Annotated in this window: 172 protein-coding genes and 6 tRNA genes (1 of these 178 cut by a window edge); 109 read left to right on the top strand and 69 right to left on the bottom strand. The window is 45.4% G+C overall.

What is annotated here, in order from left to right:
* The 6 genes from A3EU_RS0103110 to A3EU_RS0103085 all read left to right on the top strand — a co-directional run.
* Nucleotides 1-416: the 3' portion of a DUF6702 family protein gene (locus tag A3EU_RS0103110; protein ID WP_020534659.1), read on the top strand. Its footprint begins 88 nt before the window's first position; the window shows 416 of its 504 coding nt (coding positions 89-504); its start codon lies off the left edge, out of view; the stop codon is at nucleotides 414-416.
* Nucleotides 417-446: 30 nt separating this feature from the next.
* Nucleotides 447-701 carry a membrane protein insertion efficiency factor YidD gene (gene yidD / locus A3EU_RS0103105; RefSeq protein WP_020534658.1) on the top strand — a complete coding sequence of 85 codons (255 nt, stop codon included), beginning with the start codon at nucleotides 447-449 and terminating at the stop codon, nucleotides 699-701.
* Between the two features lie 206 nt (nucleotides 702-907).
* Nucleotides 908-2,077 carry a cytochrome-c peroxidase gene (locus A3EU_RS29225; RefSeq protein WP_020534657.1) on the top strand — a complete coding sequence of 390 codons (1,170 nt, stop codon included), beginning with the start codon at nucleotides 908-910 and terminating at the stop codon, nucleotides 2,075-2,077.
* A gap of 114 nt (nucleotides 2,078-2,191) precedes the next feature.
* Complete coding sequence (locus A3EU_RS29220; protein WP_083937235.1) at nucleotides 2,192-2,734, top strand: GNAT family N-acetyltransferase; 543 nt, start codon at nucleotides 2,192-2,194, stop codon at nucleotides 2,732-2,734.
* Between the two features lie 39 nt (nucleotides 2,735-2,773).
* Nucleotides 2,774-4,972, top strand: coding sequence for a penicillin acylase family protein (locus tag A3EU_RS0103090; protein WP_020534655.1), 2,199 nt, complete (start codon nucleotides 2,774-2,776; stop codon nucleotides 4,970-4,972).
* 45 nt (nucleotides 4,973-5,017) lie between these two features.
* Nucleotides 5,018-5,401: a zf-TFIIB domain-containing protein gene (locus A3EU_RS0103085; RefSeq protein ID WP_020534654.1), complete on the top strand. Its 384-nt coding sequence runs from the start codon at nucleotides 5,018-5,020 to the stop codon at nucleotides 5,399-5,401.
* 250 nt (nucleotides 5,402-5,651) lie between these two features.
* On the opposite strand, the gene A3EU_RS0103080 is transcribed toward A3EU_RS0103085, so the two are convergent.
* On the bottom strand, nucleotides 5,652-6,443 hold the full coding sequence (locus A3EU_RS0103080; protein ID WP_020534653.1) for an SDR family oxidoreductase: 792 nt from the start codon (nucleotides 6,441-6,443) through the stop codon (nucleotides 5,652-5,654).
* 269 nt (nucleotides 6,444-6,712) lie between these two features.
* On the opposite strand from A3EU_RS0103080, the gene A3EU_RS0103075 reads away from it, so the two are divergent.
* The 4 genes from A3EU_RS0103075 to A3EU_RS0103060 all read left to right on the top strand — a co-directional run bounded on the left by A3EU_RS0103075 (nucleotide 6,713) and on the right by A3EU_RS0103060 (nucleotide 9,822).
* A complete protein-coding gene (locus A3EU_RS0103075; RefSeq protein ID WP_026211196.1) occupies nucleotides 6,713-7,213 on the top strand; it encodes a SixA phosphatase family protein in 501 nt (166 codons plus the stop codon).
* Nucleotides 7,214-7,363: 150 nt separating this feature from the next.
* Nucleotides 7,364-7,702 carry a DUF4296 domain-containing protein gene (locus A3EU_RS0103070; RefSeq protein ID WP_020534651.1) on the top strand — a complete coding sequence of 113 codons (339 nt, stop codon included), beginning with the start codon at nucleotides 7,364-7,366 and terminating at the stop codon, nucleotides 7,700-7,702.
* A 106-nt stretch (nucleotides 7,703-7,808) separates the two neighbouring features.
* Entirely contained in the window at nucleotides 7,809-8,492 is a 684-nt protein-coding gene (locus tag A3EU_RS0103065; RefSeq protein WP_020534650.1) for a response regulator transcription factor, read from the top strand.
* A 280-nt stretch (nucleotides 8,493-8,772) separates the two neighbouring features.
* A complete protein-coding gene (locus A3EU_RS0103060; RefSeq protein ID WP_020534649.1) occupies nucleotides 8,773-9,822 on the top strand; it encodes a sensor histidine kinase in 1,050 nt (349 codons plus the stop codon).
* An 11-nt stretch (nucleotides 9,823-9,833) separates the two neighbouring features.
* Here A3EU_RS0103060 and A3EU_RS0103055 read toward each other — a convergent pair whose 3' ends face one another.
* The 3 genes from A3EU_RS0103055 to queE all read right to left on the bottom strand — a co-directional run bounded on the left by A3EU_RS0103055 (nucleotide 9,834) and on the right by queE (nucleotide 12,264).
* Nucleotides 9,834-10,781, bottom strand: coding sequence for a magnesium transporter CorA family protein (locus tag A3EU_RS0103055; RefSeq protein ID WP_020534648.1), 948 nt, complete (start codon nucleotides 10,779-10,781; stop codon nucleotides 9,834-9,836).
* 48 nt (nucleotides 10,782-10,829) lie between these two features.
* On the bottom strand, nucleotides 10,830-11,507 hold the full coding sequence (locus tag A3EU_RS32445; protein WP_020534647.1) for a hypothetical protein: 678 nt from the start codon (nucleotides 11,505-11,507) through the stop codon (nucleotides 10,830-10,832).
* A gap of 127 nt (nucleotides 11,508-11,634) precedes the next feature.
* Entirely contained in the window at nucleotides 11,635-12,264 is a 630-nt protein-coding gene (gene queE / locus A3EU_RS0103045; RefSeq protein ID WP_020534646.1) for a 7-carboxy-7-deazaguanine synthase, read from the bottom strand.
* Nucleotides 12,265-12,333: 69 nt separating this feature from the next.
* Here queE and A3EU_RS0103040 point away from each other — a divergent pair, with 69 nt between their 5' ends.
* From A3EU_RS0103040 to A3EU_RS0103030, 3 genes are all read left to right on the top strand, one after another.
* Nucleotides 12,334-13,434 (top strand): alanine racemase, encoded by a 1,101-nt coding sequence (locus A3EU_RS0103040; protein ID WP_020534645.1) that lies wholly within the window; start codon nucleotides 12,334-12,336, stop codon nucleotides 13,432-13,434.
* A gap of 134 nt (nucleotides 13,435-13,568) precedes the next feature.
* Nucleotides 13,569-15,599, top strand: a complete 2,031-nt coding sequence (locus A3EU_RS0103035) for a BatA domain-containing protein (RefSeq protein ID WP_020534644.1) — start codon at nucleotides 13,569-13,571, stop codon at nucleotides 15,597-15,599.
* 107 nt (nucleotides 15,600-15,706) lie between these two features.
* Nucleotides 15,707-18,049 carry a DUF6311 domain-containing protein gene (locus A3EU_RS0103030; protein WP_020534643.1) on the top strand — a complete coding sequence of 781 codons (2,343 nt, stop codon included), beginning with the start codon at nucleotides 15,707-15,709 and terminating at the stop codon, nucleotides 18,047-18,049.
* Nucleotides 18,050-18,304: 255 nt separating this feature from the next.
* Here the strand turns inward: A3EU_RS0103030 and mltG are convergent, their stop codons facing one another.
* From mltG to A3EU_RS0103015, 3 genes are all read right to left on the bottom strand, one after another.
* Nucleotides 18,305-19,348 carry an endolytic transglycosylase MltG gene (gene mltG / locus A3EU_RS0103025; RefSeq protein WP_020534642.1) on the bottom strand — a complete coding sequence of 348 codons (1,044 nt, stop codon included), beginning with the start codon at nucleotides 19,346-19,348 and terminating at the stop codon, nucleotides 18,305-18,307.
* Between the two features lie 331 nt (nucleotides 19,349-19,679).
* Entirely contained in the window at nucleotides 19,680-21,053 is a 1,374-nt protein-coding gene (locus A3EU_RS0103020) for an HlyD family secretion protein (RefSeq protein WP_020534641.1), read from the bottom strand.
* Between the two features lie 32 nt (nucleotides 21,054-21,085).
* A complete protein-coding gene (locus A3EU_RS0103015; protein ID WP_020534640.1) occupies nucleotides 21,086-22,519 on the bottom strand; it encodes a TolC family protein in 1,434 nt (477 codons plus the stop codon).
* A 330-nt stretch (nucleotides 22,520-22,849) separates the two neighbouring features.
* Here A3EU_RS0103015 and A3EU_RS0103005 point away from each other — a divergent pair, with 330 nt between their 5' ends.
* Nucleotides 22,850-25,267, top strand: coding sequence for a DUF3536 domain-containing protein (locus A3EU_RS0103005; RefSeq protein ID WP_020534639.1), 2,418 nt, complete (start codon nucleotides 22,850-22,852; stop codon nucleotides 25,265-25,267).
* A gap of 157 nt (nucleotides 25,268-25,424) precedes the next feature.
* Here A3EU_RS0103005 and A3EU_RS0103000 read toward each other — a convergent pair whose 3' ends face one another.
* The 3 genes from A3EU_RS0103000 to A3EU_RS0102990 form a co-directional block, all read right to left on the bottom strand.
* The gene (locus A3EU_RS0103000; protein WP_020534638.1) at nucleotides 25,425-26,537 is read right to left on the bottom strand and encodes a tRNA-queuosine alpha-mannosyltransferase domain-containing protein; all 1,113 of its coding nucleotides are present in this window, start codon (nucleotides 26,535-26,537) and stop codon (nucleotides 25,425-25,427) included.
* Nucleotides 26,538-26,699: 162 nt separating this feature from the next.
* Nucleotides 26,700-27,422 (bottom strand): beta/gamma crystallin-related protein, encoded by a 723-nt coding sequence (locus A3EU_RS29210; protein WP_020534637.1) that lies wholly within the window; start codon nucleotides 27,420-27,422, stop codon nucleotides 26,700-26,702.
* Between the two features lie 1,263 nt (nucleotides 27,423-28,685).
* Nucleotides 28,686-29,672 carry a hypothetical protein gene (locus tag A3EU_RS0102990; protein ID WP_020534636.1) on the bottom strand — a complete coding sequence of 329 codons (987 nt, stop codon included), beginning with the start codon at nucleotides 29,670-29,672 and terminating at the stop codon, nucleotides 28,686-28,688.
* 435 nt (nucleotides 29,673-30,107) lie between these two features.
* Here A3EU_RS0102990 and A3EU_RS0102985 point away from each other — a divergent pair, with 435 nt between their 5' ends.
* The 10 genes from A3EU_RS0102985 to A3EU_RS0102935 all read left to right on the top strand — a co-directional run bounded on the left by A3EU_RS0102985 (nucleotide 30,108) and on the right by A3EU_RS0102935 (nucleotide 44,810).
* Nucleotides 30,108-30,671, top strand: a complete 564-nt coding sequence (locus A3EU_RS0102985) for an RNA polymerase sigma factor (RefSeq protein ID WP_020534635.1) — start codon at nucleotides 30,108-30,110, stop codon at nucleotides 30,669-30,671.
* A 70-nt stretch (nucleotides 30,672-30,741) separates the two neighbouring features.
* Complete coding sequence (locus A3EU_RS29205; protein WP_020534634.1) at nucleotides 30,742-31,752, top strand: FecR family protein; 1,011 nt, start codon at nucleotides 30,742-30,744, stop codon at nucleotides 31,750-31,752.
* Between the two features lie 108 nt (nucleotides 31,753-31,860).
* Complete coding sequence (locus A3EU_RS0102975; protein ID WP_083937233.1) at nucleotides 31,861-34,509, top strand: carboxypeptidase-like regulatory domain-containing protein; 2,649 nt, start codon at nucleotides 31,861-31,863, stop codon at nucleotides 34,507-34,509.
* Between the two features lie 477 nt (nucleotides 34,510-34,986).
* Entirely contained in the window at nucleotides 34,987-35,151 is a 165-nt protein-coding gene (locus A3EU_RS34130; protein WP_020534631.1) for a hypothetical protein, read from the top strand.
* 70 nt (nucleotides 35,152-35,221) lie between these two features.
* A complete protein-coding gene (locus A3EU_RS34495; RefSeq protein ID WP_020534630.1) occupies nucleotides 35,222-35,386 on the top strand; it encodes a hypothetical protein in 165 nt (54 codons plus the stop codon).
* Between the two features lie 109 nt (nucleotides 35,387-35,495).
* On the top strand, nucleotides 35,496-37,487 hold the full coding sequence (locus A3EU_RS0102955) for an asparagine synthase-related protein (RefSeq protein ID WP_020534629.1): 1,992 nt from the start codon (nucleotides 35,496-35,498) through the stop codon (nucleotides 37,485-37,487).
* Between the two features lie 317 nt (nucleotides 37,488-37,804).
* Nucleotides 37,805-39,475 (top strand): hypothetical protein, encoded by a 1,671-nt coding sequence (locus A3EU_RS0102950; protein ID WP_020534628.1) that lies wholly within the window; start codon nucleotides 37,805-37,807, stop codon nucleotides 39,473-39,475.
* Nucleotides 39,476-39,772: 297 nt separating this feature from the next.
* On the top strand, nucleotides 39,773-42,655 hold the full coding sequence (locus tag A3EU_RS0102945) for a CHAT domain-containing tetratricopeptide repeat protein (RefSeq protein ID WP_156825629.1): 2,883 nt from the start codon (nucleotides 39,773-39,775) through the stop codon (nucleotides 42,653-42,655).
* Between the two features lie 162 nt (nucleotides 42,656-42,817).
* A complete protein-coding gene (gene hemB, locus A3EU_RS0102940) occupies nucleotides 42,818-43,819 on the top strand; it encodes a porphobilinogen synthase (RefSeq protein ID WP_020534626.1) in 1,002 nt (333 codons plus the stop codon).
* 184 nt (nucleotides 43,820-44,003) lie between these two features.
* Nucleotides 44,004-44,810: a hypothetical protein gene (locus tag A3EU_RS0102935; protein ID WP_020534625.1), complete on the top strand. Its 807-nt coding sequence runs from the start codon at nucleotides 44,004-44,006 to the stop codon at nucleotides 44,808-44,810.
* Nucleotides 44,811-44,814: 4 nt separating this feature from the next.
* Here the strand turns inward: A3EU_RS0102935 and A3EU_RS29200 are convergent, their stop codons facing one another.
* Nucleotides 44,815-45,555 (bottom strand): NUDIX hydrolase, encoded by a 741-nt coding sequence (locus tag A3EU_RS29200; RefSeq protein WP_020534624.1) that lies wholly within the window; start codon nucleotides 45,553-45,555, stop codon nucleotides 44,815-44,817.
* Nucleotides 45,556-45,735: 180 nt separating this feature from the next.
* On the opposite strand from A3EU_RS29200, the gene A3EU_RS32440 reads away from it, so the two are divergent.
* Nucleotides 45,736-47,850 (top strand): ComEC/Rec2 family competence protein, encoded by a 2,115-nt coding sequence (locus A3EU_RS32440; RefSeq protein WP_020534623.1) that lies wholly within the window; start codon nucleotides 45,736-45,738, stop codon nucleotides 47,848-47,850.
* Nucleotides 47,851-48,126: 276 nt separating this feature from the next.
* The gene (locus tag A3EU_RS29190; RefSeq protein WP_020534622.1) at nucleotides 48,127-49,254 is read left to right on the top strand and encodes a helix-hairpin-helix domain-containing protein; all 1,128 of its coding nucleotides are present in this window, start codon (nucleotides 48,127-48,129) and stop codon (nucleotides 49,252-49,254) included.
* Nucleotides 49,255-49,484: 230 nt separating this feature from the next.
* On the opposite strand, the gene A3EU_RS29185 is transcribed toward A3EU_RS29190, so the two are convergent.
* Nucleotides 49,485-50,489, bottom strand: coding sequence for a DUF3179 domain-containing protein (locus tag A3EU_RS29185; protein WP_020534621.1), 1,005 nt, complete (start codon nucleotides 50,487-50,489; stop codon nucleotides 49,485-49,487).
* Nucleotides 50,490-50,794: 305 nt separating this feature from the next.
* A complete protein-coding gene (locus A3EU_RS0102905) occupies nucleotides 50,795-51,385 on the bottom strand; it encodes a LemA family protein (RefSeq protein WP_020534619.1) in 591 nt (196 codons plus the stop codon).
* A 160-nt stretch (nucleotides 51,386-51,545) separates the two neighbouring features.
* Here A3EU_RS0102905 and A3EU_RS0102900 point away from each other — a divergent pair, with 160 nt between their 5' ends.
* The 8 genes from A3EU_RS0102900 to sucD all read left to right on the top strand — a co-directional run bounded on the left by A3EU_RS0102900 (nucleotide 51,546) and on the right by sucD (nucleotide 59,777).
* Nucleotides 51,546-52,055 carry a DUF1905 domain-containing protein gene (locus A3EU_RS0102900; RefSeq protein ID WP_020534618.1) on the top strand — a complete coding sequence of 170 codons (510 nt, stop codon included), beginning with the start codon at nucleotides 51,546-51,548 and terminating at the stop codon, nucleotides 52,053-52,055.
* A gap of 195 nt (nucleotides 52,056-52,250) precedes the next feature.
* Nucleotides 52,251-53,342 (top strand): XdhC family protein, encoded by a 1,092-nt coding sequence (locus A3EU_RS0102895; protein ID WP_020534617.1) that lies wholly within the window; start codon nucleotides 52,251-52,253, stop codon nucleotides 53,340-53,342.
* Between the two features lie 45 nt (nucleotides 53,343-53,387).
* Nucleotides 53,388-53,990 (top strand): TIGR04282 family arsenosugar biosynthesis glycosyltransferase, encoded by a 603-nt coding sequence (locus A3EU_RS0102890; protein ID WP_020534616.1) that lies wholly within the window; start codon nucleotides 53,388-53,390, stop codon nucleotides 53,988-53,990.
* A 22-nt stretch (nucleotides 53,991-54,012) separates the two neighbouring features.
* Nucleotides 54,013-55,308, top strand: coding sequence for an amino acid permease (locus A3EU_RS0102885; protein ID WP_020534615.1), 1,296 nt, complete (start codon nucleotides 54,013-54,015; stop codon nucleotides 55,306-55,308).
* A 613-nt stretch (nucleotides 55,309-55,921) separates the two neighbouring features.
* Nucleotides 55,922-57,028, top strand: a complete 1,107-nt coding sequence (carA, locus tag A3EU_RS0102880; protein ID WP_026211194.1) for a glutamine-hydrolyzing carbamoyl-phosphate synthase small subunit — start codon at nucleotides 55,922-55,924, stop codon at nucleotides 57,026-57,028.
* A 92-nt stretch (nucleotides 57,029-57,120) separates the two neighbouring features.
* The gene (gene eno / locus A3EU_RS0102875; RefSeq protein ID WP_020534613.1) at nucleotides 57,121-58,404 is read left to right on the top strand and encodes a phosphopyruvate hydratase; all 1,284 of its coding nucleotides are present in this window, start codon (nucleotides 57,121-57,123) and stop codon (nucleotides 58,402-58,404) included.
* A 141-nt stretch (nucleotides 58,405-58,545) separates the two neighbouring features.
* Nucleotides 58,546-58,854 carry a hypothetical protein gene (locus A3EU_RS0102870; RefSeq protein WP_020534612.1) on the top strand — a complete coding sequence of 103 codons (309 nt, stop codon included), beginning with the start codon at nucleotides 58,546-58,548 and terminating at the stop codon, nucleotides 58,852-58,854.
* A 50-nt stretch (nucleotides 58,855-58,904) separates the two neighbouring features.
* Nucleotides 58,905-59,777, top strand: coding sequence for a succinate--CoA ligase subunit alpha (sucD, locus tag A3EU_RS0102865; protein WP_020534611.1), 873 nt, complete (start codon nucleotides 58,905-58,907; stop codon nucleotides 59,775-59,777).
* Between the two features lie 96 nt (nucleotides 59,778-59,873).
* Here sucD and A3EU_RS0102860 read toward each other — a convergent pair whose 3' ends face one another.
* Both A3EU_RS0102860 and A3EU_RS0102850 read right to left on the bottom strand, forming a co-directional pair.
* Entirely contained in the window at nucleotides 59,874-60,422 is a 549-nt protein-coding gene (locus A3EU_RS0102860) for a hypothetical protein (RefSeq protein ID WP_156825628.1), read from the bottom strand.
* A 488-nt stretch (nucleotides 60,423-60,910) separates the two neighbouring features.
* Nucleotides 60,911-62,101 (bottom strand): hypothetical protein, encoded by a 1,191-nt coding sequence (locus A3EU_RS0102850; RefSeq protein WP_020534608.1) that lies wholly within the window; start codon nucleotides 62,099-62,101, stop codon nucleotides 60,911-60,913.
* Nucleotides 62,102-62,674: 573 nt separating this feature from the next.
* On the opposite strand from A3EU_RS0102850, the gene A3EU_RS0102845 reads away from it, so the two are divergent.
* Nucleotides 62,675-64,051, top strand: a complete 1,377-nt coding sequence (locus A3EU_RS0102845; RefSeq protein ID WP_020534607.1) for an MATE family efflux transporter — start codon at nucleotides 62,675-62,677, stop codon at nucleotides 64,049-64,051.
* A 104-nt stretch (nucleotides 64,052-64,155) separates the two neighbouring features.
* Here the strand turns inward: A3EU_RS0102845 and A3EU_RS0102840 are convergent, their stop codons facing one another.
* On the bottom strand, nucleotides 64,156-65,034 hold the full coding sequence (locus A3EU_RS0102840) for an alpha/beta hydrolase (RefSeq protein WP_020534606.1): 879 nt from the start codon (nucleotides 65,032-65,034) through the stop codon (nucleotides 64,156-64,158).
* Between the two features lie 162 nt (nucleotides 65,035-65,196).
* Here A3EU_RS0102840 and A3EU_RS0102835 point away from each other — a divergent pair, with 162 nt between their 5' ends.
* Entirely contained in the window at nucleotides 65,197-66,489 is a 1,293-nt protein-coding gene (locus A3EU_RS0102835) for an aspartate aminotransferase family protein (RefSeq protein ID WP_020534605.1), read from the top strand.
* 82 nt (nucleotides 66,490-66,571) lie between these two features.
* Here A3EU_RS0102835 and A3EU_RS0102830 read toward each other — a convergent pair whose 3' ends face one another.
* The 5 genes from A3EU_RS0102830 to A3EU_RS0102810 form a co-directional block, all read right to left on the bottom strand.
* Complete coding sequence (locus A3EU_RS0102830) at nucleotides 66,572-67,933, bottom strand: peptidylprolyl isomerase (protein WP_020534604.1); 1,362 nt, start codon at nucleotides 67,931-67,933, stop codon at nucleotides 66,572-66,574.
* Between the two features lie 73 nt (nucleotides 67,934-68,006).
* Complete coding sequence (locus A3EU_RS0102825; protein ID WP_020534603.1) at nucleotides 68,007-68,873, bottom strand: hypothetical protein; 867 nt, start codon at nucleotides 68,871-68,873, stop codon at nucleotides 68,007-68,009.
* A 51-nt stretch (nucleotides 68,874-68,924) separates the two neighbouring features.
* Nucleotides 68,925-70,895 (bottom strand): peptidylprolyl isomerase, encoded by a 1,971-nt coding sequence (locus A3EU_RS0102820; RefSeq protein WP_020534602.1) that lies wholly within the window; start codon nucleotides 70,893-70,895, stop codon nucleotides 68,925-68,927.
* A 213-nt stretch (nucleotides 70,896-71,108) separates the two neighbouring features.
* Nucleotides 71,109-71,657, bottom strand: a complete 549-nt coding sequence (locus tag A3EU_RS0102815) for a hypothetical protein (protein WP_020534601.1) — start codon at nucleotides 71,655-71,657, stop codon at nucleotides 71,109-71,111.
* 259 nt (nucleotides 71,658-71,916) lie between these two features.
* Nucleotides 71,917-72,360: a nucleoside deaminase gene (locus tag A3EU_RS0102810; RefSeq protein ID WP_020534600.1), complete on the bottom strand. Its 444-nt coding sequence runs from the start codon at nucleotides 72,358-72,360 to the stop codon at nucleotides 71,917-71,919.
* Nucleotides 72,361-72,625: 265 nt separating this feature from the next.
* Between A3EU_RS0102810 and A3EU_RS0102805 the strand changes: the two genes are divergently transcribed.
* Nucleotides 72,626-75,385: a CotH kinase family protein gene (locus A3EU_RS0102805; protein WP_020534599.1), complete on the top strand. Its 2,760-nt coding sequence runs from the start codon at nucleotides 72,626-72,628 to the stop codon at nucleotides 75,383-75,385.
* A 164-nt stretch (nucleotides 75,386-75,549) separates the two neighbouring features.
* A complete protein-coding gene (locus tag A3EU_RS0102800) occupies nucleotides 75,550-76,077 on the top strand; it encodes a DinB family protein (RefSeq protein WP_020534598.1) in 528 nt (175 codons plus the stop codon).
* A gap of 6 nt (nucleotides 76,078-76,083) precedes the next feature.
* Here the strand turns inward: A3EU_RS0102800 and A3EU_RS0102795 are convergent, their stop codons facing one another.
* Complete coding sequence (locus tag A3EU_RS0102795; protein WP_425412642.1) at nucleotides 76,084-78,786, bottom strand: hybrid sensor histidine kinase/response regulator transcription factor; 2,703 nt, start codon at nucleotides 78,784-78,786, stop codon at nucleotides 76,084-76,086.
* A gap of 356 nt (nucleotides 78,787-79,142) precedes the next feature.
* Here A3EU_RS0102795 and A3EU_RS35190 point away from each other — a divergent pair, with 356 nt between their 5' ends.
* Both A3EU_RS35190 and A3EU_RS0102785 read left to right on the top strand, forming a co-directional pair.
* The gene (locus A3EU_RS35190) at nucleotides 79,143-81,971 is read left to right on the top strand and encodes a tail fiber domain-containing protein (RefSeq protein WP_020534596.1); all 2,829 of its coding nucleotides are present in this window, start codon (nucleotides 79,143-79,145) and stop codon (nucleotides 81,969-81,971) included.
* 439 nt (nucleotides 81,972-82,410) lie between these two features.
* Nucleotides 82,411-82,902: a T9SS type A sorting domain-containing protein gene (locus A3EU_RS0102785; protein WP_020534595.1), complete on the top strand. Its 492-nt coding sequence runs from the start codon at nucleotides 82,411-82,413 to the stop codon at nucleotides 82,900-82,902.
* Nucleotides 82,903-82,982: 80 nt separating this feature from the next.
* On the opposite strand, the gene A3EU_RS0102780 is transcribed toward A3EU_RS0102785, so the two are convergent.
* Together A3EU_RS0102780 and A3EU_RS0102775 are read right to left on the bottom strand one after the other, a co-directional pair.
* Nucleotides 82,983-84,935 (bottom strand): caspase family protein, encoded by a 1,953-nt coding sequence (locus tag A3EU_RS0102780; RefSeq protein ID WP_020534594.1) that lies wholly within the window; start codon nucleotides 84,933-84,935, stop codon nucleotides 82,983-82,985.
* 150 nt (nucleotides 84,936-85,085) lie between these two features.
* Nucleotides 85,086-86,720: a caspase family protein gene (locus tag A3EU_RS0102775; RefSeq protein WP_020534593.1), complete on the bottom strand. Its 1,635-nt coding sequence runs from the start codon at nucleotides 86,718-86,720 to the stop codon at nucleotides 85,086-85,088.
* A gap of 245 nt (nucleotides 86,721-86,965) precedes the next feature.
* Between A3EU_RS0102775 and A3EU_RS0102770 the strand changes: the two genes are divergently transcribed.
* The 3 genes from A3EU_RS0102770 (at nucleotide 86,966) to A3EU_RS0102760 (ending at nucleotide 90,311) form a co-directional block, all read left to right on the top strand.
* The gene (locus A3EU_RS0102770) at nucleotides 86,966-87,475 is read left to right on the top strand and encodes a DUF4920 domain-containing protein (RefSeq protein WP_020534592.1); all 510 of its coding nucleotides are present in this window, start codon (nucleotides 86,966-86,968) and stop codon (nucleotides 87,473-87,475) included.
* Nucleotides 87,476-87,616: 141 nt separating this feature from the next.
* Entirely contained in the window at nucleotides 87,617-88,204 is a 588-nt protein-coding gene (locus A3EU_RS0102765; RefSeq protein WP_020534591.1) for an HD domain-containing protein, read from the top strand.
* 223 nt (nucleotides 88,205-88,427) lie between these two features.
* Nucleotides 88,428-90,311 (top strand): S8 family serine peptidase, encoded by a 1,884-nt coding sequence (locus tag A3EU_RS0102760; RefSeq protein WP_020534590.1) that lies wholly within the window; start codon nucleotides 88,428-88,430, stop codon nucleotides 90,309-90,311.
* Nucleotides 90,312-90,336: 25 nt separating this feature from the next.
* Here the strand turns inward: A3EU_RS0102760 and A3EU_RS29175 are convergent, their stop codons facing one another.
* Both A3EU_RS29175 and A3EU_RS0102750 read right to left on the bottom strand, forming a co-directional pair.
* The gene (locus A3EU_RS29175; RefSeq protein ID WP_020534589.1) at nucleotides 90,337-91,017 is read right to left on the bottom strand and encodes a rhomboid family intramembrane serine protease; all 681 of its coding nucleotides are present in this window, start codon (nucleotides 91,015-91,017) and stop codon (nucleotides 90,337-90,339) included.
* A gap of 134 nt (nucleotides 91,018-91,151) precedes the next feature.
* The gene (locus A3EU_RS0102750) at nucleotides 91,152-91,781 is read right to left on the bottom strand and encodes a ribonuclease H1 domain-containing protein (RefSeq protein WP_026211193.1); all 630 of its coding nucleotides are present in this window, start codon (nucleotides 91,779-91,781) and stop codon (nucleotides 91,152-91,154) included.
* A gap of 93 nt (nucleotides 91,782-91,874) precedes the next feature.
* Between A3EU_RS0102750 and A3EU_RS0102745 the strand changes: the two genes are divergently transcribed.
* The 6 genes from A3EU_RS0102745 (at nucleotide 91,875) to A3EU_RS0102720 (ending at nucleotide 95,455) form a co-directional block, all read left to right on the top strand.
* On the top strand, nucleotides 91,875-92,648 hold the full coding sequence (locus A3EU_RS0102745; RefSeq protein ID WP_020534587.1) for a TatD family hydrolase: 774 nt from the start codon (nucleotides 91,875-91,877) through the stop codon (nucleotides 92,646-92,648).
* A gap of 153 nt (nucleotides 92,649-92,801) precedes the next feature.
* Nucleotides 92,802-92,889, top strand: a tRNA-Ser gene (locus tag A3EU_RS0102740).
* Nucleotides 92,890-92,941: 52 nt separating this feature from the next.
* Nucleotides 92,942-93,805: a MotA/TolQ/ExbB proton channel family protein gene (locus tag A3EU_RS0102735; RefSeq protein ID WP_020534586.1), complete on the top strand. Its 864-nt coding sequence runs from the start codon at nucleotides 92,942-92,944 to the stop codon at nucleotides 93,803-93,805.
* A 22-nt stretch (nucleotides 93,806-93,827) separates the two neighbouring features.
* Nucleotides 93,828-94,340, top strand: coding sequence for a hypothetical protein (locus A3EU_RS0102730; protein WP_020534585.1), 513 nt, complete (start codon nucleotides 93,828-93,830; stop codon nucleotides 94,338-94,340).
* A gap of 8 nt (nucleotides 94,341-94,348) precedes the next feature.
* Nucleotides 94,349-94,903 (top strand): ExbD/TolR family protein, encoded by a 555-nt coding sequence (locus A3EU_RS0102725; RefSeq protein ID WP_020534584.1) that lies wholly within the window; start codon nucleotides 94,349-94,351, stop codon nucleotides 94,901-94,903.
* An 84-nt stretch (nucleotides 94,904-94,987) separates the two neighbouring features.
* Nucleotides 94,988-95,455, top strand: a complete 468-nt coding sequence (locus tag A3EU_RS0102720; protein ID WP_020534583.1) for an ExbD/TolR family protein — start codon at nucleotides 94,988-94,990, stop codon at nucleotides 95,453-95,455.
* 65 nt (nucleotides 95,456-95,520) lie between these two features.
* On the opposite strand, the gene A3EU_RS32430 is transcribed toward A3EU_RS0102720, so the two are convergent.
* Nucleotides 95,521-95,970: an energy transducer TonB gene (locus A3EU_RS32430; RefSeq protein ID WP_020534582.1), complete on the bottom strand. Its 450-nt coding sequence runs from the start codon at nucleotides 95,968-95,970 to the stop codon at nucleotides 95,521-95,523.
* Between the two features lie 78 nt (nucleotides 95,971-96,048).
* Between A3EU_RS32430 and A3EU_RS0102710 the strand changes: the two genes are divergently transcribed.
* From A3EU_RS0102710 to A3EU_RS0102625, 18 genes are all read left to right on the top strand, one after another.
* Nucleotides 96,049-96,939, top strand: coding sequence for a tyrosine-type recombinase/integrase (locus tag A3EU_RS0102710; RefSeq protein ID WP_020534581.1), 891 nt, complete (start codon nucleotides 96,049-96,051; stop codon nucleotides 96,937-96,939).
* A 68-nt stretch (nucleotides 96,940-97,007) separates the two neighbouring features.
* Nucleotides 97,008-97,310 carry a ribosome hibernation-promoting factor, HPF/YfiA family gene (gene hpf, locus A3EU_RS0102705; protein WP_020534580.1) on the top strand — a complete coding sequence of 101 codons (303 nt, stop codon included), beginning with the start codon at nucleotides 97,008-97,010 and terminating at the stop codon, nucleotides 97,308-97,310.
* Between the two features lie 375 nt (nucleotides 97,311-97,685).
* Nucleotides 97,686-97,759: transfer RNA gene (locus tag A3EU_RS0102700), tRNA-Thr, on the top strand.
* A gap of 22 nt (nucleotides 97,760-97,781) precedes the next feature.
* Nucleotides 97,782-97,866, top strand: a tRNA-Tyr gene (locus tag A3EU_RS0102695).
* 5 nt (nucleotides 97,867-97,871) lie between these two features.
* A tRNA-Gly gene (locus A3EU_RS0102690) sits at nucleotides 97,872-97,944 on the top strand.
* Between the two features lie 36 nt (nucleotides 97,945-97,980).
* Nucleotides 97,981-98,052 (top strand) — tRNA-Thr (locus tag A3EU_RS0102685).
* Nucleotides 98,053-98,148: 96 nt separating this feature from the next.
* Nucleotides 98,149-99,351, top strand: a complete 1,203-nt coding sequence (gene tuf, locus A3EU_RS0102680; RefSeq protein ID WP_020534579.1) for an elongation factor Tu — start codon at nucleotides 98,149-98,151, stop codon at nucleotides 99,349-99,351.
* Between the two features lie 145 nt (nucleotides 99,352-99,496).
* Nucleotides 99,497-99,569: transfer RNA gene (locus A3EU_RS0102675), tRNA-Trp, on the top strand.
* 106 nt (nucleotides 99,570-99,675) lie between these two features.
* Nucleotides 99,676-99,864, top strand: a complete 189-nt coding sequence (secE, locus tag A3EU_RS0102670) for a preprotein translocase subunit SecE (RefSeq protein WP_020534578.1) — start codon at nucleotides 99,676-99,678, stop codon at nucleotides 99,862-99,864.
* 34 nt (nucleotides 99,865-99,898) lie between these two features.
* Nucleotides 99,899-100,447, top strand: coding sequence for a transcription termination/antitermination protein NusG (gene nusG / locus A3EU_RS0102665; RefSeq protein ID WP_020534577.1), 549 nt, complete (start codon nucleotides 99,899-99,901; stop codon nucleotides 100,445-100,447).
* 114 nt (nucleotides 100,448-100,561) lie between these two features.
* Nucleotides 100,562-101,002 carry a 50S ribosomal protein L11 gene (gene rplK / locus A3EU_RS0102660; RefSeq protein WP_020534576.1) on the top strand — a complete coding sequence of 147 codons (441 nt, stop codon included), beginning with the start codon at nucleotides 100,562-100,564 and terminating at the stop codon, nucleotides 101,000-101,002.
* A 71-nt stretch (nucleotides 101,003-101,073) separates the two neighbouring features.
* Entirely contained in the window at nucleotides 101,074-101,766 is a 693-nt protein-coding gene (gene rplA / locus A3EU_RS0102655) for a 50S ribosomal protein L1 (protein WP_020534575.1), read from the top strand.
* A gap of 19 nt (nucleotides 101,767-101,785) precedes the next feature.
* On the top strand, nucleotides 101,786-102,313 hold the full coding sequence (gene rplJ / locus A3EU_RS0102650; RefSeq protein WP_020534574.1) for a 50S ribosomal protein L10: 528 nt from the start codon (nucleotides 101,786-101,788) through the stop codon (nucleotides 102,311-102,313).
* Between the two features lie 83 nt (nucleotides 102,314-102,396).
* Nucleotides 102,397-102,774 (top strand): 50S ribosomal protein L7/L12, encoded by a 378-nt coding sequence (rplL, locus tag A3EU_RS0102645; RefSeq protein ID WP_020534573.1) that lies wholly within the window; start codon nucleotides 102,397-102,399, stop codon nucleotides 102,772-102,774.
* Nucleotides 102,775-103,090: 316 nt separating this feature from the next.
* Complete coding sequence (gene rpoB / locus A3EU_RS0102640) at nucleotides 103,091-106,912, top strand: DNA-directed RNA polymerase subunit beta (RefSeq protein ID WP_020534572.1); 3,822 nt, start codon at nucleotides 103,091-103,093, stop codon at nucleotides 106,910-106,912.
* A 99-nt stretch (nucleotides 106,913-107,011) separates the two neighbouring features.
* Nucleotides 107,012-111,319 carry a DNA-directed RNA polymerase subunit beta' gene (gene rpoC / locus A3EU_RS0102635; protein ID WP_020534571.1) on the top strand — a complete coding sequence of 1,436 codons (4,308 nt, stop codon included), beginning with the start codon at nucleotides 107,012-107,014 and terminating at the stop codon, nucleotides 111,317-111,319.
* A gap of 118 nt (nucleotides 111,320-111,437) precedes the next feature.
* Nucleotides 111,438-112,514: a hypothetical protein gene (locus A3EU_RS32425; protein ID WP_020534570.1), complete on the top strand. Its 1,077-nt coding sequence runs from the start codon at nucleotides 111,438-111,440 to the stop codon at nucleotides 112,512-112,514.
* A gap of 212 nt (nucleotides 112,515-112,726) precedes the next feature.
* On the top strand, nucleotides 112,727-115,135 hold the full coding sequence (locus A3EU_RS0102625; RefSeq protein ID WP_026211191.1) for a TonB-dependent receptor: 2,409 nt from the start codon (nucleotides 112,727-112,729) through the stop codon (nucleotides 115,133-115,135).
* Between the two features lie 250 nt (nucleotides 115,136-115,385).
* Here the strand turns inward: A3EU_RS0102625 and A3EU_RS0102620 are convergent, their stop codons facing one another.
* Complete coding sequence (locus A3EU_RS0102620; RefSeq protein WP_020534568.1) at nucleotides 115,386-117,575, bottom strand: T9SS type A sorting domain-containing protein; 2,190 nt, start codon at nucleotides 117,573-117,575, stop codon at nucleotides 115,386-115,388.
* 185 nt (nucleotides 117,576-117,760) lie between these two features.
* Here A3EU_RS0102620 and A3EU_RS0102615 point away from each other — a divergent pair, with 185 nt between their 5' ends.
* The 7 genes from A3EU_RS0102615 (at nucleotide 117,761) to A3EU_RS0102585 (ending at nucleotide 131,310) form a co-directional block, all read left to right on the top strand.
* A complete protein-coding gene (locus A3EU_RS0102615) occupies nucleotides 117,761-119,449 on the top strand; it encodes a hypothetical protein (protein WP_020534567.1) in 1,689 nt (562 codons plus the stop codon).
* 160 nt (nucleotides 119,450-119,609) lie between these two features.
* Nucleotides 119,610-121,580, top strand: a complete 1,971-nt coding sequence (locus A3EU_RS0102610) for a hypothetical protein (RefSeq protein ID WP_020534566.1) — start codon at nucleotides 119,610-119,612, stop codon at nucleotides 121,578-121,580.
* Nucleotides 121,581-121,730: 150 nt separating this feature from the next.
* The gene (locus tag A3EU_RS0102605; protein ID WP_020534565.1) at nucleotides 121,731-124,004 is read left to right on the top strand and encodes a T9SS type B sorting domain-containing protein; all 2,274 of its coding nucleotides are present in this window, start codon (nucleotides 121,731-121,733) and stop codon (nucleotides 124,002-124,004) included.
* Between the two features lie 24 nt (nucleotides 124,005-124,028).
* Nucleotides 124,029-124,535 carry a T9SS type A sorting domain-containing protein gene (locus A3EU_RS0102600; RefSeq protein ID WP_020534564.1) on the top strand — a complete coding sequence of 169 codons (507 nt, stop codon included), beginning with the start codon at nucleotides 124,029-124,031 and terminating at the stop codon, nucleotides 124,533-124,535.
* Nucleotides 124,536-124,555: 20 nt separating this feature from the next.
* Complete coding sequence (locus A3EU_RS32420) at nucleotides 124,556-127,879, top strand: tail fiber domain-containing protein (RefSeq protein WP_020534563.1); 3,324 nt, start codon at nucleotides 124,556-124,558, stop codon at nucleotides 127,877-127,879.
* A gap of 635 nt (nucleotides 127,880-128,514) precedes the next feature.
* The gene (locus A3EU_RS34725; RefSeq protein WP_020534562.1) at nucleotides 128,515-130,014 is read left to right on the top strand and encodes a hypothetical protein; all 1,500 of its coding nucleotides are present in this window, start codon (nucleotides 128,515-128,517) and stop codon (nucleotides 130,012-130,014) included.
* A gap of 63 nt (nucleotides 130,015-130,077) precedes the next feature.
* Nucleotides 130,078-131,310: an S-adenosylmethionine:tRNA ribosyltransferase-isomerase gene (locus A3EU_RS0102585; protein ID WP_020534561.1), complete on the top strand. Its 1,233-nt coding sequence runs from the start codon at nucleotides 130,078-130,080 to the stop codon at nucleotides 131,308-131,310.
* Between the two features lie 44 nt (nucleotides 131,311-131,354).
* Here the strand turns inward: A3EU_RS0102585 and A3EU_RS33450 are convergent, their stop codons facing one another.
* From A3EU_RS33450 to A3EU_RS0102525, 10 genes are all read right to left on the bottom strand, one after another.
* Complete coding sequence (locus A3EU_RS33450; protein ID WP_020534560.1) at nucleotides 131,355-133,568, bottom strand: serine hydrolase; 2,214 nt, start codon at nucleotides 133,566-133,568, stop codon at nucleotides 131,355-131,357.
* A 390-nt stretch (nucleotides 133,569-133,958) separates the two neighbouring features.
* Nucleotides 133,959-135,197, bottom strand: a complete 1,239-nt coding sequence (locus tag A3EU_RS0102575; RefSeq protein WP_156825627.1) for a hypothetical protein — start codon at nucleotides 135,195-135,197, stop codon at nucleotides 133,959-133,961.
* A gap of 259 nt (nucleotides 135,198-135,456) precedes the next feature.
* On the bottom strand, nucleotides 135,457-136,182 hold the full coding sequence (locus tag A3EU_RS0102565) for an aspartyl/asparaginyl beta-hydroxylase domain-containing protein (protein ID WP_020534557.1): 726 nt from the start codon (nucleotides 136,180-136,182) through the stop codon (nucleotides 135,457-135,459).
* 12 nt (nucleotides 136,183-136,194) lie between these two features.
* A complete protein-coding gene (locus A3EU_RS0102560; RefSeq protein WP_020534556.1) occupies nucleotides 136,195-136,830 on the bottom strand; it encodes a protein phosphatase 2C domain-containing protein in 636 nt (211 codons plus the stop codon).
* 53 nt (nucleotides 136,831-136,883) lie between these two features.
* The gene (locus tag A3EU_RS0102555) at nucleotides 136,884-137,417 is read right to left on the bottom strand and encodes a T9SS type B sorting domain-containing protein (protein WP_156825626.1); all 534 of its coding nucleotides are present in this window, start codon (nucleotides 137,415-137,417) and stop codon (nucleotides 136,884-136,886) included.
* A gap of 578 nt (nucleotides 137,418-137,995) precedes the next feature.
* Entirely contained in the window at nucleotides 137,996-138,763 is a 768-nt protein-coding gene (locus A3EU_RS0102550) for a mechanosensitive ion channel domain-containing protein (protein ID WP_020534554.1), read from the bottom strand.
* 198 nt (nucleotides 138,764-138,961) lie between these two features.
* Entirely contained in the window at nucleotides 138,962-143,884 is a 4,923-nt protein-coding gene (locus A3EU_RS33445) for an amino acid permease (RefSeq protein ID WP_020534553.1), read from the bottom strand.
* Nucleotides 143,885-144,022: 138 nt separating this feature from the next.
* Nucleotides 144,023-144,343: a hypothetical protein gene (locus tag A3EU_RS0102540; protein WP_020534552.1), complete on the bottom strand. Its 321-nt coding sequence runs from the start codon at nucleotides 144,341-144,343 to the stop codon at nucleotides 144,023-144,025.
* Between the two features lie 538 nt (nucleotides 144,344-144,881).
* Entirely contained in the window at nucleotides 144,882-147,638 is a 2,757-nt protein-coding gene (gene fdhF, locus A3EU_RS0102530) for a formate dehydrogenase subunit alpha (protein WP_020534550.1), read from the bottom strand.
* A 179-nt stretch (nucleotides 147,639-147,817) separates the two neighbouring features.
* Complete coding sequence (locus A3EU_RS0102525; RefSeq protein WP_026211189.1) at nucleotides 147,818-149,470, bottom strand: NADH-ubiquinone oxidoreductase-F iron-sulfur binding region domain-containing protein; 1,653 nt, start codon at nucleotides 149,468-149,470, stop codon at nucleotides 147,818-147,820.
* Nucleotides 149,471-149,591: 121 nt separating this feature from the next.
* Between A3EU_RS0102525 and A3EU_RS0102520 the strand changes: the two genes are divergently transcribed.
* Entirely contained in the window at nucleotides 149,592-151,055 is a 1,464-nt protein-coding gene (locus A3EU_RS0102520; protein WP_020534548.1) for an NAD-dependent succinate-semialdehyde dehydrogenase, read from the top strand.
* A 204-nt stretch (nucleotides 151,056-151,259) separates the two neighbouring features.
* Here A3EU_RS0102520 and A3EU_RS0102515 read toward each other — a convergent pair whose 3' ends face one another.
* The 3 genes from A3EU_RS0102515 to A3EU_RS0102505 form a co-directional block, all read right to left on the bottom strand.
* A complete protein-coding gene (locus A3EU_RS0102515) occupies nucleotides 151,260-151,484 on the bottom strand; it encodes a hypothetical protein (protein ID WP_020534547.1) in 225 nt (74 codons plus the stop codon).
* Between the two features lie 35 nt (nucleotides 151,485-151,519).
* Complete coding sequence (locus A3EU_RS0102510; RefSeq protein WP_020534546.1) at nucleotides 151,520-151,957, bottom strand: cold-shock protein; 438 nt, start codon at nucleotides 151,955-151,957, stop codon at nucleotides 151,520-151,522.
* A gap of 133 nt (nucleotides 151,958-152,090) precedes the next feature.
* On the bottom strand, nucleotides 152,091-153,209 hold the full coding sequence (locus A3EU_RS0102505; RefSeq protein WP_020534545.1) for a DEAD/DEAH box helicase: 1,119 nt from the start codon (nucleotides 153,207-153,209) through the stop codon (nucleotides 152,091-152,093).
* Nucleotides 153,210-153,405: 196 nt separating this feature from the next.
* On the opposite strand from A3EU_RS0102505, the gene A3EU_RS0102500 reads away from it, so the two are divergent.
* On the top strand, nucleotides 153,406-154,215 hold the full coding sequence (locus A3EU_RS0102500) for a DUF1853 family protein (protein WP_020534544.1): 810 nt from the start codon (nucleotides 153,406-153,408) through the stop codon (nucleotides 154,213-154,215).
* Nucleotides 154,216-154,223: 8 nt separating this feature from the next.
* Here A3EU_RS0102500 and A3EU_RS0102495 read toward each other — a convergent pair whose 3' ends face one another.
* Genes A3EU_RS0102495 through A3EU_RS0102475 form a run of 5 tightly spaced genes read right to left on the bottom strand, consistent with a single transcriptional unit; the run spans nucleotide 154,224 to nucleotide 156,974 of the window.
* On the bottom strand, nucleotides 154,224-154,931 hold the full coding sequence (locus A3EU_RS0102495; RefSeq protein ID WP_020534543.1) for an aromatic aminobenezylarsenical efflux permease ArsG family transporter: 708 nt from the start codon (nucleotides 154,929-154,931) through the stop codon (nucleotides 154,224-154,226).
* On the bottom strand, nucleotides 154,932-155,363 hold the full coding sequence (locus tag A3EU_RS0102490) for a nitrophenyl compound nitroreductase subunit ArsF family protein (RefSeq protein ID WP_020534542.1): 432 nt from the start codon (nucleotides 155,361-155,363) through the stop codon (nucleotides 154,932-154,934).
* 20 nt (nucleotides 155,364-155,383) lie between these two features.
* Nucleotides 155,384-156,361, bottom strand: a complete 978-nt coding sequence (locus tag A3EU_RS0102485; RefSeq protein WP_020534541.1) for a permease — start codon at nucleotides 156,359-156,361, stop codon at nucleotides 155,384-155,386.
* 13 nt (nucleotides 156,362-156,374) lie between these two features.
* Entirely contained in the window at nucleotides 156,375-156,611 is a 237-nt protein-coding gene (locus A3EU_RS0102480) for a thioredoxin family protein (protein WP_020534540.1), read from the bottom strand.
* A 57-nt stretch (nucleotides 156,612-156,668) separates the two neighbouring features.
* Nucleotides 156,669-156,974: an ArsR/SmtB family transcription factor gene (locus A3EU_RS0102475; RefSeq protein ID WP_020534539.1), complete on the bottom strand. Its 306-nt coding sequence runs from the start codon at nucleotides 156,972-156,974 to the stop codon at nucleotides 156,669-156,671.
* 244 nt (nucleotides 156,975-157,218) lie between these two features.
* On the opposite strand from A3EU_RS0102475, the gene A3EU_RS32415 reads away from it, so the two are divergent.
* Nucleotides 157,219-161,748, top strand: coding sequence for a reprolysin-like metallopeptidase (locus tag A3EU_RS32415; RefSeq protein WP_052331277.1), 4,530 nt, complete (start codon nucleotides 157,219-157,221; stop codon nucleotides 161,746-161,748).
* Nucleotides 161,749-161,875: 127 nt separating this feature from the next.
* On the opposite strand, the gene A3EU_RS0102465 is transcribed toward A3EU_RS32415, so the two are convergent.
* From A3EU_RS0102465 to A3EU_RS0102420, 9 genes are all read right to left on the bottom strand, one after another.
* The gene (locus A3EU_RS0102465) at nucleotides 161,876-164,332 is read right to left on the bottom strand and encodes a tetratricopeptide repeat protein (protein WP_020534537.1); all 2,457 of its coding nucleotides are present in this window, start codon (nucleotides 164,330-164,332) and stop codon (nucleotides 161,876-161,878) included.
* 159 nt (nucleotides 164,333-164,491) lie between these two features.
* Entirely contained in the window at nucleotides 164,492-164,935 is a 444-nt protein-coding gene (locus tag A3EU_RS0102460) for a hypothetical protein (protein WP_020534536.1), read from the bottom strand.
* Nucleotides 164,936-164,986: 51 nt separating this feature from the next.
* The gene (locus tag A3EU_RS0102455) at nucleotides 164,987-168,541 is read right to left on the bottom strand and encodes a tetratricopeptide repeat protein (RefSeq protein WP_020534535.1); all 3,555 of its coding nucleotides are present in this window, start codon (nucleotides 168,539-168,541) and stop codon (nucleotides 164,987-164,989) included.
* 109 nt (nucleotides 168,542-168,650) lie between these two features.
* A complete protein-coding gene (locus A3EU_RS0102450) occupies nucleotides 168,651-169,172 on the bottom strand; it encodes a GNAT family N-acetyltransferase (protein ID WP_020534534.1) in 522 nt (173 codons plus the stop codon).
* A 9-nt stretch (nucleotides 169,173-169,181) separates the two neighbouring features.
* A complete protein-coding gene (locus A3EU_RS29140) occupies nucleotides 169,182-170,276 on the bottom strand; it encodes a type I phosphomannose isomerase catalytic subunit (protein WP_020534533.1) in 1,095 nt (364 codons plus the stop codon).
* A 140-nt stretch (nucleotides 170,277-170,416) separates the two neighbouring features.
* Entirely contained in the window at nucleotides 170,417-171,490 is a 1,074-nt protein-coding gene (locus A3EU_RS0102440) for a serine hydrolase domain-containing protein (protein WP_020534532.1), read from the bottom strand.
* A gap of 341 nt (nucleotides 171,491-171,831) precedes the next feature.
* Nucleotides 171,832-172,335, bottom strand: coding sequence for a hypothetical protein (locus A3EU_RS0102435; protein ID WP_020534531.1), 504 nt, complete (start codon nucleotides 172,333-172,335; stop codon nucleotides 171,832-171,834).
* A 198-nt stretch (nucleotides 172,336-172,533) separates the two neighbouring features.
* A complete protein-coding gene (locus A3EU_RS0102425) occupies nucleotides 172,534-173,253 on the bottom strand; it encodes a tetratricopeptide repeat protein (protein ID WP_020534529.1) in 720 nt (239 codons plus the stop codon).
* Between the two features lie 3 nt (nucleotides 173,254-173,256).
* A complete protein-coding gene (locus A3EU_RS0102420) occupies nucleotides 173,257-173,787 on the bottom strand; it encodes an RNA polymerase sigma factor (RefSeq protein WP_020534528.1) in 531 nt (176 codons plus the stop codon).
* A 108-nt stretch (nucleotides 173,788-173,895) separates the two neighbouring features.
* Between A3EU_RS0102420 and A3EU_RS0102415 the strand changes: the two genes are divergently transcribed.
* The gene (locus A3EU_RS0102415; protein ID WP_020534527.1) at nucleotides 173,896-176,619 is read left to right on the top strand and encodes a CHAT domain-containing tetratricopeptide repeat protein; all 2,724 of its coding nucleotides are present in this window, start codon (nucleotides 173,896-173,898) and stop codon (nucleotides 176,617-176,619) included.
* 142 nt (nucleotides 176,620-176,761) lie between these two features.
* Here the strand turns inward: A3EU_RS0102415 and A3EU_RS32410 are convergent, their stop codons facing one another.
* Complete coding sequence (locus A3EU_RS32410; protein ID WP_020534526.1) at nucleotides 176,762-181,507, bottom strand: T9SS type A sorting domain-containing protein; 4,746 nt, start codon at nucleotides 181,505-181,507, stop codon at nucleotides 176,762-176,764.
* 220 nt (nucleotides 181,508-181,727) lie between these two features.
* Here A3EU_RS32410 and A3EU_RS0102400 point away from each other — a divergent pair, with 220 nt between their 5' ends.
* Nucleotides 181,728-182,276: a hypothetical protein gene (locus A3EU_RS0102400; protein WP_020534524.1), complete on the top strand. Its 549-nt coding sequence runs from the start codon at nucleotides 181,728-181,730 to the stop codon at nucleotides 182,274-182,276.
* A gap of 496 nt (nucleotides 182,277-182,772) precedes the next feature.
* Here the strand turns inward: A3EU_RS0102400 and A3EU_RS0102395 are convergent, their stop codons facing one another.
* From A3EU_RS0102395 to A3EU_RS0102380, 4 genes are all read right to left on the bottom strand, one after another.
* The gene (locus tag A3EU_RS0102395) at nucleotides 182,773-183,312 is read right to left on the bottom strand and encodes a hypothetical protein (protein ID WP_020534523.1); all 540 of its coding nucleotides are present in this window, start codon (nucleotides 183,310-183,312) and stop codon (nucleotides 182,773-182,775) included.
* Nucleotides 183,305-183,775, bottom strand: coding sequence for a hypothetical protein (locus tag A3EU_RS0102390; protein ID WP_020534522.1), 471 nt, complete (start codon nucleotides 183,773-183,775; stop codon nucleotides 183,305-183,307). The genes A3EU_RS0102395 and A3EU_RS0102390 overlap by 8 nt, the downstream gene beginning before the upstream one ends.
* A gap of 174 nt (nucleotides 183,776-183,949) precedes the next feature.
* Nucleotides 183,950-184,456, bottom strand: coding sequence for a 1,2-phenylacetyl-CoA epoxidase subunit PaaD (gene paaD / locus A3EU_RS0102385; RefSeq protein ID WP_020534521.1), 507 nt, complete (start codon nucleotides 184,454-184,456; stop codon nucleotides 183,950-183,952).
* Between the two features lie 356 nt (nucleotides 184,457-184,812).
* Nucleotides 184,813-185,841, bottom strand: coding sequence for a T9SS type A sorting domain-containing protein (locus A3EU_RS0102380; RefSeq protein WP_020534520.1), 1,029 nt, complete (start codon nucleotides 185,839-185,841; stop codon nucleotides 184,813-184,815).
* 780 nt (nucleotides 185,842-186,621) lie between these two features.
* Between A3EU_RS0102380 and A3EU_RS0102370 the strand changes: the two genes are divergently transcribed.
* The 5 genes from A3EU_RS0102370 to A3EU_RS0102350 all read left to right on the top strand — a co-directional run bounded on the left by A3EU_RS0102370 (nucleotide 186,622) and on the right by A3EU_RS0102350 (nucleotide 193,709).
* Nucleotides 186,622-188,520, top strand: a complete 1,899-nt coding sequence (locus A3EU_RS0102370) for an outer membrane protein assembly factor BamB family protein (protein ID WP_020534518.1) — start codon at nucleotides 186,622-186,624, stop codon at nucleotides 188,518-188,520.
* Between the two features lie 379 nt (nucleotides 188,521-188,899).
* On the top strand, nucleotides 188,900-190,216 hold the full coding sequence (locus A3EU_RS0102365; RefSeq protein ID WP_020534517.1) for an ABC transporter substrate-binding protein: 1,317 nt from the start codon (nucleotides 188,900-188,902) through the stop codon (nucleotides 190,214-190,216).
* 433 nt (nucleotides 190,217-190,649) lie between these two features.
* Nucleotides 190,650-191,411 (top strand): SDR family NAD(P)-dependent oxidoreductase, encoded by a 762-nt coding sequence (locus A3EU_RS0102360; RefSeq protein WP_020534516.1) that lies wholly within the window; start codon nucleotides 190,650-190,652, stop codon nucleotides 191,409-191,411.
* Nucleotides 191,412-191,697: 286 nt separating this feature from the next.
* Nucleotides 191,698-192,909: an acyl-CoA dehydrogenase family protein gene (locus A3EU_RS0102355; protein ID WP_020534515.1), complete on the top strand. Its 1,212-nt coding sequence runs from the start codon at nucleotides 191,698-191,700 to the stop codon at nucleotides 192,907-192,909.
* Between the two features lie 287 nt (nucleotides 192,910-193,196).
* Nucleotides 193,197-193,709 carry a DUF1761 domain-containing protein gene (locus A3EU_RS0102350; protein WP_026211186.1) on the top strand — a complete coding sequence of 171 codons (513 nt, stop codon included), beginning with the start codon at nucleotides 193,197-193,199 and terminating at the stop codon, nucleotides 193,707-193,709.
* A 76-nt stretch (nucleotides 193,710-193,785) separates the two neighbouring features.
* On the opposite strand, the gene A3EU_RS0102345 is transcribed toward A3EU_RS0102350, so the two are convergent.
* Entirely contained in the window at nucleotides 193,786-194,886 is a 1,101-nt protein-coding gene (locus A3EU_RS0102345) for a 3-keto-alpha-glucoside-1,2-lyase-like domain-containing protein (RefSeq protein WP_020534513.1), read from the bottom strand.
* 460 nt (nucleotides 194,887-195,346) lie between these two features.
* Here A3EU_RS0102345 and A3EU_RS29130 point away from each other — a divergent pair, with 460 nt between their 5' ends.
* Nucleotides 195,347-196,621, top strand: coding sequence for a hypothetical protein (locus A3EU_RS29130; RefSeq protein ID WP_156825623.1), 1,275 nt, complete (start codon nucleotides 195,347-195,349; stop codon nucleotides 196,619-196,621).
* Nucleotides 196,622-196,928: 307 nt separating this feature from the next.
* On the opposite strand, the gene A3EU_RS0102335 is transcribed toward A3EU_RS29130, so the two are convergent.
* Both A3EU_RS0102335 and A3EU_RS0102330 read right to left on the bottom strand, forming a co-directional pair.
* Nucleotides 196,929-197,390 carry a nuclear transport factor 2 family protein gene (locus A3EU_RS0102335; RefSeq protein ID WP_020534511.1) on the bottom strand — a complete coding sequence of 154 codons (462 nt, stop codon included), beginning with the start codon at nucleotides 197,388-197,390 and terminating at the stop codon, nucleotides 196,929-196,931.
* Between the two features lie 47 nt (nucleotides 197,391-197,437).
* Nucleotides 197,438-197,980: an RNA polymerase sigma-70 factor gene (locus tag A3EU_RS0102330; RefSeq protein WP_020534510.1), complete on the bottom strand. Its 543-nt coding sequence runs from the start codon at nucleotides 197,978-197,980 to the stop codon at nucleotides 197,438-197,440.
* Nucleotides 197,981-198,138: 158 nt separating this feature from the next.
* Between A3EU_RS0102330 and A3EU_RS0102325 the strand changes: the two genes are divergently transcribed.
* The 18 genes from A3EU_RS0102325 to A3EU_RS0102235 all read left to right on the top strand — a co-directional run bounded on the left by A3EU_RS0102325 (nucleotide 198,139) and on the right by A3EU_RS0102235 (nucleotide 215,801).
* Nucleotides 198,139-198,780: a CPBP family glutamic-type intramembrane protease gene (locus A3EU_RS0102325; RefSeq protein WP_020534509.1), complete on the top strand. Its 642-nt coding sequence runs from the start codon at nucleotides 198,139-198,141 to the stop codon at nucleotides 198,778-198,780.
* Between the two features lie 34 nt (nucleotides 198,781-198,814).
* Complete coding sequence (locus tag A3EU_RS0102320) at nucleotides 198,815-199,192, top strand: hypothetical protein (RefSeq protein WP_020534508.1); 378 nt, start codon at nucleotides 198,815-198,817, stop codon at nucleotides 199,190-199,192.
* A gap of 112 nt (nucleotides 199,193-199,304) precedes the next feature.
* Nucleotides 199,305-199,484, top strand: coding sequence for a S1 domain-containing protein (locus tag A3EU_RS29125; protein WP_044085397.1), 180 nt, complete (start codon nucleotides 199,305-199,307; stop codon nucleotides 199,482-199,484).
* A 4-nt stretch (nucleotides 199,485-199,488) separates the two neighbouring features.
* Nucleotides 199,489-201,099, top strand: a complete 1,611-nt coding sequence (locus A3EU_RS0102310) for a right-handed parallel beta-helix repeat-containing protein (RefSeq protein ID WP_020534506.1) — start codon at nucleotides 199,489-199,491, stop codon at nucleotides 201,097-201,099.
* Between the two features lie 55 nt (nucleotides 201,100-201,154).
* The gene (locus A3EU_RS0102305; protein WP_020534505.1) at nucleotides 201,155-201,934 is read left to right on the top strand and encodes a HipA family kinase; all 780 of its coding nucleotides are present in this window, start codon (nucleotides 201,155-201,157) and stop codon (nucleotides 201,932-201,934) included.
* Nucleotides 201,924-202,307, top strand: a complete 384-nt coding sequence (locus A3EU_RS0102300; RefSeq protein ID WP_020534504.1) for a DUF3037 domain-containing protein — start codon at nucleotides 201,924-201,926, stop codon at nucleotides 202,305-202,307. The genes A3EU_RS0102305 and A3EU_RS0102300 overlap by 11 nt, the downstream gene beginning before the upstream one ends.
* A 172-nt stretch (nucleotides 202,308-202,479) precedes the next feature.
* Nucleotides 202,480-203,001 (top strand): DUF3592 domain-containing protein, encoded by a 522-nt coding sequence (locus A3EU_RS0102295; protein ID WP_425412638.1) that lies wholly within the window; start codon nucleotides 202,480-202,482, stop codon nucleotides 202,999-203,001.
* A 247-nt stretch (nucleotides 203,002-203,248) separates the two neighbouring features.
* Entirely contained in the window at nucleotides 203,249-206,701 is a 3,453-nt protein-coding gene (locus A3EU_RS0102290; RefSeq protein WP_020534502.1) for a hypothetical protein, read from the top strand.
* A 108-nt stretch (nucleotides 206,702-206,809) separates the two neighbouring features.
* Nucleotides 206,810-207,655, top strand: a complete 846-nt coding sequence (locus tag A3EU_RS0102285; RefSeq protein WP_020534501.1) for a MaoC/PaaZ C-terminal domain-containing protein — start codon at nucleotides 206,810-206,812, stop codon at nucleotides 207,653-207,655.
* A 75-nt stretch (nucleotides 207,656-207,730) separates the two neighbouring features.
* Complete coding sequence (locus A3EU_RS0102280) at nucleotides 207,731-208,354, top strand: hypothetical protein (RefSeq protein WP_020534500.1); 624 nt, start codon at nucleotides 207,731-207,733, stop codon at nucleotides 208,352-208,354.
* Nucleotides 208,355-208,472: 118 nt separating this feature from the next.
* Nucleotides 208,473-208,760 carry a hypothetical protein gene (locus A3EU_RS29120; RefSeq protein ID WP_020534499.1) on the top strand — a complete coding sequence of 96 codons (288 nt, stop codon included), beginning with the start codon at nucleotides 208,473-208,475 and terminating at the stop codon, nucleotides 208,758-208,760.
* Nucleotides 208,753-208,950, top strand: coding sequence for a hypothetical protein (locus A3EU_RS0102265; protein ID WP_020534498.1), 198 nt, complete (start codon nucleotides 208,753-208,755; stop codon nucleotides 208,948-208,950). Before A3EU_RS29120 ends, A3EU_RS0102265 begins: the two co-directional genes overlap by 8 nt.
* 67 nt (nucleotides 208,951-209,017) lie before the next feature.
* Nucleotides 209,018-210,457 carry a circularly permuted type 2 ATP-grasp protein gene (locus A3EU_RS0102260; RefSeq protein ID WP_020534497.1) on the top strand — a complete coding sequence of 480 codons (1,440 nt, stop codon included), beginning with the start codon at nucleotides 209,018-209,020 and terminating at the stop codon, nucleotides 210,455-210,457.
* Between the two features lie 4 nt (nucleotides 210,458-210,461).
* Nucleotides 210,462-211,430: an alpha-E domain-containing protein gene (locus tag A3EU_RS0102255; RefSeq protein ID WP_020534496.1), complete on the top strand. Its 969-nt coding sequence runs from the start codon at nucleotides 210,462-210,464 to the stop codon at nucleotides 211,428-211,430.
* Complete coding sequence (locus A3EU_RS0102250; RefSeq protein WP_020534495.1) at nucleotides 211,431-212,147, top strand: proteasome-type protease; 717 nt, start codon at nucleotides 211,431-211,433, stop codon at nucleotides 212,145-212,147. It begins immediately after the preceding gene.
* Nucleotides 212,148-212,206: 59 nt separating this feature from the next.
* A complete protein-coding gene (locus A3EU_RS0102245) occupies nucleotides 212,207-213,061 on the top strand; it encodes a transglutaminase family protein (RefSeq protein WP_020534494.1) in 855 nt (284 codons plus the stop codon).
* Nucleotides 213,062-213,161: 100 nt separating this feature from the next.
* A complete protein-coding gene (locus A3EU_RS0102240; RefSeq protein ID WP_020534493.1) occupies nucleotides 213,162-213,944 on the top strand; it encodes a GNAT family N-acetyltransferase in 783 nt (260 codons plus the stop codon).
* A 45-nt stretch (nucleotides 213,945-213,989) separates the two neighbouring features.
* On the top strand, nucleotides 213,990-215,801 hold the full coding sequence (locus A3EU_RS0102235) for a T9SS type A sorting domain-containing protein (RefSeq protein WP_020534492.1): 1,812 nt from the start codon (nucleotides 213,990-213,992) through the stop codon (nucleotides 215,799-215,801).
* Between the two features lie 560 nt (nucleotides 215,802-216,361).
* On the opposite strand, the gene A3EU_RS0102230 is transcribed toward A3EU_RS0102235, so the two are convergent.
* A complete protein-coding gene (locus A3EU_RS0102230; protein ID WP_020534491.1) occupies nucleotides 216,362-217,558 on the bottom strand; it encodes a BaiN/RdsA family NAD(P)/FAD-dependent oxidoreductase in 1,197 nt (398 codons plus the stop codon).
* Between the two features lie 232 nt (nucleotides 217,559-217,790).
* Between A3EU_RS0102230 and A3EU_RS0102225 the strand changes: the two genes are divergently transcribed.
* Both A3EU_RS0102225 and A3EU_RS0102220 read left to right on the top strand, forming a co-directional pair.
* Entirely contained in the window at nucleotides 217,791-218,828 is a 1,038-nt protein-coding gene (locus tag A3EU_RS0102225; RefSeq protein WP_044085396.1) for a transglutaminase domain-containing protein, read from the top strand.
* Nucleotides 218,829-218,887: 59 nt separating this feature from the next.
* Complete coding sequence (locus A3EU_RS0102220; protein WP_020534489.1) at nucleotides 218,888-220,054, top strand: DUF3095 family protein; 1,167 nt, start codon at nucleotides 218,888-218,890, stop codon at nucleotides 220,052-220,054.
* Between the two features lie 10 nt (nucleotides 220,055-220,064).
* Here A3EU_RS0102220 and A3EU_RS0102215 read toward each other — a convergent pair whose 3' ends face one another.
* The gene (locus A3EU_RS0102215; protein ID WP_020534488.1) at nucleotides 220,065-221,126 is read right to left on the bottom strand and encodes a flavin monoamine oxidase family protein; all 1,062 of its coding nucleotides are present in this window, start codon (nucleotides 221,124-221,126) and stop codon (nucleotides 220,065-220,067) included.
* 296 nt (nucleotides 221,127-221,422) lie between these two features.
* Here A3EU_RS0102215 and A3EU_RS0102210 point away from each other — a divergent pair, with 296 nt between their 5' ends.
* A complete protein-coding gene (locus A3EU_RS0102210; RefSeq protein WP_020534487.1) occupies nucleotides 221,423-221,776 on the top strand; it encodes a nuclear transport factor 2 family protein in 354 nt (117 codons plus the stop codon).
* Between the two features lie 243 nt (nucleotides 221,777-222,019).
* Here the strand turns inward: A3EU_RS0102210 and A3EU_RS32405 are convergent, their stop codons facing one another.
* From A3EU_RS32405 to A3EU_RS0102185, 4 genes are all read right to left on the bottom strand, one after another.
* Nucleotides 222,020-223,828 (bottom strand): OmpA family protein, encoded by a 1,809-nt coding sequence (locus A3EU_RS32405; RefSeq protein ID WP_052331276.1) that lies wholly within the window; start codon nucleotides 223,826-223,828, stop codon nucleotides 222,020-222,022.
* Nucleotides 223,829-224,294: 466 nt separating this feature from the next.
* A complete protein-coding gene (locus A3EU_RS0102195) occupies nucleotides 224,295-224,510 on the bottom strand; it encodes a hypothetical protein (protein WP_020534484.1) in 216 nt (71 codons plus the stop codon).
* Nucleotides 224,511-224,528: 18 nt separating this feature from the next.
* Nucleotides 224,529-224,837 (bottom strand): hypothetical protein, encoded by a 309-nt coding sequence (locus A3EU_RS0102190; RefSeq protein ID WP_020534483.1) that lies wholly within the window; start codon nucleotides 224,835-224,837, stop codon nucleotides 224,529-224,531.
* 40 nt (nucleotides 224,838-224,877) lie between these two features.
* Entirely contained in the window at nucleotides 224,878-225,471 is a 594-nt protein-coding gene (locus A3EU_RS0102185; RefSeq protein ID WP_020534482.1) for a hypothetical protein, read from the bottom strand.
* A 263-nt stretch (nucleotides 225,472-225,734) separates the two neighbouring features.
* On the opposite strand from A3EU_RS0102185, the gene A3EU_RS0102180 reads away from it, so the two are divergent.
* The 3 genes from A3EU_RS0102180 to A3EU_RS0102170 all read left to right on the top strand — a co-directional run bounded on the left by A3EU_RS0102180 (nucleotide 225,735) and on the right by A3EU_RS0102170 (nucleotide 230,110).
* Nucleotides 225,735-226,373 (top strand): response regulator, encoded by a 639-nt coding sequence (locus tag A3EU_RS0102180; protein WP_026211184.1) that lies wholly within the window; start codon nucleotides 225,735-225,737, stop codon nucleotides 226,371-226,373.
* Nucleotides 226,374-226,467: 94 nt separating this feature from the next.
* On the top strand, nucleotides 226,468-227,109 hold the full coding sequence (locus A3EU_RS0102175; protein WP_020534480.1) for a hypothetical protein: 642 nt from the start codon (nucleotides 226,468-226,470) through the stop codon (nucleotides 227,107-227,109).
* A gap of 19 nt (nucleotides 227,110-227,128) precedes the next feature.
* Nucleotides 227,129-230,110: a ligand-binding sensor domain-containing protein gene (locus A3EU_RS0102170; protein ID WP_020534479.1), complete on the top strand. Its 2,982-nt coding sequence runs from the start codon at nucleotides 227,129-227,131 to the stop codon at nucleotides 230,108-230,110.
* Nucleotides 230,111-230,686 lie beyond the last annotated feature (576 nt).

Below are 230,686 nucleotides of genomic sequence, written 5' to 3'. Positions count from 1 at the left end.
AATACGCTGCTGATGCACAGGAATGGCAAATAAGCCTTCATGTTTTTATTGATGACCTGGAAAAAGCGCTAGCGGATAAAGGAGTCGATGACTTATTTATGGGGACAGCCAAGGAAGAACCCAAGACCGAGGAATACCTGGAGACTTATTTGCGGCGCTATTTTAAGTTGTTTAATGGAGAACAACAGCTCCAATGGGAATGGTTGGGCAAAGAGACCAGCGATGACCTAACGGCTTTCTGGATTTATCTCTATATTCCTGATGCAAGCCCGGATCAGCCACTAAGGGTACAAAACAAGATTTTGCTTGATATGTACAGCGATCAGCAAAATATGGTTCAGGTGAGAGGAGCAAAAGGAATCCTCAAAAACTATCTTTTTTATCAGGATTACTGGGAAGAAGAAATTAAGCCCTAGTGCTGGACATCCATTGATAATTCAAAATTTATGCGCTGGTTATTCATTTTACCAATACGGTTTTACCAATATGCAATATCTCCATTGTTGGGGCCGCGTTGTCGCTTTAAGCCTACTTGTTCGCATTATGCAGTAGAGGCAATTGAAGAATGGGGCGTACTGAAAGGTGGTTGGTTGGCACTTAAACGCATAGGTAAATGCCACCCCTGGGGCCCCTGGGGTTATGATCCCGTACCTAAGAAATCAGACAAAAAGGAGGAGGAAGTGTTAAAAAACGAGAAATAGGCCTGACAATCTTGTGACAAAACGTTAAACAAGGGTGAAAAGGAACGGAGAAGTTCTTACTTTTAAGAGTTCAAGGTATTTTCACAATCATTTTTGAAAATCATTTTTTGCTTTCTCTGCGGACAAACCCAACCTTTCTTGACTTGGTGTGCGTCTAAGCGAATAGTGATTGCGCTTAATCCTCAATCCTCAAATCCTCAGGTATTATGAAAAACTTTATTTACTTATCACTTTTTGCTGTCTTGGCCATCGGTCTGAGCAGCTGTGTTTCTGATGACGTTGAAGTACGGGAAGAATTCTACTACCCCGAAGAACTGGCAATGTTGCAGCAAACACTTGATCTGCCGGAAAAGCCGCTAGATTATAATGTTGTTTTACCTCAGCATCTTTCTCGTAGCGGTTTGTTTGCACGTAATATCAATAAAGATATGGCTACCCTTGGGCGAGTTCTCTTTTACGATAAAGCACTTTCTTCTACCGGAGAAGTATCCTGTGCTAGTTGTCATAAACAAGAATTAGCCTTTTCTGATAACAAAATATCCAGCGATGGAGTTGATGGCGAAACCGAACGGAATAGCCTCGCACTAGGGTCAGTTGCTAGTTTCGCAGCTTACTATGGCGTCGATCTTTTCGGCACTTTCGGTGTACCTTTCATGTGGGACAATCGTTTTGGAACGGCTCGTGAGCAAGCGAAAGCTGCTTTTACCAGTGAGGTAGAAATGGGGCTGACTATAGACGAACTAGTGAATAATATTGAAAACCAAGAATTTTATGAGCCTCTTTTCCGTCGTGCTTTCGGTAGCACCCAAGTAACAGAGGAGCGCATCTTGTCTGCGGTAGCAGAGTTTGTAGATGGTCTAGGTACTTTTGATTCTAAGTTTGACCGCGCTGCGGAAAAGTCAACAGATGGCTTCAACATGGAGGTCAATTTCTCTGATTTTACTGCTGCTGAAAACCGCGGTAAGGAAATTTACCTTGAAAGTTGCGCTGGCTGTCACAGTTCAGTATTTGGCCGCCCAGTGATGAATGCAGCTAACAACGGCTTGACTATGCAGTACGAAGATGAAGGAATTGGCGGTTTCACTAACATTACTTCTGATCAGTACACCTTTAAAATTCCAACCTTACGGAATGTAGCTCAATCAGCTCCTTACATGCACGATGGCCGTTTTGCAACACTGGAAGAAGTCGTGGACTTCTACAGCGATAACGTTGCAGATCACCCCAAGCTGCATGAGCTTCTTCGTGATGAGAGTGGCCAGCCAAAGCGCCTTAACCTCAGCAGTGAAGACAAAGCAGCCTTAGTAGCCTTCATGGAAACATTGACGGATATTGATTACCTACAAGAAGTACGTTACAGTGACCCCTTCAAGTAGAGAAGTTGCTCCAACACCTATAATGGTGTAAGACAAACATAGTCCCGTATTTGGCCTTTAAGCCGGATACGGGACTATTGTTTTAATGACTAGTGACTAACAAACCACCAAACCATCAACCAACAACCAACAAAAACCATACTCACCCCCCGCCTACAATTACGCGCCCTTACATTGGCCGATGCTCCCGCTATCTTTACCCTTCATACGAATATAGAAGTGCAACGCTACCTTTCGCGCGAACTTATGAAGTCACCATTGGACAGTCGTTTGTTTATTGAAAAAATAGAAAAGGGTATAGACCAAGGCCGTTGGTTTTATTGGGGTGTTGTACTAAAAGATACCCCTGGAGATGTTATCGGAACGGTTTGTTTATGGCAGTTCTCTGAAGACGGGAAAACAGCAGAACTTGGATATGATTTACTACCGGGCTTCCAGCGCAAAGGAATCATGACCGAAACCGTAGCCGCTATATTGAGCTTTATCAAAGAAAATACAGCCCTTACGACGGTGCAGGCAATGGTTCGGGCAGATAACCTCGCGTCTTTAAGTTTATTGAAAAAAATGAATTTTTCTTACGCCCGAAACCTCAGCGAAGAAGAGAAATTTGCCAAAGAGCAAGGACAAGAAATAAGGATTTACCACAAAGCGGTGTAGAAATTGTATTTTGGCGGGCTAAAGCCAACTACTAGACCTATGCGCTATTGTTTTCTACTACTATTTTTTGGTGGACAATTATTCAGCCAACAATTCTCGGCCACGGAAATTGCACGTTGGGAAGCCCGTGCTGCTAAAACCGAAATCATCCGCGATGAATGGGGAATCCCTCACATCTATGCCCCTACAGATGCTGATGCCGTATTCGGAATGCTCTATGCGCAGTGTGAAGACGATTTCCCCAGAGTAGAACGTAATTACCTGGAAGCTACCGGGCAAATGGCTTTGGCATTCGGCGAAGAATATCTCTATCATGATCTCCGTGCTCGGATGTGGATGGACTCTACCAGCGCAAAGACCCACTATAACAATGCACCGGAGTGGCTGCAAGCACTCTGTGATGCTTTCGCCGATGGGATAAATTTCTACTTGCATACCCATCCTAAGGAGCAACCTTTATGGATCAATAAATTTGAACCATGGATGCCCTTCACCTTCACAGAAGGAAGTATCGGGCCAGATATTACTAGAGTTTCGCTCAATGATATTGCCGCTTTTTATGGCGACGAGCGCATAGGGCTTCAGGAGCCTAGCTACCCGGATTCTCCGGCAGATTTGGCGCCAACCACAGGCTCTAACGGGTTTGCTGTCGGTAAAAACTTGGTCAGTGAAGGGAAGTCATTATTGCTCATCAATCCGCACGTTACCTTCCACTATCGCTCGGAGCAGCACGTCAATAGCGACGAAGGGCTCGCTTCTTACGGCGCAGTGACTTGGGGGCAGTTTTTTGTATACCAAGGGTTCAATGAGAAGTGCGGATGGATGCATACCTCTACCTGGGCCGATGCTATCGATCAATACCTGGAGGAAGTCAAACAGGGAGACGATGGTAAGTATTATTACCAATACGGCACCGAAGAGCGAGCGGTGGAACAAAAAGAAGTGAGTATTCCTTACCGTGATGGAAAGGAAATTAAATCACGCTCTTTTACTATTTACCGTACACATCATGGCCCCATTGTAGGAAAGAAAGAGGGTAGGTGGATTGCCTACAGAATGATGGATCGCCCGCTTGATGCACTGACCCAGGATTTTCTTCGCACAAAAACAAAAGGCTACGGCAGTTTTAAAAAGACGATGAAAATTCGGACCAACTCTTCCAACAATACGGTCTTTGCAGATTACAAAGGAAATATTGCCTATTGGCATGGTAATTATTTGCCAAAACGAAACCCCGAATACGATTACAGCGGCTATGTCGATGGCAGCGACCCTCAACAAGATTGGCAAGGTCTACACACACCGGGGCAGATGATTCGTTTGCGAAATCCTAAAACCAACTGGTTACAAAACTGCAACTCTACGCCCTTTACTGCTGCCGCCACGGAGAGCCCTGATCCGGGGAAATACCCTGCTTATGCGGCTCCTGACAAAGATAATTTTCGCAGTATTCATGCCAATAATTTGCTAGCAAGTATATCCAACTACACTTTAGATAGCCTCATCAAAGTCGCCAATGATCCTCATCTGGTAGCCTTTGATCGCTTGATACCTTTGCTGGAAGAAGCCTTTGAAAATAAAGGTGACGATCAGGACCGCCAACTGGTTTCTGCTTACATGGCCTTAAAAACCTGGGACCGCAATTACGGCGTTTCCTCTGTATCTACTACTTTGGCCATCCTTTGGGCAGAAAAAGTATTAGGCCTGGCTTATCAGCAAACGCCCGAAGCGGTTCGTAAGGAAATGCTCTTTGATGCCTGGATCAAAGATTATGTGACGGATGAACAAATGGTGACCGCCTTGAAGGAAGTTGTAGCACAATTAGAACGTGATTTTGGGAACTGGCAAACGCCCTGGGGATTGATCAATCGGTACCAAAGGTTGAGTAATGCTATTGATCCGACTTTTGATGATTTACGGCCAAGCCTACCGGTAGGTTTTACCTCCTCTCGCTGGGGCGCAATAGCTGCGATAGAATCACAAACCTATGAAGGCAGTAAACGACGCTATGGGCTCCATGGCAATAGCTTTGTAGCGGTAATTTCATTTGGTAAGCGGCTCCGTGCGAAGGCCATTGTTACGGGGGGGCAATCAGGGCACATGCGTTCTCCTCATTTTGATGACCAGTCCAAAGCTTTTTGCAATCAGGAGTTTAGGGAGGTTTATTTCTACCGACCAGAGGTGGAAGCACAGGCCGCAGAAACCTACCACCCAGGAGAGAAGAGACAAGCTTTTTAAGAAAAAATTATACCCGGAGTAATTCCATCAAAATAACGGAAGAATATGAATTGTCCGCGTTGTAAAGTGAGTATGCAACTGGAGACCATTAAGGAGAAAAATTACCAGTTGGAGATCGATCGTTGCCCGCAATGCGACGGTATTTGGTTGGATTTCGAAGAAATGAAAAAACTCGAAGCCATTGTAGAGCCGGTAGCGTGGGAAGTGCGACAAATTCCTCCTCAGGTAGATCAGCTGATTGGCTTGTATTGCCCCCGGTGCCCTGATTCCCCTTTGCTGATTAAGGCCGATCACCCCCGCGATCGACATGTAATTATCGATTATTGCAAAAAATGCCAAGGCACCTGGCTTGATCCCGGTGAACTAACGGCCATCCAACAGGAGCACTTTCTAATTTCCCTCTACCACTTTATTCGCGATTTAGCATAGCAAAGATTGATCTCTCATGAAGTAACATGAGGTTTAGTTTGCGCTGCTACTTCGTAGTGCCTTTTTTATGTTCCTAAAAGACGAAAAATCCTAGGCAAGTCTAACATTGTCAGGTGTTTAATGTAGGATATAGGAGGTTTGAATTCCTAAAACGGATGTTATACCAAGTACCATTTACTTTTTACCTAGTACGGTGAGGTTTTGAGGGAGTAGTTTGCTGATAATAAGCCATTTACACTCAAACCTCACATTAAGTAACATTCACCCGTCGGATGATCCAACGTAAGAGGCGTGGGAAAAAACGCTGGATATAAATAGTGAGGAGTTCTTTGCCTCCAATGAGAGCTTCTTCTTTTTCGGCAGCAATAGCCTTGAGTGCTTTGTGAGCAAATTCATTTGGCGAAAGCCCATTAGCCGTAGATTCGGCCTTGACTTTATTGGGGCTGCCATCTCCGGTGAGGGCATTAATGGTAACATTGGTATTGACGTAGCCTGGGCAAATTATGCAAATTCCTACACCCTCCTCCTTGACCTCGGCCCGTAGACATTCAAAGAAACCATGGAGTGCGTGTTTAGACGCGGCGTAGGCAGAGCGCAGTGGCGTACCTATTTTGCCCATTACACTACTGATGACCACTATTTGTCCGAAGCGCTGGTGCAGCATCGTGGGTAAAATAGCTTTGGTTACAGCCACCGTTCCCATAAAATTAACATTCATGACCTGTTGATCAACACTAAAGGCAGTATCACGCACCAATGAACGCTGGGAAATACCGGCATTGTTGACCAAGATGTTTAAATAACCAAAGCGATCAATAATCTTTGCGGCTACTTCAGGCACAAGGTCAAACTTGGCAACATCCAATGGGGCTATCATTACCTTATCTGGGTGGGCACAAGCATTGCGAACCTTCTCTAAGGCTTCCTGATTACGAGCCGAAATGGCCACAAATGCACCTTCTTGTGAAAATGCGTAAGCAAGGGCTTCTCCTATCCCGGAGGATGCTCCCGTTATCCAGACGACTTTTTCCTTAAATTTCATAATCAATAAGCTTTAGTTCAGATCGCGTACAAAAGGTTACAGTAAGTTTGCTCCCTTTGCCTTCCTTTTCATAGGGCCAAAAGTAAGGAAGTTGTTTTAGAACATAGCATTATCCACCCAAACGAATGGGAAGCTATGCTTGTTTAATAAAAAGTGGGGAACATACTATTTTCCGGAAAGACAGATGCCGGATATTGAAGATGGTATCTTAAAATTAAGGTATGTTTGGCAATACTTCCATTATTTTTACAAAAAAAAGGACTAAGCTGATGAAAAAGATAACACTCGTTCGGCACGCAAAATCGAGTTGGTCTGATTTGAGCCTTCGTGACCACGATCGCCCTTTGAATGGACGAGGCCGCCGTGATGCTCCTTTTATGGCTAAAATGATGGCTAGCAAAGGTTGGGCACCGGATGCACTGATGAGTAGTACGGCTAAACGGGCCTTTACCACTGCCAGGCATTTTGCTCAGGCGCTGGGGCAAGAACCAGGGGCCATCGTCAAGGAAGAGCGTATCTATGAATCAGACAGTGCAACCATTATCCACTTGATCAGCAATTTAAAGGAAGAATGGGGGCATGTCGTCTTTTTTGGGCATAACCCCACCTTTACCAATGTGGCTAATCTTTTTTATAAAGATGATTATCTCAGCAACCTACCTACCTGTGGCGTCGTTGAAATAGAAGACGCCCAAGCCGAAACCTGGTCTGATTTTGCTCCTCCGACGGCTATTATTACCAATATACATTTTCCAAAACAGTATTTCTAAGGAACAGCACGAAAATAAAACACGATTTTGACTTTCATGATAGTTAATCAAGCGGTTCATTTTAAGCGGATTAACTATTTGAAAGTCTTATGAAACCTTGAGGCAGCAGCGAAGCTAAATCGTGTTTTATTTTCTGCGCAATACTAAAAGATGAGTATTCGATTAATTATATCGGTTTTTACCCTAGTGGTATTAGTTGCTTCTTGTGGAAAAGAGGAAGAATTGCCTCCACCGATTCCACAGGATCAACTCATTGAAATTATTGCTGAAGCACTCATTTTGGAACCTGCCGGACGAGAGATGCCTTATATCGTGCAAGACAGTATTTATAAGCAGTATTATACCTTGATTCTTGTGGAGAAAGGCTATACCATGGAAGAGTTCGTAAGTAGTATGCAATGGTTGCAGAAAGAACCCAAGCGACTAGAAGAGACGTATACTAAGGTGTTGGAGCAGATCCAAATAATTGAAACAGAGGCCAATAATTGATTTGACTTAGGTTTAGCTAAATACTTGTTTAATAATAATTTAACATAGCATGAGGCCCATTGGCAGGGCAAAGCTTTACTTTTGCCATTGAACTAGTAAAGACCTAATGGAAACGGCAAAGATTTTAGTGGTTGATGATGAACCGGATATCCTCGAATTCTTACAGTATAATCTGGAGAAAGAAGGGTTCTCGGTCGTGACAGCTTCAGATGGTGAAGCAGGTATCCAAATGGCAGAACAGGAAAATCCTGATTTGATCATCCTCGACATTATGATGCCCAAAATGGATGGGGTAGAAGTGTGCAGAGTCTTGCGGTCACGCCCGCAGTTTGCACAAACTGTAATCGCCTTCCTTACTGCCAGAGAGGAAGACTTCTCGCAAATTGCTGCGCTCGAAACCGGTGGTGATNACTATATAACCAAACCTATTCGACCCCGCGTTTTTTTGAGTCGTATCCGTGCCTTACTGCGTAGATCTGAACGTATTGAAAAAGAGGATGCGGAAAATATTATCAATATAGGTGACCTGGCCATTGATCGCGATCGAATCTTGGTACAACGAGGAGAAGAAACAATTGAGCTGGCCAAAAAAGAATTTGAACTACTCAATTTACTAGTCTCCAAGCCTGGTAAGGTTTTTTCAAGAGAAGAGATTTTCAATAAGGTATGGGGAACTGATGTAATTGTTGGTAACCGTACCATTGATGTCCATATCCGCAAATTGCGTGAAAAAATCGGCGACCATTACATCAAGACCATAAAAGGAATTGGCTACAAATTCGAATTTTAAAAGAAATCGAACTTTATTTTCTGCGCAATAAGGGAACAGCACGAAATTAAAGTACGATTTGTTTTTCACAATAGTTGAATAAACGCTTCATTTCAAGTGTTTTAACTATTTGAAAAACTTGAAAGAAATCGAACTTTATTTTCTGCGCAATAAAGGAACAGCACGAAATTAAAGTACGATTTGTTTTTCACAATAGTTGAATAAACGCTTCATTTCAAGTGTTTTAACTATTTGAAAAACTTAAAGAAATCGAACTTTATTTTCTGCGCAATAACAGGACATGCTTAAAAACTCAACGCCTCAACAAATAGCACTTTTTGTGGCCTTCCTGATTACAGCAGGGGGGAGCACTTGTTTTGTACTTACACTACTAGCGGTAGGAGCCTTTGATATACAACTCATTTGGCTGATTTTTCCATTGGCCTTATTCGGTATTTCCTACGCAGTAACCATCTACTTTCTTAAGAATTATATCTACAGGAAAATTAAGTTGATCTATAAAACGATCCACAGACAAAAGGTGTCGTCATCAGACAAAAGTCATTCGGTAGATGTTCAGACCAATATACTTGAGGATGTAGAAAAGGAAGTTAGCGACTGGGCGATGTTGCAAGAAGCAGAGATCGCAAAGTACAAATCATGGGCAGAATACCGGCGTAAGTTTATTGGAGATATCTCCCACGAGTTGAAAACACCCATTTTTAATATCCAAGGCTACCTCCATACTTTACTGGATGGTGGAATGGAGGACGAGACGATCAACCTCAAGTTTCTCCAGAAAGCCGCTAAAAATGTAGAACGCCTCTATACCATTGTCGAGGACCTGAGTGCAATTTCCCGCCTTGAAACAGGGGAGTTGATTTTGGAAATGCAGGTCTTTGATATCCGTGAGCTAGCGATGGAGGTAATAGATGAGCTTGAGTTCAAAGCCAGAGAAAATGAGTTGTTTTTGGAACTCAAAAGTGGTGCTGACCAAAGTTTTAAAGTACGTGCAGATCGGGAAAGTATCCGACAGGTGCTGGTAAACTTAGTAGATAACAGTATCAAATACGGCAAGGATAAGGGAAGTACAAAGTTGGGCTTCTATGACATGGATAAATATATCCTCGTAGAAGTTGCAGACAACGGTATTGGTATCCCCAAAGAGCATCTGCCACACGTTTTCGATCGTTTCTACCGAGTCGACAAAAGCCGCTCGCGCTTGCGTGGAGGTTCTGGTTTGGGGCTAGCCATCGTCAAGCATATCATGGAAGCTCATAAGCAAACGATCAATGTGAGAAGTACAGCAGAGCTAGGTTCTACCTTCGGGTTTACCTTGGAAAAAGCATAAGCTGAAAAGGACTAAAACAACCGCTTTCGCTGGAAATACCACGCTACCAGTAAGCTCAGGACTACTGATGAACCGATAATGAAAACGCTGGTATAGCTACTGTCCTGCGCTGGCAGCGGTACGTTCATACCATAGAAACTGGCAATCAGCGTCGGAACCATCAATATAATGGTGATAAGCGTAAGGCGACGAATTGTAAGGTTCAGGTTGTTAGAGATAATGCTGCCGTAAGCATCCATCGTGCCGTTGAGGATATTGGTGTAAACATTGGCCATTTCCAAAGCCTGACTATTGTCAATGATGATATCCTCGAAAAGATCGTTTTTGTCTTCGTTATTTCTGATTTGGAGAAAATCCGTACGCTTCATTTTCATCTTCAACAGTTCGTTAGCACTGAGGGAATTCATGAAGTAAACCAGTGATTTTTCGATACTCAATAACTCTACCAACTGCTTGTTTTGGCTGGAATCATAAAGCTCTTTCTCGATCATGTTTCGCCGCAGGTTCAACTTCTTCAGGCAAGTCAAGAATCGGAATACATTTTGCTCCATGATCTGTAAAACGAAGGCCGATTCATCACTAGGATTGAAATGCTTGATCTTGTTGTCAAGAAATAACTGCAAAACCGGATTTTCAAAAGAAGTAATAGTAAGGAGGTAATCCGGAATAAGGATAATACCTACCGGTACGGTAATGTAAACGGCGTCGTTGTCTTCTTTTACGCCGTTTAGCACAGGCGTATTCAATACAATAAGCCGTACATCTTCTTCGCGCTCATAGCGAGAACGTTCGTCAATATCCAGCGAGTCGGTAAGGAAGTCAAGAGGGAAATCAAATAAAATCGCCACCTCTTCGAGTTCCTCGTGGGTAAACGGAGGTTCGATGTTTACCCAGCAACCTGGTTTCGGTTCATCGAGCTCACGTAAGCGGCCATCTTCTTTGATTAAATAACGGATCATAAGGCTTTTTTCAGCAGGTGTAAATCTACAATAAAAATAGGCGGCTCCCTAATTTTCCTTTTGCAACTGCTCTGCAAAATAAGCGTAGTTAGGCAAGTCTGCCGGCCCTGCTGGGCCCCAGTGAGTCGTATGGCCTTGCTGGATACGCCAATAATCAGCAATGAGGTCTGCCTGTTGTTCTGGGTTGAAATCTTCGAGGTGGGCTTGTTGCCTGGCCCAGTTGGCGACGCGTGGAGCACCGCCGTAGTTGTAACCCTCCTCACTGAATTGAGCCTGTAAGGCACGAGGAATATAAACACTGCCCCAGTGCTGAAACTGCCAAACGTGTACCATCTCATGAATGAGTAGCCCCGGCGCCATACGGCCCCAGGCATTGATCGTATAGAAACTGACGTAGCAAATTTTCCATTGCGGTGGGCCCAGGTAAGCGCGTTCATCAATCCGTACCCGGTCATAATCCAGGCTTTCGCCGAAAATAGGGTAGAGTAATACACGCTCTGCATCCAAAAGGGGGCGACTTCGCCACTTGATAAAATCCTGCAAGGTTTCGTACAATTCGGGAATAGCCAATAGGTCAAGCAGATAATGGAAAACCTCTATCCACCAGTTTATATCTGACCAGCAAAAGTGTAGAATGTGTTTCCCCAGGCGCTTGCCCCGCAGTGGCAACCAGCGGATAGCGTGCTGTAGTCGAAGGTAAGCGGCGGATAATTTAGTACGAAGCATGAATGAAAAGCTGAGGCTGTTTAGAAATTTGCACCTGATTGATTATAGCAAAATGTATCTACTTGAGAAGCACTTGAAAAAACCTCTGCGTCTCTGCGCCTCCGCGCGATACAAACTATTTTGGCGACTAGTCGATATTTAAAACCTTGTGGGTCTGCAAACTCATCCGCCATTGAGGATGTTGGAGGCAGTAATTCACGGTAGCCTGGATGTTAGCCGCCTGTTCAGGCGAATCCATCGGCTGGAGGAAGAAATGCGTAAAAGAAAGGTCTTGAAATAGCTCGGGTTCCGCCCCTGGCTGGGGATAAACAAGCTTGAGTTCATGCCCTTCGGTGAGTACAATGTCAGCACCAGCTTTAGGGCTTACACAAATCCAGTCCAAGCCTGCTGGTGCAGGCTTGGTGCCGTTGGTTTCTACGGCTACCTCAAAGCCACTCTCGTGCAATGCTTCAATCAATGGTTCATCGAGTTGTAGCAGCGGTTCTCCTCCTGTGCATACTACGTAAGGCTTGCCTCCTCCAGGCCATAGGCTAGCTATTTTTTCAGACAGCTCAGTAGCAGAATATCGCCCGCCGTTTTTGCCGTCCGTTCCCCAGAAGTCGGTATCACAAAACTGGCAAATGGCCTTGTGGCGATCTTCCTCGCGGCCACTCCATAAGTTGCAGCCCGTAAAGCGACAAAAAACTGCCGGACGACCCGTTTGCGCACCTTCACCCTGTAGGGTATAGTATATCTCTTTGATCTTGTACAATTCCATTCCGCAAAGGTAGTTATTTATAAAATCGTAACCTTATTTTGTGCGAAGGACAAAAGGATTGACAGCAAGATGAAATCACCACTATTAGACAAGATTGCCGTACCCACGCTCTTACTGGATGCTGACCGCTGTCGGGCTAATATCCAAGAAATGAGCGATAAAGCCGCCCGATCCGGCACGTTCTTTCGGCCCCATTTTAAGACGCACCAGTCTTTGGCGATTGGGCAATGGTTCAAAGAAGTTGGCGTCACAGCAATCACGGTCTCTTCGTTACAGATGGCGGAATACTTTGCCTCAGAATGGGATGATGTGACAGTAGCCTTTCCCGTTAATATCTTGGAAATAGATCGAATCAATAGCCTTGCCAAAAAGATTAAATTGAATATTTTAGTCGAGCATGCCGAGAGTTTGTCTTTCCTGAACGAGCATTTAACCGCATCAGTGGGCTATTTTATCAAGATAGATGTTGGCTACGGACGGACAGGTCTTCCTCCCCAGGCCCATCAGCGAATGGAGGAATTGTTGACTTTTGCTTCTGCGGGAAACCTCAGGTTCAAAGGATTTTTAGCCCATGCAGGGCATACCTACAGCTGCCGGTCAGAAGCCGCGATTTTAGCGATTCATTCGCAGAGTTGTGCGACGATGATTGTTTTGAAAGAAAATTATCTGTCTAGGTTTCCTGAATTAGTTATCTCCTTGGGAGATACGCCCAGTTGTAGTGTTGCCGAAGATTTTGCCGGTATTGATGAAATTCGCCCAGGCAACTTTGTTTTTTACGACCTCACGCAGGCTCGAATTGGCTCCAATACTACAGATCAGATAGCTGTAGCAATGGCTTGCCCTGTAGTCGCTCGACATCCGGAGCGCAACGAGTTGGTGGTCTATGGCGGTGGGGTACACCTCTCAAAAGATCGAATAGACGGAGAACCAGAAGGAACCGTATTTGGAAGAATAGTTCGATCAACGGAAAAAGGCTGGGGCGGTCTCATTGAAGGGATGTACCTGCGCAGCCTTTCGCAGGAACACGGCATTGTTAAAGGTCCTTCTGCTGAAATTGAACAGTACCAGATTGGCGATATTGTTTTGGTGTTGTCTGTACATTCGTGTATGGCGGCCAATGCGATGAAGCAGTACTTGACCCTGGAGGGGCAATGGATAAAACGACTCTAATAAACAGACCGAATGCCTGGCTGCTTTACTCTGTACTTTTCTTACCTTTGCTAGCTTTCTGGAAACAGTGAGTATCATTGTTGCGTTTAGATAAATATTGACGAACAGCACCAGAAGACCCCAAAGCAAATTTTATGCAATTTATATACCCGACATTTTTATGGGCGCTACTGGCTTTAGCGATTCCCATCATTATCCACCTGTTCTATTTTCGACGCTTTAAGCGGGTACTTTTCACGAATGTTAAGTTCCTCAAAGAAGTAAAGGAAGAGACCAGTATGCGATCGCGTTTGCGCAATTTGCTGGTGCTGGCACTGCGCCTATTGGCCTTGGCCTTTTTGGTGTTTGCCTTTGCACAACCTTTTATTCCGCAAAACCAAGAGGTTAAAACAGGGGCCAAGTCGGTAAGTGTATTTGTTGATAATTCCTTTAGTATGAGTGCGCTCAGCCAGGATGTGCCGCTGTTGGAGAAAGCAAAGCAACGGGCCCGTGATGTGGTGAGAGCTTTTAATGTAGAGGACCGTTTCCAGATTCTGAGCAACGATTTTGCGGGCCGCAACCAACGATTGGTAGGGCAGGAAGAAGCCTTGGCACTCATTGATGAAATTACCATTGGCCCTGCTGTACGTAATTTATCGACGGTAACAGCGCGCCAGCAGCAAGCGTTAAATACCGGACAGGCCGACAACCAGGCCATCTACCTGATCTCTGATTTTCAAAGAAATATAACCGACCTGGAAGATTGGCAGGACAGTACTGTAGACCTGACCTTGGTGCCACTACAGACCGTACAGGAGCGTAATGTCGGTTTGGACTCAGCGTGGTTTGAAGCACCTGTGCCATTGTTAAACCAAAACAACCGACTCCTGGTAAGAATCAAAAATTACAGCGACGAAGACTTGGATAATGTCCGGCTTAGTGTGCGCTACAATGGCCAGGAAAAACCAGAAGGGGTACTTAGTATTCCGGCACGTAGTACCCTCGTAGATTCTGTAAATATTAATGTAAATCAGCCTGGTTGGCAAGATGTAACGCTGAGCATTACGGATTACCCAGTGCAGTTTGATGACCAGTATCACCTTAGCTTTCGGGTAGCAGAAAAGATCAAAGTACTTGTACTCGCGCCGGGTACAAATAATCGTTTTTTACGAGCAGCACTGGAAGGTCTCGGCATTTTTGCAGCCGATTTTCGTTCTAGTCAGGCGATTGACTACAGCAGCTTGAGTACCTACCAGATGATTATCATGGAAGGCCTACCAAGCATCTCCAGCGGCTTGTCCAATGAGCTACAGGCTTACGCCCAACAAGGAGGGAATCTATTAGTTGTCCCGGCACGTAATGCCGACTTGGGCAGCTACCGAAGCTTCCTGACGCCTTTTCCGGCCAATGAACTCCGCGAATTTGATGAAACGCCTCGCACAGTGGGTACGATCAATACCGAAGAGTTTATCTTCAATGATGTCTTCGAGAATCGTTCAGCGAGTTTACGCCTGCCTACTACCCAGGGCAACTTCCCGCTTACCAGCTACGGAGGCCGCCAAGAGGAAGCATTGATGAGCTACCGTGATGGATCTACCTATTTGGCGAAGTATCGCTCAGGGTTAGGCCACCTCTATCTACTGGCAAGCCCCATCGACGAAGGTGCCAATGATTTGGTACAGAATGCCGAAATCTTTGTGCCCATGCTCTACAAGATGGCCATCTCAGCGGGTACAGCTCGACCACTGGCCTACACCATCGGTGAAGATGAAGTTGTAGAGACTATCCATCAGGTAAATGCTGGAGAGTTGGTGTATAAACTCCGAGGCAGTGGAGAAGAGTTTATACCGGAGCAAAGAATTGTAGGCGCTAAAGTCTTTTTAGGCATTGACGAGCAACTCTCAGAGGCTGGTTTTTACGAGTTGTTTCTGAACGAAGAGAATCCGCTTGATCACTTTGCGTTCAATTATAGCCGCCAGGAATCAGCCCTGGATTACTACAACGCTGATGACCTGCAAGCTCAGGTGGGCGACCGGGTAGACCTCATTAATACAGCCGATGACAATGCTATCGCGACCGAAATCGAAGAACGCAGCCAAGGGATTGTCCTTTGGCGTTGGTGCTTGATATTGGCCCTTATTTGGCTGGCGCTTGAAGTCCTGGTACTAAGATTTTGGAAAGTCTGATAAGGAAGTAATTACTACACTACGTATTGCGCAGAAAACAAAATGCGATTCTCTTTAGGTTTTTCAAATAGTTAAAACACTTGAAATGAATCGTTTATTTAACTATTATGAAAAACAGAATCGCATTTTATTTTCGTGCTGTTCCTATGCAACGTAAAACCTACTTGTTTCTGGTGTTAATGCTTACGCTACTGCTCTTGTGGTGGCGTTTCCCTGACTTTTTCTCCACTCAAACGAATCAGCGCTTTATTGAGCCTTGGGGCGATGGCTACAAGGCCTATCATGCCATCTTTTTTCACATTGAACACGATTCTACCCTTTCCCATTACAATGGAATGAACTACCCCTATGGCGAGCACGTCGTGCCAGGGGCTTGTCAGCCATTTTTTTCCAACGGCATAAAAGTATTAGCTGGGATGGGTATCAACTTGATCCCTTACGAGCGCGGCCTACTCCATAGTTTTTTAATACTGGGCTTGGTACTTTGCGCCCTCTTCTTGTACCTGCTCTTTGTTCGACTTAAGTTGCCGCCTTGGTACAGTTTACTCCTGGCGATAGGTATTACCTTTCTGGCGCCTCAAGTAGATCGGATGGTTTCTCATTATGGTTTGGCGCATCCGGAATTACTACCGATGGTCTTTTACTTTTTACTGCGCTGGCACGAAAAACAGGATTGGAAATGGAGCTTGGGTTTGGGAGTGGTCGTTCTGGCCTACTCGCTCATCCACTTTTATTATTTCGCTATCCTCACCTTTGCGATCGTCGGGTGGGTAGGGGTACGCTGGTTGTTACAGCGCGATTGGAAAGCAACGCCTGCTTATCTGGGGCACGGACTATTGATGCTGGGTTGGCCGCTGATGTTTTTCTATGGATGGATGCTCTATCCCGACCCAATAACAGATCGTAACCCGGTGCCTTGGGGCTTTTTTCATTATCGGAGCAGGCTCACAGGCGTATTCACAGATATGTCGCAGCCGCATTGGCAATTTATTGACCGGCACCTTACCCACGTCAATGTGCCGGATATGGAGGCGAAGGCGTATATAGGTTTAGTGGCGGCCTTCTTTCTGCTCTTCTTTATCATCAAAAGCCTAAAGCAGAAACTTCGTACTTGGCCATTAGCCACCACTGTTTCCCATGAGTATTTTCTGAAATATTTGCTGATCAGCGGTATTCTTATTCTCGTTTTTGCCAGTGGGATACCGTTTATTTTCCCTTACGGGGAAAAACTACTCAAATATACCGGACCGATCCAGCAGTTTAGGTCGATTGGCCGCTTTGCCTGGATTTTCTTTTATGCAGCCAATATTTGCACGTTTTATTACCTCTACCAGTGGTCACAAGCAGCCCGAAAATCAAGTGTGAAATGGACTCTGCTGCTCTTGCCACTGGGTATCCTATTATTTGAAAGTTATCATTACAATTGGGCCAAGCCGATTGAGTTAGATGAGGTAGAAAACTGGGAAGAAGGCGAGTACTTCACAGACCGCCCGATAGACTATGAACGCTACCAAGCCTGTGTACCCATTCCGTACTTTAATATTGGTTCAGGAAACTTTTGGTGGGAACCAACGGGCTGGATCAGCCAAAAACCGCATACGCTGAGTATGCAGACTGGTTTGCCGCTTACTTCGGCTATGCTGACGAGAACATCACTTAGTCAAACGCTGAATCAGCTGCAACTGGTAACAGAACCTTATCGGATACCGAAAATTTTTGAAGATCTGCCCAATGATAAACCACTCTTGCTCTTCTGGGACAATGTGCGTGTTCACGAGCACGGCGAGAAGTTTTTACACTTGAACCAGGAAACGACCTTGCTTTATGCTAACGATTGGCTACACCTCTATGAATTGCCATTAGAGAGTTTTGCAAAGCGTATCGAAAATAAAATCCAGGAGGTAAAAGCTGCGTTGGATACCATGCCTATTTATGACAATGACTGGCAAAGCAATGACTCCCTCGCACAATGGTATTACGATGATTTTAAGAATACACCAGCTGATGGATCCTATTTTGGAGCCGCAGAATTTGCTGGCGAAATGGGTTACTGGAACCGCCTGCTAGACACCACGTGGGTGACGGACTATACAGGCGATCTGACCATCTCTTTCTGGCAGTACCTCAATAGTGATCGCTCTGCGCGGACAACAATTACCTGGACAGAGTACGATGCCCAAACCGGTGCCGAACTTTTTAAACAAGAGCGAATCAGCAGACAGAATATTCAAGTGATGGATGATCAAGGCTGGGGGCTGATCGAGTTTTCCCTACCCCGCCAGCAAGTCAACAGCAGGGTCGAATTGATTATTACCAACAAGGATAAAAAGACCGGCCCCTTACGTATTGACGAGCTCCTGATTAGGCCTACAGCCGCAAATGTGGGACGACAGTCTGCAGGTGGATGGTGGTACAATAATCGCTGGTATCCTAAATCGCTGCTAGAGTAGCCGACCATCTGAGAAGCACAAGCCGGAATAGCAAATTTTACAGATTATTGAACCATATAAGGAATATAAGGTCATTTAAGTAGTTTTAAAAGAGGTTCTTATATGTTCTTATATGTTCTTATGTGAACTTATATGGTTCAAATTCTTCCCCATGTTCGTCGTAGGTTGCACCTACGTCATTGTAACCGCCGTGGCATCTAAATCCTTATGTGCCCTTATATGCCTTATATGCCTTATGTGGTTCAAATTCCCCCCTTACCGCTGCCCCGCCAACCATCGCTGATACGCGGCCTTCCCTTGTGCAAAACCAGCTGCGGTGGAGTAGAAGTGGTGAGAGCCATCATTGGCATCTACATTGAGTACATAAAAAAGATAGTCGGTCTGTGCTGGTTTGAGCGCCGCTTCAAAAGCAGATTTGCTGGCCGAGCTGATAGGCCCAGGGGGCAAGCCGTATACTTTGCGTGTATTATAGGGGTGGTCTACTTCTACATCACTTTTGTGAATGATACCATCCCAGCGGCCGAGTAGTTTGGCGATATAAACATTGGTAGCGTCAATGCCCAGCGGGATACCCTGTTCCAGACGATTGTAAATAACGGAAGCTACCAGTGGTCGTTCAGTATCTACTTTCGATTCGTTTTCAATAAGGCTTGCAATGATGATAATTTCTCGCTTGGTTCTTCCTATGCTTTGAGCCAACCCATCCCATTCTGGTTGCCAAATGGTTTTAAACTGTTGGACCATTTTGGTAATGACGGCCTTGGGGTGGGTACCTAGTTCAAATTGGTAGGTTGTAGGGTAAAGATAGCCTTCCATGTTTTTTGCCTTAGGGTCAATTTCTTTAATGAGGCTAACATCGTCCATCATGGCAAAGACGTCCTTTTCGCTTACAGGTGGTTCTACCGGAAACTGAGCGGCTACGCGCTTTGCAATCTCAAAGCGGGTCCAACCTTCAGGGATCGTAAGCGTTTTTGTACGTTTTTTTCCGTCTTTTAGTAGATCGAGTACCTCCAATGGGCTAATCGGAGAGGGGAATAAGTAATCACCAGCTTCCAACTTAGCGTCTGGCTTAAAGAATCGTAGATAAATTTTGGTAGCGGTAGCTTCTTGTATTACGCCATATCCCTCCAATACACTTATGATACGACTGGAAGCGGAACCTTGCTCAATGGCGATATATTCTGTTGCGTTTTCATGCGTTACAGCTGTGTGTAAAGCCTTGTTTAACCAATAGGCGAATCCCCCGGCAGCGAGGGCTGCCAACAAGAAAAAAACGATAAGTATACGGCCGAATTTCATTTTGCATCCTTTTTTGGACCCCAAAGGTTAATAAAATCCTGAAAGTTTGGAGGCCATTGAGTTATATTCCTAAAAAAGCAGCTTCAACCGTAAACGATCAAAGCTGCTTTTTTCTTGCGGGGATGGAGGTTTTTTGGAAATGCTCCAAACACTTCAGTCGGAATAGTATATACTAGATTAAATGTCCGTACTAAGCGTAGCTTGGGCTTCAGCCCGAGCGTAATATCCACGCTCGGGCTGAAGCCCAAGCTACGTTTAACTAGTATAATAGGTAATGGAATCTGAGTTCATCTAAATCCCTATACCTTATACTCAGTACCTAATACCGTTATTACTTTTCATTACCACTCTCATAGTATTCTTCCTCGGTCACCAAGTTAATGGTTGTTCCTTGTTTCAGTTCTCTGGCGACAGCTGCATAAGGACCGGTAACCACCTGTACACCGGCAGTCAGGCCCTTTTTGATCTGAATAAACTCGTCATCCTGTAAACCGGTCTTAACCTCTACCATCTGTACGGAATCCCCCTCGATTAAAAAGACGACTTCCAGAAGATCGTCTTGTGAAGGATCATCAGTTTTGTCCTCATCTTCTCTTTCTCGAGTAGTTACGGCTTGGATTGGAACTGTAATTACGCCCTCGTCACGCCGGGTGTAAATATCCACAGAAGCAGACATGCCGGGGCGGAAAGGGTAAGGCTTTGTAGGAGAGATCAAATCAGCATAAGAAGAAGGATCGATACGGATACGAACTTCAAAATTAGTAACCTGATCGCTGGTGAGGTTGTTTTCAGCGAGAGCGGCCGTCGTTGAGGAGCTTGCCACCTGATAAACCGTACCTTTAAATTTACGATCTACATAGGCATCAACTTCTACATCAACGGTATTGCCGACGCTTACGCGGGGAATATCATTTTCACTCACCTCCACCCTTACTTCCATAGCGTCCAGGTTGGCGATACGCATCATTTCTGTACCCGTCATTTGAATGGTACCTACTACGCGTTCTCCTTGTTCAACGTTTAGCATCGAAACTACACCATCAACAGGAGCGTAGATGGTTGTTCTGCGTAAGCTGGTACGTAATTCCTCCAGTGTTGCCTCAGAGCTTTTTACATTAAACCCGGCAGCAGTTGCAGCTTCTTCCGAAGAACGCTGATTGGCTTTAGCAGACGCCAAATTGGCCTCTAGTGACCGTAAGTTGGATAACGAAGCCTGAAAATCTGCTTCTGAAACCACTCCTTCTTTGTATAAACCTTCGTTACGGGTGTGGATCTCACGTGCATTTTGAAGCTGAGCCTCGATCTGTGCAACCTGGGCTTTAGACGCCTCAATTTGAGAACGAGAATTTGCCTGACTAGCCTTGGCGCTGTTTACCGTAGCTACGCCACGCTGTACCTGTGACTGGTAAGTGTCGGGGTCAATTTTTGCCAATAGCTGGCCCGCAGTAACCGAATCACCTTCTTCAACGAGAAGTTCTACGATTTCTCCGGATACATCAGAACTGATCTTGACTTCTGTTTGAGGGAAGATCTTACCACTGGCTGAAACCGTTTCCTGAATGGTTCGGGTAGTGGCTTCTTCTGTAAATACTTTGGTACCTTCTGGTTCACGATTAGCAAACGTTAAGGCACTGACGGCAATAATAGCAGCAACCAGTAGGCCTATATAAAGCCAGCGGCGATTCTTCTTAGGAGGAGTGGACATGGATAGTTTTTTAAGTTTTGTTTCGACAAGTTTTATAAAGGTTGCCCCATATAAAACTCTACAACTTTCAAATTAAAGAGGAGTTGGTATTTGGCTCGTGTCAATTCCCGGCGAGCAACGTCGAAATTATCGACAGCATTATTGAATTCGAAGGTATTGATAGCGCCAACATCAAAGCGCCGTTGGGCATCGTTGTAAGCAGCTTCTGCTGCGTTTTGAGAACGCTGAGCCGCTAAGTAGGCATTACGTGAAGCTCGGAATTGGGTGATCGCGGATTGTACATCTGTCTTAAGTTGATCAGTCGTCTGGCGTGCCGTCAATTCTGCACTAATGACATTGAGGCGTGCACGTTCCCGATTGATACTATTGCGATGGTTGTTGTAAATAGGTACGCTTAGACTTAACCCTGCCGACTGGCCAAAGTTTTCGTTTAGCTGATCTCCGTAGCTGAGGTTAGGGAAAGTTACTCCCTCGGTACTGAAAAAGACGACATCAATGGTATTTCCGTCGATTTCTACAGGAATAGGGTCGTTGGGCACCTGAACCGCGTTGTCTGTATTGGGATTGTTGAAATCACGAGCTAGGCTGGAATAGTTGGTGTTGAGATTGCCAAAAAGACTAAGGGTAGGTAAGTTGCCGGATTGTGCTACTTTTTCACCTGCCTTACTGCTTTCCAGACGAGCTTGGGCTGCTGCAACACCAGGCTGGCTTTGTAAGGCCGCGCGATAAACCTCATCGAGGGTAAAGGTTTTTATTAAGGCTTGGTCTTCAACATTGGCATCGGGTTTTTCTAAAACAAAATCTTTAGAAGGGTCAAGCTGTAGCAATTGCTTTAGACTTAAGTAGCCAATATCAACGGCGTTCTGTGCTTCTATAATTAATTGTTCATTGCGGGCTACCTGAGCTTCCAGATCAAGGCGGGCGTTTGGCGCCAACTGACCGACCTCAACCAGCCTGGCAGTACGCGCTAATTGCTGATTCGCCAAAGAAAGCTGAGTCTGGGCATTAGCAAGTTGCTCTTCACTCAATAATATATTGAGGTAGAAGGTAGCAGTATTCAACGCAACAGTTTGCCGAGTATTCTCATTGTCCAGTTTTGTGGCTTGCAAATCGTAACGTGACTGCTGAACTTCGCTGTTAATTCGGTTACCGTCAAAAAGGATGACACCAGCATTAATACCATAACTGTTAAATCCAATTCTGGTATTATTAAAGGTGTTGGTCGTCGGGTCAATGGTACGACCAAATTGATAACCAGCACTAGCAGAACCATTCACGGAAGGCAAGCGATTAAATTGGCTCTGCTTCATGGTCAGTTCCGCATTCCTAGTGTTGAGTTGGGCCTGCTGAACAGTAAGGTTGTTTTCCCAAGCGTATTTTACGCAGGTTTCTAAACTCCATGTTTCCTGTGCATTCATTAGCTGTACAGCGCAACACAGTGAAAGTAAGATAATAAGTCGGGTCATAAGACAAGGTTTTTCGCAGCTGCTCCCCAAAGCAATAGCTAAGGGCAAGCACCCCGGGATAAAAGAATATTCCGAGTAAAATATACTGTTGCTACAAAATGCACCTAAACATACTACAAGCCGTAATAGTCGGGGTAAAAAATTCTATGAAAATCACTTTATCTTGGATGAAAACCAGACTAGTGCCTTATTTTGGTCCCTGTTTCTACCTTCCTTGGGAGTTATGGGGAATGAAAGCCCCTCTACAAAGAGCATTTGGGTAACTCATTTTGCGTCTTAATTGGCTAAGGATTGTACTAAAGTAAACTTTGTGTTCAATTATATTCAGTGATGAACAAATCTAAAAAATACGCTTGTATTCACGGTCATTTTTACCAACCTCCCCGCGAAAACGCTTGGTTGGAAGTGTTGGAGACCCAAGATAGTGCCGCTCCTTATCATGATTGGAACGAGCGGATAAATTTTGAATGCTACGCACCTAATGCCCGAGCCCGGATCATTGACGATAAAGGATATATCAATAAGATCGTTAATAACTATGCCCGGATCAGTTTCAATATTGGGCCAACCTTGCTTTCTTGGATGGAAGAGGCAGATCCTGAAACTTACGAAGCCATTCTAGCAGCAGATCGGCAGTCAGAAGAATTTTTTAATGGTCACGGATCGGCAATTGCACAGGTTTATAGTCATTTGATAATGCCTTTGGCCAATGAGCGTGATAAGCATACGCAAGTGGCGTGGGGACTACGCGATTTTGAAAAACGATTTGGCCGCAAATCAGAAGGTATATGGCTGGCAGAGACGGCAGTTGATCTGGATACTCTTGAAGTATTGGCGGATTTTGATGTTAAATTCACNATTCTTGCTCCTCGCCAGGCCAAAATGGTCCGCGCGAAAGATGGGGATAAATGGATAAATCTTGATCATGCAACTGTAGATCCACGCCGCCCTTACAAGGTAATATTGAAAAGTGGCCGGAGCATGACCGTTTTCTTTTATGATGGGCATGTGTCGCAGGGGGTAGCTTTTGAAGGCTTGCTTAATAGTGGGCCTCGTTTTGCGGAACGCATCATAGGAACCCTTGACGGAAGTGATGAAGTGCAATTGGCTCACATCGCCACAGATGGAGAAAGCTACGGGCACCATCACAAAAAAGGAGAGATGGCGCTGGCAGACTGCTTGCGTTATCTAGAAGAGCACAAGTCGGTAACACTCACCAATTATGGCGCTTTTTTAGCGACTGACCCACCTTGTTGGGAGGCAGAGATTTACGATAATTCCTCCTGGAGTTGCGTCCACGGTGTTGAGCGCTGGCGCAGTAATTGCGGTTGTAATAGTGGGGGCCGACAAGGGTGGACACAAGCTTGGCGAGGACCTTTGCGCGATACACTTGACTGGCTACGGGATTTACTTATCCCTGTTTATGAAAAAGAAGCTGGTAAGCTTTTGGCAGACCCTTGGAGCGCACGGAATGACTACATTGATGTCATTATGGACCGTGATGGAAAGGCCTGGAAAAACTTTTTGAATAAGCATACTACTCGTGTCTTATCAGACGAAGAAGAAATCCAATTGCGGCGTTTACTTGAAATGCAGCGTCAGGCGATCTTGATGTACACGAGCTGCGGGTGGTTTTTTGATGAGATAAGCGGCCTGGAAACCAACCAGATTTTGCAGTATGCCAATCGTGCAATCTACTATGCAAAACAGGTAGGAGGACTCGATCTGCATGATGAATTTGTCGCGCGTTTGGCGGAAGCCCCCAGCAACGTTTATGAAAATGGAGCAGTCAGCTACCAAAAGTTTGTGGAGCCTTCTCGGGTAGATTTAGAACGTGTGGGTATGCACTTTGCAACGGCTTCTATTTTTGCTCAGTTTCCGGAAAAAATGACCCTGTTTAATTATACGACGGAAAGCGAAGTATTAGAAAAACTGGTTGCTGGAGAACAGAGCTTGGTGATCGGCAGGGTAAGCATCCGTTCTCGGATTACGCGATCCCGGAAGCACTTCAGCTTTGCAGCTTTACACTTGGGGAAACAAAACATTATTGGTAACCTGAGTACCCAGATGTCGAGGAAGGATTTTGACCAGATGGAAGTGGAGGCTAAAGAGGCTTTTCGGACACCAGATTTAGGCAAGGTGATTGCCGTAATGCAAAATTTCATTGGTTCAGAGAAGTTTAGCATTTGGCACCTGTTCCGTGATGAGAAGCGGAAGGTGCTCAAAGAAATTACAGATAGTAGCCTGAAAGCAATAGAGCTGGATTTTAGGGATATTTACAATAGCAATTACCAGTTAATGACCAGCATGCTAAATAGCGACATCCCGCTTCCGGGAGCCTATAAAGCAGCCATAAAATACGTTTTGAATGAGGACCTAGAGGCGTTCTTCCAGCAAGAGCAATTAGATCGTAGAAAACTCCGTCACCTGGTAGAGGAATTCAATAAATGGGATGTGGCTGTAGTACACGTGCCAGAAGTGAGTCTTCTAGCCGCCAAGCGCCTTTATCAGGAACAGAAAGCCCTCCGCCCGGAATTGAAATACTATGATCAACTACGAGCATTAGTGAAAATCCATGAACAGATCAACGCACTCAAACTAAGCGTGAATTTATGGCGTAGCCAAGATTTGTTTTACGCCCGCCAAGAGGTGATGACGAAAAGCCTGGAGATCGCTAATGATTCCGATTGGCAACGACAGCTCCGTCGATTGGGTGAGTTCTTGACGGTTGCAAATCTTGAGGGGTAGCCTGTTGTAGTCTCCGAAATATTTGTTGTATTTCGTCCTTTCTTGACATTCTCTATAAGCTATGACCTGCTACTTACTGCGTTGAGGAGGCCATAGCTTATGTGCTAAAAGAAGTAAATGACTTTCGTGAAAAAGCCTTTGGTGGTTCAAAAATCCCTTAGCCTTGATTTAATACACTTTCCATTTTTTGATCGTAAACTGGCGCCAGCTGCTGCCAATCGTAGTGGGCTACCCAACTGCGGAAGCTGTCGTGTTGGCTAGAATGAGTGGGAAGGAGAAGAAGTTGGCGCAGTTTTATCAGTAGGTCTTCCTCCGTTTCGTACAGATGCGTCGTATGGAATTCTTTAGGAATATGCTCTGGATAAGCGAGACGATTAGGGAGTAGTGGATAGACACCATGGTACATGGCTTCAACAATGCTTCCGCCAAAGAAATCCTGGTTGCTGGTGACGGGTAGAATCGTAGATTTTTGTAGCCAGCCAATGTATTCCTGCTTGTCTTTGGCAAAGCCCCAGTGGATAATTTCTTTGTTAAAGGCCTCTCGAGCCTTCGAAAAAATGGCTGGAGCTTTAGCAAATTGCTCCCCTAGGATTACGAGCTTAAAAGAGTGCCCTTCACGTTTTAACTGTTCGCAGACCCGGAAAAAAGCATCGGGGTTTTTATCGTACTCCCAGCGGTGATTCCACAATAAGAGGGGAGGCGATTTACGGTCTTGAGGTATAATCTCTTTGGAACGCAGAAGGTCCATTCCGAGGTAGAGCACCTGCGACTTGTTTGCTATTCTTTTCACGGTATCAAGGCCCTTGTAATCAGGGAAGGCATTAAGATATTCTGGTAGCGCAGCCAGGAAACTTTGCTGATGGTAGTGCGAATTGAACAATAAGGCGTCAGCGGCCAGGGCTGAGGTATAATTGAGCCAACCGTAGTGGCGATCCCTTTGTTGGTGAACGTCTTCGTCTGTGGGGGACCAAGGGTAGGTAAGCTGGTTTTCGTGAAAATAAACCGCTACGGGTAGCTTGGCCGTTCTACTGCGCGTCAAGGATAAAAAGGTAGCGGTATCGAGCATATCTGTCGTTAGCAATAAGTCAGGCTGCTCTGATTGTGCTAGAAAATCCTGTGCCAGCTGTACTGCAGCGCCATGCATTCTCCATTTCCAGTGCCGGCCTGGTAGCGTAAACAAGCGGATGGTATGCTGACTGTGGCGTGCATACCCCTCGGCCCACCGTTGGTGGCTACCACTGAAGAAGGGGGCAAAGAGGTGGATGATCATGTGGACAAAATACGGGATTTTTATTTTAACCAAGTTGCGGACCGAATAGGGGAGCACGGCGCAGCGGAGCGAGCACAGCCAGGGGTGGTAGGAGCCACGCCAGGGCGACGGACGACCCGGCGCGGCGTCAGCTCGCGCGGCTGCCAAGTAAATGACAACCCGCTAACGGCGGACTACCCGAATAGAACTGATGCGGTCATTCCAAAAATCTCGACTATTATATGGACTCCAATTGTGTTCAAGCACAACGGAGCGTCCCTGATAGTAAGCATCCTCGTAGAGGATAACGGCATAGCCACGGGGGATGTGGATAGAACTGATGCGGTCATTCCAGAAGTCATCAGGATATGCGGCAGACCACTCGCCGGTGATGGTAAAAGAAGCGCCACGATAGCTGTGGTGCTCGAATACAGTGATGGTTGGAGGCGGGAGATATTCACATGTTCTACTACAGCTGGGACCACAGATATGTCCTGTGTGATCAGAAGGAAGAGGGTCATAGGGGTACTTGACGTTGGGATCTTCAGGAATCCGCTTTCTATGATCGTGAGCAATAGGGACTAACCGAATGGATGAAATACGATTGTACCAATACCGATCTTGACGACTGGACCATCGGCCTCGGATGACCAAGTATCCTCCTCTAAAACCACCATGTTCGAACAAGTGAGCTTCGTAGCCGCGGGGTACTATAATGGAGTTGATAGCATCGTTCCAATGGTCGTAAGGATTGTTTACGGACCAGTCAGCGTGGATGTTGATTCGTTCACCCTGAAAATCTGAACGATGATAGGCGATAATAGGTGGGCCATAGTTTACTGCGCCAAGAAAAGAGGAGAACAGTAAACTTAATAGGGTAATACGAAATAGGATTTGCATTTTCATAAACGGTAGTATTGTGATGGAGGAAAGTAAGCATCCGTTGTTATTCTTAAAGATGCGGTAGAATACTTGATCCACCCTATGCTGATTGTTGGTTTAACTACAGTTTAATAAGTGGTAAGGAAACCTTAAAAACCTGTTGATGCGTTAAGAAGAACTTAAAAAGAAGTTTTTTTTGAATAAAAAGTATTTATTAGAAAAAAGAATTTATGCTGATTTTATTATTTGATAATCAGTTGTTTGTGGCTTGTTTTGTCTTTTAGGATATCGAAGAAAAATCGAAATCTGGTTTCCCTTGCGCTATACTAGCCCCTACATTTGTAGCGTATTCAGAAGGAAACAACCTAAACAATACGGGCAGCATAAAAGAATGCCGCTTTTATTTGAAACCTTAGCAGGCCACCCCGTAAATTCTGTTACACCCAAGTCTTGCTTTTTTGCACTTGTGCTTCGTCCCTGAAATCCTCATGTAGCTATGGCTACACTCCGGTTTTAGCTCCTTGCCCAAGCACGAAAAACCTTCGACTTAGTATAACGAAACTTACGGGGTAGCCCACTAGAAAGATTTAATCTGTCCTTAAGATTCACTTAGTTTGGTGGGCGGTAATGCTCGCATTGCCGTCCCAACTTTAAGGAGTCGCACAAGGATAGGGAACGAAACCCCATTAACACCATTTTTTGATTTTATGATGTTTTTTTGAGTTGGGCATTTGATCCCAAAGTATACACCTAAAACCAGGTCAGTGGATGAGCTGATCTGCTTTAACCTTTTGAGTTGCTTTTTATAGCACTTGAGGAAACACACACTGTTCATTAGGGCACTCCCCGGCTGATCTTAGGAAAGGCCGGGGGAGCACTAGAAAAGAATTTGAGAAGGAAATCTGATTACACTCGCATACCAATGGCGGCATGCAATCCAATTTGTTAACGGAATGCCAAACATTTCGGGCCGGTCGAACGCTTATCCCCTATGATTAGAGGCGTGTCGATCAGTCCGGGCTGAAAAGTCCGACCCGCAAGGGTGTTTTATTATCTTCAGAAGGGCAATTGGAGATAAGTAGATAGTTGCTATTATTCCGGGCCGGGCAGCGATTAAGTTCGCTGTCCGGTTCCTTTGTTTAGACAAAAAAATACCCCAAGAATTTGTCTTCGTTGCGGAAGAGCTATCCTTGGGGTAAGTATCGCGGATTAAGGCAAGGAGTATGTTTTCATCATCCCTCTATGCTCTATCTAACGTGGCGGTGTCAACGCTACATATCTCTACTTTTATCGACAATCACGGCGCAGTTCGCGCAATTCCATGCGAGAGTTTACTTCCAGCGTAGTGCCATCTTCGGTGAAGGTAACTGTGATGGGGTAGATGATACCAGGGCGCTCAGTAGCATCGGGGTTGGCTTCTGCCCATTCCATGATGGCGGTGAGGGCTTCCTCTCGGCTGTTGACTTCTACTGAGCTACCGTCAGGGAAGCCTACGGATACAGGGAAGTTGACAGTGAAGCAAGGTTCGCCGTGGCCATCGCCAACGGAGCCGCCACAGGTTTCACGCAAGTCGGTACGGTCTTCGTCGCTACTGATCGTAAGGATGGTGCCATCCTGCAATTCTACATCATAAGGGTAAGCCAAGCTTGGGCGTTCTTCTGCATCAGGGTTGTTGATGCGCCATTCGCGGATAGCAGCTGCGAGTTCCTGGCGGTCAGCAACAGTGAGGTCGGTTCCGTCTGGGAACGCTACTGTTAACGGAAATACAATATTGAAACAGTGGTTTAAGCCACCAAACTGGCCATGGCTACCGCCACGAGGGCGATTGGGGCGGGTGGGATCAAAGCCACAGTTTTCCAGGATAATGACCAAGTCTTCACGTGACTCAATGGTAAGGATCGAGCCATCTTCCAGTTGTACATCATAAGGGAATAGTAGTTCAGGGCGGAAACCACGCAATGGACGGAATGGACGATTGTTCTGTGGTGGATTTGCCTCGAAGTAGGCTACAATAGCTTCCCGGATTTCTTCACGACTAGCAACGGTAACCTCTGTCTCATCAGGGAATAGCACCGTTACAGGGTAAACGAGACTAAAGCAAGCGCCACACCCCATCTCGCCAGACTCTTCCATGATGGTTAGGGCCTGGATGGTAACTTCTTCGGTAGTGAACTCTTCGTCGTCCTGGGTCGTGCTTTCTTCACAAGCTGTAAAGAAGAACATGGAAGGTAAGAGAAGTAATAAAGGGAAAAACCATTTTTTCTGAATTTGCATTTTCTTTTGTTTTTTGGTTGAAATTATGCTTTTCAACCCTATAAGGCAGCGGGGTAAAAAAGTGTACTCATGCTTTTTTATTTTTTTTGAAAAAAAGTGGAGCAACTTTTTTGAACCACCAAGAGCACCTAAGAATAAGTTTATTAAGATACCCCCGAGGATAATACCGACAAGGTGACTTGAGGGGCATAAAAGAATGTTCTTTGCCAGCAGAGTTCTCACTTTGACTTTTTCTAAGTCGCAGAGACGCAAAGGGTTTTACTAGATATATCCTGAAAAACTCCGTGTCTCTGCGTCTCCGCGGCTAATTATTAAGTGCCTTTGGTGGTTTAAATGTAGCCCAAGCCCTTAAAGGACGCGTTTGCAGACAAATGTGTAGTTTTGCTCCGTTACTAAGTTAAACTTAAGTAATAGTTTTATTGTCTATTTGCACCAATGATCAACGACTTACAATTGTGGCGGGCCCTGAAAGTTGGGGATAAAAAAGCTTTGGCAGCTATCTATCAGCAAGAGGTAGATGCGTTGTTTAAGTATGGGTGTCAGGTTACAGCTGACCAAGCTTTGGTGGAAGATAGTATACAGGATTTGTTTGTTGAGTTGTGGAAAAATCGTGCTACGCTGGGCGATACTGATGCAATTCGGCAGTACCTGCTAGTAGCGTTGCGGCGCAAAATTATCAGACACATAAAGCAAGGGGTAAATCGTACCGAGCGGCACCTGAAAGTAGTGGATGTAAATGCACATACAGCAGCTGTAGATGAGGCCTTGATGGAAGTAGAGGAAAGAGAAAGTCAGAAAAAATCAATGAGTAAAGCCCTGAGTTTGTTGAGTGAACGACAACGAGAAATCTTATACCTCCGATATTTTGAGGAAATGGACTATAAGCGGATTGCCACTGTTTTGGGGATCAATTACCAATCGGTACGCAATACCGCTTCGGCGGGGATGAAAGCCCTACGCAAGATATTGGGGATACTTTTCCTGTTTTTTGCGCAATAAGGAACAGCACAAGAATAGAATGAGTACAAAAAGGAACTTTGATGCCTTATATAGTTAGAAGGTATAAAATATGAAGCAAGATTACCTAACATACGAACCAGAAGAACTGGCCCAGGAAGAAGCATTTCTTCAATGGGTGCGAGGCGTAGATCCTGCTAATGGCTCACAATGGGAGGCATGGCTGGCTGCTCATCCAGGCCAAGCGGAGAAGGTGGAAACCGCCCGGGCGCTGGTAGCAGCGGTAAGTTGGGAAGTGCCTGCCCTTGGCGAGAAGCGTAAGGAAGCCCTCTGGCAATCGATTGATGAGGCTACCTCTGAGGCGCGAATTAAACAGTTACCTGCAAGTCGTCAATCAACGTGGACATGGGCTGTGGCGGCCAGTATCGCAATATTGCTAGCCGCTGGCTGGTGGTGGACGAACTCGTTAGTGGATACGCCCCTCGTGGTAAGTACAGAACGTACTCAAACCTTAGATGAAACGCTGCCAGATGGATCAATGATAAGCCTGAACGCCGTATCGAATATCACTTATACCCCCGAGAATTGGCAAAAGGAAAGAACCATCCTACTGGAAGGGGAAGCTTTTTTTGAAGTAGAAAAAGGCAGTCCATTTATTGTAAAAACCTCGCTGGGGCAAGTAGAAGTTTTAGGTACGAGCTTTAATGTAGAAGCGCGCGACGGCATCTTTCGCGTGAATTGCTATACTGGTAAAGTAAAAGTGACGACCAGCACTGGAGAAACAACGATTTTAACCCCTCAAGAAGGTGCTTTTTTACAAAACGGCCAACTACAGGCACGTACTATTAACAACCGGAATGATATTGCCTGGCAAGACCAAATTCACCACTTTGACGAGGTGCCACTAGACGAGGTTTTTGCTGCACTGGAGCGCCAATACACTATCTCTATTCAATACCCAGCGGATATCGGTAAGCGTCAGTATGCTGGCTTTTTTAAGAGCAATAATCTCGAACAAGCCCTGCAAACGGTATGCTGGCCATTGAGTTTGCAGTTTTCGATTGATGGCCAGCAAGTAACGATCACTGCTAAGGAACAGCACGAAAATAAAACACGATTTTGACTTTCACAATAGTTGGCCAAGCGGTTCATTTTAAGCGGGTTAACTATTTGAAAGTCTTATAAAAAATCGTGTTTTATTTTCTGCGCAATACTAACGACTAATTCTTCTTTGAAAAAATCAATAACACCACTTCTTTTTTTGCTGCTATTCAGCAGCTTGCCCTTGCTTGCACAGCAGAAGGTTACAGCGCATTTTTCTACGACTCCACTGGAGGAGGTATTTCAGGTGTTTGAAGACAAATATGGCTTATTACTGGCTTTTGACCCTGCTGTCTTACAAGGGAAGACGGTCAGTATCCGCTTGGAGGAAGAGGAAGTCGTACGTTCTTTTTATAAAATTTTAGCGCAATCAGGTTTAGAGTATCTTACCATAAGTGAAGGGCAGATTTTAATCCGACCAACATCGGTTGTAGTGCCTGCTCCTGAACTCGCATATCGGCAGTTGAGCGGTCATGTCAAGGACGAGCTCACCGGCGAACCACTGCCTTACGCTACCATTTTTAGCAAGCTTCTCAGCAAAGGCACCGTCACGGACGACGCCGGAAATTTTCGCTTTTCTTTTCCAGATACTCTCAAAGGAGAGCTCTGGTTGGAAGCCCGCTACTTGGGGTATACCCCACAGCAATTGAAGGTGGGGGCAGATGCCGAAGCTGCATTTTCATTGTCTGCGCTACCCCAATCTATTGGTGCTATTATTATCGTTACCGATGAGGCTGCTGCCTTGGGCCTATTGCAAGATGAACAAGCAATGGTCATCCGGCCCAATGACAAACTCCCCAATTTGGGTGGAACCACCGATATCTTTCGTAATCTACAACTCTTGCCGGGAGTGACTGCTTTCAATGATGGCTCCGCAGCACTGCAAGTGCGGGGTGGTAATGCCGAAGAAAACCTCCTCCTCTGGGATGGGATGCTGCTTTATGGCGTCGACCATTTTTTTGGTGCTTTCAGTGCTGTAAATGGAGCATTGGTAAACGCTATGGAGTTTTACAAAAATACTTTTCCTATCAGTTACGGAGGTCGCACCTCTTCCGTTGTGATAATGGCTTCGCATCCGATGACGGAGCATCAGCATCAGACCCAAATAGAGCTCAGTAGCTTACTCGCCAATGCCAGTACGAGATTGAGGTTGACTAAGGGCATGGAGCTACAACTTGGCGGCAGGTCAAGCCTCAATAACCTCGCAAAAGCCGACCTTTTTGGTGTCTTGAACCAAGAGGTTGACTTAGGGAATGGCAGTCTACAGGATTTGATAGAGGAATCAAGGCAGATAGAAGTACAACCCGCTTATCAGTTTTATGATGCCAACGCGAAATGGTCGTGGCAAGCTAGCGAAAACACTTATTTTGACTTGAATGCTTACCGCAGTGAAGATCATTATGATTACGATTATAGCCTTTCTTTTCGTACCCGCAATCAGGGGCGACTGATTGAAAATATGACCCGCTTTCAGGAAACTAGCGACTGGGCCAATGCCGCCTACAGTCTGCGCTGGCAACAAGGGTGGAGCGAGCGCTGGAAAAGCGAATTGACGATGGGCTATTCCTCCTATCGTATTGCCGAAGTAACGAGTACGGAGCTTACCCGCGAGCGGCTGAACCAAAGTTTATTGTCGGTCACCAACAAGAATACCAGAGAAAATAATCTGGAAGGCTGGCATATCAACTGGAGCCATGAACTACAACTTGATGACAACCAGCAATTATCGTTTGGGCTGCGTGCTAGCAGTGAGGCGGTGCAGTTGCAAATAGCTGTCGATACGGTCACCTTGTTGGGTAATGATAGTAGTGGTGACCAACTAGGCTTGTATACTGCCTATCAATGGAAAAAAGAGAAATGGTTGCTAGAGGCAGGACTGCATGCGACTTACTATAGTGCAACGGAGGCAGTGTATCCCTCACCTCGCTTGCAGTTTGGCTACCAAATCAATGACGCTTGGCGACTGAAGGGAGCGGTGAACCATTACCATCAATTTTTGCGACGCTATTATCACGAAAACCGTTTTGGTCGCAGCTTTGATATTTGGACCATGGCGGATGGGGAACAGTTTCCGGTGGGCAATAGCACGCAGGGGATGTTGGGGTTCACTTTCCGCAAGGGGGATTTCTTATTCGATGCTGAAGCTTACTACAAACACAGCAATGGCGTACTGGAACACACGACCATTTTCAATCAGTTTACAGAGGAAGAAGGCGTGGCCAATGGGAATGCCTTTTACCAAATCTCCCAGGGTACTGGCAAGGTGCTTGGATTGGACTTGCTGATCAGCCAACGTTGGAACAATTACACGACTTGGCTGGCGTATACCCTGAGCCGTTCGCGGCGCACGTTCAGTGAGTTGTTTCAAGGAGCTGCCTACGCGGCCCAGGATGATCGTCCGCATCAACTTCAATGGGTCAATGAATACCAATACAAGCAATGGTCGCTGAGCGGCGTCTATATTTTTGCCAGTGGCCGCCCTTATTTGGAGCTTGCCGTTTCTGATTTGGTAAATGATCGAAGAGAACGCAATGTAAATAGCTTGCGCCGGATACCAGCCTACCACCGTTTAGATATATCAGCCCGATACACTTATCCTCTGGAGAAAGGCGAGGTGTACGGTAGCCTTGGTGTTTTTAACATATTAGATCGCGAGAATACCCTTTATCGTCAAAGTATCTACTCGCTACCGCAAGAAAGTAATCGGAGTGTGCTTTTAGGCAATGAATTGCAGTTGTTGGGTAGGACGGTGAGTGTGGCGGTGGGTGTGAAATTTTAAGTGTTTTTAAATTATTTCAGCGATTATGAAATGAGCAAAGAACAATGAATACCTTATGCCAAGGATATGTCACATAGCGATCTTTACAGGACTACGACCTTTCTGTTGAAATGCTTGGTAAAAATTGTTTTGAAGTCAAAAATACTATCGTAATAACGAGGAGTAGGTAAGGAGGATGGTTAAAATTGGGCTAATTGGCTAAAAGTCAAGATAAAAATTTGCTTTTTTTGTTAAAAAGCAGGAACTTAGGATAGTTGTTTTTTCATGAAACGCGACTAAGAAATCTCTCTCCGAAATCTCACCTAGTAAAAGAGTGAGCCAATTTAGCTCTCTTTTCAACAATTTAAGGCCGTAGAAAGGGATATATAGCGTCGCATCGCTTCCTTGCAATGCTGTTTATAGCAGTGAGGTTTTTTGTCTCAGGTTGCTTGAGTAAGAATAAATAATAAATACGCTTTCATCTTAAATAAAACAGATATGAAGAATTTCTCTTTTAAAAACTCCAAGCCAAAAAAGCTTGCGTTGAAAAAGGCTACTGTACTCTCTGCCCAGCAGCTAAAGGAAGTAAAAGGTGGCACGGGAGGCTCGCATGACTTGATTGCTGGTACTGGTGTTTATAGTGGTGAGGATGAACCTCCCTAGTTTACACCCAAATTTGTGCGTATTTGTAAACCCTAAATAACAAAACGCTTTCATCTTAAATAAAACAGATATGAAGAATTTCTCTTTCAAAAACGCCAAGCCAAAAAAGCTTGCGTTGAAAAAGGCTACTGTACTCTCTGCCCAGCAGCTAAAGGAAGTAAAGGGCGGCACTGGAGGCTCGCATGACTTGATTGCTGGTACTGGTGCATATAGTGGTGATGATGAACCTCCTTAGGTATTGAAGAATCCTTTTGAAATGGCAATAAATCAGTATTAGTACTGGCTTATTGCCATTTGTTTTTTTAGTAGAATATAGACCGCTTCAATAAGAGAATACGATACGAATGCACGATTTTTTTGTGTCCTTTACTACTTCTAAAAAAGTTACGACTAAGCTTGCCGAATTAAAAATAATAGGTAAATATTGGTTCATAGAAGATGGGCACACGCCATCCGAAGCAGCAATTCTTAGCCAGTATCGTAATCTGGGGTTCCAAGGTTTGCTGGAGAAATTAAGTGGGAGTTTCGTCATATCTATTCATGATCCAGCAGCTGAACGATTGTACTTGGCTACGGATGCGTTTGGTACATTACCGCTCTTTTTCTATTTCCGAAATTCAGCGCGTAATTTTTTGACGAGTACGGCCATTAGAAAAATTGTTGCCGGCTTAAAGGAGACTCCTAAATTCAATCAAACCTTTCTTTTTAGCCGATCATCTGACCAATCTTCTTTTGAGCCAACACTCTACGAAAACCTTTTTCGACTTGGCGCAGGGGAAATTTTGATCTTGGATACAGAACAATGGGAGGTAACCAGTACGAGATATTGGGACTTGTCTAAAGCAAAGGAGTATCCTCTCAATATTATAGGAAGCCAACCTTCAGAAAGTGATTATGTATCAGCCTACCATCATTTACTGACCGAAGCTACTCATCACCGTTTGCAAGGCATTGATCAAGCCCTTTTAACATTAAGTGGTGGCTTCGATTCAAGCATTTTACTTTTGTTGTCTCAGCAGAAAACTCGCCTTCACGCTCTTTCTATTTGTACAGAGACGAGTATTCTTAACAAAGAACTTGAGCGTGCAGTTGAATTGTCTCAGTTATATGGTATTGCACATGATATTTTACCTTGTTCGTTGTTTGATAGACCTTCTCTTGCCTCGTGGCAAGATGCTGTGATTGATGCCCAAGATCCCCGCCTCAACTATGAACTCTACTTGAAATCTCAATTGCTCAATATTCCACTACCGTATGGTAAACCGCCATCCATTTGTATCAGTGGTTTAGGGAGTGATCAATACAATGGTGGTACTACGGCTTTCGATTATTCCACGGAAGGACTTCACCAAAACTGGGATAGCTTTTGGGAGGCACTCACCTCAAATACCTATAAAAAGAAGGCGTTAAATGATGGTAATAATTTCTTCCGCTTTGCAGGGGCTTTTTTGAAAAATGCTGCATGGTCTTCCCTTACTCCTGTTTCCAGTAATTGGGTGCATTATGTAGCAACCAACCATCGATTTCTTACGCACAAGACAATTCCATTAGAATCAAGTATTTCCCTACAGAATGGTCTCATGACTATTTATCCATTTCTTGATCTTAAACTGGTGGCATTTCTCCAGCAGGTTCCGAGTGAAATGTTTGACAAATTGTTTTTTCAGAAAAGTATTCTTAGAAAAGCCTTTCTTTCTCAGTTGCCTGATTCTTTTAAGGCTAAAAATAAGTTTCATCCGATACCTCAAGCACATAAATTTATTTTTCGTTATCTACAGCAGGTATTGCACGGAGAAAACAGGCTTCTTTTTAATCGTGCTTTTACTCGTTCTTCGGCCATCAATGAGCTTTTTGATCGAGACGCAATAGAAAAATTTCTTGTACATACCCAAAATTCCGGCTTCTATCCAGCTTATGAGCACCTACTTTACATCATTAACCTTGGTATTTTGGATGCGTATTATAATGGAGTGCTCGAAAAAGGAGAGCGTAATGAATCCATGGCAGGTATTTTCTCAGGAAGCCATCTAGTTCAGTTTCCAGACTTGTTAGCAAATCGAATGGATACGACAAGATTGTCCATTTCACTACAACAAGCAATACATTTGGTTGGAGAGTTGGATATTGCTAAAAATGACGAGAAAGAAATTTACTATGTCATTTTAGATGAAAAATTAATGTTTGATACAGAGGAAATAGGGGTTGTTCAATTCCTGCGCCTTATCGATGGGCAACGGACGGGTGCTGAATTGCAGGAACTAATCAACGTGTCTTTAGAAGAGGTGCAATTATTGTTGGAATTTCTCTGGGAGGAGAATATTATTTATTATAAATAACAAGCTTCTGTTTTTGTCTGGAAGAGTAAGAAAGGATATAAATAGCACCTACAGAAAAAAGAAAAAAATATGTCTTAATTTATTTATTTTCAATTGTTTGTGTTGTATTGATTGTTTTTAGAAACTCAAAGAAAAAATCAATTCTGGTTTTCATCCATTCATTTAGCCTCCTATCTTTATGTTATCATTAAGCAGAAAAAGCAATTATTTTAAGTAGATATACTAAGTAGCTGTAATTTAGTATATTAGCTAATGGTTGCACTGCCAGCATGATAGCAGTACTTCCCTAAAGCCAAAAACTAAGCAACGAAGCAACTATGAAAACCTGTAAGCATCTACTCCTGGCCGTAGGCCTCTTTTTCTTTTTTAGCATATCCCTCTCCGCACAGCTGCTCGAAGCAGTCGATTACACCCCCGCCCCCGGCGACTCGACGGTTTTCAATATCGAATTGCCAGCACTGGTTTCCAAGACAAAATTCAATGCGACGCCCGCTTTTTACAAGCACCTCTTCATTTTTGGAGACGGTAATTTCCTGTTTGGCGAAAGCCAGGAAAAAGCAGGTTTTAAGCACCTTTATGGGCCACCGAATTCTACGCAGGTGCAGAATTATTTTGCGCGGGCTTATTCTACGGGGTTGTATAGTGCCAATGATGAACCGCCGCTCACTGCTGCGGGTCCAATTATACCTCCGGTAAGTGGTTCTATCACCAATAAGACAGTGGTAGATACTAATCGTTATCTAAAAATTCTTCGCAATGTGCAGGTGAAACCCGGTGATCCCTTTGTTTCTATCCTTTCGGTAAAAAACCCTAGTGATGCACCTTTTAGTGGGCAACTCTTCTTCTTGTATAATGGCAGACTGAGGACGGTGTCAAAAACAGAAGTAACCGAACTACCGGAGTTCAGTGATTTTAAAATCCGGGAAAACATGTTTCATCGCCCGGATGTGGGGAGTACTACTACGTTCCATTATTCGAAATTAGGACCAGTAAACACGGAATACAAAGGTTTACTATTGGCAGAGATTTTCAACCTGGCTCCAGGAGAAGAGGTTCACTATTTCGTGGATATGGAAGGAGACGAAGCGATGATGGATGTGTTCGATGCTACCGTAAAAGCAGAAATGGATTTTGCTGTTGCACTGGGTAGCTTTTCTGCCGACAATGGCTATCCGGTACTAACGCCAGGAAGTTTACAACAAGAGTTAACGAATTTGGGCTTGAGCACCTTTGTGGGAGGATTGGGTCAGGGTATACCCCCGGATAGTACCAGACTTTACATCCAGAACGGTGATAGTACAGTGACCAGTAGTGACAACTTCTCACCCCAGATCGGAGCACAAGTAATATTGGATTATTACAAGTCTACCGCCAGCCTGGTCAAATCACATGACCCCAATTTTATGATCATGGAGGCTTGCGCCTGTCCGGCACAAAGTGATCGTTACCAGATCTTTACCACCGTCCAATGTGAGAACACCGGCTTTGGTGAAACCAATAATATCTATATGGATATTAAGTTGCCAGCCGGGGTGAGTGCGGATGACATTGTGGTTACGCCCGTTAAGTACCACCCCTTTGGTGGCCCTGCGGATCAGATTTCCATGATTAAATTGAGTGATGACAGTATCCGTTGGGAAATGCTCAACTTTGGAATTGAAGGAACACCGCTGCACGGCGTTGGCGATCCTCGGACTTTTGCCAATGTGCAGTTTCACATGTACAGCAGTATTGAGCCGGCCTTGCTCGATTCTATCTATGCCTGCATCCGCTTTGATGACTTAAGCAATGATCCGGTGTGTACGGTTCCCGTTGCGGTAAGCATGATAACAACGGACACGCAAAACGGGCAAGTATTACAATGTACCGTAGGCGATTGTGCCGATGATCCCAATCCCCCCGCTTGGCCTTGGTGGGTTTGGTTGTTACTGATTCTACTGGCTATTCTAATCATCATTTGGTTAATCCGGCGAAATCAATCGGCATAACGAAACGAGTCGAAACTTTTCCCCTTTTTCTTCACTAATGGTACGACAAGTTAAATTTTGCGAGTTGATGTTTGGTGATTTGCGCGTTGCGCTTGGTAGGGGGAGTACCCGTTTGGCTCCGGACAGGCTCATTTCATTCGTCCCGAAGCCTCGGGACGGCTACCGCCGACACAGTCGGCACCACCGTGATCCCGACTTTTAGTCGGGAGAACACCGCCAGCCCAGCGTGAAAATGTTAAGCCCAAGCACTTGAAACCCGCAGAATTCAACTTGCTAGACCTCTAAATCTTATCTACTTTGAATCACTTACAAAGGGTTTCCTGCTTATGTGTTATTGTGATGCTATTGGTCACAACATCTTTGCGTGCGCTCAACCTGGAGAATGAATACCCGGCCACGGTCGATCAGATTGTTGAACTGGTAAAGCAACATGATTTTGACCTTGCATTAAAGAAAACCGAATCCGCTTTAGCTCATTTGGAGCAACTTGATAGTTTGTACCTCTTTCTAGATTTGGTAAAATCAATCGGAACTCAATTTAGAAAAGAAGGCCAACTTGAATTGGCGAAACATCTTTTCCGTAAAGCTCTTCCCCGTGAGCTCTGGCGAAATTTTAGAACAACAGAAGAGAACTCTAAAGCTTTTTGGACATATGTACAACTGGCTTTCACTTATGATACATTGGGAGATTACATCAATGCTCGAATAATCTATGAGCTCGCACTGAGTCTAGCAGACCCCAAAGAGGAAAATGCTTATTTGCTAGCAAAATTTCTTTATAAACCATTAGGTAATATATATACCAGGCTAGGGGAATACGCTGCAGGTGAATCCATTCTAAAACAATTTGTGACGGCTGTATTGATCGAAGAAGATTATTTACGAGCTGCTCAAGGATATAACGATCTTGGCTTATTATATAGTAATTGGGATAAACTAGAAAAGTCTCAAGAAGCTTATGAAAATGCTTTAGAACTGCCTATTGAGGATAGAGGAATTCGCACGATGATATTACTTAATTTAAGTGATCTATTTGTAAAAGGGAATCTTTTAGAAAGTGCAACAACTCAACTTGTACGAGCAAAAGATATACTAGTAAATAGAAGCAAGGGGGAAGAGAGTGACTTTAGATTTGATTTGATTTTAAGCAACATCTACAAAAAACAAGCCCTCATCCACTCCGAACAAGGCGATTTCGCAGCTGCCTTAGCCGCATTAGACCAAGAGTTTCACCACCTTCAGCTTTATTACGAAAACACCCAACGCCGAGAATTCGGCAAGCATTACGTCCAAAAGGGGCTGCTCTTCTTCGAGATGGAAGACTACCCCAAATCACTCGCCCAATTCCAGTTGGCGCTACAGTCGGTGCTTTACAATTATTCCCCCAAAGGGCAGCATGATCTTCCTTCTCCTGCATCTTGCTATGCGGAAAATACGATCATGGAAGCACTGGCGGGCATGGCTTCCGTTTACCAGGCCTGGAACAAGGCGAAACCCAATACCTTTTACTTAGAGCAAGCGCTGGCTTGTTACGAACTTATGCATACGGTAGAACAGGCGCTGCGTCAAAGTTACCTCTACGAAAGCTCCAAGCTTTTCAATCTGGAAGAGAGCCGTGAGCAAAGCGAGAATGCCATTCGGGTTGCTTATGAGCTTTATGAAGAAACGCACAGTGAAGCACTGCTCTACCAAGCTTTTGTTTTTGCAGAACGCAACCGCAGCAGCCTACTTCGTGAGGCTTTTCGGGCCAGTAAAGCTGCCGCTCAGGCAGGAATCAGCGAAGAGGAGCTGGCCGAAGAAGGCGAGCTGCAACGCGCCGTCAGCAAGGCCCAGGAAGAACTCTTCCACCTGCGCAGCGAACAAGGCGTTGCCGATAGCACCCTCCAGGCGGCCGAGCAAACCCTCCTCGGTGCACAAGATGCCATACGCAACTGGCTCCAGGCCCTGGAAACCCGCCACCCCCGCTATTATCAGCTCAAGTACGCAGATGAAGTACCCACGCTGGCGCAGCTCCAACAAATGCTGGGCCGCAAGGAACAATTGATCGAATATTTCGTCGGCAAAGAAGCCATTTTTGTTTTTCTCATTGACCGCCAAGGAATCCGCCTTCAGCAACGCTCCCGACCGGAAAACCTCAACGAACGGATACTCGCCTGGCGGGGGAGCATCGAAAATTACCAAATGCCCGGTGTAGACCGCGCTCAGCTTACCACCGATTACCAGCGTGAGGGCTACCGCTTGTACAAGGAGTTACTTGCACCGGTATTAGAGGGCACTCAAGGGAAATCACTGTTGCTCGTCACGAGTGGAATGCTTGACTTGTTGCCTTTTGAGGCACTGCTTACACAGGAGGTAGCGGCAAACACCCCTTTCAATGACTATCCTTACCTCCTGCGGGAATACCCCATCAGTTATACCTACGCCGCCAGTTTGCAGTGGGCATTGTCGCAACTGGAACGGCACCAGGGAGAGGTGGGCGGTTTCGCTCCCGCGTTCTCTGGCCAATCGGGTTGGCCAGCCTTGTCGTGCAGTGCCGATCTATTGGAAGCTACCATCGGGCAGGCTTCTGGTAATCTTTTCTCAGGCGAAAGGGCTACCATTCAGCAGCTACAAGCTCAGGCCAAGCGCTACCGGCTTCTACATTTGGCTACTCACGCGCAGGCCAATCCCGAGCAGGGAGATTTCTCCTACATCGTTTTCAGTGACGGCGAGGGAGGTTACGATTCTCTTTTTGCCAAAGACCTTTATTTGTACGATCTGGAAACCGAACTTGTCATTCTCAGCGCTTGTGAGACAGCTCTGGGCACGCTCTACAACAGTGAAGGAGTCATCAGTTTGGCCAGGGCATTTCACTATGCCGGTGCTCGTTCTGTGGTCAACACCCTCTGGCGCGTCAATGAAAGTGCCAACTGCGATCTTTTGGAAAGCTTTTATACTTTTCTGAACAAAAACAACGATAAGCGCACCGCCCTTCAGCAAGCGAAACTAAGCTACCTGCAAAATGCCGACCCCCGGGGAGCACACCCCGTTTACTGGGCAGGCTTTCAGCTCTTGGGGAATACAAGACCCATGGAGGCCGGCTTCCCTTGGTACGGTTGGGCGCTGGTTGGTTTGATGGTTGTGGGTTTCGCTTCGCGGCTACTTCGTGGTGATGGTTGGATATTTGAGAAGAAGAGGTAGAGCAAAGTCGGAAATGGGGAGTCGGAAATCGGAATTATTGAAGGAGGTGTAGAAGACTCACAATTTTACCGAATAAGGACAATTTTGATCGTAGCCCGAAGGTAAACCTGAGCGGATTCCCATTCTTTATCCTTAATTTTGCAGCCCAAAAAAACAAAAACAATGCTTCAGCGTCCACGTCGCAACCGCCGCTCGGCGGCTATTCGGGGAATGGTTCGGGAAACCCGCCTCAGTCCTTCTCAATTGGTACAACCTCTTTTTCTAGTACCCGGAAAGGGTGTGAAAACGGAAGTGTCCTCTCTGCCTGGTACCTATCGCTGGAGTATAGAACTGATGCTCGAAGAAATTGATGCTTGCCAGAGCCTGGGGATCAACAATTTTATTCTTTTTCCCGCGGTGCCTGACGAACTCAAAGACAAGGTGGCTACTTATAGTTACGATCCGCAGAATTTCTACCTGCAAGCTGCGCGCACGATCAAAGAGCGGTTCCCGGCTATCTGTCTCATCAGCGACGTAGCAATGGACCCTTACAGCATCGACGGGCACGACGGCCTGGTAGGGGAGGGGCAAATCCTCAACGATCCCTCTTTACCTATTTTGGCAAAAATGGCGGTAGCCCAAGCCGAGGCCGGCTTTGATATATTAGGCCCTAGTGATATGATGGATGGCAGGGTAGGCTACTTGCGAGAAGCATTGGATGCTGCTGGTTTTACTCAAACGGGGATCATGTCTTATACCGCCAAGTATGCCAGCGCTTTTTATGGCCCCTTTCGGGCGGCACTCGATAGTGCGCCGCGCGAAGATGCCGATATACCCAAGGATAAGAAAACCTACCAGATGGACCCCGCCAACGCGCAGGAAGCCCTGCGTGAAGCAAGATTGGATACCGCAGAAGGAGCCGATTTCCTGATGGTCAAACCCGCGCTCAATTACCTGGATATTATCGCATTGTTGAAGTATGAAAGTGAATTGCCAATAGCGGCTTACCATGTCAGTGGTGAGTGTGCGATGCTTTTGGCTGCTTGTGGTAATGGTTGGTTGGATTACGAGCAGGCCATGCCCGAAACTCTGCTGAGTATTCACCGTGCCGGAGCAGATGTGATTATCACCTATTTTGCCAAAGATTATGCCCAACGGGTACACGATGGCAGGCTGAAGTATTAAATCTTAGCTAGATTCTTAATTTATTCTATAAATTTACGACCTGCCAAGCAGCGAAGTAAATTTAAGGGCGTTTCCTTAATAGTTCAGAGCTTGGAAGGGGTAAATTCCCTATGAGCTCTTACACCACGCGCACTCTTCTGAAGGTTATCCCCCAATACTTAATGCATCAACAATACTTAATTTTATGTACCGGAATCACTGCGTGGGATTCGTTTTTCTCTTTCTGGCACTAGCTTTTTCCGGCTGCAAGTTGGAAAGTCTCAATGATCCGATCATTGTACCTTTAGTAGACAAAGAGTTTAGCCTTGATTTAGGGCAGGTGCTAGGTGTTACGACACTTTCCAACCTGAAATTAGAGATGTACACCATTGAAGAGGAGGATTGTTTGGATACAAAAATTCTCAGTAATTACAATCGTACCGGCCGCAATATTAGCCTTACGCTTTACGATATTCTTGACCCTGAGGTATGTGACCCAGGACCAGCTCCTGCGACAGGCACCCAGTTGGTAACAGATGCTAGTCCGGATGTTTATACCCTTACCATTGAACTCCAAGATGTTGTAAGTAACGCCGGTACCCTTACGGTTACAGAAGATATGTACAAGGTTGTGATGGAAGAAGAAAATGGCATCAGCTGGCTTCATACCGAACTTCGTAAGATTCCAGAGAATGTACTTTGGGGATACTTGGTCTATAACAATGCCGAAGAAGAAAACCAGATCGCGACATTGGTATCAGAAATTAATAATTTGGGCAGCGATCCAAATTTAACCGACGGTTATTATGGTTATTTCTCAGTGACTAATTCTGGTAGTATTACAGCATTGAAAGATGCCCCTGCTACGAATAACCTGATGACTGTTTTAGTGAAATACACGGGAGAAACTACCGAAATTGACCAAAAGATTAGTGAGTTTCTGACAACACCGGGGAATGAAGCTATTCAATTAGTACTCTTGGATAGCGAGGGGAATGAATGGCGGAATTAGTCCACTAATTCGAAAGTGATGGTTTAGGCTCCTTACGTTTGCTTTCTTTTACTTCAAAAGAAAAGCCATCTTGTAAGAATTCTTCGTACTTGTCGCTGTCAAATTTGTAAAGCTTTGCTGGCCGGTGAGCGACACCTTCCTGCATCTCTTCCAGATCAATCAATAGATTCATCGACAGGATTTTCTTGCGAAAATTACGCTTGTCCAAGTCGGTTTCTAAAATAGCCTCATAGAGGTGTTGCAGCTCTGTAAGCGTAAACTTCGGGGGGAGCAACTCGAAGCCTACCGGACGAATACGAACCTGCCGTTTGAGGGTTTGAAAACAAACGTTGATCATCTCTTCGTGATCAAAGGCCAAGTCCAGGGCAGAAATATCAGATACACTAAACCACCGTACTTCTTTAGCTACATCATTGTCTGGTGTAGGATTAAAGTCGGCAATTTTAACAAGCGAATAATAGGCAACGGTGATCACCCGTCCTACGGGATGGCGATCTACTGCGCCAAAACTTTTAACTTGCTCAAGGAAGACGTTGTCAATACCAGCCAACTGCTTTAGCACTCGCCGGGCAGCTGTGTTCAGATCTTCATCAGGTAAGACGAAGTAGCCAGGTAGCCCCCAGTGATTGTTGTAGGGTTCTTCTTGCCGTTTGATAAGTAAAATCTTTAGATCACTTTCATCAAAACCAAAGATCACATTATCGACGGTGAAGGCCGACTTGAAATAGGTATTAAGATTTTTCACATTTCCTGTTTGTTCGTCGCTGCGCTTTGCATAATTCGAGGTTAAAGGTAGTAATTCTTAATATTATATAAACTGGTAGTCTATTCATTTAGTGTATTTTGTACACTAGGTGGCTGACAAGGTCACTAAAAATTGAAAAAAAGATTAAATTAAGCCCTGCCAAAACATTTTTTATAATCAATGATGCCCGTTGACCAGAAAATTCCGTGGCGAGAAATACCACTCTTGCGTTTGCTGCTGCCTTTTGGGGTAGGGATTTTCTTGGGTTATCATTTTCTTCCTGAAATCAATGCTGTTTTTTTTGCTAGAGGCTTAACCTTAGGAGCTTTCGCCCTTCTGCTTTTTGGTCGTTTGGCTTTGTCACTCCCTTTGAATCGCTTTTGGAGCATCTTGACGGTCTTCTGGTGCCTGGGCTTTGGTGCTTTTCTAGTACAGCAGGAAGAAGAACTTTCGCAGACCTCTCATTTTGCTCAACAAGCTGTTTTTGCAGAGGACTCGATGCTCCTTTGGTCGGGAAAGGTTCATGAACTACGTGTTGGGCCTGATCGAATGCGGTTGGGGGTTGATGTCGATGCAATCAGTACAGAAGGAGGCAGCGAGTCGACGCTCTGCACAGGCCAGTTACTACTGTATTTACCTGCCGACAGCCTTAGTGTCGAGTTATTACCTGGCCAGCGAATTCAATTCAAAGCTGCCGCTGAGCGGATTGCAGCCCCTCTGAATCCTGATGCCTTCGATTTTTCGGAATGGCAGGCCCGCAAGGGCGTTTACCATCAGGCTCGAATATCTGGGCAAGACTGGGTGTTGATAAACCCAGAACTCTCCGTACGAGGATTGGCTTATCAATACCGGGAAGATCTACTCAGGATTTTACGCGAGCACCTGCCAACCGGTTCTAACGAATTAGCAGTAGGTGCGGCCCTGATTCTTGGAAAACGAGATGAATTAAGCACCGACCTACGTAATGCTTACGCCGAAACCGGGGCTGTACACGTCTTGGCGGTTTCAGGCCTCCACCTGGGGTTTGTTGCCTGGGGCTTGGGTTTGTTGTTTGGTTGGGGGCCGTTTAAAAAACCAGGATGGAAATGGATACGATTGCTGCTCATTTTAATAGGAATTTGGGGTTTTTCCTTAGTTACGGGACTGTCGCCATCGGTGCAGCGTGCGGCGGTTATGTTCAGTTTTCTTTGGCTGGGCCAAACCCTGGGTAGGCGGGCTAGTGTATATAATTCCCTTGGCGCTTCTGCTTTATTGCTTTTGCTTATTGACCCTTATCTACTGTTCGATATTGGGTTTCAATTGTCGTACTTGGCGCTGTTGGGGATCGTCTTTTTTCAGCCACGTTTGTATCGACTATGGTATTCGCCATTCAAAATAGTTGACTATGCCTGGAGTTTGACAACGGTAGCTATTGCTGCCCAACTCACTACTTTTCCACTCAGTTTATATTATTTTCATCAGTTCCCGCTTTACTTTTTGCTTACAGGCCTGGTTGNTGTGCTTGCAGCATCGTTTATTCTCGGATTGGGAATTTCGTTGTTTTTACTGCATTGGATTACGCCACTGGCTACTTTGTTGGGGAAGCTCTTACTTGGAGTTATTTGGTTAAACAATGCCTTTATTTTTACAATACAAAAACTTCCGGGTCACCTCCTTAGTGGTATTTGGATCAACGAATGGCTACTCTTTTTCCTGTTTGCATGCTTATTTTTCTTGGCTTGGTACAGTGCCCATCGTCGAATTACTTACCTCTTTACCGGCTTGTCGGCATTNGTTTTGGCGCTGGCAATCAATGTGTTTACCAAAGTCGATTTGGCACAACAGCGATCCTGGGTGGTCTATCATTTATACAAAGCTTCTATTGTAGATGCCTTTGATGGCTATCATCGCTACAGTATTTCCAGTCTTGAAGAGGAAGACCCTGCCCTCGACTGGTCCGTAAACCCGCACCGAGAGAAAAGGGGCGTGACTCGCTGGCCAGCAACCCAAACAACGCTCCATTGGTCCGATCAACACCCTGTATTCGCTTTTTATGACCAACGCTTGGTCATCATCAATCGAGACTGGAACCCTGAGTTTGCTCCAGTAAGCAAGCTAGCGGTAGATTTGGTACTTATTCAGGACGCACCAAGGGTTACATTGGCTGATTTATCAACCCATTTTTCAGCAGATACCTGGATTTTTGATGGCTCCAACTATCCAGGACAGGTCACTAAATGGTTACAAGAGGCTGAAGGTTTAGGACTTTCTGTACACTGGACTGCCAGAGATGGTGCTTTTCAGAAAGAACTTTAAGGAACAGCACGAAAATAAAGAGTGGTTTTGTTTTTCATAATAGTTNAATAAACGATTCATTTTAAGTGTTTTAACTATTTGGAAAACTTGAGGAAAACCATATTTTATTTTCTGCGCAATAAAAGGAACAGCACGAAAATAAAGAGTGGTTTTGTTTTTCATAATAGTTAAATAAACGATTCATTTTAAGTGTTTTAACTATTTGGAAAACTTGAGAAACCTCGAAGAAACCGCGAAGCGAAAACATGTTTTATTTTCTGCGCAATAAAAGGACCCATGGACAATCACTTTTTTTATTTCAGCAAGGGAGAACGAATAGGCATCATTGTATTGATTACTCTCTGCGTTGTGCTTTTTATTTTGCCAGGCTTTCTGCCTGATCGCAGCCAGCACGATCCTGTCGATTTTTCATCTTTTGTTGAAGAAGTCAGCAAGCGGGGGAATGCTTTCGTTTCTGAGAAAGAAAGTGCTATAGCACAAAATAACGATGCAACTTTATCTCCCCATGTTTTTGATCCTAATAAAGCTACCCAAGAAGACCTTCAAGCGCTGGGTGTATCGGCAGGAAGTATTCGTTCCTGGCTGAGTTATGTACGCAAGGGAGGAGCATTCAAATCGTGGCAAGATGTTGAGAAATTCCGGGCACTCTCTGAGCAAGAACGTTCAGCGCTTAAACCTTATCTGGCTTTTGGAAAGGAAACAGATGCTGCTGATCAACAGGATGCACCCCCTACGGCTGCGCCGATAATGCAAACCTTTAACCCAAATGATGTAAGCAAAAACACCCTGCAAATTATGGGCATTTCCGAAAAGGTCGCCCACAACTGGACCCGCTTTCTGGCCAGTGGTGGAAGATTCCGAAAGCCAGAGGAAATACAGAAGGTTTATGGATTGTCCACAACTGATTTTGAGCGCCTGCTACCGTATGTAGAGCTACCTGAGGCTGCGAACGATGCCTTCGCCAGCGCCGATGATACTCCACGCACTTATGAAGATGTTTCTTCCAAGGTCATCATCGACATTAATCAGGCCAGCGCCGCAGAATGGCAAGAATTACGAGGCATTGGCCCCGCATTTAGTAAGCGCATTGTCAACTTTAGAGATAAACTGGGAGGCTTTCAAAGCGTACAGCAAGTCAGCGAAACTTACGGGCTGCCAGATAGTGTTTTCCAGAAGATTTCCCTACAGTTGCGACCTTCACCTATTTTGCGCAAGCTGAAAATCAACACCGCTACGGTGGAAGAATTGGCCACACACCCCTACCTCCGCTTCAGCGATGCCCGCATGATCGTCAATTATCGCGAGGAACATGGGGCGTATGCTACCACTGCTGATCTGGATAAATTGTATGGCTTGGAAGAGCAAACCAAGCAGAAAATCAAGCCATACCTTTCTTTTGAATAAAAAAAGCAGGCCCACCATCGGTGGGCCCACTCATCAACAATCCAATCGTTTATGTCCGGTTTGTGCCTAAAGGACAGCACGAAAATTATATGCAATTTTGTTTTTCGTAATAGTTGAATAAACGCTTCATTTAGAGTGTTTTAACTATCTGAAAAACTCAAAAAAAATTGTCATTTATTTTCTGCGCAATAAAGGGTGATTGGATAAAACATTTCTTTTTTCGAATGCTCTTAATCACCAACACTCATGGATAAGCTGGTAGGTCCTTCGGGGGTGCTGTACACCTCGGTGCTTGGGTGAGCAGCCGACCAAGAGAACCAGTACATGCTGGCACTTGGTAGCGGGTTTCCTTCCAAGTCAGTTACATAAGCAGCTTGTGCAGTAGCAACAAACTCAATGCTTACTTCCTGTCCATTGACCATGTCTAGTGTGATTTGATCTTCCGCTTTTTCGAGTACAGCATAAGGGTATGCTTTGTAAACGCCATCAATTTGTACGCCTACGATTCTTTCTTTAAGTTGTAAGCGATCGTCGCTAGCGTTCATCGGAAACATCAGTCGATCGGTAGTGCCGTAGTAGGCATAAGCATCCACATCATAGTTGCGGGTATAGCCGGTTTCTTCGGCCAGGAGCAAGGTTTCAGGGTGGCGTTCCTGCCATTCACCCCAAGTCGTTAGCGTAGTAGGTAGTAGGTCAAGTTGTGCACCTGCCACTGGGCCAGCTACTGCACGCCCCAAGGTCTGTGACCATAGGCTTTCTGTTTCCCGGTCGAAATACAGGGCATTGTTATTGTAGAGCAAGCCAGATACAGCCAACTCCCAGGTCTGTTCGTGCGCCTCGGTACGGTAAGCCATCGCACTGCCACACAATGGGCTGTAAGTAATGGCTACACGTTCTCCTTTGAAATCATCATTGATAACCTCATGGTAGTTAAGTACGCGAATAGGGTAGGCTTTGGTTACGCCGTTCCGGGTTACACCGATCACCAAGTCTTCTTCTGTGAGCCACCTGTCTGACCGTGCAGAGGTGAAATGAGGGTCGGTTAAGGAAGGAATACCATCCTTGCCGGGGCCGCCTTGAATGATTTCCCATGATGGGAGTTCTGAATTAGAAAGGTCAAAGTCTTCGTCGGCAAACGATTCTTCAACAAAGATAGCGCGCTGAGCATTCAATCCTGTACCACACACGATCATCACAGCAACCATCATCAAAAAGGAGCGAAATACTTTATTCATCTTGGGTTAGATTTTGGAAATTTTTCTTGAAATAGTGTTCAAGTACTCCTCAATCCAAAAGCGTGCCAAAAATGAAAATGGGCAAAAAAAAGATGGAAACATCGCATCGCAACGTCTCCATCTTTTTTATTGTACAGACATTGCAGCGCAGCAACATCTTGTCTCTTTTTTAGGCATCCTCCCGGCCCAAAGGGCGGGAGCGGGCTATCCGCTCTTATGCAGTGCTGCGCATTGCATACCGCTTCTATCCCTGGCTGTGCTCGCTCTGCTGCGCCGTGCTACCCTCCAAAGTCGGTCCGCGTTTTTTAATCAAAATTAACCGCGGGCGCATTTTCTGAACCAGCTTGCGCTTCAAATTGTGCTTTTTCGCTAAAGCCAAAGATGCTGGCAAAGAAGCTAGCTGGGAACCGGCGCACTTTTTTATTATAGCTCGTTACTACCTCATTGAAGTTTTGGCGAGATACAGCCACCCGGTTTTCTGTGCCCTCCAGTTGGGTCTGCAAATCACGGAAATTTGCATTGGCTTGTAATTCCGGATATTTCTCAACAGTTACCAATAAACGGCCCAAAGATTGCCCCAGTTGAGATTGTGCAGCCTGAAACTCCTGTAGCTTGTCAGCAGTCAAGTTACTAGGGTCAATATTTACACTGGTAGCTTTGGCACGGGCATTGACAACGGCTTCTAGCGTCTCTCTTTCGAAGTTGGCTGCTCCTTTCACGGTATTCACAAGGTTCGTAATCAAGTCGGTCCTCCGCTGGTACTGCGTTTGAACATTAGCCCAGGCTTGGTCTACATTTTCTTCTGAATCCACAAATCCGTTATAGCTGCTACAGCCCCCCATAAAAAGAAGTAACAATAGTACCAAGACAACACCAATAGTGGTAATAGATTTCATATCGTTGTTTTATTTTTTTTCAATACAGCTTACAAATCATTGCAGCTTGTGCGAAAAATAAAGATTTTAGCCAAAATTAAGGTAAAGTGGCTACTTTAGGGAAAGTACAGCCACTTTTATTCAGACCGCTATTCGTCTATAACGTCACCAATTTTAGACCATGAAATTTCAGTTTTCTGCGCCACTTGAAGCCGCTAACTCCAAATTGTTCAACTGGCAGGTAAGGGTTCCTGCCGATGTTACGGCTGCCTTTCTTGCCAGCCCCACAAAAAAACGGGTGGTTTGCGTCCTCAATGGACAAGACCCTCACCAGTGTGCCCTTACGCCTATTGGCGGCGGTGTTTACGTGATCAAAGTTAATCAGGGAAGGATAAAAAAACTTGCCCTGGAGGAAGGCAAAACCATCGTCACGGAGTTGTTCCCAGACGATAGCAAGTACGGCTTGCCCATGCCCGAAGAAATGGCCGCAGTACTTGCGGAAGATTCGGAAGGTGATAAGGTTTTTCACTCACTTTCTCCCGGTAAATTGCGGACGATGCTTTATGTCGTCAGCCAAGGCACCGATAGCGACGACCGTATCTGGCGAGCGGTTCAGGTAATTGAGCATATTAAAAAGCGCAATGGAAAAATTGATTTCAAAGCCCTCCATTATCAGGATTTACGTAAGTGAACCCTTGCGCTTACAGTCAGTGCGCAGGCCAGAAGGCCGAAGCTCGGGGCGCGGAGCGACCAAGGACAAGGGATGGGCAGGAGCGGTAGCGACCGACAGCCCGGTGCCGATCCCGTCCCGACTTTTCTAGTCGGGATGGGAGACGGCATGGCCCCAAAATAAATAGGCCAGAGTATTGTTAATTTATATCTAAGCGTGAAAGAGATTAGAAGAATTATTCAGGAGTACGAGCAGATTGATTTTAGCACTGAAAAAGCTGCACTGGCTTCGGTTGTTAACGTAGAAGAATCTTCTTATCGGCGAATCGGTGCCCGAATGTTGGTACGCAGCAACGGGGTATGGACGGGCGGTATCAGTGGTGGTTGCCTGGAGCGGGATGCATTGCAGCGATCACAGATGGCTATCTTTAAAAATGAAGCCACTAGGGTTTTGTACGATACCATGGACGACGACGAAAACCAAATCGGCGTGGGCCTCGGCTGTAATGGGCGCATCGAAGTTGTATTTACTCCACTAGACCCTACCGACTCAAATAATGAAGTCACTCAACTTAAGCGTATCATTGATGCTGACCAGCCCGCTATTATGCTCAAAATTATTGAGGCTCCTGAGGATAGTAGCCTTTTGGGAGAGCACCAATTGGTAGAAGACCTTAGTCATCCAGCCCCTTTCGTAGGGATTGATACGGACACACTCATTCCTCATATCAAGGAAACCCTGAGTAAAAAGAAACCCCGGCTTTTTGTCTGTAATGTGAACGGGCAACAAGTGAAATTACTGGTAGAATTCATCCGCCCTGAAACCCGGTTGATCATCGTTGGCGACAATTACGATGTGTTGGCCATGCTAGGTATTGCCAAAGAGTTGGGCTGGGAAACCTACCTGATTGGCAAAGCAAAAAAAATGTCAAAAGCCATGTTTGAAATGGCCAAACGAGTGGTAGATTATGATCAGGCAGACGAGCTGCCAGTGCATGATTATACGGCGGTGATGCTCATGTCGCATGATTACAATAAAGACAAAGCCATGCTGCCGCTGTTTGCCGCCAAGTGCCCTCCGTACATGGGAATGCTCGGCCCAAAAAAACGCCTCCTGAAAATGCAAGACGACCTGGGAATGGATCTCGAAAACATGGATTTTCTCCATGCACCTACCGGTTTGGAAGTTGGTGCAGAATCCCCTAGCGAGATTGCGCTATCTATAGCTGCTGAAATAGTGGCGGTCTTCCGCAAGAAACCCGGCGGGCTACTAAAACACAAGAAGGGAACCATCTACGACCGAGATTAATTGAGGAATCTCTACTTTTGTGTCTCCAAATTATCATACAACGCTATGGCCAACCGCGCAACCCTCCTCATTTTTATAAAAAATCCGGAACTCGGCAAGGCAAAAACCCGCCTCGCGCAGACAGTCGGTCCTGAACGGGCACTGAAAATTTACCGCGCGCTACTCGACCACACTTGCCAACTCACACAAGCTGTTGATGCGCAGCGAATACTCTTTTACAGCTCTTTCATTGATGAAAAAGACAATTGGCCAAATCAAGGTTTCTCAAAGTACCTACAGGTGTCTGGTGGCTTGGGAGACCGCATGACAGCCGCTTTTCAGCAAGCCTTCGAAGAAAATGGCGGCCCCGTTTTAATTATCGGTAGCGATTGTGCCCAGCTTAGTCCAGCTATTGTAGAACAAGGTATCCAGCTATTGGAGACCAACGACTTCGTCATTGGCCCCGCCGAAGATGGCGGTTACTACTTGTTGGGAATGAAGAAATTTCATCCCGAAGTTTTTCAAAATGTAGCGTGGAGTACAGAAACGGTACTGCCTCAGACACTAGAAATCATAAGCAGCAATGAGTGGTCGCACGCACTCCTTCCTGTCCTTTCTGATATCGATTATGAAGAAGATTGGGAAAAGCACGGCTGGGAGATAGATTGAAATCTTTGTACCTTTTCGTAAAATGCCTAACGAAAAGCTTGGATTTGGCGCCAGCCTTGCACTGGTAGTAGGGAACATGGTAGGCTCTGGCATTTTTCTCTTACCAGCCTCTTTGGCTATTTATGGCGGCATCAGCTTGGTTGGTTGGGTCTTCTCATCGTTAGGTGCAATTCTTTTAGCCGTGGTTTTCGGTAACCTTAGTAAATGGTTGCCCGAGGCAGATGGCGGTCCTTATGCCTATACCCGTGTAGGTTTGGGCGAGTTTCCTGCCTATCTGGTCGCGTGGGGGTATTGGGTGTCTATCTGGAGTACAAACGCAGCAATTACCGTAGCCTTGGTGGGCTACCTCGGTGTATTTTTTCCCATCCTGAAGGTAGAACCTCAATTGGCAATTCTTACCGGCCTCGCCTTTATCTGGTTTTTTACTTACGTCAATACCCGTAGTATTCATACCGTAGGGTGGGTGCAGTTAGTTACAACGATACTCAAGCTGGTGCCCATTCTGTTAATTGGCTTTATTGGCATTTTTTACTTCAAAGTCGAGCATTTTATCCCTTTTAATCAAAGCGGAAGCTCCAATTGGTCGGCCATTACCACCACTACTACCCTTACTTTGTTTGCCTATTTGGGCATGGAAAGCGCCACCATTCCAGCCACCAAGGTCAGCAATGCCAAAACGACTATCCGCCGGGCTACAATTTATGGAACCCTGCTGACGGTCGTTCTATACATCCTTAGTTCGGCTGCCGTTATGGGGATCGTTCCGCCAGAGGTATTAGCCAATTCTACGGCTCCTTTTGCCGATGCTGCGGCCTTGTTTTGGGGCGATACAGCAGAATATATTGTTGCCGCCGGAGCAATCATCGCTACCATGGGTGCGCTCAACGGGTGGTTATTGATTCAGGGACAAATTCCACTGGCGGCGGCCAAAAATGGCTTGTTTCCCAAAGTCTTTTCCCAGCTCAATGGACGAAGCCAGCCCGCTATCGGTATTGTTTTATCCAGCCTATTGGTGTCGCTGTTGATGCTACTCAACTTCTCGGAATCCTTGGTCAGTGCCTTTACGTTTATGATGACGCTCTCTACCTTGTCCGTTATTACCCCTTACTTGTTTTCTACGGCCAGTTTTGCACTACTGGTCTTCGCCAAAAAAACAAAACAAAAAAAACTTCACCTGCTCTTGGCGTTGGGGGCTTTTTGTTTTTCTATCTGGATCATTATCGGTTGCGGGCAAGAAGTCGTTTTCTGGGGCTTTTTGTTGTTGATGTCAGGTATTCCTTTTTACGTATGGCTGAAACGAAACGAACATGCTCGCTAATCGTACCAGTGCGATGATACAGTTGGGACACATTTATGTGTTTTGACCTCGGCGAGGTCATAGATTGGGTGTGCCATGTTTGTCGGAGTTAAACCAATCTCGGGAGAGATCGAATATTAATCCAGATTGGTTGACGGGGCAAAAGAATCAAAATAGAGGGTGACATTTTCTATTTTGCGACCTCATCCGAGGTCGTTTCATCGGTTGCCTATTGTTTTCTTCCAATATTCCACCTCTCCAAGGTGCTTTTTATTGACACCACGCTTGATGATGGTTAAGATGTGTCCCAACTTAACTCCTCGCAAGGAAGGAGTGTGATAAAGTAGCTACTTTGCTATTCTGGGCGAACTATCGATCCTGCGCAGGTTAGTTTCCAAACTAATCCCGACCACGACACTTCGCGGTCGGGATATATCCCGCTGGTCTTCCGACCAGCCACCGCGTTTAGTCTCTGTTAGTCCCTGCGTCGGAGTGTGGGCCGCAATGCGCCTAGTCGCTCAAATGAGTCATGAAAAGCTGGCGCAAAAATGATTTTTCAAAAAAAACGCTACTCATTACCCAAAGTACCCAGCCTTACCTATCTTTGCGTGCGGTCAAAACGAAACCGCAATCTATGGCAAATTCTTCGCTCCCCCCCGCCATCCTGTTATTGGAAGATGGCACTGTCTATCGGGGTAAAGCCGCTGGTAAAATTGGTACTACTACTGGCGAAATCTGTTTTAACACCGGAATGACCGGTTACCAGGAAATTTTTACTGACCCTTCTTATTTCGGACAAATACTCGTGATGACCAATGCGCATATTGGAAATTATGGTGCTAAAAAAGAAGAAGTAGAATCTAACTCGCTCAAAATAGCGGGTTTGGTGTGTAAAAACTTCACTGTTCCTTACCACCGTCCTCAGGCTACCCAAAATATTCAAGAATATTTTGAAGAAGGGGGGATGGTTGGAATTTCCGATGTGGATACCCGAGCTATCGTTCGTCATATTCGTGATAAAGGGGCCATGAATGCCATCATTTCCAGTGAAGAACTCGATGTAGAGGTGTTGAAAAAACGCCTGGCCGAGGCTCCTAGCATGAAGGGGCTGGAATTGGCCAGTAAAGTCAGTACCAAAGAATCCTATACTTATGGGCAACCAGACGCTAAGTATAAGGTAGCAGTACTTGATTATGGTGTGAAAGAAAATATCCTGCGGAGTTTCGCCCAGCGGGATTGTTTCATGAAAGTCTTCCCTGCCAAAACGTCTATGGAGGAGTTGGCAACATTCAAGGCCGATGGGTATTTCCTTAGCAATGGCCCTGGTGATCCAGCACCGATGGAATATGCTACCCAAACCGCTAAAGCTATTTTGGCTGCTGAAAAGCCACTATTTGGAATATGTCTGGGGCATCAGATTTTAGCCCAGGCACTCGATATTCCTACCTATAAAATGCATAACGGTCACCGTGGGATTAACCACCCCGTAAAAAATCTGGTGACTGGCAAATCTGAAATTACCAGCCAGAACCACGGTTTTGGCGTAAGCCCTGCCGCTATTAAAGCCAATGCAGACAAAGTAGAAATCACCCACGTTAATCTAAATGATGATACCATTGAAGGTATCCGGGTGATCGGCAAACCAGCTTTTTCTGTACAGTATCACCCCGAATCGAACCCCGGGCCACATGATGCCCGCTATCTTTTCGATCAGTTTGTGGCATTGATGGCCGATTCGTAGAAACGTCGCATCACAATGTCTCCCGCAAAGAGGCATCGCAACGTCTCCGCAACCCGGCAGGATTAAAATTATTAATTTAAAAACAATAAGCGATGAGTAATATTCTTGACATTCGCTCACGGGAAATCTTGGATTCCCGAGGCAATCCTACGGTAGAAGTAGAAGTACTAACCGAGGAAGGTATTGTCGGCCGTGCAGCAGTTCCTTCTGGAGCATCTACAGGCGTACACGAAGCAGTAGAACTTCGCGATGACGACAAAGAACGGTTTCTGGGGAAAGGTGTTTTAAAGGCTTGCCGTAACGTGGAAGAGGTTATCGCTGACGAACTCATCGGCGTAAGTGTCTATGAGCAGCGTTACATCGATCAGATCATGATTGATCTGGATGGAACTGCTAATAAATCTAAGTTGGGTGCCAATGCGATGTTAGGCGTAAGTTTGGCCGTCGCTAAAGCCGCCGCCGCTAGCAGTGAACAGCCTTTGTACCGTTATATCGGCGGGGTAAACGCTCACGTGATGCCGGTACCAATGATGAACATCCTCAATGGTGGTTCTCACGCAGATAACAGCATCGACTTTCAGGAATTCATGATCATGCCTGTAGGTGCTGAGCAGTTTTCTGAAGGTTTACGTATGGGGGTAGAAATTTTCCACCACCTGAAGACCGTACTGAAGAAGAAGGGCTACAGCACCAACGTAGGTGATGAAGGTGGCTTTGCGCCAAATATCAAGAGCAACGTAGAGGCGATTGAGACCGTGCTTATGGCTATCGAAGCTGCTGGCTTCCGCCCAGGCGAGGATATCATGATCGCTATGGATGCTGCTGCTTCTGAGTTTTACAACAAAGAAGAGAATGTTTACCACTTTCACCAGTCAACAGGCGAAAAATTGAGCCCATCTGATATGGTTTCCTATTGGGAAGATTGGGTGAATAAGTACCCTATCCTTTCTATTGAAGATGGCCTGGATGAGGATGATTGGGATGCTTGGAAATTGATGACCGACCGCGTTGGCCATAAGGTACAACTGGTTGGGGATGATTTGTTTGTAACCAACACCAAGCGCCTACAGCGCGGTATTGAGATGGGTGCTGCCAACAGTATCTTGATCAAGGTGAACCAGATCGGTACCCTTACGGAAACGATTGATGCAGTACAGCTTGCTACCCGCAATAGCTATACCAGCGTTATGAGCCACCGTTCTGGAGAAACAGAAGATACAACCATCGCTGATTTGGCAGTAGCATTGAATACGGGGCAAATCAAAACGGGTTCTGCTTCTCGTTCTGACAGAATCGCGAAATACAACCAGCTTCTTCGTATTGAAGAAGAACTAACCGATGCTGCCATTTACCCAGGTAAAGCACTATTGGGCTAGAACATATTTTGCCACAGAGATGCTAGGGCATTCAGTAACGACTGTCTGTTTTTACGTCTCTGTGGCTAATAACTATGGTGATTTTTCACTAGAAAGCTCACATAAAGCCTTATCTTTGCGCCGTAAATACATCCCAACCCTATGGATAAGGCCATAAAAGACCTCTGGAATAAACTGCCGACTCCCTTGCGGAACCGCTATTTTATTACAGCTATAGCTTTTGTCGCTTTCATGATCTTTTTTGATCGCCATGATGTGCTCACGCAAATAAACCTTCAACGTACCGTTAATAAACTGGAACAAGACAAGGTTTTTTACCAAGAGCAAATCGAGCGTGAAGAAGAACAGCGCCTGGATATGGAAATCAATAAAGAGCGTTTTGCTCGTGAGAAATACTATATGCAGCGCAACAACGAGGATGTGTTCATTATTAAGGAGGAGAATAAATAAGCAGTAAATTACTGCTGCGAGATATAAACCAAAGTAACAATCTTAGCTTCATGTCTGTACTGATTAACAAGGATTCAAAGATCATCGTTCAGGGATTCACTGGTAAGGAAGGAACCTTCCATGCTAGCCAAATGATCGAATACGGAACCAACGTAGTAGGTGGTGTAACGCCCGGTAAAGGTGGCCAATCTCACCTGGATCGTCCGGTTTTTAACACAGTAGAAGATGCAGTAGTGCAAGCTGGTGCAGATACTTCTGTTATTTTCGTTCCTCCTCCCTTTGCGGCGGATGCTATTATGGAAGCAGCAGCAGCAGGTATCAAAGTGATCATCTGTATTACCGAAGGTATTCCTGTGCAGGATATGGTAAAGGCCAAAGCTTATATCGAAGACATCGATTGCCGTTTGGTTGGCCCTAACTGTCCGGGTGTTATTACTCCGGGAGAAGCCAAGTGTGGTATTATGCCTGGGTTTATTCACAACCCTGGCCGTATTGGTATCGTTAGTCGTTCTGGTACCCTAACCTACGAAGCGGTAGATCAGGTAACCAAAGCGGGTATGGGCCAAAGTACTTGTATCGGTATCGGTGGTGATCCTATCATTGGCACTACTACCAAGGACGCTGTTGAACTCCTGATGAATGATCCTGATACCGACGGCATCATCATGATCGGAGAAATTGGCGGTACCATGGAAGCAGAAGCTGCGGAATACGTCAAGAACCACGGTACCAAGCCTGTTGTTGGATTTATCGCTGGTCAGACCGCTCCTAAAGGTCGTACGATGGGCCATGCTGGTGCCATCATCGGCGGCAAAGACGATACGGCTGAAGCTAAAATGGCCATCATGGAAGCATGTGGTATCCACGTTGTCAATTCTCCAGCTGATCTGGGTGTGACGATGTTGAAGGCGATGCAGGGATAAAATATCAACAAGACAGTTCCACTGTCACGATATAAGAAAAAAGAGCTGTTACGCTAGTCGTGACGGCTCTTTTTATGTTGGAGGAGTTAATTATATCTAACTCAACAACAACGCCAACACAATCACCATCACCAGCAATAGTGCTGCAGTAATCAGGAAACCATTGGAGTTGCGGTATTTGTCAAAAAGGTATTCCACCGCTTCGTTCCATTCCAGCTTGCGATAGAGGGGTTCGATGATGAAAACGTGGTAGCGACGCTCAAACAGGCGGGCATTACCGTGTTTTCTGAGGACAAAAAACTCTTCGTCGAGAAAGGCCAAGTCAAACACTTCTGCGTCGCAGGAGCTGGCGCCATAGACAAACTTTCCGTTCATCAGTCGCCACTCGCCGCACTCGATATTACCATTGGTAGAGCGAACGTATTCGCCACCTTCGTCAAAAACGTGGAGGATTACTTCATGAAAGTCTTCATCGTCGCGCAGTTCAATCCAGTTGCGGCCCAAATAATACTCCTCTTCTCGTAAATCTTCACTGTGCTTGCGGATAGCAGGCAGGACTTTGTCCAGCGCATCAAAGAGCCCATCGACTTCAGGAAGTTCTACATTGAAAGGTTTGGCAACCTTATCGAGCATTTTGTTATCCACAACTGCAGTTTTTAAAAATAAGGAACAGCACAAAAATAAATTGAGGATTCGTTTTCCAAACAGCTAGCGAAGCGCTTCATTTCAAGCGCGTTAGCTGTTTGGAAAACCTCAAAGACCACGAAGTAGCCGCGAAGCGAACACTCAATTAATTTTTTACGCAATAAAAGGACTAAGGTAAGAGGATTAAGTCGAATTCGCAACAGGCCTCTATTTCAGATAGATTTGAACCACCAAAGTATTGCGCAGAAACATGAGTCATCCCGAATTTTGGCTGAGGCCAAAATCCAGCCTGACTTTAATTTAGAAAAAGGCATTAAAGGTTTGAAAAGAATGATTTATCTGACTTTTTGTATGCTCCAATTTACCCTGTAGGATATGCCTCTTATAATCCCTTCTATTTCCTTATATGGTTCAAGACAAATCCTGCCGATAAGGTAAATTCATGAATTTACCCTCGGGTGCCCTTGGTGGTTCAGAAAAAAACATGCCTAGTCCACCTTAAAAGGCTGGATCAAAATAGCGCCACTTTCCCGGAGGTTGGAACTCAAGACAATGACTTGTTCTTTAACGCCATCATCAATAGAGACCGCTACCGTATTTGGGGGGATGTCACCCAGGTCGTCAGCGTGTAGAATCAGAAGGTTCTCGCCCTGAAGAACGTCAACAGGTATACTCCACTTGCGTTTATTGACTCGGTACTCATGCAGGATCTGCTGGCCATTCAGAAAGAGGGTCAAAATGTCTCCATCGACAATGCCATTGTCCCATACTTTTATTCGAATTTTATCACTACGTACTTGTAGTACTCGGTCGACCTTTACGGTGCGGCCTGAGGTTTCGTGGTAAGCATCGGCGTGCGAGTCCACATATTCTTGCACCACCTGTGTTAACACAGGCTTGGTCAGGAAAACCGTACCTGGGGCACAAGCCCCGGTTGCTAGCGTCTTATGCTCCAAGTAGCCCGACCAATCACCTGAAAGCTGATAGGTACCATCCTCCCTGTTTTGCAAAAGCTGTCCGTTTTTCATACACCATTTCCAATCAGGATCGGTGCGTTCTGCTATCCCGTCTTCCCAAAACTGTATACCTTCTTCGGTCTCTTCCCATTTTAGTAGGTGCGTTGCTTCGCCGCCAGCGCCTTCGCTGACAATATGAGAACTACCTCTTCCGTTTTCGGTTAAGTTTAGTTCATAATAAAAACCGTAATCGCGATCTGATTGTGAAAGATACCCGGTCCAGCGGCCAGGATAACTAAAGGGAAGTTCTTTTTCGTGGCTCCCACCAACTTTGGTCATACGCATAAACCCAGGTTGACAACCTGTGGCTTTCCAATCTCCATCTATGACCCGTTGATCTTTACTTAGGCGAGCGGTGATAAACTTTAAACACCACAAGGGACTTTTGGGGGATAATTGTTCAACCTCCTGTAGCTGTAGTTGCCCTTCCGACCACCGACCACTAATGATAAAAGTGGCACTTGTTTTTCCATCCTTCGAGCTGGAGGTCGCTTGCCCGGATACCGCTTGCCCCTGCTGTTGTAGTCGTAAATCATACGAAAAAGTATCGCTGCTATTGGTTTGCCATACGATCCCTTGCCATTGTCCTGAAATTGACTGCCCTGTAACAAGTGAAGCAACGGAAAGTAGAAGGATGATAATCAGTGAGTTAGTTCGGAACATTGTTGCTCGGGAATAATTGGTATGTAAAAAAAACGACTTGATATTATAAAAAATTGGATGCACCCCCCAAAATGGGGGTTGTAGGTACTTGGTTTACTGTTTACATTTGCAACATAAGAAAAATAAGCACACACCTTATTACAAGATATTAACAAGGGGGACATCACATTAAGTTGATGCCAGATTTAAAGGAACCCGGTGAAAGCCGGGTTTATTTTTGACCCTCCCTCTTCCCACCATATATATTTATATATTATTCTTTGGAATAAAAAAGCTTCTAACCCAAGCAAACCTTTTGTACTCTGATAATTTTTTTATCAATTGGTGGAAAAATTGTCAGAGACTTTTACTTCTCCTACTATTTTAGGAAGAATACCTAAAATCCATTCTTGTTTTTGTTAAGGGATTAAGAAAAAAATAGCAAGCGGTGCAGATTATTTTTTTTGCAAACTCCCTAAAATTAGATTTTTCTGGTAAAGCAGCCTAGTCGTACAACAATAATTCTGACTTGGGGTTCCTATATTGGCCGCTCGTTACTGTTTACGGTAATTTACCAACCCTGGGATCATAGCTATGGAAAAATCAGAACAACTAGGCAAAGCGCCGATTGGGCAGTTGCTTAGTCAGCAAGCTATCCCAGCATCCATTGGGATTTTAGTGATGTCTATTTATGGCATCGTCGATACTATTTTTGTCGGCAATTTTGTTGGACCTATTGCCATTGGTGCTATCACTGTCGTTTTACCGATCACCTTTCTAATTTCTAGTGTGGGCATGGCTATTGGTATTGGCGGCAGTTCGATTGTCTCTCGTGCTTTAGGCAGGGGAGACCGCCAGCGGGCATTGGAGACGTTTGGCAATCAGGTAGCGCTTACCATTGTGATCGCAGTGAGTGTCGTTGCCTTGGGGGTGTTGCTACAAAATCCGATCCTCAAGCTTTTTGGTGGTAAAGGAGAAACCTTAGCTGCTGCTCAGGAATATTTTGGCATTGTACTTTTAGGTATTCCTTGCCTGGCGTGGGCCATGATGTCAAATACCGTAATCAGGGCAGAAGGCCAGCCCCGGATAGCCATGATGTCCATGATGGTACCAGCTTTAGTGAACTTAATTCTAGACCCTATTTTTATCATTTGGTTAGATATGGGGTTGGCAGGGGCAGGCTGGGCCACTACTATAGCCTACTGTTTTGCCGCTATATTTACCAGTTGGTATTTCTTTGTTAGCGGGCGTTCAACGATGAAAATCAATTGGGGCTATCTGCGTTTAAAGTGGAGCTTGGTAAGGGAAATATTTTCTCTGGGTTCCGTCACTTTAGCCCGACAAGGCGTAATTGCTGTACTTTCTATTGTATTAAACAACACTCTTTTTGCTTATGGGGGGGCACTGGCAATGTCGGCCTATGGGATTATTCAGCGCATGATGATGTTTACCAATTTTCCGGTCTTAGGAATTACGCAAGGCTTCCTACCTATTGCTGGTTATAATTATGGCGCTAGACTTTGGGATCGGGTGCGCCAAATAATACGCCTTTCATTGGTCAGCGGTACCATTATTGCGTCCCTGACTTTTGCTGCTATTATGATTTTTACGCCATCAATAGCTCGCCTGTTTACCAATGACCAGGGCTTGATAGACATTACGGTACCTGCTATCCGCGCCAGCTTTCTGGCCACTCCTTTGATCCTGTTTCAGTTAATTGGTTCTGCTTATTTTCAAGCGATTGGCAAAGCAATGCCTGCACTTCTACTGACACTTACCAAGCAGGGTTTTTGTCTGATCCCATTGTTGCTCATTCTGCCTCCTATTATAGGACTGAAAGGTATTTTTTACGCCTTTCCTATTGCCGATGTAATTTCGGCTAGTATCTGTTTTTTCTTCCTTTGGAAACAAATGCAAAAAATGTCCCAAAGAGAAAAAAAAGAAGCATTGGAAGTCCCTGCTGAGAAGTAACAGCCTTGGTAGTGAGGAGCCTTCAGTGTTCTCCCTCAGAAAGTCGGACGGGAATTTTGAAAACGCTTACACCTTTACACTCATGAAAACACTTACACCCCTATTCAACCTTCGTCAAAAAGTTTTTTGAAGAATAGTAATTGGTGTACAATCGCTTCCTCCCAGTAGAGCCAGTCGTGGCTTCCGGGGCGCGCAATATAGGTGTGAGGAATGCCGCGATTTAATAATACCTGATGTAAAGCTTCGTTTTCTGCCAGCATTTGGTCTTCGGTGCCACAATCAATGATAAGATGAGGTGTCTCTCGTACCGTTTCTGCTATAGCAACAACAGAATGAGTTGCCCATCGGGTGCTATCTTCTGTATAAGCCCCCAGATGCTGATCTATTTCCCAAGCATCGGAATGTGCTCGTAAATCTACAACGCCACTCATACTCCCTGCTACCCCAAACCAATCAGGATGCTTAAGTGCAATACTTAGCGCACCATGGCCACCCATACTCAAACCTGTAATTCCGCGATAGCGGGCATCTTGATAAGAACGAAAATGCTCGTCTATATACTGTGGAACCTCTTGGCTGATGTAGGCATAAAAGAGCTGAGTGGAATCGACATAACTGTTGAGGTACCAACTATTGAAATTACCATCTGGCGTGACGATAATCATATTATGCTCACTGGACAGCTCCTTGAGGCCGGGAACCCGGTCGTACCAGTTGGCATAATTACCGGAATACCCATGTAGCAGATAAATGACCGGATAGAAATTAACATTAGAGTCCAGAAAGTAGCTTTCCGGGAGAATCACATTGGCATTGAATACCTTACCCATCGCCTGGCTTGGGATAGCGACTCTCCTTACCAGTGAATCCAGCGCAATACCGACCTCCGGGCGTTCGCCGTTGTCTTGAGGTGCTTTATCACAGTTCTGCATTAAGATGGAGCAGAGTAAAAGCGAAAAAATAAAGGTTGTGATCCGTTGCATAGAAAAGAGAATTAGAGGTGGGCTATAAGCTCTAAGGGAGGAAGTTATTCTTCGCCAACCTCTAAAGTACTTGTTTTAAAGTAAAACTACTTATTTTCGAAAATAAATGACCGCTTTTCATATTCATCGAACGGCTGGAATATCACATTAAAAACAACAACCATGAAGGAGGATTGGCAAAAAGATGCAGAAGAAGTACTCATCCGTTATTGTGGTACTTTTTCACCTCTTTTGATAGCGTCAGCAAAAGGCAGTTATGTTTATACTGAAGATGGAAGAGCTATCCTGGATTTTACTTCGGGGCAAATGTGCTCCGTTTTTGGTCACAATCACCCGGATATCTTGGCCGCTATGGAGCAGGCAGGTACACGAGCTATTCACCTCCTAAGTACGATGCTGTCGCCCGAATTGATTGCCTTGGGAAAAACACTGAGTGGGCTTCTTCCTGAAGGGCTGGATCGGAGCATTTTCTTGAACACCGGCTCAGAATCTAATGAAGTGGCTTTAAGAATGGCCAAACTACATACCGGAGGTTTTGAAATTGTGGGTTTTGCGGGGTCCTGGCACGGTATGACTGCCGGTGCACAATCACATACTTATTCCCTTACCCGAAGAGGTTATGGCCCTGCTATGCCTGGAAGCCTGATGCTGCCGGCCCCTTACGCTTATCGCTGCCCTATTCAGCACTGCCAAGGTACTTGCGATAATAGTTGTCTGGAATTCGGCATGAAAATGGTCGACCAGCAATCGGTAGGTGCTTATGCGGCAATGATTGCGGAACCAGTGCTCAGCGCGGCGGGGATTATTGAACTGCCTCCTGCTTATTTAAAAAGGCTGAAAGAGCTTTGTGATGAACGTGGCCTGCTACTCATTTTTGATGAAGCTCAAACAGGACTGGGGCGTTTAGGGCAAAACTTTGCATTTGAAGGATATGAATTGACTCCGGATTTCCTTACGCTGTCAAAGACCTTGGGGGGTGGCTTACCTTTGGCGACAGCTGTATGTAGTGCAGAGATAGAAGAATCTTGTTATGAAAAAGGCTTTATTTATGTTACTTCCCATGTATCTGATCCACTTTGTGCGGCAGTAGGGTTAGCAACGCTCGAAATTTTGACAAGGGATAGCATGGCCTCTCGTGCAAATGAAATGGGAACTTACCTCAAGGAACAGTTAACGGCCTTAATGAACCTGCACGAGTGCATTGGTGATGTACGTGGCAAAGGCCTCTTGCTGGGCATGGAAATCGTAAAAGAGCGGAAAAGCAAACAACCTGACCCTGAATTGGGCTATAGAATATCAGAGGAATGTTTACGGCTGGGGCTGAGTATGAATATCGTAAGAGTAAAGGGCTTTGGCGGTGTATTTCGAATTGCACCTCCACTGACAGTTACAAAAGATGAAATTGATTTAGGCGTAAGTATTTTGGATCAAGCCATTTGTAATTGTACACAATAAAAAAAGAAGTTAGTCTGAATGACTAACTTCTTTTTTTAAAGCGATTTAGTACACTTTGGGGCCCTTTGTAGAGATAGCCCAACTATGGCTTTGCAATGCCATCTTCTTTCCATTTTGCCAAATTAGGGCAAGTCTGAAAACGGCTATCAATTTGGATATAGGTGGATGCTACCCGTTTTTGAATCCACTCACTAAGGAATTCATTTTGCTTGGATTCTTTGGTTGCCAGCATAATTTTATTGTAATCCTGCTGGAGATTCGCCCGGTGAGGGAGGGTTCTTGATTGCAATTGAACGATCCGGTAAAAAGTTTCGCCTGAAGGGCTGGCAAAAGGAAAGGGTGCAGTAATGCCACCAACTTTCATCGTATCAACGGCAAAATAGACATCGGGGTCAAGGTCTGCAACTTCGTAGAACGTATTACCAGTAGCGGGGTTCATCATCCGGCCATCGTTATTGAAACTCTGGACATCTTCATTGCCAAAGCGCTTTACGCCAATCGAGAAAGTGATCGAGTCATTGACGATCAGTGTGCGTACAGAATCCAGGTGCTGTTTAGCTAGTTCCAAGTCGTTATCCGTAATTTCTGGGCGAACCAGAATGTGGCGGACGCGAATGGTATTTCCTCGGCGTTCCAATAATTGAATAATGTGGAAACCGAATTCTGTTTCAATAACCTGGCTAATCTCTCCGGGTTCAAGCTGGTAAGCTGCGGCTTCAAATTCTGGTACGAATTTTCCTCGCTTAGCCCACCCCAGGTCACCACCAATCCTTGCAGAACCATCATCGCTAAAGCGTTTGGCCGCTTCTTCAAAAGTGGTTGCACTGGTTGTTATTTGTTCCCGCAGGCTCTCTAGTTTAGTGATAGATTTTTGCCGTTCTTCCGCATTAACGGGCGGAACGTAGACGATTTCACCTACTTCCACTTCTGAACTAAAGTAAGGAAGACTATCGATAGGAATCTGGTTAAAGAAGTTTTTTACTTCCGAAGGTGTAACATTTACACCACTTAACACCTGCGACCGCATTCTTTCAGAAAGAAGTTGGGAACGCAAATCCTCGCGGAACTGCTCTTTTACTTGGGTAACAGTCTGGCCATAGTAAGCTTCAAACTGCTCAAGATCGCCATTCATGTAAGATAAAATCCTGTCAATCCGGGCATTAAGCTGCTCTTCCAGTTCTTCATCTGCAACGAGAATACTATCCAGTTTGGCCTGATTAACCAATAACTTGCTGGACAATAACTGATCCATAATATCACAACGCAAACCTTCACCAAGGTTGGGGTTCTGAGCCTTGAGGAGAGAGTTTTGCTCTTCTACCTCTGACAATAGCACGATCTCACCTCCTACCATTGCGACGACCTTATCGATCACCTCCCGCTGGGCAAAACTCATTTGGACACAAAAGAGTGCGGCGATCAAAAAACAGATTTGCTTATTCATAAACCAAAACTTGTACATTGTTAACTAAAATAAGGAACAGCACGAAAATCGTAATCAATTTTCGGCGCAATAATCAGTAAAAGGTCTCCACATTCTTTTCCCGCAGTTCCCGTTGGTAAATGTCTTCTTTTACTTCTTCCACCAATTGCAACTTACGCTTGTGCAAGATCACCTTGCGGGCCTGCTCTTCTACGTAAGACAAAGGGGCAATTTCTTTACGATTCTTCAATTCAAAAAGCCGAAAATAGTATTGATGGTGCTCGTCTCTCTGAGTGAATTCCCGCTTGGAACCAATATTCCCAACGGTTAATGTACCCACAGGTAACTGTTCAGCTACTTCTTCCACCGCATACCATAAATCTTCTTTCAATAATGCTACCTCGGCGTATTGATCGCAATAAGCCCGTAGGGCTGCCAAATCACCTTCCTCCGCTTTGTTCCAGAGATTGCGCAAGCGATCTCCTTCCGGGGTTGGTATCGGTACTTTTATAAACAGGCAGCGAGCAATAGGCTTCTGTAGTTCGTAGAGCATCTGGTTTTCTTCGTAGAACTCTTCTAGCTTTTGCTTAGTGACGACCGAGTCGAGCAGTTGTTCTACCAAAATCTTCTCGTAACTGGAACGCACTAAAGAAGCACGATAATCCCTCACCATCTTATTGATGTTAAGATCAGCTGGGATATTACGCTCTGCTTCGTTCAAGATAGCAGCTTCACGTACCCAACGCCCTACGTAGGATTCAATAACCAACAAACTGTCTTGCCCCGAAAGGCCTTCCGGAAACATACCTTCCATTTCTGAAATGTAAAGGGATTTGCTTCCTACTTGGGCCAGTAATCGATCTTTCTCACTTTCCTCCGTCGTTCCTAGTTCACAGGAAGCTAAGCTTCCTAAAAGAAGGAATAGAATGACTGACGGTATCCACTTGTTCAACTCCTGCATCAATCGTTTTTGAACCGTTTTTTGCGTAATATTAGGAACAACACAAAAATATTACCGTATCAGGCTTTTGAAAACTTTCTGGTTGATTTTTACTTCGTAGCTTTTACGGAGTTCCTCTACCCATTCTTTTTCCAATTGGTCTTGGTAATCGGCAATGACATAACCACGGGCTTCACTCAGGGTTTTATTTCCTTCCGGAATAATCTCCTCAACCTTGAAAAACTTCAGGCTGCGGCTGCGGTCATTCTCAATTAAGTTGGTTACAGCGCCAGCTTTCCAGTCAGCGTCAGAAAGGTCAGTATTACGGAATTTCTCGTAAGTCGCTTCCTCCGTAACCACTTTTACACTACCATCCGTATTGAATTGAGCTTTCACTTCTTCGGCGGTATGGTTCATAGCATAAGTACGAATTTCCGGAGCCAAGTCTTTATTATTCGTACCAATACGATAAACGGTCGTTTTAGCACGAGGTGCCCAACGGTATTTACCCTGGACGCCCGTAAAGAACTTCTCAAGTCCGGTGCTATCCTGAGCAGCTTTGTCCCAAACTTCCATTTTGGTAGCTTCGAACAGAAGTATACCTTCTTCGTATTCCCGCATCAAGCTGCGGAATTCAGGATACCGTTTTTCCAACTGAGACTCTTCGTATTTCAATAATTGATCATCTACAAACTGCGCATACAACCGATAAGCAACCGATGCCTTATTGCCTTCACGACCATAAGTAACCCGTTCGCGTGTAGCCTTGCCCAGGTAGTTCTCAAAGTCGCCCAGTGTTGCCTGATACCCACCATCTAGGCTAAATAGTACCTTGGGCGATGCCATTGCAGGTGCTTTCCAGCGGAAAGTAGTAAAGGTATCGGGTAAGCTGCCAATGTAGCCATCTAGCAGCACCGTATTCTCTGTGAAGTTGTTCTGGCTGCGGATGTTCCGAAGCAAAGCTTTCTTCGCTTCTTCAAAACGAGGGTCTTTTCTGACGTCTCCTTCTAAACGAGGTTTTTCGGCGGGAAATGGTTGTATCTCCTTACGACTAATTCTTTTGATAAGGTGCCAGCCGAGACTTGTTTTAACCGGCTTGCTGTAGCCGTCATCTTCGGAAATTGCAAAGGCTGCATTTTCGAATGCTTTTTCATAACGAGAAATGCCAAAGAAACCTAGGTAGCCGTTGTTGGTGGCGGTACGCTTGTCTTCACTGGCCGTACGGGCAAGCTGATCAAAATTAGCGCCTCCTTGGAGGGCTTGGTATATACTGTCAATCTTTGCCTTAGCTGCAGCTTCGCCCAATGGCTCTTCGCGGACAAGAATGTGGGCTACTTCCATTTCTCCTCGTGCCGGACGGCGCTCATGCACATACAAGAGGTGGTAACCGGCATTGGTGCGGATAGGCATAGTGACGGTTTTGAGCGGTGCGTCATAAGCAGCATATTCTAAATTGTGGAGACCAGCAGGGTAGAGGGCTGTAGTAAAGCCGATCCGGCCACCTTTGTCCTTGCTATAGCGATCTGCAGATACTTCTTTTGCGACGTCCTCAAAAGAAGCACCATCCTTGATCCGGTTATAAGCGGCCATGATCTGTTGGTAGGCAGCCAGTGTATCTGAAGGGGCTGCATCAATTTTGACATTCACCAGGATGTGACTGATATCTACATCTTCTTGCAGGTGTTCGTAGGCTTCCATGATGAGTTTGTCGCCTATAGCACGGTCGATCAGGTAACTGTCAGCCAACTGGCGGCGATAACCAGCCAACTCTTCTTGTAGTACTACGATGGTATCAAGCCGCATTTCTTTAGCTCGCTGTACTTTGAGTTTGAATTTTACATAGAGGTCCAGGTATTCCTGTAGGGAAGCTTCGGAAAAATCAGCGTTCTCACCATTGGTCTTACTATAAATGTAGTCGAACTCTTCTACCGTAACGGGTACGTCTTCAACAGTGAATAAAACGCGTTGGTCATTATTTTGGGCAAATAATCCCGCAATGGTCAGGCTGAGTAGGGTCAGCAGCAACGTCCATTGTTTTGTCATGAGTAGCCAGTTTTGTATTAACAAAGAAAAAAACGGTTCAGCCAGAGAGAAGAACTTCTTATCTCTGGCTGAAAAACGACGCAAAATTAGAAAAATTACCCCAGTAAAAGGGATAAATCTTTGTTATTGAACTGGCAAAGGTTTTGAAAGCCGGAACTGAGAATTAGGAACAGAGAAATTTCAAGCTAGACTTTCGGCATTTTTCTACGGACTTTAACCTCCAACCTTTCGACCACCAGCAACCCTGGTGTTGACATCCACCTGCTGTAGGCGCTCTAGATCAACCATTAGGGCCGTATAAGCATCATTGGCATCAACCGTCCATTGCTGACCAGCATAGGTAACAACACCCTGTTGGCGATTCCAATCACTGGCTAGAAGAACATAACGGTTGGCAACTTTAGGGTTAGGCCCAAAAATAAGGTAGCGATCATCGCCACCGTCTTCAAAACTTACCGCAAAGCGATTGCTTTTAGGGCTAAATAAAAACACCCCTGGTGTACCACGGCGAAAAGTGATCTGGTCGCGTTTACGGCCATTGACGACTTTGATTTCTCCTTCAATAATTTCGGAATTACCGCCAGTAAGCTCCCGGTAAAGGACAATGTCATCAGAAAGGTAGAACTGAATTTTGCGAAGGTCGCCCTCCGTCCAGTTATTGTCTTCATAAAGATTTTGAGTGAAAGGGCTCAGTGTTGGGCTACAGGAGGTGAGCATTGTTGCGAATCCCAGCAGTAGCAGGCAGTATTTGATCATCTTCATGGTTGTTGAATTTTTGCCCAATATAGGGGCCTTGTCAACTACCTTGCTGGGCTTTAAGAGTCTTTAACGCGCAGTGTTAAGAGGGTTTAACTTAAAATCAGGGGTATTTCGCGTGAGGTGCCTGAAAGGTGGCCCTGGTAAGGGCCAGCCCGAAGGGCTAAGGCGACTGCCGCACCTGGAAGGGACCGACCCCGCCCAGTTGGTGTAAACTGGAAAATTGGGAATTTTAACCTGGGCGGGGGCACGCCCAAACATACGCTTAGCGCTTACTTTTGAAAAAATTTGACATTAAAATACCACACTCCTCATGCAGCACTCCGTACTCTATTTTGGTTTTAGTGTGGAGAAGCTCTTTGCCAAAACGCATGAAGCCTCTTTTGTCGTCGCCAGCACCGTAGACCAGTCGATCGAGTTGGGCCCAAGCCAGCGCACCCGCGCACATGACACAAGGCTCAAGCGTGACGTAAAGGGTGCAGNCCTGGAGGTATTTTCCACCCAGATAATTGGCGGCAGCGGTAAGGGCGATGATCTCTGCGTGGGCGGTCACATCGGTAAGTTGTTCCGTCTGATTGTGCCCGCGAGCAATGATGTGCTGATTGGCAACAACAACAGCCCCTACTGGGATTTCTCCTGCTTCAGCAGCAAGTTGAGCTTGTTTGAGTGCCTGACGCATGTAGTGTTCGTCACTGTTGACCGATAGCATGTACTTGTTGTGTTAGGGGGTTCGCAAAAAATAATCTACACATCTTCCTACAAATTTTGCTTTATCCATCATCAGATTTTTCTTGCGTAGCCCGCTATGCTGCTAAAAATCCGATTTGTCTAAAGAAAAATTTGCTACGTCCTTTGGGTAGATTATTTATTTCCTCATCCCTTAAATTAATTGTCAAAGGTAATACAGAATGCAAATTACACTGCGAAATCCTTTGTTAAAAAACTACCTTTCGTAATGAAAATATGCTCCAGATATGAATTATAAGTACTACTTTCCTTTTGTTCTCTTTGTACTCATGGCCTCCTGTTTATCGGGCCAAGTGGTGATTAACGAATTTTCAGCAGGTAACTATCGTCAGTTTTTTAACGCTTTTGGTGGTGATGAAGACTGGATAGAACTGTATAATCCATCCAATGTAGCGGTCGATATTAGTGGTTACTACCTTAGTGATAAACTGAACAATCCTACCAAATGGGAAATTCCAGCGGGTACGATTATTCCTGCCAATGGGTTTTTTCAAGTATGGGCTTCCAGTCTCGATCAGTTTGACGGAACGACCTGGCATACCAATTTTAAGATTACTCAAACCCAGAACAGTGAAGCTGTTGTATTGGCCAATGCCGCCGGGAGCATTTTGGACAGCCACGAACTGGATATTCCCAATCAGGCTGGCCATTCTCGCGGGCGTTTCCCGGATGGAGGTAGCGAGTGGTTTGTATTTGTGAATCCAAGCCCGGATGCTGACAACAGTGATCCTCGGCCAGAATATGCTGCGAAACCTTCGATACAGCCGGCTGCAGGGTTTTACACAGGGGCGACAGAAATAAGTATTATAATAGGTGATCCTAGTGCAAATGTGTATTACACCCTGGATGGTTCGATGCCATCCGATGCAAGTACACCTTATACTGGTCCATTTATGATCGATGCAACAGCAGTGGTGAAGGCCATTGCCTATGGTGAAGATACTGCTGCACCACCGAGTTTTGTGGACTATCAGACCTTTTTCATTGATGAAACCTTCACGGTGCCTACGATCTCGATTGCGGGGGATGAAGTAGAGGTACTCATCAACGGTGCTACTTTTCTGGAGCCCATCGGTACCCTGGAGTTGTTTACCGCAGAAGGGGATAGAGTAGCTGATGCCAGCGGAGATTTCAATAAACATGGCAATGACTCCTGGAACTTTTATGACCAGCGCGGGATTGACTTCGTTACCCGCGACCAAATGGGAGACGACTATGCCGTGAAACACGAGATTTTTCCTGGAAAAACGGACAGAGACAAGTTTCAGCGACTTATTCTAAAAGCTGCCGCTAACGATAACTATTCCTTTGAAGACGGCGGAGCACATATCCGTGATGCCTTTGTGCATACACTTTCGCAGGAAGCCAACCTCCATATGGACGAACGGACTTACGAACCTTGTATTCTTTTCGTCAACGGACAATACTGGGGCGTGTACGAAATTCGGGAGAAGGTAGATGATCACGATTTTACCAGTTATTATTATGATCAGAATCGTTTTGAAATTGATTTTCTCAAGACTTGGGGGAATACCTGGGAAGAATACGGCAGCATAGATGACTGGAACGCATTGACCGCCTATATTGGGGCTAACGATATGGCCGATCCTGCTAGCTATGCTTACGTTTCTGAGCGCTTAGATGTGGAGAGTTTATTGGACTACATTATTCTGCATTCCCATAATGTCTCTGCTGATTGGCTCAATTGGAATACGGCCTGGTGGCGAGGGCGAGACCCTGATGGTGGTGCCCAACGCTGGCGTTACATTCTTTGGGATGAAGATGCTACTTATGGTCACTATATCAACTATACCTTTATTCCCGACCAAGGCCCATTGGCTGATCCTTGTAACATAGAGCTTATTTCACCAACGACCGATTTTGAAGGGCACTTGACGATTTTTTCTCGTCTGTTCGAAAATCCAGACTTCTTTGCTTTGTATATCAACCGTTATGCGGATTTGACGAATACGTATCTGGGCTGTGATTTTATGTTGGAATTATTGGATAGTATGATCGACAGGATTCGTCCGGAAATGCCACGCCAGATAGAAAGATGGGGAGGAACCATGCAAGGATGGGAAGATAATGTAGTGAACCTGCGCAATTATATATTGACTCGTTGTACTGTCATTGCCGACGGGATGATAGACTGCTATGAAGAAGACGGTATTACCGGCCCATTTGAATTGACGATTAATGTAGAGCCAGAAGGAGCCGGCAGGGTGCGCGCCAATACCGTTGAAGGGCTGGTGTATCCTTGGGCGGCTACCTATTATGGCGGCATTGAAATTGAATTGGAGGCGTTGGCTAACCCCAATCATGAATTTGCCTACTGGGAAGTGGCTAATAACATCTTTGCTCCTGACCAGTTTGAAGAAGCCATCCAGATGAGCTTGGAAAGCAATGATGATATCACAGCTTATTTTTCTGGGTTCATTCCTTGTCCTGAAGCTACGGAGGTACAAATTGACGAAAATTATACCAGTGCTGGCCTTAATTGGGAAATTAATGGTGACCCCTTGGCATACATCGTGCGTTACCGCCCGCTGGGCGAGGCGACGTGGGAATCGGAGGCTACCCAGGATACAGCCTTGGTTTTGCAAGGCCTGGAATTTTGCACAACTTATGAATTTCAGATAGAAACAGTTTGTAATAGCTCTACTAGCGAAACAACCATCTACTACTTCGAAACGGATTGTACCAATGGCACAGAAGATTTAGATCCGATAGTAGATGTGCAGGCCTACCCCAATCCTTTTCAGGAAGCATTCCGTGTGGATTTGATTCTGGATGAAGGCGGTGAGTTGGATTGGCAATTGTTTAATGCTCAAGGCCAGTTGGTGCGCCAGGAATTAGGTGTTTATTTCCCTTCCGGGCAAAACCGAATTGAGGTAAATGACCTCGACCAGTTGAGTAGTGGCGTCTATTGGTTACGTCTAGCGCATGAAGGCGATTTTCGACAAATAAGAATGATTAAAATCTAATTTCTCCGTAGAGACGTTGCACCACAACGTCTCTACGGGCCGGTTTTCGCATAAATGATTACCTTAGGGGAGTGAAAAATACCCTAAAATGGCTTTGTCTTGGATAGCTTGTTCTAGGCAAGCTTGTCAGTAGAACAAGTCTATTCTTTAAAATAATCATAATCATGCGAGCTGCGATCCTGGATCAATTAGCCGTTATGGATAAAGAACTGGACCAACTCTTTACGGAATTGGATCATTATTCTTCCGAACAGCTAAATCGGTCACCCGCACCCGAAAGTTGGAGTGTTACCCAAGTTTTAAATCATTTATTGTTGTCGGAAAAATATTCGCTGCAGTACTGTGAAAAAAAATTAAGCTTTGAGCCAAATTTGCCAAAAGCAGGGCTTGCTGCTGCCGCAAGAGCGCTATTTGTAAATTGGTATCTATTTTTACCTTTAAAAGTGAAAGCACCAGCGCTCATCAGCACTTCTGCCTTGCCAAAGGAAGATGATTTGGCCAACATTAAGATGCAGTATCAAACACAACGCCAGTTGTTACGAACATTTTTAGAGCAATTAGAAGAAAATTATCTTGATCGAGAAGTTTACAAACATCCCTTTGCTGGTCGATTATCTTTTCCTGGGATGTTCAGCTTTATGACAGCACATTTTCGCCATCATAGAAAGCAGATATACCGAGCTTTAGCATAAAAGCCTTTAATAGGCTTTCAAATAATCCTTTGGGTTTTTTCCAAATCGTTCCGTGAATTTTCGGGTAAAGTAAGAAGTACTACGAATTCCCACCGCAAACTGAGCCTCCAGTACGGTAGCACATTGTCGTTGCGCCAAAAGGGTACGGGCTTTTTGCAGACGTACCTCCAGAATAAACTGTACAGAAGAAAGGCCAGTGTGTTTTTTAATCAATCGGCCCATTTGTTTAGTGCTGTAATGAATAGCTTCCGCCAAGTCGTCTACTTTGAAATTCTCCTCCTCTAGTCGACTCAATAAGGTATCCTCTAACGTCTTAAGGAGGTTCTGATCTACGGATAGTACCGCTTTATCTGGTTCTTTGGCAACAAATTTATCACGTTCCTCTTTGTTTCTAACAAGATTGTTGATCCGGGCGAGTAGCTCTTTAGTACTGAAGGGTTTGGAGATGTAGTCATCAATGCCAAGTTGAAAACCTCGTATTTTATCTTCTTCAAGATGGCGTGCGGTTAGTAAAAGAAAGGGGATTTGCCGCCATTCTTCTTTTTGATTGATAGCCTCCCGTAGCTGGAAACCATCCATATTGGGCATCATTACATCGGAGGTGATGGCGGAAAAGGAGGACAGGCGTAGTTGTTTCAGGGCCTGTTGGCCATCTTGGGCTAAAACACATTGATAATGTTCAGAAAGTACTTCGAGAAGGTACTTGCCCATTTCAGGATGATCCTCTACAATTAAGAGTCGTGCTTTATCTCCCTGAATACCGAGGGGTGCGTAATTAGGAACACGCTTGGGTAGGGTAGATGTCACCAGCTTGCCTGGGGATATGAGTGTTGTGACTTTGGTTGGAGTAGCTTCTTTTAATGGTAAAATCAATTGAAAAGTACTTCCTTTACCCCATTCACTGCTTACCGTTATTTGCCCGTTAAGAATTTGGCTAAGCTCCTTCGCTAAAGCGAGACCAATACCAGTACCGCCCCGTAGGTGGTCACTTTTGTCTGATTGATAGAAACGGTCGAAAATCCGGGCCTGATCATCAGGATGAATGCCTTGGCCAGTATCTTTAATCGTAAAAGTATAATTGCCGTCTTGATGACTGACATCCAGATGTACACTTCCTTGCGCAGCGGTAAACTTAAGTGCATTCGCAAGCAAGTTGTTTAGGATTTTTTCAAACTTATCTATATCAACTTCCACCATTACATCTTGACAATGTATGGATAGATCATAATTTATATTCCGAAGTGTAGCCAAAGATTCGTAAGAAGAGAAAATTCTTTTTACCAGGTGTTGCAGAGAAATGGAGCTGGAATGAATGGTCAACTTTCCTACCTCTGCTTTGGATAAATCCATGATTTCATTCACGAGGTTGAGTAACTGTTGTGCATTGCGATGCACAATTCCCAGTTTGGTTTGTAATGGCTTAGCCTTGATGCGTTCTAATACATCAGCCAGAGGACTTAGTATAAGAGTAAGAGGTGTGCGTAATTCGTGAGAAATATTGGTAAAGAAGTTGGATTTCAACTCATTAAGAGCCCTTAGCCTTTCTGCTTCTCTCGATTGGAAGCCTAAGGCCAGTTCGGCTTTGTCTTTGTTTCTTTTTTGACGATGATAAACAATTTGAAAAGCAATGAGGGCCAGCAGTAAAACAAACCCCATTGTGCCAAGTATTCGGTTGCGGAGCGCTTTTTGTTTTATTATTTCCAACTCGCGTTCCGCGATGGATTTTTCCAATTGCTCATTCTCATAGCGGGCATTACTTTCTGCCATCTGTCGATTGAGTGTTTCATAAAAGGTAGAGTCTTTGTACGCACTATTCTGTTCGAGGTACTTGTAGGCCTGGTCAAATTCACCAATAGTAGCATAAGCCTCAGCTAGTGCTGCTGTGGCATCCCTGNTATTAGGAAATAAAGGAATACTTTGAGCCAAAGCCAGACTTTCGGTGAGCGGAGCAATTGCCACCTGTGGTTTTTGCTGGGCTAAATGTACCCAGCCGATCTCGAGCAAAACATCAGCAACGCCACCTTTTAAATCGTTTTTGCGGTGGAGCTTTAGGGCTTCTTCTAGTGCCTGAAGTGCAGGTATTAGCGCTTGCTGGTTACGATAAAAATTGGCTAAACTATAATAAGCCCAACCCAAGCTTATTTCATCTTTTTGATCTCTGTAAAGTTCAACAGCTGCTTGAAGATAATTTTCCGCCTTAACCTTATCCTTGGTATAACGGGCAATCCTGCGCATGGCAGGAGCCATCATCTTTAAATCTCCCTTTCGGGTAAAAATACCAAGCGCGTTTTCCAGGTATTGCATGCCGGTTTCGTCATCCAATTTATTGTAATAGAGAATGAAGTAGCCCGTAGAATAATAAGCTTTCGCTAAAAGAAGAGAGTCGTTTAATTCAGTCGCTATGGTTTGGCACTCTTGTAAGATCGGCCAGGATTCTTCCGGACGATCAGTGGAGTTGAGAATCTCCTGCTGGAACAATAAGGACTGGAAAAGTAATTTTTTTCGGTTCTGGCCTCTGGCAAAATTTATAGCTGGCAGGATCGTTCGTTCCGCTTCCCAGGGCTGTCCCAAGTCGTAATAGTTACGGGCCAGGGCAAAACGGCACTGGAAATGCAGTTCAGGAAAAGTGACTGGATCGCTTTGCTCAATACACTTTTGAGCGGCTTGTATTGCGGTTGGCAGGTCTCCAGCTACGGGGTTAGTAGCCATATGGAGATACTGCTGCAAGGAATCCTGGCAGTTGACAGCAAGAGAACCAAAGAAAAGTAGATACAATAGTAAGCTTTTTCGCATCATCCCGATTTCAACAAGTTTAGCCGCTGGTGATTGTTCGTTACGAAGTTAATGTATTCCCACCTAATGATGTTACCAAGGCCAAGGTTATAGAATTGTTGTTTTGTTTTTTCTGCTGATTATCAGTTGTTTATAGAAACAGGCAAGTTCTTGTCCAAAATGAGCAATTCGGTCAGGGAAAGAGAGGGGACTTTTGTGATAACTAAAAATAATCCCACTGGTCCAAAACCTAGTAAGGGTTCTTCCTTAAATAAAGTCTAATTCCCGTACGTATGAAACGATTAATTTTATTTGCGTTTTTATTGCTGACCTGCGCCAGCAGTGTTTACAGCCAAGCACCAGAAAAATTCAAATTCCAGGCAGTTGCTCGTGATGCCGGAGGTAGCCCTTACCTGAGCGAAAATTTGGCAGTCAGAGTAAGCTTGGTTCGTGATGGCGTCTCTGGCCTAGTTGACTATGCCGAGCGGCACGAAATCACAACCTCTCCACTAGGAGTTTTCGATCTGGAAATCGGCGGCGGCTCTCCGTTATCAGGAGATATGAATAACCTCGATTGGGGGGCACATGCCTATTATTTGAAAATAGACATGGACCCCAATAGCGGGACCAATTACACAAATTTAGGTACCAGCCAGTTGTTGTCAGTACCCTACGCCATTTATGCCAGAGAAGCTGCAAATGGCTCCGGAGGTGGTGATCCTACCGATGAATTACAAAACTTGCTCTACGATCCCAACACGCAAACCCTAACCCTGACAGATGGAAATGCTGTTACCCTTTCATTTCCTGGAGGGACAGATAACCAAACGTTGGTATACGATTCCAATACAGGTAATCTGATGATTAGCAATGGGAATACCGTTACTATTCCTGCAGGTGTTACTGGTCCTCAGGGAGAAGCTGGCCCTGCTGGCCCCCCTGGTGCAGCAGGAGCTACCGGCCCGCAAGGTCCTGTCGGGCCGGTAGGCCCAGTTGGTCCACAGGGGCCTGCCGGGCAAGATGGCACTGGCGTTCAAATCGTAGGTACTGTTGCCACGGTGGGGAATTTACCAGCAAGCGGCAATGCAGGTGACCTCTATATCGTCCAAGCGGATGGCGATGGCTACGTTTGGGATGGCAATATGTGGGTGAATGTAGGCCAGATACAAGGCCCACAGGGCCCCCAAGGTGCCCCCGGCCCTGCCGGCCCACAAGGAAACCCCGGTCCACAAGGTGAACAAGGCGAACAAGGGGTTGCTGGCCCCGCAGGCCCACAAGGAAGCCAAGGCCCTACTGGTCCCGCTGGTGTTGCTGGCCCACAGGGTGAGCAAGGCTCTATTGGCCCTACAGGGGCTACTGGCCCCGCAGGTCCACAAGGAACTGTTGGTCCCATTGGCCCCCAAGGCCCTGCCGGGCAAGATGGCACTGGCGTTCAAATTATAGGAACAGTCGCTACGGTAGCTGATTTACCTGCAACAAGTATGCAAGGTGACCTCTATATCGTCCAAACCGATGGTGATGGCTACGTTTGGGACGGCAGCATGTGGGTGAATGTAGGCCAGATACAAGGCCCACAGGGTCCCCAAGGTGCAATGGGTGCTACTGGTCCCCAAGGCATTCAGGGTCCCCAAGGTTTGCAAGGCGAACCCGGCCCTGCTGGCGCGACAGGCGCAATGGGTCCTGCCGGTGCTATCGGCGCTACTGGTCCTGAAGGTCCAGTAGGCCCTGCTGGTGCACAAGGCCCTCAAGGCGAACCCGGCCCAGCTGGTCCGCAGGGAGCTACGGGTCCAATGGGTGCTACTGGCCCTCAAGGCCCACAAGGAGACGCCGGCCCAGCGGGAACACAGGGCGTACAAGGTGATCCTGGCCCTACAGGCCCAATGGGTGCGACGGGCCCGCAAGGTGCTCAGGGAGACCCTGGCCCGACAGGAACACAAGGCCCGCAAGGTAACCCCGGCGCTACGGGGCCTCAAGGCCCTGTTGGCCCAGCAGGAACCTATACGGCTGGTGCTGGAATTCAAATCAGTGGTGGGGTACTCTCTGCTACAGACGCCAGCACGACCAACGAACTACAAAGCCTCAGTTTGAGTGGAAGCGATCTACAGATTTCAGGAGGAAACAGCGTCAACCTTTCTGGCCTCGGCGGCAGCTCACCCTGGAGCACCAGTGGCTCCAATGTTTATTACAATGGCGGCAATGTGGGCATCGGTACAGCCAGCCCCGGCAATAAACTACACCTGTTGGGCGACTTCAGAATAGATGACGGGACACCTTCCGTTCAGTTTTATAATGGCAATAGTTGGTATGGTTACATGTACCATGATGGAGCCGATATGCAGATCGGTAACCTGGTGAACAGTGCTATTAGGTTACAGATTCTCGGTAGTGATATTGCTACTTTTGACGACGAAGGACTGGAGTTGATCAGCGGCAGTAGTTCCCTTCTTCTAAAAGCGGTAGACGGTATTCCCGCGCCTGCCATCACAGCTAGCGGCGGCGGCGGCGTAGATGCGCTGCGGCTGATTACTACGGGTGTTTCTATTTCAGAAACAGGATCAGTGACGGCTACGCCTTATGTTTTACGAGTAGTAGAGTCTGATATCTATGGCTTTAATATTTACAACGGTACGACCGAGGCCGATTGGGAGCAGTACGTAACGGGAGCCGGAGATTTGTCGCTCTATGCAGATAACAGTTTCCGTGGTTCTTTCGATGCGGCTACAGGGGCTTATACCTCTGCCTCAGATCGGCGTTTAAAGAAAGACATCCGCCCATTAGAGACGAGCCTCGCCAAAGTATTGGCATTGCAACCATCTCGTTATGTGTACCGCGATAACAACCCGGATGGAAAAACCTCCATTGGCTTTGTTGCCCAAGACGTGCAGGCACTATTCCCTGAGTTGGTTTTGGAGCAAAAAGGCGAACGAGACAATGGCCTGCTTTCTGTGAATTATGCAGGCTTTAGCGTACTGGCGATCCAGGCGATTCAAGAACAGCAAGGCCAGATCGAACAATTGGAAGATGCTTTGGAGAAAGCGGAAACCGAGCAAGCTACTCAACAAGCGCTGATCGAAGCGATGGAGCAACGCTTATTACGGTTGGAAGCCGCACTAAAAGAATAGTTTGGCACCCCCGCCAGCCCTTTGGGGCGGCGGCCGGGTCGTCCGCCGCTATTTTCTGATCTAAATCAGAAAAATAGCGGCTACCACCCCTGGTTGTGCTCGCTCCGCTGCGCCGTGCTTCCCTGTTCGGTCCGCACCTAAAACGCTACTGCTTTAAACTAAAAGGACAGAACCCGGTGGATGGTCCATTCACTACTAGCAGTAACAAATGTACCCCGCTGGCGGAGTCGACTTGAAAAAGTCGGGAGTGGCTGCCTCATCGTAGGTGAACAGCTTCTCGGTTAGGGCGCAGCGCAGCGCGCGTAGCCCGGCGGACGGAGGAGCAGGACCAAGGATGGTAGGAGCGCTTTAGCGACGGACAGCCTGGTGCCAAGGCCAGTACGATTGAGTACTGGAACGCTGGTAGGGCCCCTATTAATTGACCACCAAACAAGAGAAAATGAAAAAATATTTGCCGATTTTATTGGGTTTGAATGGCTTAGTGCTCACGGCTGTTACAGCTCAGGATATGCCGCGGACGGTAGTGGGGAGTGCTGGTGATTATTACCAGAATATACTGGTAGGCAACCTGCACTGGACGGTAGGTGAAATAGCGGTTAGCCGCCACCAAAATGGCCTGGAACTTGGAGAAGGCTTTCACCAAGTTTATTATGACCTGTTAGTGCAAACAGAAGAGGAATTACCAGCGGATTGGGAGGTGAATGTTTATCCGAACCCGACGACGGACTGGCTGCAAGTTCGATTTCCTGAGACGGAGACATTGGCACTGAAGCTATTCGACCTCCAGGGCCGTTTACTAGCCGATTGGGGCGAAGTCAATGGAACAGCGACGCTAGATGTTGACTTTTACCCGGAAGGGACCTACCTGTTGCAACTGCAAGCAGCAGATGGCCGCCAACGAACATTAAAGGTGTTGAAAGTTGCACGATAGTTGTGCGGGGCGGAATGAAACTTTAGCGTTAAAGTTGACTAAGGTTTCGTTCCGCACTGAGACCTCTTTTTGTAGGGGGGTCATCGCAGTACCGCCACGGGCATCCTTTGGTCATAACTGCCCTGAATAACGGGGCTCTGTTGGAAACGGGTATAGGCAGTAACCTGTTCGTCGATGTAGTGATAGAGTTCTTGCACTCTAACCACACCATCAGCGTCCCGGTCGGCCTCTCCTTTAAGGCCGCGGAGCAGGAAATGGCTGAATACCCCCTGCCGTAAGCCACTTGACTCCAAGGACGTTTCTTCTGCTTTGGAAGACATGATCAAGGCCGTCCCTCGTTGGGCATCGGCCAGATTTTCGTAGTAGCGACTAAGCACATCGGGGAGTTGGCCTCCTCTGGCGGCAAGAAGCCCTCCGGAGTGGCAGGCATCGGCTAGGCAGAGTTTGTAGCCGGCGGCGCTTCGGTCCAGCATTTGTTTTATTTCCTGATGAGTAAGTAAGTTGTCTGCACCGTTGTAATCGATAGGTAAAAACGCGCCTGGAATTCCATGTCCGGAGAAATAGAGGACCAATAAATCATCAGGCCCTGCTTGAAGAAAGAGCCGTTGCATGGCTTCCAATATGTTTTTTCTGGTAGCGTCTTCGTCGATCAACACCTGGATGCGTTGATCAGGAATAGCTCCCCCTTGAGGGCTTTTTAGGAAAGCGAATAAGCGATAGGCATCATCATCAGGAAACCGAAGAGCAGGCATATGCTGGTAAGAGGACACTCCAATGATGAGCGCCCAGGTTTTTCCTTGTTTAGGGCTAATTTGCGGTTGGGGATTTGTACCCGCGACACGGGTATTTCCCAGATATTTGCCTGCTGCCCAGAGGCCCTCAAAGATTTGTCCACTTTTTTCGTAGTAAGTACCATATCCGGAGAAAGCGCCTGCTTCCATCTCGCCTTCATAACGGTCGCCGTTTTGGTATTGTACCAGTCCGTGGCCATGGGGCTTACTGTCGAGGAAGCTACCTTCATAGCGGTCACCTTGCTGAAAGCGATAGACGCCATAGCCGTTTTGGCAATTGCCACTTAGGCATCCCCGCTCTTGGTCGGCCGTTCTGGTAGGTAGAAAACCTCCCTCTAGCCAGTCGCCTTGAAGTACCTTGCCATCGGTGAATACCCTACGGCCTTGGCCATGTGGCAAACCATAGGCGAATTGTCCGCGATAATAATCTCCATTAGGATAAAAAAAAGCTCCTTGTCCGTGAGGTTGCCCGGCAAGAAACTGTCCTTCGTAACGACTACCGTCAGCGTAAGCATAAACGCCTTGTCCGTTTTGGCAATTACCTTGCAAGCAACCAGATTGGAGCACTAGGGTGCCATCCATAGAAGTAAACGCTTGGCCTTGTTGTTGATAAAGGCCATTTTGGGTGATGGGTTGCCCTCGTCGCCATTGTCCACTGAATTGTTGGCCATTGGCCCAAACCTTGGTACCATACCCTTCGGGGTAGCGGTGTTGCCATTGGCCTTCGTAGCGGCTACCATCTGCATAGGTGCAAATGCCCTGGCCGTGAATTTCTCCATGAAGAAATTGTCCGACATAGATGGCACCACCAGGCGTGAGGTAGGTGCCGGTGCCATTGGTGCAATCGCCAGCTACACAACCTGCCTGGGAAGGCCCTTTTTGTTGCCAGTCGGCAGGATGATCCTGTCCTTGGACTAACCTTCCATTGCGCCAATATCCTTGGCGAAAACTTCCGTCGGCGTACCAGTAGATGCCTTGGCCATGAGGCTTTCCCGCTTGAAATTGCCCGAGATATCGTTCTCCGTTCAGGTGGTATAAAGCACCTTCACCAGCGGGTTGAGATTGCTGGAAGGTGCCGCTGTAGCGTTTTCCGTCAGGATAACGGAAAATTCCTTCTCCGTTGAAGCAGTCTCCTTCCAGGCATTGGGCGTTTAGGTTAAAACCAAGTCCTAATGAGAGAATAAGGCAGAGCAGTAAAGTTGGCCAGGATACGTGAGTGTAGACTTTTTGGAATAGTTGCATGGGTAGTTTTTGGGCCCGGGATGAATTATTGAGTCATCAGTTGTTTTTTTTGGGGTTAATAGCGTTAAGGAACAGCTCAATTTATTTTGGCAAATACTCAAAGTGTATATGCTCTGAGCAGGTTTTGTAAGGTCTGGTTTGCACACAAGTTTACCGAATTACGGAAACAGGCATGTTGTCATCAAAGGTACCAGTGAGGGTCGGTGTCTGTACATTACCGGTATATTGTCTTGTCCGTTGGTGTACAAAGTTAAACAACTCACGGATGGTGATCAAGTTATCCGTATTGGTATTGGCTTCTCCTTTTAACCCTCGAATGAGGAAGTGGCTAAAAATACCTGAACGAAGTCCACGATCTTCCAGGGAATACTCTTCGCCTTTGGAGGAAAGTAATAAAGCGGTGCCTCCACTGCTGGCATTCAATGCGTCATAATATTCTTGTAGTGCGATATGGACTGGTGCACGTGCTGCCAAAAGACTACCTGCATGGCAGGCATCAGCCAAAACGAGTTTATGCTTGGCTCGACTTTGGCGCAGTAAGTCGCGAATTTCTTCGTGTTCCAGACGGTTGGCGAAACCATCATAATCTACGGGGAGAAAAGCACCCTGTAGGCCGTGTCCGGAAAAGTAAAAAAGAATCATATCATTATCATCAGCACGCAGAAATACGGAGCGCATGGCGTTTAGGATACCTTGGTGGGTGGCATCTTCATCAATCAAAAGTTGTATTTGGTGGTCGGGCAAGGCACCACCTTCCGGACTTTTCAGGAAGGCGAATAATTGGTAGGCATCATCATCGGTGTAGCGCAAAACAGGCATGTGCGTATAGCGTGCTGCCCCTACGACAACGGCCCATATTTTTACTTCGTCACTACGCTCAACCCTTACTGTTGATGGCGCATCTTGCTGAGATGTGAAGAGCTGGCGAACAGGCACACCGTGTTCCCAAATTGCACCAACGACCTTACCATTGGCGTAATACATGACTCCTTTTCCGTGTGGTGCATGCCGGTTCCAGCCTCCTTCGTAACGATCGCCGGAAAAGTAATAAACGGACCCGATTCCCTCAGGAACACCCTGACTAAAGTCTCCATAATATTGAGAGCCATCTTGATAGCGGAATTTGCCTTTACCCGAATCACAATTCTGGGTGTTGCAATTCCGTAAGCTGGTCGTGTCACCGGAGTAAGCCATTCGTCCCCAATCGGCCAAGTACTGGTTGTTTTCCCACTGGCCATTGATCTGTTCTCCATTATTATGATAAAGTGTGCCTAGTCCTTGGCGTTTGTTTTCTTGCCATTCCCCCTCGTAGCGGCTGCCATCTGCATAGTACATGGTGCCTGTACCATTAAAGAGGCCATTCTTTAATTGACCTTCATAACGATCATTGCTTTGAAAACTATAGGAGCCCTGGCCATTGGGATGGCCGTTGCGCCACTCTCCATCATAGGTATTACCGTTGGCATATTTCATATTGCCTTGACCATGAAATTTTCCGGCTTTAAATATGCCGAAATAGACATCCCCATTGGCAAAAGTCATTCGCCCTTTTCCTTCCCGTTCCTGTTCGTGCCAGTTACCAATGTATTTAGAACCATCTACATAGTAAAGGATGCCTTCGCCGTGCATTTTACCATCTTTAAAATCTCCCATGTAACGAGCTCCACCAGGAAAGGTGTAATTACCGTAGCCATTTAGGCAGTTGCCTTTGGAGCAGCCTACCTGGGCGGAAAGCGAAAAACCAGTGATAACAGAGAGTATTACAATGATGAGCGACTTGGCCATGATAAGATTGTTTTAGGGACAATTGGATTTGCGATAAAGTAGGGGAGTAGAAGACTGAATCGAGGTGACTTAAAAACCTTATTTAGGGCCTACTTATTGCACTCAATTTTAGGAATTAATAGTTTATTAAGGCTGTTTTTAGAGACCTTGATAGGGAACGGTGTGTTTGAGTGAGAATTCGGTTCGATCTATTTCAGGTTTTAACATTATTTATTGGCAATTACTTATTTTTGCAGAAAAAAAACATGAAGTACTTTTTTCAATTATTAGCTTTAGTATTATTCGTTGGTTTTGGAACAGCTTGCGGATCAACAGGAGAAGCCGCTACGGAGAGCGATTCACAGACAGAAGAGCAGGCAGGTGACGAGTCATTTGGTGCTGAATTTACGCCGGAAGCAGTAATTGCTTATCAGGATTTATCTGCTAAAGTGACGGATACCGATAGTATGGCGATTACTGTAAGAGGTAAAGTTTCCGAAGTTTGCCAAAGTAAAGGTTGCTGGATGAGTATCACCAATGGAGATGGAGAAGACATGATGGTCCGTTTTAAGGATTATGGATTTTTCATGCCAAAGGATATCGCTGGGCGGGAAGTTATTATGAATGGTAAGGCTTTTTACCAGACAACGCCCGTCGATGAGTTACGCCATTACGCAGAAGATGCTGGCAAATCACAAGAAGAAATCGATGCTATTACGGAACCTAAGCGGGAGTTAAGTTTCCTTGCTGATGGTGTGATTTTGGTGAAGGAATAATATTTTTTGATATTTAGAATAGCGTATCCAGTAAAAATTGGATACGCTATTCCCTTATTTTATGTAGATTGATCTGCAATTAATGCAACACCTGACGGGAGACTGTCGTTTATGGACGAAGAATTACTACCGTAATAAAGTATGAATTATCTGGGCGCTAAGGCTTTTATTTTAGGAGAACTCACCCGTGAGTTACCTAAAGAGCTTTATTACCATGGCCTTCATCATACTTTGGATGTATTAAAAGTCACAGAGGAGTTGTGTAGCTTAATGCATGTCACCGCTTATGAGACAATGCTTTTAAAAACGGCGGTACTCTTTCATGATGCTGGCTTTATGGTCTCAAGTCAAGATCACGAAGTGCGTGGCTGTAAGATTGCCCGTGATAACTTGCCCGGTTTTGGCTATAACGACCAGGAGATTGAGCGAATTTGTGGAATGATTCTAGCGACAAAGATTCCTCAAAGCCCAAAAAATAAGCTAGAAGAAATTATCTGTGATGCCGATTTAGATTATTTAGGTCGTCCCGATTTTTATTCCATAGGAACTACGCTTTTTAAAGAGCTACAAGTAGCCGGGGTATTAAAGTCGGAGGAAGAATGGAATCGTATACAGGTTCGGTTTTTAGAAAATCATGGCTTTTTCACATCAGTGAATAAAGAGCGCCGCCGCCCGGAGAAGCTACTCCACCTCGCTAATTTGAAGGCCTTAGTTGCTACTTACTCTTAGTTAGCTACCTTCCCTTTTTTAGAAAAGTAAAAAAAATGTACATCACTGGCAGCGTTGTCAGTAGTTGGCACGTTTCTAATGCAGTTTGATGATATAGGCGTTGAAATTTTAAGGAAGAGCAGTCCCAACTTTATACTCACTAGTTATTCCAACACGAAGTAGGGCCTGCTTTTCTTATTTCCTTTTCTTATCTTTCGGATTCATCCATAATCCAAGAACACCTATGTCAGAAATTTCAGTAAAAAGTGGTAAGGGAGAGTTAAAGCTGCACAAGAGTAAGCAACTTGTGGGGCTGAAGTCTGTAGCAGCAAGAAGTCTCGAGAAGCAGCCCTTTGTAGGTAAAGAAATACTGGCTAATTTAGGTGGTTTTCAGGTTGTTACGCTGGAAGGGGAGGTCAAGGATCTAGATACTCAATTGGATAAAGTACGGGAAGAAGATACGGTAGCAGTAGGAACCCATGTGTATTTCGCAGAAGGGAGCAATCGCCCTATGATTCCAACAGGAGAGATTTACATCACTTTTGAAGATGGTGTAGGCCCTGATGAGCAACAAATAGTACTGGACGAATATCACTTGAAGATCGCTGATCGGCGCTCTGCCTCGTTTATGGTTGCAAAAGTTACGGCAAAGTCCCCAAATCCGCTAAAAGCTGCTGCATCCCTGCAAGCACTTTNTCTGGTGTCTACAGCAGAACCAGATATAGATATGCCGATGGACGAATATGCCTTTTCCGTCCCTAACGATACGCTAATTTCTCATCAATGGCATCTTAATAATCCTGGATTTGTGATTGATGCTAATTTCCAACTCAAAAAAGGAGCAGACTCACATGTGCTAAATGCTTGGAATCGACTCGGTAATACAGGGAGTTCTGGGGTGACTGTAGCAGTAATTGATAATGGTTTTGATACCAATCATCCTGATTTACGAGGGAAGACGCACAAGCCTTATGATTTATGGACCCGCACATCACAGTTGCCACAAGGCGATACGCGTTTTACGCATGGTACGCCCTGTGCAAGTGTAGCAATTGCGGCTAGTAATGGTCAGGGTATTGTAGGTGCAGCGCCAGGTGTGCGGTTTATGCCCATTCATGGCACGTCCTTTAGCGCAGCCACAACGGAAGAGATGTTTGACTACTGTGTGCGAAACGGTGCTGATGTGATCAGTTGTTCGTGGGGAACGACAGATGCTCGTTACAGCCTGAATGCAGTCAAAGAACAAGCTATTGCTCGTGCAGCTCAGCAGGGGAGAGGAGGAAAGGGATGTGTAATTCTCTACGCCGTAGGTAATGACGATCTTAATTATGTCAATTATTACGCAGCTCACCCAGATGTTATAGCGGTGGCAGCGAGCACTAGTCAGGATGCCCATGCAAGCTATTCTAATCGAGGGCGAGAAGTAACGATCTGTGCGCCTTCTAATGGCGACTGGCCAATTATTGCTGCCCGAGCATCCTGGGATCAGGGGTTGACCTGGGAAACCGGTAACTACAAATTCTGGCGGGATGGTCGTAGCCGTGGTGATAATTATAAGCATTTTGGAGGCACTTCTAGTGCTACGCCATTGGTCGCAGGAATTTGCGCGCTTATTTTATCGGCTAATCCTGATTTAACGAGTAGAGAAGTTAAGTCTATTTTACAGCGTACTGCTGATAAGATTGGCCATCCTTCAGAATATGATAGCGGTGGTCATTCCCTCAAGTATGGTTATGGCCGAGTGAATGCAGATAAAGCAGTTGCAGAGGCGCTTCGACTAAAAGATGCAGCACAAACTTCGCCTCCTGCCCCGGTACCAGAGGTGACAGACAACATCAGCAGTGGCCGTGGGTTGTTTCGTTTTGATGTACGCAAGCAAGAAGCGAAAGGTTGGGGGGTACAGATTGGTGCCTTTTATGAATATGGTAATGTACTGATTCAGGCAGAAAAATTGCAGAAGCAATTTAATGTACCTGTCGTTGTGAGTATCAATGAATTAAATAGTAAAACGGTCTACAAAGTCACTGTGGGAGCATACGATTCTCAGGCAGCAGCCCGTGAATTATTGAAGCGTGTGAAAGACGCAGGAATCAGTTGTTTCTTACGTAATTTGGCTGATCTGGCCTAAAAATAAGGTTTAAAGAATATTCGAATTATTCCTTTTTTCTGTTAAAGATGTCTCTAGGAAAGAAGTACTGTTCTTCTTCCTGTTCTAGCTCATAGCTGGGCTTTCTGCGTATTTCAGCTTCTTCAATGCGTTGACGAAACCAGTAGGCTGTAAATACGCCTACTAAGGCCCCCAGGAGATGTCCTTCCCAGGAAACTCCTTCTTGAGTAGGGAGTACTCCCCATATCATTCCTCCATAGTAAAAGACAATGACCAGAGATATCGCTATCGCTCGAATGTTTCGCCGGAAAAATCCGGTAAAAGCGAGAAAACTTGCCATCCCGTAGACGACCCCACTGGCACCAATGTGATAATTAGCGCGATTAAAGGCAGAAAAGAGCGCTTCGGGGTCTGCAAAAAGCCACATGGTTATTCCCGTTCCCAGGTAGATAAGAAGGAGCACAGAAAAAGCAACACGTGGATAGAAGAAGATAATCATAGCCATTAAGACCAGAAAGGGTGCTGAGTTGGATAAAAGATGTGCCCAACTACCGTGTAGAAATGGCGTAGTTAGGATACCACGTAAGGCGTAAGTTTTACGTGGAGCAATACCATAAATAAACCATTCTGAGGCAGTTGCCTGTTCTAATAGGAAAACTAACCAGATAATAGCGAGTAAAGCTAGCGGCCAGCCTATTGAATGCTTAAGTCGTTGGGTAAAAGCCATCTTTATGGATAGAATTAAAAGAAGAAATCAGGATCGTAATAAAGATAACAACTAATTCCCCTTTTCTATCGGGATTACCTACGGATTACGCTGCTTTTTCTACGAAACGTTTAAAATCTTGGTATTGGTCTCTACTATTTTCTGCCAAAATCAGCGGGTATTTCCCCCCAACTATCGGTATCCCATTTTAGAATAGGATTGGTGAAAGTATTGGTCTTTAACCAGTTCTCTCCTCTTATAATCAATTCGTGCAGGGTAGCCGTACGGCTGTCGTTAACGAGATTTGTTTTTACTTTTTTCTTCCGTACCCAGGCCATCGCTGTAGCAGAGTCGGTGTAAATAGGTAGGTGGGGAAGGTTTTGTTTTTGTAAAAGAGCTAATCCATGTACGATAGCTAGAAATTCACCAATATTATTGGTACCCATAGGGAAAGCCTGATGGAAAACCTGATCTTTACTCTTGGTGTCCACACCTTGGTATTCCATGGGGCCGGGGTTACCACTACAGGCAGCATCTACGGACAAGCTTTGCCATACTATCTGAGAGCGTGGTGTTTTGCCAGAGGGCTTAGCCTTAGAGGCACCGCCACTTAAATAAGGTTTTGGACCAACCTTAAGTGCTTTTTCTGCGTCGTTAATGGAGGGGAAGCTTTTAAATAGTGCTCCCTGAAAACCTTTGATCTGAGCTTGGGCTTTGGCCCAGTCATCATAGATACCGGGCATGTGCCCTTTCCAGATGACGTAATATTTTTTCTTTTTTGCCATCGCGCTAAGTTAATGTAAACATTGCTCACGTCCACCAAAAAACATCCAAATAGAATCTATACCTTTGCGGCCTAGAAAAATATTGAAATAAATATGTTGATTGATACTCACGCTCATCTGTACGCTAAAGCTTTTGAAAATGATCGGGCAGCGATGATAGAACGTGCTCAGCAAGTTGGCGTTCAGCAGTTTTTACTGCCAAATATTGATGAATCTTCAATTGCTGGGATGCTGGAATTGGAGGAGGAGTACCCCGGCCGTTGTTTTCCGATGATGGGCTTGCACCCTTGTTCTGTAAAAGAAAATTACCTTTCAGACCTGGCTTGGGTTCGAAAGTGGTTGGATCAGCGTGATTTTATTGCGATTGGCGAAATAGGCATTGACCTTTACTGGGATAAAACTTTTGTGGAACAGCAGAAAGCAGCTTTTTTACAGCAGGTGGAATGGGCATTGGAGTTTGATCGTCCGATTGTTGTTCATGCTAGAGAATCACTTGACCTATTGATTGAATTGGTCAAAGAAGTTGGCGATTCTAATCTGAGGGGTGTTTTTCATTGTTTTACTGGAAATGTAGCACAAGCCGAAGCAATTATGGAATTAGGTCTATATTTAGGTATCGGTGGTGTAGTGACCTTCAAAAACGGTGGGGTGGATAAAACTTTAGCAGAAATTTCTTTGGATCGAATAATATTAGAAACTGATGCCCCTTATTTGGCACCCGTTCCTCACCGTGGGAAACGTAACGAAAGTGCTTACGTTCAGGAGGTAGCAGATAAATTAGCTTCGATCAAGGGATTGACAACAGGAAACGTTGCGGCAATTACCAGTGAAAATGCCCAGAAATTGTTTAACTTACCGATCTTATAGGAGAAAGGAGAGTAGTGCCTGATGAAATAATTGAGGCTTAATTAAAGGGCCATTTCGGACTAGAGCCGAAAAAAATTTTGATTATTAGCTTCTTTTTACAATTTTTGCGAATGATTGTTACATCTTGTGATCCTATTTAAAAGAAATTAATTCGGAGAGGTGCTCGAGTGGTTGAAGAGGCACGCCTGGAAAGCGTGTATACGGTAACCCCGTATCGAGGGTTCGAATCCCTTTCTCTCCGCAGCAAAACAATACAACTTTACTTTAAACAAAATCGTTAAACCTCGTTGGCTATGCGAAAATTATTTGCGCTGCTATTGATATTCAGCTTAGCAGCTTCCACGGTAAATACCGTTAGTGCTCAAGAAGACCAGACTGCTACTGAGCAAATTCAAGAAGCAGCAGAAGATGCTGGAGATGCAATTGGAGAAGCAGCAGAAGATGCTGGAGATGCAATTGAAGAAGTGGTAGACGAAGCAGCAGCAGCTGCCGAATCTATGACTACCATTGATGAAGGCGAAGCTCCTACAATGTTCCAAGTCCTGAAGAAGAACTTCATCGACGGTGACTGGAAATTCATGTCTTTGGTATTGATTACCTTAATTCTGGGTCTTGCGTTCTGTATTGAACGTATTCTGACACTGAATTTGGCTACTACCAACACAGACAAATTACTTGAACGCATCGATGAGCGCTTAGCTGCTAATGATGTAGACGGAGCCATGGAGGTTTGTAAATCTACTGCCGGTCCTACCGCTAGTGTTCTTTACGAAGGCCTACGTCGTTCTGCTGAAGGACCTGAAGCTGTTGAGAAAGCTATCGTTTCTTACGGTAGTGTACAGATGGGCTTATTAGAGCGCGGTCTGGTATGGATTTCTCTTTTCATTGCGATTGCTCCGATGCTTGGTTTCATGGGTACAGTAATCGGTATGATTGAGGCCTTTAACCGGATTGAGGCAGTTGGTGACCTTTCTCCTGCAGTAGTTGCAGGTGGTATTAAGGTAGCCCTTTTAACCACTGTATTCGGTCTTGTAGTGGCCATTATCCTACAGATTTTTTACAATTATATCGTTAACAAGATTGACGGTATCGTTAACCGGATGGAAGAAGCTTCTATCACTTTGGTTGACATTATGGCTAAGAACAAAGTATTTTAATCACCCTGTAATTTAATCTTCCATGTATAATTTCTTAAGCAAGAACGGACAGTTAGTTGCTTTTCTAGTGGGAGTGGTTCTGGTTGTGATTTTTCTAGCCATAGCTGTTCCCGGTGCAGGGGATTACTATTTTGATTCGATGGATGATGCCGAAATTTTCGGTGTTAACGTCTTCAATTTTGGTATCCTGGCTGCTATTGCCCTTTCTGTACTTTGTGCAGCGGGTATTGTTCTGTTCGGTTTGTATCACGTTGCCTCCAACCCTAAAGGGTCGATCAAAGGTATCCTTGGTGTGTTAGTTATTGCCGCCCTGATGTTTTTGTTCTACACAATGGCCTCGGGCAGTGCAGACCACGACACGATCAAGGGAGCCATCGAAAATTATGAGACATCTGCAGAAGGTCGTTTCATTTCCGAAGGAAACCTTAAATGGATTGGTAGCGCCATCCGAATGGGCTTATTGATGGCTGGTTTAGCTTTCGTAGCTCTAGTGATCATGCCAATCATTTCTCCAATTATTAACCGCGTTAAATAAACTGCATCATGGCAAAGACGAGTACCAGAGATCGTATGAGCAATGAAATCAATGCCGGCTCTATGGCCGATATTGCCTTCTTGCTGTTGATCTTCTTCTTGGTAACCACTACGATCGCAGAGGATAAAGGTATCCTCGTGAAATTACCGCCATGGTCGGATGAAGAACCGGATATTACACAATTGAAAACCCGTAACGTATACTCTGTTCTGGTAAATGCCCAGAATATGTTACTCGTTCGCGGGGAGGAAATGGATATTGATGATTTGCGGGAAAAGACGATTGAGTTTATCTCCAATCCACAGCGGAGAGAAGACTTGGCCGAGGCCCCCAATAAAGCAATTATTTCTCTTAAAAATGACCGAGGTACCAGTTATGCTACCTACCTGGAAGTCTATAATGAGTTGAAAGCAGCTTATTATGAACTCTGGGATGATTTGAGTCGGCAAAAATTCGGTGTAGCTTACAGCGATGATATGCCTGTTGCTCAACAAAAGGTGATTAAAGGAGAAATTCCATTTGTAATTTCCGAGGCGGAACCCACCAATTTTGGTGAAGAATAAGCACGTATCGTCTTAAACTTCCAGTTTATTCGTTAACGGTTATTGCCTTGTATAATATCAGGGCAATAAAAAAACAACGCAAGAATGTCTAAATTTCAAAAAAAGAGGGGAAAAGCCAAACCGGCTATCTCTACTGCTTCCTTACCGGACATTATCTTTATGTTGTTATTCTTCTTCATGGTGGTAACAGTACTACGTGATGCAGAGTTAAAGGTAAAAGTGACTACTCCTTATGCTACGGAACTTACGAAGCTAGAGGAAAAATCACTTGTGAATTATCTTTATATCGGGCGTCCGGAGAAAAAGTATCAACCAATTTATGGTACACGACCACGTCTCCAGCTCGGAGATGCATTCGCTACCGTAGATGATATTCCACTCTTTCTAGAGAAGCATAAAGTGAAAGTACCTGAAAACAAACGGGCACGGATCACTTCTTCTCTTCGAGTAGATGGAGAAGTAACAATGGGGATTGTGCAGGATGTGAAAATCAAACTGCGTAAATCCGGTCAGTTGAAGGTAAATTACTCGGCTAAGAAAAAGCCGCAGTAAAATTGTCTTCTAAAGAAAAGGCCCTGTCAACATCACGTTGACAGGGCTTTTTAGTTTCCTCTTTCTTAGAAAGAAATAGTGTAGTTGTAAGTATCCCCTTGGTCTTTCTTCTCGTCTTGCTGGTCTTCGGTAGGAATACTTTTGGTAATAGAATAGTTCACCTGCTGGGAAGGTGGAGCTTTATGTTTTGTTTTGGGATAATGGAAATGAATATTGATGGTTTTGTGAAACGTAGCTCGAATCTTTCGCAACTTGGGAATTTGAAACTTCAACAGTTTTACTATCCGCTGGGCTTCTTCGTCACAGCCATACCCCAAGCCAGTTAATACTTTAGTGCCAATAACATGCCCGTGAAAGTCAATGTCCATCCTCACTCTAACTGTTCCCTCAATTTTTTTCGCTTTTGCAGCTTCAGGGTAGCGTATCTGTTCAGAAAGAAACTTACGCAAGGCTTTAGGCCCTCCCGGGTAACTGGGCTTTTGTAAAAAGCTTTCCGGTTTACGTTCTTTTTTCATAGAAATCTTCCGTCTAATAATTGCTTTTCTGATGGAATAGGACTACCTTAATCCTAGTGTTAAAGATAGAGAGAATATATGGATGTGAGAGGATTTATAAAACATTTGGAATACGAGAAGCGCTTTTCTGAGCACACCTTGAAAGCTTATCAAAATGATTTAATTCAGTTTCAAAGTTTTGTTACTCAAACTTATGGGAGCTGCTGCTGGCCTAAAATAGAAGCTAGCCAGGTAAGGTCTTGGATGGCGATCTTATTAGAGCAGGAACATGCCCCTGCCAGTATTCGGCGGAAATTGTCGAGTTTAAAAGCATTTTATCGCTACTCTCGCCGTCAGCAACCTGATCTTAAAGATCCTACAAAGGCAATTCAAACACCAAAACTCAAGAAGCGATTACCTGTAACAGCAGATTCAACGGCATTGGCTCGTTTGTTGGCTTCTTTTCCGAAGGCTCCTTGTTTCTCTGATGCCAGAGATAAACTTTTATTGGAGTTACTTTATGGAACAGGATTGCGCCGTTCGGAATTATTAACCCTTAAGGAAAGAGATGTTTTGCGAGCAGAAAAACGCTTGAGAATATCAGGAAAAGGAGGAAAGGAGCGTTTAGTTCCTTATGGAGGAGCCGTACATCAGGCATTGAAGGTTTACAAAGAACGTAAAGAGGAGCTATTCCCGGATTGTGAAACACTAATTTTAACAGATAAAGGAAAACCACCTTACCCCAAATGGGTTTATAATAGAGTAAAGCAATATTTGGGAACACTACCTTATCTGGAACGTGCCAGCCCCCACGTATTGAGGCATTCATTTGCTACCCATTTATCAGATGCAGGTGCAGACCTCAATGCGATTAAAGAATTACTAGGGCATAGTAGTTTGGCTGCAACCCAGATTTACACCCATAATTCTATTGAAAAGCTAAAGAGGTCTTATGAACAGGCCCATCCAAAAGCAAAAACAAACGAATAGGGGAGAAGAAAAACTCCTCGGTTTTATAGGAAAGAATCAAGTACGCTTGATTCACAAAATGTAACTACATGAAAGTATACACAGAAGCAGTTCATTTCACAGCTGACCAGAAATTACTCGAGTTTATCGAAAAGAAACTGGGGAAATTAGACACCTTTTTTGACCGAATTATTGAAGCCCGTGTAAACCTTAAGCTGGAAAATTCCGGCCAGGTTAAAGACAAAATCGCGGAAGTACGGATTTCCGTTCCTGGTGATATATTAATAGCCAAGCATACTGACAAAACCTTTGAAGCTTCAATTGATAAAATAACGGATGTTCTCAAAAGGCAATTAGTGAAGTATAAAGAACGAATGCGCGAAACTATTTAATGTTTAGTTGCGTTAAAAAGGGCAGCGTCGATGAGAGTAGATCATCGGCGCTGTTTTATTTATACCTTTGGCATAAATAATGGATAGGGAGAGTGATCTAGTTTATAAGGAGTTGAGGGGTGATTGAGAAAACAATTTTCAACCTTGAGAAAAAAATCTCAGCAAAAGTTTTTTCTTTTACCGAATAGATATATCTTTGCAATCGCTTTGAGAAAATGATCTCAGGGTTACTTCCAAAGGGAAGATAAAAGCATTAGATTTTGCCGCTTTAGTTAAGTTAGACAAACTTATATCCATCTTAGGATATATCCTTCCGTAAAAGAGTTTCTTTGGAAAGTTTGAAGAAGGTGTTTGACTTGTAAAAATGGTAATAATGCCAGCATAGCTCAGTTGGCCAGAGCAGCTGATTTGTAATCAGCGGGTCGGGGGTTCGAATCCCTCTGCTGGCTCTTTTTTGCTCTTTGAAAGTATGGGGGTGCGCCGCAGTTGGAGAGGCGGGCTGGACTGTAAATCCAGTGCTTCGGCTGAGTAGGTTCGAGTCCTACCACCCCCACCATTTAAGCGGAAGTAGCTCAGTTGGTAGAGCATCAGCCTTCCAAGCTGAGGGTCGCGGGTTCGAGTCTCGTCTTCCGCTCTTTTATTTTAGCGCAGGAGCTAAACAATAGTTCTTGCCAATGTAGCTCAGGGGTAGAGCACTTCCATGGTAAGGAAGGGGTCGGGAGTTCAAATCTCCCCATTGGCTCTATTGCCGCCACGTTTTCTCGTGGCACCGGTATTCGGTAAATTCCCGAACAACTGTTATTTATTGTTAAACTTTGTTTCCAAAAATAAACAACTGATGGCTAAGGAAACTTTTGAGAGGTCGAAACCTCACGTAAACATTGGTACTATTGGTCACGTTGACCACGGCAAGACAACACTCACCGCGGCAATTAGCAAAGTACTTCACGAAGCGCATGGAGGTGCAGGAGATGTTCAAGACTACTCTAGTATTGACTCTGCTCCTGAAGAAAAAGAGCGTGGTATTACGATCAACACTGCTCACGTAGAATACGAGACAGCAAATCGTCACTATGGTCACGTTGACTGTCCTGGTCACGCCGATTATGTGAAGAACATGGTAACGGGTGCTGCTCAGATGGACGGTGCTATCCTTGTTGTTGCTGCTACTGATGGTCCTATGCCTCAGACACGTGAGCACATCCTATTGGCTCGCCAGGTAGGTGTACCAGCAATTGTAGTATTCATGAACAAGGCTGACCTTGTTGATGATGAAGAAATGTTGGAATTGGTAGACATGGAGGTTCGTGAACTTCTTTCTACCTACGAGTACGATGGCGACAACGCTGCTGTAATCACTGGTTCTGCTTTGAAAGCAATCGAAGGTGATGCTGAAGGTGTAGCTCAGATTAAAGAGCTGATGGATGCTGTTGATGAGCACATTCCTCTTCCTGAGCGTGATGTAGACAAGCCTTTCTTGATGCCTGTAGAGGACGTATTCTCGATCACTGGTCGTGGTACTGTTGCTACTGGTTCTATCGAGCGTGGTGTTATCAACACTGGTGATCCAGTTGAGATCATTGGTTTGATGAAAGAAGGTGAGAAGAACCTTACTTCTACGATCACAGGTGTAGAGATGTTCCGTAAGATTCTTAGCCGCGGTGAAGCTGGTGATAACGCTGGTCTTCTTCTTCGTGGTATTGAAAAGGATCAAATCAAGCGTGGACAAGTAATTTGTAAGCCTGGTTCAATTACTCCGCACAAGAAATTCAAGTGTGAGGTATATGTTCTAGGTAAGGATGAAGGTGGTCGTCACACACCATTCTTCAACGGTTACCGTCCTCAGTTTTACTTCCGTACCACTGACGTAACTGGTGATGTTGTACTGCCAGAAAATGTTGAGATGGTAATGCCTGGTGACAACGTTACCTTGGAAGTGAACTTGATTAACTCAATCGCAATGGACAAGGGTCTACGTTTTGCTATCCGTGAGGGTGGCCGTACTGTAGGTGCTGGTCAGGTTACTGAGATCATTGAGTAATCGTCTTAAAATGACGTTTGCTTTAGCATAAAAAAGTGGAGTCGGGAGGTGATTTTTTTCGCCTTCCGATTTCTCACGTTTAAAAAACACAGGGTGTAATTATCTGATAAAGATCAGGAAAATACACTTTGAGGTTATATTATACACGGGTGTAGCTCAATTGGCAGAGCACTGGTCTCCAAAACCAGGGGCTGGGAGTTCGAGTCTCTCCACCCGTGCAAGATTACTTTTCGTAGAACCCTAAGTGGGTGGAGCTACGGAAAGTCTATTCCGAGTTTTCGGAAAGTCTCTCCACCTATGTAATTTATACTTTACTTCATAGCAATGGATAAGATCAAGCTGTATTTACGGGAAAGCTACAATGAACTGGTACACAAGGTAACTTGGCCATCTTGGGCTAGCCTACAGAGTAATACCATTTTAGTAATTGTTGCTTCTATTATTTTTGCACTGTTGATCCTCGTGATGGACGCCATTTCTAAATTTGGCACTGGTTGGGTTTACGGAGTTTAATAGTAAGAAAGGTAAACAGTAAGTACAAGACACTATGTCCGAGGATAAAAGATGGTATTCATTAAGGGTTATTAGCGGTAAAGAGCGCAAGATCAAAGAGCGTATTGAGCTTGAGATTCTACGTTCAAAGTGGGGTGAAGCCGTTACTCAAATACTTGTACCAACGGAGAAAGTATATAAAATCCGTAATGGTAAGAAAGTTATTTCGGAGCGCAACATCCTGCCTGGCTATATTTTAGTAGAGGCAGTACCGGGACGATTCTCAGGAGAAATCGTACAAGCCATTGCTAATATTCCTAATGTCATCCATTTTTTAGGAAAAACTAATCCTATTCCCATGCGTGAATCCGAGGCTAATCGGATGTTGGGTAAAGTGGATGAGTCGCAGGATATGGGTGAATCTTTGATTGAGCCATTTATCGTTGGCGAGACAGTTAAGATTATCGACGGACCTTTCAGCGAGTTTATTGGAGATATCCAAGAGGTGAACGAAGAGAAGAAGAAACTGAAGGTTATCGTAAAAATATTCGGTCGTGGTACCGAAGTTGAATTGAATTTCATGCAGGTTGATAAGACCTCTTAAGTATTTTAATTACTGAGGTAGGAAGGAATGACTTAGGTTAGCTTTGGTTCTGAACTTGTTTAGAAACGCTTCCCCGAAACATACCGGTGATAAACTTCCGAAAAGAAAATTGCAATGGCAAAAGAACTCGAAACTTTTATAAAACTACAGGTACGTGGTGGCTCTGCCAACCCGGCTCCTCCTGTAGGTCCTGCCTTGGGTGCCAAGGGGGTTAACATTATGGAGTTTTGTAAGCGCTTCAACGCAGCAACGGATGATTCTCGTGGTAAGTTATTACCTGTAGTAATCTCTGTTTACAAGGATAAGTCTTTTGATTTTATTATCAAGACAACTCCGGCTGCAACACAGTTGATGGAAGCTGCTAACCTCAAAAAGGGAAGCCCAGAATCTAATCGTAACAAAGTAGGCTCTGTAACCTGGGATCAGGTGAAGGCAATTGCGGAAGATAAGATGGCGGATTTAAACGCTATGACGATCGAGTCAGCAATGAAAATGATTGCGGGCACAGCTCGTAGCATGGGTGTTACAGTTAGTGGCACTCCTCCCTGGGAGTAAGACAAATAATATTTTTCAATAGTAGGGAGTTCCGGTGATTTCCGGAACGTTACTACCTCAATTATTTATTCATGGCTAAGATCAGCAAAAAAAGAGCAGCGGCAAACGCTAAGGTGGACTCCACCAAGCTCTATGATTTGCCTGAAGCAATGGAATTGGTAAAAGATGTAAATCTTACCAAATTTGATGCTTCGGTAGATGTGCATGTTCGTCTTGGTATCGATCCGCGTAAAGCAGACCAAGCCCTACGGGGAACGGTTACTTTACCTCACGGTACTGGTAAAACAAAGCGCGTAGTGGTTTTCTGTACTCCTGACAAGGAGGACGAAGCCAGAGAAGCGGGTGCCGACCACGTTGGCCTCGACGATCTGATTCAAAAGGTGAGCGGTGGCTGGACCGATTTCGACGTAGTGGTAGCAATGCCACAAGTAATGGCCAAAATTGGTCGTTTAGGTCGTATTCTGGGNCCACGTGGCTTGATGCCTAACCCTAAAACCGGTACAGTTACACCTAATGTTGGTGCTGCTGTCGGTGATGTGAAAGGAGGTAAAATTTCTTTCCGTGTTGATAAGTTTGGTATCATTCATTCTTCTATCGGTCGTGTTAGTTTCTCTGCAGAGAAACTAACAGACAATGCTAATGAATTGTTAGGAACAATCGTTCGCATGAAGCCTTCTACTGCTAAAGGTAATTACATGAAAAGTGTAACGGTTGTTAGCACGATGAGCCCCGGTATCAAGATTGAGCCAAAATCTATTCGTTAACTTCTAAAATTGTCAAACAATGACCAGAACAGAAAAAGTAGCTGCCGTTGAAGTACTGAAGGAGAAGTTTTCGAATACTGAATTCTTCTATCTTACAGATGCTTCTGCATTATCGGTAGAAAAGATCAACAACTTGCGTGCAGAACTCTTTAGTAAAGGGATCGAGATGCAGGTGGTTAAAAATACATTGGCACGTAAAGCGATGGAAGCTTTACCGAATGCCAGTAATTACGAAGGTCTCTTCGATGCACTCAAAGGGCCTACAGCAATTATGTTCACTTCGGTAGCAAATGCTCCGGCTCGTGTGATCAAGGAATTCCGTGGAAAAGCAGAGCGTCCTTTTATTAAGGCTGCTTACATTGATACCGCGATATACCAAGGTGATGATCAAATTAAAGTACTGGCTGAACTCAAGTCTAAGGAAGAACTTCTTGGCGACTTGTTAGGCTTGTTACAATCACCTATCCAGAATGTTATGGGTGCCCTTCAATCAGGTGGCAACAACATTATGGGACTTTTGAAAGCCCTCGAAGAGAAAGAAGGCTAATCGTTTTTTTAATTAATTAATTGGCTTCCAAGCTGTTTGCGCACGATTAATTTTAATCGTCCAACACTACAAATATTTTTACAATGGCAGATCTTAAAGAAATTGCAGAACAACTAGTTAATCTTTCAGTTAAAGAAGTTAGCGAGTTGGCTACTATTATGGAGGAAGAGTATGGCATCAAGCCTGCTGCTGCGGCAGTAGCTGTTGCTGGGCCTGCTGCTGGCGGAGACGCTGGTGCAGAAGCTGAGCAGACAGAATTTGATGTAGTTCTTACTTCTGGTGGTGCTGCAAAACTCAAAGTAGTAAAAGAAGTGAAGAACCTTCTCGGATTAGGCTTGAAAGAGGCTAAAGGGTTGGTAGACGATGCTCCTTCTACTATCAAGGAGAAAGTTACTAAAGAAGAAGCAGAAAGCATCAAAACTGCTTTGGAAGAAGCAGGTGCTTCTGTAGAATTGAAGTAATTTTTTTACTTTTGTACAGTAGCCAGGCTTTCTTTCGGGAAAGTCTGGCCACTAAGTACTACGAGGCTTAGCTAATGGTGTATACCGATGGCTAAGCCTATCGTCGTATAAAAATGTAGCCTCTTTGACAACAATTTAGCCCGCTAAGTTGTATTGTTAAGTTGGCCCTGATACAATCAATGGATTGAATCATAGAATTTGCCTGGTAATTGTCGATATACAATTTTTTGGTGAGTTCTTAAGTCATAAGACTGTATAGCAAAATCATCCCGCCCCGACCAGTCATCGGATAGGGAATAAAAAACGCAATTTGCACATGACGTCAAACGGCAAGCTGCTAAAAGCTGAAGAAGCACGCGTAAACTTCGGCAAAATCAAACTAGGCTCTCCTTCTCCCGATTTACTCGAGATCCAGCTACGTTCCTTTCAGGAGTTTTTCCAGTTAGAAACGACGCCGGAAAATCGGATGAATGAAGGCCTTTACAGAGTATTTCAGGAGAATTTTCCAATTACGGATGCCCGAAATATTTTCGTGCTCGAATTCTTAGATTATTTCGTTGACCCTCCTCGCTACACCATCGATGAATGTATTCAGCGTGGTCTTACTTACAGCGTACCGCTGAAGGCTAAGCTGAAGCTTTCTTGTAATGATGAGGAACACGTCGACTTCCAGACCATCGTCCAAGATGTATTTCTGGGGAATATTCCCTACATGACTCCTAAGGGCACCTTTGTCATAAATGGAGCAGAACGGGTAATCGTTTCTCAGTTGCACCGCTCACCTGGCGTTTTCTTTGGTCAGTCTTTCCACCCTAACGGTACTAAGATTTATTCTGCTCGGGTTATTCCTTTCAAAGGTGCCTGGATGGAATTCGCAACGGACATCAACACGGTAATGTACGCTTACATCGATCGTAAGAAGAAGTTCCCCGTGACGACGTTGCTACGTGCTATTGGTTTCGATACGGATAAGGCTATCCTCGATATCTTCGATCTCGCTGATGAGGTGTCTGCTTCTCGCGAAAGCTTGGAGGTTTCCTTGGGCCGTAAACTCGCTGCCCGGGTGTTACGTTCTTGGACGGAAGACTTTGTCGATGAAGATACTGGTGAAGTAGTAACCATTGAGCGTAACGAAATCATTCTTGAGCGTGATATCGTTCTGGATGAAAGTAATATCGAATTGATTCTGAATGCAGAGATGGATACCATCATCTTGCAGAAAGATGAAATTGATATGGATTACTCCATTATCTACAATACACTGCAAAAAGACCCCTCTAGTTCTGAATTAGAAGCGGTACAGTATATTTATAAGCAGCTTCGTGGTACCGACCCGCCGGATGAAGAAACGGCTCGCGGTATCATTGATAAGCTGTTCTTCTCTGATAAGCGTTATAACTTAGGTGAAGTTGGTCGTTACAAGATCAACAGAAAACTGGAGTTGGAAACGCCTACCGAAGTATTGGTACTTACCAAGGAAGACATTATCGCAATTGTTACCTACCTGGTAGCTCTGATGAACCAAAAGGCAGAAATCGATGATATCGATCACTTGTCTAATCGTCGGGTACGTACCGTAGGTGAGCAGTTGTACGCTCAGTTCGGTGTTGGTTTGGCACGGATGGCTCGTACAATCCGCGAGCGGATGAATGTACGTGACAACGAAGTATTTACTCCTGTTGATTTGATCAACGCTCGGACATTGTCTAGTGTAATCAACTCTTTCTTTGGTACCAGCCAGTTGTCTCAGTTTCTCGATCAAACAAACCCTCTTTCTGAAATCACCCACAAACGGCGGATTTCAGCACTTGGACCTGGTGGTCTGAGTCGTGAACGTGCGGGTTTTGAGGTACGAGATGTACACTATAGTCACTATGGTCGTCTGTGTACCATTGAAACACCGGAAGGACCGAACATTGGTTTGATTTCTACCCTTTGTGTACATGCAAAGGTGAATAAAATGGGATTCCTGGAAACCCCTTACCGCGCTGTTGACGAAGGTAATGTGGTAATGGCTGGCGACCCTATCTATCTTTCTGCTGAAGGGGAAGATTATAAAAGAATTGCACAAGCTAATGCACCGGTAACGGAGCAGGGGGCTTTTGAAAGTGATCGTGTTAAGTGTCGTGAGCACGGTGATTTCCCCGTGTTGACACCAGCAGAGATCGAATATATGGATGTTGCACCTAACCAGATTGTTGGGGTGTCGGCATCGATGATTCCGTTCTTGGAAAATGATGATGCCAACCGAGCCCTGATGGGATCGAACATGCAGCGTCAGGCAGTTCCATTGATTCGTCCAAGCTCTCCGGTAGTAGGTACTGGATTGGAAGGAAAAGTGGCACGTGACTCGCGGATGTTGATCAACGCTGAAGGCGATGGTGTGGTTGATTATGTGGATGCGAACGAAATCGTTATTCGCTACGATCGTACTGATGAAGAGAAGCTTGTTTCTTTCGAAGATAACCGCAAAACCTATAAGTTGACCAAGTTCCTGCGTACTAACCAAGGAACCTGTGTGAATTTGAAGCCGATTGTACGGCGCGGTATGCGGGTAGTAAAAGGCCAGATCCTGTGTGACGGTTATGCTACAGAAAAAGGTGAGTTGGCTTTAGGGCAAAACCTGAAAGTGGCATTTATGCCTTGGAAAGGTTACAACTTTGAGGATGCCATCGTACTTTCTGAACGTGTTGTTCGGGAAGATATCTTTACCTCTTTACACATTGAGCACTTCGAAATGGATGTGCGCGATACGAAGTTAGGGGAAGAAGAATTGACCAACGATATTCCTAACGTCAGCGAAGAAGCTACCAAAGACCTGGACGAAAACGGTATTATCCGTGTTGGTGCCTGGGTTAAGGAAGGTGACATCCTGATCGGTAAGATTACTCCGAAAGGAGAAAGTGATCCTACGCCGGAAGAGAAACTCTTGCGTGCTATCTTTGGTGACAAAGCCGGGGATGTTAAAGATGCTTCGATGAAAGCACCTCCTTCTTTGAAGGGTGTTATTATTGACAAGCAGCTTTTTGCACGTGCTAAGAAGGACCAGAAGCAGAAGGAGCAAGAGAAAATTCAGCTTTCTAAGCTGGAGGATCAGCACAAGATTGCGCTGAACGAGCTCAAGACGATTTTGGTAGATAAACTCAACGTTCTGGTAGCTGACATGACTTCTAAAGGTGTAAAAACCATTTATGGAGAAATGTTGATTCCAGCAGGGCAGAAGTTATCACCATCTATCCTCCGCGACCTTGACTACACAACGGTAGACTATACACGTTGGACTGACGACAAGGAAAAGAATGTACTGATTGCTCGCTTGTTGCACAACTACAGCATCAAGGTTAACGAGGAAATCGGTCGCCATAAGCGGGAGAAATTCAACATCTCTATTGGTGATGAATTACCAGCAGGTGTATTGAAGCTGGCTAAAGTTTACCTAGCTAAGAAGCGGAAGCTGAAAGTAGGGGATAAGCTTGCTGGTCGCCACGGTAACAAGGGTATTGTATCACGTATCGTACGGATGGAAGATATGCCATTCCTCGAAGACGGAACACCTGTAGATATCGTACTGAACCCGCTGGGTGTACCTTCACGGATGAACCTTGGACAGATTTTCGAAACAGTACTGGGATGGGCCGGTGAAAAACTGGGAGTGAAGTTCGCTACCCCGATTTTCGATGGTGCCAGCCAGGATGAAATCGAATCTTATATCCAAAAAGCAGGTTTACCATCCTTGGGACAAACGTACCTGTATGACGGTGAAACGGGCGACCGCTTCCACCAGCAGGCAACGGTTGGTGTGATTTACATGCTGAAGTTGTCTCACATGGTAGATGATAAGATGCACGCACGTTCGATTGGGCCTTACTCGCTTATTACCCAACAACCATTGGGTGGTAAAGCACAGTTTGGTGGTCAGCGTTTTGGTGAGATGGAAGTATGGGCACTGGAAGCCTTTGGTGCCAGTAACATTCTTCAGGAATTATTGACGCTGAAGTCGGATGATATTCAGGGACGGGCGAAAGCTTACGAAGCTATCGTGAAGGGTGACAACCTTCCGGCACCGAACATTCCTGAATCATTCAACGTATTGATGCACGAATTACGTGGTCTGGCGTTGGACATCAAGTTCGACTAAGGACGTGCCCCTCGTTAAGGGTTTTCGGATTTCTTCGGAAGATTACGAAAACCCTTAACCTCAGAAATAAATTTGCATTGGTTTTTCAAAATAGTTGATATGCCATTTAGAAAAGATAATCCTATCCAAAACCAGAACTTTAGTAACATCACCATTTGCCTGACGTCGCCTGACGACATTCTGGAACGCTCTTATGGTGAAGTATTGAAGCCTGAGACAATCAACTACCGGTCGTATAAGCCGGAGCGTGATGGTCTTTTCTGTGAGCGGATTTTCGGCCCTGTAAAGGACTACGAGTGTTACTGTGGTAAGTACAAGCGTATTCGTTACAAGGGCATCGTTTGTGACCGTTGTGGTGTTGAGGTGACAGAGAAGAAAGTACGGCGCGAGCGGATGGGACACATCAAGTTGGTGGTTCCTGTTGTTCATATTTGGTTTTTTAAATCTTTACCTAACAAGATTGGTTATCTCTTAGGTTTTTCTTCTAAGAAACTGGAGTCTATCATCTACTACGAGCGTTATGTAGTGATTCAGCCCGGTATCAAAGGTGAAGAAGGAATTGAGGTCAGCCAATTGTTGACAGAGGAAGAGTACCTGGATATTTTAGATACGCTACCAGCAGAAAACCAAATGCTGGAAGAAGGTGATCCGAACAAATTCATCGCCAAAATGGGTGCTGATGCTGTGCGTGATATGCTCATGCGTATTGATTTGGATCAGCAATCTTTTGATCTACGTCACCAGGCAAATACAGAAACTAGCCAACAGCGTAAGTCGGAAGCACTGAAGCGCCTGCGGGTAGTAGAAGCTTTCCGTGATGCTCAGACACGGGTGGAGAATCGCCCTGAATGGACGATTATCCAGTACTTACCAGTTGTTCCTCCGGAATTGCGTCCGTTAGTACCATTAGATGGTGGCCGTTTCGCAAGTTCTGATTTGAATGACCTTTACCGTCGGGTAATCATTCGTAACAACCGTCTTAAGCGACTGTTGGAAATCAAAGCGCCAGAAGTAATTCTGCGTAATGAGAAGCGGATGCTACAGGAAGCTGTAGATTCCTTATTTGACAACTCACGTAAGTCCAATGCAGTGAAAGCTGAAGGTGGGCGTGCGCTGAAGTCATTGAGTGATATCCTAAAAGGTAAGCAAGGTCGATTCCGTCAGAACCTTTTGGGTAAGCGTGTTGATTACTCTGGTCGTTCTGTAATTGTTGTAGGGCCTACGTTGCACTTACACGAATGTGGTATTCCTAAGGGAATGGCGGCAGAGTTATTCAAGCCATTTATCATTCGTAAGTTGATCGAACGCGGTATCGTTAAGACCGTTAAGTCAGCTAAGAAATTGGTAGATCGCAAAGAGCCTATTATTTGGGAGATTCTCGAAAATATACTAAAGGGCCATCCGGTACTTTTAAACCGGGCGCCAACGCTTCACCGTCTTTCAATTCAGGCTTTCCAGCCTAAGCTGATTGAAGGTAAGGCAATTCAGTTACACCCACTGGTATGTGGAGCCTTCAACGCCGACTTTGACGGTGACCAGATGGCTGTTCATGTACCATTGAGCCAGGCTGCTATTCTAGAAGCTCAGGTGTTGATGCTTTCTGCACACAACATGCTGAACCCTCAGAACGGTACGCCGGTGACCCTGCCTTCTCAGGATATGGTACTTGGTTTGTACTATATTACCAAGGAGCGTCACTCTACCGAGGAGATTAAGGTTAAAGGCGAAGGCCAGGCTTTCTACTCTGCGGAAGAAGTAATGATTGCTTACAATGAAGGCCAGTTGGATCTTCACGCAGCGATCAAGGTGCGAGCACGTGTTGAGGATGAGGACAACAACATGGTTATCAAACTGATTCAAACGACTACCGGACGGGTACTCTTTAATCAGGCTGTGCCAGAAATGGTTCCTTATATCAACGTTCTTTTGACGAAGAAGAACCTCAAGAAGGTTATTGCTGATATCCTAGAGCGTACGGACTTTGGTGTTACGGCTACCTTCCTTGACAAGATCAAGGATATGGGCTTTAGCTGGGCGTTCAAAGGTGGTTTGTCCTTTAACTTGGGTGATTTGATCAACCCATCCATTAAGCTGAACATGCTTGAGCAAGCTCAGGCTGAAGTGGATGAAGTGTGGGATAACTACAATATGGGTCTGATCACCAATAATGAGCGTTACAACCAGATCATTGATAAGTGGACGTATGCGGATAATCGTATTACGGATACCTTGATGAAAGAGTTGTCGATTCACAAGCAAGGGTTCAACTCTGTTTACATGATGCTTGATTCCGGCGCACGTGGTTCTAAGCAACAGATTAAGCAGTTGTGTGGATTACGTGGACTGATGGCTAAGCCGAAAAAATCTGGTGATAGTGGCGGTGCCGTTATTGAAAACCCGATCCTTTCGAACTTTGTCGATGGTCTGTCGGTACTTGAGTACTTTATTTCTACTCACGGTGCTCGTAAAGGTTTGGCCGATACGGCACTTAAGACGGCGGATGCAGGTTACCTGACGCGTCGTTTGGTAGATGTCTCTCAGGATGTTGTCATCATGGAAGAAGATTGTACTACCCTACGTGGTTTGGAAACAACGGCATTGAAAGATAACGAAAAGGTTATCGAGCCATTGGTTTCCCGGATCGAAGGACGCTATACTTTGCATGATATTGTTCATCCGATTTCGGATGAGATGATCCTGGAAGCAGGAGAATATATTGATGCATCTACGGCTCGCTATATTGAAGAGGAAGGTGTAGAAACGGTATACATCCGTTCTGTACTTACCTGTGAAACTAAGCGTGGTGTATGTGCCAAGTGTTATGGTAAAAACCTGGCTACCGGGCGAATTACTGAAAAAGGTGATGCTGTAGGTATTATCGCTGCTCAGTCGATTGGTGAACCTGGTACACAGCTTACTTTACGTACTTTCCACGTTGGTGGTATTGCGAGTGTAAACAAGACGGAGTCAGAATTGACCTCTAAATTTGCTTGTAAACTGGAATTTGACGGTATCCGTTTCACGGAATCTGTTGATGATTCTGGTAAGAAAGTAAAAGTAGTATTATCACGGACAGGTGAGATTCGCTTTATTGATCCAGAAACTGGTCGTCAATATGGTTCTAACCACATCCCTTACGGAGCAACATTGAAGGTTAAGGATGGTCAAACCGTAGAAAAAGGTGATGCACTCTGTGAGTGGGATCCTTTCAACGCGGTGATCATTTCTGAATTTGGTGGTGTCGCTAAATTCGATGATGTAGAAGAAGGCGTTACTTTCCGTGTGGAACGTGATGATCAGACCGGCTATGCTGAGAAGGTTATCATCGACTCGAAGAAGAGCCGTAAGATTCCTACTATTCGAATTTTGTCTAAGGCAGGTGAAGAACTGCGTTCTTACAACTTACCTGTAGGTTCTTATATCTCTATCGAAGATGGGCAGGAAGTGAAGCCTGGTGATAAGATCGTTAAGATTCCTCGCCAGATGGGTAAGATTGCGGATATTACCGGTGGTCTTCCACGGGTAACAGAGCTTTTCGAAGCACGTAATCCATCTAACCCTGCGGTTACTTCTGAAATTGACGGTATTGTAAGCTTTAGCCCGAAAATTAAGCGTGGTAATCGCGAAGTGATTGTAACGGCCAAAGATGAGCAACGCCGCAAGTACCTGATCAATCTTTCTAAGCACATCCTGGTACAGGAAGGTGACTTTGTAAGAGCAGGAACCCAGTTATCAGACGGTGCAATTGCTCCTCGCGATATTCTGAATATCAAAGGCCCATTTGCCGTACAAACTTATCTCGTAAATGGTGTACAGGAAGTATACCGTTCACAGGGTATCACCATCAATAACAAACATATTGAGGTGATCGTACGCCAGATGATGCGTCGTTTACAGATTGAAGATTCAGGTGATACACCATTCCTCGAAGGGGAAGCGGTAGAACGCTATGACTTCCTGGAAACGAATGACTGGATTTTCGATAAGAAAGTTATTCTGGATGCTGGTGAATCAATCAAGTTGAAAGCTGGACAATTGGTAACAGTACGTCAATTGCGGGAAGAGAATTCTTACCTCAAGCGTAATGACAAAAGTATTGTACAGTACCGCGATGCTCAGCCTGCGACTTCTAAGCCTATCCTACAGGGTATTACCAAGTCTTCTTTGGGTACGGTAAGCTGGATTTCAGCAGCATCGTTCCAGGAAACGACAAAAGTATTGAGTACTGCGGCGATTGGTGCTAAGCGCGATGGCTTGATGGGACTTAAAGAGAACGTTATTGTCGGTAAGCAGATTCCTGCAGGTACCGGTCTACGTGAATACAACCGCCTGTTCGTAACGACGAAAGAAGCTCAGGAAGCCTGGGAAACTCGCCGTGCGGAAATGGAGGAAATGGAAGACTATTAGCAGATTGCAGTTAAAAAACTGTTAATCGGTTTAATAAAGAAAATCCCGGATCTTGCTTTGGCAGGGTTCGGGATTTTAATTTTACGATTTTGAATGGTTTTTTATTTATCTTTCTGAGATGAAACGTCTTGAAATCTCCCGAACTAACTTCGAACTGGCCATCAGCTACCGCTGGCGGAACCCAATTGCCTACTTTCTTATTTTCTTTTGTCTATTCTGGGATGGTTTTTTGGTTATGTGGTACGGTATAGGCCTTTCTACAGGGGGAGAAATGCCTGCTATGTTTTTTCTATTTCCCTTGATTCATGTGGCGGTAGGAGTTGGCCTTACTTATTACACCATCTGTTTATTTGTGAACAAGACCCTTATTCGGGCTGACCAGCGGACGCTTTCGGTGAAGCATACTCCTCTTCCTTGGCCGAGAGGTAATAAAGAAATTAAAGTTCGGGACTTGCAACAACTATTTGTCCGAGAAAAAACAGGGAATAAGGGACATAAGTATCACGTTCTGAGTGCCCAGCTTATGGATGGAAAAAGTGTAACCTTACTCCCGAATGTCAGTTCGACACCAGAAGAATTACTCCACCTGGAGCGGTCAATAGAAGACTACTTGGGTATCCCCGATCAACCTGTAATAGGAGAGATCACAGGGCATACTAAAGTTTCCGGAGTACTACCGGGCAGTCGCCGCAGAAGCCCGAACTTAGCACCAGGCTTTTCGGGTAGGGTAGGAGTAGAGGTTGCTGAAGTAGGCGATTTTATCACCTATGGAAGCCGTACTTTTGAAGTATCTCACCTGAGTATTCATCAATGGAATGATGGTAATACAGATCGGCAGCTTCAACTAGCAGCCGTAGATGGCCAGCACGCGTTGCTTTACATTATACAAGATAAAGGGCTGTTCAACTTGTTTTTAGAGGTAGAATTCACCAAGGCTCAGCAGCTGGCACTAGACTTTGATACGACGCCCACACCCGCAGAAATAACCTATCAAAGGGTTGATTACGAACTTTATACTCAGGACGTTGGTCAGCAATTTCTGTCTGGACAAACGGAAGGCATATCTGCTTCGCAATGGATTTACCGTACTGCCAGAGGTGATGAGCAGCTACGCATTCTCGATCATAGAGGGATGCAAACGGTTTATTTTGGCCAGAAAGAGATTTCAGCAGCTTTTGAGGTGCTCAAGCCTTAAGGAATGTAAATTTTTAATGCACCATTTCTAAGCTTAAAAGCTTGTCTAAGTTCTTCTCAAAAGGAAAAACAACTAAGTTCTGTTGATAGCGTATGTGACAACCTTTCGTTTGTTGCACTGTTACGGTATTGATTACGAAATAAGTCAAAAAGCTCTGATCTAGTGAGCTGACTCTTTAGTTTACCTGCAACATGAATTTTAATATGTGGAAGATGAATAAGCACGCTCTATTATGCGTTTTTTTCCTACTTGGATTAGCATCAACTTTTAGCCAGACGGGTATCATCAAAGGAAAGTTGACGGATGCCTTGACCAATGAACCGATCGCTTTTGGCAATGTTTTAGTGCTTGGTACAGACAAGGGAATAGCTACTGATATCGATGGGAACTACGAAGTAGAAGGCCTTCCACCGGGGCTTTATGATGTGAGAGCGACTTACCTGGGCTATAAAGAGCAGACCCAATATGAGATTCAGGTAACTACTGCTCGTCCCATAGAGGTGAATTTTGCATTGGAAGAACAAGCCGAGGTTTTGGAAGAAGTTGTTGTTAAAGCCTCTCCTTTCCGGAAAACGGCAGAAAGCCCGGTAAGCTTGCGGACCATCGGCGTCGCTGAAATTCAACGAAACCCAGGAGGAAATCGGGATATCAGTAAGGTTGTTCAAGTATTACCAGGTGTAACCTCGGGAGTCGCTTTTCGCAATGATTTGATTATTCGAGGGGGAGCGGCTAATGAAAACCGTTTCTATCTGGATGATGTTGAGGTTCCTAATATCAATCACTTTGCTACACAGGGGGCAGGCGGCGGCCCGGTAGGACTCATCAATGTTAATTTTATCCGCGAAGTTGATTTTTATAGTGGTGCCTTTCCTACTAACCGGGGAAACGCACTGAGTTCTGTATTTCAATTTCGGCAAAGGGATGGCCGTAGTGATCGGCTTGGAGGAACCTTTATGGTGAGTGCTACTGATGTAGGTGCTACCCTGGAAGGCCCCATTGGTGATAAGACAACCTTCCTTGCGTCGGCTCGCCGTTCTTATTTGCAGCTCCTTTTTAAAGCTTTGGAATTGCCATTTTTACCTACCTATAATGACTTTCAGGTAAAGGTGAAGCACAAGATTAATGAGCAAAACGAAATCAGTTTTATTGGCTTGGGAGCAGTAGATCAGTTTAAATTGAACCTCGATGCCAACGAGACTGAAGATCAACAGTTTTTATTAGCTAGTTTACCGGTAGCTCCGCAATGGAACTACACCAATGGCTTGGTTTACAAACGCTATCGTGATGATGGCTTCTGGACCTTTGTGCTTAGCCGGAATATGCTGAACAACGAAGCTGAAAAATACCGAGGCAATGATGACAGCACGGAAGACAACCTCACCTTGCGCTATCGGAGTCAGGAAATTGAGAATAAATTCAGAGCAGAAGACGTCCGCCAAATTGGTGATTACAAGTTGGGGTACGGTATCAATTACGAATACGACAAGTACAATAACCGGACTTTCAATCGTATTTTCACCTCTGCGGGGGCGCAGGATATTGATTATGCGGCAGACTTTAATATGCATCGTTACGGGTTCTATACCCAGGCTAGTAGAGATTGGTTTGACGAGCGGCTAGTTTTATCGTTGGGTATTCGCTTTGATGGAAACAGCTATTCCGATGAGATGAGTAATCCGTTGCAACAGGCTTCTCCTCGTCTTTCATTGAGCTATGCACTGAGTCCCTCTTTTTCTTTTAATTTTAATACTGGTAGGTATTTTCAACTGCCTTCTTATACCCTTTTAGGTTATGAGGAAGGAGGGCAGCTGGTGAATAAGGAGAATGGTATTGGTTACCTGAAAAATTACCATGTAGTAGCAGGCTTTGAATGGAATACTGCTGCCAACTCTAAAATTACGATTGAGGGCTACTACAAAGGCTACCAGGATTATCCACTATTGCTACGTGATAGTTTAACGCTGGCCAATCTTGGTGGTGACTTTGGAGTTGTGGGTAATGAACCTGCAGTGCCTTTCGCAGACGGCCGTGCCTACGGCATTGAGTTCCTTTTTCAGCAACGACTCTATAAAGGGTTTTACGGCATCTTTTCCTACACTCTAGGCTGGACACAATTTCAAGATAAAAACGGTGAATACGTCCCTTCTGCCTGGGATACCCGCAATATTGCAAACCTAGCAGTGGGTAAGCGCTTTGGTAATAATTGGGAGATTGGAGTCAATTGGCGTTTTCAGGATGGCCTTCCTTTTACTCCTTTTGCGGCATCATCAAATCTGGTAGCGAACTGGAATCGTAATGCACGAGGGGTACCTGATTATGATCAATTGAATACATTGAGGCAAGATGCTTTCAGTGCTATAGATCTAAGAGTCGATAAGAAGTGGTTCTTTGACAAGTGGAGTTTAAACCTTTTCCTTGATATCGAAAACATTACTGGTGCTGCGGTGAGTGATACAGAACTTATATTGGATCGTACCCTCGATGAAAACGGTAATCCCATCGGCGAGCCGATCATCATTAATCCCGATGCACCAATGGACGAACAGCGTTATTTGCTTAAAGAATTAGAAACGGGATCAGGAACTCCATTGCCGAGTATAGGTATTATGATAGAATTTTAGGGAGTTCGCAAAAAATAATCTACACATCTTCTTACAAATTTTGCTTTATCCATCATCAGGTTTTCCTTGCGTAATCGGCTATGCAAGGAAAAATCCGATTTGTCTAAAGAAAAATTTGCTACGTCCTTTGCGTAGATTATTTATTTCCTCATCCCTTAATCACTTTGTTTCCCTCGCTTGGTTGAAAGGATTTTGTTTATGCTTGCCAAGCGAGGGAAAGATGATTATGGTTGGTTGATGCTTGTCGTATTTACCGTAATACCACAATTTTGGTGACCACTTCTCCGTATTCACTGGAAATTTTACAGAAATAAATACCTGCTTTTATTCCTCCTTCCAACTCCCAGGTCCATTCCGTAAATAAATCTTGCTGTTGAGGTGTTGGTAGGACACTGATGGCTCGACCAGTAGCATCGTAAATGGCGGCTTGCCAATCATCAGCACGAAAACCCGACGGATGATTAAGGCGAATACGAGCAAAGTCTACGGTTGGATTTGGGCTGACGCTGATGGTGGCCTCTTCGAAATCAAATTCTTCTGTGTTGAAAATGATAGGTCCGCCGTTGTTGACCAAACAAGCGATACAGGGTTCGCCACCGAGGCCAGGTTCCAGCGCCAGAAAAGCAGTAAGCGGCGTAAGAATACGTTCGGCAATACTTTGCTCAATCAGGTAAGCTCGTTCTGCGTCGGAGGAAAGTTGATTAAAGACTTCGCGGAAGTGTTGGGCGTACCACATTTCTCGCATCAGGGTGTCTCCAGGAATAACCTGATCCCCTCCAACCTGAGTACTTTGGCTATAAAATTCACCACTGTTTTCACTGACAAGGTAACCGTTAATTTCCATCGGTAATTCTCCGAGATATTTTCCTGTTTGTATCAGTACACCACCATTGGCTAAACTATAATTGTTGCTAGACAAATTAAAACGTTCATAGCATAAACCATTTTCGAGACTGACCGTATAATCGACAATGGCATTTTCAAAATAAACCGGATTTAGCATGTTGGATAAACCTTGTGTTAGCGAAATTTCCTGATCACGTAAAACAAGTACGGTAGAAGTCTCAAACGCAGCAGTAAGTACCTGATAGAAGTAGCTATTTCCGTAATAGATTTCGTCTTCGTGGTAGATGACAGAAACGTTCAAGTCTTGATAGTCCAAAACACTTATGGGGGCATCTACCGCTGCAATGATGGGCTGGAGCAGTAGCATCGTTGCATTAGCTGCCGCAGGAACGGCGTATGCATCACTGGCAGCTAAAAGATAAAATTGGGTAGCATCTCCCTGAGCTTGGGCCCAGTTTAAGCTTTCCTGCAGGAGCAGTTGCAGGTTAGAGGTATCCATTTCTGTTAGCAGTTCTTCAATACGGCTATCAAGCGTACTGTTTTCAGATGTCCATGCCAGCTCATCGAGAAAAACAACGCCTTCTGTGGTTGCAACGGCTACATTCAGCAGGTCTTCATCAGAAAGGTAGATTGAAAGTTGTTGCTGAAAAGTATTAAGAAACTCCGACAGCGAAGTGGTCGTTTTCATGCTCGTATAATCTAAGAGGAACATGATTTTTTCGGCTTCTTCGTTATCGTAAACAGCTCCCCAGTCGGGTAAGTAGGCCAGTTGGTAAAATTTTTCACCTTGATTTTCGTAAGTGCTGACAAAGGCGTCCTGGTCTTCTGCCAGTGGTGTATCCCAGTTAATACTCAACTCACTGGCATTATAGAAGTCGATGTTATCTAATTCCAGGTAGTGGAGTTGGTCTCCTGTTGCGCCTACTACAATCTCCGTTAGCGGGGTTTCTGTACCATCCATATTCAAACGGGGTACTCCCCATTGCTCGTCTACTGCGACGGCCACACTAACGGAAGCTGGAAGATAATCTGTAGATTGAAACATGGACAACAAAATATCTTGCGTGACCTGGGTTCTACTCCAAGTGGAGGGCACGAGAAAGCTCATCTTTATTCTTCTGCTTTCGCCTTCGAACATTGGATAAATCCTGATTTCGTAGCGGTTATCCGGCAGAATGTAAAGGAAGGAGGGATCTTGATTACGGTCAACAATGTCTTCGTAAGTAGTGAAGGCGGTCCAGTAATCGATGATATCTGCCTTTATGATTTCATCTTCTACCCACAGCCAGGAGTCGTGTACAATGGTTTTGGCTGGCAAGTCAAACTGCCAGAGGATTTCAGAAATAGGCCACCAGGTATCACCGGGCATACTGCTGATCGTAGCATATACTTCTACTTCTGTGTAAACTCCTTTGGGCGAGATCACCAAGTCAAGATCAGTAAACAAACCGTGAGGTGAATAATTCTCCCATCCAGGGCTAGATGTGTTAGGGGTCCAGCCATCCGGGTTGGCGATCCTGAGGTAGTTTTGGCCGTTGATATTTGGGTAAATAGCAATGAAAGCAATTACGAAGAGTAACGTTTTAATTTTCATACTTAAAGGGTTTTATTGAGAGATTCCTTTAAATTTAATTCTTTCGTGGATGCCAAACTTGTGATGTTCAGTGGTTTGCAAGGTGTATTGCCAAAACATTAGGCACAACTTATTTTTGTGCTGTTTCTATTATACCTATTTTTAAGTTCATTTTTTTGCAAAAAAATAACAATCCCCATCTAGTCATGAGAATACTGTTAATACTTCTTGTTGTAACCATTAGTCTCTACAGTTGTGTTGATCCTCCTCAAAATGAGGAAGTAGAAGCGCTTGCACCTGCGCCTGTCGATGGTGTCCAGTTAGGCGAAGTAAACCTTCCGGTAACGGGTAATGCTGCTGCCCAAGGAGCCTTTAAGAAGGGATTACTGCTGTTGCACAGTTTTGAATACGAAGACGCACGCGCTGCTTTTCAAGAAGCACAGGCTGCTGATTCTACCATGGTGATGGCTTATTGGGGAGAAGCAATGACTCATAACCATCCTCTTTGGCGACAATTGGCCGCAGAAGAAGGGCAGGCCGCGTTGGCTAAATTGGCTCCTAATACCAAGGACCGGCTGGTACTTGCCGTTACGCCCCTGGAGCGCGATTTTATGGCTGCGGTAGAGTTGCTTTATCAAGAGGAAGGCACCAAGCAAGAGCGCGATCAGCAGTATGCTAATCACCTCGCCAAAATGAAAAAGAAATATCCTGATCAGTTGGAGGTGGCTGCTTTTTATGCCCTTTCGCTATTAGGGGCGGTACCTGTAGGTCGTGATGAAGAAGCTTACGAGCAAGCTGCTCGTATTGCGCAAGGTGTGATGGCTGAAAACCCACAGCACCCCGGCGCACTACACTATCTTATTCATGCTTATGATGACCCTGCTCACGCGGCGAAGGCTATTCCTGCGGCCAACAACTACTCGAAAGTGGCCCCTTCTGCGGCACATGCGCTGCACATGCCTTCACATATCTATGTGTCTATGGGCATGTGGGAGGAGGTAATTCAGTCAAATATTGCTTCCTGGAAGGCCAGTGTAGACCGGATGAAAGACAAGGAACTTGATGATAATGCGCGGAGCTATCACGCTTTCCACTGGCGGCTTTATGGCCTTACTCAGCAAGGGCGTTACGAAGAAGCTGGTAGGCAAATGACGGAATTCAAGCGTTATACTAGCACCGAGCCTAATGGCCCTGCACGCTCTTATATGGCATCCGTAACAGCTAACTACCTGGTAGAGACCAATGATTGGAGCAATGAAGAAGTGCAATCGATCAATCCTGGTCTGGAAGACATGAATATATTGGTACGTGCCATTCGGCACTTCACCACAGGCTGGCGTGCTTATCTCGCAAAGGACCAGGATGCACTGGCTACGACCTTGTCCGCTATGGCCAAAGAACGCAAAGATGCGTCTAATCAGGTGACGGCTTCTGGTGCCCCTATGTGTAGCGCGGCGGGATCGAGTAGAGCTTTACCTAATCAATTGGATATCGACCAAGCTTATGTGTTGGCTCTTGAATTGGAAGCAATGCAGTCTCAATTAGAAGGCGACCTAACCGAAACAGAGCGTCTACTAAAAGCGGCTGTTGAATTGGAGCAGGCTACCAGCTATTCTTACGGCCCACCACGTATTGTACAACCGTCTTACGAACTTTATGGCCGCTGGTTGCTGGAGCAGGGCCGTCCTACCGAGGCGCTTGTTCAATTTGATTATGCGCTTGCCAAAGGCCCGGGACGTTTACACGCTTTAGCGGGAGCATTACAAGCGGCCGAAGCTACGCGTAACACTACTAGGGCAAAAGCACTCTATGAGGAACTGAAAGCTAATCTCGAGAAAGCGGATCAGGCTGTACGTCTTCGCTACCTTTCGGAGGAGATGTTGTCGTCGATTTAAGGTTTAGGGCTATGCCGTAGTAGCTTTGTTACGCAAACGCTACTACGGCACCAGGCTGTCCTTGTTTTTATGGGTTTTGTCTGAGAAACGTTATACCTGTTGATTTTCCAGTGGAGAATACTAGCTTTGGTTAATTTTATAATAGACCAAAACTAGTATCATGAAAACGCCTCTACTGATTGTTACTTTGCTGATTACGAATTGTTTAATAGCGGCCACGCTGCTCCCCTCTTTTGCTTCCACGCTACCCCAAAAGGAAGTTCAGTCAAAAGCAGATAAGATACTTTCCTCAAGTAAGGCCAAGTTGTTGCCGCAAGTCACCGCACCACTTTACGAGCACCTCTACGAAATTAATGAGCAGTGGCTGACGGAAACCTCTCCGGTAAATTATCTGACTTCCGTGCGTTTTTCGGATGATAACGAGCGCATTCGTACTCACCTGCAATTGGTTGAAGGTATTCTTCGAGCACGTCCAATTAATCACTTAACTGTCGAACAGCAACTCCGGCGCAGTACAGTGCTGGATTATCTACAGCAGTATTGGCACAGCGGCCTCTTTCCCATCAACAGTTATCAACCAAACCGTTTGCCTGTATTTGTCGACGAAAAGAATACCGCCTGTGCGGTGGGGTACCTACTTCAAGCTACGGGAGAGCAGGAGCTGGTGAACGAGATCAGGACGGAAAATAACTTCGCGGATTTAAAAGAGCTATTGGCGTATACGAAATTACCGTCCTGGGCGGCCACGAATGGTTTTACCGCCGACGAGTTGGCGTGGATACAGCCTGGCTATGCTGTGCTTTACTTTGATGCACTGCCTTTTGGCAATGATTTAGGTGTCTCCGGCGGGCAAGTTCTAGATATGAAAGTCTATAATGACGAATTGTATATGGCTGGGACCTTTTCTCAGGTTGATGACTTTGTTGCCGATCATCTGGTCGCTTGGGACGGAAACGAATTGAGGTCATTGGCGGGTTTCGCAGATATGGATGGCGGCTTCTCCAGGATTGCCATTGATGAGGGCTCGGGGGATATCTATGCTATTGGTGTTTTTTCGGATGCTGTCGGACAGCTTGAAACGCAAATATTTGCCCGCTATCGTTCGGATAGTTGGGAACGCCTTTTGGAAGTACCAATTACAGAGGGCACTTTCACCGATTTGCTTTATCACCAAGGTTTTTGTTACCTCAGCGGCGATTTTGATAGTCTGGCCGGCAATGACCTGATTCAGAAATTAGCTGTTTTCAATACCACCAGCGATACTTGGGAGCCATTTAATGAGCAGTTTACGTTTACGGGGATTATTCGGGACATGGATATAGAGGGAGATTCTTTATTGGCGGGAGGGAAGGGGCTGCTCTTGTCAGGAGTGGATACTTTAGCCGGTAATTTGCTTTTGGTAAACTTGGGAGATCGCACTTTTTTGGATGGAGCAAGTGTAGCTCCATTGTCTTATGCTTTTCATGAATATTTTTTAGTAGATATTATGCATAATTATGGGGTGGACTATACGACGATAGGCCTCCTTGAAAACGGAAATTATGGACTTAACTTCACAGGTGGACTGCTAAATAATTATGTTGAGCCATTGATGCTTTTAGAACCACCGATCATAAGTGGATTTTATGAGTCGCGCTACCTGTTTTATGGGGCGTTAAATTTTGATTTAGGAGGAGCAGACTTAGCGCCTGCTGTCTTAATCCAAATACCTGGGGAAAGTGCTTCTTTGTATTGGCCACTTGTAAGAGCAAATGGTGCGGTCACGGCGCTCGCCGACTTCCAAGACGAATTGATCATTGCTGGTGATTTTACAGAAATACGAGGGATCGCCATCAATAACCTAGCGCGTGCCGATCTTTTGATTTCGGATACGGAAGAAGAGGTTTCAGAGCGCCTGATCTCTGTGGGAAGTGATGGGCGCGTGCTCTTTATCCAGCACCTTCCTTCGGTTTTAGCGGCGCCTGCCCGCCTGGAGTTGTTTGATATGGCTGGACGACAAGTTTGGTCGCAAGAAATTACGGATGGCACCGCAACTCAGATTGAGCCTGGTAGCTTGCCCGGAGGTAACTACGCTTATCGTTTGCTGGTGGATGGCGAATTGGCGGTGGGACAAGTGGTACTGGTAAGGTAGGTGTAAGTAGTTTTGGGTAGGAGCTAATAATCCCAAGCTACCGATTCAGCAAGCTCCTGTCTGAAATGAGCAATTCTTTATCCTTTTAGTCCCGGACTTTTACGGAAGCGACGAAAAACGTCGCTCATCTCACCGTAAAATAAAGGACCAATGAACTTTCTTCAAAAAAAATATACCCTAACAGGTAACGCCTTTTCAAACGGATGCATCAATGGCCAAATGCATCCAATTTTAATGACACCTGTTATCCCTTATCTCCTGATGCTTTGTTTGTCCTTGTCAAGCTTTTTGGCGTATAGCCAAAGCTGTGAGGGTACCTTAGGCACTAACCTCATTACCGGGGGAGACTTCGGTAGCGGCCCGGAAATGTTTCTCACCAATGACCCACTGCTGGCTCCTGGTTATACTTATCAGAGTAGCCCGCCGCCAGACGATGGCTTCTACACGATTGCCAGCACAACCGATTTTGGTGATCCTAACTTCTGCTGGACCAGCCAAGGCGATAATAGCCCAGACCCCAACGGTTACCTCATGGTGGTCAATGCCACCTTCGATCCGGGTATATTTTTTGAGCGGACGCTCGAAGTATGTGATGGGATCAATTATGAGTTTAGTATAGATGTTCTAAACCTTCTTCGTGTTGAATGTGTAGATGGGATTACGCCTAATGTCGATATTCTCATTGATGGCGTAGTGGTTGATCAAACGGGAGACGTGCCCCAGGATGAAACCTGGTACACTTACCGAACTTTTATTACCATACCGGAGGGGACTGACTTTATAACACTGACTTTGCGAAATAATGCCCCTGGCGGGCCTGGTAATGATTTAGGAATCGATAACCTGAGTTTGCGCCATTGTGCACCGGATTTAATCCTTCCGACAACAACAACAGCTTGCCCTGACGGAGTGACCATTGAAGCTCCCGCAGCGGCTACGACTTACCCGACACCTTACTATCAATGGCAGCGTAGCTTTGATGGTGGTGCCTCCTGGGATGATCTAGCAAATGAAAACGGCGCTACACTTTTCATCGCCAACCCATTTGCCAATATACAATACCGGGTGGTGGTAGCCAATGGCCCGGTCAATTTTCTCAACCCCAGCTGCCGTGCTACTTCGACGGCTACGACTATCCAGGTACAAATCCCGCTGATGGTTTTTCAAACACCTGTCATTTGTGAGGGAGATACCTTGCAAATAGGCGGCCAAAGCCTGAGTGAAGCAGGCGACTATACCATTCCGTTACCGGGGAACAGTGGTTGTGATTCGCTTTTACAAGTCCAACTTTTCCTGAACCCTAGCTTTGATCAACTTTTTAGCCAATCCCTCTGTAGTGGAGATACATTTTTGGGGCAGGAATTTTCGGTAGATACCTTAATTACTTTTTCTTATACGACCGCCGCTGGTTGTGATAGTATCGTCAATTATGAAATTGATGTATTGTCAATCCCTTCCGGTAGTATTACAGGAGACGCCGTTATTTGCCAGGGCAACAGCACCCTTTGGAATGCCCCTGCCGGTTTTAGTAACTACCAGTGGAGTACAGGAGCAACTACGGCAGCCCTTGAGCTTAATTCTCCTGGCCTTTACGAAGTAACTTTTACCAATAGTCAGGGATGCAGCTATACGCAGGAAAGGGAATTGCAGATCGCTGATCCCTTTTTTGATGCGATGGCGCAGCCGCTTACTTGCTCCGATGCAGCAGACGGGCTTATTGAAATACTGTTTGCTGACGGAGGTGTTCCTCCCTACCAGTATCAACTCAATGGAGGTGCTGGCCAAACTGAAATGAGTTTTTCAAACTTAGCATCCGGCAGCTACGAGGTATTGCTTGAAGATGCCATTGGCTGTTCCTTTTCTGAAATCTTAACCATAGCGGATGCTCCGTTGTTGGATGCGACGCTTAATGGTATCCCAAATACGCCAATCGAAGCAGGCGACACGCTACAACTGAGTATTAGCAGCACCGTAAACGACTTATCCTACCAATGGTCAGGTAGTGGGCAAGCGAGTTGCGACACGTGTGCTAGTACCCATTGGCTCGTTTTACCAGGCGGAAAATTACAGGTTGTTGTCAACAATCAGCAAGGATGCGGCCTGGTGATAGATACCTTACTTGAGGTNCTAAACCCCTACCGCGTTTATCAACCCAACGCTTTTTCGCCTAATGGCGATGGCGATAATGACTTCTTCACCCTGGGGCTTGGTAGTAATGCGAAGGCGATATCCAGTTTAGCGATTTTTGATCGTTGGGGAGCGGCTGTCTATGAATACGTTGCCAGTAGCCCGCAGGAAGCTGGTTGGAATGGCACTCGCAATGGGCAGCCTATGCCTATAGGTATCTACGTTTATTACGCAGAAATAGAATTTCAAAACGGCAAACGCAAACAAGTGCAGGGCGACCTGCTGCTGATGCGCTAGCATTACTCATAAATATCCCTATTGATGAAACACAGCACACACAACTTTGGCCTTGGTGCTTGCCTGGTCATTTTATTGGCCAGTGCGGGTTCCTTAACCGGCCAGGACATGCCTCGTACCGTGATTGGTAACGCCGGTGATTATTATGACAATCTGCTTTTTGGTAGCCTCCATTTTACGGTGGGTGAAATAGCGGTTGCTCGTTATCAAAATGGACTGGAACTCGGCGAAGGATTTCACAGAGCCTATTATGACCTTTTGGTAGAAAACGAAGAATTGCTTCCTCTCAATTGGGAGGTCAATATCTATCCAAACCCAACTACCGAAAGCATTCGCATTGCATTACCAGACCTGTCTCCCACGAGGGCAGCACTTTACAACAGTAATGGTCAGTTGCTTTGGCAAGAAACCATTCTGACATCTTTACAAGAACTCAACCTTGGTGCTTACCCTGCCGGAACCTATCTGCTCCGTTTGGCTGATGACACCGGCCGCGAGGGCACTTTTCGTGTACTGAAAATCAAACACTAATCCCCTAAAATCCTAAAAATATGCGTCATTTACTTCAACTCATTTTTCTGCTGGCCTTTAGTGTCAGCCTTTGGGCACAAGCCCCTCAGCAATTCAAATTCCAGGCTGTTGCTCGCGATGCGGGCGGCTCTCCTTATGCTAGTGCCAACCTCGCCGTGCGCGTGAGTATGGTGCGGGATGGTGTGAGTGGACTGGTTGATTATTCCGAACGCCATACGGTGACGACCTCGCCGTTGGGTGTCTTTGACCTGGCTATTGGTGATGGTGTTGCATTAAGCGGCCTGATGACTGATGTCGACTGGGCGAACCATCCTTATTATCTAAAAATTGATATTGATCCAGCTGGTGGTACATCCTATCTGAACTTGGGTACCAGCCAACTTTTATCTGTTCCTTACGCCATCTATGCTGGCGAAAGTGGTAATGGCGGTGGTGGCAACCCTACGGATGAATTGCAGAACTTAATCTACGATCCCGTTACGCAGGTATTGACGCTCACAGATGGCAATTCTGTTACGCTTAATACCGCAGGAGGTACAGATAGCCAGACGCTTACCTTTAATGCAATAAGTGGCGACTTGTCCATCAGTAATGGTAACACCATTAATATTCCTGCCGGAGCACCGGGCCCTCAAGGGCCACAGGGCGAAGCAGGCCCGGCCGGGCCGCAAGGTAACCCAGGGGCCGTTGGCCCACAAGGTCCACAAGGCCCTGCTGGAACGGGGATCAACCTTCTCGGTACAGTAGCAACGGTTGGCGATCTTCCTGCTGGCGGAAGCCAGGGCGACCTCTACATTGTGACCGCCAGTGGCGATGGTTATGCCTGGGATGGTAGTATGTNGAACAACGTCGGTCCAATTCAAGGCCCACAAGGCGAGGCTGGCCCTGCGGGGGTGGCTGGCCCTGTCGGAGCTACTGGCCCAGCTGGCCCACAAGGAGAACAAGGTCCACAAGGTCCCTCGGGCCCTGTTGGGGCACAAGGTCCCACTGGCCCACAGGGAGCTGCAGGTCCACAAGGCCCAGCCGGTCAGGATGGCACAGGGATTTCTATTCAGGGCACTGTAGCAACAGTTGGTGATCTTCCAGGAGGAGGAAACACCCAAGGTGATCTCTACATTGTTTCCGCAGATGGCAATGGCTACGTTTGGGATGGTACGATGTGGACCAACGTTGGTCAAATACAAGGTCCTCAAGGCCCACAGGGAGCACCAGGCTCGCAAGGTATTCCAGGCGATACGGGGNCCGCTGGTCCCATTGGGGCTACCGGCCCACAAGGTGTGCAAGGTGATGCTGGTCCTGCTGGCCCGCAAGGCGACCAGGGACTTCCTGGTCCACAAGGTTTACAAGGCGATATTGGTCCTGCTGGCCCGCAAGGCGATCAAGGACTTCCTGGTCCACAGGGTTTGCAAGGCGATGTTGGTCCTGTTGGTCCACAAGGCGATCAAGGACTTCCTGGTCCACAGGGTTTGCAAGGTGATGTTGGTCCTGCTGGCCCGCAAGGCGATCAAGGACTTCCTGGTCCACAGGGTTTGCAAGGCGATGTTGGTCCTGCTGGTCCACAAGGCGAGCAAGGGCTTCCTGGCCCACAAGGTTTACAAGGCGATGTTGGTCCTGCTGGTCCACAAGGCGATCAAGGACTTCCTGGCCCACAGGGTCCACAAGGTGATGTTGGCCCCGTCGGCCCGCAAGGCCCTGCCGGCGAGATAGAGTTGCCTTATTATGATGAGACAGAAACACCAGGAGCCGCTTTTCATATTCATAATGCCGAAGGCGCATCTTACGGAATAGCAGGTAGTAACAGTCCGGGCGGACAAACCTTACCAGCTAATCGGGCGGGGGTCTTAGGCCATGCTTTTAATGGCCACGGTGTTTATGGCTATTCTGAAAACAGCTTTTATGCTGGTGTACAGGGCGTATCCAACTCCAGTACGGGTTCTGGTATTTTGGGGTACGGCTTTGGTGGTGGCGTTGGAGGCCTCTTCTATACGACCTCTAACGGCCAAGCAGCCTTAGTTACTGGCGTAGGAAACGTAGGCATTGGAGTTGACGAACCTGAAATGAAAATGCACGTAGCTGGAGATATGTTTGTACAAACTAATTTGGGGTCTCTTCATTTAGGTTTCCCCGATAACGGAAATCAGTGGCAAATGAGCACGATTGGCAGCGGAGCTAATCTGCAGTATGGCTTCAAGCCAGATGGATCTTCGAATTTTACGACGCACTTCAGAATGCGGGAATCAGGTGAGTTTCAGGTTGGAGACATATCCGGCGCTGATGCTTGGGTACAAGTACGTAAAAATTCTGGTGTTACTAAACCCCATCTTTTGCTAGAAGAAACGCAGGATGAATTTGCTCGTCTAGGTTTTGGTAATACCGTACATGAAGATGCACAATGGCATATCGCTGCAACATCCAGAGATGGAGCCAGTGGTGCTGCGGATAGTAAAATGAATTTCTATTTCAAAAATGACCAGGGCGCAGCTGACCGAATGACTATTCTCGGAAGCGGTAGAGTAGGTATCGGTAATGCTAACCCTGACGAAGAGCTGGTTATTGGTAGCAATTTGAATTCTGGATGGGTTATTCCTGCCGTTACTGTTGGTAATAGCAGTGGTGGAGCTATAGAAGTGGGGACACCTGCGATTAGTTTTTCTGCTGGTGCCGGAACGACCTTTGATCGTACACGCCTCATTGCTACGGATGCGAATGGCTTTGGCCAAGGAAAAATTGAAATGCGGACACGGCAGCTTAATGTAGGAATAGCGCCAGGCGTTAACGATAGTCGCGGCTACCCTCTACGGGTGCAACAAAATACAAGTGCTAGTGGTGGATCATACGGAATACTTCTTTTAAATGGTGACGACGAGGCAGAAAACTGGGAATTTTACGTGGGCAGTACCGTAGCAAATAGTGGTAACATGACGCTTTATCATAATAACGCTTCTCGTGGTTCTTTCGATCAAGCAAGTGGCAACTATTCCCCCACATCTGATGCTCGCCTGAAGACCAATATCAGTGCTTTAAGTGGAGTACTTCCAAGGTTGTTGGAGCTGCAGCCTAAGTATTATAACTATAAAACGAACTTGGAACGTAAGTACCACGGTTTTCTGGCGCAAGACCTACAAGCGGTCTTTCCAGAGCTGATTACGACCACCAGTTCTAAAGCGGGTGAAGCATCTACGCTACTGGTGGATTACAGCCAATTGACGGTTTTGGCGATCACCTCTATTCAGGAACAACAGCAGGTAATTGAGCAGCAAAAAGAACAGTTAACCCAACAGCAGCAGCAGTTAGAAGCGATGGAAGCTCGCCTGCAAAAGCTCGAAGCATTGCTGGAAAAATAAAGACCTATTTTCCCATGAACTAGCTCAAGTGGAGTCTATCCACTGATTCCGTGACGCTGGCGCAAGCCAGCGTTACTTTTTTTTAGGGATTGTTGGCGTCTTTTTCTGTGTCCCAACCGTAGAGTGCGATCATACGATTGGCGCGCATTTACGTATTTTGACTGTAGGCTCGTCGTAGTCCCTAGACTACGATGCCCTGTCTTGCTGGTCCCCCGACCAGCGTAAAAATGCGTTAATGCTGATTGCTGGTCAGGGGACCAGCGGGATATGGCATGTTAGTTAGGGAACTAACATGAGCAATAATGTTGGAGATTAAGTTTTTTTCGGCTCCACTCCATGGCAATCGCAAGATTGAGTGTTTAGGTTTTTATGACAACCAGAGCCATTATTTTATTCTAAAAACTCAAATAAAGGAGTAGTTCACGAATGATAATTTCGTTGAAGGTTGTTTTTCTGAAACCACTTAACTAACGTTTCCGATCTTGCGATTGCCATGGCTCCACTCCAGTTTTGTTCGAAATGTGTCCCAATCGTACTAGTGCGATCATACGGTTAATTGCGTTAATGTATTTATACGAACGCTCTCTAAAACGTTCCGTAACTTTAGCTTTTGTACCATTATCCCCGACTTAGTTATGCACAACGGTAAAACGATTTTATTTCTAGCCTTCTTTCTTTCGTGGACGCTATCAGCCAGTGCGTCCTCCATTAGCACAGCGCCTTTCCCAGACCTGGATCAACTCCTCGTCGGAAAGTGGAGCTCTCCGGCCTGGAATGGTAAGCTTGTAGAAAACTGGCGGGCTATCAATGCGACTACTTTTGAATCACAAGCCATTTATTTGGAAAAGGGAGATACACTTTACGCGAGTACCTCTCGCATTGAGAAAGTAGGAGGAAAGTGGATGCTGTTTAGTGTTATAAAAGACGGAACGCCAAAGATTTTTCAAGCGGTTTCTTCTTCGGCCAGCCATATTCTTTTTGAGAATCCTGATTACGGTAATCCCCGCCAGGTCCGTTACTCTTTTACCGAAAGGAATAAATTTAACCGTACGATTACAGGAGAGGAAGACGGCCAGCCATCGACCTATACTTTCAATTTTAGCTTGGTTCCACAGGTGGTGGCAGTTGTCGAAAATCAGACACCAGCCTTACGGACCGCCTTTGCTCCCTTGATGGGAAAAACCTGGCGAGCTGAGGGTTCTTGGGCCAATGGCGACCCTTTTCAGCAGGAGGTTCGCTTTCATTGGGACTTGGAAAAGGCTGCGATTATTGCCCAAACTGACGGTGTTGTCGACCCAACCAGCAAAGTCTGGGGCCAGCGCAACCACGGCATCCGCTATTGGAACAAAAGCGAAGAAAAACTGCAATTTTCTGAATACGATATCTTTGGTTCTGTCACGGAAGGCACTATCCGTTTACGAGAAAACAACATCTACTACCAATACAATTACGGCGGTTTTTTACTCACCGATGCTTGGGAGAAAGTAGATGAGCATACCTATAGTTTCAAAGTAGGTGTTTTCGCCAAAGGGGAATGGCAGGATGTCTATCTTAGTACCGAGTTTGTTGACATTACCAGTACAGAACCTGCTATTATGGAATCTGACCCTAGCTTACCTTATCGGCAAATCCCCGATGCTCCAGAAAAGTACAACGCTTGTACCGTTGCTGCACGAATGGTAGACGGCTTGGCTTTTCGTTATTACTGGGCCACCGAAAGCCTTCGGCAGCAAGACCTTGCTTACAGAACTACGCCCGAATCGCGCTCTAGCGAAGAAACAATTGATCATATCTATGGCTTGGTCAATGTAGTATACAATGCCGTTATGGAGCAACCTAATATCAGTGGTGGCCCCAGGGAAGAATTGACTTTCACGGAGAAGCGTACTAAAACCTTAAATCTGCTTGCTGCTGCCAGCGAACGCCTCAAAAACAGTAAGCCTAAGGATATGAAACGCTTCAATATTATTTTTCAGCGTGGCGAAAACCAGACCGTATTCCCTTTCTGGAATAATCTTAATGGCCCTATGGCTGATGCGCTCTGGCATGTTGGGCAAGTGGTTGCTTTCCGCCGCGCATCTGGCAATCCGTTCAATAGCAATGTTAGTGTGTTGCGCGGTACGGTAAAGGAGTAAGTGCTTGTTCGCAGAATTCTCTTTTCTTACTTTTGTATTTTTATAAGAAACGCTATTTCCCCTTTGCCGCATCACATCAACATAGACGATTACGACTACCCTTTGCCGGAAGACCGCATTGCGCGTTACCCCCTGCCGCAGCGGGATGCTTCCAAGCAATTGATTTACCGAAAGGGGGAGATCACGGAGCAAGTTTTTGATCAATTACCGGAGCTGCTTCCTTCGGGTAGTTTGCTGGTTTTTAACAATACAAGGGTCATTCATGCGCGTTTGCGTTTTGTGCTTCCTACAGGGCGGCCGCTTGAAATTTTGTGTCTTGAACCGCTTAGTCCGCTGGACTATCAGCAGAATCTTTCCAGCCAAAAAACGGTAGAATGGAAGTGTATGGTAGGAGGGAACCGCAAATGGAAAACGGGTGAAATTAGCCAGCAGATCAATACGCCACAAGGGGAGGTTACCCTCACTGCGCGCCGAGGTGATTGGCTCGATGGCCCCTTTCGGATTTCTTTTAGCTGGGATGCTCCCAAGCTTTCTTTTGGCGAGCTCTTGGTGGCAGGAGGGATTATTCCACTTCCTCCTTACCTCAACCGTGACAGCGAAGCTGCCGATCAGAATCGCTATCAGACGATCTATGCACAGCCCGAAGGATCGGTAGCAGCACCAACGGCGGGGCTGCACTTCACAGAAGCGGTTTTTCAGGCATTGGACCAGAAGGGCGTTCGTCGATCTTTCGTGACCCTGCACGTGGGCGCCGGGACCTTCAAACCCGTCACGACGGACAGCCTTGGCGAACACGATATGCACCGGGAGAGCATCTTTGTGGAGCGGGCGCTGGTACAAGCATTGGCGGATACTCTCGCCGCGGGGGCGCCGATCATTCCGGTGGGCACTACGAGTATGCGCACGTTGGAGAGCCTTTACTGGCTGGGTGTTCGCCTTGTTAAAGGCAATACCATCGAAGACGGTTTTGTAGTGGGCCAGTGGGAGCCTTATCAGCTTTCCGCCGCTGAGCTTCCCTCCGCATCAGAAGCGATCACGGCTTTGTTAGCGTTTTTGCAAAACTCACAGACCGATTTATTAGAGGGATATACCCAGCTTCTCATTGCTCCTGGCTACCCCAATCGTTTGGTGAGTGGCCTCATTACCAATTTTCACCAACCTCGCAGTACGCTCCTTCTTTTGGTGGCCAGCCTTATTGGAGAAGATTGGAAAAAGGTTTACGATTACGCCTTGGAGCACGATTTTCGCTTCCTCAGCTATGGTGATAGCAGCCTTCTGTGGCGCAGGGATTTGTAAGGGTTAGGGCGTATTCATCGTTTGGAAATTATGCATCGTGTTAATTATTTCACCTTTTTAAAATTGACCCTTCCGAAAATCACAAAAGTAATTGCGGTTTTATCCTTAGTGTCGAAAACTACTGTTGCTCCATCATCCGGATTGATGAATTTGTCATTTCCAATAGGGTTTAATTTGTATCTATAGCCTCCATCATTACCAAACAACTCTCCATTCAACTCCTCTATTACAATCTTCCAATCATTGGGTTGGTCCGTTGCCATATATTCTCCGGCTAATAGTCTCAAATGTTCAACAGGAACTTTTGTAATCAGAGATTCGGTGTCTATTCCTAGTCCTTTCAATATTTGAATGCCGTTTTCATTATTTGGATTTAATTGAACGGACTTCTTGTAATTTTCAATAGCTTGGGCGGTATCTCCAAGCATCATAAGTGCTTCGCCATAACTGTCATAAACATTAAATGAATTTGGAAATGCCTCGGCATTGAGCTTGAAAACAGCTGCGGCATCTTCTACTTTTCCTGATTGTATTAACTGATAGCCTGATAAATTCATCTCGTTTTCATTGAGATGATAATCATCCGATTTTTTGATTTCATTATAGTATAAAAGTGCTGGGGCAATCCCGTCTTTTTGAATTTTGTCTAACAAGGCATAAGCCATAGACCTTTTCGGAGAGATATAGGGTTTGTCGTGAAGGATCCCATTTATAGCGGTAGTCATATCATAAAGAGGGGCTAAGCCAGTATTGTTAAACAATAGGATTAATGACTGACTAGCTGGTATCCGTGTGATCTGGGTATTAAAGCCATTTATATTACCTCCATGGCTAATTGTTTGTGTGTATTCCTGGGTGTTTCCTATGCGAAGTTTACCAATTTCCCAGCCATAGCCATAGTGTTGCCCCCAGGCAGCAATATGTGTGTCAAATAGTAAATCCATGTATTCTTTGGGCAACAACTTCTCCGTATACAAAGCTTGGTCCCAGCGGTAAAGGTCTTCGACGGTTGAATACAAGGCTCCTGCTGCAAACGCGACAGACATGTCAATATAGCTGGCGCTTTCAAACGTATTTGCAATCTTATTATAGCCCGATGCTCTGTTCTCCAAGATCGTACGGTGCTGGTCATAACCAGTGTCGTTCATTTCGAGCGGTGAAAATATTTTGTCTTGTAATACTTGTTCGTAAGGTTTTCCCGTGATTTTTTCAATTAGGACACCCAAAAGAACGTACCCCGAATTGCTATAAGCAAATTGTTCTCCGGGAGTGAATTCAAGCGGTAAGTCAGCAAAAAGGCTTACCAGTTCCATCGCGCTATGTGGGGCACGCATCACCTCTCTGTAGCTGGGGAAGGAGGTGTAGTTCGGGATGCCAGAAGTGTGAGTGAGTAAGTGGTGAATAGTTACGCTGTCTCCGGTTGCTTTGGGGTAATCGGGGAGATAGGTAGTGATAGGCTGATTCAATTCCAACTTGTTTTCTGCTACGAGTTGTACAATAGCCATCGCGGTGAACTGTTTGGTGATGGAGGCTAGCCGGTGTTTTGTATCCGGTTTGTTCGGAATGTTCCACTCCATGTTAGCTTGTCCGAAGCCATTCTTGTAAATAATTTCACCATTTTCTGCCACTAGCACAGACCCGTTAAATTGCCCGTAGTCAGAACAAGCCTGAATGAGGTCGTGGATTTTTTTAACCTTGGTTTCTTCACATGAGGCGATGGCAAGGGGGAGCTGTACTTCTTTTAATTTGTTCCAGACATCGGCTTCAAACCCCTTTGGAGAAAACCGAAAAAGTATGATGGACTTGTTTTTCTCTTCGCAGTATGTTTTTTCTACAAGAACATTTAGATCCATTGGTTCTTTGGTGAAAAAAGCATCCATGGTCTTAACCACTCCTGTGAAAACGGCGTTGTTGGTTGTTGAGAGTTGAACGCTTGTCTCTTCCCAGCGCATTAAACCAACGAAATATTTTTGCAAACTGGTCTCCAAATCGGCTTCCGTGACATCGCCGCTGTTTTCCAAGTTCCATGCGTAAGCATAAGACCAAAAGTTAGGACTATCTTGTTCCTCCCAGCCTCTTGGGAACCTCGCATCTTCTACTCCTTGATAATCAATGTCGCGTGCAAAATTGATAGGGAAAATAAACATTTCTTTTCTCCAACTGGTATCCGTTTCCAGGAAAAATAAATGTTCATTTTCCTGACCTCGTAATAAAAAGGAGCAGAATAAAAGGGAGGTAATTGTTAGAATATTTTTCATCAGTTGGTTTTGTTACGATACTACCTTGCGCGTGGCATGATTAAGAAGCTGCCTAAAACTAGGTAAAAAACAATGGTGAGATTTTGTTTTTAGATCGTTTAACAGCTTTGTAACAAGCTCTAAGCTGGACTTTCGGCAAAAGTCCGTACGGGGATAACCTTCGGTGATCGTCCTTTCAGTCCTCAGAGTTCGGCTTGCTTCGCGCGCCTATGGTACAGGGTACAGGGATCAGAAAACGCAGAAGGATCAATTCCCAACAAGGGCCTAAAAAAGCGGAAGTTGGAAATTAAACGGTAGCTATCCTCCTTCAGTTTCAAATCCCTATACCTTCTACCTTTAATCCTTCTACGACTTTCGGCGAATGCCGAAAGTCAAGCTAAGGGTCAAGTATTAAAATCGCGGATTTACGAAATTATTATACTTAGACCCAAAACGATAGTTCAAGCCAAAGTAAGTGAAGTAGGTGAAATCGGTATCCAGTTGTTTTATTTGTAGGAGAATGTCTTCGTCTGAAATATCTGATTTGGCAATATTGATTCGGTCGCGTACAAAAGAGGCATAACCACCAAAGTCAATACTCAATCCTTTGAAAATCTGCCATTCGATGTTGGGATTAATGTAGGCATTGAATAATTCAAAATCATGTAAATATTGCTGAATACCAATGTCTAAAGAAACGTTCCCCCATTTTTGTGTTTGGTTGAATTCAATGTCCAAACCGTGGCGCATTCGCGTTTCAGATAATAGGTCATAAATCGTTGTGTCGGTATAATTATAATACTCAGGCCCTATCGAGTAATTGAAACTAAAGCGGCGGGTACTTGCCTCCTCATAAGGGAAGACATTGTATTCGATGGCAGGTTTGAAAGTAGTAGAAATATCCATGTTTCCAAAAGTGCTAGAACCCGTTCGGGTCTTAAAACCGACCGACCAATTGGGACCTAAACTTTTGACATATTCAAGACGGGCATTATAACTTTTGATGACATAAGTCTCATCACCGTCGGTTAATTTGAAAGTGGATGTCTCATAATTATAACGGGTGGAGAAATTGAATTTATGCTCATTCGTCACTTTAGAGGCTGAAAAACGCCCTGTCAAATCTACATTGGAATAAGTAGATTCGCCATTCATCCAGCCATTACCTCCAATATTAAAAACCCAGTTGTTCCAAGGATCATCGTTCTCTTCCGTTGCTTCCATTCCTTCTTCGATCTCTTCCGGTTCAATCGCATAGGTGATTTGATCAATCATAGAGGTTTGTACCAAAAACTGGAGTAACCCTTTTTTGAGCGTATTGACTAATTGTTCCCGTTCAATCGCATCAGTCGCATTGGGGTCGGTGAAATACTTGATCGTATCCTGGATGCCAGAGAATTCATTGTTCCCAATAAACGCTAACTGCACTTCACGACCACCAGCCCCAGTGCTTTGCCGAGTCGCCAAAATATAAACATCTGCCTCCTGCCGATTCTGCATATAATTGACAAATTGAATTTCCTGTTTGATATAAACCCAATCGCAGTACATCTGGCAATCAATAAAAATATCGAGGCGGTCTTTTTGACTTTGAGCAAATACAATGGTGCTTAATGATAAGCTACAGATAAGAAAAAGGGCAGTTCTCATATTGGTGTTTTGGATAGCTACTTTAGGCTGGGCTTTCGGCAAAATGCCGGAATTTGTAAAGGGATGCGTGGACGATGCCGAAGGCCCCGCTATGCGGCATGCCTATGGCAAAGTCAAGTTCAAAACTAGGTAAAAAAGGATGGTGATGTTTTGTTTTGAAATCGTTTAACAGCTTTGTAACAAGTCTATTGGTTCTCGGCATTTAAGGCCTATTTCGCCATGAAGAACCTCTTCGCTGACCCTAAATTGTAGTACACTCCTATAATTCAGCGGTCCCGAATGCGCTTATTTTGCTTTGGAGTTCTTCAATTGTTTCAAGAGCGACTGGGGTATTTATTAATTTCAATTCTTCAATCATACCTTTCATCATTTCCAGAGAATAGCTGCTTTTTTTTTCTGGAAAGAAACTTTCTTTAGGGGCTAAGGAAAAAAATAGATCATCTGACCAGCTATTCCTTTTGCCGTCGATAACAAGATGGATTCTATTTGATTTACCCTTGTTCGAAACGGAATGGATGTAGTTGACATTCGTATACCAGCATTCCCCTTCCTTCATCTCTAGTTTTAGTCCGTCAAGAACAAAGTCTACATCTTTATTCGTGATAATGGGGATATGGAGCCTGAAGTTATCGTCCTCGTAGCCCAGTTTATAGTCGCGATGAGGTTTTATAAATGCCCCTTTTTCAAGCTTTAATAAGCGTACCGAAAGTAAAGGGCACTTGAATTGGTTGATCACTTCTTTAAAGTAGGGGCTGTTGTTTAGGATGGTGGTTTCTTTTAGATGATCACCACCTGTAGCGAAAATATTCGATGGATCACCATCCTTGGCGTATAGGGCTATTGAATTCCATTTGCCATCATACCCGTCTTTATTAAAATGTGGTACCCATTTCGTTTTCAAGATGGATTTCAGTTCGCCTTGTAATTTACTTACGTCGAATTGAAAGGGTAATTGTAGATGTGTTGTTGGTAGTAGGTTTTCCATGTAAATAGGTGCTTATTTTTTTAGGAGCATTAAGGTCATATCGTCGAATTGGGTTAACTGATTTAATTGCATGATTTCATCAAATTTACGCTCCCAGTTTTCCGATAGGAGCACTAATGCTAATTCTTCTCGGTATCTCTTTCTATTGGTAGAAATTCCGTCGGTCATTAATGCAAAAGAAGTGTTTTTAGTTAATTTCCCGCCATTTCTGACCTTACTTGGCAGCAGATCTGGCTGAATTCTAAAAGCACATTCAGGCGTTAATTCCTCCATTTTGTCATTTTCGAATTTCAGAATTAGGCTATCGCCAATGCCAAAATAGAAATATTCGTTGGTCAGCTTGTTAATTATTATAGCAATTAGGGTGGTTAACATTCCTTCACACTTACCTTTTGTCTGATAAATTTTAGCGTAGGTTTTCTTCAGGCTATTGGCAATGCCTTCTTTTACGCCCAAGTTGCTGTATTCGTCTTGATAAAAAGACACTAAATCCTGACAGGCCTGTTCAGATGCTTTCCAATCGCAGGGATTTCCACCAACACCATCCGCAACGACAGCAATTGTTACCGTGCTGTCTTCGAAGAAGTTATAAGCATCACCATTTGTTAGACTCCCTTTTTTGGGAATACTTTTTGCGATGTGTTTCATACTTGGAATTGACTGAAGAACAGCATTATAATCAAGGTCAGCTATGTCGTTGATTACCGAATCAAAGTGACATCTCCTTTTAGGGTTTGCAGTTCTGCGCAAGCTTGTGTTTCCATTTCTAAAACCCAAACATAAACGCCTGTTGCGGCGGGCTTACCTCTCACGTCACCATCCCAGCAGACATTGGGATCGGCAGAGCTGAAAACCAGACCTCCCCAGCGGTCAAAGATCTGCATTTTATAATTTTGGGAGACTAAACCAGCTTTGGTGTACACCTCAAAACAATCATTGATACCATCATTGTTTGGGCTGAAAATATTTGGAACAAATGCTGTTTCAGTGAGCCCTTTACTGTTCACCATAACGGTGATGAGCGAGTCACAACCATAGCTGTTTTCAAAAGTAAAGGTTCGTTGCTCCCCAGCGGGTATGTTGATTCCGTTGTACTCGATGGCCTGACCTGTGCAGGTTTCAAAAGTTAATTCTTCACTTGTACTTGGCCATCCGGTTACAGTTACCGACACGGTGGAGTCACAACCAAGGCTGTTTGGGAAAGTGAAATCCTGTATATCGCCTACGGTATTCAAAAATACATTTTTCTTGTCAATGAACAGCCTAATACTATATGCGACCTCATCCGAGGTCGGTTCGTCGTTTTTGTCCTTTCTTACCAATGTTTCACCTCTCCGAGGTGTTTTCTCCGCTTTTTATCTTGGTTGAAATGCGCCCCAATCGTATGATCGCACTCTACGGTTGGGACACATCTCAATTATGTAGGCTTGTCGTAGTCTCCAGACTATCCCGACCTTTTTGGTCGGGACTTATCTTTCTGGTCTTCTGACCAGCGTAAAATGGTAATACTGATTGCTGGTCAGAAGACCAGCGGGATATAGCATGTTAGTTCGGAAACTAACATGAGCGATAATGTTGAAAATTAAGATTTTCTACCAAATTTTCACCCCAGAGAGGGACTTTTTTCTTCATCAATCCTTCTTGATAAACCTTTGATGTGTCTAGTAAACAGTTAGTGCGCAGGCCAGTAGGCCGGAGCGCGGCGGACGGAGGAGCAGGACAAAGGATGGGCAGGAGCGGTAGCGACCGACAGCCTGGTGCCGATCCCGTCCCGACTAGAAAAGTCGGGACGGGAGAAGGCATGGCCCCAAAATCAACTTACTTTCTTTATTTCTCCCTTGGTGAATGTTGCTTTTAGTCTACTTTCGACCTCATACATTTGGTTTTTGTCTAAGCCGTGGATGATGACCTTGATGAGGTAGTGATCGTCTTTGTCGGAAAGGTGTTCGATGGTGATTTTTTGGTTGGGCAAAACGTAAGGCATGGATAGCAGGGATACCCGGATAGACTGCTTTACATTGGCAATGTCGCATGGTTTGGAGATCGCCAGTTCGATGCTGTGGCTGAGTACGCCCGACTTGGGGCTGCTGCGTACGATAATGGCGCTGCTGAAAATGTCGTACGGAATGTCGAGCATGGAACCGTCTCCTAGTTCCATCTCAAGGCTCAGGGCGTTGAAGGAATGTATAGAGCCATGCTGGTTGCGAACGATGATGCGCTGACCGATGGCGTAAATATTGCCGGCGTGGTAGATGACGCCGAGCACGTAGTTTTTCATGGGTTTGTAGAGCAGTAATACCAGAATGGTGGTGAGAACGACGCCGACAAGCGGGCTGCTGATGAGGATACTGACCAAGATGGCTAAGGCCAAAATGGGGAGGTAGAGCCGCTCGATAATATCTAGTCGCCACTGCCATTGCCGAGCTTTTCTTCCGTGCCCTAAAGCGGGAAGAAGTATTCGTTTGATGAGCCTGTAAGCCAGGCCGATGAGCAGCCCTATCAAGACTGTCCACACGACATAGCCAGCGCCTGGTAATTCATTGTTGAGCAACTGTTGCATTTCGTCTATCGAATTTTCCATTTCAATATGGTTAAAGTAAGGTCTATGTCTAAGCGTCTTGTTNTTAGCGATACGAACTCACGGTACTAGTAGACGGTAATTAGTATAACCTCGAACCTGGGGTTATCAAATCCCTGTACCCTGTACCAAGTACCTAATACAGTGAGATTGGTCTTGGAAGTCTTTGCTTTTTAGGAATCCTCAAAGGCCAATCTCACCTTAAATTAAGCCCCATGATTCTGCCTCCTTGATGAAGGCTGTTTCGACAAGCGGGTTCAACCGAAAGGTGCTGCCCAGTACATCTTCGAGTACGCCATCTGCCAAGAGTTGAGTGATCATTCTATCTGCCTTGTCCTTGTCTCTGTATTTAAAGAGTTTTTGTACGCGCTGTGCATCCAAATGCTTGTGGATGATGAATTGGCCGATAAGTACGAGCCATTCTTTATCTACGACCTTTGGGAATGGAAGAACAACCGGAATGGAAATGCTGATTTTTTCCTCCTGGTAGGCATCGATATTGTTCAGCCATTGATACAGGGCTATTCCGATTACCCCAGCAGCGTTTTCATGATGGCGATCTATCAGTTTACGCAGCTCCTTTTTACTGAGGGCATCTTCGCCTTTACCTTTCAGGCTCAGGGTTAGTCCACCGGCTGCATGCCGTTCTAGCAAGACATCTTTGAGGGCTGTCCGATCCATGGGGAGCATTGACATTCGGGGGAGCGTAAGGTCATTGAGAAGCCCTTGGTTTTCCATGATTTTGAAGGCATAGGGATTACAAGTGAGGATGATTTTGCCTTTATGTTCTTCCTTGTTTACGAGGTCTACCAAATGTTTGATGGCCCTGTTTTGGGTGTCCTCTCGGCTCCACCACAGTTCGATGTCTTCGAATAGGAAGATGGTGCCTGCTTCGGCGCTTTTAAAGACGGAGGTGCCTGAGTCGTTGATGCCGCTCAGCTTTTTCAAGGTCCTTTTAAGATCGATGATCGAAGTACTGCCGTTAACGGGAGGGTTGATCTTGACCACTTTTCCATTGCTTATTTCTTTGGCAAGCGATTCTGCAAAGAAGCTTTTACCAGAAAGCCGTGTGCCCAATACGATGAGGTTTGATCCTTGCCCATGTTTGGGGGTCATGATGTTTAGTGCTCGCTCCAGCTCTAGCTCGCGATGACGAAGACTGTCGACATTAGCGGCTTGTCGGCCAACGAATAGCTGTCGGTAGTAGAAAGGAATCTGCTCATAGATTTTGTCGGAGATACTCAGTTTATCCGTGTATGCTCTGAGTGCGTCGTGTATGTTTACCCTGGCCTGATTGACGGATCGATCCGACCGGGTCAACGTCTGTGCGTTGGTTGCTCCGGAGGATAAGTTGTTCAGTTTTTCCAGAAATAGCGATGCTTTTTCCGAAGCCAGATCAAACCATTTTTTCAAGCTATTGGCGGAGTTGCTTCCTGTCACTTTAGGAATAACATGTACTGCATAATCCAATAGGGACGATGCGTTCATCGCGCTGTTAGCTGTATGGATCATATCCTTGATCCGCTGGACCATCTCGATATTTTGGGCGTCGAACCGTTCGGTCAAGACGAGTAAGTTCTCCCTGGCTTTGATCGCCAAACGCTTGATCTCATCAGGATCTGGAGCAGCCTTTAGTAAGCCTGCTTTTTGACCTATGTTACTGATGTCATACTGCAACTTGCTGAGTATTTCCATGTTTTCTCGATAGGCCTGGGTTTGTTGCTTTCGCACAGGGCTATGGAGTACCTCGGTGAGTAGATGTGTAAAGCTGGAGAGAGAGTCAATAGTGAGTACTTCTACTTCGTCTCCATGATGGAAAGAAACTTCATTCAGGGTATCGGTCCTTATGAGTTCCAGTTGTTCGGGGAGTTCCTGTCCAGCGGTTTCAGCCCAGGAAAGTAGGCTTTGGATGCGGATATTGTCATAAACAAGTGGCTGATCAACCTGAGGGACTGTGTTGTGATCGAAGGTTACATTGTCTTCTAGTTCGTTGAGCCAGCGTCCCACAGCATCAAGCCGTTCTTTGGTGACCATGGTCATGGAGGTGTCGAGTTCTTGCCTTACCTGTTCTCCGACTTGCTCGATGACCAGCTGTACCCCTTGCAGTTTAATGTCTGTGGCCATCTTCGAGCACAGTAAATCTGTGATGTGTAGCCAGTGTTGAGGGTAGTCTTTGAGATCGGATAGCATTGCTTTACGCTGCTTGTTACTCCGTTTTGTATTCGCGTCCTTTTCGTTCTTATCCTCTTCCAAGAGTCCTATCAGGTTGGAGAGCATCTCTCGTCCATCATTCTTTACGGACTGCTTTAGTCTTTGGCAGACCTCATGTATTTTTCTGTTTGTTTCGTCGAAACGCTTATCTAGCAGCTCACGATGGTCAACTGATCCATNTCCGAGGATCGAGAGTGCTTTTTTACTTTCAATAAGCCCATCTTTGAGGATGTCGGTTAGAATGACGGTGGCTGCGCCAATCCTTAGTTGGGTTTGTACGGCATGCTCTAAGAATCTATTTTCGAGATAAATCTTTACGGGCTTTCTATAAGCTCTTTTCTTCTTGTTAATGGAAATTCGAGCGCTTAATTTTGAAGTGGCCTGTTGAGGGAATTCAAGCATTTTATTACCAAACAAAACCAATCGTTTCGTCATGAAGGGGAGGTCTTCTTCCCTGAAAAGGTCTGTCCTATCGTTAGATCTTTTTAGCAAATGCAACTGCGTATCTTTCGTCTCTCTGTTATCAGTCTGTAGGTGTTGGACTGCTATCTTGTGGATATCCTTGAGTAAGGATTGGAAAATATTTTCAAAAGAAGCCAACTCATTATCGACCAAGTCGCTGGTGAGCCGTTCCATGTCTTCCGCAAGACCGGAGAATTGTTTTTGTGCATCTGCGGCCTGAAAAGCAGGGAGCGGTATTAGTTTATCTTCCTCTACGGTATCCGAGAGGTACAAACCATCGCTTCCTAATGGGGTTGACTGGCCGACATCCTCTCCAAGGGTGGAGCTGGTCTTGACCAACAAAGTTGTTGCGATAGACTCGAACATCTCAGTGGTTTTTTCAACGAATTCCTTTTCCTCTCCTGCTGGGATTTCGGGTATTCCTGCCAAGATGAGGTCAGCGTTTTGGCTTTCAGCCTTCATCAAGTCATACGAAGACTTCTTGGCTAAATGATTGTTTATCACCTTGACAGAGGCATTAATTCGATAACTGTCGAGCATTTTGTTGATCCTGTATTCGTAGCCTTCCTTACCCGTGTCGTTGATGAGGATCACTCGAATTTTGGCATTGTTCCATTCATTGGAACGGCTGATAAACTTGATCAGGTTGAGCGTTAACTCTACATTGTTTTTCAAATTATGCCACCAGATATCAATTTGCTGGTATTTACCGAATTTTCGATTCCAGTCGTAGTCAAGGTAGAGCACATTATAGTCTAGCGCGATCAGCTTTTGGGTCATTTGTGCAAACCAGATGGGATCTTTTGTATTCTTGGCCCAGCCCAACATAACGGTATTCGGTTCTACGCCAGAGAATCCATAAGTGCTGGCGATGGTCTCTATGCCTTGGAATACATTCTTGACTTCTTGTCTGCGGCCAAATATGCCGTGTTCCTTGAGAATGGGGTCTTGAACGGATTGTTTATGTTTTGGGAAGAGTACCTCAGCGTCGGGGTTTTCCACTAAATCGAAATTGGAGACCATGCCCACTTTTCCGGCAATCGCTTTAGAAATTTCAATCAAGTGGGGCCTGTTTTCGGTTCCCCCTGAGAAAAGGAGAATGTTGGGTTTCCAATTGCGCGAGGTGTCATCGGTCGCATCCATCTTTTGGAGCCCTTTCAGAATCAAAGAAGACCAAACGCTCATCCATACGTCACCAGAACTCAGTGCGAGTTGCCTGCGCTGGAGCAAGACATAGATGCCGCCAATGACAATAAATGCCGCAACCATCGCGCCAGGGTTCAACTGGAACATAACTGCGAAGGTGGCAATGAACCCTATTAGCCCGATCCAGCGCTTTACCTTGAAACTCGGAGAGAAATCTGCGCTCGCCCAACTTTCGAGGAAGAAGGAGAGGTTGATAAATCCGTAAGCCGCCAGGTAGAACATGGAACAGACTTCTGCGATCATGTCTAGCTCGCCGATGAGTACGCCACCTTCGGCGATTAGCAAGGTGATCAATAGTGCATTTCTGGGTTCTTTGTCTTTGCCAACGCCATTGCCGAAAATTTTTGGCGTAATGCGATCGACAGACATGGCTTGTAGGATGCGCGGCCCACCAAGTATTCCACCAAGGGCTGAGGAGAGCGTCGCGCCCCAAATACCTGCAACTACGGGAGGAGCAAAAAGCGCGATTTTCATGAGCACGTTGTAGTCGTTGCGCAACATCTCGGGATCGATGGCGTAGGCCATAAAAATCGCCAGGGCTACGTAGACCACAAAACCTACAGCGATGGAAGCGATTGTCCCTCGGGGGATAGATTTCTTGGGATCCAGCAAATCTCCGGACATAGCAATACCCGCTGTGAAGCCAGTGACGGCAGGGAAGAGAATCGCGAAAACGCTCATCATGGAAATCCCTTCAGGTGGGCCGAAAGAAGGTACCTCAGCAGGGGCAAACTCCCAGGTTCCAGCGAAGATGGAGACCAAGGAAATGATAATCGCCGCCATGATAAAATACTGCGTTTTGATGGCAAACGAAGTACTAATAATCGCAATAAGGGCCAAAGTGGCAAGGGCTATCGACCCTGTGAACCTCAGGTTGTTGATAGAGGTGTCAAAGTGTAAAAAGGCATTGAAACTTTCGGCAAAACCTACCAAGTACAAGGCGATACTCAAGGCGGTAGCAATCCAAAGTGTGATACCAATGGCACCACCGATAGGAAGGCCGAGGCTACGCGACAAGACGTAGTAGACCCCACCAGCACCCACTTTTTTGTCCGTTGCGATAGAAGAGATACTCAAGCCTGTAGTCACTGAAATGACGTGTGCGACCACTATGAGGAGAATGGCCCCGACGAGGCCCGCATTGCCCACGACCCAACCGAGCCGCATATACATGATAACACCAANAATGGTAAGGATAGACGGAGTGAAAACGCCCCCGAAGGCTCCAAATTTTTTAGTTGCCATAATGAAATGTAGAAAGTCTCACAGTAAGTAGGATAGGGTAACTTAGAAATGGCAAATTACGATGATTAGCTTGAACACACGTATTTCTGCCCGAAATAAGTGTTTTTGAGAGGGAGAAACAAGCTCTTAATCATGAGTTTATTTTCGTTCAAACACCTTTCTTTCAATCCTTTCAAATGACTTGTCATTTAGTAACAGCATGTCATCTTTCAATTGATACTTATAGACAAAATCAAGAGGCACATCTGACCAAATTTCATGTGGGAAATCCTTTACTCTTAGGCTATCACTTTCAAATATTAATAAACGTCTTTGACCGTCGCGGATAATTTCGTTTTCCGTATCAAAATCATGAATTGAGTAGGTGCCAATCCAAATGTCTTGGTTATCCTTGTCGTTCGTATTACAGCTGCAAATAAGTACTAAAAATAATAGGAGTTTATCGATGTAGGTTTTCATAGGGTTTTATTTTAATTTGTGCTTTTTACGACCTGTTTTTCTATGAAATAAGGCTATTCAGTAGGTTTTATCGACCGAATACGAATGGAGAGGTGTGTCATGGTTGGCTTACTTGAGACTGCTCATTAAAGTGTGTCTCGCGCAGAACCGCAGACCTGCCTGCCAGCAAACTGGCCTTGCAGGCAGGCGCGCAGAGATTTTCTTCTTGTTGATTGTCAAGAAGTTGCCGTCAAGAAGAATTAGTTAGACACACACACATTAATGAACAGTCTCCATCCTATTGAATATAGCACGGTGCGCTGCACCTCTGGCATGGAAATCTAAAATATTGCTATAGAGACAGCGGTGCGCTGCACCTTTCTGGCTTAGCGTTTTCTGCCAATATTCCACCTCTTCGAGGTGTTTCCTCTCCATTTAAGAGCGCCTATTTTTTTCTTAAATGGCCTTATAATCCCTTATATGGTTCAAAAAAGATCGCCAAATCTGCCTTCTTAAATGACCTCATAATCCCTTATATGGTTCAAAAAAGCAATGCTAACTACCCCACCTTAAACTTCCCCTTGCTCTTCCGGATTCGTACGGCTACGACCTTGTATTCCGGGCACATGGCCTCCGAATCGTGGATGTCGGAGGTGATGTTGTTGACCATGATTTCCGGAAAGTGGAAAGTGGTGCTCAGTACACCGGGGTTGACCTCGTCGGTGATGCGAGCTTTGACGTCTACTTTGCCACGGGGGGATTCCAGGCAGACGTAATCGCCCTCATTGATGAGGTTGGTAGCGGCATCTTCGGGGTGAATCATGAGGTAGTCTGACTTCAGTATTTCTCCATTGCCGGTACGGCGGGTCATGGCCCCACAATTGTAGTGTTCAAGTTCCCTGTTGGTCGTCAGGATGTAGGGGTAGTCTTTGCCGTGACTGGTGATCTCTTTGCTTTCCTCAAACGCATTAAATTCAAAATAGCCGAGGCCGCGCTTAAATTCCGTTTGGTGCAAAATCTGGGTATCAGTACCATCAGGTGCTACGGGCCATTGTTTGCCATTGATGTCCAATTCGTCCCAACGAATGCCAGCAAAGAAGGGAACGATCTGAGAAATCTCTTCCAGCATCCCGTCTGGTGTATAATCTGGTTGATTGTAGCCGAGCCGGTTCATGATGTCGACGATGATCTGTCCGTCGGGCTTGGTGCCGGGCAGTGGGGCGACCACTTGGCGCACGGCCTGTACGCGCCTTTCTCCATTGGTAAAGGTGCCGCTCTTTTCGAGGAAGGACGCACCGGGCAAAACGACATCGGCGTATTTAGCGGTTTCTGTCATAAAGAGTTCCTGCACGATGACTAGGTCGGTGGCCTCCAGGGCCTTGATGACCTTTTGGGTATTCGGGTCGGTTTGTACCACATCTTCTCCAATGATCCAGATGGCTTTGAGTTTGCCTTCCAGGGCGGCATCAAACATCTCGGGGATTTTGTAGCCGATGTGAGTTGGTACTGTCACCCCATAAAAATCATTGTACTGTTGATTGATCTCTGGATTGGTGACGTCGAGGTAACCTGCTCCCTGATGTGGCTGCACGCCCATGTCGGCTGCTCCCTGCACATTGTTTTGTCCGCGCAAGGGGTTGACCCCAACACCTGGGCGGCCAATATTGCCAGTAAGCATGGCCAGATCGGCAATTTGCATCACTGCAAAAGTCCCCTGTGAGTGCTCTGTAACGCCTAGGCCATGAAAGGACATCGCGTTGGGTGCCGATGCGTAGGCGATGGCTGCTGCTCTAACCAGCGCCCGGTCTACGCCGGATATTGTTTCCATTTGATCAATATCCAATTGCAGGAGATGCTGTTTGAAATCGTCAAAACCTTCGGTTCTGCTTTCGATAAAGCTAGTGTCTGCCAAGCCTTCCTTCAGGATATAGTGCATCATCATATTCAGTACCGCCACATTGGTGCCGGGGCGCAGTGCCAGGTGATAATCAGCGTAGCGGGCCAGCTCTGTTCTGCGAGGATCAATGACGATGCTCACATTATCCTGTTTCATAGAGAACTGCTTCAACTTGGCTCCCGTCACAGGGTGCGCGTCCGTCGGGTTGGCACCGATGACCATAATACAATTGGTGTGTTGCAGGTCTTGGATAGAGTTGGTCGCCGCGCCGGTACCAAAAGTGCGCTGCATTCCCAAAGCAGTAGGGGAGTGGCACACCCTGGCGCACCCGTCAATGTTGTTGGTGCCGATGACGGCGCGAATGAATTTTTGCATCAGGTAATTCTCCTCATTGGTACAACGAGAAGAAGAAATGCCGGCAATATAGTCAGGCCCAAATTCGGCCTTGTAGTTCGTTAGTTTGTTGGCAATGTAATCATAGGCCTCGTCCCAAGTCGCCTTTTCAAATACGCCATCTCGTTTGATCAGCGGCGAGGTCAGCCGATCAGGGTGATCATAAAACTTGAAGGCATAACGCCCTTTTAGGCAAGTGTGACCTTGATTGACTTCCGCATCGTAGGGCGCGCGAATGCTGACCACTTCGCCGTTGGTGGTGGAAACTTCCAGGTTGCAACCCACACCACAATAGGTACAGATGGTGCGCGTGGTTTCGGTAGCCGTGATGGCCTTGGACTGAAAGATATCCGAGATCGCAGAGGTAGGACAAGCCTGAGAGCAAGCGCCACAACTTACACAATCAGAATCCATAAAAGATTGGTCGATGCCTTTGACAATTTTGGCATCAAAGCCTCTGCCAGCCATGCTAAGGACGAACTCTCCCTGTACCTCATCACAAGCCCGCACACAGCGATAGCAATTGATACACTTCGAAAGGTCGGAAGTCATGTAAGGGTGGCTCAGGTCTTTTTCCCGGTGCAGGTGGGTTTCTCCTTCCGGATAACGCACGTCACGGATGCCTACCTGGGCCGCTACCGTTTGCAGCTCGCAATTGCCATTCACCTCACAGGTCAGACAGTCGAGGGGGTGGTCGGTAAGGACGAGTTCGATGATGTTCTTCCGTAAATCTTGAATAGCCGGAGAGCTGGGAAAGATATGTTGTCCTTCGGCGATGGGCGTATGGCAAGAGGCCATGGTTTTGCGCCGGCCATCGGGTTCCAGTGCGACCTCTACGCTACATACTCTACAAGCGCCAAAGGGATCTAAATTCGGTGCGTCGCAAAGGGTGGGCACCAGGTTTTCGCCTTTATGCCTTTTTAGAAAGGAGAGAATCGTCTCGCCCGGAATGATGGAGAAAGGATGCCCGTCGACAAAGGCGAAGGTGGTGGTGGCGTCTGAATATTGTTCACTTTTTTGGACCATCTTGATTTTGTTTGGTAGCAGTAATTCTCACTTTGCAGAACAATTGCCACAGAGACACCGAGACACGGAGTTTTTTTAGGGGATATCCAATAAGAACCTCCGTGTCTTCGTGTCTTCGTGGCTAGAAAAAGTCAAAGTGAGAACTGCTGGTTTGGTAGGAACAAGTCCTAAACATGCTCTTAATTAAAATATTCCTTCAGCTCTTCCTCAAAGTACTGCAAAGCATTTCGCACCGGCAAGGGTATTCCTCCTCCGTGTGCGCAGAGTGATCCCTGTTCGAGGGTGGTCAGTAAATCTGTAAAAAGTTTTCGGTCAATCTTATAGTCAGATTCCAGCGCTTTAGTGGCCAGTTCTTGTCCTCTTTTGGTGCCAAGCCGGCAGGGGAAGCACTTCCCACAACTCTCGTAGGCCGCAAAGTCAAACAAGTGTTCGATAAACTTCATGATAGGAAAATCCTGGGGCACAGCGACAACGGAAGCATGCCCCAAGAGGAAGCCATTTTGTGAAAAGGACTCGAAATCAATCGTTAGCTCACTGACTTTGGTAATAGGAACCAAGCCACCTAAAGGGCCGCCAATTTGTAGTGCTTTTACTGGCCGATTAAAACCGCCACCCAAGTCGTAGATGACCGCTGTGAGTGGGGTGCCCATTTCTACTTCGTAGATGCCGGGGTGGTTGAACAGGCCATCAAGACTAACGAGCTTGGTGCCCGAAGAACGATCGGTGCCGATGGCTTTCCAGGCTGCGCCACCGTTCTCCAAAATATAGTGAAGGGTAGCCAAGGTCTCGACGTTATTGACGACTGTAGGTTTGTTGAACAAGCCGTTTTGAGCAGGGTAAGGTGGGCGTACACGTACCTCCGGGCGTTGCCCTTCGATAGAGTTGATCAGTGCGGTTTCTTCGCCACAGATATAGGAACCCTGAGCCTGGATGATTTTAAAATCAAAATCAAAGTCGCTCCCGGCTATATTTTCTCCAATCAGGCCTTCGGTTCGCAGCTCGTCGATGGCTGCTTGCGTGATGGTTACTGCCTCTGGGTACTCTGCCCGAATGTATACAATACCGTGGGCTGCGCCGGTCACGTAGCCAGCAATCAACATACCGAAGAGTACCGAGTGAGGTTGTTGCTCTAGCAGGTAGCGGTCTGAATAAGCGCCGGGGTCACCTTCATCTGCATTGCAAATGATAAACTTGGTATCACTTTCTTCTTTACGACAAAATTCCAGTTTCAAGCCCATAGGGAAGCCCGCGCCACCGCGCCCGCGAACACCAGAAGCTTTAATTTCGTTAAGCACATGGGCAGCATCTTTTTGCAAGGCTGCTCGAAAGGGGGCATAATAAGCCTTAATGTTGGTGAAAGGCTGCGTAAGGATGGCCGTTCCATTGGCTTTGGCCGTGTAACCATCCTGGTTTTTATCCGAATCGGATTGTAAAATGTCTTGCAATCCACCAATGGCTGTACCCGAATAATTTTTCCCGGCATAATGAAAAGCGCCATTTTCATGGCAACGGCCGAGGCAGGTCATGTGCCCAATTTCGTCTGCCGCGAAATTCGTTTTCAAGGTCTCGATCACCTTGTCCTGCGTTCCGGCACACAAACAGGCTGTCCCGTTACAGACATACACTTTTTTACCCTTATTTTCGGGTTTCATAAAGTCATAGAAGGTCGCCGTTCCATAGGTGTTGGCCTTCCCGACGAGGAATTCGTTGGCCAGTTTTTCGAGGGCCTCCGGGCTGGGCGTACCCGTATCTTGGGCGAGCTGGCCCATTTTGTCGAAGAGGTTATTTTGTAGCCCCTTCCGGCCGGAGAGTTCACTCAGGTTGGTAGACATAATTTGGTAGATCTGGTTAGTTTGCGCAGCTAAGAACATGTTGGAGGTTTGATTCTCGCTACGAGATCACCCTAAACACGCTCTAAAAGGCACTGAACCAAATTACAAAAAAAACAAGAAAATGATATTAAAAAATAGCTCACTCCTTCAACATACGACGCTCATCAACGGAAAATGGGTAGCTGCCGATGATGGTAAGACCTTTCCGGTTACTAATCCGTTTGACGGATCGTCTATCGGAACCGTGCCCGATATGGGGGCTGCGGAAACCAAGGCGGCCATATCGGCTGCGGCTGAGGCGTTTCCGGCTTGGCGTGACAAGACCGCCGCCGAGCGGGCGACGATTTTGAAAAAATGGTACGCGTTGCAGATGGAACACCTGGACGACCTGGCAGTGCTACTCACCACCGAGCAGGGCAAGCCACTGGCCGAGGCCAAGGGAGAAATTCGCTACGGCGCCTCGTTTGTAGAGTGGTTTGCAGAAGAAGCACGGCGGGTATATGGTGATGTCATTCCTGGTCACGGAAAAGGGCTACGCATCATGACTATTCGGCAACCTATTGGTGTGGCTGCGGCCATTACACCATGGAATTTTCCCAATGCCATGATTACCCGCAAGGTAGCCCCGGCCTTGGCTGCTGGCTGTACGGTGGTTATAAAACCTGCCGAGGATACGCCGCTTTCGGCACTGGCACTGGCGGTATTGGCCGAAGAAGCTGGCTTTCCTCCCGGCGTACTTAATATCATCACTACTAGTCAGTCGGCAACTGTAGGGAAGGAGCTGACCGATAATCCATTGGTGCGAAAACTGTCGTTTACGGGATCGACTCGGGTAGGTAAACTGCTTATGGCTCAGAGTGCTGATACGGTGAAAAAGCTGTCGCTGGAACTGGGCGGGAATGCCCCTTTCATTGTTTTCGATGACGCCGATATAGATGCCGCCGTCGCTGGTGCCATCGCCTCGAAATATCGCAACGCCGGACAAACCTGTGTCTGTGCCAACCGTGTGTATGCACAGGCAGGTATTTATGAGGAATTCACCCGGAGACTCGCCGAAGCAGCCCGTAAATTGGAAGTTGGCAACGGCATGGATGATGGTGTAAGCATTGGCCCGCTGATCAACAGCGAAGCGATGGAGAAGGTACAGCGACTGGTAGGCGATGCCATCGCCAAAGGGGCTAGAGTATTAACAGGAGGGAAACAAAATGTCATGAATGACGCTGGCTCCTTTTACGAACCCACCGTGTTGACGGGCGTGTTACCCAGTATGGAGATTAGCTCGGAAGAGATTTTTGGCCCCATTGCTCCGGTTATCAAATTTGAGACAGAAGAGGAGGTTATCCAGATGGCCAACGACACGCCTTTTGGCTTGGCGTCCTACTTTTACGGAAGGGATTACGCCCGCATTTGGCGTGTTGCCGAAGCATTGGAATACGGAATGGTAGGTATCAACACCGGGATGATTTCTACAGCAGTGGCTCCTTTTGGTGGCGTCAAGCAAAGCGGCTTTGGGCGCGAAGGCTCTAAGTACGGAATGGATGATTTTCTGGTAATAAAATACCTCTGTTGGGGCGGCGTGGAGTAGCTCGCGCATAACATGAGTCATCCCGAATTTTGATTGTCATCAAAATCCGTGCTGACCAACTGCAAAGCCTATCGTTAAAGACGAAACCCCATGATTTCTACTAGTGAAATCATGGGGTTTTCTACAAAAAGCCGGACAAATCACTCTTTCTAAGTTAAAGTCAGGCTGGATTTTGGCCTTAGCCAAAATTTGGGATGACTCATGTTATTCTACAATTTCGTAGTCGATATCCAGTTTGCGCAATGCTCTAAACGCAGAGCTTGTGTTTTTACCATCTACCTCTATATCTACAAGGTCACCTTCTAAGAGAATATCCGTCAATTCTCTAGCTAGGGAATCGTCTATGTTGGTTGAAATTTCGGCGATACATTGAGCTATTGCTCTTTTATCAGGCCTTTGAGCGCCACAAGACAGTAGATTTAGTTTCATAGTTTTTAATTAGTAGCTCCGCTGTAGATTTGAAATTACTCTGATAATATTCTAACTTCAATGGCTATCGGGCCTTTGGGGCCTTTGCCAATTTCAAAGGTCACTTTGTCATGATCTTTGACCTGGTCAATTAAACTATCAGCATGGACAAAGTAACTTTCTCCTGTTTCTTTTTCTGCGATAAAGCCGTAGCCCTTTTCGGTGTTGAAAAACTTGACAACGCCTGCTTTCGTGAACTTAGATTCATCAGATTTTTCTTGCTTGCGCGTGCTGACTTCAATATCCTCTAGCTTCGCCTTCTTTCTCAGCGACAAGTCTGGCTTTTCAGCAGTTAGATGGCCATTTTCATCTAGGTACATGAACTCGATTGGTTTCGAGTTATCTAATTTTTTTCTTTCTTTCTTTTCTGCTTTGTCTTTCTTTCTTTTCTGTCTTTTTTTCTCGCGTTCTTTTTTATTAAAACTATCTGCCATTAGTATTTGGAGTTTGTTAGAAAATTTCGCCACAAGGCTAAAGTCAAGCTTATTAGAAATAGGCTTCGAGTCAATATAGACAATTTTGTAAGAAGTACGGCTTTAATTTCCGAACATGCTCTTTGCTTAACAGTTACATTGCCATTTCTTTGAATTTAATACCTAAAGTTTTTTGAATCTCAAGCACTTTTTTCATTTCACCCGAAATGACCAAAGCAATGGACTGTCCTGTATTTCCGGCTCTAGCTGTTCGACCACTTCTGTGCGTATAATAATCGATATGATCGGGTAATTGATGATGCAGCACAAAAGCAAGGTTGTTCACATCGATACCTCTTGCAGAAATATCGGTAGACACTAAAACCTGGAGGGTTTCATTTTTGAAAGCACGCATGACCTTATCGCGTTCCTTCTGGAGCATGTCACCTTCTAGTGCAGCAACCGCGAAACCGTTGTCCTGCAATTCTTTTGCCAATGCATTCGCCCCTGCTTTGGTTCTACAAAATATAACACCTCGCTCCTTTTTTCTTCGGTTAAGAAGCCTGATAATGATATTTGTTTTGTCCTTAATGTTGGTGTTAATGAAATGATGTGAAATGTTTTCATTAACCGATGCATTCTTGTTTACTTCAATTTTAATAACATCAGCAGACATGGTGCCCTCAATGAGCTGTTTGATCTCTTCTGGCATCGTCGCAGAAAACAACCAGGTATTTCGCTTAGAGGTGTTGTATTCCAGGATTTGACTTAGCTCTTCTTGAAAACCCATGCTCAACATTTCATCGGCTTCATCGAGTACTAATGTTCTAACATTAGAAATGTCCACGGCTTCCCGTTCCACCAAATCAAGCAAACGCCCAGGGGTAGCGACAACAATGTGAGTGGGCCTGGTTAGCGCTCTGATTTGCTTGGTTATTTTCTCTCCACCGTAAACGCCTTCTACAAATATTTTTCCATCAATGTATTTGGTGAACTTGAAGAGTTGCTTTTTAATTTGCTGTACAAGCTCACGCGTAGGAGCAATGATTAAGCCTTGTACTTCTGCTCTAGAGTGATCAATAGAGTGCAAGAGAGGTAGTCCAAAAGCTGCTGTTTTTCCAGTTCCTGTTTGTGCTAAACCAATCAAATCGGTTTTCTTTCCTAAAAGCGTAGGTATTACTTCTTCTTGGATCTTGGTAGGAAATATAATATTCAGTTCTTTCAGTGCTTTTATGTAAGCCTTTCTTATCCCTAATTCGGAAAATGTTGCCATAATTCTTCTATTCGCTGACGCTTTTGTATTCTGGCACGAAGGTAGCTGGATTCTATGACAAATGTTGTGTTTTAAGCTGGACTTTAGCCACTTGAGCTGCGTTGAAGGGGGTATTGTGCCTACCTTATCGCCAGATTCAGTTTAGCCTGAAGGCAAAAGCTGTAAAAGAAGAGATAATTCATACTTTCAGCAATCAATGGATACAAGGACACAGTTACGTTATCAAGGTTACATTTCTACGCCACCGCTCTGGACAGACGATACGGTGTCTCCGTTCAAACAGATTGAACTAGCCAGCAATACGGATGCTATTGATGATGACACCGTTTTTAAAAACCAGCGACTAGGTAAGCTTGTCGAAGAGTTCGTTTTTTACCAATTAAAAACCCAAAAGAAGGTCTCTTGGATTTGTGATAACCTACAAATTCAAGCGGATAAGCAAACCGTCGGGGAAATTGACGCCTTGTATTATTATGAAGGAATCCCCATTCATTTAGAAGTGGCCTATAAGTTTTACCTGTTCGACACCCTGGAAAGTTATAAGGAGCCACTGACCCATTGGATTGGTCCAAACCGGAAGGACAGTTTGTTTTATAAATTAGGCAAACTTCACAATAAACAGTTTCCTTTATTGCATAATGAATTGACCCAGATTCATCTGGAAAACCATAACCTGGACCTAAAATCGATCAAGCAAAAACTGTGTTTTAAAGCGCAATTGTTTTTACCCTACCAGGATAGCAATAGGGATGTCAGTCCCTTGAATCGTGATTGCATAGCGGGGTTTTATATCTCTTTCACTAAGTTAGAACTATTCAGATCGCTTGAGTTTTTCATTCCTGTAAAACTAGATTGGCTCGTGGCGCCACATCAGAATGTTGATTGGACCAATTACTCTTCAGCTTTGGCAATCATTGAAAAAAGCATAAAAAATAAACGATCACCTTTGGTTTGGATGAGAGATAAGGATGGTCAACTTCATAAATGTTTCATCGTTTTTTGGTGATTGTTGTGCTAAATAAGTCCTGCAAAAATGAGGACATAATACAAGCCTGCCAAGACAAATACAACGCCTGCCACATACCGCATGTATTTTTCAACGGTCTGAATTTTCTGATAAATACTGCCTATCCGATGTGCGGCGAAAGCCAAGAGGTAGGTGAATAGAATAACGGGCAAACCTGTGCCTATCGCAAAAACAAAAGGCAGATATAGACCAGATGAACTTGATATCGTCATCGGTATCAATATACCAAAATACAGGGCACCGCTATAGGGGCAAAATGCCAAGGCAAAGAGCACTCCGAGCAAGAAGGAACCTAGTAAACCTTTGTCTTTAAATTTTTCAGAAAAGCGTTCTTCAAGGGATGTTTTTCCCAGAAAGTTTAGCCGAATAACATTCAGCATGATTAAGCCAATGATAATCAATAATGGGCCAAGGTATTTTTCTCCATTTTGGCTAAAAAAGCGCTGGATATGAAATTTGCTTGCGCCGAAATAAAGTACCAAGCCAATAGCTGTATAAGTAAATGCGCGCCCAAGGGAATAGAGAATTCCACTTAACAAAACCTTCCGCTTACTGCCAATATTTTTTGAAATAAAGGCCGTAGCGGTAATGTTGGTTGCCAATGGGCAGGGACTTATGGCAGTCATAAGCCCCAGCACAAAGGCAGACAATAAAGGGATGTTGTATTGCTCGATTAAGGATTGCAAAAAATCCATTTAGAGTGTTTTTAATTGTTCGTCAATCTTGGCTTTCAATTCTGTGGCAAATGCTTCGTCGTCAAATGCTTTCATAAAGGCAAAGTCCGTCAAATCAATGTGTTGTTCCTGGCCATTTTTTATCACATTGATAAACAAGGCCGTTCCCGCTGCTTCAAAACGTTCCGCCATATCGTAATTAGCTTCGTCGTCAATATTGACGGTTTGGAAACTCAAGGTTCCTGCATCCATTTGCTCCTTGAAATCTGCTTCAAGCAACATTTCGGTATTGGCTTCAATTTTTAAGCAGGTTTGACAACGGTGTGTCGTGTGGAAATCGATGATTTCGATTTTGCTAACGGTTTCGTCAGAAGCCATTGTTTTGCTTTTGTCCTGCGCTTGGCAAGACGTGAAAAACAATAAGGCGAATACTAAAAAATGGAAAACTTTCATTAGTCAATTATTTTAAAATTCTAAAAAATCATGTTGAAAACATAGCCCGAAACAATGATGCAAAGCGTCACTACTCCGAAGAATATGCCGATAAGTTTTAGACTCATTACCTTCTTCAAAAGCATCGCTTCCGGGATGGATAGGCCAACGACCCCCATCATAAAAGCAATGGCTGTACCGAGTGGAATCCCCTTGCTTACCAATACTTGCGCAACGGGCAATATGCCTGAGGCATTAGAATACATGGGTACCGCAAGGATAGTAGCAATAGGTACCGCAAAAGGATTTTCTTTATTCATGTACTGTTCAAAGAAACCTTCAGGTATATAACCGTGCATTAAGCCACCAATAGCGATACCTACGATGACATAAGGAATAACTCCCCTTAAAATATTCAGGACTTCCGCCCAGATAATGGGGAGTCTTTGGCGGAAAGGGGTCTGCTCCGCTTCAAACGCTTCACTTTCTTTTTGGGCATTCGCCAAAACCTCTTTCACCCAGGGCGTTAGAAATCGTTCGAGCCTGAATTTTGAAAGAATAATTCCTGCTGTCATACCCAAAATCACGCCGCTGATCACGTAGATGATGGTGGTCTTCAAGCCAAAAAGTCCAATGAAAAGGCCAATAGCTACTTCGTTGACGAGGGGAGACGTAATCAAAAAAGCAAACGTAACCCCCAGTGGAATCCCTCCTCTCACGAAGCCAATAAACAAAGGGACGGAAGAGCAAGAACAGAAGGGCGTAACTACTCCGAAAAGAGAAGCCATCAGGTATTCCGTGCCGTAAAGCTTGTTGCGCGAAAGGAAGTTTCGAACCTTTTCAACAGGAAAATAACTGTTTACGATCCCCATGAAAAAGATGACGATAAAAAGCAAAAGCAATATTTTGATGCTGTCGTAGAAGAAGAAATTCAAAGCTTCTGCCAGATGTTCTCCTTTTACTAACCCAAATTGCTCATACACCAACCAGTCTGCAAATTGTTGAACCCAATCAAACATAATCAGAAACTGTTTATTGTAAGAGTTCCTTCAATTCAGGGACAGAAGGCACACGACCCTTTATTTTGATGTCACCATCAATCACTACGGCCGGTGTGGAAATGACATTGTATTCCATGATTTTCATGATGTCTTCCACCTTTTCAATGGTAACGTTGGTTAGTCCAAGTTCTTCGACAGCTTTCTCTACCATGCTGGTAGTTTGTTTACATTTTGGACAACCTGTTCCAAGAATTTTTATCTCTTTCATGATCGTTATTTTGTTATCGTCAATCGCAAATTGACGATAGGTTTGGTTAAAAAAATATCACTCAAAAAAAGCGGCAAAAAGCAGCTTCGCTTTTCTCCAATTTTCTTGGTTGATGCAATACTTGATTTTGGGGGCATCTATTTCTCCTTGAATCAGCCCTGCATTTTTCAGTTCTTTCAAATGTTGGGAAACGGTAGATTGGGCAATCGGTAATACCTCTACTAAATCACCCGTAAAACAACAACTTTGTGTACTCAGCAGACGCAAAATTTCAAGCCTTGTCGGATGCGCAAGCGCTTTGGCAAATTTTGCCATTTCTTCCTGACTGTTGGCGGAGAATTTTTGTTCTGTAAGTACTTTCATTGATTTTATCTTATAGTTAATCGTAAATATACGATTGGTTTTGTTGGGATGCAAGTTTTTTATGCAAATGAACCGACACAATCCCCGTCCCGTGTCTCCCTCATCGCTTTTTTCTCACTAGTTTTGATTTTTAGGTTGTGTAAAGCTTTCTGCGGTGAGTAAGGACGCTTTAGACACCCCATATCATCATCAACTATCTAGTATGACACCACGCAGTAGGCATAGCGCTATGCCAATCTTTAAAATGTTTCCTTTATTCCTAGCTTTTTTGACTTTATCTATCGGTTTATCCGCCCAAGCAAGCGAAGGGATAAATCCTTGGACCGCCCAGGAAGAAGCGAGCTTCTCTTCTTTTAATTCCGAACGATGGATTGTTCCGGATCGATACCTGACTTATAACTTGAACGAGACTACTTTACGCCCCTTATTGCGTAATGCACCGCTACGTTTCAGTCCACAAGCTGCGGAGGAAGAAACGGTACTACAATTGCCAATGGCCGACGGTAGCCTGGAACGTTTTCGCGTATACTACGCACCAGTACTGGCACCGGGGTTGGCTGCACGTTTTCCTAATATTCGCTCTTATGCAGGTATTGGTATCGATGATCCTACAGCCAGCGTGCGACTTGATCTTACGCCAGCTGGTTTTCACGCCATGATTCATTCGGCACGGCACGGCACTGTTTTTATCGACCCTTACGCGCAAGCCGATACCGAACACTACATCGTTTATTACAAAAAAGACTTTACGAAAGCCGACCAGACTTTTGCTTGTCATACTGTAGAAGAGGCCGCTGTTAAAGGCCGCGATGCGAGTCCATTAGACGCACCTGCACGCAGTTTATTGCAAGGGGATTGTCGCCTGCGAACCTATCGGCTGGCCCTGACCTGTACTGGTGAGTACGCCGAGTTTCACGGCGGCACTGTAGAGGGCGTACTGGCAGCCATGAATACCTCTATGACCCGCGTTAATGGGGTCTTCGAGCGAGATGTAAACGCTACAATGGTAATTGTGGAAAACAATGACCTGCTGGTTTTTCTCGATCCTGATACCGATCCTTATAATGACGGCAGCCCAGGACAGATGATTGGTGAATGTCACGACCAGTGTGTAGACATCATCGGTAGCAACAATTTCGACATTGGTCATATTTTTAGTACCCAGGGTGGTGGACTAGCAGGGCTAGGCGTTATCTGTTCGCCTAATCGCAAGGGTAATGGCGTTACTGGAATCAACAACCCGGTAGGAGACCCCTTTGATATTGATTACGTAGCTCACGAGATGGGCCACCAGTATGGTGCCGGACACACGCAGAATAACGATTGTAACCGTAGTGGTGCTTCAGCCATGGAGCCAGGAAGTGCTTCTACGATCATGGGTTATGCAGGCATCTGTGCGCCCAATGTACAATCTAATAGCGATGATTATTTCCATGCGATCAGCATTCAGCAGATGTCTAATTACATCAATAATAATAACGGTAACGATTGTGCGGTTTTCACCGAAACAGGTAATACGCCACCGACGGTAGCCCAGTTGAACAATTATGTCTTACCGATCTCTACGCCATTCCGGCTGACAGCCGTTGGGGAAGACCTCGATGGTGATGCGATCACCTACTGCTGGGAACAGATGGACAACGAAGTGGGTACGATGCCACCGGCGCCAACCAACACAGAGGGGCCGGTATTTCGTAGCTTCGACCCTACGGAAAGCCCGACCCGCTATTTTCCGCGCCTGAGTAACTTGATCAACGGCACCGATAATGGATGGGAATCATTACCGGCAGTAAGCCGAGACATGAGTTTCCGCGTAACGGTACGTGACAACAGCATAGGCAGTGGTTGCACTATCGAAGAAGATTTGGAACTTACTTTTGCAGAATCGGCCGGACCATTTGTGGTACAAACACCTAATGTGCTTGTAGAATGGGTAGTCGGACAAATGGAAACGGTCACTTGGGATGTAGCCAACACGGATGCCGCACCCGTGAGCTGTGCCGAGGTAGATATCTTGCTGTCTTTGGACGGTGGTCTTACTTATCCAGTTATACTGGCTAGTCAGGTGCCAAATGACGGAACCTACGCTCTACAAGTACCCAACCAGGTTACCACGATGGCCCGCGTGATGGTGGTCTGTTCTGACAATATCTTTTTCGATATTTCGGATGAAGACTTTTTGATAAGCGAACCAACGGAGCCTACGTTCGTAATGGACGTGTCGCCACTTAATATGGAGGTATGTAGCGATGTAGATTCAGTAAATTACGAACTAGACCTGACCGCTTTTGTAGGTTTTGATCAGGCCGTAAGCCTGAGCGCGACCAACGTACCTGCGAATGCAACGGCGACCTTCTCCGATAATGATATTTTGCCTACTGCATCCTCCACGTTTACCATTGGCAACCTGGCGGATGTAGAAAGTGGTACTTATGAAATCACCCTTAATGGTACAACCGACTCGGTAAGCATTGATCGTTCCCTGACACTGACGGTGGTCAACGGAACACTCGCCGGTTTGGCGCTTGCTACGCCTACAGATGGCGCAAGTGACCAGGAGCTGAATGTGATGCTTTCTTGGGATCTGATACCTTCGGCTACGGGGTATTTTGTTGAGATTGCGACCAACCCAGCTTTCGATGGTACGGTGATAGAAACTGCCACTGTAGCGGGGAATATTAATACTTATCGGCCCCAAAACTTGCTATCGAATACGGTGTATTATTGGCGATTAGCCGCAGATAATTTCTGTGGACGAGGGCCTTCTTCCGAGTTTTTTGCATTCCAGACCATAGGTAACAATTGTGTAAGTTATTTCAGTGAAGATGTACCGCTGGATATATCAAATAATGATGAAGGCACCTTCATTGCTACCATCAATATACCGGATGTTTTAATGATTGATAGGGTGACGACCAGCATGGAAATATCGCACAGCTGGGTAGGAGACCTTGATGTGGTATTACAGTCTCCAGACGGTGTAGAGATTAGCCTGTTTGACCAGCCGGGTACTGCTACCTCTAACTTCGGTTGTGGAGAAGATAACCTACTGCTGACCTTCGATGATGCGGCGGAAGATGATGCCTCCGTATTGGCTGCCACTTGCGGCGATGAAGGCGGCTATGCGATCAACGGAACCTTCCAGTCGATTGAGCCATTGAGCACTTTTATTGGTGGTTCCTCTTTGGGGATATGGACATTGGCCATTACAGACAACTTTGATCAAGATGGCGGGCAATTGGACCGCTGGAGCTTGGATATTTGCTTAGACGTACCACCGGTAGCAACGCCGGCTTTGGTGAACAATGTTTTCATCATGGAAGCAGGTACTACAGCTGCAGTACCTAACAGTCACTTGCTGGCCAGCCTGCCGGGAGAAGACGCGACCTCGATCACGTTTACGCTGCTAAGCCTACCTGTAGAAGGTACGATGACGCTTGATGGAGCACCTGTTGCGATAGGGGCTACCTTTACCCAAGCTGATATTGATAACGGCCTGCTAGTTTACACGAATGTGAACGTTGACGCAACGCAAGACGACTTCCGCTTTAGCGTAATAGCTACAGACGGTGGCTGGATACCTAACGAGACCTTTACCATCCAGTTTGGAATGAGCACGCTGGCTGGTGCTACTTACGTAAACGAAGCCGTAGTGTGTGAAGGAGATGCCAGTGGGCAGATCACGGCCAATGCTACCGGCCCCAATGCGCCATTTACGTATAGCCTGGATGGAGTTGCCTTCCAGATGGAAAACGTCTTTAGTGGTTTGGCGGCAGGAACCTACGAAGTGACCATTATGGATGCCCTCGGCAATATCGTTATTACCAATATGGTAGTGTTGGAAGGAGGAACTAATATCAGTGTATCTACGACCACGACTGCTAATAATATCACCGTAGATGCTTCTGGAAGTGCTGGAATGCTGACTTATAGTATTGATGGTGAAACCTTCCAGGCAGGGAACCAGTTTCTTGATTTGCCTAACGGCACCTATGAGATTACCGTGATGGACGAAAATGGTTGTATCGGCACATCTACAGTGACGATCAACCTTATCCAAAGTGCTACCGTAACGATGACGAGTACCAGTTGTGCCAACGGCGATGACGGCGCATTAACGGTAACGGAAGTGATGGGCGGCGAAGGCCCTTATCAGTACAGTATTGATGGCGAAACGTTTGGCGAAAGCAATACATTCGAGGGCTTATTAGCAGGCAACTACCCCGTAACCATCATGGACGCGCAGGAGAATACCTTTGACGCTGGCACTTACGAAGTGGAAGATGCTCCTGAGATTGTGCTTACCACGGAAGCGATAGAAAATACCATTACCGCTACGGCTACTGGTGGAACGGGCGATCTGATGTACAGTATAGACGGTGGTATCACCCTCCAGGAAAGCGGCACCTTTGCCGATCTGCCCGATGGCGAGTACGTCATTGTTGTGATAGATGAAAACGACTGTACCGCCAGTTCGGAGGTGATCGTTATTGACATCGTTGGCGTCGGAGATTTGGCCTTCGATTTGCGCTTTAACTTGTTTCCTAATCCGGTGAGCACGGAGCTTACACTGGAGCTGCAACAGCCAACAGCGCGGGATATTAGAATTCTGGTTTATGACATAGCTGGCCGTTTGTTGCTGGAGCAAAATATTACGAAACCAGGCGATTACTTGAAGACAACAATAAATGTACGGCAGTTACCTGCCGGCAGCTACGAAGTGATCATTTCCGATAATCTGATTAAAGGGAGAGGTCGTTTTGTGAAGATGTAGGAGGTGGTTTGAGGTGGTCTTTTAATGGATCGTCATAAATTGAGGTAAGAAAACGGCCCTGGCTAGCTTTGCTGGTCAGGGCTGTTTATTTGAGAAGCATTTTTAGGAAGAAGCGATACCACCTCAATTAGCCCATTTTGGAGATAACTTCCTGCACTTTCTTATCAAATTTTTCTTTGCCCATTCTTTTTTGAAGTTTTGAAAGAAAACTTGCAGGCTCTCGAATGTCAGGAGAACCTAACTTTTGAAAGATAAGATAGCCTTGTATTAATAAAGGGAAAGCCTCTTCTATTTTATCCTGCTTAAAATAAATAGCTCCAATATTAGAAATTGAATTGGCAAATCCATGCTGGTCGCCGATTTGCTGCTGAATGTCCAAACTTTGTTGCAAATAGCGCAAGGCAGTGTCATCATCTCCTTTGGCATGATAGATTAGGCTGATATTATTCAAGGCCATCCCCCCGCCTTTACGATTGCCAATTTGCTGAAGTATGTCTAAACTTTGGTCCAAATAGTGCAAGGCCGTGTCATAATCTCCTTTGGCATGATAGATTTGGCTGATATTATTCAAAGTCGTCCCCTCGCCTTGCCGGTTGCCGATTTCTTGTCTTATGTCCAAACTTTGGTTCAAATAGTGCAGGGCGGTGTCATAGCCACCTTTGGCATGGTAGATTTGACCAATATTATCCAAAATCGCCCCCTCACCTTGCCGGTCACCGATTTCCTGCGCTATGGTCAAACTTTGTTCCAAATACTCTAGGGCCATATCATAATCGCCTCTTGCTTTATGGATTAGGCTGATATTATTCAAAGTCGCCCCTTCACCCTGACGCTCGCCGATTTGCTTAAAGACCTCTAAATTTAGGAGGAATAAAAGTAAAGCCGAATCAAACTGGGCAGTATCAAGGTAATAGGACCCTAAATCATTCCTTTTGTAGGAAGCCTCTGAGCTATGCGGGCCGTATTCTTCCTCCCACAGTTTCAGTTGTTTATCCAGCCAGATGCCAAGCAGTGGCATATCGTAATTTCCTTTTAGCACGGCTATATACTTCACCACCAACGATCGGTAATCTCCTGTATTGACGGCTTGGGCACTGTTCATCAATTGGGTCAAATGTTCTTCGTAAACCAATTGGCATTTTTGGGTTAGCTCATCGTCTGGCTCATCGTAGCCCACTTCTTCTCGGATGAAAAAATTGGCCTCCAGTAATTGGGACTGTTGCGATATGTAAGCACATTTAATCCCGTAAGTCTCGATCAAATACCTTCTGATCAATGGGTGAAGCTGAAAACCGGCGTCCTCATCTTCCCTGATCCATCCATTTTCTGAAAGCGATGTATGATAGGGCTCAATGTCCTCAAAAACATTTGTTTCGGTTCGGTAACATCCTCCGTCGGCTTCGTATTTGAATGCCGCAAAATCCGGCGACTCCTCCATTTTACGATCCTCCATGCCTATAATCCGGCAGAATGTGTCGAGCTCTATGGGCGTATTTTCAGGCAATGTTGCCCATTGCACCAGTATCCAACGGTGGGCAGCAGAGAGCGGCGCTTTTTCCATCAACCAATGGAGTAGTTGGTCTTCCCAGGCATCCTGTTCACAAATCGAATGTAGTTCGCGCAAATAGTTGGCTGCCCATTGAGGGTTTTGGGTAGGACAATGGCGCAGCACCAAGTCCAAAAGCAAGGTGTTTTGAGCGATAAACGCCAGGTCACTTTTATCCCAAAGCGCTGTCTCGGACAACACCTTAGCCATGGTTTCAATTTCATCCTTACGCAATGCCGGGACAGCAAACCCAGGAATCGGGCAGTTCTCTTCCTTCACGGCCGTAATCAAAATGTGGCAATCGGCTAAATGTAGTAAGTCCAAAAAAGGCACCAAATCCTCCGCTTGTGCCAGCCCGTCGATGACCAACAACTTCGTTCCCGATAAATTAGACCAAGCTCGGTTGATGTATTCTGCGCATCTCCGGTTGATTTCCTGCGGTTTTAAACCAAACTGCTTGGCTTCTGCAAGTACTTCCGCCAATGAAATCGTGGACGAATCGCGATGACGGATATAACTGGTAGGCAAATCAGCTTCATAAGGCACCCACATCAGGTACTGGTAACTGTTGCTGTATTCGTGAAAATAATTTTCTGCCAGCACTGATTTGCCAATACCGCTACGCCCATACAGTAGCAAGATCGGGTCAGCCTGCAAGCGATCGTTTATTGTTGCCAACAAGCCGCGTCTTTTGAGCAAATAATTGACCAGCGGCGGTTTTCTCAGCGTTCTGTACTTCGGCAATTGTTGTTGTTGCGGAGAGGCTTGAATAACAATCGTCTTTTTATCACCAATTTCAACCGTCCCATTAGCGATGATGATGCTTTGTGACACAATGTTTTTCAGCGTCGTACTTCTGGTATCATTGTGCTCGGAAAGCAATTCGAGCATCTCTTTAATTTCATGCTCGTCTTTGAACAAGACATCAAAGCGACTTTCGATGGCCTGGCTGGGAGACAACTGGTCGTCTCCTTCTATTGTCCAGCCTTCTAGCTCACTAAAAAGAACCGCTAGTAGTTCATCGCGTTTTGATTTCATTCTTTGCTAATATTTGTAATCACGCCATTTTGCCAGCAGTGCTCACTTTGACTTTTTCTAGCCGCGGAGGTACTGAGACACAGAGGTTTTCATTGGATATCCCCTAAAAATACTCCGTGTCTGCGGCTAATTGTTCTGCAAAGTGAGACCTGCTGGTTATCAACTGTTCTCATCATCCCCCAAACGAAAATCACCGCCTGATTTTATCGTGCCGCCTTTGATGATATTCTTTTCATCATAATTCTCACCCGAAGAGGTGCCTTTATCACCGATGTGTACGTTGCCTTTTGCGTCAATATCCGCATCGGTTACCACGTTTTTGAGGCGGGCGCGGTGTTGCTCGAAACCGAGAAGGTGTTCTGCTAACTCCTTTTGAAACTGCTCATTGCCTTGCAACGATTCCAGTTTGGCCTTCAGAACAGGCTCCTTGACGGTAGCTGGTAAGCTTGTATTTTCAATGATGCTCGTTGTAACAGGATCGTCTTTCAAAAACCACGAGCGTATCCACTGCATAGATGCCGTGACAAAATCTTCGGGGAATTTTTTCACTTCCTCATTTTCCGTCACGATACTGACGATGTAGTTTAATGCTTTTTCTAACATGTGTTTTTGTGTTTTTATGGTTTTGAGATGGAGAGTATATAATCTAGGTGTTTAGCCCATTTTAGAGATAACTTCCTGTACTTTTTCATCAAATTTTTCTTTGCCCATTATTTTTTGAAGCTCTGAAAGAAAACCTGCAGGCTCTTGAATGTCAGGAGAACCTAACTCTTGATAGATAAGATAGCCTTGTATTAATAAAGATAAAGCTTCTTCTATTTTATCCTGCATAAAGTAAATAGCTCCAATATTAGAAACTGATTTGGCATATCCATGACGGTCGCCGATTTGCTGCCTTATAGCCAAACTTTGTTTCAAATACCCCAAGGCGGTGTCGTAGTCTCCTTTGGTAAGGGCAGTGGTCGCTAAATTATTCAAGGTTGCACCCTCGCCTCTACGGTCGCCGATTTGCTGCCTTATAGCCAGACTTTGTTCCAGATAGTGTAAGGCCCTGTCATAATCCCCTCTTGCTTTATGAATTTGACTGATATTATTCAAGGCCGTGCCCTCGCCTCTACGGTCGCCGATTTGCTGTACTATGGTCAAACTTTGTTTCATATACCGTAAGGCGGTGTCATAATCCCCTTGGGAATGATAGGTTTGGCCGATATTTCCCAAGATCGTACCCTCACCTTTGCGGTCACCTATTTGCTGTGCTATGGCCAAACCTTGTTCCAAATAGCGCAAGGCCGTGTCATAATCTCCTTTTGCTTCATGGATTTGGCTGATATTATTCAAGATCCCTCCCTCACTGCTAGGGTCGCTGATTTGCTGTATTATGGCCAAACTTTGTTCCATATACCGTAAGGCGGTATCATAATCCCCTTTGGCATGATATATTAGACCAATACTACTCAAGATCGCCCCCTCACCTTGACGATCGACGATTTGCTGCGTTATGGCAAGACTCTGTTTATACAACTGAAGTGCCTGGTCATTTTGACCGTATAAATTTAAAACAGCACCCATATTGAAAAGGGCCATACCAATAGATTTTTCTGCTACGTTTTTCTCCAAAACAGCTTGATTCAATTCAAAAGCCTTTTGATAAAGACCAATTAGTTGATAGTGGTCTTGCAAACGGAAAGAGACCGTAGCAAACTCCGCCCATGCTTTAGCTATCCCAAAATATTCCCTTGCCAGCTCGTAATTTTTTAAAGCAGGTTGCTCTTTGAAATAATTGGCTGCGGCAAATGCCCATTTTTTTACTTCTGCTGCGGGGATGATATTTTTTGTCATCCACTCCCGCGTTAGGCGATGTACTTCAAAGCGGCCATCTTTTTCTAAAAAACACAAAGACCAATCTTGTAGTGCTTTTATCACGGGGGCTAATTCCGCTTCCTTTTCTCCGCTTACTGCCGCTAAAGCCGGCAAGGGAGTCCGTGCAATAAAAACAGAACCCATTTGAAAAATCGCTTGTTCCCGCTCGGTCAGGCGTTCGTACACTTTTGCCAATAGGAGGTTTTCAAAAACATCGGCTTCCGCTTTTGCGACTTGTTGCCAACTAAAGGTCTTGTCTTTTTTCAATAAAGCCTCCAAATATTCATAGCCGCGTGGGTGTCCGTCCAGGCGTTTGTACACCTCGCCTCTGTCTTGCAGGGGGATAGTCCGCAGTATTTTGGAGTAATTGAGCAAGCGGTATTGCTCAGCATAGCCCATTTTGTCCAGGGCAAGGTGTTCGACCACATCGGCCAGGTTCTCTATTTTATAGCGGGTGGTGAAGAGAATATGGCAATTGGCCGGGGTGTTTTCGCATAAATGCTTTAAAAATGCGTGCAGACTCTCGCTGCCAATGCTGCGTTGGTAGGCCCGGCCTTCGTCTATTTGCACATCTTCGGCATTATCGAAGGTCAAAATGGTTTTTCGCCCGTCGAGGTAGTTGTCTATCAGCAATTGGAGTTTATCCAATACGGGCGTTTGGGGGTCGTCTAACCGTGCTTTTAACTGGCGTATGGTACTTTTGGCTGCCTCCGTTTCTTCAAGCCGAGCGAGGAGTTCATCTAGTACGAACTTCTCATTGATTTGATTCCCGTTTCTGAAAATAATGTTGGTATGGCTGCGATTGTCGTAATTATGGGCAAAAGCCTCTGCCAAAGTCGTTTTACCTAGCCCGCCCAAGCCATGCAAACAGAGGTGCCGCCCCGCCCGAAACGCTTGGCGCATCTGTATCAAATAGCGTTTGCGCCCGATAAAGCCTTCGCCAATCAGCCGCGAGTGCTTGGTTTTGAGGAAACTGCTGCTCGGGTAAAAATTATCGGGCAAGTGGTATGGCTGCGCTTTATCTATCAAAGCCCCTACCGACTGGTTTTGGTACACCACGGGCGTGAACCATTCGGCAATGTGGAGGACTTGCGGGGCATTTTGTCGGCCTTCCATCACCCAATCGTGCATGGCATCACGCGCATAAGCGACGGATTGCGTCACTGAAATACCTTTGGCTAAATGGGTGTAGAATTCAGTCGTAAAGACCTTGGCACCTTCATCGGTCACGGCAAAACGCATGGCCACGATGCTCGGCACGCCGTAGGCTGCCACTTGTTCCGTCACCCCGCCTTCGCTGCCTGCTATTGCGGTTTCGCAAGCACTTAAAATCAATAGTTTGACACAGGCGTGTTGGCGTAGCGTTTCGCCTAAGGCAGCGCCAGTGACTCGTTCTTCGTCGCCGTCTTCATTTTCAAAATATAGCAGGCCTTTATTTTTCGCTGCATGATAGGCTCCGTGCCCGCTGATGTGTACGATATCGTGTTGGCGTGTGCGGAGGGCTTTGTCCAGTTCAGCGAGGGAGGCATTTTCTAAAAACTCGATCACAATTTTGGGCTGTCTATCGCCTGTTGCTTCCAGTACGCCAATGGCCTGAATGAGTCGGGTTTGTTCCTCTTCGATTTGCAGCATTTTACCTCGTTCGTCCAGGTTTTCGGGCAAAGCGGTGATAAATAACATTTTCAAAGGGGCAGCCGTAGCGTGGTCGCCTTGCATCTTAAAGGCTTCGAGCGAGGTGGTTTTAGTCCGAATCAAACCGAAATTACTCCTGGCGAGGCCCTGTTTGGCTTCCCCTAATTTGGATGGAAACAGCAAGGGCAACACGATTTCAAAAGGCAGGTTGACAATGGTTTCCTCATCGGCAGAAATGGCCAACAGCAATTCTTCGATGCGATTATCTTCGAGCAATTGGATAAAACTGCTACAGGCTTTACCAATCTCCCCCGCAAAAAAGGTTTGAAAAACCTGTTGTGCCAACTTGTTTTCAAGCGCCTGTACGCTGTGATTATCGGCATTACCAATACCATGATAGCGAGTGTGGGTATCAACGCTACGGCGAAAGTTTTGAAACTCGGTTAAATCATCGAATAACTGAGGGGGGATATCCACCGTGATATTTTCACACCACTTTTCGCCCGCAGTCGCTAAGGTGCCTTTTTCGCTGTGCTTGCTTTTGATAGAAAGGTGCGCTGCGTAGTGCGTATCGCCCTGTTTGTCCAAGCGCAAAAAGAGGATGCTGCCTGATTTGAAATCGCGTTCAATATTGTAGATAATATCGCCGATGTGGACGTTGCCGCCAGCCGTTATGCTGCCGTGTACGATGTTTTTAGAGTTAGGTGGATACGGCATGTTTATTAGAGCTTGTTGGGTATTGTGTGTGCCTTGAATGGTAAATATAACCCAAACTCTATTGGGGCACAACCGAAAAATCCGGCTGACTAGGGATGACTCATGTTCATTAATTATCGAAAATAATGGGGTGGCACCTTTTTACAAACTGTTCAACATCCGTTTCTGAAAGTAAAGCTGGGTAGGACATCAGCAATAATTGAAAAGGTGCGTGGCCTTCTTCCGAAGATGGCACCTCATAATAATGTTGATTAAGCTTAAGCCCAATTCTTTCGTAAAACCTTATCCTACGTTGATTGATAGGGGAATCAGGCAATTCTACTTCTAGCAGAATTGGTTTGCTGTCATCCATGAATTGTTCAAGGATTAACTTGCCGAAACCTTTGTTTCTATGTTGTGTAGCTGTTGCGAAATGGTCTATGTATCGATGGTTTTCAAAATCCCACCACAAGAAAAAGCCTATAAATTGGTTTTCATGAATGATAATATCAAAATGATAACTCGATATTTTCATCACGCGAGCTTGGGCATCAATTAACCTTCTCTCCTCCGCAGGGAAGGCTTCTTCATATAGTTTCCACGCGATTTGGAAATAGTTATCTGTAATACTTTTTAGTCTTATTATTTTCATTGGACAACACTAACTGGGAGGATAACAAAGTAAGATTTTCGATGAATTTTTAGAAGTAAAGGTGATTTCTGAAATGGCTGCCGAAATAAAAATTTCGTCTCCCTGAGTGTAGCTGTATTCCTTGCCGTTACAGCTCATGACGCCATCACCAGCATAGATAACAGCGACATAGAAACAAGAATTACCTTGGATGGTATACTTTCCATCTAATAGCAATTCATTTAGGCCGAAGCAGTTGGTATGCTTTTCATTGAATAAGGTCTTTAGTGTAAACTCATTGGAGCTGTCCAATACCTCTGGTGTTATTTTCCATTTTTGTAGCGCTTCGTCTAAGGTGTGGGTATCGTAATGAAAACATTCGAGCATTTTTTCTTCGCCGACTCCCTGATGAATCAATTCCGGTCCAATTTTTAGACCATTTGGCGTTGTTTTTTCTACGCGCATGGTATAATCGGTCGGCTCTTGAACCTCCATTAAAAAGCAACCAGCTCCGATAGCATGTGGCACGCCACCATAGATCATAAAAGCATCGCCGGGCTTTACTTCAATTTTGTGCAGGCAATCAAGCATTCCTTGAATGTTTTGATTGTCAAAATGAGCTTTCCATTCCTTTTTGGTAACATGCTTTTTGAAACCCATGTAAACGACACTTTTCTCGCCGTTTATTTCACGCGTATTCAGGACATACCACGATTCTGTTTTGCCAAAGGCTGAATTAAATACAGTTCTGGCATACTGTTTGTCGGGGTGTACCTGAACGGTTAGTCGTTCCAAAGAATCTAGCATTTTAATAAGAACTCCTGTTGTTCCGTATTTCTGAGCCAATTCTTTGCCTAAATACAATTCCAGGTTTGAATCGATTAAAGCTTTTAGGGGTAAAACGCCATCATCGGTTTTTATAAGGGATAGCCCTTCATTTTCGGGCCTTTTTTTCCCAAGTGCTGTAACGGTAGACATGATCCATTCTTCAGGCGTGCTTCCATCCACCTCAGGAGCAGTCTTTTTCCATTTGTCAATCAAAGCACCGCCCTCATAAGTTCTCCAAACCCTATTTGAAAGCTGTTTTAGGGGAATAGATGCGTATTTTTGTAGATGCTGATTCATTTCTTTCGGTTATATGTTTAGCGTGTGCCTTGAATGGTAAATATACCCCAAAGTCCCAAAAAAAGGAGATAGCCGAAAAGCAGGGAGTGGTGAGAGATGCTCCTTGATTGGTTTTATGAATCAGGGAGCACCTTTTAATTTTACTCTAATGCATTGAGAAGCTTATGCACAATAGCCTGTGCTCTTCTGTGCCCGTATCCAGTGCCATAGGCCGTTGAGGTCAATGCGATGACCATGTTTTCTTGAGGAACTACGACCAAATAATTTCCACCATTTCCTGAGGCATATAAAAAGTCGATTTTTTTGCCGTTGTATGTTCGCTGGGTTTTGTACCAGAACATTCCATAAGCGTTCGCAAGCGCCGATATTTCTGTAAGGTCGAAAACCTTTCGGGCCAGTAATGTCTCTATGTAATCTGCTGGGACAATTTGGTTGTCGCCCCATTTTCCTTCATTGGCGACGAGTACTCCCAGTTTAGCAAAGTCTACAGTGGATAGAAATAATGTTCCAGCAGCCACGGTTTGATTTGCAGCGTTTGTATACCAGTAATACTTCTTGATTCCTAAAGGGGCAAATACGTTTTCCTTCGCAAAGTCATTGAGGCTCATTCCGGATGTTTCCTCTATGATAGCTCCTATCAACGCGGCATTAATATCTGCATAAACCCATTGTTCACCAGGCTTTTTTGCCAATGGAATACCTAGCAGGTATTCGACCCATTCGTCTTTCCCCATCCACTGACCTGCATTGCCGGGAGTTCTCCAATCATCAGCATCTGCGTCTAATCCGGAGGACATATCCAAGAGGTCCCTGATCTTGATTTGTTTATAGTCTTCGTGCATGGAAGGATACTTCTCTTTTGAGAAAAAAGAATAAACGTCCTGATCTAGATTTTGAACCAAGCCTTCTTTAATCGCCACACCGAGTAGTAAGGAGGTAATACTCTTTCCGGCAGATCGGATGTCGTTGATGTCAGATCTAGTGTGGCTGTTGTAGTACCACTCCATCAAGATGTTGTTATCTTTGATCACGACCATTCCTCTGAAATCTAGCTGGTTGAAATCATCCATGATTGGTATAAGCGCATCTATTGAATCGCTATTGAAACCAGCATCTTGGTAATCAACCGCAGGAAGGCCAGGAATGGGGGATCTTTGAGCAAAAGAGGAGATAGAAAAGCAGCATAGACATAATACTAGAATACTCGTTTTCATGTTTTAGGTTGTATTAGTGGAGATAATTAGTGACTATAACGTATTGATGATGAAGGGAGTATAGTTGTGAAGGCAAAGTGTGTGCCTCTAATAGTAAATATATCCCCAAGCCAAACCCAATAAGCGCCCGCTTCTAAACTGGTGTTCCACACGGTATCGGTGCTGGTATGGCTTGACTACTGCTGATGAAAATGTTAATTGTTCTTTTTTCTAAGAAAGGATTCGTGAGGTAGCTGGTTCGGCTTGCGCCTGAAGAAGAGCTAGAGCTGCAAAGACTGTCAGTAAAATACCCTCTGGTTCATTTTGCTGACATGGAATACTCGACGGTAAATTGACTTTACTTAATTTAGTGTGCCGCTAAATGTTTTGGTTTCGTTGTAAAGATTTACGCCAAAAAGCTTCCATTTTAAAATGCCCTTGGCTTCGAATTCTGCTTTCTGGTTCGATGTATAGCTATTGGTTTGAATCAAGGTGTATTCCCATTCGTAACCACTGATAAACCCTGTTAGGAAGCTGTTGCTTTCGGTTGGAATAAAATCATTTTGGTCGATTGAGTATTTTACGAGCAAATTGATGTCAAAAGTTAAATGATCTTCAAGGACTAATTCTTCAATTTTGGAGGGATTGTTGTTGTCGTAATCTTGCGTGATTTCTATTTGATTAGAATTTTCTTCAAGGCCAGTGGCAGAAAGTAATTGAAAAATACCGACTACCATCACTAAAATAGAAACGACCTTTAATTGAGGGTTAAAAAAACTTTTACCTTTTCTAATGAATCCCGTAATCAGATAAAAAAAGAAGAATAAAACTGCTAGGTTTATTATTGACCAAATCAGGTATATCATAAATTTTTGTTTTTCAGGAAGCTTAGAATATTCCCGCCATGTGTAGGTCTGACAAAGACAGTTTTGATACGCTGGTTATTGTGTGCCTGAGGCAAAGGTACCGCAAAGTCCATTGTGATTTCTGCTGGTCAAAAGGTATTTGTGAGGCTAGTGCTATTTGCAAGTCGTAAGGTGATTGAGGTTGACTTTAATCTATTTCTAGGGTTGTTTTTCTATTTGCTTTAGCAAAAAAACGACCTCTTTGGTTTTATAGCTACTATCCAGTTTTTGCAACTGCAATAAAGAGACTCTTGCTTCTACAAGGTCTCCTTCTCGCAATTGTAGTAAGGCCTGGTACCACCATGCTTGGGCTTGAAATCGAAAAGTGTTGTCTTTCAAGCGATCAAGTTGTTGCTGTGCTGCCGTATAATTTGCTTGTCCCATCAGGCTCAGTGCCAAATAAAAACGTAGCTCAGGATCATCATTGTTGACGATAAGCTGATCTAAGCGTGCTTGAGCTTCGGGATACCTACCCTGCTCATAAGCCGCAAAAGCCTGGCTCAGGCTGTCAGCCGGATCTTGATTACGTACGATTGGGTGGGCCAAGTTAGGGTACGGCTGATAGTAAGTGGCAAAAAGCGTTTCAGGTGCAATCACCTCCGATTGTAGATAATACCAGCTGCCTGTGATTAGCAATAGTATACTTGCTGCTATGGCCATTGGCCACAACCTTCTGCGAGGGTGCGAGACGGGTAGCGCGCCCAATCGTTGTTTTAGTGCTTGCCTTTCAGTGGCAGAAATAGCTAGTTGCAGATCACGGAAATGTTTGATATCCTGTGCCAGTTGCTCATCATTTTCCAGCGCTGTTTCCATTTCCTGTTTTTCAGCACTCGTTAATTGCCCATGCCAGTATTTTCTTATACGTTCATTTTGGTCCATGCGCTAGTTGTTTATCAGCTTACTCAATCGTTTGAGACAGCGCGATTTATGGCTTTTGACCGTGTTGGTGTTCTCATACACTGTTTGTTCAACAATTTCACCAAGACTTAAGCCTCTGTAATAAAAAAGGCGTAAAACCTCCTGACAACTCGGGCTAAGTTTAGCAAAGCCTTCTTTCAGTTGTTCTTGCTCCAGGGATAAGGCCAATGGTTCTTCCGCAGGTACTTCAGCGACTTGCTCCTGAGGCAAAGGCTGGTGTCGTTTTTGTTGACGCAGGCGCTCATAAAATTTGTACCGCCCCATTCCCATTAAATACGACTTAATACTGCTTGTTATCGAACTCGTACCGTTTAGCACTTGCTGATAAAAGGCAATGACCACATCTTGATAAAGATCCAGAGCATCCTCTTGCAGAAGACCTTGTTTTCTGGCAAAGTGCAAGAAATCAGTTTGATTAGCGAGATACACCTCTTCAAGTGCTCGCTTATCATCAGCTCGAATTTTTTGCAATAACTGCTTATCCTTAGGGGACATTTGAATAGTGTCTAAAACTTACCCAAAGGTAAACGCTCTACACAAAAAAAACTGGGCAGATGTTTACTTTTACCAATCCACAGGCACTTGTCTGTAAAAATAGTAGTAGTGCGCGATCTAATCTGTTTAGTTTTGGTCTTCTTGTCTCTTGGCCTTGGCTGGGGCCAAACAGACGAGCAATGGCTTTTAGCGCAAAGCAAATATGAAGAGGGGCGGTATGAAGCCGCTATTCTAACTGTTGACCAATACCTGCTCCGTCACCCTTCACTTAGTGAATTCCGTAAGGCTGAAGTTCTTTACCTAAAAGCTAACGCTAAATATTATTTGGCCGACTACCTCGGCAGTCTTGACTGCTACGACCAGGCTATTGAATATTGCTCCAATGATCCAGCGAGTTTGAATTTACGGGGTATGGCTTTGTTTGATCGCGCGTTCGCTGAGTATGCGTTGAAAGAATACCTACCAGCATACAATTCTACACGTTCTGCTGAAGCCGTTTTATCCAATCTTGTTTCCCCCAATCTAGATTACCTTCTTTCTATTTATGCTGATTTGGCGTTCACGGCAGGAGAACTAGGCTTTTTTACTGAAGCAGAAACTTATATTCAGCGTGGAGAACAACTATTGTATCAACATCGAGATCAGCTGAAACTGCCCGCTGGTTCTGCTCGTAAAGAGGTGACCTTTGCTTATGAACGCGCATTGCTATACGCAAGTTGGAACAAAGAAAAGCAGGCCTTGGATGCTTTACAGCAATTGGATGAATTAGCCAATAAGCAACCCTTTAATCCGGAAGAGCAAATTCGATATGCGGTGTCGCTTAACCAAGTAGCGGATATGTATCTTAACAACCGCTCTTCTTATCCTTCCCCTGTTCAAGAAGCACATCAAATGCTTGATGAGGCATTTATGGCACTAGATACCACAATTTACCCCAGTCACTTTTGGCAGTTTACGTTTAATCGAATTAAAGCATTTCGTTATGCAGGAGACAGGGGTTCTGCCCTCCGTCTTAACCACCAACTCATCAGTGATTGCCCAGATGATGATGAGCGCTTAGCGTTTTTCTGGGCTCAGCGGGGCTTGGTTTACCTGCCGATAGACGCCGATTCTGCGCATCAGGCATTCTTGCAAATGCTAAGTTATATTCATCTAGGACCTGAGCCGCTAACTGAAAATTTTAGCAATTTTGAACCGAGCACTATGCTTAATCATACTGGGTTGTTGGTTGAAATAGCCGACGAAATACTCCAGCGTGAAACATCAGATCCTGATCTAGATGCTCTTGCTGCCAGCTTTTACCGTTTGGGGCTACGCCAATTTCTTAAATGCTTTGATGGAAGAACTTTTAACCCCAAATTGCGATCTTTTTATGAAAAAGCGGTCGGTGGTATACTGCGTACGGGAATGCCGAATACTCCATCTACACAAAGGCAGTTATTAGAACATACTGATAATGTCGAAAATCGCTTAGCATGGCAACGCTTTAGTGGTAACCGAAAACTACGGCAGTTAAGTTGGCCAGATAGTCTCTATAAGCATCAGCTTGAATTGCGACAAGCCATAGTCCTCGCACAACAGCGCAATGACGCGGAGCAAGTACAGGCACTACAAGATGATCTTCGGGGATTGGAGCAGTCACTGGTTACAAATATCACCAGAGTAGGGTACTCGGATTTCGCATTGCTAGATTTACAGAAAAACCTTTCTAGTCAGCAGCTTGTACTGAAGTACAATAGATTTGGAGATCAGCTCTACCTTTTTGGAATAACCCAAAAGGAGGTATGGATTCGCTTGTTGGAGCCTACCTTTGATTGGGAAAAGGAAGTTATGGGCTACCTTAGCGACCTTCGCCAGCTCAAGCCACTTACAGAAAGCTCCATTCGTTTAGGGGAGCTTCTCCTTCCAAACGAAATTGCAGACCACAGCGAACTCTTCATTGTGCCTTGTCAGGAATTGGCAAATTTACCGTTTCATGCTTTATCCTATAAAGCGGATTTTTTGATCAAAAGTCATGCTGTTAGCTATGCTCCACATTTGGTTTTTTTACAAAAATCACTGACTCCTCAAATCGAAAGGGAATCACGGATGCGTTTGGTTTTAGCACCGCAAGAGAGCGGAAAGGGAAAAAGCCAAGCAAATAGAGGTGAGCAACCAATGGCTGTCTATTTAGAAGGAGCAGAAACCGAAGCGACTGTAGTTGCGGGACTTACTTCAGCCACTTTGTTGGCCGGTGAGCAAGGCACTAAAAAAGCACTTTTGGAGATGGCTCCGAACGTGGACTTGCTGCACATTGCGAGCCATGCCGTGTTTGATGGCACTACCCCTAATTTGAGTTACTTGCAGTTGGCGCAAGGCGAAAAACTTTTCCTGGAAGAAGTGTACGGCCTTTCATTGCCCGCAGAGATGGTTGTATTGAGTGCTTGCCAGACGGCTACTTCTGCTAATTATGGACGCAGTGTACACGCTTTTCATAGGGCATTTTTTCAAGCAGGTGTTCCTAGTGTCATCGCGGGTCTATGGGAGTTGCCAGACCAAGCTACAAGTAGTGTAATGGAACATTTTTACCGTTCCTTACAAACAGGGACAAGCAAAGCAAATGCGCTAAGGTCTGCACAGCTTGCGCTAATCGAAGGACAAGATATGGCCTACCAGCACCCATTTTTTTGGGCAGGATTGGTCGTACAGGGTGATGCTGCTCCCATTTTTTCGCAGCATACGAATGATTCAATGGCTGGAAAGCTGCTACTGGCTTTAGTTGTTGTATTTGGTATTGGGTGGGGGATAAGGAAACTGTTTACAAGAAATAACAGGCAAGACCAAAACTTATAACAAAACAATAAATCTAGTCAGTCTCTCCATAGGCTTACCGCTCACATTTCGCCGAAAAGAGCCTCGATATTGTCATAAAGAACAGAATCTGCTGACTTAAACTGAGCTGGACTTTCGGCACTTTACCGAAAGTCCAGCTTGGCTACTGAATCTGTATTTGGAGGACGCTTAAATCTATTTGCCCACTTTCCAGCCGAGCCCAGTACATTCCTGCTGGTAGATGATCGACAGTGATAGTCTTATTCTCCATGTCGGACAAATGCCAACGACCTACCATTTGACCAAGTTGATTGTAAAGAAGGAAGTCACCCTCTATTTGAGAAGGTATCGATAATTTAAGTTGTTCCCTCGTTGGGTTGGGGTAAACAAACCAATCCGTATCCTTGCCTTGGAAGGGCACGTCAATGATTAGGCTATAGCTGATACTTCCGTCGTTATCTTCCTGACGAAGGCGATAGTAGTAGGTCGCTTGTTCAGATGGCAATTCACGGTCATAGAATTCGTAGTACATACGCTGCGAAGTGGTTCCCTGGCCTGCTATCCAACCAATCTCTTCAAATACTCGCCCATCGGTACTTCGTTCTAGGCCAAAACCTCTGTTTTGATATTCCTCTTCTGTAATCCAGTTGAGGCGCACCGCTTGTAGGTCTTGTTGCCCTGTGAACGAGGTCAGCTCAATGGGTAACGCAAAACTACCGCCGTGTAAAAAGAATGCAGAAAAGTGATCAATGAGGATTTCTACATAAAACCCGCTACCCACAAGCCCCACGTTGGTTGGGAAATGTAAAACGGCATTTCCCGTAGCTTCATCGCTACAGTTGGCGCCAGCAAAACGACTTACAACAATATCTGCAAAGCTGTTTACATCGTTTTCATCACCATCATTAGCGGCAAGTAAGGCATCCAATTCTGATTGGGTATAATATAGACGGACACGAACCACACTATTAGGTTGCTGGGCGGGGCTAATGCTAAAATTTCGATCCAGGTATTCAATCCCACCGGCGGCATCGCGAACATTTCCCATGTTTTGATAGTAAGCCGTGGACAATAAACCAAGGGGTTCGCTATCAAAAACAGCTGCAACAAGTTCTCCCTGGTGATTCAAGTGAAGCCAACGATTTGATCCTGTAGAGATCACGGCCTCATCAATATCCAGGCAAGCTCCATTGCTTAAGCTGCTAATTTCCGTAGCCGGAAGGCCATAGACACATATTGTAAATGCCCCTTCAATCGGAGAGAGTGCTTGGCCTGCTACCGAGAAAACCCGAATCAGGTAAGTATCCCCAATGGTTAGTCCATTGGCCATCAAATCCATGCCTTGTGTACAGTCGAGTAGGGTAGAGGCATCGGCGGAAAAGAGTTCTATCCGGTAGTCTCCCCATAGGTAGGCTACTTCAATAGTAGGTGCCGCGGTTGCAGCGACAAACTGATACCAAACATCATCATTAGCGACGGCCATTTGCCCATCACAATCTATGGTAAGCTGTGAAGTGGTGGCTGCGGCAAAAGTGCCTCCCAGCGCGCTTTCACACCATACGGAAGCCTCTTGTATAAGTATTGTAGCATTTGCCCACTCATCATTGGCAGGCGGAGTGTCATCTGTCAGGCATACAGAAAAATTGACGGCCCCAGAGAAATCATCCATGAAGAGGCGAACATAGTAAGTTTCTCCCTGTGTTAAGCCGCTCATGCCCATATTTCCAAAAGCTATATCGGATACGCATCCCAAGCTGTTAAGTGTATTGCAATCACTATCGTAGTACTCAAAGCCAATCGTTGCAAAAGACTCCATGCCAGGTTGTAAGGCATCCTCAATATCCTCGACCAAGAGAAACTGATCATTTGCGGAAGCTACAAATTGATACCATACATCACGGCCAATGGGTGTTTCAAAACAATCAACACCAGTAGCGGTGGCTGATAAGAATGTACCAGACATAGCATGACTACAACCAGCATCCCCAGGCATCAATAAATTTGCGCCAGCACACTCATCATTGGTTGGCGAATCGGGGATAGTCAGGACACATAAAGTGAAATTAGCAGCCACTCCGGCACTACTCATAATGCGCACAAAATAGTGAGTGCCCGGTGTAAGGTCATTGAGTATTGCCGATTGTTCGTTGATACATTCACTTATTGCAACTAAGGCTTCACAACTGCCACTATAAACCTGCATGCGAGGAAAATCCTGACTGTTTAACACCAATGCATGACGTTCATTACTTGCCGTAAAGGTGTACCACACATCCTGAACAGGGTTTGCCTCACAATCGAGGGCACCAGGTGTTACGGCCGCCAGTGTACTTCCCGCTATTGGATCAATGCACTCAAGGTCAGCACTGACGGGAAGTAGTACCGCATTTTCGCACACATCATTATCCGGGGTAGGAGTCCCTGTAAGACAGAGGTCAAAATCAAAATATTCATCAAAAATACTAGCGGATATCCGGAAATAGTACAATTGACCAGGCACGAGCCCCATCAAGGTGTAAGGCATTGTAGCATCATCAAAAGTTGTACATGCTACTTCATTTAGGCTTCCGCAGCTGCCTCCGTAGGCACTCAGTACCAAATGGCCAGTATACGTATTCAAGAGAGGGATAATGTTATTAATCTGCACTTCAACGGTAGGGGTGGTAGCCAGAAACGAAAACCAGATATCAGCACTATTTGCTGCCTGGCAGGCCAAAGGAGAAATACTTGGTGCTGCGCCAATCGTAGAAAAGTGCATGGGAGAACAATCAGCTACTACGGGAACAGTTGTGGCAGCATCACAATCTTCATTCTGTGGGGCAGGGTAGCCTTCGCGGCAAATGGTCAAATCCTCATAGCCCGCGGGCAGTTTTAGCATCACATAATAAGGAGATCCGCTATTTAAACTGCTGAGCAGATGGAAACGTCCGCTAGCACAATAAATACTTTGTAAACTGCCACAATCTCCGCTGAAGACTTCGATGGCGATATCTTCGTCATTCACCTCGGGGGCTATGCTCAAGCCAATACTTTGAACACTGGTGGTAGGAACGAAATAGAACCAAACATCTGCGGCACCGCTCAATTCACAGCTGGTCTGAGTGGTGGTTGCTGTAGCAAAATCATTGTTGAGGCAGTCGGCCAACTCCAGTGCATCTGCACAGGTATTGTTTGGCGGTGGTTCTTGGCTACAATCGGGCAAGAAATCACCAAAAAACAGATCACATTCACTCTCATCGGCCAGTACTTGAATAGTGAAGTTGAGCCCCGCAGGAATAGGCCCAAATACATAGGTTCCTGGCGTGGTGATGGTGAGTGGCGGCAGCGGTTCAGCCTGCGTAACGTCAATCACTTGTAAGCTGCTATTCTCTTTCAAGTCAGCAACGGTAATCAGCAGCTCATAAGCTTCATTACTTCGGCATTGTTCTATTACTGTCACCTCAGGAATGTAACAGGTAGTTTCTCGGTCGAGTAAGCAAAATTCGAAATCCAATGATTCATCGTCAAGGAATTCTCGAACAAAGCGTAGGTAATAAGTAGTTCCTATTTCTAGGTCTATTAGCTGAAGACCTCCACTTGTTTCTATTTGTTCACAGTACAAATTGTTGAGGTTGGCACAATCCACCCCACTAAGTAATTGGACATAATAAGAACCTTCTCCAGTCACGAGCTGTGTGCTAAGGTCGTACTGCGTACTCGCAGCCACAAAACGATACCATACATCTTCCTGCGTGCTACACATATCCAAAGCCGTTTGTGTTTCACTTTCGGTAGCGTAGGAAAAAGTGCCGCTTTCGGACATGTTGCAACTATTACCACTTTGCGGGTTTATTTGCTGAGCGTCGGTACAATTGTCATTATCTGGCGGTGGGGGAGGGGTATAGTTGGCGATGTTCATTTCAAAGGCTATATAGTGCCCGGGCCAATAGGAATAGTCATTGCAACCAAAGGTGGCTACCCAGTCAAAAGTGCTCCAGAACTGAATGCTATAGCTTCCGGAAAAAGAGGGGGTTAGGCTACTGAGCGGTAGGTTGAATTCAACGGTATTGCTAGCCGGAAACATTGTGCTCCAGAGAACCTCATGCTGAACACCATCAGCATTGATTATACTTATACCCAGATAATCATCGTACCATCCAGGTGCGTTGAATGCGAAATTTTGCAAAGAAACCCGAAGCACTGTAGCGGAAATAGGACCATTTTCATCGCCGAATAGTTCTTGCGCTGGATAAATAGGTATGCGATTTCCTCGATGAATCCCGAGTAGATTAGTGCTTGCATTACTGTAGAAATTATGCCAAACAGCCTGTTCTTCCATGCTGGGGGCGTTTCCAAGTGGGTCAGGGCCAGTACTTGGATAGTTACTGAAGGAGATGAAATCTGGGTTGGAAAAAAAGATACTGTCCAGCCCGCCATTGGTAGCTTGTTGTGGAATTATGGATGGAATAACTGGGCAATCTATACACTGTAGCTGAATGTTTTCATCGGGAATATTACGATTAGCAGCAACAGCCGGATCACAGTTATTCGGATTAGCAATCTGGTTGGCCAACTGAGCGGTACCATTGAAACCGCCAAAGGTTGCTGTATTGCCGCTATTAACACCAACAGGATTTCCATTGAGAAACCATTCAACACTCGTACCTACTAGAGAGAAAGCCTCAATAGTAGTTCCATTCATTTCGATATCGACGTATTCTCCCAGGTCGATGCCAGAAGAAGGGCTTTCACAATTAAAACTAGACCTGCTGTCTTGGTCTGGAATCAATACCGGTAGTTCTCGAAATGTAGGAGCCGTCAGGAAATTTACAGGCCCAAATAGATTTTCGAAACTGCATTGCGCAAAAAGTGTCTGGGTACATAAGAGAACAGACATAAAAGAAAGCAATCGCAAAGTGGATAATTTCATAGTGGATAACGCTTAAGTTTATCCACTAGTGACACTCTAGCCTACTAAGTAAACAGGCATTCATCACTTTTTTAAAGTTCTGCTATTTTAATAAAGATTCGATCTTGTAGTACCGAAAAATATTTAGCCCTACCTGTTAACCTTTTGATTTGAGCATACACACTTAGTTGGATAAACACTGGAAGTTCATCCATCATTTGTAAAACGCTAAATCATAACAATGAAACTGTATTTATTTCCCACGTTCCTGGCTGCACTACTCACGTTTGCCTGTGAGCAAAATGACAATACGACAGAAAACCCAAGCCCAACGACCGAATTGCCGGATAAGATAGAGGCCTGTGAGTACTTTACGATTGAGGAGATCGCCGACTTTTGGGGATGGTCAGCCGGTACGGTCAATAATACGCTATTGATGGAATTAGAGGATTATGATCAAAGCAATTGTATGTATTTCATTCCTAGCGACGATAAGTTCTTCGTTAGAACGATTTGGAAAGGTGATGCTGCACAGCAAAATGAAGTGCTGGCCAACCAGTTTATCGGACTCTTGGCGAACGGGGAGGAGTCCTTGACTTATGAGTCGATAAATACAGAGGTTGGAACCGAAAGCATTTTGGGTACTGGCCCTGATCGAGATGATAAAATCATCTACATCTTACGCACTCGTTATGACAATGAATTAGAAGTAATATTGGAAGCTGCCCTGCGTAATACCAGTATCGATGAGGTTCGTGCACAGCTTTTAGAAATTTTGCAGCAGCTTTAAGTTTGTTGCATTTAGCAGATCATCCGAATTGGTTTTTGCGCAAATATTTTGCTGAAAACCAATTCGGGGTTTGTCAAAGAATTATACATTACTCAGCGATAAAAGAACATTGGTTTGGGGGTTACGATATTCTTCGGTGAACCCCTCAATTTTTTCACTCCCTTCTTTTGATAATTGCTAGTTGATCGTAACAATTCTGAGGGAACATTAGTTTCTTCTATTTCATGGAAGAATGATAGAAGATTAAAATTTGAAAACTATAATGGCCAAAACCCTAATCTCTTGTTATTGTCACTTTGTGCTCATCAATATCAAGAACTTTTGCTAGGAGACAGAGGCAGGCTTAGTGCATCTTGGTAAGGTGAACACTATCGTTTTAATTGATTTTTTCGAAATTTTAGTTCGAGTTGAGGCCAACTCAAGCCTAGGCGACGTGCGTAGCGAAGCATGTACGTCCTAGGCAAAGATGGGTGCATCAAATCATTCGTGTTTGCATCTATGTCCTATAGGCAATAGCGGGTGTTACTTTCGTTGCTATTTGTTTTCTCGTCGATTTGTCCTGTACAATTTCGTGTTCCTGTTTTTTAATCATCAATTTCCACCATACTAATGCGGGTACAAGTTTTCCAGAATGTTCTTCTAATTTGTAGATGAACTCTATATTGGGAGATTCGTGGTCATTAATAATTCTACTAAGTTTTGTGTAATGCACATTGAGTTCCTCTGAAAGTTTCTTTTTCGTTCGCTTCAGTATTCTGGTATATTCTTCTAACTGAACACCAAAATTCATATCCTCTTCATATTCTCTATTGACAATATAATCTTCAAGTTGGTAGCGAAATCTTAGCAGATCAGAATAAGTTCTTTGCTGTTCTGTCATTTGAGAGAGCAACTTCATTCTGAATGATTTCAACTCTCTATTTGCTTCTTTTTTTTCTTCAGCCGTTAAGTCTGCTGGAATTAGCATAGAATCGGCTATTTCCTCATCCGTATATTGCTTACGCAATTTTTTATATACTTCTTCATAGTTATTCATCCTTCAGATATTTTTTAATAATAGACTGAGCAACATCTAAAAAGACTACCATGCTCTTACCGGCCATCAGGAAACCAAATTTTTCTTGGTAGTAATTTACTAATCGGGTTTTAGGAGTAAGCGACACAAAGCCATCATATCCCTTTTTAAAGGACATTTCACAGGCAAAACCAATCAAACAACCGGGAATACCATCGATCTGCTTTCCTTTTCCTCTGTATGGTATTGCCGATTCGATCAAATTAATATGGATTCTTAATTCCTCACTCACATCAATTAGTGAAATTAGTCCGAGTAGTTCGGTGCTCCCGGATTTTACAATGGCATACACTTCATTAGCCTGTTCTAAAGACCAATCAAAGTCGAATTTTCTTCCTTCCTTTAGCTTCTTGACCTTAGCACTGCTTAGCCTCTTTATCTTGCCATTGATTTTGTTTCCGGTTTTAGTGTTTACCAGATTCATTTGTTGAGCTTTGGTAATTCACTCACAAAATACTAAAAAATATTTATAAAATCAATAAACATTATTTCAGTTATTACCTATGCTACGAGGTGTATTTGTTCTTTATCAACCCGGAGGGTTGCACCCATCTCCCACTTCACGCATAAGTATACCATCATGCAACTAGAGCCAGCCCTAATGGCACTTGAAATAATCAAAAGGCTCTAGGCAATCTAAGCAACGGTAGAGGGATTTGCAAGCAGTGGAGCCAAACTGCGCGATCATCTCGGTATTGCGACTACTACAGCGAGGGCATTCTACTTTTTTGTCATCCTGAAACAGTGCGTGTTTGTCTACATTGCCGGGCTCAGGGGGAGCGATGCCGTAGGCTTTGAGTTTCTTTTTGCCATTCTCCGTCATCCAGTCCGTCGTCCAGGCGGGCGAGAGTACCGTCGTGATGGTGACCGGATCGTAGCCCGCCTCCTGTAGCACCGCGCGGATGTTGACCTCAATCATATTCATGGCCGGGCAACCAGAATAGGTAGGCGTAATCACGACCTCCAACTGTCCAGATTCATCCAGCCGAACCTCGCGCACAATTCCCAGGTCCGTGATGGTGAGCACCGGTATTTCCGGGTCACTTACTTGTTCAAGGATGTTCCGAACGTCGTTCAAATCAATGGTGTTGGTTGTGTCAGCCATGGTAAGCGTAGTTTATATAAATGAAACGAACAAGTGTTCGGCTTGGTTGCGTGTGTAGGGGGAAATAGTGTTCGTTCCGATATCTCGGAACTCACTGGGGGGGGCTCGCTGGCGCTCTCGGGGAGTACTCGTTTCACTCGCGGGAGGTGCGCGCTGCGCTCGCGGTTTTTTGATCATCAATAAGGTCTGACGATCCTAATATTTAGTAAATGGCCTCCTTCGTTGAGCTTGATACTTCGAGACGTACACTAACCGAGGAACGAAAAAGAGAACAAAAACCGCGAGTTCCGAGGTATCGGAAGAGCACCCCCGCAAGTAAAGCGCGCACTCCGCACCTCGCACTCTACCGCACTCCACTACTCCTTGACCCAAGCCTCTTGCAACACCTTCTTCCCATTGGCCAGATAGCCGCTCAGGTAGTACAGTCCCGCTGGCCATTGGGCCACATTTACACTGCCAGACGACCATGAGCCACGCTGTACAAGCTGGCCTTGAGCGTTGTGGATTTGCCAAAACCCACTGTCGGGCGCGGCTTGCCAGTGCAGGGTATTGCCCACAGGGTTGGGAAAAAGCCGGAAATCAGGGAAAAGGTTGGGCGTTTTTACGTCAGTAGTGAGCTGGCAATCGGTGGGAGCTGGCAAGTCTTCGATGCCAAAGAAGCCTCCTTCATCGGTGCCCGTAAAGGTTACGCTACAGTCAGTACCGACGGTGAAAAACCAGCTGTAGAAATTATCGCAACCATCAAAGCAGTCGTTCCATTCGTAACGAAACTCATAGAGGCGATTACCGGCTTCGTCGGTGCTGTAGTTGATGCGCCCGGCATTGCCGATGATGTAATCGGGCTCTGCATAAGAGGTCCCAGGTACGCTGGTGGTAATGGAATCTGCCAGCGCAAAGAGGTTGAGGTACTGGTCGGTATACAAAACACCAGCCCCAAAGCTGAAGTAGCTTTGCAACGTAAAGTTATAGGTTGTCAATAAATTGTCGAGGATAGCATTGCCGGTGAGGGTAGTGCCCTGGGCCCAAGCCTGAGCGATAGGCGAGTCGGTATCCACACCAACAATGAACCCCAGCAGCGCAGGAGAGCTAAAATTATCATGAACACAGTAGCGGTTGAATACCGAATCGGCTTCGGGCAGCTCGTTGCTCAGATTAAAGATGGCGGCCATGCCCTCCAATATACTGTCCTGTACCGTAGCCGGAATTTCGATAAGCGCATTGTCAGGACTGTTCTGGGCTTGCATCCGTTTGATGGCCATCCCTTTCACGTCTCGGTCGTAGGCATCACGCAGCACGCTGGGGATCGTACAGTCAGAAGGTATTTGTGCCCAGCTGGTGACGGGCAGACAAAGTAGAAGGATAAAGGCAAGTAGATTGAATTTCATTTTTGGTTGTTTTGAATCTGAAAAAATGTTAGCACGAGTTCGTAAATTGTATGGGGCCTCCCTGCGGGCGCTACGTTACGCAGCTCGTTGTTCACTCGGCCCCCGAAAAAACGGGGTCTGGTACCCTACGGTACCACTACTGCACATCGCTAGGCCAAATGAGTGCCTCAAAATACAGCGAATCCCATTCTTCAAGACGCTACTACAACTGCCGATAGTTTGGTAACCCTTGGATTTTGACAGAACAACAAATAATCCCTGTCCTCCGCTGGGGCGGAGGTGTCCGCAGGACGGAGGTGGGAAACAGCCCTCCACTACTAGAGCGCCCTAAGCTGATGCTGGTCAGAAGACCAGAAAGAGAAAGTATCGTAGCCTGGCAGACTACGACAAGCCTACATAATTGAAAGGTGTCCCAACCGTAGATCGCACTGGTACGATTGGCGCAAAAATAGCGCGCAGGCCAACAGGCCGGAGTGCGATGCCCGAATGGTCTGCTTCTCCGTAGCGTCGGGTTTGAAACCCGACGCTACGGAGAAGCAGACAGCTTGGTGCCAAAGAACGACGGCATGGCCCCAAATAAGCCTTAGCCAATTACTCCACCCCCTTTTCCTCATTTCCGGAGATAATTTCCTTTCTTTGCCGCCTGAAATGTACAATTGAGTAGCGCGCTCTGAATTTCTGCTTCTCATTTAACTATTCATTTCTTTTACCTGGTTACCATTTTATTGCTACTGCAATAGAGAATGGTACGCTATTTTATTTATCATATTAATTTGAATTATGAAAATTCGCACTTTCTTTAGCCTTCTACTCCTTGGTGCCAGCTTTTTTGCCAGTGCACAAGTAGAGCCTATTGCACAACTTACTGTGCAGGGTGGAGGTAAAGCTATTTTTATCCATGATTTTACCGGGGTGCCGATCGTACAAACCAACGAGACGTACACGGCTATCAACCCTATTAATCATACCGCATTATGGTCCGTAGATCGTAATAAAACGACAGCTGCACTGGAGTCTGTAGGTAGTTCTGGTACTGATGATTATGTTGATATCTTCAGCACACCTTTTGCTTTTTTAAATGGTTCAATCCTCAATGTACTGACCGGCCAGGTGTTGGTGGATGGCGTGAAGGATGAAATCAAGAGTTTCTCTACTTTTTACATCATTCCAGAAGCGGAACTGATTTTGGTAGAGCTTTATGCTAAAGGCAAAGTTCGTCTTTATGGACTTGATCCTTTTACGTCAGAAATGAAATGGGATGTGGACCTGCGCGAGATGAGTGGTCTTGGACAAGCGGTTGCTTCGGCAGAAACTAGCGGTCCTGCACCTTACGTTATCCCACCATTATTGACTGCCAATGGAGATTTGTTGTACCATAACGATAAGTACCTGGCATCAGTTGACCTGAGCAGTGGGCAGTTGAAGTGGAACAACAAGTTGAACCCTGGCTATATTTTCCAGAACGAAGATGCTACCAAGCTTCTGATTGCTGAAAAGCGAGGTGGTCTTGGTGGTGCAATGACCATGCCTACGGCAGGAGGTGCACCTAACAAGTTTAGTAAAACCCTATACCTGTTGGACGCCAATACCGGCGAAAGCCTCTGGAGCAAAGGTGATAGCAAAATGGACGGCAACATCCAGTTTATTATGCCTTATGACAACGGTTATATAGTTGTACACGATGCGGGTTTCAATATCTTCGATTACACCCCTGGCAAGTCTGCCGAAGGTCGCTGGAAGAAAGATTACTCAGAGAAAGGTGTTAAGGATATTGTGGTAGAAGAGGAAGGCCTGATGGTTTACTTCAAAAACCGCCGTATGTTGATTGATCCTGCAACGGGCGACGACCTTTGGAAGAAGACCGAGAAATTGGAGAAAGAACCTGCTGCGTACTTGATGGCTTGGAGAAGCCGCCAGACCCAAGTAGGTGACAACTACTTCTATACACAAGGTGGCAAAATCTATGTCAACGTGGGTAGAGGAACGGCTTCTTATTCTTATGATGCCTATGATTATAATGCAGATACAAAGCTGTTGGTGTTCACCAACTTTAATGATGAAGATGCTGCTGCGATCAAGGTAGGCCCTTGGAGACACTCTGCCAGAGCCATTAACATGGAAACGGGTGACAGTGAGGGGACAACCTATGGTATCCGTAAGGAAGTACAGTCGGTAGATAAAGTAGAGAATGGCTACTTCTTCTATAACGACCGTGGTTTTGCTTTGCTAAACTTCGATGGCGCTGATTGGTCGGAGGTGACCTGGGAGTACTATCCAGACCCTTCTCGCGGAGAAAGATTCCTGAAAGGTGCAGTGATGTCAGTAGCCTTAGCGGGCGCTTCTGTAAAGAATGGTCTAGCTGGATCTTCTTCTGTAATCACCAATGATGATGCAGCATTGGGCCGTTACGAGGCTCGCCAGTCGGCGCTGGAAAGCGGTAACGATGCTGCCAGTGAAATGGTAAAGCGTCGTAGAGTAGGTCGTGTTGAGAATGATTTCGGCTACTTCTTTGCTGGTAATGATGACAACCAACTGGTACTCTTCAAAGTAGATAAAAATACAGGAGAAGAAGTTAAGGAATACCCATTTGATGATAATCAACCGGTGTACGAAATCGACAGTGCTTATGGTCAGCTTTACTACTTGGTAGATGATCAGCTGAAGATTTTTGCGCTTTAAGTACTTGGACAGATGTAATCACGGATTGCTTTTTGAGTCTTTTCCTCCTACTCTTCGTACAGTCCTCAACTTGGTAGCTATGGCTACCAGTTTCCGGGCTTCCCTTGATTAGAAGAAAAATAGCGCTAAAAATCAATACCACATTTCTTTTGTCCAAGTACTTAAGCCACCAAGACTAACAACTAACAACCTCGTTAACCATAAATGCCCCGGACTATCTCTTTGATAGCTCGGGGTATTTTTTGCGTTTTTATTTTGTTCTGAAGATTGGATGTTTTGTAGACTTAAAGTCTGCTTTTTATTGCGAAGCAAAAATAAAATTGTTTAATTGGGTGAAAAATCGTAATTTATAGTAATTCTAATTAAAGCCAATTTGATTATGAGAAAAAGAATTACAACTATCCAATCAATACCTTATTTTGCCTCACTGATCTTGTTCTGTTTGCTGAGCGCTTGTTCAGAGCCAACGGAAATTGTTTTCACCCACGGGCCGGAAGATTCCGGAACGCTTCAGCAATTGGTCGATCAATTCAATGCGACCCACTCAGGCGACATTCACGTTACCTGGAAGCAAACATCTCGCCTATCAAACGAATATTACCGCGAGTTGGAGAAATCCTTTGAAACAGGCGGTTCCGACATTGATGTCCTGAGTGCAGATGTAGTATGGACGGCCACGTTTTCCGAAAGGAATTGGGTGAAGAATCTATCCGATCCATTTTTTGAGAATTACCAAGCCGATGCATTTGTTCCCGAGGCCTTAAATTCGGCTTCCTATCAAAATGAAGTATGGGGAGTTCCTTGGTACACTGACCTGGGGATACTCTATTACCGTAAGGACCTGCTCCAAAAGTTTAAGTTCAATGCTCCTCCTGCTACTTGGACCGATCTGGCGATTATGGCACATACGATAAAGGATGCAAATTTCACCAAGTATGGCTATGTCTTCCAGGGGGGCAACTACGAAGGAGGTGTCGCCAATGCCTGCGAGTTCATCTGGAATGCTGGAGGAGAAGTATTATTGGGGGATTTTTCTATTGATGCAGAAGCCTCACAGGCCCCGCTACTAATGATCAACAGCCAGGAGGCGATTCAAGGCATCGAGGATGCGCAAAACCTGGTTGCCGGAGGCGTAGCACCCGCTAATGTATTTGAATACAAAGAGGCTGAAGCCTTAGCGGCTTTCGAAAACGGTGACGCTATCTTTATGCGTTCCTGGCCGGGTGCTTATCACCGGATTTTATCAAAGGAAACACCTATAAACCCTGCCGATGTTGGCGTGGCAGCACTGCCCGTTAGTAAAGAGGGCAACCCTTCTTACAGCTGTTTGGGCGGTTGGAATTTGATGGTTAGTGCCTTTGCCAGCGAAGAAGAACAAAAAGCGGCCTGGGTATTCATTGAGTATCTGACCGATGAAATGCAGCAGCGCACACTTGCCTTGCAGGGAGGAATTATACCGTCTCTACGTCATCTCTATGAAGACGAGGCGCTGATCGCACAGGTACCCGCCATTGGCTTGGCCAAACAAGTAATGCCCAATGCCCGGCTCCGCCCAGTCACTCCTCATTACATGGATTTAGCCCCCGATATCGCTTGGGCTTTCAGCGAAAGCTTGCAAGAACACCTGTCGGCATTAGCAGCCGTTGAAACGATCGAAGGCTTGTTCAGAGCAACGACCGTAGTCNGTAGCGAATAGTCTTCTTTATGGGCCATGCCGGTAGTAGCGTTGCTGTGCAAACACCACTACGGCACCAGGCTGTCCATGAATATAATGTAGAGGCGCGATGTATTGCGTCTCTGCATTATATTTATTACCCACCTCCGCCCGAGCGGAGGACAGCGATTTTGCTTTAGGCTAGCATTTTTTTTGTAAAAGTGAATAGAGAAAATATATCCAAACCCCACGGGCCACGGCCCGCCCATGTCCTCGGGAGGAGGTGTCCCGCCAGGGAAGGAGGTGGGCTAGGGGGTCCAATCTGCTGTGTTTTACCCCTGTCGGTTTTAACCCTTTATTTTTTAGCGACAGTGGTAGACTACGCTTGCTGGGTCGTGAACCTCTTTCCTTAGTAGTTATTCGCAATAGCGAATTTTCGCTTATCTTCACCGGCCAGCAAAAAAGCCAACAATTCATGAAAGTATTTGATTTAAACGGGAAGGTCGCTGTTATCACAGGTTCTAGCAAAGGCATCGGTAAAGCAATGGCACTGACCCTGGCCGAAGCCGGCGCCAAAGTGGTGGTAAGCAGCCGCAAGCAAGATGCAGTGGATGCCGTAGCAGCAGAATTCAAAGCACAAGGCCTGGAGGCAATAGGAATCGCCTGCCATGTAGGTGATAGTGCCCAACGTCAAGCCCTGGTAGAAAAGACGATGGCTACTTATGGTCGTATTGATGTCTTGATTAACAATGCAGCCATCAACCCCATTTTTGGGCCGGTTGAAGATGCATCGGAGGATGCTTTCGACAAGATCATGAATGTCAATGTAAAGGCTGTTTGGCACTTGTCTAACCTGTGTATGCCTCACCTCAAAGAAGGTGGTGGCTCCATCATCAATATCAGTTCGGTAGAGGGGTTGCACCCCGGTTTTGGGCTAGGCCTCTACAGCGTAAGCAAAGCCGCCGTATTGATGTTAACAAAGAATCAGGCCAAGGAATGGGGGCGTCATGGTATTAGATCGAATGCCATCTGCCCAGGTTTGGTGAAAACCAAGTTGAGCGAAGCACTCTGGCAAAATGAAAAGCTGCTCCATAAATTAGAGAAACACTTACCGCTGAGCCGCATGGCCATGCCCGAAGAGATGACAGGATTGGCACTGCTACTGGCCTCTGAGGCTGGCTCTTACATGACGGGCGGCGTCTACACTGCCGATGGAGGTTATTTGATTGGTGGGTAGTTTTTGGGGTACCAAGTAGAGGGATATGGTTTGGCTTGTTAAGGGAGACCATCCCGGTATCATTGAGCGTATTTAGGTTTCGCGGGCTTTAGTCCGCAATCAATCGTGCATCAAAGCACTCCTTTTTAGGGTAACCAATGCGTTTCAATCGTAAGAGGTAAGGAGGACGAATCACCATTTTAAAAGTGCGGACTAAAGCCCGCGAAACCTGGTCATTTGTACTCAATTTATTTTTTTACTGTTCCTGATAATTCCTTGTCGGGTTCAGGAAATTAAGAATTAAGACATGAATTTCGAATATACAGCGCGCACTCAAGACTTGATCCAGCAGGTGGAAGCATTTATGGATCGCTACATTTATCCCGTCGAGCAGCAGCTCAATACCTATTACGGGCAACCGGAAAATTACTGGACGGTACACCCCAAAGTAGAAGAGTTAAAGGGATTGGCCAAATCGGCAGGCTTATGGAATTTGTTTCTGCCCAAAAGCTATGGCGAGTTGAGCCCAGGTCTGACGAATTTGGAATATGCGCCACTTGCTGAGCTGATGGGCCGCTGCAAGTGGGCTGCAGAGATTTTCAATTGCAGTGCTCCCGATACCGGAAATATGGAGGTGCTGGCCAAGTACGGCAATCCTGAGCAGCAGGAGCGTTGGCTGGAGCCCTTGATGGAAGGCAAAATACGCTCTGCTTTCCTGATGACCGAACCGGATGTAGCTTCGTCGGATGCCACCAACATCGAAACGTCTATTGTTGCCGATGGCGATGACTATGTGATCAATGGCCGCAAGTGGTGGTCGTCGGGCGCGATGCACCCTCATTGCAAGGTCGCGATTGTGATGGGTAAGACTGATTTTGAGGCCCAGCGCCACGTGCAGCAAAGTATGATTTTGGTGCCTATGGATACGCCTGGGCTGGAAATTGTGCGCCCGTTGAATGTCTTTGGTTCTTATGATGCGCCGGAAGGCCATGCAGAGATCAAACTCACCAATGTAAGGGTTCCTAAAAGCAATATTCTGCTTGGCGAAGGCCGAGGTTTTGAGATCGCTCAAGGGCGTCTTGGGCCGGGCCGTATTCACCATTGTATGCGCCTGGTGGGAGCTGCCCAACGCAGCCTGGAGCTGATGTGTCAGCGGGTGGCTAGCCGACAGGCTTTCGGGCGTACCCTCAAGGATTTTTCCAGCATCCGGCAAGATATAGCCACCTCGCGCTGCGAGATCGAACAAGCTCGTTTATTGACGCTTTCTGCTGCAGATAAAATGGATAGAGAAGGGAGTAAAGGCGCCAAGGATTTGATCAGCATGATCAAGATTGTTGCACCCCGTATGTGTCAGGGCGTTGTAGATAGGGCTATCCAGGCCCACGGCGGCATGGGGGTATCTGGCGATACACCTTTGGCAAGCTTCTTTGCCTATTCCCGCATCATTCGCATAGCCGATGGGCCGGATGAAGTACACATGTACCAGTTGGGGAGGAATACGGTGAAGGCGTGGATGTAGCTAATCTGCTTACTGCAGCCTAAAGGCGATCGGGATGGTGAAAGGTACGGTTACCGGAGTACCATCCTGCTTCGACTATTTTGGTACCTGTCTCCATTACAAAGTGGCTAGAGGAAAGCCGAGTCTGTGTTTTTGCTAAATATTCATTATCAGTTTTTTACGAGGCTTTTAGTGTGTTTGTCTATTTTTTTTGTTTATTTTTACGTATTATGATATTTTTTGTAGTCAAATCGAGGATTGTCAGCAATTAATTTCAATCGTTTTTCAAACCTATCTAAACAATTTTTATGATACCCACTAATTTCTACATGTACTTTGTAGCGGCCCTGATCCCGATGATCATAGGAGCTACTTATTATCACCCAAAAGTATTGGGTAATGCCTGGATGAAGAGCAATGGCTTTACGATGGAATCGCTACAAGGCGGTAATATGTCTGTGATTATGGGCACGGCCTACCTACTGTCTTTTATCCTGGCTTTCGGGATGACGGGCTCGGTGATTCATCAGGTCAATGTTGGGTCATTGTTTATGCCAGAAGTGATGGAACCGGGAAGTGCGATACAGCAAGAGTTCAATGAGCTTATGGTAAAGTATGGTGGTCGCTTCAGAACCTTTCCGCACGGGATGTTACACGGGTTTATTAATGCCTTGTTCTTTGCCCTGCCCGTGATCGGTATTAATGCTGCTTTTGAGCGCCGTGGCTGGAAATACGTCCTGATCCACTTTGGCTACTGGGCGATTACCTTGATGCTGATGGGAGGCTTGCTGTGTGCGACCTTGGAATTTGGAGGGCTATAAGCCGAGTTTTCGATAAATAAGAATGGCCAGCGACAGTGTCGTTGGCCATTCTTATTTATGGAGGAAGAGCCCCGGATTATTCGAGCGGGCTTAGCCAGCGGCCCTGGACGCCCCAACCACCGAAGGACTCACTAACGGCTATCCATACTTCGTTGTGGCCTTTCTTGAGTGGGAGGTAGACCGTATCGTGATAACCGATGGTGCCCAGGTAGCGAAAGTCTCGTGTACGATAGGAGTCATTGCCAGCAAATAGCAATTTGCCATTGAAAAAGATTCGGGCACGGTCGCTAAAACCAAATTGGAGGCCTTTGATCTGGGGTTGACTGGTGTTGATGGTAAGCTTTGCAAAAACCGTATTGGCACTGTCTCTCTGGAAAGCAGAGATTGTTGCTAGATTGGTCGTTCCGGAAGGGTCAGCAGCGAGTGTTGTCCATTGGAGATCTTGGGTGTCAAATTTCTCCAGATCGGTGATGGAGTTAAGGTCATTTTCTGCAAAAGGAGAAGATACTTCCCATGATTTTATGAGAGAAGGATCACTGGGAGGGGAATTAGTGGGCGAAGTTGTAGTGGTTTTCTCTGGAGACAGGACTTGGTAGGAGAAATTGGCAAAATAGGCCGGCAAACGACTGGCGTATAATTGTAGTGCTCCTTCTGTTGCGGCATGGTGTAGCCAAGGTATATTAAGACTAGGAGTAGTAGCGCCATTGAGGAATATAGTCGCTTGCCTGCCTTTGATGACCATCTTGATGTGGAACCATTGGTCAAACACGTAGGGCAGGGTAGCGGCGTACCCTTCGCCAGTATAAAGTTGCCAAGCGGTGAGTCCATTGTCGAGCGGCGTATACTGGTTGGCATCGGGTTTGCCAGACTGATGCGGGCGGAGGTAGAAAACCTCTGCATTGCGATCATCCTGGATACGAAAATTGATACCTGAAAAGCCCCGTTGCTCCGCGAACGCCATATCCCATTCGAGGATGCCATCTTGTAAAAGAACATCTTTGAGGGTAGCGCTTGCATCGCGAAGAAGGAGCGCATCTTGATTTTGGTAGGTTGTCAGTTCGTAGTGTTGACCTTCTAATTGCCAGCGGAGGCTATCAAATGGTACTGCAATGGTTTGGGCAATGCCAGTTGTGATAGACAGACTAAGAAGGATCGCAAAAAATAGTTTGGTGTACATGAAAGGTGATTTTTTATAATTTATTGCCAATGTTTCTCTGGATTATTCCCTTTGCTTTTGTGCTGTTTCTTTGGCCTAGCGATGTGCAGCAGCAGCCCTGGAAGAGGGCTGGCCCAAAGGGCTGAGTGAATAACGAACTGCGCAACGTAGCGCCCGAAGGGAGGCCCCAATAAGTGAAAAATGGCCCGACAGTAGAAAGTAAATACTCCTGCCGGAACCTTGCATTGCGCAAAAAATAAATAGCACCTTCTTTGAGGTTTTCCAAATAGTTGACCCGCTTGAAATGAATCGCTTAGCCATCTATTTGAAAAACGAAGGTTCCATTTCTTTTTGTGCTGTATTACACTTACTGATACAAAGGAGAAAAGAAGGGGAGAAAATATCAATACAAGGCTTGTACAATCTGGTACAAGTTGTGACGAGGGGCAAAATTTCCAAACAAGCTCTTATTTTTGTGATAATGAGTAAAGCGGAGGAAAATATAGCGAGGTGCCTGCTGGCGATTGAAGAAAAACTTGACTGGGGCCCCTCAGCCGGATGGACGCATCAGGATTTTGTGCGGTTGAGTGAGCGCATACAGGAAGAGACGGGCCACCCTTTGAGTTATGTGACCTTGAAGCGGGTATGGGGAAAGGTTGCTTATGAAAGTAGCCCTGCCGTGAATACATTGGATGTGCTGGCGCAGTTTGTGGCACATGAAAATTGGCGCGCTTTTGTGAGGGCAAGCGGTGGATTGGAGACGGTGAAAATCGCTGCGAAAAGCAAATCAACGAAAGGCCAATGGTGGCAACGGTGGCAGGCGATGGCTGGCGCACTAGGGCTGGCAGTGCTGCTGTTGGTGCTTTTTCCGGGACATAAGGAGGAACCGGCATTTAATCCGGACGATTTTCATTTTTTTAGCAAAAAAACACGTAGCGAAGGTGTACCTAATTCTGTTGTTTTTGAAATAGATGCGCGTCTTGCGCCTTTTGATTCGATAGAGGTTCAGCAGAGTTGGGATACACGACGCCGGGTGCGATTGCCACGTAGCCAGGAATATCATACCTCGATCTATTACTATCCGGGTTTTTACCTGGCAAAATTGCTGGTAGGTGGCGCTGTTGTAAAAGAGCATGCATTACATATTTTGTCGGATGATTGGTACGGTGCGATTGTACAGGAGCCGATACCGGTATACCTGCCGCCGCAAACTTTACGGAAGGAGGGGAAGCTAGCGGTGTACGCTAGCGATATAGCCGCACATGGCATACCACTGGAACCAGAAGTACCGCTGGTAAGAATGGGCTTGGCGCAAGATTTTGAAGGATTGAGCACCGATAACTTTCATTTGCGGGTAAGGTTGCGTAATACCTACGCAGCAGGTAGTGGCGCCTGCCAAGAGACTTATGTATATGTGATAGGAGAGGGGAGTATTATCAAAGTACCCTTATTCGCCATGGGGTGTATTGCCGCCTCGAATTTGCGGGTGATGCAGTACTATATGCCTGGGGATAAATATGATCTTTCGGCTTTTGGGGTGGATTTTTCGGAGGAGGTGTTACTGGAGATTGTAGCCAGGAAAGGCGTGCTGAAAATCTTGGTTAACAACAAGGAGGCCTACCAAACACCGGGGCAGGTAAAGCGACAAAAAATAAGCGCCCTGGATGTTAGATTTTCAGGAGGAGGGGAGATCGAAGAGGTTTTGTTTGGGAGCAGCGAAGGAGAATGGATAGTGGAAGAAAATTTTGAAAAGTAGCGGTGCAACAAGTTTGGATTATGTGAGTTGATGCTTGATGCTTTGTGCTTGGTGGGGTGGTGTTCATCCCGATTCTCGGGATTCACGGTTGTACTCGCTCACGCTCGTGGCTAGCGCGGCTGCCGCCGACGCAGAAAGCACTAAGCAACGTCGGATAAATAACTGTCAGATTTCCAAGGAATGATTTTGGCTTTACTCTTCGTTGAAGAACCGCCTCCCTTAGCTATGGCTAAGGTCGGGAACCTTCGCCTCAATTAAAACCAAAATCACTGATCTATCAAACCCGACACTTATTTATCCGGCGTCGCTAGGGTAAAAATGATTTGGGGTATTTGAAAAAGTCATACTGTCGAATGATCTGTTGATCTTCATTAAAAGTGAGCCAGATGGTGAAGAGGCCGGGCCAGCTTTGTAGTTCGTTTTTCCAGTAGAAAGGTTCGAGCCTACCTCTTATTACCGCGGTTTGCCCATCAATAGCAACCTCCTCGATTTGAAAAGTCTTTTGCTGGGGAGAAGTTTTGCGAAAGCTCGGATTGGGCCAGTCGTAGAAATCCCGAAAAGCATCTTTGCCATTGAATTCGAGCTCCAGGTTGACGTCTTCCAGGTAGATACTATCGCTGTAAAATGAGAGCATCTTCTCCCAGTCGTTTCGTTCTTGATAGGTTTGCAGGTAGTCGTCAACGACAGCTGTTAAGGTACTGTCTGTGTTGTTTTGGCAGGACAGTACCACAACGGATAAAAAACAGGCTAAGATAAAAGCACGACTCATGGCAATAGCGGTTCGTTTTCAGGAGGCATTCCAGCAGTTTATTGCCTTTATGCAGCCTGCAAGGAATGCCGCAAAATACGCAAAGCTTTAGCAATTTGGTTTTCGACCGTTTTGGGGCGTATGTCCAGGCGTTGGGCGATCTCTCGGTAACTGAGGCCATCGGTGCGATTGAGTTGGAAAATGGTCCGGCAGCGGGGAGGCAAGTGCTGGATGGTGCTCTTGATGTGGAGATCGGTTTCATCTCGGATAACCTCGTCTAAAGGCGTCGTAAGCGTGGTAATTGGCCCAGGCTGGTACTGCTTTAGGATACTTGCTCGCCGGGCCTGACGCCGCAAATAGTAAAGGGCTTCATTGATAGCCATTTTACGCAAGTAGCCAGGCAGAGAAAGGTGGATAGCAATCTGTTCACGTTTGCGCCAAGCACGAATGAACACGTTTTGTGCCAAGTCTTCGGAGGTATCTTTATCTTTGATAATCCGATAAATGGTTTGACACATAAGTGGATAGTAGTCGTGAAAAACCTGCTTGACGGCGTTTTGATCGCCAGCTTGGAAACGAAGAAAGAGGTCGGTGTTGTCGGGTGATTTCATGGTGAAGGATTTTCGTGCTGTTTCGAAGGATAAATTAGTTCTTCCTGTAGTAAATAAGTATGACGCAAAGATATGGGGAGGACCACTACCCGTCGTTCGGATTTATAATTCAGAACGGATTGGGTTTTCTCTATTTTTAAGAAAATAAAAAACGCGCTATGCAAATAACCAATCGTACCCGCCTACTAGAAGCAGGAGCCGTTGTACTTACGGGCCTGGGCAAGTTTATTTTTATGGATATGCTGGAATGGCGGTTGCCTTACATCGCCACGGCTTGTTTGGCGTGGTTGGCTTATGTACTATATCGTCGTAGCCAGTCGCCGGGAATATTAGCTTATTGGGGGTTTACAACGGTAGGTTTTTGGCGCACTTTTGGGTTATTGTTGCCGTTTGCGGTCGCCTTGGTAGTCGTCTTTTATCTTTTAGGTAATCATTGGGGGACGAATCGCCTCAATTGGGGAATACTCCCGATTATGCTTTTGTATCCCTTGTGGGGCATCGTTCAGCAGTTTTTGATAGTAGGATTGATCGGTAAAAACCTGCGGGACCTGGAGCAACCCAAACTTGCCCTTTGGGCTGTCATACTACTGACAGCTACGGTATTTGCTGTGGTACACTTCCCTTTCCTTTTGTTGGTGACTGGTACTTTTGGACTGGCATTGGTGTACACTTGGCTGTATTTACAAGGGCACAATCTTTTGGTGTTGGGCATCTATCACGGTTGGTTAGGAGGGTTTTTCTTTTACAGTTTGCTGGCCCGTGACCCTTGGCAAGAGGTGTTTGGTGGGCTAGTTTTTTAGAGGGGCAGATTCTTGAATGATAAAAAAGAGGAAGATGACGAGTATGGATTTGCCTAAAGACATCGTAGAAAGAGTCAAACGTGATTTTCAAAAAGAAGAAGCTGCATTTATCTTTGATCAGATCAGCTTTGGTAGGCGAGTGAAGTCTATTTTTTATACCGATAGTTGTATTCGGGCTGTCGTGTATTTGGCCAATGGGAATGTGCTGGAATTTTGCAAAATACTACTACGCTCCTACGATTATCGAGATATTTTGATGGAAGCGGAACAGAAATCGGGCAATACAGGGCATTATTTTCATGTCTCTTTTGATGAAATAGAGAAAATCAACCTCCGCATTCAACAGGATTTGGCGCAAAGAGCCGAAGAAGAAGGTTCGTTGCCTGGAGATTTTCATCAGGAAAAGGAATAATTGGCAGCTTATGCAAACACCAACTTTTGAATTAAGGAAATGTATCGTTGAGTAGGAAGCCTCTCCTGGAACGTACCTGACTATTGACAGTATAAACGGGGAGGAAGTATTGATGTCTTTAACAGGGCGTCTACGGATGGCAGGTTATAGTCTTCAAAAGGGCGATGTCGTTTACGTCACTGTTTCTCCATACGAAAGAGGACGAGGACGGATATTTGTGGAGGAAAGAGAGTTCAGAGCCGACTATTACAATGACCTGATGCGGCAAAAAAAGGAATTGGATAAAAAATAGGAAGATGAAACAGCTCTTGATGTTAATGATGCTTACTACGCTAGGCCTTATTGCTTACGGGAACAAGTATTACCTCGACCCTGCCAACGGGAGCATCACCAATGATGGTTCTATAGATTCGCCATGGGGAGCTTTGGAGGAAGTGATCAATGCCAATCTTATTGTCTCTAATCGTTATTCGCCACTGCCATACAATGCTGTTACCAGTAGCTTGGTCCCCCAAAATATCAACGGTGTTGTACATGCTGGCGATACGCTGGTTTTATTGGATGGGCTACACGGCGAAGTCTTCCTGCAAAATTACATCAATGAATTTCCGGTAACGATAATAGGGGAGGAGGGGCACGTTCCCGTTATTGAAAAAATTAGGCTGCAAGCCTGCAAAAACTGGCGCTTTGAAAACGTAAAGGTGAGTACTTCTGATTATGGTTATTTTCTGAATTGGAGACTGTTTTATATTGAGTCACACGCGCATCAGGGGCCATCTTCTAATATTGAAGTGCATGGTTGTGAAATATACAGCCATCCGACACCTTGGACTACGGCAGAAGAATGGTTAACACAAGTAAGTGATGGCATTTATATTAGAGCCGACTCGGTTGTCGTTACGGGTAATTTGCTCACCAATATCGATATGGGCATCACGGCCTGGGGAGATTATATCAGAGCCGAGAACAATCAAGTGATCAATTTTTCTGGTGATGGGATGCGTCTATTAGGTTCGCACGTGATCTTCGAGTCTAATTTGATAAAGAATTGCTACGATGTGGACGACAACCATGACGATGGTATCCAGTCTTGGACCGTCAATGGTATCGTGGTTGATGACAACCAGGTCATTGGCAACACCATCATCAATACGGATGATCCATCTCGGCCGCTGAATGGGCCTTTGCAGGGGATTGGTTGTTTTGACGGATTTTACAATAATTGGGTCGTGGCGAATAATGTCATTAGTGTAGATCATTGGCATGGTATCACCTTTTTGGGAGCTAACAACTGCCAGATCATCAATAATACCGTCATTGACCTTACCCCGGATATCACTCCCGGTGCGAGCTGGATAAGGATTGATGATCATAAAAACGGAGCACCCAGTACTGGTTGTGTGGTGGCCAATAATGTGGCCAATCAATTTGTCGTAGATGGAGAACAGTTGAACAACATCGTACTGAATACCTATTCGGAATACGAGGATAACTTCACGGATCATGAAAATTTCGACTTTTACCCTACGCCTACGAGTATACTGATTGATGCAGGGGATATTGATTATGCAACCTTGTTTGATATTGTCAATAACGACAGATTCGCCGATGATAGCCCTGATGTTGGAGCTTATGAATTTATTCGCCCGAATGCAGTAGGTGGCATTGACCAACAGGTAGATATTCAGCTTTTTCCTAACCCTTTTAGCGACCAAGTGTATTTGCCAGAAGCGGGAAATGATTGGGTATTCGAACTTTATGATGCCGGTGGTCGGCGGTTGTTTATCGTTAATTATCAAGGTTTGAATGACCACCTTGGTCAATTGGCAACTGGAGTCTATTTTTTGAAAATCACCAGCCAGGATGATGCGGCCTTTCTAACAGTCAAGACACTGATTAAGGGCTAGCGATTATCAGTGATTGGCAAAAAAGACCCCATAACTTTTCCCTATCTTGGCGACCATGAAAAAGATAGAAATCCGAACGGTTGATGTTGTACAATACTTGCAGCCGCTGCGAGAAGGAGGCTCGTTACCCGCCATTGTAAAAGCCGACGATGATTTCCTTTACGTCTTGAAATTTCGCGGAGCAGGGCAGGGCAAAAAAGCGCTCGTAGCCGAGTTTATTGGTGGTGAACTCGCCCGGGCAATGGGATTGAAAGTGCCCGAGTTGGTGTTTATGAACCTGGACAACTCCTTCAGTCAGACGGAGCCGGATGAGGAAATACAAGATTTGCTGAAGTTTAGTGTAGGGCTCAACCTGGGGATGCATTTCCTTTCCAGTGCCATTACTTATGACCCCCTGGTATCTGAAGCTGACGCTGCAACTGCGGCAAAAGTGGTGCTGCTGGATAGCATGATTATCAATATCGACCGGACATCCAAGAATACAAACCTGCTGAACTGGAACAAGGAATTGTGGCTGATCGATCACGGAGCCAGCCTATATTTTCATCATAATTGGGCCCATTGGGAAAAACACTTGGATCGAACGTTCCCCAATATCAAAGACCATGTTCTTTTGGAACGAGCCACCAACTTAATGGCGGCGGCAACCGAAATTCAATCTCGGGTAACCTCATCGGTTATTGCGGATATCATTGCTAATATTCCAGAAGATTGGTTGGAAGAAGAAGGTAGTCCTCTTCCCCCCGCAGAAAAAAGAGCGGCCTACGAGGCGTTTTTGAATTCCCGAATCGCTAAGCTTGCTGCTTTAGCCAAAGAAGCTGCCGATGCCCAATAAAGTCCCTTACGAATTTGCCGTCATCCGGGTGGTCCCCAAGGTGGAACGCGAAGAATTTATCAACGTGGGGGTCATCGTGTTCTCCAAACGCAAAAAATACCTGGACATCAAGTACCAGCTCAATGAAAATCGCTTGCGGGCGTTCTCTGAAGAGTTGGATGTGGAGATGCTAAAAGGCTATCTCAAAGCTTGGGAAGCAGTATGTAGGGGTGGTGCACAAGGCGGTAGCATCGGTCAGCAGGAGCTGCCTTACCGCTTTCGCTGGTTATCCGCATCCCGAAGTACGATTTTACAAACATCTCGCATTCATCCAGGTATTTGTGATTCTCCGGAGGAGGTGTTAGAGGATTTGTTTCAGCGGTATGTGTTGTAAGCGCATAAAGGTGGTTACCATTGCCTGTCTCAGGCTATTTATTGCAAATGGAAGCAAATTCAAAGAATAGTTAGTGAGAAAAAAAACAATAGGAAACGGCAATTGGATTATAAGAGCTTTTTTAGGGATGTTTATTCTCCCTGGTTTATGCCTTGGCTTATACGGTACCGTTATGTCAGTAGTCGCACAAAGCTGGACACCGGCAGAAGCGACTATAGAGAAAATTATCTATGAAGCCAGCTCTTCGAGCAGCCCCCGAAGAGGAAGTGGTAAACGGAGCAGCCGTAAAAAAAGAACCGTGCGGCGAATGCGAGTAGCCTATTCGTACCAGTGGGAAGGAGATACGATTACCAGTGATCGAAACGCTTTTCTTCAGGGGTTTTCGACCAAAAAGATTGATCGGGATAAAATTGAAGAAAAGTTGGTCGTAGGGGAGAGAATTGTAGCCTATGTTAACCCTTGGAATCCAAAGAAGGCTGTCTTAGTACGCGGAATCCACAACTCCATTTTATTCTGTTACGTAAGTGCAGTTTCTTGTTTCCTGGTTTTTGCGGCCATATCGGGCATATTCCTAAATTACCCTTCTGTCGATTTTGGTACTAGATCATTGGTGGTTTTAGTCGTTTTGTACATTGTTTATTTCGGAATCGGTATTGATCGTTCTGTGTTGCGGTTGATTGAAGTGGTACCGTAATCATTGACGGGGATCTTCGAGCTAAAATTGGTAGAAGGATTGAAGANGAGGTGTTTTGGGAGGCAATCGACCAGTGCGATCATGCGTTTACCCAGCGGATTTCCCATTTCCTAAAACAGCCTTCCCTTACAATATTTAAAAAATACCCATAAAATTCTATCTTCGGGTCTAAGAGCTTCTGGGGGCGTTTTTATTTACAAAATGATATGCACCTAAAAGCTCTTGTAAACTTTCCAACATAGAACGCATGAGTAAGCAAGCTATCCACATCGGCCCGGCACCTCTCCATTATTCCAATGACCAGGTGTCTGGTGAATTCGTCACTCGCGACGGAATAGAATACTACAAAATTAGCCATTACGATCAAATGCCACCCTTCTTCATGAGTGTGGTGAGCGATGACGATCATTGGCTCTACATCTCCAGTAAAGGCGGCTTGTCGGCAGGTCGGAAAAATCCGGAAAATGCCCTGTTTCCTTATTATACGGATGATAAAATCCATGACAGTGGCGAACTTACCGGTAGCAAAACGATACTTCTGGTAGAGAAAGACAGTAAGACTTTCCTCTGGGAACCTTTCTCTGAACGTTTTGAAGGGGCTTACAAGGTCAGCCGCAATCTGTACAAAAATATCTGTGGAAATCAGCTGATCTTTGAAGAAGAAAACCACGATTTAGGACTCACCTTTTCTTACGGTTGGTATAGCAGTAAGCAGTATGGCTTCGTGAAAAAATCACGTCTGGAGGGCCATCACGCTGCTTCCGTTAAAGTCCGAGTACTGGATGGTTTGCAAAACCTGTTGCCCTACGGTATCGACCTCAAGATGCAAACCGAACGCAGCACCTTGCTGGATGCTTATAAGAAAAATGAATTGCTGGAACCTTCCGGATTGGGGCTGTTTCTCCTAAGCTCTATCCCTGTGGATAAGGCGGAACCCAGCGAATCGCTTCAGGCGACTACCGTCTGGTCTACTGGCCTGGATGCAAAGACCAACCTTCTTTGTTCTCGGCAGTTAAGCGACTTCCGCGAAGGGCAAGCCCTTACCGATGAAACCGATATTCGTGCCGAACGGGGTGGTTATTTTATAGAAAGCGCTTTGTCGCTGGAAAAAGGGGAAGACAAGACTTGGTATTTTGTCGCCGAGATCAATCAAGGTCCTGCTGAGGTGGTAGCACTGGCCGATTGGATCAGCCAAGATGCTGGCTTATCTGCGGCCCTGGAGGCCGATATTGCCGCTGGTACGGAGAACCTGATTCAGATTGTCGCCAATGCGGATGGACTACAACAAACGAGCGATAAGTTGCTAACGGCCCGGCATTTTGGGAATGTCCTATTCAATGTGATGCGTGGCGGCATTTTTGACCAGAATTATCTGGTGACCAAAAGGGATTTGCTGGCTTTTATTAGTCATCATAACAAAACGGTAGCAGCCCAGCACAAAGCATTTTTGCAAGGTCTACCAGCAACGATTGCTTATACCGACTTAATAGGTGCAGCAGCCAAAGAGGGCGACGCTCAATTGCATCGTCTGTGTTTGGAATACCTGCCCCTCACGTTCAGCCGTAGACATGGTGACCCCAGCCGGCCGTGGAATCGCTTCTCTATCGAATTACTAGAACCGTCCGGCGAAAAGAAACTCTACTACGAAGGCAACTGGCGTGATATCTTCCAAAATTGGGAAGGCCTGGCCTTGTCCTACCCTCGCTATCTGGAAGGGATGATCAGCAAATTTGTCAACGCCTCCACCCCCGATGGTTACAACCCTTACCGAGTCACCCGCAACGGCATAGATTGGGAAGTCATCGAAGAAGATGATCCCTGGTCGTACATCGGTTACTGGGGCGATCACCAGATTATTTACCTGCTGAAATTACTGGAGCTTTCCCAGGCTCATCATCCCGATGCGCTTACGAAAATGCTCACGCAGCCCTTGTTTGCTTACGCCAATGTACCTTACCGCATTCGGAGTTACGAAAAGCTGCTGGCCGATCCGCAGGATACCGTCGATTTTGACCACCAGCTGGAAGAAGAAATTGGCCATCGGGTAGCCGCCCAAGGAGCCGACGGAAAGCTGGTTTGGAACAAAAAAGGCGAGGTGCTTTTGGTTAACCTTACGGAAAAACTTTTGGTAACGCTACTGGCAAAATTGTCCAACTTCATCCCAGAAGGCGGCATCTGGCTCAATACCCAACGCCCGGAATGGAACGATGCCAACAACGCGCTCGTCGGGAGTGGCGTATCCATGGTGACACTCTTCTATATCCGCCGTTTCGTAACCTTTTGCCAATCGCTTTTTGAGCAATCACAGCAAGACGAAATAGCTGTTTCAACGGAAGTTGCCGAGTTGCTCACGGCTATTGCCAATACCTTTAAGCAACATAAATCGCACTTGTCTGGCCCGATCAATGACGAACTTCGCCGCCAGATTGTGGATGAGTTGGGCCGTGCTGGCGAATCCTACCGCAATCAAGTTTACGCTGGATTCTCTGAGAAGAAGCGCTCGGTTAACCGCAACGACATTTCGGCCTTCCTAAGCGATGTCTTGGCTTTCACAGACCATACGATTAAAGCCAACGAACGCCCCGATAAACTCTACCACTCCTATAACTTGATGAGTGTCAAGGAAGACGGCGGTATTGCCATTCGGTATTTGTACGAAATGCTGGAAGGACAAGTCGCTGTACTTAGTGCCGGGGTACTTTCTTCGGCTGAAGTACTGGATCTCTTGCGTGCTTTGCGCAAAAGTGACCTTTACCGCGCCGATCAACACAGTTATATCTTGTACCCCGACCGTCAGCTTCCTCGCTTTGAGGTCAAGAATACGCTGCCAGCATCCGCTGTTGAAGGGTCAGCTTTGCTTAGCCAGATGGTGGCTAACGAGGATCACCGATTGATTGAGCAGGATGTTCGAGGCGACTATCATTTCAACGGAAGTTTCAATAACAAGAAGGATATCGAACGGGTGTTGGCTACGCTATCCGAAAGCGAATACGGCCAGTTGCCGCAAACAGAAGCTGACCATATCCTGGCTGCTTTTGAAGGCGTGTTTGATCATCAGTCCTTCACAGGGCGGTCGGGCACTTTCTTCGGTTACGAAGGCCTGGGGTCCATCTATTGGCACATGGTATCTAAGTTGTTGCTAGCTGTGGAGGAAAATTGTTGGCAAGCTATCAAAGCTGGCGAAGACGAGCACGTGGTCAAGGAGCTGGTCGATCATTATTACGATATCCGCGCCGGATTGGGTACTCACAAAACGCCGGAAAATTACGGCGCTTTCCCTATGGACCCTTATTCTCATACCCCTGGCAATGCGGGTGCTCAACAGCCGGGTATGACCGGACAAGTAAAGGAAGATATCCTCTCGCGTTTCGGCGAGCTGGGCATCTTCGTCGAAAACGGACAGATTGAATGCCGACCAGAGTTGCTACAGACTTCTGAGTTTTTGACTTCTGAGGAAACCTTTACTTACGTAGATGTAAAAGGAGATTCAAAGGAGGTTTCTTTGTCTAAAGGAACCCTGGCTTTCACGTATTGTCAGGTGCCTTTTGTTTACCAACGAGGAGAGAAAGCATCGTTAAAAATTCTTTTGCAGGATGGTACGACCTCCGAGTTAGCAGGTAACCGTCTGAGTGAAGAATGGAGTGATAAAATAATGAACCGTACGGGTGAGGTGGTTCTGGTAGAGGTTGTGCTCGCTTAAGTACTCGATTTGCTAGCGAATCCCGTGCTTTTCCTATTTATCGGTCAGAGGTAAAACGATTCCCCTCGTGCCCCCCGAGGCTTCGGGATGAAGATATAAACTAACAAAATGAAACCCCAACTTCCACACCTGTCGAAACTCATCTTGCCGTCGTTGCTTACGCTGCGAAGAGGGGTAAAGATCAAGCCTTCGGGTATTGTGCTGGATAGTGTTTACGAGGAGGTGATGGTTGATCAGGCGGCACTGCAAAAATATGTGGCGATGATGGAGTGGGCTCAGCAAGCGCCCTTTGCTTACCTTTATATTTTGGCCCAAAGAGCACAGACGGCACTCATGTTAGAGAAAGCCTTCACCATTGCTATTCCTGGTTTGGTACACCTGAGTAACCAGCTGGAGGCATTGGCTGATTATGATATGCAGCAGCCCTTCAAGATAGAAGTTGCAGGAGAGGTGCCTTACAAGGAAGATGGTCCACTGATCATCACTTTTAAGGTTGATTTCTGGCAGTTGGGTGCAAAAATAGCTACCTGCACGAGTGTATATCTCGCCAAGCGAAAACGTAAACAACCAAGCTCACGAAGCCCCAAAAAGCCAGAAGTAATGCGTTTGGATACGCCTGCTTTTAGTGAGGAATGGGATATTCCAGCCCACCTGGGCAAACAATACGCCAAGGCTTCCGGAGACATCAATCCCATCCATACGTCTACCTTGATAGCGAAAACGATGGGGTTTCCCCGGCGTATTCTACACGGCTGGTACAGTGCTGTCCGTGCATTACAATCTGCCGAAACATTTTTGGGTAAACCAGTGAAAACGATTGCCGTGGACTTCAAAGCGCCAGTATACTTACCAAGTAAACAGGCCTTAAAACTTTGGTTTGTAGAGGAAGAGCTTATCTTCGAGTTGAGCGATAGCAAAACGGCCCGCTTAACGATGCGGGGTACAACGCATTAGGTCATGGCACTTGCTGTCTTTTATCAAAGAACATCCAGGTTCTAAAGGAACTTGACACCAAATACCCATCTAGAAATGAGAAATCACTACTTGCGTAATTTCGGGTACTTCTGTATCCTGATAACCCTTTGCTGTGCCAGCTGTGCCGCTCGATATCATCCTATTCAACCAGAAACAGTAGCGTTTATCACGTTACCAGACAGTTTGGCCAAACAGGAGGTCACCTTTGCCTATCGCTATCACGTGTTGAAAGATGCAGGGAATCGGAAATATGCAAAAAAAGAAAAACGCCACGGCATCAGCCTATTGGCTTTACGGATTGTCAACGACAGGCCAGATACCCTATTATTTCCGGAAGACTTTTACGTCTTAGGCCCTAATGGAGGAGATTCTTTGAATATTCTGTGGGCCGATATGGTTTACGATCGCTTGCTGCAAGATAAATACCAAAAGAAAGGAAACTATGAGGTGCCGTTGGGGCGTGGTTTTGGCGACGCCATGATCAATAATATGGGCCTAAGTGTTAAACGATCAACGGAAAAAAAGGCAAACGAGCTTTTTTCTCAAGAGCTCGACGATTTCTATCTGGTGCCTTGCTATATCGCCCCTGGTGTATCCATGGTAGGATTAGTGGGCATAAATGTAGAACGAGATACGTATTTGAGGTTTGGCGTAAAAGAAAATGGGCACAACGATTAGGAAAAAAAGTTTCAAAAAGTCCTGGTGCTACCGTATTGGATAAGTAAAATAGGAGGTGGAGCGCAAATTACTTAATTTATCTCCGTACTTATTTATCATAGACAAAAAACAAGAACAAGTGAGCTTAGCAACATCATTAATAAACTTCCTGAAAGGTCATCCTAGCCCTGACACGGAAGAAACACCCGAAGGAGTGTGCCCTAATTGTTGGGGTAAGACCGAGTATAGCGGCCAATTATACGAAGCGGTAAAGAACGATAATGTAGATGTCAACAGCACCAACCCCAACATAGGTTGGATCCAGGATTATGCTAATAAACACCTGAATGGAATCAAGCTGAATGACCAAGGCGAAAACTTAGTATGTAATAGCTGCAAGGTGAGTTACCGCAAAAAGGATGCGTAAAGTAAGTATGGAAAACTACCTTGCGGAGCCTGCTCGCTACGAATTACGTGCAGGTTCCGAAGAAGGCGCCCCACCTTGCCCCTACGGCAATCAGTACCAATGGGTAGGCTTTGATCTGAAAACCCAGGAGTACGTTCGATTTACCAAGTCGGTTTTCAAGTTGTTGGTGAATGATCAAGCACGTCGATGATTAGTGCTCTAATTTTGTTATATTACCTGTAGAGCACGATTACACATCTTTATCTTTACTACAATTTATGCCAAAAATCAACTTTACCGGTTATGATACCGGCGGTTTCTTCGATGAAATGATCTCGGAGCAAGGGGATGTTCGTTCCCATTATGCTCGTTTTAAGAACCGGATGCAAAAAATGGATTGGAAAAAGCTCAACTCATTGCGCTTTGCCACCGATCGAGCCCAGTTGTCTATGGGCATGACTTTTAATGTTTACAACGACAACCAGGGATCAGAAAGAATACTTCCACTCGATATTATTCCCCGTATTATCAGTGGTGCCGATTGGGAGGAAATGGAGAGAGGCTTGCGCCAGCGCATCGTCGCATTGAATTTGTTTATCGACGATTTGTACCACGATCAGAAAATCCTCAAAGACAAGGTTATTCCTGCTGATCTTATTCTGTCTAGCGCTACTTTTCTCAAGGAGTGTGTTGGACTTAACCCTCCTCAAAAAGTTTGGTGCCACATCACTGGTAGTGATTTGATTCGTGGTGGTGATGGCAAATTTTACGTGCTTGAAGATAACCTGCGTTGCCCTTCGGGCGTATCGTATATGCTCGAAAATCGAGAAATTCTGAAGCGAACATTACCTGGTATTTTTGAAAAACTGAGCGTCCGCCCAGTGTCCAATTACTCCCACCTTTTGCGCGATACGCTTGAATCTTTGGTGCCTGATCGAGAGCAACCCACAATTGTGGTACTTACACCGGGGGCTTATAATTCCGCCTATTTTGAACACGCCTACCTCGCCCAGCAGATGGGTGCGGAACTGGTGGAAGGCCGCGATTTGGTGGTGCAGGATGATATGGTCTACATGCTGACGACCAAGGGCTTACAAAGGGTAGATGTCATCTACCGACGAGTAGACGATGACTATATCGACCCCCTTGTTTTTAATAAAGATTCGCTGCTTGGCACTCCTGGCCTTTTTGGAGCTTACCTCAAAGGCAACGTCGTATTGGTAAATGCGCCAGGTACGGGTGTTGCTGATGATAAGGCTGTTTATGCCTACGTTCCTAAAATTATCAAATACTATTTGGGCGAAGATATGCTCTTGCCCAATGTACAAACTTACATCTGTGCCGATCCTAAAGAGTGTGCTCACGTTATAGCAAATATTGCTGACCTCGTTGTCAAACAAACGGATGCCTCCGGTGGTTACGGTATGCTCATTGGCCCTAAATCTACGAAGGCAGAACAAGAAGAGTTTGTACGTAAGATCAAGGCCAACCCGCGTAATTATATTGCACAGCCAATGATCAGCTTATCACGGGTGCCTACCTTGGTTGATGAGGGTATTGAAGGTCGTCATGTAGATTTGCGGCCCTACATTTTGTACGGAAAAGAAATCAAAATCATCCCCGGAGCGCTCACGCGTGTAGCGTTGAAGAAAGGGTCGTTGGTTGTTAATTCATCACAAGGAGGCGGGAGTAAGGACACCTGGGTCTTGAATAAATAAGAATATGCTAAATAGAGTTGCAAATACCATCTATTGGATGAATCGTTACATCGAGCGAGCAGAAAATTACGCCCGGTTCTTAGATGTTAACTTTAACCTGGCTTTAGAAATGCCTCCCTCGGTTGCAGAACAATGGCAGCCACTCATCGTCGCTACCGGCGATTGGCAAGCGTATACTGATCGCTATGGAGGAGTAGAAAAAAACCAGGTTATCTATTTTTTGGGCTTTGACCCCGAAAACCCTAATTCGATTTTTACCTGCATCAGTAATGCCAGAGAAAATGCACGTTCCGTGCGCTCGGAGATTACCAAGGAAGTGTGGGAGCAGATCAACTATCTGTACTATTTTGTCAAAAAAGGGAATGAAAAGGAGAAGTGGAAAAAGAAGGACCCACGTAAGTTTTTTCGGAAAATAAAAGACGGCTGTCAGCTGCTTTACGGCATGTACGATGCTACTATTTCGAGGAATGAAGGCTGGCATTTCGCCAAAACGGGCCGCCTTATTGAGCGAGCCGACAAGACCTCAAGGATACTGGATGTCAAGTATCACTTTATCGTTTCCTCTTCTCAAATTTTAGGCTCGCCCTTGGATATGGTTCAATGGGTGGCCTTGCTCAAATCGGTGACGGCCTACGATATGTATCGCAAAACGAATGGGAAACTAACACCAATGGACATTGCTGCCTACTTGTTACTCGACCCTGAATTCCCGCGCTCGATGTACAAATGTTTGATTCAGGCCGAGCGCTCGTTGCAAAGTATTACCGGGGATGTCGAGCATCCTGCAACTGCCGAACTGACCCGTATGCGTATAGCGATGGAACAAACCAATGTGGAGGATATTTTTGCAGGCGGGCTGCACGAATACATTGACCAATTCCAGCAAGATTTAAATCAAGCTTCTTCGCTAATTTTTACGTCCTTTGGTGCAGTGAATACCATTATTCAGGAAACATCAAGTCAAAACCAGTAAATGACCTATTGCCTCGGCATAAAAACCAAAACGGGTTTCATCGGAATTGCCGATACCCGTATTACCTCAGGAAGCTCTACCGGAAGTGCTAAAAAAGTGTACACGGTTAACGAGGATAAGCATTCCTTTTTTATCATGACTTCGGGCCTGCGTTCAGTGCGTGATAAAGCCATGACGTATTTTAAAGAACGCCTGGAAGAACGAGAAGAACCGTTTAATAAATTATACAAAGTGGTTAATGCGTTTGCCGAAGAAGTCAAACAGGTAGCGGTGGAGGATAAGAAATCACTCCGGGAAGGAGGGCTTAGCTTTAACCTCTTTACGATCATTGGAGGACAACTGGAAAAAGATGAGGAACACAAGATCTACCTGCTTTATCCAGAAGGCAACTGGGTAGAAGTAGCCGATGGTTCTCCCTTTGTGATAGTGGGCAACAATGGCTATGGTAAACCCATCCTGGATCGGGTAGTCAAGTACAGCTCGTCCTTGAAATTTGCCCTCAAAGCGGGTTTCCTCTCTTTTGATGCCACCCGGATTAGTGCCAACGATGTGGATTATCCGATTGATGTGCTTTATTATGAAAAGGATTCTTTCAATATTATTGAAAAGCGGTACAAAAAGGAAGAGCTTACCAAATTGTCGCGTGATTGGAATAAAAACCTCATTGCTTCCGTCGACAAATTGAATGATGAGTGGTTGGACAAACTTCTGCTCTGATAAAAGTTGTCAGAGAATCAATAAGGCTCAATTTATTTTTTGCGCAATAAATGGACGAAATGAGGTACAAAATAATCCACAAAACCCAATACGGTTTTTCAAAGCCGGTTTTTCTCGAGCCTCACCTGTTGCGATTTTGCCCTCAGGCGACGCCTTTTCATACTGTTGAAGAATTTCATCTGGAAATAAGCCCGAAACCTAGTGGTCACCGCCAGCAAAGAGATGCAGAAAATAACCTGATCGACAGTTGCTGGTTTGACGGTGTACACGATATTTTTAGCATTCGTGCGGAATCGATCATAGACGTAGCGGCACACAATCCTTTTGACTTTATTCTCTACCCCGGTACTGCGCTTCAATTGCCTTTTTCGTATAGCCTTGAGCAAGAAAAAGTTTTACAACCGGCGCTGCAAGGAGCTGACATCGGCGATGAGCTATGTCAATATGGCCAATCTCTCTTAAAAAAATCGCAGGCTAATACCACTGTTTTTTTAACACAACTGACGCAACAGATTCAGCAAGATTTTACCGCCATTTACCGGGAAGTAGGCGAACCATTTTCACCTGACCATACCTTTGCTGGTCGGGAAGGCTCCTGCCGTGATCTTACCTGGATGATGATACAGTTGTTACGTAGTTTAGGCCTGGCGGCTCGCTTTGTGAGTGGCTATAATTATATTATTACCGATGAGGAACCTAACTTTGAACTCCACGCTTGGGTAGAGGTTTTTCTGCCCGGAGCTGGTTGGGTTGGCTATGACCCTACGCACGGGGTAGTGGTAGGAACGGCACATATTCCGGTAGCAGCCAGCAGCACTTACGAAAATACAATGCCCGTGAGCGGGAACTTACGGGGCGATGCAAGCGCTAAGCTATCTACAGATTTAAAGATTGAATTATTGAATGAATATTGAACCACTTAAGGGCACCAAAGAGAGGTTTTTACTGAACCGCCAAAGGCACTTAAGGTTTTTCTTTGGTGGTTCAAAATGAATACTAAGAATCAAACCTACCATGAAATTTCAACCTACGACCCAAGAAGAAGTCAGCACCTATCGCCAGGAATTGTACCGTACCTTTGTTGCTCCGCTCGATGGCATGTGGGAAGCACTCTATGTCGCATCCGCTACCCCTTTTTTGATCACTTTGGAAGATACTTCGATAGGTTATTGCTGTATTGATGAAGATAAAAATATCAATCAGCTCTACCTGATGCCGGTTCATCGTTTTCTTATCAATAAGGTAGTAGAAGAATTGATCAAAGAAGCGATGATTCAAGGGGCTTTGCTTAGTTCTATTGAGCCAGTAGCTTTCAATGTCTGCCTCGCTAAAACAAATACCATTAGTGCCAATACGTTCAATTTTCATTACGCGTCCCCGCAGAAAGGAGAAAATAAGAAACAGCTAGATTTGATAAAAGCCCGTATGGATGACCACTCAGCTATAAAGTCATTTTTCCTTAACGAGGCGGGTTTCGATGATAACTTTGGCTACGCCGAAAACTTGATCAAGCGAGGAGAAATTTTCCTGCTGATAGAAGATGGAATACTTACCGCTACGGGAGAATGTCGGCTAAGTGATACACAACCTGCTTACGCGGATGTAGGAATGATCGTAAAGCAGGACGCACGAAAACGCGGGTGGGGAGGCAAGGTGTTGGCTACTTTGGCTGGTATTGCCGAGCGTCAAGGGCGAATTCCTATCTGTTCAACTACAGTAGACAATATTGCTTCGCAAAAAGCGATCCAAAAGGCTGGGTTTTACCAAAGTCATATTGTTTTTAAGATGGAGTTTTAAAGCTGCGTTTAGAACCTTATTTTGCAGGCAAAATAATCCCAGCTCATGAAGGCGAAAATCCTATTCTTATTTACCTGTTTCTTTACACTATTACTTTCAGCCCAAGAACGGCCAATAGCCACTAACCTTACCTCTGTACACGACTATTCCACCGAGTTGGTGTTTACTGATGCCTTTAAGCAAAGCCGGGAATGGATCAGTTTTCAAGCCGATGGTAATGGACCCTGGGATACGCAGGTGGCTGTGCCTTTGAGCGAACAAGGTTACCCTTTGGAAATTCCTTATGATGATGGTGTAAATCCACCTCAAAGTGTCCGAGCATTACTCTTGTGGGACATAAACGAAGCTTTACCACTGGGGCAGTATCGCTTGTTGGTAGAGGGGAGCGGAACGGTGAGTTTGCGTTTTGGTGCCAGTGGCGTATTTCAGTGCCCAGTAGATACGATGGTGACGGTGACGAGTGGAGTCTCTGTGGAGATCGAAGCCTCATCGGTAGAAGACCCGATTACGGATATCAAGTTCATTTATCCAGATTATGTAGACACCTATGAAGAGCAAGTTTTCACCAATGAGCTATTGACGTTTTTAGATGATTTTCAGGCCATCCGCTTTATGGATTGGCTGCGCACCAATAATTCTAATGTGACCAGCTGGTCAGGGCGTAGCCGCTACGATTACTTCACCCAAAGTACGGCAAAAGGTGTAGCTTGGGAATACGTCGTTGAATTGGCCAACCTCCTTGAAAAAGACGTATGGATCAATATTCCTCACCAAGCCAACGATGATTACCTTCAACAATTGGCCAACTTCCTTTTGGCTAACCTCGATACAGATTTAAACATCTACCTGGAGTATAGCAACGAAGTATGGAATTCCCAATTTGATCAACATCACTACGCTGCTGAACAAGGACTGATCCTCGGTTATCCGGAAGCTTCCTGGGACCGCGCTTGGCAATACACGGCCAAGCGCTCAGCGGATATTTTCCGAGTATTCACCGATACCTTCGGAGGAGCAGATCGACTGATACGGATCATCCCTACCCAAGCAGCCAACGCGTGGGTAACCAACCGAATCATGGAGTATTTCAATGCCCCGATGTATAACCCCACCCAAGTTGCTGTCGATGCGATAGCAATAGCGCCCTACTTTGGCGGCACGGATGTGGCCAATACCATTGTGAGCCAGGGGGAGATAGCCACGATTTCGATAGCTGAAATTGTTGCTCGTATGGAAGCGACGCTCCCGGTTTCCTTCGGTTATATGGAAGACAACCAAGTGGTAGCAGATGAATTTGACCTCGATTTGATCGCCTACGAAGGTGGCCAACACCTCGTAGCCACCGGCGCCAACGTCAATATCGATGAGCTTACGGTGAAACTGAATGCAGCCAACCATCACCCGGATCTGCAAGCCGCCTATTGCCAGTATTTCGACTATTGGTACACTAACCACGGCGGTCTATTTGCGCACTTCTCCTCTCACGGAAGCTACTCAAAATGGGGTAGCTGGGGCGTAAAAGAAACCATGGAAGATGTAAATAATCCCAAATACCTGGGTTTGCAAGAGTGTGTCTTTGCCTACAATGATATTGGTACAGCACTTGGCGAACTAGAAGAACCCCTCTCTTCTTTGCACGCTTTTCCAAATCCGACCAATACTGGCGAGATCACCGTGTCAGGTAATTTTGATGACCCTGAAATACGGTTGTTCGACGCCCTCGGTCGGCAGGTTGATTACAAACAGATTAGCTTGAAAGAAGACCAGCTTCGTTTGCAATTGCCAAAGCCAGGTTTGTATTTCGTGCATATTCGGGAAGCAGGAAGTGCGCAAGGTTTGAAAGTGATTTATCAGTAGGCTAAGTGTAAAGGGATACGGGCTGCTTCGCTGCCCTAAAGTAGAGGGTATAGAGATGTTTTAGTGACACTACGTACGAAGGTGCTGAAAACGTAGCTTGGGCTTTGGCATAGCCATTCCTTCGGAGCAGCCCTACGGTTGGGGCATATTTATGTGTCTTGACCTCAGTAAAGGTCATCTATTGGTAGAACGATGTTTATTAAGAGTTAAAACGACCTCGGATGAGGTCGAATATCAATTCCTATTGGATCACCGGGGAGAAAAAATAAAAAGGGAAGACTGTATTTACTCTTGTGCGACCTCATCCGAGGTCGTTTCTTTGTTTATTCATTCTTTTCTACCAATATTCGACCTCTCCGAGGTGTTTTTTCTTGATCCCACTCCTGATTTTGGTCGAGATATGTCCCAACCGTAGGGTTGAAGCCTGAGCGTTATTGTTAGACTCGGAGTGAGTCTCAAGTTGCTGATAATGAATGTATTATATTGGTGTGTAGAGGTTGCGGTGAACATCCGCGCAGGTTAGTCCGGAGGCTACAATGAGCGGCAAAATCGAGGGAGCTCTAAGAGGCAAACCTCCCATTAAGATGATCCGCCAAAAACACCCCCATGCTAAAGCAGGCTTGTAGCAGGTAACCGCCTGTAGGTGCATTCCAGTCCTGCATTTCCCCGATACAGAAGGTTTGTGGCATTTGCGAAAGCTCAAAGTGAGCATCCATCGCATTCAGAGCAATACCTCCGGAAGTGGAGATGGCCTCGTCTAAGGGAGCTGAGCCTAGAATCGTTAGTGGTAAGCGCTTGATGTTGGGCGCTAGCTTTTGGGGCGTCAAATAATCCTCTTTGGAGAGAAAGGCATGAAGTAAATCCAGTTGTGCCGAACCCAGCTTAATGCCACGCCGCAGGGTACTGGTCATGGTTTTCTCCCGAGAGGAGAGGAGCCGCTGTAGGATGTCTTCTTCCGTAAACATAGGTTTTAAATCGAGGAAGACGATTGTCTTTTGCCCCTTGTCAAGTTGCGCCTGGATTTGTGGGCTCAGAGCATAAATGGCATTCCCTTCCAGCCCGAAACGAGTAATCACAGCTTCTCCTTTTTTGGTATTGTGCTCACAGGAAATAGCGATGTTTTTCAAGGGCTGCCCCTCGTTTTTCGCAAGAAAGGCAGCAGGCCAATCAATCTGGTAGGCACAGTTGGCGGGTTTAAAGGGCACCGTAGCAATTCCTTTTTTAGCAAAAATAGGTAACCAACTACCATCGGACCCCGTCACTTTCCAGCTTCCCCCACCAAGGGCAAAGACGGTATAATCTGCTTTTACAGGCGTTTGTTCTGCAAACAGGAGGGTATTGTCTGTCCCCCAGCCCGTCCAGGTATGATCGGTGAGAACAGTAACCTTTTTTTCTTCCAGTACAGCCAATATTTTCTGAAGGACCTCTATGGGTTTGATGCCTTTTATGGGATAGACCCTTTTACTACTGCCCACAAAAGTGGGTATATCTATACTATCTAGCCACTGTCGCAAGTGTTCATTGCTAAAATGGGTGAGCGCCGGTTGCAGAAAGCTTGCAGGCGTGTAGCGTTCCGTAAAAGCCGGCAATGGTTCCGAATGGGTAAGGTTGAAGCCCCCTTTGCCGGCTACAAGAAACTTGCGGCCTACGGTCTTATTTTTCTCGTAGATCGTAACCTCGAATTGCTGTTGGTCCAAGAAAGCAGCCAATATCAATGCTGCTGGCCCGCCCCCGATAATAGCTACCGTTTGCTTCATGCCACGAATTTAGGCATTATCGGGCAACTGGCCTATACATGGTAAATTCATGAATTTGCCATGATAGGCCAACCCCTTATAATCCCTTCTATTTCCTTATATGGTTCAAAACACCCCCCTTAAGTGTCTATAGTGGTTCAAAAAAGAGAAACCTCATAATGCTTCAAAATCCCTATTTTTGCAGCAAATACAATGCGTTAAATACCCCTGTTACGATGCTCAAATACCGATAATGATGCACGCTAAATTAATTGCTCTACTCTGCTGTTTAGGTGCTGCTTCCAGCCTACAAGCCTTGGACTCCCTCAATGTGCGGTTGCAATACTACGCCAGTGTCAACCGCCCAACAGAAGAGATGACTTTGGCCTCCTTGGCCAGTAGCCTGCAAAGTAGAACGAGGACAAAATTAGAAGCCGCTGAGATCGCTTTTTATTGGATAACCGAGCACATCAGCTACGACTTTGAAGGCGAGCAGTTTGCCAAGGAAAGAGTCGACCTGCAAGAAGTATTACGTACCCAGCGCGGCAATTTTCAAACCTTCTCACAGTTTTATCAAGAATTGTGCCGCTTGATGGGCGTGGAGTGCTACCTGATTACGGGGTATGTAAATCATTGGCATGCAGATGACTATCCCGAATATCACTATGATGGAGCCATGAAAGATCATCCGGATCATCCTTATCATGCCTGGAACATGGTGAAGATAGACAGTGTCTACTACGGCGTGGATATCAGCCTGGGTAGCGGTGCCATTGGTGGCGATGAAGTGACTGCCGAGTTTGTTAAGAAAATAGATTTGAAGCAAGTGTTGGTCAAGGAGGGGGTGTTTTTTCGTATCCATCTGCCTGCTGATCCGCGTTGGCAAATGAGGGAATACCCGATCAAACTCAAACCCTTTCTTAAGCGAATTCCCTACCAGGATGTACTCAAAGCCAGTGCTGATACCAAGCCCTTTGATTACGAATATGCCTTACGCGAATTTGAAAACGCAAGCCCGGCAGCACAGCGCCTGATGAGCCTTCAAAGTACCTACGAATTCAACCCTTCCGACTTCAACATTCGCCAGGTAGCAGATGCTCACTACAACATGGGCTACACGCAATCTTCGGGCGATTTTGATACGCAGCGCCTACTCGCGGCCCGCAAAAGCTACGAGCAGGCCATTGATGCTTACCGCAAAATAGAATCAACACCCACCGTCCAGCAGCTAATGGCACAAGCCCAACAGGGAATTACCTACATTGCCTATCGCCTGGATGCGAAACAATAAGGGTAAAAAAAGGTTATTGATGGTGCTAATCGCAGTTAAGCTTTAGTCATTTTGTTGCAATGAAAGATAATCAGACCTTCTATAGTCGTTTGCCAACTTCGCGGCTTCCTCTCCACAAGTTGCTGGGAGAAGAACAGCTCTTCCAGTCCTTACCTGCTGATTGGCATGTGATTGTCGTGGATGTTGAAGATTCTACGCTTGCTGTTGAACAGGGCTCTCACCACGATGTCAACTTCATTGCTACAGGCAGTATCATTGCGGTAAGCAACAAGGTCAAGGAATATTATGAACTTGCGAATATCCCTTATTTCTTTGGTGGAGATGGTGCCACTTTTTTAGTACCAGCATTTTTGTTGGAGACGCTCCTTGATACACTAGATAATTATCGCAGACATGTTAAACGCCAATTCGGTTTAGTACTAAGGGTGGGCGGATTAGCTGTTGCAGAGGTGTATCAGCAAGGGGTGCAACTCAAAATAGCTAAACTCAAACTGAATAATTACCTCGTTATTCCTGTTATTTTAGGTAATGGCCTCAAGTATACAGAAACGCTGATCAAAGCCCGGTTTGCAACCAAAGAAGATCACAATAAGGAGATTCTACCGGTTAATTTAGAGGGCATGAACTGTCGTTGGAACGAGATCGCTCCCCCTTCAAAAGAAGAGAAGATATTGTGCCTTTTGGTTAGTTGCTCCGACGAAGAACGCCAAGCCCAGGTTTACCATGAGGTCGTAATTGCGATTGATCGCATCTTTGGGAAATTAGATGGGCGACAACCTATTTCTGCTAAGCGACTTAAGCTTAGTCTCCGGATCGCCAATTTTCGTAGAGAGATGTATGGCAAACTGGGCCGCTACGACTTTTTTTACCTGCTAAAAAACTGGTTGGGGACACTAGGTGGGCGTTTCTATTTCAGATTGTTTGAAGAAGGAAAAGGTTACTTGAAAAAAATTCGCCAACTGTCAAGCACCCTGATGTTAGACGGTAACATCAATAGCGTTATTGCTGGAACAGATGACCAAATAGCAGCTTTAATTAAGGTGTTGGATAAGCTGGAAAAAGCAGGCGATCTCATCTATGGTGCCCACGTCACTTATTCTTCCATCATGTCTTGTTACGTACTGGACTACAAGGACAATCACGTACATTTCGTTGACGGAACAGAGGGAGGTTACACCACTGCGGCTAAGATGTTTAAAGCAAAGCTGGCTCAAACAAGCTCTTAGTCCATCTGTACTACCGCTGCGCGATAATTGCTGCGGCAATCTCTTCACCCCGTCGCACAGCTCCGTCCATATATCCCGGAAACTCGCTGGCCGTTTCGGCCCCTCCTATAAAGAAATGCCCACCGAAAAACGGCTGCCTAAAGATAGCGTGGCCATTGTTTTGGTGGGGCAGCAACGATTGGTCGTAATCCGTAAAGGTATAAGGCTCCTGACGCCACACGCCCTCTTCGTAGGTCGTGTATTGGTCGGCCTGTTCGCCATAATATTTGCGCAATTGTTGCAGTACCAGTTCGCAGCGTTCGGCCTTCGTCAGAGCGTGATATACGCCATTAAGGAACCCTTTGAGGGCATAATAGCCCTGGCCATCATCCGAATGGTCATACATTTCGCCCACCGGCCCAACGTTGCTGAACAAAGTACCACTCAGACCTTTGGCCCGCCAAAAAGGGGTAGAATAGGAGAAACCCACTTTAATACTTTCGCCCATCCAGGTGTGAGTTTGGTTAGCAATAGTTTGCAAGGGTTCCGGCCAGGTAGGTGTACATTTTATCGTCTGCATCAATAAACGTGGGGGCAGTGTGCTGACGATGGCTGCTGCGGTTAATACCTCATGCTGTGTATGAACGAGAAAACCATCGTCGGTTTTTTCTATGCCCTTCACCACTTGTTGAAGGCGGATATTGGCTAGCGGTATTTGTTTCATCAGGGCATCGATCAGTGCGGTCGAGGTGCCTACAATCCGATAGCTGGGGTCATTGTTTGGGGGCAGTTGCACCAACTGAGGCGGGCTGGTCGACAGCGCCTCATAGATCGCCTGTTTCCCCATGAGTTGTTCGGTAATTCCTATCCCCAATTCTGCTAATAGCGCATTGATGGCCGTATGTTTTTTGCCCAGCCAAGTAGCCCCCATCTCGATGGGAGTACCCGTTTCATTGCGCACCGTAAGTATTCTTCCCCCCATACGGTCGCGAGCCTCCAACACAAGAAAAGGGACAGCTGCCTTTTGCAGACGATAGGCGGTAGTGAGGCCAGATAATCCGGCACCAATGATAATCACCGGAGAAGAAGACATAGTTGTAATTTATAAGCTTAATGTGACTAACAACGTCCTTAATAGGGCATAGGTTGATGATAGCGGTCTCTTTTGTTTTTTGGGTCATGCCTTCTCCCGTCCCGACTTATAAGTCGGGATGCCTCGCGCTTCAGACTCCGCCTTACGCCCTTAAACCGGTGTTCCCAAGCTGGTTCGCTGGTCTTCTGACCAGTGAGCAGTACTCCCAAGTATTTTTTAAAAAAAAAGCCTTCCTGTGTAAAACTAATCAAGGTGTAAATACATTTAATGTATATACATTTATTAAAACAACCACAATGACTTATCTAGAAAAAGCACAAGATATTTACAACATGCTAGGCCAAGGCCAATTGTTGGACGCCTTCGACAAGTACTACGCCGACAATGTAGTAATGACTGAACCCCGCGGCACCCGCGAAAGCAAGGCTGTTTGTCGCGATTACGAAGTACAGTTCCTAAACAGCATCCAGGAATTCCACGACCTACAGGTAACTGGCATTGGTTCAGACGAAGCCAATGGTACTACTTTTGTAGAATCCATGATGGAAGTCACCTTCAAAGATGGCAATCGTGTGAAAATGGAGCAGGTAGCCGTCCAGAAGTGGGAAGGCGACCAGATTGTACACGAGCGTTTCTACTACGAGCAGTAGGTTTTTATAGTACGAAGTACATGGTAAAAGGTACAGAGATTTAATGCACTCATAGGCATCAAATCCCTGTTTTATTTTGAGTGTCCCGATGGGGATAAAAAAATCCCGAACCCCAGGGCAAATTCATGAATTTGCCCTGGGGTTCGGGATTTTTTTATATAAGGATAGAGAAACCTATCTGATCTCTCTATCCTATACCAAGTCTTGTACCAAGTACCAAATACCTCGTACCAAGCACCTGTTTTATTCCGGACAAATCACTTTAAACTCTGTACGGCGATTCACCTGGTGCTCGGCTGCACTACAGTTAACACCATCTGCACATCCGTTGAGCAATTTGGTCTCTCCATAACCTTTACCAATCACCCGAGAAGCATCAATGCCCTGAGCAATGATATAGTCGGCAGCCGCTTGCGCTCTGCGCTGGGAGAGGGCCATGTTGGAAGAAGCTCGGCCTTGACTATCTGTATGAGCAGACAGTTCTACTTTCGCATCCGTATTGTCTCTCATGAACTGAACCACCTTGTTCAAATCGGGCTCTGCATCTGGACGAATGGCCGCACTGCCGGTGTCATAAAGGATGTTATCCAGGTTGATAGCATCCCCACACTTCACTTCGTCAGCACAAATCTCTAAGCGCACGAATACAGATTTTTCACGATCGTAGTTGTTGGCGTCCACATCTACTACCTGAGAAAGGAAGCTTTCTTTCTTGGCGTAAAGCTCGTAAGTAGACCGGCTATCCAGGTAGAATACAAATTCGCCGTCACTCTTCGAGACAGTCGTCTTCAGGAAGTTGGCTGTTTTGTTACTCAAATTGAGGGTTACACCTGGCAGTGGGTTGGGACTGTTACAGTAGAACACCTTACCCTTGATGATAAAGTTGGGATCATCGTAGTAAACCGTCTTCTGTACAGAAGTGGAGGTGTTGAAATCGCTGGCAGCAATCTTGCCTTCTTCCAACGCCATATCGTAGAGCTTAGACTGGATGGTGTAGTCACCAGGTTCAACGTTGGCAAATTCTACCACACCGAGGCTGTTGGTTGTGCCTGTTTTTACGATCTGTCCACTGCTATTAACCAGGGCAACTTCCGTTTCCGGCAATACTTCGTCAGTAATTTTGTCTTTGGCCGTAATTACCATAGGCGAGGTTGGGCAGCCATTGTTGGCTACGGTTCCTTTTACGTCGGGGCAGTTGTCTTGGGCATCCTCTACACCGTCGCCATCGCGGTCGGTAACGGGGCAACCTTCGTTATCTAGCGGGCCGGCAGTATCCGGGCACTTGTCTTCGCTGTCCATCAGGCCATCGCCATCGGTGTCTGGGCAGCCTTCAAATTTAGCAATACCCGGCGTGTCGGGACACTTGTCGCTGCTGTCTTTAATGCCGTCACCATCACTGTCTGGGCAACCATTGAGGGCTACAATTCCTGGAGTGTCGGGACAAAGGTCTTCTGCATCAACGATACCATCACCATCGCGATCGAGAACAACAGGAGCGGGTGGCTCATAATCGTCAATAGCGATGTGAAAGCCAATACCAGCCATAAAGTGATCACGTAGATCAACGCTGTTGTAGTGGTAGGCAAAAGTGGTAGACAGGGAGGTGTTACGCCCCAGGTAAAAGTCTAAACCTAAACCTAGCGGTACATCTAGTGATAAATCAGAGGTCTCTAGCAGCAAGCCACCGACACCGGCAAACAAGCGTGGACGAAAGACATCGCCTTTGTAAAGATTAAGGTTTAACAATACATCAAGGCCAATATTGACGGCTTGCCGAGTTCTGCTACCAGCAGCATCCTGTGGGTGTTGGGCAGAAGCTATCCGGAAAGGGAAGCTTACATCAAAATTGTCGTTGAGGTAACGGAAATACTCGAATTGTAAACCGCCATCGAAGTCGTCACGAGCAAGGCCCGAATTGTTATCCAGTGGCCATTGGAAATTACTGGAAACATAACGGAAAGACCAAGCCTCTGGGCTTTCTGCACTTTGTGCCCCTAGCGAAGTACTAAAAAGTACGCTCGTAATGAGCAGGCTGAAAATTAATCTTAACATAACTAGTAGGTTTTTTAATGTGTAGTGAATATTAGCGTCAAAAACAGGGTTGCTAAACCAAGTATTTTGCGCTTGTTTGATGTTCTCAAAAAATGATTGTTTCCAGAGGAATAGGAAGTAAGTAGCCAACTATCCTCAATGATTACATCATCAGTGTATGTCGGAAAGGGTGGAGGAGGTAAGTGGTGGTAATCATTTTTTTGAAAAAAAGTAAATTATGGGCCCATTTCGGCTCTTCTTAAGGAACAGCACGGAAATAAAAAGCGATTCGCTTTGCCTGAAAATTTCAGTCAGGGGAGTAATAACAAAAGAGGCTGCCGGTGTTGGGGCAGCCTCTGATGGAGGGTTTCATTGTTGTTGGATGCTAATTAAAAGCCTTGCATTCTAGCCAATAAAGCACCTTAATGGTCTACCAACCCAAGATTTGTGATTCCTGACCTGGAGGATCATATATGACAACTGTCATTTAGGTTCGTGGTACTGTTTCCCCCTTGGGAATAATCTCAACCGTACAAATGGCGGGGCGATCTTCCGTAATGTGAATATCAAAATAGTACTCACCATAACTAGGTTGATAGAAACCATCGCCTGATCGGTGTTTTTTCATTTTGTCCAGACCTTCCCGATCATTTAAATGAAAGCGAACATAATTCAATCCATCTCTGGCCGCTGCAGCACGCATGTAGTAGGTTCCTTTTCCTTACTCTTGTTCACTTTTATTTATTTCCATAACGACGCTACATCCGGAATTCGCCTTGCCTTTGAACAAGAATTCATGGTGCTCCCCATGGTATTCTTGTGAATAAGGATGCAGCGTGGAACCGTTTGTGTTCATAATCATTCCACGCTTAACTTTATAATTTAAGCTAAACGTGTACTTAGTCCAATTTCGAATAGCGACAACCAAGCCCTTCCCCGGGATAACAACATCCCCGGCGAATTTTTTTGCTAATTCATAAAGACTGTCGGCCGCTTCTATACCGCCTTTAACTGCTTCTGCTTTTGACATAATATTACTTTTTTAGTACGTGAATTAAATATGTTGTGAATTAAATATTGATAAGCGATTGAGACTTCTTAGCAATTTTAAAAACCCGCTTCAGTTTATGAAAAACAATTTCGGAGATGCCCGAAATGGCATAGCGTTGCTTCGACCAAAAAATGAAAGTAGACTTCCTTTTGATCACATCTTCACTAAGAAATTTCACTTTTGAAGTGGAAGAGTACAGCTGAGCCAAGGAACGGGAGCAAGTTCCAAAAAGCACATACGGCGTGCCATACCTCCTGAGTGCATAGGCCATAGTCAGCCAAATAAAGAAATTGAGGCGCGTCTGGGTTCTCACCTCTTTCTTTATCCAAAAGCAGCAAATTTCCGTGAAAATCCCCTTGCTTTCTAGCTGCTTGTAAAGCATCTCATGCTTCTCTTCCTGTGCAAAAAGGGCTATTGTTCTGAAATTGGAATTGTTCCCTAAAATATAGCCGCCGATTAATTCCTGGTTTTTGTAGACGCCAAAAACTCTATTATTGGGATGGTGCAAATAACTTTCAGGAATTGGTAAACCAGAGGCCTTAAAATAGATTCTAGAAAAAACTTCACGCGATTCTTTTGTTCGTAATCGTCGCATAACAGGGAATATATTCATCGTTGCCAGGTTTTAGGTGTTTCTGAAATAGATCAAAGTTTTCATTTTCGCTAACTGTGATTCCGTTTCAATTACTGATAGGACAAAGGTATGGGCGTGAGTCAGGGGGGGAATCCACATTTTGATGTGGATGGCGCATTTTTTTTGGGGCAACTGAAGAACAGCACAAAGCATATACATGTGGTATAAGGAAAGAACCACTGTTCGTTTACCCACATCAAAATGTGGACAGCCGCTATATGCTGTTTCCTTACCTTTGTAGTATGCAAGAAATCAAATTAGCCATCATAGAAGACGATGCAGTCATCAAGGAAAGCTTGGAAACCTTCATGCCTCAGCATCCGTCCATTAAGATAACAGCTAGTGTTACCAGTGTAGAGGCTTTTTTAGAAAAGGCACAGTCTTTAAGGAAGCCGCTGGTAGATATTATGTTATTAGACATTGGACTTCCCGGGATGTCTGGCATACAGGGTATTTATCATATTCGCCAAAAATATCCAGACCTGGATATTATCATATTGACTACATTCGAGGAAGACGATAAAATTTATGATGCGCTTTGTGCAGGTGCCTGTTCTTACATTTCCAAACGGACACCATTACTCAAAATCCAAGAGGCCATCTTTACCGTTTCACGTGGCGGGTCTTATATGTCGCCTGCTGTAGCCAGGAAAATTGCACAGCGATTTATGCCTAAAGCAAAGAAGAAGGGAGATGAGTTATCGGAACGCCAAATGCAAATTGTTCAGGCATTGGTAGATGGCTTGTCCTACAAAATGATCGGCCAAAAATTGGACATTTCTTTAGATACGGTAAGAGATCACATCAAAAGAATTTACCGTACACTGGAGGTGAATAATAAAATGGAAGTGATTAAAAAAGTAATGGATGGTGAGCTGTGACAATCAGTAATTACCTATCCCGACTGAAGTAGTTTGAGCTTTTGCCCAAACCACTTTAAGATCGGTATATTTAAACATTCTAAAACCGAAAATAATGGGAAAGACAGTTGAAGTTAATTTAACGCTGAGTAACTTGTTAGATGATAAGTTCAGAGTAGCGGATGAAACACATATTCTATCCATTTCAGACAGCCCTTCTGATTTAACGGCATCTTTTAGCAAAGATGGTTTATTGGCATTATTAGCTATGGATAATTGTGATGGTATCCGGATATATCCAGCAGTCAATAACAATGAATTGATAATGATTGCCTGGGGTACCTATGGAAAAGATGACTTGATGGGGCCAGGCTACTTTTGCCTTGCCAGCAATGATCAGGGTGCTGTTCCCATTAATGGTGCTGTTACTATTGAGGGGGTAGAGCAAGTTCCAACTGAACTTGCAAGTGCCCTTGTTTCAGGGAATGGATCAGGAACAAAAATTGTTGATGATTTAAATAAAGTCCGTTATCAAACAGGACTTAAAGTGTTATTTGACGGTAGTTTCTTCACGGATCAAGATTTCGATGAGATTATGTTTGAGGTCATTGACGTTAAATTATCGGATACGGATGAGCTGAAAAGAACTATTATTGGAACTGCAAAGTATAAAAACGATGAAGTTTTTTCAAAAATGAGCTTCTTGCCTTGTCCACCCAATTGTGGTGGTGGTGCTTATGGTAACGAGCATTCTTAATTAAATTTTAAGATGCCATTTGTTTAGCCTTATTAAAATAAAAGTTCGTCTGCTATGGCTGATCGCACTATTTGCGATCAGCCCTGGTATTTTTCATGCCCAGACCTTCCACTACCTCTCTCCGGAAGAAGGTTTATCCCAAGCTTCAAATGATTTTATTTACCACGACTCCAAAGGCTTTGTTTGGCTGAGTTCCATAGATGGCTTAAACCGCTTCGATGGAAAGTCGGTGAAAGTTTATAAATCCATTTCAGGTGATTCTACCAGTTTACTAGGTAATATTATTACCAGTAGTTTCTACGAAGATGAGCAAAGCAACCTATGGTTTACATCTTACGAAGGCATTCATTGCTACATCAGGGAAAAGGACCATTTTCAACACTTTCAAATTAAAGACAAACAAGGCGTATCTCTGAAGGAAGATTATCACGCTTTTTATTTAGACCAGCAAGATCAACTTTGGGTCAGAGTTGGAATAGGTGTTAAAGGGAAACTTTACTTGTTTAATACTCAAACTAAGATTCCAATTTTACGCTGTGCCATTGACGGGCAGCATAACTTTCCTGTACTAGATGAAACAGGAAAGGTTAAGCAGATCGTTTCTTGTAACCTTAATACAAACAGTGGAATTACCGTTTTAGTCCCCCAGGCTCCCTTCGAGCTCGTTACTTTTTTTGATGAAACTCAAACGGAAGTAGCTGCAATGGAGGTCATTCATTTTAACCAGGTTAAAGAAGAGGAAGAGGTTTGGTTTTTAGGAACAAAAAAAGGACTTGTACTCTTCTATCCTAAATCGCAAAACTATCGCATCTTCGATAAATTTAATGACTTGCAAATAGGTCAGGTTACTTCAAGTATAAGCGTTAATGATTCTATTGCTTGGGTCGCAAGCTCTAGCCTGGGTATTCTTGTTTTCAACAAAAAAACAGCACAATTTACAGGACTCATCCCCGCCAATAACCCTGAAAAGCTAGGGTTAAGTGTCAGAACAGCGAATAAACTATACAAGGATCATCAAGAAAACATTTGGATAAGTAGTTTTTCATCTGGCGTGAATTACACCAATTTAACCAAGCAAAAGTTCGACAACTTAGATGCATTCACTGGTCAAAGTGTTAAGGCGATTTTTGAAACCCGTAGCGGAGAACTTTTCTGCAGCCACGGCAGAGGCTTTACAACTTATTATCCAACAGCTGAAAAGAACGAAGAACTTAGCCCTGTACTTTTAGCCAATAAAAAGTCTATTCAGTTTTTCTTTGAGCATAATGGTGGTTTATGGGCAACAGATTTAAGTAGGTTGTTGAAGTGGAATAAAGCGCAACGACAGTTTGAGTACATCCAGAACTTGCCCAGCTACATTTTATATGTTTATCAGCTTCGAGATGGGCGTACCCTTTTTGCTACTTATTCGGGCATCTATGAGTTTGAGGTCATTGACAATGCAGCCGTTTTTACACCTTTCCAAGCACTAGGAGAACACCAGCAAGCATTGGCAACATCTATTTATGAGACGCAGGAAGGGCTGCTCTATTTAGCCGTAGATGCTTCTAAGGTTCTGATCTTAGAAGCTGATGGTAATAATTATAGGGTCAGTAGAGAAATTGAAGGCATTGGCTATGCCAAAGATTATCAAGAAGAGGGGCATTCTTTGTGGATCGCTACCTCTACCGGGCTACTTAAAGTAAACAAAAAGGATGGTGCGAGTGAATTGTTGAATGAAGCGGAGGACGGTATACCTAATGAAAATTATTATTGTGTTATTCCAGATGCTTCCGGCAGCTTTTGGCTGAGTTGTAACAAAGGAGTCATTCGCTATTTTCCAGAAGAAAAAAGACATCACCGTTACACCCTTTTTGATGGCCTACAGGCTTATGAGTACAATACCAATGCTTTTTTAAAAACCAGCAATGGTGAAATTTGGTTGGGTGGTACCAAAGGACTGAACCGGTTTTCTCCAGAACATATAAAAAACGCTCCTTATGCCCCACAGATACAAATAACCCGCTTACAGGTCAATGATGAGTTGTTTGTGACAACAAAACAAATCGGAGAGCTAAAAGAACTGGAATTAGATTATCATGAAAACACCCTGTCATTTGATTTTGTGGCCTTGGAATATAGCGACCCTAAAAACAATCGGCTTCAGTACCAGCTTAAAAACCATGAGAATACTTGGGTAGATGCAGAGAAGAATGGCTTTGCTCGCTATTCTAATTTGCCCCCTGGTAATTACCAATTCAAAATAAAAGCATCCAATTCGGATGGTGTTTGGAATGAGCAGCCTTATTCTTTAAACATAGCTATCAGAAAACCTTGGTGGCAAACTTGGTGGTTTTATCTGACATCTCTAGTTACTGTATCTGCGATTGTTTACAGCATTGCGATGTATCGCTTACAACAGGCCTTGAAAATCGAACGTATACGCGTCAAAATCTCCAGTGATTTACACGACGATGTTGGCAGTGTATTGGCAGGTTTAACGATGCAAACAGAAATCCTGACGCAGACTGCTTCAGAAGAACGTCAACCCCAATTACACCGAATTAGTGAGATGAGCCGGAGTGCCATGTCTAGAATGAGAGACACTGTTTGGGCTATTGATGCTAGAAAAGATAAATTTAAAAATCTTTTAGATCGAATTCGGGAACATGCTATGGAAACACTTGAGTTGAAAAACATAATGTTCGACTTAAAAATACTTGACATTTCGCTAGACAAAAAAATGCCTACTCAAATACGGCAGAACCTGTATCTCATTTGTAAAGAAGCCATTACTAATACAGCCAAGCATTCCAATGGTGATGAGTTTCAAATTACGTTTCTGAAACACGGACGAAATGGAATACAATTGATTATCCAGGACAATGGTCGTATAGAAAATAAAGTGCTCAAAACGTCTGGGTTGGGCATGTCCAACTTGCAAATGCGGGCTAAAGAGATTGGTGCGAAATTAGAGATCAACACAGACAACGGATTCTTGATCCAATTGACGATCTTATAGCTCGTCTAACGTGAAATGCAATGTTAACATCTCACGTTAGACGAGTGAATCAAGTGCTTAGAGTGATTATTAGGGATGAGGAAATAAATAATCTACGCAAAGGGCGTAGCAAATTTTGCTTTAGACAAATCGGATTTTTCGTAGCATAGCGGGCTACGCAAGTAAAATCTGATGATGGATAAAGCAAAATTTGTAGGAAGATGTGTAGATTATTTTTTGCGAACTCCCTTGTTTTTAAAAGTGAATCCTGGGCCCATCCCGCCCCTTCTTTTTAGGGAAATGGTAGGATGGTTCCAGGTGCTACTACACATTATTCTTTGATATTTTTTGCGGAGTATACTTCCTTCTCTGCATACATTTTTAGCAGGTATAAATCAACGGGCTGCTTGGCCAAGTCAATACCATGTAAAGAAAAATAATCTACACAAAGGGCGTAGATTATTTGTTTAGAGCTTGTTGGGGAATTTGCGAACTGATTTTAGCTTCGCTGATCGTCGTTCCTCCTCGGAGTTCAACGATTTACGGTTCTGTCTAAGAAGTCAAAATCGAGCTTAGCGGGCTAAGTGAGATTTTTAG

It is taken from the genome of Lewinella cohaerens DSM 23179, assembly GCF_000379805.1.
Classification (GTDB): Bacteria; Bacteroidota; Bacteroidia; order Chitinophagales; family Saprospiraceae; genus Lewinella; species Lewinella cohaerens.
This window is presented reverse-complemented; position numbering and strand designations above follow the sequence as displayed.

Excerpts from the sequence above, each read along its gene's own strand:
- yidD (WP_020534658.1), top strand. The coding sequence starts at position 447 with ATGCGCTGGTTATTCATTTTACCAATACGGTTTTACCAATATGCAATA.
- A3EU_RS29225 (WP_020534657.1), top strand. The coding sequence starts at position 908 with ATGAAAAACTTTATTTACTTATCACTTTTTGCTGTCTTGGCCATCGGT.
- A3EU_RS0103090 (WP_020534655.1), top strand. The coding sequence starts at position 2,774 with ATGCGCTATTGTTTTCTACTACTATTTTTTGGTGGACAATTATTCAGC.
- A3EU_RS0103085 (WP_020534654.1), top strand. The coding sequence starts at position 5,018 with ATGAATTGTCCGCGTTGTAAAGTGAGTATGCAACTGGAGACCATTAAG.
- A3EU_RS0103080 (WP_020534653.1), bottom strand. The coding sequence starts at position 6,443 with ATGAAATTTAAGGAAAAAGTCGTCTGGATAACGGGAGCATCCTCCGGG.
- A3EU_RS0103075 (WP_026211196.1), top strand. The coding sequence starts at position 6,713 with ATGAAAAAGATAACACTCGTTCGGCACGCAAAATCGAGTTGGTCTGAT.
- A3EU_RS0103070 (WP_020534651.1), top strand. The coding sequence starts at position 7,364 with ATGAGTATTCGATTAATTATATCGGTTTTTACCCTAGTGGTATTAGTT.
- A3EU_RS0103060 (WP_020534649.1), top strand. The coding sequence starts at position 8,773 with ATGCTTAAAAACTCAACGCCTCAACAAATAGCACTTTTTGTGGCCTTC.
- A3EU_RS0103055 (WP_020534648.1), bottom strand. The coding sequence starts at position 10,781 with ATGATCCGTTATTTAATCAAAGAAGATGGCCGCTTACGTGAGCTCGAT.
- A3EU_RS32445 (WP_020534647.1), bottom strand. The coding sequence starts at position 11,507 with ATGCTTCGTACTAAATTATCCGCCGCTTACCTTCGACTACAGCACGCT.
- queE (WP_020534646.1), bottom strand. The coding sequence starts at position 12,264 with ATGGAATTGTACAAGATCAAAGAGATATACTATACCCTACAGGGTGAA.
- A3EU_RS0103040 (WP_020534645.1), top strand. The coding sequence starts at position 12,334 with ATGAAATCACCACTATTAGACAAGATTGCCGTACCCACGCTCTTACTG.
- A3EU_RS0103035 (WP_020534644.1), top strand. The coding sequence starts at position 13,569 with ATGCAATTTATATACCCGACATTTTTATGGGCGCTACTGGCTTTAGCG.
- A3EU_RS0103030 (WP_020534643.1), top strand. The coding sequence starts at position 15,707 with ATGAAAAACAGAATCGCATTTTATTTTCGTGCTGTTCCTATGCAACGT.
- mltG (WP_020534642.1), bottom strand. The coding sequence starts at position 19,348 with ATGAAATTCGGCCGTATACTTATCGTTTTTTTCTTGTTGGCAGCCCTC.
- A3EU_RS0103020 (WP_020534641.1), bottom strand. The coding sequence starts at position 21,053 with ATGTCCACTCCTCCTAAGAAGAATCGCCGCTGGCTTTATATAGGCCTA.
- A3EU_RS0103015 (WP_020534640.1), bottom strand. The coding sequence starts at position 22,519 with ATGACCCGACTTATTATCTTACTTTCACTGTGTTGCGCTGTACAGCTA.
- A3EU_RS0103000 (WP_020534638.1), bottom strand. The coding sequence starts at position 26,537 with ATGATCATCCACCTCTTTGCCCCCTTCTTCAGTGGTAGCCACCAACGG.
- A3EU_RS29210 (WP_020534637.1), bottom strand. The coding sequence starts at position 27,422 with ATGAAAATGCAAATCCTATTTCGTATTACCCTATTAAGTTTACTGTTC.
- A3EU_RS0102990 (WP_020534636.1), bottom strand. The coding sequence starts at position 29,672 with ATGCAAATTCAGAAAAAATGGTTTTTCCCTTTATTACTTCTCTTACCT.
- A3EU_RS0102985 (WP_020534635.1), top strand. The coding sequence starts at position 30,108 with ATGATCAACGACTTACAATTGTGGCGGGCCCTGAAAGTTGGGGATAAA.
- A3EU_RS29205 (WP_020534634.1), top strand. The coding sequence starts at position 30,742 with ATGAAGCAAGATTACCTAACATACGAACCAGAAGAACTGGCCCAGGAA.
- A3EU_RS34130 (WP_020534631.1), top strand. The coding sequence starts at position 34,987 with ATGAAGAATTTCTCTTTTAAAAACTCCAAGCCAAAAAAGCTTGCGTTG.
- A3EU_RS34495 (WP_020534630.1), top strand. The coding sequence starts at position 35,222 with ATGAAGAATTTCTCTTTCAAAAACGCCAAGCCAAAAAAGCTTGCGTTG.
- A3EU_RS0102955 (WP_020534629.1), top strand. The coding sequence starts at position 35,496 with ATGCACGATTTTTTTGTGTCCTTTACTACTTCTAAAAAAGTTACGACT.
- A3EU_RS0102950 (WP_020534628.1), top strand. The coding sequence starts at position 37,805 with ATGAAAACCTGTAAGCATCTACTCCTGGCCGTAGGCCTCTTTTTCTTT.
- hemB (WP_020534626.1), top strand. The coding sequence starts at position 42,818 with ATGCTTCAGCGTCCACGTCGCAACCGCCGCTCGGCGGCTATTCGGGGA.
- A3EU_RS0102935 (WP_020534625.1), top strand. The coding sequence starts at position 44,004 with ATGTACCGGAATCACTGCGTGGGATTCGTTTTTCTCTTTCTGGCACTA.
- A3EU_RS29190 (WP_020534622.1), top strand. The coding sequence starts at position 48,127 with ATGGACAATCACTTTTTTTATTTCAGCAAGGGAGAACGAATAGGCATC.
- A3EU_RS29185 (WP_020534621.1), bottom strand. The coding sequence starts at position 50,489 with ATGAATAAAGTATTTCGCTCCTTTTTGATGATGGTTGCTGTGATGATC.
- A3EU_RS0102905 (WP_020534619.1), bottom strand. The coding sequence starts at position 51,385 with ATGAAATCTATTACCACTATTGGTGTTGTCTTGGTACTATTGTTACTT.
- A3EU_RS0102900 (WP_020534618.1), top strand. The coding sequence starts at position 51,546 with ATGAAATTTCAGTTTTCTGCGCCACTTGAAGCCGCTAACTCCAAATTG.
- A3EU_RS0102890 (WP_020534616.1), top strand. The coding sequence starts at position 53,388 with ATGGCCAACCGCGCAACCCTCCTCATTTTTATAAAAAATCCGGAACTC.
- A3EU_RS0102885 (WP_020534615.1), top strand. The coding sequence starts at position 54,013 with ATGCCTAACGAAAAGCTTGGATTTGGCGCCAGCCTTGCACTGGTAGTA.
- carA (WP_026211194.1), top strand. The coding sequence starts at position 55,922 with ATGGCAAATTCTTCGCTCCCCCCCGCCATCCTGTTATTGGAAGATGGC.
- eno (WP_020534613.1), top strand. The coding sequence starts at position 57,121 with ATGAGTAATATTCTTGACATTCGCTCACGGGAAATCTTGGATTCCCGA.
- A3EU_RS0102870 (WP_020534612.1), top strand. The coding sequence starts at position 58,546 with ATGGATAAGGCCATAAAAGACCTCTGGAATAAACTGCCGACTCCCTTG.
- sucD (WP_020534611.1), top strand. The coding sequence starts at position 58,905 with ATGTCTGTACTGATTAACAAGGATTCAAAGATCATCGTTCAGGGATTC.
- A3EU_RS0102850 (WP_020534608.1), bottom strand. The coding sequence starts at position 62,101 with ATGTTCCGAACTAACTCACTGATTATCATCCTTCTACTTTCCGTTGCT.
- A3EU_RS0102845 (WP_020534607.1), top strand. The coding sequence starts at position 62,675 with ATGGAAAAATCAGAACAACTAGGCAAAGCGCCGATTGGGCAGTTGCTT.
- A3EU_RS0102840 (WP_020534606.1), bottom strand. The coding sequence starts at position 65,034 with ATGCAACGGATCACAACCTTTATTTTTTCGCTTTTACTCTGCTCCATC.
- A3EU_RS0102835 (WP_020534605.1), top strand. The coding sequence starts at position 65,197 with ATGAAGGAGGATTGGCAAAAAGATGCAGAAGAAGTACTCATCCGTTAT.
- A3EU_RS0102830 (WP_020534604.1), bottom strand. The coding sequence starts at position 67,933 with ATGAATAAGCAAATCTGTTTTTTGATCGCCGCACTCTTTTGTGTCCAA.
- A3EU_RS0102825 (WP_020534603.1), bottom strand. The coding sequence starts at position 68,873 with ATGCAGGAGTTGAACAAGTGGATACCGTCAGTCATTCTATTCCTTCTT.
- A3EU_RS0102820 (WP_020534602.1), bottom strand. The coding sequence starts at position 70,895 with ATGACAAAACAATGGACGTTGCTGCTGACCCTACTCAGCCTGACCATT.
- A3EU_RS0102815 (WP_020534601.1), bottom strand. The coding sequence starts at position 71,657 with ATGAAGATGATCAAATACTGCCTGCTACTGCTGGGATTCGCAACAATG.
- A3EU_RS0102805 (WP_020534599.1), top strand. The coding sequence starts at position 72,626 with ATGAATTATAAGTACTACTTTCCTTTTGTTCTCTTTGTACTCATGGCC.
- A3EU_RS0102800 (WP_020534598.1), top strand. The coding sequence starts at position 75,550 with ATGCGAGCTGCGATCCTGGATCAATTAGCCGTTATGGATAAAGAACTG.
- A3EU_RS35190 (WP_020534596.1), top strand. The coding sequence starts at position 79,143 with ATGAAACGATTAATTTTATTTGCGTTTTTATTGCTGACCTGCGCCAGC.
- A3EU_RS0102785 (WP_020534595.1), top strand. The coding sequence starts at position 82,411 with ATGAAAAAATATTTGCCGATTTTATTGGGTTTGAATGGCTTAGTGCTC.
- A3EU_RS0102780 (WP_020534594.1), bottom strand. The coding sequence starts at position 84,935 with ATGCAACTATTCCAAAAAGTCTACACTCACGTATCCTGGCCAACTTTA.
- A3EU_RS0102775 (WP_020534593.1), bottom strand. The coding sequence starts at position 86,720 with ATGGCCAAGTCGCTCATCATTGTAATACTCTCTGTTATCACTGGTTTT.
- A3EU_RS0102770 (WP_020534592.1), top strand. The coding sequence starts at position 86,966 with ATGAAGTACTTTTTTCAATTATTAGCTTTAGTATTATTCGTTGGTTTT.
- A3EU_RS0102765 (WP_020534591.1), top strand. The coding sequence starts at position 87,617 with ATGAATTATCTGGGCGCTAAGGCTTTTATTTTAGGAGAACTCACCCGT.
- A3EU_RS29175 (WP_020534589.1), bottom strand. The coding sequence starts at position 91,017 with ATGGCTTTTACCCAACGACTTAAGCATTCAATAGGCTGGCCGCTAGCT.
- A3EU_RS0102750 (WP_026211193.1), bottom strand. The coding sequence starts at position 91,781 with ATGGCAAAAAAGAAAAAATATTACGTCATCTGGAAAGGGCACATGCCC.
- A3EU_RS0102745 (WP_020534587.1), top strand. The coding sequence starts at position 91,875 with ATGTTGATTGATACTCACGCTCATCTGTACGCTAAAGCTTTTGAAAAT.
- A3EU_RS0102735 (WP_020534586.1), top strand. The coding sequence starts at position 92,942 with ATGCGAAAATTATTTGCGCTGCTATTGATATTCAGCTTAGCAGCTTCC.
- A3EU_RS0102730 (WP_020534585.1), top strand. The coding sequence starts at position 93,828 with ATGTATAATTTCTTAAGCAAGAACGGACAGTTAGTTGCTTTTCTAGTG.
- A3EU_RS0102725 (WP_020534584.1), top strand. The coding sequence starts at position 94,349 with ATGGCAAAGACGAGTACCAGAGATCGTATGAGCAATGAAATCAATGCC.
- A3EU_RS0102720 (WP_020534583.1), top strand. The coding sequence starts at position 94,988 with ATGTCTAAATTTCAAAAAAAGAGGGGAAAAGCCAAACCGGCTATCTCT.
- A3EU_RS32430 (WP_020534582.1), bottom strand. The coding sequence starts at position 95,970 with ATGAAAAAAGAACGTAAACCGGAAAGCTTTTTACAAAAGCCCAGTTAC.
- A3EU_RS0102710 (WP_020534581.1), top strand. The coding sequence starts at position 96,049 with ATGGATGTGAGAGGATTTATAAAACATTTGGAATACGAGAAGCGCTTT.
- hpf (WP_020534580.1), top strand. The coding sequence starts at position 97,008 with ATGAAAGTATACACAGAAGCAGTTCATTTCACAGCTGACCAGAAATTA.
- tuf (WP_020534579.1), top strand. The coding sequence starts at position 98,149 with ATGGCTAAGGAAACTTTTGAGAGGTCGAAACCTCACGTAAACATTGGT.
- secE (WP_020534578.1), top strand. The coding sequence starts at position 99,676 with ATGGATAAGATCAAGCTGTATTTACGGGAAAGCTACAATGAACTGGTA.
- nusG (WP_020534577.1), top strand. The coding sequence starts at position 99,899 with ATGTCCGAGGATAAAAGATGGTATTCATTAAGGGTTATTAGCGGTAAA.
- rplK (WP_020534576.1), top strand. The coding sequence starts at position 100,562 with ATGGCAAAAGAACTCGAAACTTTTATAAAACTACAGGTACGTGGTGGC.
- rplJ (WP_020534574.1), top strand. The coding sequence starts at position 101,786 with ATGACCAGAACAGAAAAAGTAGCTGCCGTTGAAGTACTGAAGGAGAAG.
- rplL (WP_020534573.1), top strand. The coding sequence starts at position 102,397 with ATGGCAGATCTTAAAGAAATTGCAGAACAACTAGTTAATCTTTCAGTT.
- rpoB (WP_020534572.1), top strand. The coding sequence starts at position 103,091 with ATGACGTCAAACGGCAAGCTGCTAAAAGCTGAAGAAGCACGCGTAAAC.
- rpoC (WP_020534571.1), top strand. The coding sequence starts at position 107,012 with ATGCCATTTAGAAAAGATAATCCTATCCAAAACCAGAACTTTAGTAAC.
- A3EU_RS32425 (WP_020534570.1), top strand. The coding sequence starts at position 111,438 with ATGAAACGTCTTGAAATCTCCCGAACTAACTTCGAACTGGCCATCAGC.
- A3EU_RS0102625 (WP_026211191.1), top strand. The coding sequence starts at position 112,727 with ATGAATAAGCACGCTCTATTATGCGTTTTTTTCCTACTTGGATTAGCA.
- A3EU_RS0102620 (WP_020534568.1), bottom strand. The coding sequence starts at position 117,575 with ATGAAAATTAAAACGTTACTCTTCGTAATTGCTTTCATTGCTATTTAC.
- A3EU_RS0102615 (WP_020534567.1), top strand. The coding sequence starts at position 117,761 with ATGAGAATACTGTTAATACTTCTTGTTGTAACCATTAGTCTCTACAGT.
- A3EU_RS0102610 (WP_020534566.1), top strand. The coding sequence starts at position 119,610 with ATGAAAACGCCTCTACTGATTGTTACTTTGCTGATTACGAATTGTTTA.
- A3EU_RS0102600 (WP_020534564.1), top strand. The coding sequence starts at position 124,029 with ATGAAACACAGCACACACAACTTTGGCCTTGGTGCTTGCCTGGTCATT.
- A3EU_RS34725 (WP_020534562.1), top strand. The coding sequence starts at position 128,515 with ATGCACAACGGTAAAACGATTTTATTTCTAGCCTTCTTTCTTTCGTGG.
- A3EU_RS33450 (WP_020534560.1), bottom strand. The coding sequence starts at position 133,568 with ATGAAAAATATTCTAACAATTACCTCCCTTTTATTCTGCTCCTTTTTA.
- A3EU_RS0102575 (WP_156825627.1), bottom strand. The coding sequence starts at position 135,197 with ATGAGAACTGCCCTTTTTCTTATCTGTAGCTTATCATTAAGCACCATT.
- A3EU_RS0102565 (WP_020534557.1), bottom strand. The coding sequence starts at position 136,182 with ATGGAAAACCTACTACCAACAACACATCTACAATTACCCTTTCAATTC.
- A3EU_RS0102560 (WP_020534556.1), bottom strand. The coding sequence starts at position 136,830 with ATGAAACACATCGCAAAAAGTATTCCCAAAAAAGGGAGTCTAACAAAT.
- A3EU_RS0102550 (WP_020534554.1), bottom strand. The coding sequence starts at position 138,763 with ATGGAAAATTCGATAGACGAAATGCAACAGTTGCTCAACAATGAATTA.
- A3EU_RS0102540 (WP_020534552.1), bottom strand. The coding sequence starts at position 144,343 with ATGAAAACCTACATCGATAAACTCCTATTATTTTTAGTACTTATTTGC.
- fdhF (WP_020534550.1), bottom strand. The coding sequence starts at position 147,638 with ATGGTCCAAAAAAGTGAACAATATTCAGACGCCACCACCACCTTCGCC.
- A3EU_RS0102525 (WP_026211189.1), bottom strand. The coding sequence starts at position 149,470 with ATGTCTACCAACCTGAGTGAACTCTCCGGCCGGAAGGGGCTACAAAAT.
- A3EU_RS0102520 (WP_020534548.1), top strand. The coding sequence starts at position 149,592 with ATGATATTAAAAAATAGCTCACTCCTTCAACATACGACGCTCATCAAC.
- A3EU_RS0102515 (WP_020534547.1), bottom strand. The coding sequence starts at position 151,484 with ATGAAACTAAATCTACTGTCTTGTGGCGCTCAAAGGCCTGATAAAAGA.
- A3EU_RS0102510 (WP_020534546.1), bottom strand. The coding sequence starts at position 151,957 with ATGGCAGATAGTTTTAATAAAAAAGAACGCGAGAAAAAAAGACAGAAA.
- A3EU_RS0102505 (WP_020534545.1), bottom strand. The coding sequence starts at position 153,209 with ATGGCAACATTTTCCGAATTAGGGATAAGAAAGGCTTACATAAAAGCA.
- A3EU_RS0102500 (WP_020534544.1), top strand. The coding sequence starts at position 153,406 with ATGGATACAAGGACACAGTTACGTTATCAAGGTTACATTTCTACGCCA.
- A3EU_RS0102495 (WP_020534543.1), bottom strand. The coding sequence starts at position 154,931 with ATGGATTTTTTGCAATCCTTAATCGAGCAATACAACATCCCTTTATTG.
- A3EU_RS0102490 (WP_020534542.1), bottom strand. The coding sequence starts at position 155,363 with ATGAAAGTTTTCCATTTTTTAGTATTCGCCTTATTGTTTTTCACGTCT.
- A3EU_RS0102485 (WP_020534541.1), bottom strand. The coding sequence starts at position 156,361 with ATGTTTGATTGGGTTCAACAATTTGCAGACTGGTTGGTGTATGAGCAA.
- A3EU_RS0102480 (WP_020534540.1), bottom strand. The coding sequence starts at position 156,611 with ATGAAAGAGATAAAAATTCTTGGAACAGGTTGTCCAAAATGTAAACAA.
- A3EU_RS0102475 (WP_020534539.1), bottom strand. The coding sequence starts at position 156,974 with ATGAAAGTACTTACAGAACAAAAATTCTCCGCCAACAGTCAGGAAGAA.
- A3EU_RS32415 (WP_052331277.1), top strand. The coding sequence starts at position 157,219 with ATGTTTCCTTTATTCCTAGCTTTTTTGACTTTATCTATCGGTTTATCC.
- A3EU_RS0102465 (WP_020534537.1), bottom strand. The coding sequence starts at position 164,332 with ATGAAATCAAAACGCGATGAACTACTAGCGGTTCTTTTTAGTGAGCTA.
- A3EU_RS0102460 (WP_020534536.1), bottom strand. The coding sequence starts at position 164,935 with ATGTTAGAAAAAGCATTAAACTACATCGTCAGTATCGTGACGGAAAAT.
- A3EU_RS0102455 (WP_020534535.1), bottom strand. The coding sequence starts at position 168,541 with ATGCCGTATCCACCTAACTCTAAAAACATCGTACACGGCAGCATAACG.
- A3EU_RS0102450 (WP_020534534.1), bottom strand. The coding sequence starts at position 169,172 with ATGAAAATAATAAGACTAAAAAGTATTACAGATAACTATTTCCAAATC.
- A3EU_RS29140 (WP_020534533.1), bottom strand. The coding sequence starts at position 170,276 with ATGAATCAGCATCTACAAAAATACGCATCTATTCCCCTAAAACAGCTT.
- A3EU_RS0102440 (WP_020534532.1), bottom strand. The coding sequence starts at position 171,490 with ATGAAAACGAGTATTCTAGTATTATGTCTATGCTGCTTTTCTATCTCC.
- A3EU_RS0102435 (WP_020534531.1), bottom strand. The coding sequence starts at position 172,335 with ATGATATACCTGATTTGGTCAATAATAAACCTAGCAGTTTTATTCTTC.
- A3EU_RS0102425 (WP_020534529.1), bottom strand. The coding sequence starts at position 173,253 with ATGGACCAAAATGAACGTATAAGAAAATACTGGCATGGGCAATTAACG.
- A3EU_RS0102420 (WP_020534528.1), bottom strand. The coding sequence starts at position 173,787 with ATGTCCCCTAAGGATAAGCAGTTATTGCAAAAAATTCGAGCTGATGAT.
- A3EU_RS32410 (WP_020534526.1), bottom strand. The coding sequence starts at position 181,507 with ATGAAATTATCCACTTTGCGATTGCTTTCTTTTATGTCTGTTCTCTTA.
- A3EU_RS0102400 (WP_020534524.1), top strand. The coding sequence starts at position 181,728 with ATGAAACTGTATTTATTTCCCACGTTCCTGGCTGCACTACTCACGTTT.
- A3EU_RS0102395 (WP_020534523.1), bottom strand. The coding sequence starts at position 183,312 with ATGAATAACTATGAAGAAGTATATAAAAAATTGCGTAAGCAATATACG.
- A3EU_RS0102390 (WP_020534522.1), bottom strand. The coding sequence starts at position 183,775 with ATGAATCTGGTAAACACTAAAACCGGAAACAAAATCAATGGCAAGATA.
- paaD (WP_020534521.1), bottom strand. The coding sequence starts at position 184,456 with ATGGCTGACACAACCAACACCATTGATTTGAACGACGTTCGGAACATC.
- A3EU_RS0102380 (WP_020534520.1), bottom strand. The coding sequence starts at position 185,841 with ATGAAATTCAATCTACTTGCCTTTATCCTTCTACTTTGTCTGCCCGTC.
- A3EU_RS0102370 (WP_020534518.1), top strand. The coding sequence starts at position 186,622 with ATGAAAATTCGCACTTTCTTTAGCCTTCTACTCCTTGGTGCCAGCTTT.
- A3EU_RS0102360 (WP_020534516.1), top strand. The coding sequence starts at position 190,650 with ATGAAAGTATTTGATTTAAACGGGAAGGTCGCTGTTATCACAGGTTCT.
- A3EU_RS0102355 (WP_020534515.1), top strand. The coding sequence starts at position 191,698 with ATGAATTTCGAATATACAGCGCGCACTCAAGACTTGATCCAGCAGGTG.
- A3EU_RS0102350 (WP_026211186.1), top strand. The coding sequence starts at position 193,197 with ATGATACCCACTAATTTCTACATGTACTTTGTAGCGGCCCTGATCCCG.
- A3EU_RS0102345 (WP_020534513.1), bottom strand. The coding sequence starts at position 194,886 with ATGTACACCAAACTATTTTTTGCGATCCTTCTTAGTCTGTCTATCACA.
- A3EU_RS29130 (WP_156825623.1), top strand. The coding sequence starts at position 195,347 with ATGAGTAAAGCGGAGGAAAATATAGCGAGGTGCCTGCTGGCGATTGAA.
- A3EU_RS0102335 (WP_020534511.1), bottom strand. The coding sequence starts at position 197,390 with ATGAGTCGTGCTTTTATCTTAGCCTGTTTTTTATCCGTTGTGGTACTG.
- A3EU_RS0102330 (WP_020534510.1), bottom strand. The coding sequence starts at position 197,980 with ATGAAATCACCCGACAACACCGACCTCTTTCTTCGTTTCCAAGCTGGC.
- A3EU_RS0102325 (WP_020534509.1), top strand. The coding sequence starts at position 198,139 with ATGCAAATAACCAATCGTACCCGCCTACTAGAAGCAGGAGCCGTTGTA.
- A3EU_RS0102320 (WP_020534508.1), top strand. The coding sequence starts at position 198,815 with ATGACGAGTATGGATTTGCCTAAAGACATCGTAGAAAGAGTCAAACGT.
- A3EU_RS29125 (WP_044085397.1), top strand. The coding sequence starts at position 199,305 with ATGTCTTTAACAGGGCGTCTACGGATGGCAGGTTATAGTCTTCAAAAG.
- A3EU_RS0102310 (WP_020534506.1), top strand. The coding sequence starts at position 199,489 with ATGAAACAGCTCTTGATGTTAATGATGCTTACTACGCTAGGCCTTATT.
- A3EU_RS0102305 (WP_020534505.1), top strand. The coding sequence starts at position 201,155 with ATGAAAAAGATAGAAATCCGAACGGTTGATGTTGTACAATACTTGCAG.
- A3EU_RS0102300 (WP_020534504.1), top strand. The coding sequence starts at position 201,924 with ATGCCCAATAAAGTCCCTTACGAATTTGCCGTCATCCGGGTGGTCCCC.
- A3EU_RS0102295 (WP_425412638.1), top strand. The coding sequence starts at position 202,480 with ATGTCAGTAGTCGCACAAAGCTGGACACCGGCAGAAGCGACTATAGAG.
- A3EU_RS0102290 (WP_020534502.1), top strand. The coding sequence starts at position 203,249 with ATGAGTAAGCAAGCTATCCACATCGGCCCGGCACCTCTCCATTATTCC.
- A3EU_RS0102285 (WP_020534501.1), top strand. The coding sequence starts at position 206,810 with ATGAAACCCCAACTTCCACACCTGTCGAAACTCATCTTGCCGTCGTTG.
- A3EU_RS0102280 (WP_020534500.1), top strand. The coding sequence starts at position 207,731 with ATGAGAAATCACTACTTGCGTAATTTCGGGTACTTCTGTATCCTGATA.
- A3EU_RS0102265 (WP_020534498.1), top strand. The coding sequence starts at position 208,753 with ATGCGTAAAGTAAGTATGGAAAACTACCTTGCGGAGCCTGCTCGCTAC.
- A3EU_RS0102260 (WP_020534497.1), top strand. The coding sequence starts at position 209,018 with ATGCCAAAAATCAACTTTACCGGTTATGATACCGGCGGTTTCTTCGAT.
- A3EU_RS0102255 (WP_020534496.1), top strand. The coding sequence starts at position 210,462 with ATGCTAAATAGAGTTGCAAATACCATCTATTGGATGAATCGTTACATC.
- A3EU_RS0102250 (WP_020534495.1), top strand. The coding sequence starts at position 211,431 with ATGACCTATTGCCTCGGCATAAAAACCAAAACGGGTTTCATCGGAATT.
- A3EU_RS0102245 (WP_020534494.1), top strand. The coding sequence starts at position 212,207 with ATGAGGTACAAAATAATCCACAAAACCCAATACGGTTTTTCAAAGCCG.
- A3EU_RS0102240 (WP_020534493.1), top strand. The coding sequence starts at position 213,162 with ATGAAATTTCAACCTACGACCCAAGAAGAAGTCAGCACCTATCGCCAG.
- A3EU_RS0102235 (WP_020534492.1), top strand. The coding sequence starts at position 213,990 with ATGAAGGCGAAAATCCTATTCTTATTTACCTGTTTCTTTACACTATTA.
- A3EU_RS0102230 (WP_020534491.1), bottom strand. The coding sequence starts at position 217,558 with ATGAAGCAAACGGTAGCTATTATCGGGGGCGGGCCAGCAGCATTGATA.
- A3EU_RS0102225 (WP_044085396.1), top strand. The coding sequence starts at position 217,791 with ATGATGCACGCTAAATTAATTGCTCTACTCTGCTGTTTAGGTGCTGCT.
- A3EU_RS0102220 (WP_020534489.1), top strand. The coding sequence starts at position 218,888 with ATGAAAGATAATCAGACCTTCTATAGTCGTTTGCCAACTTCGCGGCTT.
- A3EU_RS0102215 (WP_020534488.1), bottom strand. The coding sequence starts at position 221,126 with ATGTCTTCTTCTCCGGTGATTATCATTGGTGCCGGATTATCTGGCCTC.
- A3EU_RS0102210 (WP_020534487.1), top strand. The coding sequence starts at position 221,423 with ATGACTTATCTAGAAAAAGCACAAGATATTTACAACATGCTAGGCCAA.
- A3EU_RS32405 (WP_052331276.1), bottom strand. The coding sequence starts at position 223,828 with ATGTTAAGATTAATTTTCAGCCTGCTCATTACGAGCGTACTTTTTAGT.
- A3EU_RS0102195 (WP_020534484.1), bottom strand. The coding sequence starts at position 224,510 with ATGCGTGCTGCAGCGGCCAGAGATGGATTGAATTATGTTCGCTTTCAT.
- A3EU_RS0102190 (WP_020534483.1), bottom strand. The coding sequence starts at position 224,837 with ATGTCAAAAGCAGAAGCAGTTAAAGGCGGTATAGAAGCGGCCGACAGT.
- A3EU_RS0102185 (WP_020534482.1), bottom strand. The coding sequence starts at position 225,471 with ATGAATATATTCCCTGTTATGCGACGATTACGAACAAAAGAATCGCGT.
- A3EU_RS0102180 (WP_026211184.1), top strand. The coding sequence starts at position 225,735 with ATGCAAGAAATCAAATTAGCCATCATAGAAGACGATGCAGTCATCAAG.
- A3EU_RS0102175 (WP_020534480.1), top strand. The coding sequence starts at position 226,468 with ATGGGAAAGACAGTTGAAGTTAATTTAACGCTGAGTAACTTGTTAGAT.